The sequence below is a fragment of the Actinomadura sp. 3N508 genome, assembly GCF_044326375.1.
GTDB lineage: Bacteria > Actinomycetota > Actinomycetes > Streptosporangiales > Streptosporangiaceae > Spirillospora.
Genome location: NZ_JBIRAX010000003.1, coordinates 333,513 through 563,682, shown reverse-complemented (window position 1 = coordinate 563,682; position 230,170 = coordinate 333,513). Strand labels below are relative to the sequence as shown.

General features: G+C 71.2%; 205 protein-coding genes, 4 tRNA genes and 2 pseudogenes (2 of these 211 only partly in view). 130 read left to right on the top strand and 81 right to left on the bottom strand.

All coding sequences use genetic code 11. The features are described from left to right. A protein-coding gene (locus ACH34S_RS13930) for a CocE/NonD family hydrolase (RefSeq protein ID WP_395952984.1) crosses the window boundary here: on the bottom strand, positions 1–3 show its 5' portion. 1,719 nt of this gene lie to the left of the window's left edge; 3 of the gene's 1,722 nt are visible here — the first part of the coding sequence; it begins with the start codon at positions 1–3; its stop codon lies off the left edge, out of view. Between the two features lie 159 nt (positions 4–162). On the opposite strand from ACH34S_RS13930, the gene ACH34S_RS13925 reads away from it, so the two are divergent. Further along, the gene (locus ACH34S_RS13925; RefSeq protein WP_395952983.1) at positions 163–792 is read left to right on the top strand and encodes a hypothetical protein; all 630 of its coding nucleotides are present in this window, start codon (positions 163–165) and stop codon (positions 790–792) included. A gap of 12 nt (positions 793–804) precedes the next feature. On the opposite strand, the gene ACH34S_RS13920 is transcribed toward ACH34S_RS13925, so the two are convergent. Together ACH34S_RS13920 and ACH34S_RS13915 are read right to left on the bottom strand one after the other, a co-directional pair. Beyond that, on the bottom strand, positions 805–1,983 hold the full coding sequence (locus ACH34S_RS13920) for a winged helix DNA-binding domain-containing protein (protein WP_395952982.1): 1,179 nt from the start codon (positions 1,981–1,983) through the stop codon (positions 805–807). A gap of 27 nt (positions 1,984–2,010) precedes the next feature. Further along, positions 2,011–2,358: a hypothetical protein gene (locus ACH34S_RS13915; protein ID WP_395952981.1), complete on the bottom strand. Its 348-nt coding sequence runs from the start codon at positions 2,356–2,358 to the stop codon at positions 2,011–2,013. Between the two features lie 126 nt (positions 2,359–2,484). Here ACH34S_RS13915 and ACH34S_RS13910 point away from each other — a divergent pair, with 126 nt between their 5' ends. Next, positions 2,485–3,123 (top strand): hypothetical protein, encoded by a 639-nt coding sequence (locus ACH34S_RS13910; RefSeq protein ID WP_395952980.1) that lies wholly within the window; start codon positions 2,485–2,487, stop codon positions 3,121–3,123. Positions 3,124–3,137: 14 nt separating this feature from the next. Here the strand turns inward: ACH34S_RS13910 and ACH34S_RS13905 are convergent, their stop codons facing one another. From ACH34S_RS13905 to ACH34S_RS13890, 4 genes are all read right to left on the bottom strand, one after another. Next, positions 3,138–3,584 (bottom strand): hypothetical protein, encoded by a 447-nt coding sequence (locus ACH34S_RS13905; RefSeq protein ID WP_395952979.1) that lies wholly within the window; start codon positions 3,582–3,584, stop codon positions 3,138–3,140. Between the two features lie 107 nt (positions 3,585–3,691). After that, positions 3,692–4,948 carry a hypothetical protein gene (locus ACH34S_RS13900; RefSeq protein WP_395952978.1) on the bottom strand — a complete coding sequence of 419 codons (1,257 nt, stop codon included), beginning with the start codon at positions 4,946–4,948 and terminating at the stop codon, positions 3,692–3,694. A gap of 96 nt (positions 4,949–5,044) precedes the next feature. Continuing rightward, positions 5,045–6,838, bottom strand: coding sequence for an ABC transporter ATP-binding protein (locus ACH34S_RS13895; protein ID WP_395952977.1), 1,794 nt, complete (start codon positions 6,836–6,838; stop codon positions 5,045–5,047). After that, the gene (locus tag ACH34S_RS13890; protein ID WP_395953331.1) at positions 6,835–8,664 is read right to left on the bottom strand and encodes an ABC transporter ATP-binding protein; all 1,830 of its coding nucleotides are present in this window, start codon (positions 8,662–8,664) and stop codon (positions 6,835–6,837) included. Before ACH34S_RS13890 ends, ACH34S_RS13895 begins: the two co-directional genes overlap by 4 nt. A 185-nt stretch (positions 8,665–8,849) precedes the next feature. On the opposite strand from ACH34S_RS13890, the gene ACH34S_RS13885 reads away from it, so the two are divergent. From ACH34S_RS13885 to ACH34S_RS13790, 20 genes are all read left to right on the top strand, one after another. Further along, positions 8,850–9,521, top strand: a complete 672-nt coding sequence (locus tag ACH34S_RS13885; RefSeq protein ID WP_395952976.1) for a TIGR03085 family metal-binding protein — start codon at positions 8,850–8,852, stop codon at positions 9,519–9,521. Between the two features lie 247 nt (positions 9,522–9,768). Next, positions 9,769–9,975, top strand: coding sequence for a cold-shock protein (locus tag ACH34S_RS13880; RefSeq protein WP_026405868.1), 207 nt, complete (start codon positions 9,769–9,771; stop codon positions 9,973–9,975). A 135-nt stretch (positions 9,976–10,110) separates the two neighbouring features. Further along, positions 10,111–10,488, top strand: a complete 378-nt coding sequence (hisI, locus tag ACH34S_RS13875; RefSeq protein ID WP_395952975.1) for a phosphoribosyl-AMP cyclohydrolase — start codon at positions 10,111–10,113, stop codon at positions 10,486–10,488. Positions 10,489–10,501: 13 nt separating this feature from the next. Continuing rightward, positions 10,502–11,092 carry a Trp biosynthesis-associated membrane protein gene (locus ACH34S_RS13870; protein ID WP_395952973.1) on the top strand — a complete coding sequence of 197 codons (591 nt, stop codon included), beginning with the start codon at positions 10,502–10,504 and terminating at the stop codon, positions 11,090–11,092. Continuing rightward, entirely contained in the window at positions 11,089–11,754 is a 666-nt protein-coding gene (locus tag ACH34S_RS13865) for a response regulator transcription factor (RefSeq protein WP_395952972.1), read from the top strand. The genes ACH34S_RS13870 and ACH34S_RS13865 overlap by 4 nt, the downstream gene beginning before the upstream one ends. A 32-nt stretch (positions 11,755–11,786) precedes the next feature. Continuing rightward, positions 11,787–12,206, top strand: coding sequence for a DUF2752 domain-containing protein (locus ACH34S_RS13860; RefSeq protein ID WP_395952971.1), 420 nt, complete (start codon positions 11,787–11,789; stop codon positions 12,204–12,206). 99 nt (positions 12,207–12,305) lie between these two features. Beyond that, positions 12,306–13,112 carry an indole-3-glycerol phosphate synthase TrpC gene (trpC, locus tag ACH34S_RS13855; protein ID WP_395952970.1) on the top strand — a complete coding sequence of 269 codons (807 nt, stop codon included), beginning with the start codon at positions 12,306–12,308 and terminating at the stop codon, positions 13,110–13,112. A 110-nt stretch (positions 13,113–13,222) separates the two neighbouring features. After that, entirely contained in the window at positions 13,223–14,446 is a 1,224-nt protein-coding gene (gene trpB, locus ACH34S_RS13850; RefSeq protein ID WP_395952969.1) for a tryptophan synthase subunit beta, read from the top strand. Further along, positions 14,443–15,267 (top strand): tryptophan synthase subunit alpha, encoded by an 825-nt coding sequence (gene trpA / locus ACH34S_RS13845; RefSeq protein ID WP_395952968.1) that lies wholly within the window; start codon positions 14,443–14,445, stop codon positions 15,265–15,267. The genes trpB and trpA overlap by 4 nt, the downstream gene beginning before the upstream one ends. Positions 15,268–15,464: 197 nt before the next feature. Then, positions 15,465–15,956 carry a vitamin K epoxide reductase family protein gene (locus tag ACH34S_RS13840; protein ID WP_395952967.1) on the top strand — a complete coding sequence of 164 codons (492 nt, stop codon included), beginning with the start codon at positions 15,465–15,467 and terminating at the stop codon, positions 15,954–15,956. A gap of 60 nt (positions 15,957–16,016) precedes the next feature. After that, on the top strand, positions 16,017–16,790 hold the full coding sequence (locus ACH34S_RS13835; RefSeq protein ID WP_395952966.1) for a DsbA family protein: 774 nt from the start codon (positions 16,017–16,019) through the stop codon (positions 16,788–16,790). A 159-nt stretch (positions 16,791–16,949) separates the two neighbouring features. Continuing rightward, positions 16,950–17,780, top strand: a complete 831-nt coding sequence (locus ACH34S_RS13830; RefSeq protein WP_395952965.1) for a DsbA family protein — start codon at positions 16,950–16,952, stop codon at positions 17,778–17,780. Between the two features lie 129 nt (positions 17,781–17,909). Next, positions 17,910–19,133, top strand: a complete 1,224-nt coding sequence (lgt, locus tag ACH34S_RS13825) for a prolipoprotein diacylglyceryl transferase (protein WP_395952963.1) — start codon at positions 17,910–17,912, stop codon at positions 19,131–19,133. Between the two features lie 29 nt (positions 19,134–19,162). Continuing rightward, on the top strand, positions 19,163–19,876 hold the full coding sequence (locus tag ACH34S_RS13820; protein ID WP_395952962.1) for a VIT1/CCC1 transporter family protein: 714 nt from the start codon (positions 19,163–19,165) through the stop codon (positions 19,874–19,876). Positions 19,877–19,978: 102 nt separating this feature from the next. Then, positions 19,979–20,782 (top strand): hypothetical protein, encoded by an 804-nt coding sequence (locus tag ACH34S_RS13815; protein WP_395952961.1) that lies wholly within the window; start codon positions 19,979–19,981, stop codon positions 20,780–20,782. A 108-nt stretch (positions 20,783–20,890) separates the two neighbouring features. Next, positions 20,891–21,979, top strand: coding sequence for a hypothetical protein (locus ACH34S_RS13810; RefSeq protein ID WP_395952960.1), 1,089 nt, complete (start codon positions 20,891–20,893; stop codon positions 21,977–21,979). Positions 21,980–22,267: 288 nt separating this feature from the next. Next, positions 22,268–26,860, top strand: coding sequence for a glutamate synthase large subunit (gene gltB / locus ACH34S_RS13805; protein WP_395952959.1), 4,593 nt, complete (start codon positions 22,268–22,270; stop codon positions 26,858–26,860). A 19-nt stretch (positions 26,861–26,879) separates the two neighbouring features. After that, positions 26,880–28,343, top strand: coding sequence for a glutamate synthase subunit beta (locus ACH34S_RS13800; protein ID WP_395952958.1), 1,464 nt, complete (start codon positions 26,880–26,882; stop codon positions 28,341–28,343). A 73-nt stretch (positions 28,344–28,416) separates the two neighbouring features. Next, positions 28,417–28,854, top strand: a complete 438-nt coding sequence (locus tag ACH34S_RS13795) for a helix-turn-helix transcriptional regulator (protein WP_395952957.1) — start codon at positions 28,417–28,419, stop codon at positions 28,852–28,854. A 92-nt stretch (positions 28,855–28,946) separates the two neighbouring features. After that, complete coding sequence (locus ACH34S_RS13790; RefSeq protein WP_395952956.1) at positions 28,947–29,399, top strand: VOC family protein; 453 nt, start codon at positions 28,947–28,949, stop codon at positions 29,397–29,399. Positions 29,400–29,445: 46 nt separating this feature from the next. Here the strand turns inward: ACH34S_RS13790 and ACH34S_RS13785 are convergent, their stop codons facing one another. Continuing rightward, positions 29,446–30,873: a pyridoxal phosphate-dependent decarboxylase family protein gene (locus ACH34S_RS13785; protein ID WP_395952955.1), complete on the bottom strand. Its 1,428-nt coding sequence runs from the start codon at positions 30,871–30,873 to the stop codon at positions 29,446–29,448. Positions 30,874–31,187: 314 nt separating this feature from the next. Between ACH34S_RS13785 and ACH34S_RS13780 the strand changes: the two genes are divergently transcribed. Beyond that, positions 31,188–32,066, top strand: a complete 879-nt coding sequence (locus ACH34S_RS13780) for a hypothetical protein (RefSeq protein WP_395952954.1) — start codon at positions 31,188–31,190, stop codon at positions 32,064–32,066. A 12-nt stretch (positions 32,067–32,078) separates the two neighbouring features. On the opposite strand, the gene ACH34S_RS13775 is transcribed toward ACH34S_RS13780, so the two are convergent. Next, on the bottom strand, positions 32,079–32,762 hold the full coding sequence (locus tag ACH34S_RS13775) for a helix-turn-helix domain-containing protein (protein ID WP_395952953.1): 684 nt from the start codon (positions 32,760–32,762) through the stop codon (positions 32,079–32,081). Positions 32,763–32,830: 68 nt separating this feature from the next. Here ACH34S_RS13775 and ACH34S_RS13770 point away from each other — a divergent pair, with 68 nt between their 5' ends. After that, positions 32,831–33,388: a type 1 glutamine amidotransferase domain-containing protein gene (locus tag ACH34S_RS13770; protein ID WP_395952952.1), complete on the top strand. Its 558-nt coding sequence runs from the start codon at positions 32,831–32,833 to the stop codon at positions 33,386–33,388. Positions 33,389–33,554: 166 nt separating this feature from the next. Then, the gene (pyk, locus tag ACH34S_RS13765) at positions 33,555–34,985 is read left to right on the top strand and encodes a pyruvate kinase (RefSeq protein WP_395952951.1); all 1,431 of its coding nucleotides are present in this window, start codon (positions 33,555–33,557) and stop codon (positions 34,983–34,985) included. Positions 34,986–35,371: 386 nt separating this feature from the next. Here pyk and ACH34S_RS13760 read toward each other — a convergent pair. Further along, positions 35,372–35,444, bottom strand: a tRNA-Leu gene (locus ACH34S_RS13760). 118 nt (positions 35,445–35,562) lie between these two features. Between ACH34S_RS13760 and ACH34S_RS13755 the strand changes: the two genes are divergently transcribed. From ACH34S_RS13755 to ACH34S_RS13730, 6 genes are all read left to right on the top strand, one after another. After that, entirely contained in the window at positions 35,563–36,195 is a 633-nt protein-coding gene (locus ACH34S_RS13755; protein WP_395953330.1) for an ANTAR domain-containing response regulator, read from the top strand. Between the two features lie 287 nt (positions 36,196–36,482). Further along, positions 36,483–37,658, top strand: a complete 1,176-nt coding sequence (locus ACH34S_RS13750) for a branched-chain amino acid ABC transporter substrate-binding protein (protein WP_395952950.1) — start codon at positions 36,483–36,485, stop codon at positions 37,656–37,658. Positions 37,659–37,782: 124 nt separating this feature from the next. After that, positions 37,783–38,733: a branched-chain amino acid ABC transporter permease gene (locus ACH34S_RS13745; RefSeq protein WP_395953329.1), complete on the top strand. Its 951-nt coding sequence runs from the start codon at positions 37,783–37,785 to the stop codon at positions 38,731–38,733. After that, a complete protein-coding gene (locus ACH34S_RS13740) occupies positions 38,730–39,905 on the top strand; it encodes a branched-chain amino acid ABC transporter permease (RefSeq protein WP_395952949.1) in 1,176 nt (391 codons plus the stop codon). The genes ACH34S_RS13745 and ACH34S_RS13740 overlap by 4 nt, the downstream gene beginning before the upstream one ends. Positions 39,906–39,952: 47 nt before the next feature. After that, the gene (locus tag ACH34S_RS13735; RefSeq protein WP_395953328.1) at positions 39,953–40,693 is read left to right on the top strand and encodes an ABC transporter ATP-binding protein; all 741 of its coding nucleotides are present in this window, start codon (positions 39,953–39,955) and stop codon (positions 40,691–40,693) included. Beyond that, the gene (locus ACH34S_RS13730) at positions 40,683–41,492 is read left to right on the top strand and encodes an ABC transporter ATP-binding protein (RefSeq protein ID WP_395952948.1); all 810 of its coding nucleotides are present in this window, start codon (positions 40,683–40,685) and stop codon (positions 41,490–41,492) included. The genes ACH34S_RS13735 and ACH34S_RS13730 overlap by 11 nt, the downstream gene beginning before the upstream one ends. A gap of 123 nt (positions 41,493–41,615) precedes the next feature. On the opposite strand, the gene ACH34S_RS13725 is transcribed toward ACH34S_RS13730, so the two are convergent. Together ACH34S_RS13725 and ACH34S_RS13720 are read right to left on the bottom strand one after the other, a co-directional pair. After that, positions 41,616–42,179, bottom strand: coding sequence for a DUF4352 domain-containing protein (locus ACH34S_RS13725; RefSeq protein ID WP_395952947.1), 564 nt, complete (start codon positions 42,177–42,179; stop codon positions 41,616–41,618). A 256-nt stretch (positions 42,180–42,435) separates the two neighbouring features. Then, positions 42,436–42,852 (bottom strand): PaaI family thioesterase, encoded by a 417-nt coding sequence (locus ACH34S_RS13720; protein WP_395952946.1) that lies wholly within the window; start codon positions 42,850–42,852, stop codon positions 42,436–42,438. A gap of 273 nt (positions 42,853–43,125) precedes the next feature. Here ACH34S_RS13720 and polA point away from each other — a divergent pair, with 273 nt between their 5' ends. The 7 genes from polA to ACH34S_RS13685 all read left to right on the top strand — a co-directional run bounded on the left by polA (position 43,126) and on the right by ACH34S_RS13685 (position 52,813). Then, the gene (gene polA, locus ACH34S_RS13715; protein ID WP_395952945.1) at positions 43,126–45,816 is read left to right on the top strand and encodes a DNA polymerase I; all 2,691 of its coding nucleotides are present in this window, start codon (positions 43,126–43,128) and stop codon (positions 45,814–45,816) included. A gap of 236 nt (positions 45,817–46,052) precedes the next feature. Continuing rightward, positions 46,053–47,177 carry a polysaccharide deacetylase family protein gene (locus tag ACH34S_RS13710; protein WP_395952944.1) on the top strand — a complete coding sequence of 375 codons (1,125 nt, stop codon included), beginning with the start codon at positions 46,053–46,055 and terminating at the stop codon, positions 47,175–47,177. A 236-nt stretch (positions 47,178–47,413) separates the two neighbouring features. Further along, the gene (rpsA, locus tag ACH34S_RS13705; protein ID WP_395952943.1) at positions 47,414–48,913 is read left to right on the top strand and encodes a 30S ribosomal protein S1; all 1,500 of its coding nucleotides are present in this window, start codon (positions 47,414–47,416) and stop codon (positions 48,911–48,913) included. A 209-nt stretch (positions 48,914–49,122) separates the two neighbouring features. Beyond that, positions 49,123–51,072, top strand: a complete 1,950-nt coding sequence (locus ACH34S_RS13700; RefSeq protein ID WP_395952942.1) for an endonuclease/exonuclease/phosphatase family protein — start codon at positions 49,123–49,125, stop codon at positions 51,070–51,072. A 38-nt stretch (positions 51,073–51,110) separates the two neighbouring features. Beyond that, positions 51,111–51,656: a GNAT family N-acetyltransferase gene (locus ACH34S_RS13695; RefSeq protein WP_395952941.1), complete on the top strand. Its 546-nt coding sequence runs from the start codon at positions 51,111–51,113 to the stop codon at positions 51,654–51,656. A gap of 9 nt (positions 51,657–51,665) precedes the next feature. Continuing rightward, positions 51,666–52,256, top strand: coding sequence for a dephospho-CoA kinase (gene coaE, locus ACH34S_RS13690; RefSeq protein ID WP_395952940.1), 591 nt, complete (start codon positions 51,666–51,668; stop codon positions 52,254–52,256). Positions 52,257–52,411: 155 nt separating this feature from the next. After that, on the top strand, positions 52,412–52,813 hold the full coding sequence (locus ACH34S_RS13685; RefSeq protein WP_395952939.1) for an SSI family serine proteinase inhibitor: 402 nt from the start codon (positions 52,412–52,414) through the stop codon (positions 52,811–52,813). Positions 52,814–52,837: 24 nt separating this feature from the next. Here ACH34S_RS13685 and ACH34S_RS13680 read toward each other — a convergent pair whose 3' ends face one another. After that, positions 52,838–58,714 carry a TIR domain-containing protein gene (locus ACH34S_RS13680; protein WP_395952938.1) on the bottom strand — a complete coding sequence of 1,959 codons (5,877 nt, stop codon included), beginning with the start codon at positions 58,712–58,714 and terminating at the stop codon, positions 52,838–52,840. 99 nt (positions 58,715–58,813) lie between these two features. Here ACH34S_RS13680 and ACH34S_RS13675 point away from each other — a divergent pair, with 99 nt between their 5' ends. Beyond that, positions 58,814–60,037: an SLC13 family permease gene (locus tag ACH34S_RS13675; RefSeq protein WP_395952937.1), complete on the top strand. Its 1,224-nt coding sequence runs from the start codon at positions 58,814–58,816 to the stop codon at positions 60,035–60,037. Between the two features lie 28 nt (positions 60,038–60,065). Here ACH34S_RS13675 and ACH34S_RS13670 read toward each other — a convergent pair whose 3' ends face one another. Genes ACH34S_RS13670 through ACH34S_RS13660 form a run of 3 tightly spaced genes read right to left on the bottom strand, consistent with a single transcriptional unit; the run spans position 60,066 to position 62,707 of the window. Next, a complete protein-coding gene (locus tag ACH34S_RS13670) occupies positions 60,066–60,950 on the bottom strand; it encodes an inositol monophosphatase family protein (RefSeq protein WP_395952936.1) in 885 nt (294 codons plus the stop codon). 5 nt (positions 60,951–60,955) lie between these two features. Further along, on the bottom strand, positions 60,956–61,675 hold the full coding sequence (locus tag ACH34S_RS13665; RefSeq protein ID WP_395952935.1) for a hypothetical protein: 720 nt from the start codon (positions 61,673–61,675) through the stop codon (positions 60,956–60,958). 18 nt (positions 61,676–61,693) lie between these two features. Beyond that, positions 61,694–62,707, bottom strand: coding sequence for a hypothetical protein (locus ACH34S_RS13660; RefSeq protein WP_395952934.1), 1,014 nt, complete (start codon positions 62,705–62,707; stop codon positions 61,694–61,696). Between the two features lie 244 nt (positions 62,708–62,951). On the opposite strand from ACH34S_RS13660, the gene ACH34S_RS13655 reads away from it, so the two are divergent. Together ACH34S_RS13655 and uvrB are read left to right on the top strand one after the other, a co-directional pair. After that, on the top strand, positions 62,952–64,103 hold the full coding sequence (locus ACH34S_RS13655; RefSeq protein WP_395952932.1) for a sensor histidine kinase: 1,152 nt from the start codon (positions 62,952–62,954) through the stop codon (positions 64,101–64,103). A 105-nt stretch (positions 64,104–64,208) separates the two neighbouring features. Then, positions 64,209–66,326 carry an excinuclease ABC subunit UvrB gene (gene uvrB / locus ACH34S_RS13650; RefSeq protein ID WP_395952931.1) on the top strand — a complete coding sequence of 706 codons (2,118 nt, stop codon included), beginning with the start codon at positions 64,209–64,211 and terminating at the stop codon, positions 66,324–66,326. A 21-nt stretch (positions 66,327–66,347) separates the two neighbouring features. Here uvrB and ACH34S_RS13645 read toward each other — a convergent pair whose 3' ends face one another. Further along, the gene (locus tag ACH34S_RS13645; RefSeq protein WP_395952930.1) at positions 66,348–67,184 is read right to left on the bottom strand and encodes a GNAT family N-acetyltransferase; all 837 of its coding nucleotides are present in this window, start codon (positions 67,182–67,184) and stop codon (positions 66,348–66,350) included. 50 nt (positions 67,185–67,234) lie between these two features. Next, the gene (locus tag ACH34S_RS13640) at positions 67,235–67,783 is read right to left on the bottom strand and encodes a hypothetical protein (protein WP_395952928.1); all 549 of its coding nucleotides are present in this window, start codon (positions 67,781–67,783) and stop codon (positions 67,235–67,237) included. Positions 67,784–68,090: 307 nt separating this feature from the next. Here ACH34S_RS13640 and ACH34S_RS13635 point away from each other — a divergent pair, with 307 nt between their 5' ends. Together ACH34S_RS13635 and ACH34S_RS13630 are read left to right on the top strand one after the other, a co-directional pair. Continuing rightward, on the top strand, positions 68,091–68,594 hold the full coding sequence (locus ACH34S_RS13635) for a GNAT family N-acetyltransferase (protein ID WP_395952927.1): 504 nt from the start codon (positions 68,091–68,093) through the stop codon (positions 68,592–68,594). An 88-nt stretch (positions 68,595–68,682) separates the two neighbouring features. Beyond that, positions 68,683–69,720: an SGNH/GDSL hydrolase family protein gene (locus ACH34S_RS13630; RefSeq protein ID WP_395952926.1), complete on the top strand. Its 1,038-nt coding sequence runs from the start codon at positions 68,683–68,685 to the stop codon at positions 69,718–69,720. A 14-nt stretch (positions 69,721–69,734) separates the two neighbouring features. Here the strand turns inward: ACH34S_RS13630 and ACH34S_RS13625 are convergent, their stop codons facing one another. After that, positions 69,735–70,307, bottom strand: coding sequence for a TetR/AcrR family transcriptional regulator (locus ACH34S_RS13625; RefSeq protein ID WP_395952925.1), 573 nt, complete (start codon positions 70,305–70,307; stop codon positions 69,735–69,737). A gap of 71 nt (positions 70,308–70,378) precedes the next feature. On the opposite strand from ACH34S_RS13625, the gene ACH34S_RS13620 reads away from it, so the two are divergent. Next, positions 70,379–70,954: a dihydrofolate reductase family protein gene (locus ACH34S_RS13620; RefSeq protein WP_395952924.1), complete on the top strand. Its 576-nt coding sequence runs from the start codon at positions 70,379–70,381 to the stop codon at positions 70,952–70,954. Positions 70,955–70,990: 36 nt separating this feature from the next. Next, on the top strand, positions 70,991–71,959 hold the full coding sequence (locus ACH34S_RS13615; protein ID WP_395952923.1) for a CapA family protein: 969 nt from the start codon (positions 70,991–70,993) through the stop codon (positions 71,957–71,959). On the opposite strand, the gene ACH34S_RS13610 is transcribed toward ACH34S_RS13615, so the two are convergent. From ACH34S_RS13610 to ACH34S_RS13580, 7 genes are all read right to left on the bottom strand, one after another. Further along, entirely contained in the window at positions 71,954–72,865 is a 912-nt protein-coding gene (locus ACH34S_RS13610) for an SDR family oxidoreductase (protein WP_395952922.1), read from the bottom strand. The two genes, ACH34S_RS13615 and ACH34S_RS13610, sit on opposite strands and share 6 nt — an antisense overlap. Beyond that, positions 72,862–73,458, bottom strand: a complete 597-nt coding sequence (locus ACH34S_RS13605) for a TetR/AcrR family transcriptional regulator (protein WP_395952921.1) — start codon at positions 73,456–73,458, stop codon at positions 72,862–72,864. The genes ACH34S_RS13610 and ACH34S_RS13605 overlap by 4 nt, the downstream gene beginning before the upstream one ends. A gap of 78 nt (positions 73,459–73,536) precedes the next feature. Continuing rightward, a complete protein-coding gene (locus ACH34S_RS13600) occupies positions 73,537–74,055 on the bottom strand; it encodes an NUDIX hydrolase (RefSeq protein ID WP_395952920.1) in 519 nt (172 codons plus the stop codon). Positions 74,056–74,179: 124 nt separating this feature from the next. Continuing rightward, positions 74,180–75,316: an NAD(P)H-dependent flavin oxidoreductase gene (locus ACH34S_RS13595; RefSeq protein WP_395952919.1), complete on the bottom strand. Its 1,137-nt coding sequence runs from the start codon at positions 75,314–75,316 to the stop codon at positions 74,180–74,182. Between the two features lie 33 nt (positions 75,317–75,349). Further along, a complete protein-coding gene (locus ACH34S_RS13590; protein ID WP_395952918.1) occupies positions 75,350–75,727 on the bottom strand; it encodes a Zn-ribbon domain-containing OB-fold protein in 378 nt (125 codons plus the stop codon). 2 nt (positions 75,728–75,729) lie between these two features. After that, on the bottom strand, positions 75,730–76,893 hold the full coding sequence (locus ACH34S_RS13585; protein ID WP_395952917.1) for a thiolase family protein: 1,164 nt from the start codon (positions 76,891–76,893) through the stop codon (positions 75,730–75,732). A gap of 35 nt (positions 76,894–76,928) precedes the next feature. Beyond that, positions 76,929–77,900, bottom strand: a complete 972-nt coding sequence (locus ACH34S_RS13580) for a GlxA family transcriptional regulator (RefSeq protein ID WP_395952916.1) — start codon at positions 77,898–77,900, stop codon at positions 76,929–76,931. Between the two features lie 54 nt (positions 77,901–77,954). Between ACH34S_RS13580 and ACH34S_RS13575 the strand changes: the two genes are divergently transcribed. Further along, positions 77,955–78,608, top strand: a complete 654-nt coding sequence (locus tag ACH34S_RS13575) for an HD domain-containing protein (protein ID WP_395952915.1) — start codon at positions 77,955–77,957, stop codon at positions 78,606–78,608. 71 nt (positions 78,609–78,679) lie between these two features. Here the strand turns inward: ACH34S_RS13575 and ehuA are convergent, their stop codons facing one another. The 9 genes from ehuA to pip all read right to left on the bottom strand — a co-directional run bounded on the left by ehuA (position 78,680) and on the right by pip (position 86,909). After that, complete coding sequence (ehuA, locus tag ACH34S_RS13570) at positions 78,680–79,573, bottom strand: ectoine/hydroxyectoine ABC transporter ATP-binding protein EhuA (RefSeq protein WP_395952914.1); 894 nt, start codon at positions 79,571–79,573, stop codon at positions 78,680–78,682. Continuing rightward, positions 79,560–80,213, bottom strand: a complete 654-nt coding sequence (gene ehuD / locus ACH34S_RS13565) for an ectoine/hydroxyectoine ABC transporter permease subunit EhuD (RefSeq protein ID WP_395952913.1) — start codon at positions 80,211–80,213, stop codon at positions 79,560–79,562. The genes ehuA and ehuD overlap by 14 nt, the downstream gene beginning before the upstream one ends. Next, positions 80,213–80,929: an ectoine/hydroxyectoine ABC transporter permease subunit EhuC gene (ehuC, locus tag ACH34S_RS13560; protein ID WP_395952912.1), complete on the bottom strand. Its 717-nt coding sequence runs from the start codon at positions 80,927–80,929 to the stop codon at positions 80,213–80,215. The genes ehuD and ehuC overlap by 1 nt, the downstream gene beginning before the upstream one ends. Positions 80,930–80,932: 3 nt before the next feature. Then, entirely contained in the window at positions 80,933–81,826 is an 894-nt protein-coding gene (ehuB, locus tag ACH34S_RS13555) for an ectoine/hydroxyectoine ABC transporter substrate-binding protein EhuB (RefSeq protein ID WP_395952911.1), read from the bottom strand. A 106-nt stretch (positions 81,827–81,932) separates the two neighbouring features. Continuing rightward, entirely contained in the window at positions 81,933–82,898 is a 966-nt protein-coding gene (gene thpD / locus ACH34S_RS13550; RefSeq protein ID WP_395952910.1) for an ectoine hydroxylase, read from the bottom strand. Next, positions 82,895–83,290, bottom strand: coding sequence for an ectoine synthase (locus ACH34S_RS13545; RefSeq protein WP_395952909.1), 396 nt, complete (start codon positions 83,288–83,290; stop codon positions 82,895–82,897). Before ACH34S_RS13545 ends, thpD begins: the two co-directional genes overlap by 4 nt. Positions 83,291–83,461: 171 nt before the next feature. Further along, positions 83,462–84,724 carry a diaminobutyrate--2-oxoglutarate transaminase gene (ectB, locus tag ACH34S_RS13540; protein ID WP_395952908.1) on the bottom strand — a complete coding sequence of 421 codons (1,263 nt, stop codon included), beginning with the start codon at positions 84,722–84,724 and terminating at the stop codon, positions 83,462–83,464. A gap of 51 nt (positions 84,725–84,775) precedes the next feature. Further along, a complete protein-coding gene (gene ectA / locus ACH34S_RS13535; protein WP_395952907.1) occupies positions 84,776–85,324 on the bottom strand; it encodes a diaminobutyrate acetyltransferase in 549 nt (182 codons plus the stop codon). Between the two features lie 616 nt (positions 85,325–85,940). Further along, positions 85,941–86,909, bottom strand: a complete 969-nt coding sequence (gene pip, locus ACH34S_RS13530; RefSeq protein WP_395952906.1) for a prolyl aminopeptidase — start codon at positions 86,907–86,909, stop codon at positions 85,941–85,943. A 363-nt stretch (positions 86,910–87,272) separates the two neighbouring features. On the opposite strand from pip, the gene ACH34S_RS13525 reads away from it, so the two are divergent. The 14 genes from ACH34S_RS13525 to ACH34S_RS13460 all read left to right on the top strand — a co-directional run bounded on the left by ACH34S_RS13525 (position 87,273) and on the right by ACH34S_RS13460 (position 100,749). After that, positions 87,273–88,922, top strand: a complete 1,650-nt coding sequence (locus ACH34S_RS13525) for a hypothetical protein (protein ID WP_395952905.1) — start codon at positions 87,273–87,275, stop codon at positions 88,920–88,922. A gap of 175 nt (positions 88,923–89,097) precedes the next feature. After that, complete coding sequence (locus ACH34S_RS13520; RefSeq protein WP_395952904.1) at positions 89,098–90,807, top strand: CTP synthase; 1,710 nt, start codon at positions 89,098–89,100, stop codon at positions 90,805–90,807. Further along, positions 90,804–91,433, top strand: coding sequence for an NUDIX domain-containing protein (locus ACH34S_RS13515; protein ID WP_395952903.1), 630 nt, complete (start codon positions 90,804–90,806; stop codon positions 91,431–91,433). The genes ACH34S_RS13520 and ACH34S_RS13515 overlap by 4 nt, the downstream gene beginning before the upstream one ends. A 58-nt stretch (positions 91,434–91,491) precedes the next feature. Beyond that, positions 91,492–92,520 carry a site-specific tyrosine recombinase XerD gene (xerD, locus tag ACH34S_RS13510; RefSeq protein WP_395952902.1) on the top strand — a complete coding sequence of 343 codons (1,029 nt, stop codon included), beginning with the start codon at positions 91,492–91,494 and terminating at the stop codon, positions 92,518–92,520. 212 nt (positions 92,521–92,732) lie between these two features. After that, the gene (locus tag ACH34S_RS13505) at positions 92,733–93,599 is read left to right on the top strand and encodes a ParA family protein (RefSeq protein WP_395953326.1); all 867 of its coding nucleotides are present in this window, start codon (positions 92,733–92,735) and stop codon (positions 93,597–93,599) included. 4 nt (positions 93,600–93,603) lie between these two features. Continuing rightward, positions 93,604–94,275: a hypothetical protein gene (locus ACH34S_RS13500; RefSeq protein ID WP_395952901.1), complete on the top strand. Its 672-nt coding sequence runs from the start codon at positions 93,604–93,606 to the stop codon at positions 94,273–94,275. Positions 94,276–94,392: 117 nt separating this feature from the next. Next, positions 94,393–95,262 (top strand): segregation and condensation protein A, encoded by an 870-nt coding sequence (locus ACH34S_RS13495; protein WP_395953325.1) that lies wholly within the window; start codon positions 94,393–94,395, stop codon positions 95,260–95,262. After that, on the top strand, positions 95,255–95,911 hold the full coding sequence (gene scpB, locus ACH34S_RS13490; RefSeq protein ID WP_395952900.1) for an SMC-Scp complex subunit ScpB: 657 nt from the start codon (positions 95,255–95,257) through the stop codon (positions 95,909–95,911). The genes ACH34S_RS13495 and scpB overlap by 8 nt, the downstream gene beginning before the upstream one ends. Positions 95,912–95,918: 7 nt before the next feature. Beyond that, complete coding sequence (locus ACH34S_RS13485; protein WP_395952899.1) at positions 95,919–96,650, top strand: pseudouridine synthase; 732 nt, start codon at positions 95,919–95,921, stop codon at positions 96,648–96,650. Between the two features lie 56 nt (positions 96,651–96,706). Continuing rightward, positions 96,707–97,069: a chorismate mutase gene (aroH, locus tag ACH34S_RS13480; RefSeq protein WP_395952898.1), complete on the top strand. Its 363-nt coding sequence runs from the start codon at positions 96,707–96,709 to the stop codon at positions 97,067–97,069. A 26-nt stretch (positions 97,070–97,095) separates the two neighbouring features. Continuing rightward, positions 97,096–98,226, top strand: a complete 1,131-nt coding sequence (locus ACH34S_RS13475; RefSeq protein WP_395952897.1) for a prephenate dehydrogenase — start codon at positions 97,096–97,098, stop codon at positions 98,224–98,226. Positions 98,227–98,310: 84 nt separating this feature from the next. Further along, the gene (gene cmk, locus ACH34S_RS13470) at positions 98,311–98,973 is read left to right on the top strand and encodes a (d)CMP kinase (RefSeq protein ID WP_395952896.1); all 663 of its coding nucleotides are present in this window, start codon (positions 98,311–98,313) and stop codon (positions 98,971–98,973) included. Between the two features lie 35 nt (positions 98,974–99,008). Further along, the gene (gene der / locus ACH34S_RS13465; protein WP_395952895.1) at positions 99,009–100,397 is read left to right on the top strand and encodes a ribosome biogenesis GTPase Der; all 1,389 of its coding nucleotides are present in this window, start codon (positions 99,009–99,011) and stop codon (positions 100,395–100,397) included. Positions 100,398–100,536: 139 nt separating this feature from the next. After that, positions 100,537–100,749: a hypothetical protein gene (locus tag ACH34S_RS13460; RefSeq protein WP_395952894.1), complete on the top strand. Its 213-nt coding sequence runs from the start codon at positions 100,537–100,539 to the stop codon at positions 100,747–100,749. Between the two features lie 31 nt (positions 100,750–100,780). On the opposite strand, the gene ACH34S_RS13455 is transcribed toward ACH34S_RS13460, so the two are convergent. Beyond that, positions 100,781–101,392 carry a hypothetical protein gene (locus ACH34S_RS13455; protein WP_395952893.1) on the bottom strand — a complete coding sequence of 204 codons (612 nt, stop codon included), beginning with the start codon at positions 101,390–101,392 and terminating at the stop codon, positions 100,781–100,783. A gap of 178 nt (positions 101,393–101,570) precedes the next feature. On the opposite strand from ACH34S_RS13455, the gene ACH34S_RS13450 reads away from it, so the two are divergent. The 7 genes from ACH34S_RS13450 to soxR all read left to right on the top strand — a co-directional run bounded on the left by ACH34S_RS13450 (position 101,571) and on the right by soxR (position 108,501). Continuing rightward, complete coding sequence (locus ACH34S_RS13450; protein WP_395952892.1) at positions 101,571–102,701, top strand: nucleoside 2-deoxyribosyltransferase domain-containing protein; 1,131 nt, start codon at positions 101,571–101,573, stop codon at positions 102,699–102,701. A gap of 95 nt (positions 102,702–102,796) precedes the next feature. Beyond that, positions 102,797–103,192 (top strand): molybdopterin-binding protein, encoded by a 396-nt coding sequence (locus tag ACH34S_RS13445; RefSeq protein WP_395952891.1) that lies wholly within the window; start codon positions 102,797–102,799, stop codon positions 103,190–103,192. Between the two features lie 11 nt (positions 103,193–103,203). Then, on the top strand, positions 103,204–103,977 hold the full coding sequence (modA, locus tag ACH34S_RS13440) for a molybdate ABC transporter substrate-binding protein (protein WP_395952890.1): 774 nt from the start codon (positions 103,204–103,206) through the stop codon (positions 103,975–103,977). Beyond that, positions 103,974–104,789 (top strand): ABC transporter permease, encoded by an 816-nt coding sequence (locus ACH34S_RS13435; RefSeq protein ID WP_395952888.1) that lies wholly within the window; start codon positions 103,974–103,976, stop codon positions 104,787–104,789. The genes modA and ACH34S_RS13435 overlap by 4 nt, the downstream gene beginning before the upstream one ends. After that, the gene (locus ACH34S_RS13430) at positions 104,786–105,838 is read left to right on the top strand and encodes an ABC transporter ATP-binding protein (protein ID WP_395952887.1); all 1,053 of its coding nucleotides are present in this window, start codon (positions 104,786–104,788) and stop codon (positions 105,836–105,838) included. The genes ACH34S_RS13435 and ACH34S_RS13430 overlap by 4 nt, the downstream gene beginning before the upstream one ends. Positions 105,839–106,016: 178 nt before the next feature. Next, positions 106,017–107,834 carry a phosphoenolpyruvate carboxykinase (GTP) gene (locus ACH34S_RS13425; protein ID WP_395952886.1) on the top strand — a complete coding sequence of 606 codons (1,818 nt, stop codon included), beginning with the start codon at positions 106,017–106,019 and terminating at the stop codon, positions 107,832–107,834. 118 nt (positions 107,835–107,952) lie between these two features. Next, entirely contained in the window at positions 107,953–108,501 is a 549-nt protein-coding gene (gene soxR / locus ACH34S_RS13420) for a redox-sensitive transcriptional activator SoxR (RefSeq protein WP_395952885.1), read from the top strand. Positions 108,502–108,539: 38 nt separating this feature from the next. Here soxR and ACH34S_RS13415 read toward each other — a convergent pair whose 3' ends face one another. Beyond that, the gene (locus ACH34S_RS13415) at positions 108,540–110,939 is read right to left on the bottom strand and encodes a glycoside hydrolase family 65 protein (RefSeq protein WP_395952884.1); all 2,400 of its coding nucleotides are present in this window, start codon (positions 110,937–110,939) and stop codon (positions 108,540–108,542) included. Then, positions 110,936–111,685: an HAD family hydrolase gene (locus ACH34S_RS13410; protein WP_395953323.1), complete on the bottom strand. Its 750-nt coding sequence runs from the start codon at positions 111,683–111,685 to the stop codon at positions 110,936–110,938. The genes ACH34S_RS13415 and ACH34S_RS13410 overlap by 4 nt, the downstream gene beginning before the upstream one ends. A 156-nt stretch (positions 111,686–111,841) precedes the next feature. Between ACH34S_RS13410 and gndA the strand changes: the two genes are divergently transcribed. Beyond that, a complete protein-coding gene (gndA, locus tag ACH34S_RS13405) occupies positions 111,842–113,269 on the top strand; it encodes an NADP-dependent phosphogluconate dehydrogenase (protein ID WP_395952883.1) in 1,428 nt (475 codons plus the stop codon). Between the two features lie 13 nt (positions 113,270–113,282). Here the strand turns inward: gndA and ACH34S_RS13400 are convergent, their stop codons facing one another. Together ACH34S_RS13400 and ACH34S_RS13395 are read right to left on the bottom strand one after the other, a co-directional pair. Further along, a complete protein-coding gene (locus ACH34S_RS13400) occupies positions 113,283–114,077 on the bottom strand; it encodes an SDR family oxidoreductase (protein ID WP_395952882.1) in 795 nt (264 codons plus the stop codon). Beyond that, positions 114,074–114,259, bottom strand: a complete 186-nt coding sequence (locus ACH34S_RS13395; RefSeq protein WP_395952881.1) for a hypothetical protein — start codon at positions 114,257–114,259, stop codon at positions 114,074–114,076. Before ACH34S_RS13395 ends, ACH34S_RS13400 begins: the two co-directional genes overlap by 4 nt. 222 nt (positions 114,260–114,481) lie before the next feature. On the opposite strand from ACH34S_RS13395, the gene ACH34S_RS13390 reads away from it, so the two are divergent. The 5 genes from ACH34S_RS13390 to ACH34S_RS13370 all read left to right on the top strand — a co-directional run bounded on the left by ACH34S_RS13390 (position 114,482) and on the right by ACH34S_RS13370 (position 122,877). Beyond that, a complete protein-coding gene (locus ACH34S_RS13390) occupies positions 114,482–118,624 on the top strand; it encodes a hypothetical protein (protein ID WP_395952880.1) in 4,143 nt (1,380 codons plus the stop codon). A 10-nt stretch (positions 118,625–118,634) separates the two neighbouring features. Next, the gene (locus ACH34S_RS13385) at positions 118,635–119,225 is read left to right on the top strand and encodes an HD domain-containing protein (protein ID WP_395952879.1); all 591 of its coding nucleotides are present in this window, start codon (positions 118,635–118,637) and stop codon (positions 119,223–119,225) included. Between the two features lie 162 nt (positions 119,226–119,387). Continuing rightward, positions 119,388–119,519, top strand: a complete 132-nt coding sequence (locus ACH34S_RS13380) for a hypothetical protein (protein WP_395952878.1) — start codon at positions 119,388–119,390, stop codon at positions 119,517–119,519. Between the two features lie 19 nt (positions 119,520–119,538). Continuing rightward, complete coding sequence (locus ACH34S_RS13375) at positions 119,539–122,046, top strand: DEAD/DEAH box helicase (RefSeq protein ID WP_395952877.1); 2,508 nt, start codon at positions 119,539–119,541, stop codon at positions 122,044–122,046. A gap of 18 nt (positions 122,047–122,064) precedes the next feature. Continuing rightward, positions 122,065–122,877, top strand: a complete 813-nt coding sequence (locus tag ACH34S_RS13370) for a carbon-nitrogen hydrolase family protein (RefSeq protein ID WP_395952876.1) — start codon at positions 122,065–122,067, stop codon at positions 122,875–122,877. 18 nt (positions 122,878–122,895) lie between these two features. Here the strand turns inward: ACH34S_RS13370 and ACH34S_RS13365 are convergent, their stop codons facing one another. The 4 genes from ACH34S_RS13365 to ACH34S_RS13350 form a co-directional block, all read right to left on the bottom strand. Then, positions 122,896–123,441 (bottom strand): Clp protease N-terminal domain-containing protein, encoded by a 546-nt coding sequence (locus tag ACH34S_RS13365; RefSeq protein ID WP_395952875.1) that lies wholly within the window; start codon positions 123,439–123,441, stop codon positions 122,896–122,898. A gap of 4 nt (positions 123,442–123,445) precedes the next feature. Then, a complete protein-coding gene (locus tag ACH34S_RS13360) occupies positions 123,446–123,679 on the bottom strand; it encodes an RNA polymerase subunit sigma-70 (RefSeq protein ID WP_395952874.1) in 234 nt (77 codons plus the stop codon). Between the two features lie 60 nt (positions 123,680–123,739). Then, on the bottom strand, positions 123,740–124,753 hold the full coding sequence (locus ACH34S_RS13355; RefSeq protein WP_395952873.1) for a CNNM domain-containing protein: 1,014 nt from the start codon (positions 124,751–124,753) through the stop codon (positions 123,740–123,742). Between the two features lie 150 nt (positions 124,754–124,903). After that, positions 124,904–126,235 carry a hemolysin family protein gene (locus ACH34S_RS13350; protein ID WP_395952872.1) on the bottom strand — a complete coding sequence of 444 codons (1,332 nt, stop codon included), beginning with the start codon at positions 126,233–126,235 and terminating at the stop codon, positions 124,904–124,906. A 169-nt stretch (positions 126,236–126,404) separates the two neighbouring features. On the opposite strand from ACH34S_RS13350, the gene ACH34S_RS13345 reads away from it, so the two are divergent. Both ACH34S_RS13345 and ACH34S_RS13340 read left to right on the top strand, forming a co-directional pair. Then, positions 126,405–127,364: an MBL fold metallo-hydrolase gene (locus ACH34S_RS13345; protein WP_395952871.1), complete on the top strand. Its 960-nt coding sequence runs from the start codon at positions 126,405–126,407 to the stop codon at positions 127,362–127,364. 288 nt (positions 127,365–127,652) lie between these two features. Next, positions 127,653–128,660 (top strand): hypothetical protein, encoded by a 1,008-nt coding sequence (locus ACH34S_RS13340; RefSeq protein ID WP_395952870.1) that lies wholly within the window; start codon positions 127,653–127,655, stop codon positions 128,658–128,660. Between the two features lie 184 nt (positions 128,661–128,844). Here ACH34S_RS13340 and ACH34S_RS13335 read toward each other — a convergent pair whose 3' ends face one another. Both ACH34S_RS13335 and ACH34S_RS13330 read right to left on the bottom strand, forming a co-directional pair. After that, positions 128,845–129,174: an Lsr2 family protein gene (locus ACH34S_RS13335; protein ID WP_395952869.1), complete on the bottom strand. Its 330-nt coding sequence runs from the start codon at positions 129,172–129,174 to the stop codon at positions 128,845–128,847. A 20-nt stretch (positions 129,175–129,194) separates the two neighbouring features. After that, entirely contained in the window at positions 129,195–129,551 is a 357-nt protein-coding gene (locus ACH34S_RS13330) for an Lsr2 family protein (protein WP_132169899.1), read from the bottom strand. A gap of 241 nt (positions 129,552–129,792) precedes the next feature. Between ACH34S_RS13330 and ACH34S_RS13325 the strand changes: the two genes are divergently transcribed. Next, positions 129,793–131,889, top strand: coding sequence for a catalase (locus ACH34S_RS13325; protein WP_395952868.1), 2,097 nt, complete (start codon positions 129,793–129,795; stop codon positions 131,887–131,889). Between the two features lie 36 nt (positions 131,890–131,925). Here ACH34S_RS13325 and ACH34S_RS13320 read toward each other — a convergent pair whose 3' ends face one another. The 3 genes from ACH34S_RS13320 to ACH34S_RS13310 form a co-directional block, all read right to left on the bottom strand. Then, positions 131,926–132,312, bottom strand: coding sequence for a nuclear transport factor 2 family protein (locus ACH34S_RS13320; RefSeq protein WP_395952867.1), 387 nt, complete (start codon positions 132,310–132,312; stop codon positions 131,926–131,928). A 95-nt stretch (positions 132,313–132,407) separates the two neighbouring features. Further along, the gene (locus ACH34S_RS13315; RefSeq protein WP_395952866.1) at positions 132,408–133,598 is read right to left on the bottom strand and encodes a zinc-dependent alcohol dehydrogenase; all 1,191 of its coding nucleotides are present in this window, start codon (positions 133,596–133,598) and stop codon (positions 132,408–132,410) included. Between the two features lie 25 nt (positions 133,599–133,623). Then, on the bottom strand, positions 133,624–134,079 hold the full coding sequence (locus ACH34S_RS13310; protein ID WP_395952865.1) for a YbhB/YbcL family Raf kinase inhibitor-like protein: 456 nt from the start codon (positions 134,077–134,079) through the stop codon (positions 133,624–133,626). A 99-nt stretch (positions 134,080–134,178) separates the two neighbouring features. On the opposite strand from ACH34S_RS13310, the gene ctaD reads away from it, so the two are divergent. After that, the gene (ctaD, locus tag ACH34S_RS13305) at positions 134,179–135,822 is read left to right on the top strand and encodes a cytochrome c oxidase subunit I (protein ID WP_395952864.1); all 1,644 of its coding nucleotides are present in this window, start codon (positions 134,179–134,181) and stop codon (positions 135,820–135,822) included. Positions 135,823–135,826: 4 nt separating this feature from the next. Here ctaD and ACH34S_RS13300 read toward each other — a convergent pair whose 3' ends face one another. Continuing rightward, positions 135,827–137,467, bottom strand: coding sequence for a cytochrome bc complex cytochrome b subunit (locus ACH34S_RS13300; RefSeq protein WP_395952863.1), 1,641 nt, complete (start codon positions 137,465–137,467; stop codon positions 135,827–135,829). A gap of 485 nt (positions 137,468–137,952) precedes the next feature. Here ACH34S_RS13300 and ACH34S_RS13295 point away from each other — a divergent pair, with 485 nt between their 5' ends. The 9 genes from ACH34S_RS13295 to ACH34S_RS13255 are packed head-to-tail and all read left to right on the top strand — an operon-like array spanning position 137,953 to position 151,695. Next, entirely contained in the window at positions 137,953–138,084 is a 132-nt protein-coding gene (locus ACH34S_RS13295) for a hypothetical protein (protein ID WP_395952862.1), read from the top strand. Beyond that, on the top strand, positions 138,081–138,941 hold the full coding sequence (locus ACH34S_RS13290) for a siderophore-interacting protein (protein ID WP_395952861.1): 861 nt from the start codon (positions 138,081–138,083) through the stop codon (positions 138,939–138,941). Before ACH34S_RS13295 ends, ACH34S_RS13290 begins: the two co-directional genes overlap by 4 nt. 32 nt (positions 138,942–138,973) lie before the next feature. Continuing rightward, positions 138,974–139,963 (top strand): ABC transporter substrate-binding protein, encoded by a 990-nt coding sequence (locus ACH34S_RS13285; protein WP_395952860.1) that lies wholly within the window; start codon positions 138,974–138,976, stop codon positions 139,961–139,963. Next, positions 139,963–140,979: a FecCD family ABC transporter permease gene (locus ACH34S_RS13280; RefSeq protein WP_395952859.1), complete on the top strand. Its 1,017-nt coding sequence runs from the start codon at positions 139,963–139,965 to the stop codon at positions 140,977–140,979. The genes ACH34S_RS13285 and ACH34S_RS13280 overlap by 1 nt, the downstream gene beginning before the upstream one ends. Further along, on the top strand, positions 140,976–142,010 hold the full coding sequence (locus tag ACH34S_RS13275; RefSeq protein ID WP_395952858.1) for a FecCD family ABC transporter permease: 1,035 nt from the start codon (positions 140,976–140,978) through the stop codon (positions 142,008–142,010). Before ACH34S_RS13280 ends, ACH34S_RS13275 begins: the two co-directional genes overlap by 4 nt. Then, on the top strand, positions 142,007–142,828 hold the full coding sequence (locus tag ACH34S_RS13270) for an ABC transporter ATP-binding protein (protein ID WP_395952857.1): 822 nt from the start codon (positions 142,007–142,009) through the stop codon (positions 142,826–142,828). Before ACH34S_RS13275 ends, ACH34S_RS13270 begins: the two co-directional genes overlap by 4 nt. Next, positions 142,825–148,779, top strand: coding sequence for an amino acid adenylation domain-containing protein (locus ACH34S_RS13265; protein ID WP_395952856.1), 5,955 nt, complete (start codon positions 142,825–142,827; stop codon positions 148,777–148,779). Before ACH34S_RS13270 ends, ACH34S_RS13265 begins: the two co-directional genes overlap by 4 nt. After that, positions 148,776–150,755 (top strand): MDR family MFS transporter, encoded by a 1,980-nt coding sequence (locus tag ACH34S_RS13260; protein WP_395952855.1) that lies wholly within the window; start codon positions 148,776–148,778, stop codon positions 150,753–150,755. The genes ACH34S_RS13265 and ACH34S_RS13260 overlap by 4 nt, the downstream gene beginning before the upstream one ends. Next, on the top strand, positions 150,742–151,695 hold the full coding sequence (locus tag ACH34S_RS13255; RefSeq protein ID WP_395952854.1) for a hypothetical protein: 954 nt from the start codon (positions 150,742–150,744) through the stop codon (positions 151,693–151,695). The genes ACH34S_RS13260 and ACH34S_RS13255 overlap by 14 nt, the downstream gene beginning before the upstream one ends. 35 nt (positions 151,696–151,730) lie before the next feature. Here the strand turns inward: ACH34S_RS13255 and ACH34S_RS13250 are convergent, their stop codons facing one another. Further along, positions 151,731–152,819, bottom strand: coding sequence for a PrsW family intramembrane metalloprotease (locus ACH34S_RS13250; protein ID WP_395952853.1), 1,089 nt, complete (start codon positions 152,817–152,819; stop codon positions 151,731–151,733). Beyond that, entirely contained in the window at positions 152,816–153,400 is a 585-nt protein-coding gene (locus ACH34S_RS13245) for a hypothetical protein (protein ID WP_395952852.1), read from the bottom strand. The genes ACH34S_RS13250 and ACH34S_RS13245 overlap by 4 nt, the downstream gene beginning before the upstream one ends. A gap of 117 nt (positions 153,401–153,517) precedes the next feature. Between ACH34S_RS13245 and ACH34S_RS13240 the strand changes: the two genes are divergently transcribed. From ACH34S_RS13240 to ACH34S_RS13215, 6 genes are all read left to right on the top strand, one after another. Continuing rightward, positions 153,518–154,306, top strand: coding sequence for a putative protein N(5)-glutamine methyltransferase (locus tag ACH34S_RS13240; protein WP_395952851.1), 789 nt, complete (start codon positions 153,518–153,520; stop codon positions 154,304–154,306). A 53-nt stretch (positions 154,307–154,359) separates the two neighbouring features. After that, positions 154,360–154,530: a hypothetical protein gene (locus ACH34S_RS13235; protein WP_395952850.1), complete on the top strand. Its 171-nt coding sequence runs from the start codon at positions 154,360–154,362 to the stop codon at positions 154,528–154,530. A 295-nt stretch (positions 154,531–154,825) separates the two neighbouring features. After that, a tRNA-Gly gene (locus tag ACH34S_RS13230) sits at positions 154,826–154,896 on the top strand. A gap of 88 nt (positions 154,897–154,984) precedes the next feature. Next, a tRNA-Gln gene (locus tag ACH34S_RS13225) sits at positions 154,985–155,056 on the top strand. A 24-nt stretch (positions 155,057–155,080) separates the two neighbouring features. After that, positions 155,081–155,155 (top strand) — tRNA-Val (locus ACH34S_RS13220). 190 nt (positions 155,156–155,345) lie between these two features. Continuing rightward, positions 155,346–156,512, top strand: a complete 1,167-nt coding sequence (locus tag ACH34S_RS13215) for an acyl-CoA dehydrogenase family protein (RefSeq protein ID WP_395952849.1) — start codon at positions 155,346–155,348, stop codon at positions 156,510–156,512. A 548-nt stretch (positions 156,513–157,060) separates the two neighbouring features. On the opposite strand, the gene ACH34S_RS13210 is transcribed toward ACH34S_RS13215, so the two are convergent. The 9 genes from ACH34S_RS13210 to ACH34S_RS13170 all read right to left on the bottom strand — a co-directional run bounded on the left by ACH34S_RS13210 (position 157,061) and on the right by ACH34S_RS13170 (position 168,060). Then, positions 157,061–157,990 carry a Rieske 2Fe-2S domain-containing protein gene (locus ACH34S_RS13210; protein WP_395952848.1) on the bottom strand — a complete coding sequence of 310 codons (930 nt, stop codon included), beginning with the start codon at positions 157,988–157,990 and terminating at the stop codon, positions 157,061–157,063. Next, positions 157,978–159,627: a gamma-glutamyltransferase family protein gene (locus ACH34S_RS13205; RefSeq protein WP_395953322.1), complete on the bottom strand. Its 1,650-nt coding sequence runs from the start codon at positions 159,625–159,627 to the stop codon at positions 157,978–157,980. Before ACH34S_RS13205 ends, ACH34S_RS13210 begins: the two co-directional genes overlap by 13 nt. A 221-nt stretch (positions 159,628–159,848) precedes the next feature. Continuing rightward, positions 159,849–161,117: a Rieske 2Fe-2S domain-containing protein gene (locus tag ACH34S_RS13200; RefSeq protein ID WP_395952847.1), complete on the bottom strand. Its 1,269-nt coding sequence runs from the start codon at positions 161,115–161,117 to the stop codon at positions 159,849–159,851. A 53-nt stretch (positions 161,118–161,170) separates the two neighbouring features. After that, positions 161,171–161,572 (bottom strand): RidA family protein, encoded by a 402-nt coding sequence (locus ACH34S_RS13195; RefSeq protein WP_395952846.1) that lies wholly within the window; start codon positions 161,570–161,572, stop codon positions 161,171–161,173. After that, a complete protein-coding gene (locus ACH34S_RS13190; protein ID WP_395952845.1) occupies positions 161,569–162,372 on the bottom strand; it encodes a fumarylacetoacetate hydrolase family protein in 804 nt (267 codons plus the stop codon). The genes ACH34S_RS13195 and ACH34S_RS13190 overlap by 4 nt, the downstream gene beginning before the upstream one ends. Positions 162,373–162,584: 212 nt before the next feature. Next, the gene (locus ACH34S_RS13185) at positions 162,585–163,580 is read right to left on the bottom strand and encodes an oligopeptide/dipeptide ABC transporter ATP-binding protein (protein WP_395952843.1); all 996 of its coding nucleotides are present in this window, start codon (positions 163,578–163,580) and stop codon (positions 162,585–162,587) included. Further along, complete coding sequence (locus tag ACH34S_RS13180) at positions 163,577–165,487, bottom strand: dipeptide/oligopeptide/nickel ABC transporter permease/ATP-binding protein (protein WP_395952842.1); 1,911 nt, start codon at positions 165,485–165,487, stop codon at positions 163,577–163,579. The genes ACH34S_RS13185 and ACH34S_RS13180 overlap by 4 nt, the downstream gene beginning before the upstream one ends. Continuing rightward, positions 165,484–166,440 carry an ABC transporter permease gene (locus ACH34S_RS13175; RefSeq protein WP_395952841.1) on the bottom strand — a complete coding sequence of 319 codons (957 nt, stop codon included), beginning with the start codon at positions 166,438–166,440 and terminating at the stop codon, positions 165,484–165,486. The genes ACH34S_RS13180 and ACH34S_RS13175 overlap by 4 nt, the downstream gene beginning before the upstream one ends. A 3-nt stretch (positions 166,441–166,443) precedes the next feature. Continuing rightward, entirely contained in the window at positions 166,444–168,060 is a 1,617-nt protein-coding gene (locus tag ACH34S_RS13170; RefSeq protein ID WP_395952840.1) for an ABC transporter substrate-binding protein, read from the bottom strand. 151 nt (positions 168,061–168,211) lie between these two features. Between ACH34S_RS13170 and ACH34S_RS13165 the strand changes: the two genes are divergently transcribed. From ACH34S_RS13165 to ACH34S_RS13150, 4 genes are read left to right on the top strand one after another with little or no spacing between them, the layout of a single operon-like run. Continuing rightward, positions 168,212–168,946, top strand: a complete 735-nt coding sequence (locus ACH34S_RS13165; RefSeq protein ID WP_395952839.1) for an IclR family transcriptional regulator — start codon at positions 168,212–168,214, stop codon at positions 168,944–168,946. Beyond that, positions 168,943–170,016, top strand: coding sequence for a histidinol-phosphate transaminase (gene hisC, locus ACH34S_RS13160; RefSeq protein ID WP_395952838.1), 1,074 nt, complete (start codon positions 168,943–168,945; stop codon positions 170,014–170,016). The genes ACH34S_RS13165 and hisC overlap by 4 nt, the downstream gene beginning before the upstream one ends. Positions 170,017–170,068: 52 nt before the next feature. After that, on the top strand, positions 170,069–170,578 hold the full coding sequence (locus ACH34S_RS13155; RefSeq protein ID WP_395952837.1) for a hypothetical protein: 510 nt from the start codon (positions 170,069–170,071) through the stop codon (positions 170,576–170,578). Continuing rightward, positions 170,565–171,314 carry a YoaK family protein gene (locus tag ACH34S_RS13150; protein ID WP_395952836.1) on the top strand — a complete coding sequence of 250 codons (750 nt, stop codon included), beginning with the start codon at positions 170,565–170,567 and terminating at the stop codon, positions 171,312–171,314. The genes ACH34S_RS13155 and ACH34S_RS13150 overlap by 14 nt, the downstream gene beginning before the upstream one ends. Before the next feature lie 338 nt (positions 171,315–171,652). Here ACH34S_RS13150 and ACH34S_RS13145 read toward each other — a convergent pair whose 3' ends face one another. Together ACH34S_RS13145 and istB are read right to left on the bottom strand one after the other, a co-directional pair. Next, positions 171,653–171,979: a hypothetical protein gene (locus ACH34S_RS13145; protein ID WP_395952835.1), complete on the bottom strand. Its 327-nt coding sequence runs from the start codon at positions 171,977–171,979 to the stop codon at positions 171,653–171,655. Next, positions 171,969–172,636, bottom strand: a pseudogene (istB, locus tag ACH34S_RS13140) (IS21-like element helper ATPase IstB). The gene ACH34S_RS13145 and the pseudogene istB overlap by 11 nt, the downstream one beginning before the upstream one ends. Between istB and ACH34S_RS13135 the strand changes: the two are divergent. From ACH34S_RS13135 to ACH34S_RS13115, 5 genes and pseudogenes are all read left to right on the top strand, one after another. Continuing rightward, complete coding sequence (locus ACH34S_RS13135) at positions 172,541–173,017, top strand: RHS repeat domain-containing protein (protein ID WP_395953321.1); 477 nt, start codon at positions 172,541–172,543, stop codon at positions 173,015–173,017. The pseudogene istB and the gene ACH34S_RS13135 overlap by 96 nt on opposite strands. Positions 173,018–174,351: 1,334 nt before the next feature. Next, positions 174,352–174,906, top strand: coding sequence for a hypothetical protein (locus ACH34S_RS13130; RefSeq protein WP_395952834.1), 555 nt, complete (start codon positions 174,352–174,354; stop codon positions 174,904–174,906). Positions 174,907–175,505: 599 nt separating this feature from the next. Continuing rightward, on the top strand, positions 175,506–176,057 hold the full coding sequence (locus ACH34S_RS13125) for a hypothetical protein (RefSeq protein ID WP_395952833.1): 552 nt from the start codon (positions 175,506–175,508) through the stop codon (positions 176,055–176,057). Between the two features lie 1,089 nt (positions 176,058–177,146). Beyond that, positions 177,147–177,221: pseudogene (locus ACH34S_RS13120) on the top strand (acyl-CoA dehydrogenase family protein); the annotation flags it as partial. A gap of 73 nt (positions 177,222–177,294) precedes the next feature. Further along, positions 177,295–180,012 carry an ATP-binding protein gene (locus tag ACH34S_RS13115; RefSeq protein ID WP_395952831.1) on the top strand — a complete coding sequence of 906 codons (2,718 nt, stop codon included), beginning with the start codon at positions 177,295–177,297 and terminating at the stop codon, positions 180,010–180,012. Here ACH34S_RS13115 and ACH34S_RS13110 read toward each other — a convergent pair. From ACH34S_RS13110 to ACH34S_RS13100, 3 genes are all read right to left on the bottom strand, one after another. Continuing rightward, a complete protein-coding gene (locus ACH34S_RS13110; RefSeq protein WP_395952830.1) occupies positions 179,996–180,478 on the bottom strand; it encodes a DUF1579 family protein in 483 nt (160 codons plus the stop codon). The genes ACH34S_RS13115 and ACH34S_RS13110 overlap by 17 nt on opposite strands. Before the next feature lie 64 nt (positions 180,479–180,542). Then, entirely contained in the window at positions 180,543–181,529 is a 987-nt protein-coding gene (locus ACH34S_RS13105; RefSeq protein ID WP_395952829.1) for a zinc-binding dehydrogenase, read from the bottom strand. A gap of 188 nt (positions 181,530–181,717) precedes the next feature. Next, positions 181,718–182,245, bottom strand: coding sequence for a DoxX family protein (locus ACH34S_RS13100; protein WP_395952828.1), 528 nt, complete (start codon positions 182,243–182,245; stop codon positions 181,718–181,720). Positions 182,246–182,554: 309 nt separating this feature from the next. Between ACH34S_RS13100 and ACH34S_RS13095 the strand changes: the two genes are divergently transcribed. The 12 genes from ACH34S_RS13095 (at position 182,555) to ACH34S_RS13040 (ending at position 197,720) form a co-directional block, all read left to right on the top strand. Further along, positions 182,555–183,385: an enoyl-CoA hydratase/isomerase family protein gene (locus tag ACH34S_RS13095; RefSeq protein WP_395952827.1), complete on the top strand. Its 831-nt coding sequence runs from the start codon at positions 182,555–182,557 to the stop codon at positions 183,383–183,385. A 71-nt stretch (positions 183,386–183,456) separates the two neighbouring features. Then, positions 183,457–184,845, top strand: coding sequence for an ABC transporter substrate-binding protein (locus tag ACH34S_RS13090; protein ID WP_395952826.1), 1,389 nt, complete (start codon positions 183,457–183,459; stop codon positions 184,843–184,845). 4 nt (positions 184,846–184,849) lie between these two features. Next, positions 184,850–187,093, top strand: a complete 2,244-nt coding sequence (locus tag ACH34S_RS13085; RefSeq protein ID WP_395952825.1) for a hypothetical protein — start codon at positions 184,850–184,852, stop codon at positions 187,091–187,093. Further along, the gene (locus tag ACH34S_RS13080; protein WP_395952824.1) at positions 187,090–187,815 is read left to right on the top strand and encodes an ABC transporter ATP-binding protein; all 726 of its coding nucleotides are present in this window, start codon (positions 187,090–187,092) and stop codon (positions 187,813–187,815) included. The genes ACH34S_RS13085 and ACH34S_RS13080 overlap by 4 nt, the downstream gene beginning before the upstream one ends. Then, positions 187,812–188,516, top strand: coding sequence for an ABC transporter ATP-binding protein (locus ACH34S_RS13075; RefSeq protein ID WP_395952823.1), 705 nt, complete (start codon positions 187,812–187,814; stop codon positions 188,514–188,516). Before ACH34S_RS13080 ends, ACH34S_RS13075 begins: the two co-directional genes overlap by 4 nt. Positions 188,517–188,526: 10 nt before the next feature. Continuing rightward, complete coding sequence (locus ACH34S_RS13070; RefSeq protein ID WP_395952822.1) at positions 188,527–189,045, top strand: hypothetical protein; 519 nt, start codon at positions 188,527–188,529, stop codon at positions 189,043–189,045. A 1-nt stretch (position 189,046) separates the two neighbouring features. After that, positions 189,047–190,747 carry a class I adenylate-forming enzyme family protein gene (locus ACH34S_RS13065; protein ID WP_395952821.1) on the top strand — a complete coding sequence of 567 codons (1,701 nt, stop codon included), beginning with the start codon at positions 189,047–189,049 and terminating at the stop codon, positions 190,745–190,747. Between the two features lie 98 nt (positions 190,748–190,845). After that, positions 190,846–192,015 carry an amidohydrolase family protein gene (locus ACH34S_RS13060; RefSeq protein ID WP_395952820.1) on the top strand — a complete coding sequence of 390 codons (1,170 nt, stop codon included), beginning with the start codon at positions 190,846–190,848 and terminating at the stop codon, positions 192,013–192,015. 9 nt (positions 192,016–192,024) lie between these two features. Continuing rightward, positions 192,025–192,897 carry an amidohydrolase family protein gene (locus ACH34S_RS13055; protein ID WP_395952819.1) on the top strand — a complete coding sequence of 291 codons (873 nt, stop codon included), beginning with the start codon at positions 192,025–192,027 and terminating at the stop codon, positions 192,895–192,897. Then, a complete protein-coding gene (locus ACH34S_RS13050; RefSeq protein ID WP_395952818.1) occupies positions 192,894–194,048 on the top strand; it encodes an acyl-CoA dehydrogenase family protein in 1,155 nt (384 codons plus the stop codon). The genes ACH34S_RS13055 and ACH34S_RS13050 overlap by 4 nt, the downstream gene beginning before the upstream one ends. After that, positions 194,041–195,318: an acyl-CoA dehydrogenase family protein gene (locus tag ACH34S_RS13045; RefSeq protein ID WP_395952817.1), complete on the top strand. Its 1,278-nt coding sequence runs from the start codon at positions 194,041–194,043 to the stop codon at positions 195,316–195,318. The genes ACH34S_RS13050 and ACH34S_RS13045 overlap by 8 nt, the downstream gene beginning before the upstream one ends. Continuing rightward, positions 195,318–197,720: a CoA transferase gene (locus ACH34S_RS13040; RefSeq protein WP_395952816.1), complete on the top strand. Its 2,403-nt coding sequence runs from the start codon at positions 195,318–195,320 to the stop codon at positions 197,718–197,720. The genes ACH34S_RS13045 and ACH34S_RS13040 overlap by 1 nt, the downstream gene beginning before the upstream one ends. 107 nt (positions 197,721–197,827) lie before the next feature. Here the strand turns inward: ACH34S_RS13040 and ACH34S_RS13035 are convergent, their stop codons facing one another. Further along, positions 197,828–198,394, bottom strand: a complete 567-nt coding sequence (locus tag ACH34S_RS13035) for a TetR/AcrR family transcriptional regulator (protein WP_395953320.1) — start codon at positions 198,392–198,394, stop codon at positions 197,828–197,830. Between the two features lie 247 nt (positions 198,395–198,641). Between ACH34S_RS13035 and ACH34S_RS13030 the strand changes: the two genes are divergently transcribed. The 4 genes from ACH34S_RS13030 (at position 198,642) to ACH34S_RS13015 (ending at position 201,602) form a co-directional block, all read left to right on the top strand. After that, positions 198,642–199,661, top strand: coding sequence for an MBL fold metallo-hydrolase (locus tag ACH34S_RS13030; protein WP_395952815.1), 1,020 nt, complete (start codon positions 198,642–198,644; stop codon positions 199,659–199,661). Between the two features lie 105 nt (positions 199,662–199,766). Then, positions 199,767–199,961, top strand: a complete 195-nt coding sequence (locus ACH34S_RS13025) for a hypothetical protein (protein WP_395952814.1) — start codon at positions 199,767–199,769, stop codon at positions 199,959–199,961. A 71-nt stretch (positions 199,962–200,032) separates the two neighbouring features. Then, the gene (locus ACH34S_RS13020; protein ID WP_395952813.1) at positions 200,033–200,857 is read left to right on the top strand and encodes a crotonase/enoyl-CoA hydratase family protein; all 825 of its coding nucleotides are present in this window, start codon (positions 200,033–200,035) and stop codon (positions 200,855–200,857) included. Then, on the top strand, positions 200,841–201,602 hold the full coding sequence (locus ACH34S_RS13015; protein WP_395952812.1) for an exonuclease SbcCD subunit D: 762 nt from the start codon (positions 200,841–200,843) through the stop codon (positions 201,600–201,602). Before ACH34S_RS13020 ends, ACH34S_RS13015 begins: the two co-directional genes overlap by 17 nt. Before the next feature lie 44 nt (positions 201,603–201,646). Here ACH34S_RS13015 and ACH34S_RS13010 read toward each other — a convergent pair whose 3' ends face one another. The 4 genes from ACH34S_RS13010 to ACH34S_RS12995 all read right to left on the bottom strand — a co-directional run bounded on the left by ACH34S_RS13010 (position 201,647) and on the right by ACH34S_RS12995 (position 205,801). Beyond that, the gene (locus tag ACH34S_RS13010) at positions 201,647–202,867 is read right to left on the bottom strand and encodes an amidohydrolase family protein (protein WP_395952811.1); all 1,221 of its coding nucleotides are present in this window, start codon (positions 202,865–202,867) and stop codon (positions 201,647–201,649) included. 137 nt (positions 202,868–203,004) lie between these two features. Continuing rightward, positions 203,005–203,643 carry a class I SAM-dependent DNA methyltransferase gene (locus tag ACH34S_RS13005; protein WP_395952810.1) on the bottom strand — a complete coding sequence of 213 codons (639 nt, stop codon included), beginning with the start codon at positions 203,641–203,643 and terminating at the stop codon, positions 203,005–203,007. A gap of 99 nt (positions 203,644–203,742) precedes the next feature. Next, positions 203,743–205,194: an ATP-binding protein gene (locus tag ACH34S_RS13000; protein ID WP_395952809.1), complete on the bottom strand. Its 1,452-nt coding sequence runs from the start codon at positions 205,192–205,194 to the stop codon at positions 203,743–203,745. A gap of 1 nt (position 205,195) precedes the next feature. After that, positions 205,196–205,801, bottom strand: coding sequence for a response regulator transcription factor (locus ACH34S_RS12995; protein WP_395952808.1), 606 nt, complete (start codon positions 205,799–205,801; stop codon positions 205,196–205,198). A 210-nt stretch (positions 205,802–206,011) separates the two neighbouring features. Here ACH34S_RS12995 and ACH34S_RS12990 point away from each other — a divergent pair, with 210 nt between their 5' ends. Further along, positions 206,012–206,611 (top strand): PepSY domain-containing protein, encoded by a 600-nt coding sequence (locus ACH34S_RS12990; protein WP_395952807.1) that lies wholly within the window; start codon positions 206,012–206,014, stop codon positions 206,609–206,611. A gap of 73 nt (positions 206,612–206,684) precedes the next feature. Further along, positions 206,685–207,464 carry an ArsR/SmtB family transcription factor gene (locus tag ACH34S_RS12985; RefSeq protein WP_395952805.1) on the top strand — a complete coding sequence of 260 codons (780 nt, stop codon included), beginning with the start codon at positions 206,685–206,687 and terminating at the stop codon, positions 207,462–207,464. Positions 207,465–207,476: 12 nt separating this feature from the next. Here ACH34S_RS12985 and ACH34S_RS12980 read toward each other — a convergent pair whose 3' ends face one another. The 4 genes from ACH34S_RS12980 to ACH34S_RS12965 form a co-directional block, all read right to left on the bottom strand. Then, on the bottom strand, positions 207,477–209,504 hold the full coding sequence (locus ACH34S_RS12980; protein ID WP_395952804.1) for a DUF4041 domain-containing protein: 2,028 nt from the start codon (positions 209,502–209,504) through the stop codon (positions 207,477–207,479). A gap of 168 nt (positions 209,505–209,672) precedes the next feature. After that, entirely contained in the window at positions 209,673–209,957 is a 285-nt protein-coding gene (locus tag ACH34S_RS12975; protein ID WP_395952803.1) for a hypothetical protein, read from the bottom strand. Positions 209,958–210,470: 513 nt separating this feature from the next. Next, positions 210,471–210,659, bottom strand: coding sequence for a DUF5999 family protein (locus ACH34S_RS12970; RefSeq protein WP_395953319.1), 189 nt, complete (start codon positions 210,657–210,659; stop codon positions 210,471–210,473). 158 nt (positions 210,660–210,817) lie between these two features. Continuing rightward, positions 210,818–211,315 (bottom strand): hypothetical protein, encoded by a 498-nt coding sequence (locus ACH34S_RS12965; protein ID WP_395952802.1) that lies wholly within the window; start codon positions 211,313–211,315, stop codon positions 210,818–210,820. Between the two features lie 404 nt (positions 211,316–211,719). Between ACH34S_RS12965 and ACH34S_RS12960 the strand changes: the two genes are divergently transcribed. From ACH34S_RS12960 to ACH34S_RS12930, 7 genes are all read left to right on the top strand, one after another. After that, entirely contained in the window at positions 211,720–212,478 is a 759-nt protein-coding gene (locus ACH34S_RS12960) for a DedA family protein (RefSeq protein ID WP_395952801.1), read from the top strand. Between the two features lie 10 nt (positions 212,479–212,488). Then, positions 212,489–213,676 (top strand): histidine kinase, encoded by a 1,188-nt coding sequence (locus tag ACH34S_RS12955; RefSeq protein WP_395952800.1) that lies wholly within the window; start codon positions 212,489–212,491, stop codon positions 213,674–213,676. Then, the gene (locus tag ACH34S_RS12950; protein WP_395952799.1) at positions 213,667–214,329 is read left to right on the top strand and encodes a response regulator; all 663 of its coding nucleotides are present in this window, start codon (positions 213,667–213,669) and stop codon (positions 214,327–214,329) included. Before ACH34S_RS12955 ends, ACH34S_RS12950 begins: the two co-directional genes overlap by 10 nt. A gap of 80 nt (positions 214,330–214,409) precedes the next feature. Next, positions 214,410–215,624, top strand: a complete 1,215-nt coding sequence (gene fdhA, locus ACH34S_RS12945) for a formaldehyde dehydrogenase, glutathione-independent (RefSeq protein WP_395952798.1) — start codon at positions 214,410–214,412, stop codon at positions 215,622–215,624. A 25-nt stretch (positions 215,625–215,649) separates the two neighbouring features. Continuing rightward, on the top strand, positions 215,650–216,333 hold the full coding sequence (locus ACH34S_RS12940; protein ID WP_395952797.1) for an SUKH-4 family immunity protein: 684 nt from the start codon (positions 215,650–215,652) through the stop codon (positions 216,331–216,333). Between the two features lie 85 nt (positions 216,334–216,418). After that, on the top strand, positions 216,419–216,937 hold the full coding sequence (locus ACH34S_RS12935) for a YbaK/EbsC family protein (RefSeq protein ID WP_395953318.1): 519 nt from the start codon (positions 216,419–216,421) through the stop codon (positions 216,935–216,937). A gap of 22 nt (positions 216,938–216,959) precedes the next feature. Continuing rightward, positions 216,960–217,559 carry an HD domain-containing protein gene (locus ACH34S_RS12930; RefSeq protein WP_395952796.1) on the top strand — a complete coding sequence of 200 codons (600 nt, stop codon included), beginning with the start codon at positions 216,960–216,962 and terminating at the stop codon, positions 217,557–217,559. A gap of 46 nt (positions 217,560–217,605) precedes the next feature. Here ACH34S_RS12930 and ACH34S_RS12925 read toward each other — a convergent pair whose 3' ends face one another. After that, positions 217,606–218,706, bottom strand: a complete 1,101-nt coding sequence (locus ACH34S_RS12925) for an FAD-binding protein (RefSeq protein WP_395952795.1) — start codon at positions 218,704–218,706, stop codon at positions 217,606–217,608. A 27-nt stretch (positions 218,707–218,733) separates the two neighbouring features. Then, positions 218,734–219,195 (bottom strand): MarR family winged helix-turn-helix transcriptional regulator, encoded by a 462-nt coding sequence (locus ACH34S_RS12920; protein ID WP_395952794.1) that lies wholly within the window; start codon positions 219,193–219,195, stop codon positions 218,734–218,736. Between the two features lie 137 nt (positions 219,196–219,332). On the opposite strand from ACH34S_RS12920, the gene ACH34S_RS12915 reads away from it, so the two are divergent. Further along, entirely contained in the window at positions 219,333–219,794 is a 462-nt protein-coding gene (locus ACH34S_RS12915; RefSeq protein WP_395952793.1) for a DoxX family protein, read from the top strand. 689 nt (positions 219,795–220,483) lie between these two features. Continuing rightward, entirely contained in the window at positions 220,484–221,917 is a 1,434-nt protein-coding gene (locus ACH34S_RS12910; RefSeq protein WP_395953317.1) for a trehalose-6-phosphate synthase, read from the top strand. Here the strand turns inward: ACH34S_RS12910 and ACH34S_RS12905 are convergent. Further along, entirely contained in the window at positions 221,850–222,548 is a 699-nt protein-coding gene (locus tag ACH34S_RS12905) for an ATP-binding protein (protein ID WP_395952792.1), read from the bottom strand. The two genes, ACH34S_RS12910 and ACH34S_RS12905, sit on opposite strands and share 68 nt — an antisense overlap. 199 nt (positions 222,549–222,747) lie before the next feature. Between ACH34S_RS12905 and ACH34S_RS12900 the strand changes: the two genes are divergently transcribed. Beyond that, a complete protein-coding gene (locus tag ACH34S_RS12900; RefSeq protein WP_121434796.1) occupies positions 222,748–222,978 on the top strand; it encodes a DUF397 domain-containing protein in 231 nt (76 codons plus the stop codon). Positions 222,979–223,627: 649 nt separating this feature from the next. On the opposite strand, the gene ACH34S_RS12895 is transcribed toward ACH34S_RS12900, so the two are convergent. Together ACH34S_RS12895 and ACH34S_RS12890 are read right to left on the bottom strand one after the other, a co-directional pair. Continuing rightward, positions 223,628–225,091: a DHA2 family efflux MFS transporter permease subunit gene (locus tag ACH34S_RS12895; RefSeq protein ID WP_395952791.1), complete on the bottom strand. Its 1,464-nt coding sequence runs from the start codon at positions 225,089–225,091 to the stop codon at positions 223,628–223,630. Between the two features lie 375 nt (positions 225,092–225,466). Continuing rightward, complete coding sequence (locus ACH34S_RS12890; RefSeq protein ID WP_395952790.1) at positions 225,467–228,724, bottom strand: NACHT domain-containing protein; 3,258 nt, start codon at positions 228,722–228,724, stop codon at positions 225,467–225,469. A 230-nt stretch (positions 228,725–228,954) separates the two neighbouring features. Here ACH34S_RS12890 and ACH34S_RS12885 point away from each other — a divergent pair, with 230 nt between their 5' ends. Continuing rightward, positions 228,955–229,803: an SAM-dependent methyltransferase gene (locus tag ACH34S_RS12885; RefSeq protein ID WP_395952789.1), complete on the top strand. Its 849-nt coding sequence runs from the start codon at positions 228,955–228,957 to the stop codon at positions 229,801–229,803. Positions 229,804–229,986: 183 nt separating this feature from the next. Here ACH34S_RS12885 and ACH34S_RS12880 read toward each other — a convergent pair whose 3' ends face one another. Next, positions 229,987–230,170: the 3' portion of a hypothetical protein gene (locus tag ACH34S_RS12880; protein WP_395952788.1), read on the bottom strand. 89 nt of this gene lie beyond the right edge of the window; the window shows 184 of its 273 coding nt (coding positions 90–273); its start codon lies beyond the right edge, outside the window — the gene reads right to left on this strand; its stop codon occupies positions 229,987–229,989.

The window sequence follows — 230,170 nt, the reverse complement described above, 5'->3', positions numbered from 1 at the left end:
CATGACGCCTCCGTCTCCGCCGTTCTTGCTACTCCCTAGTAAGGTAACCGCTCCGGCGGCCCCGCAATCGCCCGGGGCACCTGACCGGCTTCGCTGGCGAGTTGCGGGGATTGTCTGGAATTGTTGCGTTCTGCATAGCCGGATCCGCTGGAAGGACGACACATGTGGCCCGGGTCGAACCCGCCGATGGGCCCGCCGCCCATGGGGCCCGGCGGGCCGGGACCCTCCTGGGGTCATGTGCGGCCGCCGATCAGGCCGTCCGCCGGCTGGTACGCCCTGCCGGTCATCCTGGCCCTGGTCGCCGCCATCGGGTTCATCACCACGCTCGCGTTCCTCCTGGACGACTCGAACGCCGCGGACGGGCCGTCCGCGTCGGGCGACCCCGTGGCCGGGGTGAGGATCGAGCTGTCGCAGGGGTACGGCTACTTCCTCTACGTCCGCAGCGGCGGCGGGTCGCCGTTCGCGTGCTCGGTGCAGGTGGGCGAGCGGTCCGGGCCGATCCGGCTGACGCGGAAGAACTCCTGGAGCGCGGCCGAGCACCCGTCGTACCGCTACACGGCCTCGTTCGAGGCGCCCGTCTCCGGGGCGGCCAAGCTCACCTGCCGCGGCACCGACGGCCCCATCCTGGTGACGCCGGACGACACCGCCGACGCCTACCTCGGCTTCGCCTTCCTGGCCGGGCTGGGCCTCGGGCTGATCGCGGTGATCGCGTTCACGGTCACCGCCGTCCGCCGCGGCGGCGCCAGACGCCGCGCGGCCGCTCTCGACGTCCGCCCCCCGTACGGCTACTGACCGGCCACGCCGTCAGGACGTGAGCTCGCGTTCCAGCGGGGTGCGGAAGCGGGGCGTCGCGCGGACGTCGCCGTACCAGGCGGCTATGCGCGCGGCCTCCCGCTCGATCGCGGCCGCGGCGTCGGCGCCCACGTCCTCCAGGACGCGGACCGCGATCTCGCCGTCCTTGCGCTGTGCCCAGCCGCCGACGATGCGGCCGTCCCACCAGATGGACGGGCCGATGTTGCCGTTCCGGTCGAACAGCAGCGGACCGTGGTCGCCGAGGAACCAGCCGCGCTCCTGCCAGCCCATCGGCGTGGGGTCGAGGGCGGGCAGCAGCGCCGCCCACGGCTCGGCGGGCGCGGGCTCCGGCTCCAGGTCGTCGGACAGCACGAGCCCGGTGGCGCCGCCGAGATCGACCTCGGTGACGTCGAGGAGCGCGAGGGCCTTCTTGACGTCACCGGCCGTCCAGCCCGTCCACCACTTCAGGTCGGAGACCGGGGCGGGGCCGAACGTGCGCAGCCAGCGGCGGACGAGCTCGGCGCGGGCCGTGTCGGCCGGGATCTCCTCGATGCCGCCGGGCAGCCACGACTCGACGGGCGACCACCGGTACTGGCTGCTGGTCCACGACCCGTTCGGGCGGCCCCGGACGACCAGGCCCTCGCAGCCGAGCGTGACCAGGATCCACGTGGTGACGCCCGTGGGCCTGGAGTACGGCTTGCCGGGCGCGGGGTCGACCTGCGTCCGCAGCCGGGGCTCGTCGGCGCTGAGCTGCGCGCCCGTCGCCTCCCCGCGCGCCAGCAGCGCCTCGTGCGTGGCCTTCTCGACCTCCGCGAACCAGGCGGGCACGTCGCGGATGTCGCTGCCGCGCTCGATGATGCGGGTGTAGGTGGCGCGCTGCTTGGCGGCCAGCGCGTTCGCCGTGGACGCCTGCAGCACCGGGACGAGCTCGACGGGCGCGACGAACATCGTCCGCCGCATCGCGAGCATCCGCAGCAGCGTGCGGTCGTCGTACAGGGCCCGCTCCAGCGCCGCCGGGACGGCGTCGACGCTGCGGGCCGCGACCGACAGGAACACGGTCGCCGGGTCGGTGGCGTGCAGCACCACCATGGACCGCGCGACGTCGAGGACGTCGTCGGTCCTGGCGCCGGGGGCGAGCCGGTGGCGGACGCCGAGCCGGGCGCGGCGCTCCGCCGGGGTCATCGAACGCATGAGCGAAGCCTAGCGTGTCCGGCCGGGTCAGCCGCCCCCGCCGCCGGAGATCTTGACGACGACGTTCTCCTTGGTGACGGACTGGACCGACACGTTGAACCCTTCGGCCTGCTCGCCCTCGCCGGCGGGCACCGTGATCGTCTGCCCCGCGATCTTGAGCGTGACCAGCTGGCCCTCCACCTTCACCAGCTCGGCCTTGATGCCGAGGATGGAGGCGCTCGCGTCGACGCCGCGGTCGAACGTCACCGTGCAGGCGTTCACGCCGCAGTCGGTGGTGGCGTTGGTGCCCTCGCCGCCGCACGCGGCCACGGCGCCGAGGGGGAGGAGGGCGAACGATAGGACGGCCAGCTTCCGCCGAACGGGAAAGGAGGTCATGCCGGGGAGTCTAGGGGCACGCTCCCATCGCCGGCGCCCTCCGCGAGGCGGATCCGCGGGCACCGGATGTAGTCCCGCGCGGTGACGGAACTGGATCTTCCGCCGCCGCCGTGTTTCGCTGGACCGGTGACGTGTGACGAATCCGGGGACTCGCGGCCGATGGTGGGGCCGGTGGTGTGCGCGGCGCTGCGCCTGGAGGCGCGGGCGGTCCGGCGCGGGCTCGTCCGCACGCCCGTCGTGGTCGTCGGCTACCGCGCCCGCCGCGCCGGCCGGGTGCCGGACGCCTGCGCCGCGTTCGTCATCGTCGGCTTCTGCGGCGCGCTCGACGAACGGCTGCGCCCTGGGGACGTCCTGGTCGCGGACGAGATCCGCGGCTCAGGGCCGGGAGCGGAGCCGGTGCCGTGCGCCTCGTCGCGCCTCCTGGCCGAAGAGCTGATCAAGGACGGCCTGAGCGTGCAGGTCGGGCCGCTGGTGACCACCGACCACGTCGTCCGCGGCAAGGAACGGGCGATCTGGGCGGCGCAGGGCGCGCGGGCGGCGGACATGGAGTCCGCGGTGGTCGCGGCGCGGGCCGGGAACCGTCCGGTCGCGGCCGTCCGGGTCGTCGTCGACGGGCCCGGTCATCCGCTGCTGCACCCGGGCACGCTCGGCCGCGGGCTGGCCGCGCGCCGGATCCTGGCGCGCACCGGCCCCGCGCTCGAACGCTGGGGCGTCCTGCTGGTGCGCGGCCAGGACGAGCACGAGACCGAGGCCCGGACGCCCTGAGCTCCGGCCCCGGGTCAGCCGCCGTGGCCCGTCCCGTGGCTAGCCCCGCCGCCGCCGTGGTTGTCACCGTGGACGATCTTGCCGCCCAGGTCCTTGCGGAGCGTCTGCAGGGTGTGCTCCTGGCTCACCACCACCCAGCGCGCCCCCACCAGGTACACCCCGCCCCACGGCTTGGCCTCGTGCAGCCACGTGTTCATGCCCTGGTCGGTGGTGAAGCTGAGCAGGACGTAGCGGCCCTGGGCGGTCTTGCAGTTGCCCTGCTCCAGGTCCTTCACCTTCCGCTGGCCGGTCACGGAGCAGCTGGTCTGCTGGGCGAGCTGCGCCAGGCTGGCCGGCTTGGCGACCTTGCCCTCGTCCTCGCCGCCGGACGTCGCGTCCGAGATCGCCGAGCAGCCGGCCGCCGAGGCGAGCGCCATGCTCACGGACAGGGCGGCGGCGCACAGCAAAGCGGGTTTCGTCAAGCGCACATGGTGTCGGGAACCCATCGCTCTTCCTCCGGGGTGTGATGCGCGATTCGGGTGGTGAATACGCATCCCGCCCCGGCGGGGTTCATCCGGGCCGCAAGGTCTCAGGTCACCGAACGGGCGGCGGCGGCAGCGCGGACGTCGGGCTCCTCGGACGGGTCGTGATGCAGCCGTTGCAGGCGGATCTCCGTCTCGCGGGTCAGCGGCGCGAACCGCGCCGCCTCCAGGCGGACGCTCTCCTCGCAGTCCCACAGCCCCTCGACGGTGTAGGACTCGGCGGTATGCGGGGCCGTTCTCGTCAGCGCGGTCAGGATTCTGGGTCTCAGGTAGGCGTACGTTGATTCGGTCCAAGCGGATTTCAGCAGGGGGACGGCCTCGCCGGCGCGGAGCCGTCCGAGCCCCTCGATCGGGCTGGCGGCGCTGCTCCACTCGCGCCGGTCCAGGGCCACGCGTAGCTCGTCCATCAGCAGCGGGACGTCCTGGCGGGTGCCGTAGCGGGCGAGGATGCTCAACCCCATGTCCTCACAACCGCCGCGCTGCGTCGCCCACGCCCGCGCCCGCGGCAGCGTCTCGGGCCCGTACTCCCGCAGCGCCCGGCACACCGCCCCGCCGTACCTGCTCGGCCGCTGCGGCAGCAGCTCCTCCGCCAGGTCGAGCAGCGCGAGCGTCCGGCGGCGGGCCAGCTCGAAGATCGCCCCGATGGCGCCCTCGCCCCGGCGCCGCGCCAGGTCCAGCAGCTCCGCCTCGCTCTGCGCGTCCCGTCCGGGCGCGGCGACCATCGCCCGGCGTGCCGCCCGTCCCGCCTCCCGCTGCCGCGCCAGGGCCTCGGCTATCCGCGGCTGCCGCGCCGCCCACGACTCGATCACCGGGTTGTGGTGCGCCGGGATCAGCAGCGCCAGCTCCGACTCGTCGCAGCGGGTGGCGATCAGCTCGTCCAATCCAACCGTCAGTGCCGGGTCCTCAAGATCGATCAATTCCTCGACGGCGTCGAACCACTGCGCGCCCTCCTCGGCGTACCGCCGCAGCGGCGAGGCGGCCTCCCGCCGGCTCAGCCGCACCAGATCGGCGAGGACGCCCAGCGCCAGGTCCACCCGCCACTCGTCGGCGTCGGCCTGGTCGGCCGGGTCGAACAGATGGGCCGCGACCGGCCCCACGGACATCTCGAGATCGACCATCAACCGGGCGTAGTACAGCTTCCGTGACTCGCACTGGCGGTCCCACCGTGGATCACGCCGGATGCAGTCGTAGACGTACTCGCCCGCGCCCGGCCTGTCCGCCGCGCGCCGCGCGGCCCTCCCGAGCCCCCGCTGCAGCTGACCGTGCAGCGTGCCCGCCGATTCCAACACGACCTCGTTATTCACACCGCCAGAATGCGCACGAGACCAGATAACGGGCAAGTGCTTTAGCCGGAGTCTTCGCAGCGGAACGGGTGCTTTCCGCGTCGCGGGCCCCTTGGGTCACAGGGTTCTTTGGGTGATCCAGGACGTGTGGAGGTCGGCGTAGACGCCTTCCTCGGCGACCAGCTCGCGGTGCGGGCCGCGTTGGACGATGCGGCCCGCGTCGAAGACGATCACCTCGTCGGCGGCCTCGGCGGTGGACAGGCGGTGCGCGATGGAGATCGCGGTGCGGCCGCGGGTGACGCCGTCCAGGGCCCGCTGGATGCGGACCTCGGTCGCCGGGTCGACGGCGGACGTGGCCTCGTCCAGGACGAGGAGGTCCGGGTCGGCGATGTAGGCGCGGGCCAGGGCGACGAGCTGCCGCTCGCCCGCCGACAGGGACTCGCCGCGCTGCCCGACCGGCGTGTCCAGACCGTCTGGGAGCCCGTCGAGCCAGTCCGCGAGGCCCAGCTCGGTCAGCGCGAGGACGAGGTCGGCGTCGGACGCGTCCAGGCGGCCGTAGCGGATGTTGTCGGCCAGGGACGCGTCGAAGAGGAACCCGTCCTGCGGCACCATGACGATCCGCTCGCGGAGCGAGGAGAACCGGACGCGGTCCAGCGGCACCCCGTCCACCAGGATCCGCCCGGACACCGGGTCCATGAGGCGGGTGAGGAGCTTGGCGAAGGTCGTCTTGCCCGAGCCGGTCTCGCCGACGACCGCGACGCGGCTGCGCGGCGCGATGTCGACGGTCACCTCGTGCAGGACGGGCGGCCCGTCCGGGTAGGCGAACCCGACCGACTCGAACCGCACCTCGATCGGCCCGCGCGGCAGCGTCTCGCCGCGCTCGCCGGGGTCGGCCACGTCCGGGACGGTGTCCAGCACGCCGAGCACCCGCCGCCACCCGGCGATCGCGTTCTGCGCCTGGTTGAACACCTCGGTGGCGGTCTGCATCGGGCTGACGAACAGCGTGACCAGGAACAGGAACGCGATCAGCTCGCCCGCCGACAGGTGCCCGCCGATGCCGAGCAGCGTCCCGGCGATGATCACGGCGGCGGTCGCGACGGCGGCGACCAGCTCGCTGACGGGGAAGGTCAGCGCCACCATGGCCTGCGCCCGGGTCTGCGCGTCGCGGTGGGAGTCGACGGACTCGTCCACGCGGCGGCCGGTCCGCTCCTCGGACGCGTACGCGCGGATCACCGGGGCGCCGACGACCGATTCGCTGACCGCGCCCAGCAGGTCGCCCATCTTCTCCCGCACCCCCATGTAGGCGGTGGACAGGATCCGCTGGAAGCGCCGCAGCGCCCACGCCAGCGGCAGGAACGCCAGCCACACCAGCAGGGCCAGCTGCCACGAGTAGACGACCATGAGCAGGCTCGCGACGACCAGCTGCCCGATCGACACGAGGAACATCAGCCCGCCCGACTGCATGAACTGGCTGATCTGGTCGACGTCGCCGGTCACCCGCGACACCAGCGCGCCGCGCTTCTCGCCGCTCTGGGTGAGCATCGACAGGTCGTGCACGTGCCGGAACGCCTTGATCCGCAGCCCCGCGAGGCCGCCCTCGGACGTCTTGTACAGCCGGACGTTCATCAGGTACGAGCACACCGCCGTCACCAGGACGGCCACCGCGCACAGCGCGACCGCCGACCGGATGAACCCGATGTCGGGGCCGCCGGAGCCGGAGAGGCCCTTGTCGATCGTCTGCTGGACGGCGATGGGCACCACCACGCGTCCGGCCGTTGACAGCAGCGCGAGCAGCAACGTCCCGGCCAGCCCGGCGCTGAACTCCGGGCTCAGCAGGATGCCGCGCTTGAGCGTGCTCAGGGCTCCCTCGGAGGAGGTATCGCTGATCCCCGTTTTCGTGGCGACCGTCATGCCAGGGCCTCCTCGCCGCCCTCGACCGCAGCCTCTTCGGCCTCGGCCAGCTCCGCTTCCGCCCGTTCGGCGTCGGCCCGTTCGTAGGCGGTGACCAGGTTGCGGTAGCCCTCGGAGCGCTCCAGCAGCTCCGCGTGCGTGCCGCGCGCGGTGACCCGGCCGTGCTCCAGGTAGACGACCTCGTCGGCCAGCGCGATCGTCGCCTTCCGGTAGGCGACGACCACGACGGTCGCGCCGCCCGTCTCCGCGGACTGCGCGTCCCGGAGGCTCTGCAGGATGCGCGCCTCAACCTGCGGGTCGACGCTGGACGTCGCGTCGTCCAGGACGAGCAGCCGGGGCCGCCGCACCAGGGCCCTTGCCAGCGCGAGCCGCTGCCGCTGCCCGCCCGACAGCGTCGCCCCGCGCTCCCCGACCATCGCGTCGAGCCCGCCGGGCAGCGCCGCGACGAACCCCTCGGCCTGCGCGAGGCGGAGCGCCTCCCAGACCCGCTCGTCGGGGACGTCCAGGCCGAGCGTCACGTTCCCGCGGACGGTGTCGTCGAACAGGAACGTCTGCTGCGGGACGAGCGCGGCCGTCTCGGCGACGCCGCCGCGCTCGACGTCGCGCAGGTCGACGCCGTCCAGCAGCACCGTCCCGTCCGCCGGGTCGACGAGCCGGACGAGCAGCGAGGTGAGCGTCGACTTGCCGGAGCCCGTCGGGCCGACGATCGCGACCGTCCGGCCGGGGGAGGCGGCGAACGACACGTCGTGCAGGACGTACCGTCCCGCCGCGTCGGAGTCGCCGGACTCGTAGGCGAACCGCACGTCCCGGACCTCCAGCGACGTCGCCTTCCCGCCCCCGTCCAGGGAGCCGTCTCCGAAGGGGAGGGAGCCGCGCGCGTCCAGGACGCTCCGGACCCGCTCCCAGCCGACGACGCTGCGCGGCACCTCGCCCAGCACCCAGCCCAGCGCCCTGATCGGCCAGGACAGCAGCGTGAACAGGTACGCGACGTTCACCAGGTCGCCCGGCGACATCGCCCCCGACTCCAGCCGCAGCGACCCGATCAGCAGGACGGCGAGCACGCCGAGGTTCGGCAGCGCCTCCAGTACCGGGTCGAACAGGCCGCGGATCCGCCCGACCGCGACGTTCGCGTCCCGCAGCGCCTCCGTCCGCCCGGCGAACCGCTCCGTCTCGGACTCCTCGCGCCCGAGGGTCTTGACGACCAGGCCGCCCTCGAAGCTCTCGTGCGCGACCTCGCTGACCTCCGCGCGCAGCTGCTGCGCGCGGGTCGCCACCGGCGAGAGCCGCCGCTGGTACAGGACGTTGATCAGCGCGACGGCGGGGAAGACCAGGAACCCGACCCCGGCCACCACCAGGTCGGTCACCATGATCGACACGGCGGCGATGAACAGCATGAACACCACGCCGACCGCCATCGGCAGCGGCGCGATCGGCGCCCACACCGCCTCCACGTCCGCGTTGGCGTTCGACAGCAGCTGCCCGGTCGGGTGCCGGTGGTGCCACGCCAGCGGCAGCCGCAGGTACTGCCGGGTGACCGCGCGCCGGTACTCCGCCTGGAGGCGGTACTGCATGAGGCCCGCGTAGAACCGGCGCCCGGCCACGCCGACCGCCTTCAGCAGCGCCACCCCGACGATCAGCACGCTGGCCCCGGCCAGCGACCCGGCGGTCGTGTCGCCCGACTCGAACGCGGGCAGCACGACCTCCTCGGTCGCCCAGCCGAGCACCGTCGCGGTCGCCACGGTCATCGCCGCGTACAGCGCGCTGGCGAGGACCGACAGGGTGAACACGCGGGGTTCGGCCTTCACCGCGACCCACAGCACGCCCATCCCCTCCCGGAGGACATGCGGGCTGACGCGTCTGGACGCAGGTGGCACGGCGACTCCTCGATCACGGCTGGCGCCCGGGAAATGTCCCCCTGCGACCGGGTTGTGGGGGGTTGGGGCCTGGATATGCCTACCATCCGGCCGGCGCGCTTATTCCCGACCCGCCCGCCCCGGCCTACGATCAGGCGATGAGCACCCCGGACGACGGCCCGACGAGCGGCGCCGAGGGCGGGCCCGTCCGGAGCGAGCGGCTGGCGCTGGCCGCCGCCCTCGCCGAGGCGGGGCCCGACGCGCCCACCGGATGCGCCGGCTGGGACGCCCGCGACCTCGCCGCGCATCTGGTCGTCCGCGAGCGGCGTCCCGACGCCGCCCCGGGAATACTGCTGCGGCCGCTGGCCTTCTACTCCGAGCGCGTGCGGCGCCGTACGGCACAGACCGTTCCGTTCGACCGTCTGGTAGAACGGATTCGGCTCGGACCGCCGAAGTTCTCGCCGTACGCGCTTCCGCGCGTGGACAAAATCGCCAACGCGGTTGAGTTCTTTGTTCACCTTGAGGACATCCGCCGCGCGCGTCCCGACTGGGAGCCTCGGGAGATCTCCCCGGAACTCGAGGAACTGCTCTGGCGACGGATAAGAATTGCCCGCTTTGTCCTAAGAAAAGTTCATGTTCGGGTAACGCTGGTCCAACCCGACGGGCGGAGCGTCCGCGTGTCGGGACGGGGTCGCGGAGCCGTCCGCGTCCACGGCCCGGTCGGCGAACTCGTCCTGTGGGCACTGGGCCGCAGGGACGTCGCGAAGGTCCGTCTCACCGGGGCGACGGACGCTGTCAAGACCCTGACCGAGACCGGTTGGAGTCTTTAACGGCCAGGTAACGGCATGGTTCGCGGAGAGGAGAATCGCAAGCCTTGCGGCTCCTCCGCTTTACGCGGAACCGGTGATACGGTGGTGCGGTCGGTTGCAGTCGTGGTTCTCGATCGTTCAGACGCCCGCGGACTGATGGCAGCGGGCGTTTTGGCTTTTCCGGGACCGTACCGGGGGCGAGAGCGTTCCGCAGCGACCGCACGGGCCCGCGAGGTGTGGGCCCAGGTTTTGCCGCAAGGAGAAAGACATGCCCCAGCAGGGCACCGTGAAGTGGTTCAACGCCGAGAAGGGCTTCGGTTTCATCGCCGTGGACGGCGGCGGGCCGGACGTCTTCGTGCACTACTCGGCTATCCAGACCTCCGGGTACCGCACGCTGGACGAGAACCAGCGCGTCCAGTTCGAGGTGACGCAGGGTAACCGGGGTCCGCAGGCCGACCAGGTCGTCCCCCTGTAAAGCCCGTAGTCGTACGTCAGGGCCCGTCATCTCTTCTCCAGGGGAAGGCGGGTCCTTTCGCATGGGCGGGTGCTGCGCGGGGCTCATGCGCGGGGCGTTGCGGGCGATCGCGCGTCCCTGCCATAAACTCTGCGCATGCCTGCCCGACCGTCCAACTTGGACCCCAAGATCGCTGACCGGCTCAAGCGCGACCCCAATGGGCTCGTGCCGGCCATCGCCCAGCAGTACGACACCGGCGAGGTGCTCATGCTCGGCTGGATGGACGACGAGGCGCTGCATCGCACCCTCACCACCGGGCGCTGCACCTACTGGTCCCGCAGCCGCCAGGAGTACTGGGTGAAGGGCGAGAGCTCCGGCCACCAGCAGTGGGTCAAGTCGGTCGCGCTCGACTGCGACGCCGACGCGATCCTGGTGAAGGTCGACCAGGTCGGCGCGGCCTGCCACACCGGCGACCGCACCTGCTGGGACGCCGACGTCCTGGACGCCGTCGTCGGCGAACGCCCCGCGTCGTGAGGGGGCCGGGCCGATGACCCCGGGGCGCGAGCGCGGCATGACGGCGCTGCTGTGCGCCGCCGGGGCCGGCCTCGCCCTGCTCGCCGCCGGCCGCACCTGGGCCACCGTGACGGCCGAGGACGCCATCACCCCGTTCAGCCAGAGCCTGACCGGCGGCGACCTCGGCGGCGCGCCGGGCGCGCTCGGCTGGGCCGCCCTCGCGGGGCTCGCCGCCCTGTTCGCCACCCGCGGCCGTGTGCGCGCGGGCGTCGGCGTCCTCATCGCGCTGTTCGGCGTCGGCATCGCCTACGCCTCGACGGTCGCCGTCCAGCGCTCCAGCGTGCTGTCCGCCGCCGAGGAGAAGAGCGCCCTGATCAAGCTCGGCGCCGACCCCGCCCTGCAGGTGAACCTGTGGTGGGTCCTCTCCCTCGCCGGTGGTGTGCTCCTCGTCGCCGCCGGGCTCGTCACGGCGGTGCGCGGGGCGCGCTGGCCGGGCATGTCCGCCCGCTACGAACGCGCCGCCCCGCGGACGCCCGACCCCGCCGCCGGCGACGACCCGTCCGCCATGTGGAAGTCCCTCGACCGCGGCGAGGACCCCACCGCCCAGAAGAACGGGCGTCCGTGAACACCGACGGCGGCGGGCTCGTCCTCGTCGTCGAGCACGACCCGGCCGTCGCCGAACTGCAGCGCCGCTACCTCGCCCGGGAGGGCTTCGACGTCGAGATCGAGGCCGATCCCGCCCGGGCCCCCGCCGCCGCCGAGCGCGGGCGGCCCGACGTCGTCGTCCTCGACCTGTCCGTCGCCGCGCTGCCCGCCGACCTCTACCGGCGCGTCGCCGAGGCCGCCCGGCCGGCGCCCGTCATCGCCGTGACCGGCCCGCTGGACCCCGCCCTCGCCCGCGCCGTCGGCGAGCACCACGTCGACCGGCCCTTCAGCCCCCGCGTGCTGGTCGGCGCGGTCGCCGACGCGCTGCGCGGCGCCGTCCCCGCCGAGCCGCCGGGTCCGCTGCGCGCGGGCGCCATCGCCCTCGACCCCGAAGGCCGCGCCGCCGTCGTCGGCGACCGCCGCGTCGGCCTCACCGTCACCGAGTTCGACCTCCTCGAGTTCCTCATGGCCAATCCCGGCCGTGTGTTCACCCGCGAGCAGCTCCTCGACGCGGCCTGGGGCCCGGGCGCCGGTGCGGGAAGCCGCACGGTCGACGTCCACGTCGCCCAGCTCCGCGCCAAACTCGGAGAGGGAAACCCGATCAGGACCGTCCGGGGCGTCGGCTACGTCCTGGACAGGTGAGAGGTCCCGTGGAGGCTCCTAGGGTGGACGACGTGACTCGCGTGGGTTCGGGCTCGGTCCGGCGGACGTTGCTGCCGCAGGGGCTCGTGCTGGGCGGGGTCGTCGCGGGGGCGCTGCTGGTGGCCTTCCGGGATCCGAACGAGGCGGGGCACTATCCGACCTGCCCGTTCCTGGCCATGACCGGGTTCTACTGCCCGGGCTGCGGGTTGATGCGGCTCGTCCACGCGCTCACCCACGGGGACGTGGCGACGGCGTTCGGCTTCAACCCGCTGGCCTTCGTCCTGCTGCCGGTGTTCGGGTACGTGTTCGTCCGGTGGACGGTGCTGGGCGCGCGGGGGATGCCGATGCGGTCCGCACTGTTCAAGCCGGTCGTGGGGTACTCGTTCGTCGGCGTTCTCGCCGTGTACTGGGTCGTCCGCAACCTGCCGTTCGCGGCGGCGCTGGCGCCCTGACCGACGACGCCCGCCGGAGGGGTCCCCGGATGCCGAGAGCGTTCCAGGGGGCGGCTACGATCGGTGCACGGAACGACCTGAAATAGGGGGCCTGCGACCTTGAGCGTTTTGGACGAGATCATTGAGGGCGTGCGGGCCGATCTCGCCGAAAGGCAGCGCGAGGTTCCGCTCGACGCCCTGAAGGAGCGGGCGGCGGCCGCCCCCGCCCCGAAGGACGCGCTCGCCGCGCTGCGCTCGCCCGGCGTCTCGGTGATCGCGGAGGTCAAGCGCAGCAGCCCGTCCAAGGGCGCGCTCGCCGCGATCGCCGACCCCGCCGCCCTCGCCCGCGACTACGAGTCCGGCGGCGCGAAGGTGATCAGCGTGCTGACCGAGCGGCGCCGGTTCGGCGGCAGCCTGGAAGACCTCGCCGCCGTCCGCGCGAACGTGGGCGTCTGCGTCCTGCGCAAGGACTTCATCGTCACCTCCTACCAGCTGTGGGAGGCGCGGGCGCACGGCGCCGACATGGCCCTGCTCATCGTCGCCGCGCTGGAGCAGGACGCGCTGGTGTCGCTGGTCGAGCGGGCCGAATCGATTGGGCTGGTCCCGCTGGTGGAGGCGCACACCGAGGAGGAGACCGCGCGCGCCGTCGACGCGGGCGCCAAGGTCATCGGCGTGAACGCCCGCGACCTCAAGACGCTGCAGGTCGACCGGGGCGTGTTCGCGCGGGTCGCGCCGCAGATCCCCAAGGACATCGTGAAGATCGCCGAGTCGGGCGTGCGGGGCCCGCACGACCTGCTCGCCTACGCCTCCAGCGGCGCCGACGCCGTGCTGGTCGGGGAGAGCCTGGTGATCGGCAAGGACCCGCGCACCGCCGTCGCCGACCTCGTCGCCGCGGGCGCCCACCCGGCGCTGCGGCAAAGCGGCTGAGCGACTGGATAAGGTTGAGGGTATGCAGGTCGAACCGCTCCGGGAGCGATGGCAGGGCTTCACTCTGACCCGGTGACAAGCCCCTTCTCCTACGACAGGACGCGTTTTCCATGACCATCGACACCGCGCGCGGTGCCGTGCCCGATGCCACGGGCCATTTCGGATCGTTCGGCGGCCGGTTCGCGCCGGAGGCGCTGATGGCGGCGCTGGACGAGCTCACCCGCGAGTTCGAGACCGCCAAGCACGACCCCGCCTTCACCGCCGAGCTGGACGACCTCCTCGCGAACTACGCGGGCCGTCCCAGCCTGCTGACGGAGGCGAAGCGCTTCTCCGAGCGGGCGGGCGCCCGCGTGCTCCTCAAGCGCGAGGACCTCAACCACACCGGCTCCCACAAGATCAACAACGTGCTCGGGCAGGCGCTGCTGACCCGGCGGATGGGCAAGACCCGGGTGATCGCCGAGACGGGCGCGGGCCAGCACGGCGTCGCGACCGCCACGGCGGCGGCGCTGCTCGGCCTGGACTGCACCGTCTACATGGGCGAGGTCGACACCGAGCGGCAGGCCCTCAACGTCGCGCGGATGCGGATGCTCGGCGCCGAGGTCGTCCCGGTGACGACCGGCAGCCGCACCCTCAAGGACGCCTGCAACGAGGCCTTCCGCGACTGGGTCGCCAGCGTCGAGAACACCCACTACTGCATCGGCTCCGTGATGGGCCCGCACCCCTTCCCGATGATGGTCCGCGACTTCCAGCGGATCATCGGCGTCGAGGCGCGGCGGCAGTGCCTGGAGCTGACCGGCTCGCTGCCGGACGCCGTCGTCGCCTGCGTCGGCGGCGGCTCCAACGCGATCGGCGCCTTCCACGCCTTCGTGCCCGACGAGTCCGTCCGGCTGTTCGGCTTCGAGGCGGGCGGCGACGGCGTCTCCACCGGCAGGCATGCCGCGACGCTGGTCGGCGGCACCCTCGGCGTCATCCACGGCATGCGCACCTACCTGCTCCAGGACGAGGACGGCCAGACCCAGGAGACCCACTCGATCTCCGCCGGGCTCGACTATCCCGGCGTCGGCCCCGAGCACGCGTGGCTGCACGACTCCGGCCGCGCCGAATACCGGGAGATCACCGACGCGGAGGCGATGGAGGCGTTCTCGCTGCTCTGCCGGACGGAGGGCATCATCCCGGCCATCGAGTCCGCGCACGCGCTGGCGGGCGCGCTGAAGGTCGGCGCTGAGCTGGGCCCGGACGCGACGATCGTCGTGTGCCTGTCCGGACGCGGCGACAAGGACATGCACACGGCCGCCGGCTTCTTCGGCCTCATCTCCGAAGGGGCGGGCCGATGAGCGCCCAGACCGCCTACGACAAGGCCAGGGCCGAAGGGCGCGCCGCGCTCGTCGGCTACCTGCCCGCCGGGTTCCCCACCGTGGCCGGCTCCATCGACGCCCTGAAGACCATGGTCGACGCGGGCTGCGACGTCATCGAGATCGGGCTGCCCTACACCGACCCGATGATGGACGGCCCCACCATCCAGGACGCCGTCCACCAGGCGCTCGTCGGCGGCGTCCGCGTCGCCGACGTGTTCCGGACGGTCGAGGCCGTCGCCGCCACCGGCGTCCCCACCCTCGTCATGACGTACTGGAACCCCGTCGACCACTACGGCGTCGACCGGTTCGCCCGCGATCTCGCCTCCGCCGGGGGCGCCGGGCTGATCACGCCCGACCTCACGCCCGAAGAGGGCGGCGCCTGGCTGGAGGCGTCCGACGCGCACGGCGGCGATCAGGGCCTCGACCGGGTGTTCCTCGTCGCGCTCAGCTCCACCGACGAGCGCATCGAGAAGATCACCGCGGCGTCCCGCGGGTTCGTGTACGCGGCGTCGCTGATGGGCGTCACCGGCGCCCGCACCGCCGTCGACACCGGTGCCCCGCGCCTGGTGGAGCGCACCCGCGCCGTGATCGACAAGGCCGGGACCGGGCTGCCGGTCGGGCTCGGGCTCGGCGTCGGCAACGGCGCGCAGGCCGCCGAGGTCGCCCGGTTCGCGGACGGGGTGATCGTCGGATCGGCGTTCGTCCGCCGCCTGCTGGACGCGCCCGACCTGGCGTCCGGGCTGGCCGGCGTCCGCGCGCTCACCGAGGAACTGGCCGAGGGCGTCCGCGCCCCGCGCTGATCGTCCACCACCCGCTGACCGTCCGGCGACCGTGCGCGCGGAGCCGGTGACCGTCCGGCGGGCGTGTTGTGCGGGTCTGCCGAGCGGGCGGCGGGCGGGGCGCGATCGTGCGGACGCCGCCTCCGTGTCGTGCTTGTGCTGCCGCCGCTCTCCCGTAAGGTGTGTTCGCCGGGTGAGACGGTCCTGGAAGGATCACGATGACGCAAGAGATGACGGCGAAGGACGAGGCCGGCACGGCCGCGCCGCCGTTGCCGCCCGCATGGTTCCAGGTCACGGCCTGGATCCTGACGATCGCCGGGTTCGGGATCTCCGTCTACCTGACGATCGCGCACTACGACGAAGGGGCGCTGGTCTGCTCGGCGTCCAAGACCGTCGACTGCCACGCGGTCACGACCAGCGACTACTCCGCGCTGGCCGGGATCCCGATGCCGCTGCTCGGCCTGGCCTTCTTCGTCTCGTTCGCGGCGCTGATCACCCCGTGGGCGCTGCGGTCGACCTGGCCGCCGCTGCGCTGGGGACGGGTGGCGAGCGTGTCGGTCGGCGTGCTCTTCGTCGTTTACCTGGTCACCGTGGAATTGGCAATCTTGCACAAAATTTGCCTGTGGTGCACCGGAGTGCACGTCGTGACCGTCCTGCTCTTCCTTCTCGTTCTCATCGACGAATTCCGGCGGATCGGTCAAGTCGACTAGTCTCGCCGTCACCGCGCCGCACCGTGCCGGCGCGGGCCCATACGCAATAGGAGAAACCCCATGAGCAAGGCCGCACGTGAGCGGTCCGCGCGCGAGCGCCTGGCAGCCGAGCGCAAGCGGCAGGAGTCGCGCTCCAAGCAGCGGCGGCTGCTGGCCATCGTTCTCGGCTCGGTGGTCGCGGTGGCGGTCATCGTGGTCGGGACCGTGCTGATCGTCGACCAGCAGCGCAAGAACGGGCGGGCCGAGGCGCACAAGGGCGCGCTCGCCCCGCTCAGCCGCCAGGCGGACGGCTCCATCGTCATGGCCAAGGCCGGGGTGACCAAGCCGGAGCTGGAGATCTTCGAGGACTTCCAGTGCCCGATCTGCAAGCAGTTCGAGGAGTCCACCGGCAAGACCGTCCAGCAGCTCGCGCTGGAGGGCAAGGTCAAGGTCGTCTACCGGCCGTTCCACCTCTTCGGCCAGCAGAAGGACCCGATCAAGATCAACTCGCTGCGCTCGGCGGCGGCGGCGCTCTGCGTCCCGGCCGACAAGTGGGTCTCCTACCAGGAGACGCTCTACCGGTTCCAGCCCGCCGAGGGCGACGAGGGCTTCGCGCCCGACGACCTCGTCAAGTGGGGCAAGGACATCGGCGTCACCGACGCGAACTTCGAGAAGTGCGTCCGGGACGAGCAGAAGAAGCCCCAGGTCGACGCGATGACCAGGTACGCCCTGCAGACCCGCGGCGTCGACGGCACCCCGACGGTGTTCCTCAACGGCCAGAAGATGGACACGAACCAGGCGATGAACCCGGGCGCCCTGCGCGCGGCCATCGACTCGGCCCGCGCCGTCGGCTAGTGACGCACCGCCCCTGACACCGACGCGCCGAGCGCCGCGCCGTCCCCCCACGTCACGGTGGGAGACGGCGCGGCGCCGCGCTTTTCGATGCCCGGCGTCACCCGTCCCCGCTACGCTTCCGTGTGCGAGCAATCACGCACAGTGGCGATCGGGGGATCGATGAGCGAGCAGGGGAGCGGGACGACGGCACGCCGGCGGCTCGGGGACGAACGGGCGCGGGCCGCGGCGGCCCGGGAGCGGCGGCAGCGGCTGCTGGTGGTCGTGCTCGGCGGGGTCGTCGCGGCGGCCGTGGTGATCGCGGTGGTGGTCGTGGCCGTCTCGCGCAACAGCGGCGGCGAGACCTTCACCGACTCCTACGACGGGCCGCTGGCACCGGCGGCCCGGGAGCCGTTCGGCGCCGTCGCGATGGCGCGGCCGGGCGTCACCGCGCCCGTCGTCGACGTGTACGAGGACTTCCAGTGCCCCGCGTGCAAGGCGATGGAGCAGCGGATCGGCGGGACGCTCAAGCAGCTCGCCGCCGAGGGCCGCGCCAAGGTCGTCTACCGGCCGTTCCAGCTCTTCCAGCAGGAACCGCTGATGTCGAACTCGCGGCGGGCCGCGAACGCCGCCGCCTGCGCCCCGGCCGGCATGTGGGTCCGCTACCACGACAAGCTCTTCGCCGAGCAGCCCGTCGAGGGCGACCGGGGCTTCGGCAACGCGCGGCTGGTCGAGTGGGGCGCCGAGCTGGGCGCCACCGATCCCGCGTTCGCCGCCTGCGTCAACGGGTCCCAGAAGATCGACGAGGTGGAGAAGGCGAGCGCGCAGGCCGGGCGGGCCGGTGTCGACGCGACCCCGTACCTGGCGCTGAACGGCCAGAAGGTCGAGCCCGAAGTCCTCGGTTCGCCGGACGAGCTGAAGAAGGCCGTCGCCAAGGCGGCCGGGGCCCCGGCTCCGGCGCCCGGTGCCACCCGCTCGGGCGGGACGGCGATCGGCGGCGGCCCGGCGGCGTAGCGGAACCGGCACGGTCCGCCGCCGAATCGGCACGCTCCGCCGTGGGGGACGGCGCGTTCCGCGCCGGGGGCGGCGCTCCGCCCGTGAGACGGCGCGACCGGCACTCCGGAGGCGGTAACGTCTGCGGGCATGGAGCCGCTGGCTTATATTCCGAGTCCCTCGCAGGGTGTCTGGAACCTCGGGCCCTTCCCGGTCCGCGCGTACGCCGTCATGATCATTCTTGGCATCGTCGTCTGCGTCTGGCTGGGCGAACGGCGCTGGGCCGCCAAGGGCGGGACCCCCGGCGTGATCGTCGACGTGGCCGTGTGGGCGGTGCCGTTCGGCCTGGTCGGCGCGCGGATCTACCACGTCCTCACCGACTACCAGCGCTACTTCGGCGACAACGGCGACCCGCTCCGCGCGCTGGAGATCTGGAAGGGCGGGCTCGGCATCTGGGGCGCGATCGCGTTCGGCGCGGTCGGTGCGCTCATCGCCTGCCGGCGGCGCGGGATCTCCCTGCTCGCGCTCGCCGACGCCGTGGCGCCGGGCATCGTCCTCGCGCAGGGCATCGGCCGCTGGGGCAACTACTGGAACCAGGAGCTGTACGGGCGCCCGCTCGACACCTTCTGGGCCATCGAGATCGACAAGAACCGGCTCTCCGGGTACGAGGACGTCGCCACCTACCACCCGACGTTCCTGTACGAGTTCCTGTGGTGCGTCGGCGTCGCGATCCTCGTCATCTGGGCCGACCGCCGCTACAAGCTCACGCACGGCCGCGCGTTCGCGCTCTACGTCGCCGGCTACACGCTGGGACGCGCCTGGATCGAGGCGCTGCGCATCGACGAGTCCCACGAGATCCTCGGCCTGCGGTTCAACAACTGGGTGTCGATCATCCTGTTCCTCGGCGCGGTCGCCTACCTCTACGTGGCCCGCAACCGCACCGGCCCGGAGAACCTCGGCGCCCCCGTCGAGGAGACCGCGTCCGGCGCCCCGGCCACGGCCGCCCCCGCCGGAACGGAGCCGGACGACGACTCCACCCCGAAGGACGAGGCCGACGCCGACGCCGACGCCGCCGACGCGCCGACAGAGGTCGAGCCGAAGGCCGAAGAGGCCGAAGAGTCTGAAGAGGCCGAGGCGCCGGAGCCCGACTCCGACGAGGAGGAGCCCGAGGCCGTCACGGAGGTCGACGCGGAGGCCGAGGCCGACCCGGAGGACGCCGCCGGCACCAAGGTCGACACCACCAAGGCCGACGCCGACGGGGCCGACTCCGACTCCGACGAGGGCGCCGGGGCCACCAAGGCCGATGGTGACGCCGGCGCCGAGCGGGTAGAGGAAGCGGAACCCGAAGGAGAACCCGTCAAGGACGGGAAGTAGGAGTCAGCGAGGCGGCCGGTGCGCGGGAGATGAGCGGCGGGAAGCCCGGTGTGCGCCCGGAGCGCCACCACCAGCACCGCGACGTCACCGGCGGCTGGCTGCGGCCCGCCGTGTTCGGCGCGATGGACGGCCTGGTCTCCAACTTCGCCCTGATCGCGGGCGTCGCGGGCGGCCAGGCGGGCCGGCAGGTCGTCCTGCTGGCGGGCCTCGCCGGGCTGGCGGCGGGCGCGTTCTCCATGGCGGTGGGGGAGTACATCTCGGTCGCGTCCCAGTCGGAGCTGGCCGAGGCGGAGATCGAGGTGGAGCGCCGCGAGCTCGCCCGGCATCCCGGCGCCGAGGAGCGGGAGCTGGCCGAGGTGTTCGAGGCGCGCGGCGTCGACCCGGACACCGCCGCCGAGGTCGCGCGGCAGCTGTCCCGCGACCCGGACGAGGCCCTCCAGGTGCACACCAAGGAGGAGCTCGGGGTGACGCCCGGCGAGCTGCCGTCGCCGCTGCTGGCGGCGGGCTCGTCGTTCCTGTCGTTCGCGATCGGGGCGCTGCTGCCGGTGCTGCCCTACCTGCTGGGCGCGTCCTCGCTGTGGCCGGCGGCGGGCGTCGCCGCGCTCGGCCTGTTCGGCGCGGGCGCGCTGGTGTCGCGGGTGACGACCCGCGCCTGGTGGTTCGGCGGGGCGCGGCAGCTGCTGTTCGGCGCCGCCGCCGCGGCGATCACCTACGGCGTCGGTGCGCTGATCGGAACGGGCTGACCGGGACGCTCCCGCCCGGAGGCGCCGCCCGCCGTCCGGGGAATCTGGATGAAACGCCCTTTTGGCCACGCGAGAGGCGCCGGGGCCGCTAAGCTCCCGGTCGTGATCGAGGCTCGTGACACAGGCTCCCGCAAGACCCCGGGCAGGGGCCGCGGGCGCGACTTCTGGCCGGACGACGACACCAAGCCCGGCCGCCGGCTCCCCAGTCCGAAGCTGCTGTTCGGCGGGGCCGCCGCGCTGGTCGCCGTGGTCGTCGCGGCCGTGGCCGCGCTGCTCCTGACCGGCGGTGACGCGGCGGAGAAGGCGGCCCCCAAGCAGGTCCTCCCGACCGCGTACACGCCGGACTACAACGGCGAGGGCTTCCGCCAGATCGCCGAGCGGTCCGCCGACCGCCGCGCGATCACCGAGGGCGAGGCGTTCTCCGCCAAGGAGCTGAAGTCCGCCGGCTACTCCTTCACGCTCGCCGCGTCCGACCTGAGCTCGGACTGCAAGGCCGCGACGTGGGGCGCCCGCCTCCAGGGCGACCTCGCCAAGTTCGGCTGCAACCAGATCGCCCGCGCCGCCTACGTCAGCGCCGACAAGAAGCACGTCGGCCACTTCATCGTGATCAACCTGTCGGGCGTCGAGGGCGTCAAGCAGATCCTCCGCGACCTGGACCCGCGGACCAACGCGGGCTGGCCGGTCCTGCTGAAGGCGCCCGGCGTGCCCGCGACCGGCGCCGGGTTCAGCGCCGCCTACGCCAAGACCTACGGCCACTACGCGGTGCTGACGCTGGTGGAGCGGGCCGGCGGGGCACAGCCCGCCTCGCTCAACGAGATGATCGATGTGAGCCTGGTCATCGAGAACGCCGCCGACTTCCTGTACGGGCGGCTCGACCTGGCCTCCACCGGGACCCCGGGACAGTGATCCGGCCGCGCGCGGGCGTGTCACCGGCCGCCGGGCAGTAGTCTGCCCGGTCGTGGACCCCGATGAACCGTGGAACCCGATGAGCGTCGCCGCGGCGGACCCGGGCGGGTGCCGGTGACCCGCCAGGGCGGCCGCGGGCGGCCCGCCCCGCGCCGGACGGCCCCGGGCCGTGCCGGCGCGCCCCGCCCGCGCCCTGGGGCCCGCCGCCCGCAGCGCCCGGACCGTCCGGCACCGCCGCAGCCGCGCATGCCGTTCGAGGACGAGGCGCCCGGGTACCGGGACGCGTCCGGGCAGGTCCCGGCCCCGCGCCCCGGCGGCCCCCGCCCGAACCCCCGCGACGGCGGGCCTGATCCGCGGGCGGGCAAGGCGAACCAGCGCGGACGGAAGCAGAAGGCACGCGGACGGAAGCCGAACCGGCGCGACGGCGCGCCCGAAACCCGGAAGGCCGGCCGGGGCGGGTTCGGGCCGAAGATGTACTTCGGCGCGGCCGCCCTCCTCGGCCTGATCGTGCTGCTCGGGACGGGTGCCGTGGTCGCCCTGAGCGGCGGCGACGAGGCCCCGGTCCGCGACATGACCAGCGTGCAGATTGGGAAGCCCGCCGGGAACGGCCGCTCGCCCGTGTCCTACTCGAACTCGCCGTCGACGTCGGCGTACACGGGCATCGCCTCCCGGACCGCGGACGCCAAGCCGCTGACGATCGAGGAGGCGTTCCCGCCGTCGGCCACCGTGCTCACCATCCCCGACGACGGCGACGTCAAGCTGAGACTGCGCGCCAAGCGCCTGGACGCCGACTGCGCCGCCGCCGTGTGGGGCGGGACCGTCGGCGACGTCCTCGGCAAGGGCGGCTGCACGCAGGCGGCCCGGGGGATCTACTCCGACACCAAGAGCGGGTACGGGCTGGCCGTCGCCGTGTTCAACCTGGCCGGGACGGCGGACGCGGACCGGTTCGTCGCGACGCTGGAGAAGACGCTCGGCGGCGGATTCGTCCGGCCGCTGGAGGCCCCCGCCCCGCTGAACAGGTTCGGGCACGGTTTCGGGATGGCGCGCGGTCTGGCCATGGGGCACTTCGCCGTGGTCACGTGGGCGCAGCGCCTGGACGGCAAGGGCGACGAGAAGGACGAGACGCTGCTGTCCCTGCTGATCGAGGGCGGCAAGGCCCCGGCGGTGCTCGGCCGCGCCGCCCGCGCCTCCAACTGACGGCCCCCGGCCAGGTTCGGGCAGGTTTCCGGCGGATGAACGTAAACCTGGTGTGCCGGTGACGATGCTCACCGAGGTCAGCGCCGTGCGCGTTGGTCATGAAACGGTAAACTGGTCTAAACCACTGTGAGATGACGCACGGCCGATCGGGGTCCGGAAGTTTCGTGATCTGGTGCCTTCGGGCATGATCCCGGCAGTGATGTAATGTCATCTCACCGCAGCAGGGCCAACGTCGTCCCGAGCCTGCACTGACACAGAAGCAGTGACAAGACGACGACGGAGGGTTTCATGGCTGCTGCTGCCCTCACACCCGCCGGCCGAGAGCCCGGCCCCGGACCCGCGCCGGCGGGCCGCCCCCCCGCCCAGGGACTGTACGACCCGGCGAACGAGCACGACGCCTGCGGCGTCGGGATGGTCGCCGACCTGCACGGCCGCACGAGCCACGAGATCGTGCAGAAGGCGCTGACCGTCCTGAAGAACCTCGACCACCGCGGCGCGGTGGGCGCGGAGCCGGACGACGGCGACGGTGTCGGCATCCTCGTCCAGCTCCCGCACGCGTTCTTCCGCGAGGTCTGCGACTTCCCGCTCCCCGAACCCGGCGCGTACGCCGCCGGCATCGCGTTCCTCCCGCAGGACGGCGACGAGCGCGCCGCCGTCACCGCCCACGTCGAGACGCTCTGCGCCGAGGAGGGCCTGACGGTCCTCGGGTGGCGCGAGCTCCCGCACGACCCCGACTTCACCGGCCCGGCCGCCCGCCGCGTCATGCCCCAGTTCGCCCAGCTGTTCGTGGCGCCCGCCGCGGGCGGCCCGCACGAGGACAGGACGGGCCTGGAGCTCGACCGCGTCGTGTTCTGCATGCGCGAGCGCGCCGAGCAGGACGTGAACGTCTACTTCCCGAGCCTGTCCAGCCGGACGATCGTCTACAAGGGCATGCTGACGACGCCGCAGCTGGAGCCGTTCTTCCCCGACCTGTCGGACCGCCGCTTCACCAGCGCGATCGCGCTCGTCCACTCCCGCTTCTCGACCAACACGTTCCCGGCGTGGGAGCTGGCGCACCCGTACCGGTTCATCGCGCACAACGGCGAGATCAACACGGTGAAGGGCAACCGGAACTGGATGCGGGCCCGCGAGGCGCTGCTGAAGTCCGACCTGCTGCCCGGCGACCTGTCCCGGATCTACCCGGTGATCGACATCGAGGCCAGCGACACCGCGTCGTTCGACGAGTGCCTGGAGCTGCTGCACCTCGGCGGCCGGTCGCTGCCGCACGCGGTGCTGATGATGATCCCGGAGGCGTGGGAGAACCACACCGAGATGGACGCGGAGCGCCGCGCCTTCTACGAGTTCCACTCCACGCTGATGGAGGCCTGGGACGGCCCCGCCAGCGTCAGCTTCACCGACGGCACCGTCGTCGGCGCCGTCCTCGACCGCAACGGGCTGCGTCCCGGCCGGTACTGGGTGACCCGCGACGGGCTGGTCGTGCTGGCCAGCGAGGCGGGCGTGCTCGACATCCCGGCCGCCGACGTCGTCCGGAAGGGGCGGCTGCAGCCCGGCAAGATCTTCCTGGTGGACACCGCCGCCGGGCGGATCGTCGAGGACGACGAGGTCAAGGCGGAGCTGGCCGCCGAGCACCCGTACGGGCAGTGGCTGCACGAGGGCCTCGTCCGGTTCGAGGAGCTGCCGCAGCGCGAGCGGGAGATCCCGACGCACGACACGCTCGTCAAGCGGCAGCAGACGTTCGGGTACACGCTCGAAGAGCAGCGGATCATCCTGACGCCGATGGCGCGGACCGGCGCCGAGCCGATCGGCTCCATGGGCACCGACACCCCGATCGCCGTGCTGTCGGAGCGCCCGCGGCTGCTGTTCGACTACTTCAAGCAGCTGTTCGCGCAGGTCACGAACCCGCCGCTGGACGCGATCCGCGAGGAGCTCGTGACCTCGCTGCAGTCCACGCTCGGCCCGGAGGGCAACCTCCTGGAGCCGGGCCCGGACTCGTGCCGGCGGCTCGTGCTGCCCACCCCGATCCTCGACAACGACGAGCTCTCCAAGATCATCCACATCGATGACGAGGGGTCGCTGCCGCACCTGCACGCCCACGTCGTGCAGGGCCTGTACGACGTCGCGGGCGGGGGAGCGGCGCTGGAGGCCCGCCTGGAGGAGATCAACTCCGAGGTCGGCCGGGCCATCGACGCAGGCGCCCGCATCATCGTCCTGTCGGACCGCGGCGCCGACTCCGCCCGCGCAGCGATCCCGTCGCTGCTGCTGACCGGCGCCGTCCACCACCATCTGATCAGGGAGAAGACCCGCACCCGGGTCGGCCTGGTGATCGAGACGGGCGAGGCCCGCGAGTGCCACCACATGGCGCTGCTGATCGGGTACGGCGCGTCCGCGATCAACCCGTACCTGGCGATCGAGACCGTCGAGGACCTCGTCCGCGGCGGCGCCATCGAGGGCCTGGACGCCGGGAAGGCCGTCCGGAACCTGGTGAAGGCGTACGGCAAGGGCGTCCTGAAGGTCATGTCGAAGATGGGCGTGTCGACGGTCGCGTCCTACACCGGTGCGCAGATCTTCGAGGCGATCGGCCTCGGCGAGGACGTCGTGTCGCGCTGCTTCACCGGCACCACGTCCCGGCTCGGCGGCGTCGGCTTCGACGTGCTGGCCCGCGAGGCCGCCGAGCGGCACGCCCGCGCCTACCCGCCGGGCGGCAACGACCTCGCGCACCGCACGCTCGAGGTCGGCGGCGAGTACCAGTGGCGCCGCGAGGGCGAGCCGCACCTGTTCAACCCGGACACGGTGTTCAAGCTCCAGCACGCCACCCGCACCCGCCGCTACGAGATCTTCAAGGAGTACACCTCCAAGGTCGACTCGCAGGCGGAGAAGCTGATGACGCTCCGCGGCCTGTTCCGGCTGAAGGAGGGCGAGCGCGAGCCCGTCCCGCTGGACGAGGTCGAGCCCGTATCGGAGATCGTCAAGAGGTTCTCCACCGGCGCGATGTCCTACGGCTCGATCTCGGCGGAGGCGCACGAGACCCTCGCGATCGCGATGAACCGCCTCGGCGGCAAGTCCAACACCGGCGAGGGCGGCGAGGACCCGTCCCGCTTCACCCCGGACGAGAACGGCGACCTGCGCCGCAGCGCGATCAAGCAGGTCGCGTCGGGCCGGTTCGGCGTCACCTCCGAGTACCTGACCAACTCCGACGACATCCAGATCAAGATGGCGCAGGGCGCCAAGCCCGGCGAGGGCGGCCAGCTGCCCGGCCACAAGGTGTACCCGTGGATCGCCAAGACCCGGCACTCCACGCCCGGCGTCGGCCTCATCTCGCCGCCGCCGCACCACGACATCTACTCCATCGAGGACCTGGCGCAGCTCATCCACGACCTGAAGAACGCCAACCCGGCGGCGCGCGTGCACGTCAAGCTCGTCGCGGAGGTCGGGGTCGGGACGGTCGCGGCCGGGGTGTCCAAGGCGCACGCCGACGTGGTGCTGATCTCCGGGCACGACGGCGGCACCGGCGCGTCCCCGCTGACGTCGCTGAAGCACGCGGGCGCGCCGTGGGAGCTGGGCCTCGCCGAGACGCAGCAGACGCTGCTGCTGAACGGCCTCCGCGACCGGATCGTCGTCCAGGCCGACGGGCAGATGAAGACCGGCCGGGACGTCGTCGTCGCCGCGCTGCTCGGCGCCGAGGAGTACGGCTTCGCGACCGCGCCGCTGGTGGTGTCGGGCTGCATCATGATGCGGGTCTGCCACCTGGACACCTGCCCGGTCGGCGTCGCGACGCAGAACCCCGTCCTGCGGCAGCGGTTCGCGGGCAAGCCGGAGTTCGTCGTGAACTTCTTCGAGTTCGTCGCCGAGGAGGTCCGCGAGTACCTGGCGGCGCTCGGGTTCCGGTCGCTGGACGAGGCGATCGGCCACGTCGAGATGATCGACACCCGCGAGGCCGTCGAGCACTGGAAGGCGTCCGGGCTGGACCTCGCGCCGATCCTGCACACCCCGGACCTCCCGGACGGCGCCGCGTTGCACCGCACCACCGTCCAGGACCACGGCCTGGAGAAGGCGCTGGACAACACGCTGATCCAGCTGTCGGAGGGCGCGATCGAGTACGGCGACACGGTGACGCTGGAGCTGCCGATCCGCAACGTCAACCGGACGGTCGGCACCATGCTCGGCCACGAGATCACCCGGAGATGGGGCGGCAAGGGCCTGCCCGACGACACGATCGACGTCGTCTTCACCGGCTCTGCGGGCAACTCGTTCGGCGCGTTCGTGCCGCGCGGCATCACGCTGCGGCTGGTCGGCGACGCCAACGACTACGTCGGCAAGGGCCTGTCCGGCGGGCGGCTGACGCTGCGCCCGGCGGCCGACGCCGGGTTCGCGGCCGAGGAGCAGATCATCGGCGGCAACGTCATCCTGTACGGGGCGACGTCCGGCGAGCTGTTCGTGCGCGGGATCGTCGGCGAGCGGTTCTGCGTCCGCAACTCCGGCGCCACCGCCGTCGTCGAGGGCGTCGGCGACCACGCCTGCGAGTACATGACCGGCGGCCGCGCCGTCATCCTCGGCCGGACGGGACGCAACCTCGCGGCCGGCATGTCCGGCGGCATCGCCTACGTCCTGGACCTGGTGCCCGAGCGCGTCAACGGCGAGATGGTCGACCTGGAACCGCTCGACTCCGCCGACAAGGAGTTCGTCCACGCGCTCGTCGAACGGCACCTGGACGAGACCGGCTCCGCCGTCGCCCGCCGCCTGCTGGACGACTGGGACGCCGCCGCCACCCGCTTCACCAAGATCATGCCGCGTGACTACCGGCGCGTCCTTGAGGCCATGGCCCAGGCCGAGGCCGAGGGACGCGACGTGGACGAGGCCGTCATGGCCGCCGCGCAGAGCTGAGAGAGGGGGACTTCCTTCAATGGCCGACCCGAAGGGTTTTCTGACCGTCCGGCGGGAGCTCCCGAAGCGCCGCCCGGTCGACGTGCGGATCCGCAGCTGGTCCGAGGTCTACGAGGACTTCGGCCGCGACCGCCTGGAGAAGCAGGCGAGCCGCTGCATGGACTGCGGCGTCCCGTTCTGCCACCAGGGCTGCCCGCTCGGCAACCTCATCCCCGAGTGGAACGACCTCGTCTACCGCAAGGACTGGCACGAGGCGATCGAGCGGCTGCACGCCACCAACAACTTCCCGGAGTTCACCGGGCGGCTGTGCCCCGCCCCGTGCGAGAGCGCCTGCGTCCTCGGCATCAACCAGGACCCGGTGACGATCAAGCGGGTCGAGGTCGAGATCATCGACCGGGCGTTCGCGGAGGGCTGGGTGCGCCCGCAGCCGCCCGCCGTGAAGACCGGGAAGACCGTCGCGGTCGTCGGCTCGGGGCCCGCGGGCCTCGCCGCCGCGCAGCAGCTCACCCGCGCCGGACACGACGTCACCGTGTACGAGCGCGCCGACCGCGTCGGCGGCCTGCTGCGCTACGGCATCCCCGAGTTCAAGATGGAGAAGCGGCACCTCGACCGGCGCCTCGACCAGATGCGCGCCGAGGGCACCGTGTTCAAGACCTCGGTGAACGTGGGCGTCGACATCACCGCCGACGAGCTGCGCGCCCGGCACGACGCCGTCGTCCTCGCGGGCGGCGCCACCGCCTGGCGCGACCTGCCCGTCCCCGGACGCGAGCTGAACGGCGTCTACCAGGCGATGGAGTACCTGCCGCCGTCCAACCGGGCGCAGGAAGGGGACTACGCCGAGTCGCCGATCTCCGCGAAGGGCAAGCACGTCGTGGTCATCGGCGGCGGCGACACCGGTGCCGACTGCGTCGGCACCGCGATCCGGCAGGGCGCCGCGTCCGTCACCCAGCTGGAGATCATGCCGCGCCCGCCGGAGTCGCGCCCGGACGCGCAGCCCTGGCCGACGTACCCGATGCTGTTCAAGATGGAGAGCGCCCACGAGGAGCTCGCCGACCTGGGCGGCGACCGCGTCTACGCCGTGTCCACCACCGAGTTCGCCGGCGACGCGGACGGCAACGTCCGCGCGCTGAAGCTCGTGGAGGTCGGCGGGCCCGACACCGGGTTCAAGCCGGTCGAGGGCACCGAGCGGGAGATCCCCGCCGAGCTCGTCACCCTCGCCATGGGCTTCCTCGGCCCGGAGCGCGAGGGCCTGCTCGACCAGCTCGGCGTGGACCTCGACCAGCGCGGCAACGTGGTCCGCGACGACGACTACCGGACGTCCGTGGACGGCGTGTACGCCGCCGGGGACATGGGCCGCGGCCAGTCCCTGATCGTGTGGGCCATCGCCGAGGGCCGCGCCGCCGCCCGCGGCGTCGACGCCCACCTCACCGGCCGCACGTCCCTGCCGTACCCGATCCCGCCGACCGCCCGCCCGCTCGCCTGAGCGCGGGAGAAGGGACCTGAAGGCGCACCCCTCCAGGTCCCTTCTCCCGCATGTGATGTGCCAGCATCGGGGCATGGGAAGCGCGACGCCCGCCCTGGACACCGAGCTGCTCCGCCGCATGCGGCTGGCCAGGGACGCCATGGACCGCGACTGGGCCGAACCCCTGGACGTCGCCGCCGTCGCCACGCGCGCCGGCTACTCGCGCTACCACTTCGTCCGGCTGTTCCACGACGTCTACGGCGAGACGCCGGGCCGCTACCTGGCGCGGCGCCGCATCGAACGCGCCCAGGACCTGCTGCGCACCGCCAACCTGACCGTCACCGAGATCTGCATGCTGGTCGGCTTCACCAGCCTCGGCTCGTTCTGCACCCGCTTCAAGCAGGAGGCCGGGATGACGCCGACCGAGTTCCGCCGCCGCGCCCGCGCCACCGACTCGTCCTCGATCCCCGGCTGTTTCGTGATGTTCTGGGCGGGCGGCTTCCGCAAGGACCGGCAGTACCCGGCGGAATGACCTGGGGAGGCAGCAACTTTCGAGAAGGCCGCCGGGTGGTCCGCCTCCTAGCGTGTGACGGGCAGGTTCCGCGTCACGAAGGAGACACCGAAATGATCACCAAGCTGGGGCTGGCCACCGTCTGGGTGCTCGACCAGGACTCGGCCAAGGCGTTCTTCACCGAGAAGATCGGCCTGGAGGTCCGCGACGACATGACCCTCGGCGAGGGCGGGATGCGCTGGGTCACCCTCGGCGCGAAGGACCAGCCCGACCTCAGCCTCGCGCTCATGGTCCCGGGCCCGCCCACGATGGACCCCGGCTCCGCCGAGCAGATGAAGGCGCTCATCGCCAAGGGCGTCCTCGGCGCGGGGGCGTTCAGCACCGACGACTGCCAGGGCGACTACGACAGGCTGGCCGCGCAGGGCGTGGAGTTCATCCAGAAGCCGGAGAAGCGCCCCTACGGCATCGAGGCCGTCTTCCGCGACGACTCCGGCTGCTGGTACAGCCTCACCCAGCCCTTCGAGAAGCTCGACGAGTCCGCGTCGTGGGGCGACTGCGTCTCGTGAAGCGGGCCCGCGGGGGGCCCGGGCGCCGCGCCCCGGCCCCGGATGATCAGCCGGTCAGGCGCGGGCCGAGCTCCCGCAGGACGTCCACCAGCAGCTCCACGTCCGCCTTGGTCGTCCGCCAGTTCAGCGGCGCGGGCCGGAACACCGTCATGCCCCGGTATGTGCTCGTCCCCGCGAAGACGCGGCCGTCCGCGAGCAGCGCCTCGCCCAGGCGCGCGTTCAGCTCGTCCAGGCGCCCCTCCGGGACGCCGTCCGGACGGTACCGGAAGCACACCACGCACAGCTGCACCGGCGCGAGCAGCTCCAGGTCCGGCGCCGCCTCGACCAGCTCGCCCAGATGCAGCGAGACGTCCAGGTGCCGCTCCACCATCGCCCGGTAGCCGTCCCGCCCGTAGGCGCGCAGCGTCGCCCAGATCGGCAGCGCCCGCGCCCGCCGCGACGACTCCGGGCCCAGCATGTTGTAGTTGATCCGCTCGTCGTCGGCATCGGGCAGGTACGAGGCGCCCCAGGCGCCGAACGCGCGCGACATCAGCGCCTGGTCGCGGACGAAGGAGAACCCGCTCTCGTACGGCACGTTCAGCCACTTGTGGCCGTCCGCCGTCACCGAATCGGCACGTTCCACGCCCCGCGCGAGACGCGCCGTCCGGGGCGTGAGCGCGGCGAACATGCCGAACGCGCCGTCCACGTGCAGCCAGGCGCCGTGCCGCTCCGCAAGGTCGGCGAGCTCCTCGATCGGATCGGAGTCGCCCGTGTTGACCTCGCCGAGGTTCGCCACGATCACCGCGCGGCCGCCGACCCGGGCCAGCTCCTCGTCCATGGCGGCGAGATCGACCCGGCCCGCGTCGTCCCTTGAGAACGTCCGGAGCGTGTCCCGGCCGCACCCGAGGATCTGCAGCGCCTTGCGCGTGCTGACGTGCACCAGCCCGCTGCTGAACACCGGCATCGCCGGCAGGCCCGCGAGGCCGCGCGACGTCACGTCCACCCCGTACCGGTCAGCCCACCAGGACCGGGCGCAGGCCAGGCCCGTGACGTGCGCGAGCGTCGCGCTCGGGGTCAGCACGCCGCCGAACGACGCGGGCAGCCCGAACAGCTCCTTCAGCCACCGCAGCACCACCGTCTCCGCCCGCGCGGCCAGCGGCGACAGCACCCACAGGCCCGCGCCCTGGTCCAGCAGCGACGTCGTCCAGTCGCCCGCCATCGCCGCCGGCGTCGCCCCGCCCACCACGAAATGGAAGCACCGCGGCCCGGACGAGTGCGTCGCCGCCTCCGTCCCCACCCGCACCAGCCGCTCCACCGCCGCGACCGACCCGTCGCCCTTCAGCGGCAGCGGGCCGTCGAGCTCGTCCAGCAGCGCGTCCCGCGAGCCGTCGTGGACGGGACGCTCCGCCAGCCCGTCCAGGTACGGCCCCGCCGCCCCCGCCACCACGGCGAGCGGCTCACCTGCCACGTCACGTTCGTCAAGCGGATCGCTCATGGCGGACAGCAGACCACAAACACCCCCCGTCCGGTAGATCCCTCCCACCGCCGCCGCGCCGACCGGTCACGCCCGGCTTCCGTGCGCCCACTTGTAGTCTTCGACCAGGTCGGCTACCGTCCCGCCAGGGTTCACGACTCGGCGGCCGGAAGGACGGAGCCCTCCCGCGCCGGCGTGAATCGCGCGCTCCCGCACCCCGCACGCGGGACCTCAGGGGCCCGGCCACCCACCGCTGGGGTGGCCGGGCCCACCCAATTCCCCAGGCGTCCGTTTCCTACAAGACGGGCCGGGCGCGGCCGCCCTACGGTCGAGGCATGAAGGTCCTGCACGACACCGGCCTCGACCGCGCCGCGGAGTTCATGCGCGTCAACGGCCGCCTCATCGACCGGCACCGCTTCGCCCTCCACTTCCGGGGCGGCCCCGCCGGACCCGTCCTCGCGGCCCTGCGCGCCTACGAGAACCCGGACGGCGGCTACGGCCACGCCCTCGAACCCGACCTGCGCGGCGAGGCCAGCCAGCCCGTCCCCGCCCAGCACGCCCTCGACTTCCTCCACGAGGCGGGCGCGGACGACGACCCGGCCGTCGCCCGCATCGGCGACTACCTGACGTCGATCACCGCGCCCGGCGGGGGAGTGCCGTTCGTGCTGCCGGCCGTCCGCGACGCCCCGCACGGCCCCTGGTGGCAGACCCCCGACGACCCGCCCGGCGGCATCAACCCCACCGCGACCCTCGCCGGGATGCTGTACCGCGCCGGATCCGGCCACCCCTGGCTCGGCCCCGCCACGGACTTCTGCTGGCGCCACCTGGAGCGCGCGGACGCCGAACCCGGCCCGTACGACGCCCTCGCCATCCTCACCTTCCTCGACCACGTCCCCGACCGCGACCGCGCCGAGGCCGCCTTCACCCGCCACCGGGACGCCCTCGCCGCGCCCGTCACCCTCGACCCGCACGCGGAGGGAGCCCAGCACTTCCCGCTCGACTTCGCCCCGCACCCGGACGGCCTCGGCCGCCGCCTGTTCACCGCCGACGTCATCGACGCCCACCTCGACGCGCTGGTCGGCGCCCAGGACGACGACGGCGGCTGGGACGTCGCCTTCCCGATCTGGACGCCCATCACCCGCCCCGAATGGCGCGGCTTCATCACCGTCGAGCGCCTGAGGACGCTCCGCGCCTACGGCCGCCTCAAGCCGTAACGCCAACGGGCTCTACAGCAGGTTGCGGACGGGCTCGCCCGCCAGATCCCGCACCTCGTGCGCGAGGTGCGCCTGGTCGGCGTAGCCCGCCGCGAACGCCGCCCCGGCGAGCGGTTGGCCCGCCCGCGCCAGGGCCAGCGCCCGCTGAAACCGCAGCACCCGCTGCAGCGTCTTCGGCCCGTACCCGAACGCCGCCAGCGAGCGCCGCCTGAGCTGCCGCTCGCTGATGCCGAGAGCGTCCGCCACGTCCCGCACCGAGCCGCCCACCAGCCCGGACACCACCGGCCGGACGAGCGGGTCCGGAGGCCGCAGCCGCGCCCGCACCGCCGCGACCAGGGCCGCACGCGGGTCGGGCGCCGCCGCCACGGATTCGGCCAGCCGGTCCGCCTCGCCGCCCCACAGGTCCCGGAGCGGCACCCGGCCGTCCCGGATCGCGTCCGCCGGGACGCGCAGGACCGGCGGCGCCGTCCCCGGCCCGAACCGCACCGCCGCGACCGCGTCGCCCGGCCGCACCACCGCCGGCATCGGCCCCGTGTCCGGCCCGGCCACCAGGATCCCCGACGCCGACCACATCAGATCGACGCAGCCGTCGGGGACGACACGCTGCAGGAACGGCTCCGCGTCGTCCGGCAGCGCCGCCTCCCACGAACACGCCAGGCCCGGCTCCGGGTACTCGCGATATCCCGTCGGATTCACCCCTCCTGCATATCACCCGATATGTCGGGCAGGGCCCCGGGAAACCCCTCCTGAACAGGAGTACCGCCATGCCGAACAACGTTCTCCAGGGCAAGACCATCGCGTTCCTCTGCGCGCCGGAGGGCACCGAGCAGGTCGAGCTGACCGAACCGTGGGCGGCCGTCGAGCGGGCCGGGGGCACGCCCCGCCTGATCTCCACGGCGCCCGGACGCATCCAGGCGTTCAACCACCTCGACAGGGGCGACACCTTCCCCGTCGACGCCACCGTCGGCGAGACCGGCCACGACGCCTTCGACGGGCTCGTCCTGCCGGGCGGCGTCGCCAACCCCGACTACCTGCGGACCCAGCCCAAGGCCGTCGCGTTCACCGGGTCGTTCTTCGACGCCGGCAAGCCCGTCGCCGTCATCTGCCACGGCCCGTGGACGCTCATCGAGGCCGACGTCGTCAAGCGGCGCACGCTGACCTCCTGGCCGAGCCTCCAGACCGATCTCCGCAACGCCGGGGCGATCTGGGTGGACGAAGAGGTCAAGATCTGTGAAGAGCCACCGAACGTCCTGGTCAGCAGCCGTAAGCCCGACGATCTCAAGGCGTTCTCCCAGGCCGCCGTCGACGCGTTCAAGGGATGATCGTCCGCCGTGGTCTAGACCTCTGACCTAGACCATTCGGTGAACCCGAGGCGTCCGTAGCCTGCACAAACACGGATACCGGCGGGTAACTAAAGGGCGTTTCTGCTCGGAATCACTTGACCGAAGTCCTGCGCGGGACCCTTGGAACGAAGTACCCTTTGTGCACGTGACCCGTCGCGCGAAGATCGTCAGCACCATCGGCCCTGCCTGCTCCAGTCCCGAGCAGATCAACGCCCTCGTCGAGGCCGGCATCGACGTCGCCCGGCTCAACATGAGCCATGGCGACCATGCCGTCCACGAGGAGGTCTACCACCGGATCCGGGCCGCCGCGGACGCCACCGGCCGCGGTGTCGGCATCCTCGCCGACCTGCAGGGCCCCAAGATCCGCATCGGGCGCTTTCCCGACGGGCCCGTCCGCCTCACCCTCGGCGACGAGTTCACCATCACCACCGACGACGTCCCCGGCACCCGCCGCGAGGTGTCCACCACCTACGGGGGCCTGCCGGGCGACGTCAGCGCCGGCGACTCCGTCCTCATCGACGACGGCCGCGTCGCGCTCAAGGTCACCTCGGTCGAGGGCACCCGCGTGCACACCATCGTCACCGTCGGCGGCATGGTCTCCGACAACAAGGGCCTGAACCTGCCCGGCGTTCCGGTCAGCGTCCCCGCCCTCACCGAGAAGGACGAGCGCGACCTGCGCTGGGCGCTGCGCCTCGGCGTCGACCTCGTCGCGCTGTCCTTCGTCCGCACGCCCGCCGACGCCGACATCTGCTACCAGATCATGGAGGAGGAGGGCGTCCGCGTCCCCCTCATCGGCAAGATCGAGAAGCCGCAGGCCGTCGAGCGGCTGCCCGAGATCGTCGCCGCCTTCGACGGGATCATGGTCGCCCGCGGCGACCTCGGTGTCGAGCTGCCGCTCGAACAGGTGCCGATCGTCCAGAAGCGCGCCATCGAGCTGTGCCGCGAGAAGGCCCGCCCGGTCATCGTCGCCACCCAGATGCTCGAATCGATGATCTCCGCGCCGCGGCCCACCCGCGCCGAGACCTCCGACGTCGCCAACGCGGTCTTCGAGGGCGCCGACGCCGTGATGCTCTCCGGCGAGACCAGCGTCGGCCAGTACCCGGTCGAGTCCGTCCTGACGATGAGCCGCATCGTGCAGACCGCCGAGCAGTCGTTCCTGCACGCCACCCACACCCTGGAGCGCATGCCCGAGACGGTCGGCGGCGCCATCGCCCGCGCCGCCGCCGAGGTCGGCGCGATCGTCGGCGCGGAGGCGCTCGCCGCCTTCACCATGTCCGGCGAGACGGCCCGCCGGCTGTCGCGCTACCGCTCGCCGATCCCGCTGCTCGCGTTCACCTCGGTGCCCGCGGTCCGCGGCCGCCTCGCCCACGTCTGGGGCGTCGAGACCTTCGTCGTGCCGCACGCCGACCACACCGACGCCATGTTCGGCCAGGTCGAGCAGGCCCTCCTCGAACTCGGCCGCTGCCAGAAGGGCGACAAGGTCGTCGTCGTCGCGGGCTCGCCCCCCGGCACGCCCGGCTCGACGAACGCGCTCCGCGTCCACGCCATAGGCGACGCCATCGGAATCCAGCACTGACCGCCACCCCGGCCGGGCACCGCGCGACCGCACCCCGCGCGGTGCCCGGCACCTTTACACCCCACAGCGGCGACGCTCCACCCGACGGATCACCAACCGATCTCATTTCCACGTCGCATTGGAAACGCGCGCACGAGCGCGCCGATGCCGCGTCAATACTTGGCCCCCGCGAACGCGTCCGTCGCGCCACCGGCCGGCCGTGCCATCGGCACGACCGTCAGGGCCGCGGGATCCTGAGAGTGCGCGGGCGACGCCTCGTCCCGTAACGCCGTTCGCGGACGACCTGCACCGGGATACCGCAGGTGCCGGCTACTTAGTGGCCGGTCTCGCCCCTCGTGCGCACGGGCCCGCCGGACGTCCGCCGCGCCGTCCACGCCACCATGAGGTGCCCCGAGTGGGATTCGAACCCACACTTGATGGTGTTTGAGACCATTTCCTCTGCCATTGGGATATCGGGGCTCATGTCCTTATAAACCGGACATTTGACTTGTATCGACCGGGCAGTGCCCTGGCAGGGGCGGCTCAGGACAGGGTAGCGGGTTTCGGTAGGGTCGTGTGCGTGGAGAGCGCGCGGCGAGTGGTGATCGCGGAAGACGAGGCCCTGATCAGGCTGGACCTGAAGGAGATGCTTCAGGAGGACGGCTACGAGGTCGTCGGCGAGGCCGGGGACGGCGAGACGGCCGTCCGGCTGGCCGGGGAGCTGAAGCCAGACCTGGTGATCCTCGACGTCAAGATGCCGGTGCTCGACGGGATCTCGGCCGCCGAGCGGATCTCGGCGGAGCGGATCGCGCCGGTGGTGATCCTGACCGCGTTCTCGCAGCGCGAGCTCGTCCAGCGGGCGACGGACGCGGGCGCGATGGCCTACCTCGTCAAGCCGTTCTCCAAGACCGACCTGGCGCCGGCGATCGAGATGGCGGTCAGCCGGTACACCGAGCTGCGGGCGCTGGAGGCGGAGGTCGCGGGCCTCCAGGAGCGGCTGGAGACCCGGAAGGTGGTCGACCGCGCCAAAGGGCTGCTGCAGGAGGCGCACGGGTGGTCCGAGGCGGAGGCGTTCCGGTGGATCCAGAAGACGTCCATGGACCGGAGGCTCACGATGCGGGCCGTCGCGGAGGCGGTCGTCGCGGGCGCGACGGGCTCGCCGGAGGGGACGGGCCCGCAGGGCTCGGAGGGCGGCGGGTCGCGGGGGCCGGGCGAGTCAGCCGCGGGTTGACTCTTTAACCCTGTCATCCCCTGCGTTGTCAAGGTCCATTGCCAAGGTTCCGGACCGACCCTGGACGGTCACCGACCGTAATCATCCCTGGCAATGCCGGGTATCGGATGAGCACGGGGGCGTAACGAACGAGTAACCCTTCTATCCGGGGGTCCTGTTCTGGGGCGGCCTCACGGTGTACGACATACCTGGTCCCCGAGTGACCGATTTCTCCATCAGAGTGTCGGCGTCGGGGGTTCGACTCGTACCCGATCCTCTCCCGGATCCGGATGGAAAGGTTGGGCACCTTGCGGCGCAACAAGATGAGGATCACCGGCGCGGTGGTGGTGAGCGCGACGCTCGCGCTCAGCGCCGTGGCCTGTGGTGGCGACGATGACGGGGGCGGCGGCAGCGGCAACGAGATCACGATCGGGTTCATGGGTGACCTGACCGGTGAGAACTCGGGCCTGGTGATCCCGCCGAAGCAGGGCGCGCAGCTGGCTATCGAGCAGTACAACGCCACGAACCCCAAGGTCAAGATCAAGTTCAAGACCTATGACAGCCAGGGCAAGGCCGAGCAGGCCACGCCGCTGGCGCAGGGCGCGGTCAAGAGCGACAAGATCGTGGGCCTCATCGGACCGGCGTTCTCCGGTGAGTCCGAGAGCGTCGGCCCGATCCTGGAAGAGGCGAAGATCCCGAGCGTGTCGCCGTCCGCGACGAGCGTCACGCTGGGCGAGAAGGGCTGGAAGTACTGGCACCGGGTGGTCGCCGACGACGCCGTGCAGAGCGACGGCGCCGCGAACTTCCTGGTGAACTCGGTGAAGGCCAAGAAGCTCTTCACGGTTTCCGACAAGCAGGCCTACGGCGAGGGGCTGGCCGGCGCCATCGGGAAGGCCGCCGCCGCCAAGGGCGTGCAGGTCCAGTCGGACGGCGTGGACGACAAGGCGACGGACTACTCTTCCACCGTCAACAAGATCAACCAGTTCAAGCCCGACGCGGTCTACTTCGGCGGCTACTACGCCGTCGCCGGCCGGCTGTTCAAGCAGCTGCGCGAGGCCGGGTACAAGGGCAAGATGATGTCGGGCGACGGCTCGCTCGCCACCGGGCTGATCGAGGGCGCGGGCGAGAAGAACGCGCAGAAGGCGCTGCTGAGCTGCGGCTGCCTCATCGACGCCGAGGGCAAGACCAACGAGAAGGCCAAGAAGTTCGCCACCGACTACCAGACGAAGTTCGGTGCCGAGGTCGCGATCTACTCGACCGAGGGCTTCGACGCGGCGACGGCGTTCATCGAGGCCGTCAAGGCCGGCAAGACCACGCCCGAGGACATCAACGCCTACCTGAAGACGATCGACGTCCAGGGCGTCGGCAAGCAGATCAAGTTCGACGAGAAGGGCGAGCTCGCGGCCAAGGACATCTTCATCTACGAGGTCCAGGGCAACAAGCTGCCGCTGCTCGGCAACAGCAACGAAGCAAAGGTCTCGTAGGCGTCACCACGCCTGGACTGACCTGACCGTCCCCCGTTCCGGGGGCCTCTGATGGCGCGGGAGCGGGAGCGCTACAGCGCTCCCGCTCCTTTGACGAAGGCGACCGAAGGTGCTCGACGACTTCATCAATCAATTCTGGCCGTCGACCGTGGACGGGCTGGCGCTGGGCGCGATTTACGCGCTCCTCGCGCTCGGCTACACCATGGTCTACGGCGTGCTCCGGCTGATCAATTTCGCGCATGCCGACATCTTCATGGTCGGCACGTTCGCCGCGCTGTGGACGGCCCGCGGGATCGGCGCCAACGACGTGGGCGGGATCGCGCTCATCGGCGTGGTGGTGCTGATGGCCGTCGTGGCGGGCGCGGTGGCGGGCGGCGGCGCGATGCTGCTGGAAGTGACCGCCTACCGGCCCTTGCGCAAGAAAGGCGCGTCCCGGCTGGCGGCGCTGATCTCCGCGATCGGCGCGTCGATCTTCATCCAGCAGCTGATGGGCACGGTGGTGATCCATCGGGTCTTCGGCACCTCGAAGGAGGGCGGCAAGCTCGACGTCAACGAGCACTTCAAAGAACTGACGGCCATGGTGGACGCCGGCCCGATCATGATCCGCAACGATCAGCTGATCGTCTTCGTCGGCGCGGTGGCGATGATGATCGCGCTGGACCAGTTCGTGAACCGGACCAAGCTCGGCCGCGGCATCCGCTCGACCGCGCAGGACCCGGAGACCGCGGTGCTGATGGGCGTCAACATCGACCGGGTGGTGTCGGTGACCTTCCTCGTCGGCGGCATCATGGCGGGCGTCGCCGCGGCCCTGTACTTCCTGCGGTTCGAGACCACGAACTACTTCACCGGGTTCCTGCTCGGCATCAAGGCGTTCACCGCGGCGGTGCTCGGCGGCATCGGCAACATCCGCGGCGCCCTGGCCGGCGGCTTCACCCTGGGGTTGCTGGAGATGTACGGCTCAAGCATTTTCGGCTCGGAATGGCGTGACGTCGTCGCGTTCACCTTGCTGATCCTGGTCCTGATGTTCCGTCCCACCGGCATTCTCGGTGAGTCCCTCCAGCAGGCGCGCGCATGAACCTCACGAAGAACGGAAACGGAAACGGCGGCCTCGGCGGGGTCCGCGACATGCTCTCCTTCGATCCGATCCGCAACGCGTGGGCGGGCGCTCCGCCCGTGGTGCGCTGGATCGTCTACGGCCTCCTGATCATCGGCGGCCTCCTGCTGCCGAGCGAGTCCATCGGCAGCTTCATGGCGCCGAGCGGCTCCGACTGGGCCGGAATGCTGAGCACCCAGATCGCGATCTACGTGCTCCTGGCGATCGGCCTGAACGTGGTGGTCGGCATGGCCGGCCTGCTCGACCTCGGGTACGTGGCGTTCTACGCGGTCGGCGCCTACACGATGGCCATCTTCGCGACCAAGTACAACTGGACCTTCTGGGAATCGCTCGTCCTGGCCATCCTGTTCTCGGCACTGGCCGGCGTGATCCTGGGTGCTCCCACGCTGCGGTTGCGCGGCGACTATCTGGCGATCGTGACGCTCGGCTTCGGTGAGATCGTCAAGCGGACCGCGAACAACAGCGAGTACGTGAACGGGCCCCGCGGCGTCCAGGGCATCCCGCACCCGCCGTCGCTCTCGGAATTCGAGATCATGGGCGTCCAGCCGCTGAAGTACGGGCTCCTGGACGCACGGCCGTACTACTACCTGCTGCTCGTCTTCATCATCGTCGCGATCATCTTCGTGAAGCGGCTGGAGAACTCGCGGGTGGGCCGCGCGTGGGTGTCGATCCGCGAGGACGAGGACGCGGCCGAGCTGATGGGCGTGCCGACGTTCAAGTTCAAGCTGGCGGCGTTCGCGATCGGCGCCGCGATCGGCGGCAGCGGCGGCGTGGTGTTCGCCTCGCAGCAGACGTCGATCACCCCGCTGAACTTCGAGTTCCTCGTGTCGGCGCTGATCCTGGCCGGCGTGGTCCTCGGCGGCTCGGGCAACCTGCCCGGAGTCATGCTGGGCGCCGCGCTGCTCGCCTGGCTGCCGGAGCGGTTCCGGGAGCTGAAGGACTACCGGATGCTGATCTTCGGTGCCGCACTGGTGCTGATGATGATCTTCCGTCCGGAGGGCCTGTGGCCGTCCCGGCAGCGGAAGGCCGAACTGGCCGAAGGCACCGGCGGTATGGGCAGTATGGGAGCCGAGGTGGCCGGACCGGACAAGCCCGACTTCGGCCCGGGAGAGACGCTGGAGGAGGGCAAGTGAGCGGGACGAAGGACCCCACGCCCGTCCTTGAGCTGCGCGACGTCGTGATGCGGTTTGGCGGCGTGGTCGCGCTCAACAAGGTGAACCTCACGGTCACCGAAGGCGAGATCTTCGCGCTGATCGGCCCGAACGGGGCCGGGAAGACGACGGTGTTCAACGTGACCACCGGCGTGTACCGGCCGTCCGAGGGGCGGGTGGTGTTCCGCGGGAAGCGCATCGACGGGAAGAAGCGGTACGTCGTCACGAAGCTGGGCGTGGCCCGGACGTTCCAGAACGTCCGCCTGTTCCACAACATGACGGCGGTCGAGAACGTCCTCGTCGGCACGGACGCGCACCACCGGACCGGGTTCGTCGCGGCGGCCCTGGGCCTGCCCTGGCATCGCCGCGAGGAGCGCACCGGCAGGGAGCGCGCCCGCGAGCTGCTGGAGCTGGTCGGCATCCCGCACCGCGGCGAGGAGGCGGCGAAGAACCTCCCGTACGGCGACCAGCGGCGGCTGGAGATCGCGCGGGCGCTCGCGACCGAGCCGAAGCTGCTGCTGCTGGACGAGCCCGCCGCGGGCATGAACCCCGCGGAGAAGGCCGCGCTCCAGGACCTGATCCGCAGGATCCGCGACACCGGGGTGACCGTCCTGCTCATCGAGCACGACATGAGCCTGGTGATGGGGATCAGCGACCGGATCGCGGTGCTGGACTTCGGCCAGAAGATCGCCGACGGCCTCCCGGCCGAGGTGCAGAACGACCCGCGGGTCATCGAGGCGTATCTGGGGGCACCGGCCGATGCTTCTTGAGATCGACGACATCCACGTCCACTACGGAAAGATCGCGGCGTTGAAGGGCATCTCGGTGTCCGTCGACCAGGGCGAGATCGTCACGCTGATCGGCGCGAACGGCGCCGGGAAGACGACCACGCTCAAGACGATCTCCGGCCTGCGCAACCTGTCGTCGGGCGCGGTGCGCTTCGACGGCAACGACATCAGCCGGATGCCCGGGCACAAGCGCGTGCTCGCCGGCATCGGGCAGGCTCCCGAAGGGCGCGGCATCTTCCCCGGCATGACCGTGGAGGAGAACCTCCTGATGGGCGCCTACGCCCGCAAGGACAGCGCGGCCAAGGAGCTGGCGGAGGCGTACGAGCTGTTCCCGCGGCTGGCCGAGCGCCGGTCGCAGGCGGGCGGCACGATGTCCGGCGGCGAGCAGCAGATGCTCGCGATCGGGCGGGCGCTGATGGCCAAGCCGAAGGTGCTGCTGCTGGACGAGCCGTCCATGGGCCTCGCGCCGATGCTGGTGCAGCAGATCTTCTCGATCATCGTGGAGATCAACCGGCGCGGCACCACGGTGCTGCTGGTGGAGCAGAACGCCCAGCAGGCGCTCCAGATCGCGCACCGCGCGTACGTGCTGGAGACGGGCCGGGTCGTGAAGGCGGCGCCCGCGGGCGAGCTGCTCGACGACCCGCAGGTCCGCGCGGCCTACCTGGGCGGCGCGTCGGGCGACGACCTGACCGCCGCGTCGGACGTCCAGTCGGCGGACACCGCGGACACCGCGGAGGCCGCCGGCACCGCGGACGACCCCGAGGAGGGGACGTCCCGGTAAGCGGCTCCCAGGCTGCGGTACACGCCCGTCCAGATCCGGTTCGCCGGGGTGGGCGGGCGTGCCGCGTCCGGGCGTCCTGAACGCCCTGAGAGACTCCTGAGCCCGGCCAGGGGTGAGGCGGGGTCAGGGGAGCGGGATCTCGGCGGGCGCGGGGTCGCGGACGGCCCCGACCGGCGGCGACCCGTAGAGCCGGACGGCCTTGACCTTCGCCCCGTGCGGGACGTCGAACCAGACGTCGAACTCGGCGCGCATGAACGAGCCCACCGACAGCCGCTCCGGCTGCCGCTTGATCATGGTGGCGTTGACGTCGGGGGAGTGGACCCTGCCGTCGGTGGTGACGAGGCGCTGCTTCCAGGTGTCGAAGACCTGGATGTCGCGCCCGGTGTTGACGGCGAGGACGCGGATCCGGGTGAACGTGCCCTTCGATCCCATCGCCGCGTGGGTGCCCATCACCTCGGTCATGCCCTCGCTGAAGCCGATGACCGTGAACGTCAGGTCGGCGCTGCGCCCGGTCTTGCCCACCGGCACGGACTCGCCCTCGCGGACCTTCTCGGCGGGGATGCTGTAGGCCGGCGTCGCCGGGGTCTTCCCGGATCCGGTGGCCCCCGCGAACGCGACGGCGCCCGCGAGCACGGCGGCGCCGGCGATCGTGAGGGGAACCCGCGAGCGGGCGGCACGGAGGCGCATGCTCGGAACGTACGGCGCGATCGCCGTCCGGGTGAACGCCCCGGCGCGATTCGCAACCCAACCGCAACCAGTGTCAGCCGTACGCCGGTGTCGCGGGACCGGGCGTCGGGGCCCGGACATGCGTTGACCCGGGATCACCTTTGGGGCCGTACGAACCTTCCCCGGGCGCGTACGTTGTCTACTCGGTGATCCCGGGCCGTTCCGATCCACGCTACAGACCCGGGGCCGCGCACCGCAAAGGAAGTCGGCCCCGAGATCATTTCTCCGGCGCGTCGCGGAGCATGCAGGTGAGGCGGGCGGTGCAGACCCGCCGGTCGTCCTCGTCGGTGATCACGACGTCGTAGGTGGCGAGCGTCCGGCCGCCGTGGACGCGGGTCGCCACGCCCGTCACATGCCCCTCGGTGGCCGACCGGTGATGGGTGGCGTTGATCTCGATCCCGACGGCGATGCGCCCCGCGCCCGCGTGCAGCGCGGAGCCGACGGACCCGAGCGTCTCGGCCAGCACGCAGGAGGCCCCGCCGTGCAGCAGCCCGTACGGCTGGGTGTTCCCCTTCACGGGCATCCGCCCCACGACACGCTCCGGAGACGCCTCAAGGAACTCCACGCCCATGGCCTTGGCCAGGTCACCGTGCGAACCCTCGGGAAAGATCTCCGCACCTCCCACGTCACTCATCGGACCCTGCCTTTCTGGGGGACGACCCCCAGACCCCCGAGCCGGAGGTCCGAAGATCCTCGCTCCGCTCGGTCTTCGGACCTGCTTTTCTGGGGGACGACCCCCAGACCCCCGAGCCGTCGGTCCGAAGATCCTCGCTCCGCTCCGGTCTTCGGACCCTGCTTTTCTGGGGGACGACCCCCAGACCCCCGAGCCGTCGGTCCGAAGATCCTCGCTCCGCTCCGGTCTTCGGACCTCCGCAAAACTGTCGTTGACGCAGACTAGAGTCCTGGTGTGGTGACGAAAGCAGCGACCCCTGACAAGCGTGACCGGCTTCTCCTGCTCGACGGGCATTCCCTGGCCTACCGGGCGTTCTTCGCCTTGCCCGTGGAGAACTTCTCCACGACCGACGGGCAGCCGACCAACGCCGTGTACGGCTTCACCTCGATGCTCATCAACGTCCTGCGCGACGAGCAGCCCACCCACATCGCCGTGGCGTTCGACCGCTCGGAGCCGACGTTCCGGCACGAGCAGTACGTCGAGTACAAGGCGGGGCGGCAGAAGACGCCGGACGAGTTCCGCAGCCAGGTCAGCCTGATCTTCGAGGTCCTCGACGCGCTGCGCATCCCGCGCATGTCCGTCGCCGGGTTCGAGGCGGACGACATCATCGCCACGCTGTCCGTCCAGGCCGTGGCCGCGGGCATGCAGACCCTCATCGTCACCGGCGACCGGGACGCCTTCCAGCTCGTCAACGACGACGTCACGATCCTGTACCCGGTCCGCGGCGTCTCCGAGCTGTCCCGGATGGACCCGGCCGCCGTCGAGGGCCGCTACGGCGTCCCGCCCGCCCGGTACCGGGAGCTGGCCGCGCTGGTCGGGGAGAGCAGCGACAACCTCCCCGGCGTGCCCGGCGTCGGCCCGAAGACCGCCGCCAAGTGGCTCGTCAAGTACGGCGACCTCGCCACCCTCATCGACCGCGTCGACGAGATCAAGGGCAAGGCCGGCGACAGCCTGCGCGAGCACCTCGCCGGGGTGATGCGCAACCACCAGATCAACAAGCTCGACACCGAGGTCGGCCTCGAGCTGACGCCGCCGCAGCTGACGATGGGCCAGTGGGACCGCGACGAGATCCACACCCTGTTCGACTCGCTCCAGTTCCGCGTCCTGCGCGAGCGCCTGTACTCCACGATCTCCGCCGCCGAGCCGGAGGCCGACGAGGGCTTCGACGTCCAGCTGGACGCATTGGAGCCCGGCGCGCTGGCGGCCTGGCTCGACGCCAACGCGGGTGACCGTCTCGGCATCGCCGTCATCGGCACGTGGGGCCGCGGCACGGGCGAGATCACCGCGCTGGCGCTGGCGTCCAAGAAGGGCCCGGCCGTGCACCTCGACCCGGCCGAGCTGATCGAGGACGACGAGCGCGCCCTCGCCGCCTACCTCGCCGACGTCAAGCGCCCCAAGGCGATCCACGAGGCGAAGGGCCCGATGCTCGCGCTCGCCGCCCGCGGCCTCGCACTCGACGGCGTCACCAGCGACACCGCCCTGGCCGCCTACCTCGCGCTCCCCGGCCAGCGGACGTTCGACCTCGCCGACCTCGCGCTGCGCTACCTGCACCGCGAGCTGCGCAGCGAGACCGAAGACACCGGGCAGCTCACCCTCGACGGCTCCGGCGAGGAGGAGGCCGCCGAGGCGCTCGCCGTCCGCGCCCGCGCCGTGACCGAGCTGGCCGACGTCCTCGACAAGGACCTCGACAAGCGCGGCGCCACCCGCCTTCTCCACGAGGTCGAGCTGCCGCTCGTCGGCGTCCTCGCCGGGATGGAGCGCGCCGGGATCGCCGTCGACACCGACCACCTCGCCGGGCTGTCGGCGTCCCTCGGCGGCCAGGTCAAGGAGCAGGAGCAGGCCGCCCACGCCGCCGTCGGCCACGAGTTCAACCTCGGGTCGCCGAAGCAGGTGCAGCAGGTCCTGTTCGACGAGCTGAACCTGCCCAAGACCAAGCGCACCAAGACCGGCTACACCACCGACTCCGAGGCCCTCACGAACCTCCTGGAGAAGGAGCCGCACCCCGTCCTGGAGCACATCCTGCGGTGGCGCGAGGTCGCCAAGCTCAAGAGCATCGTCGACTCCCTCATCCCCATGGCCGACGACGCCGGGCGCATCCACACCACGTTCAACCAGATGATCGCCGCCACCGGCCGGCTGTCCTCGACCGACCCGAACCTGCAGAACATCCCCATCCGCACCGCCGAGGGCCGCCAGATCCGCGAGGCGTTCGTCGTCTCCGGCGAGTACGAGTCGCTCCTCACCGCCGACTACTCGCAGATCGAGCTGCGCATCATGGCGCACCTGTCCGAGGACGACGCCCTTCTCGAAGCCTTCGGCACCGGCGCCGACTTCCACACCATCACCGCGTCCCGCGTGTTCGGCCTCCCGCCCGAGCAGATCGACTCCGAGCTGCGCGCCCGCATCAAGGCCATGAACTACGGCCTCGCCTACGGACTGTCCGCCTACGGGCTCTCCCAGCAGCTCCGGATCTCCCCGGACGAGGCCCGCGGCCTCATGGAGGAGTACTTCGAGCAGTTCGGCGGCGTCCGCGACTACCTCCGCGACATCGTCGCCAAGGCCCGCCAGGACGGCTACACCGAGACGATCCTCGGCCGCCGCCGCTACCTGCCCGACCTCAACTCCGACAACCGCCAGCGCCGCGAGATGGCCGAGCGCATGGCCCTCAACGCCCCCATCCAGGGCTCCGCCGCCGACATCATCAAGGTCGCCAGCCTCAACGTCGACCGCGCCCTCCGCGCCGCGGGCCTCACGTCCCGGATGCTGCTCCAGGTCCACGACGAGCTCGTCTTCGAGGTGGCCCCCGGCGAGCTGGACGACCTCAAGACGCTGGTCAGCGCCGAAATGGCGGGCGCCTACGACCTCCGCGCCCCGCTGAGCGTCTCCATGGGCACCGGCCAGACCTGGCAAGAGGCCGCTCACTAGAAAGACACCCCGCTCACTAGAAAGACACGCAGAGGCCCCGTTCCGGTGATGAACCGGGCGGGGCTTCGTCTTGTCCGGCGAACGGTTTTACCAGCGGATTCCGGACTTGGTGGGATGCGGGATGGGCCGGGGGTGGTGCGTGGGGATCTTGGGGGTATGCGAGCGGGTGTCCATTGATGTCCGGGGGGCCTACTCTGTCCACCGGGTCCTGTTCGGGTCGACCGGCGGGGGGTAGCGTGCCTCTGCTTCACAAGATCGCTGCAGTTGTGATCGTCTGCGCCGTGGTGCTGGGGCTGGCGCTTCCCGGGGAACGGCGGCCGCGGGAGAAGGCGCCCGCGGCGGAGCGGGCCGGGAACACCTCCGGGACGGCCGACGCCGCCACCGCGGCCAAGGCGAGCGGGGCGCCTGCGCCAGGTGGGTCCGCGTCGCCGTCCGCGTCCGCGACCCCGACCGGGCCGATCCCGGCGGCGGCGCCCGGGGCGGTGGCCGTCAAGGCGAACGAGCTGGGCCAGGTCCCGGTGCTGATGTACCACCGGGTCGTGAAGAAGCCCGAGATGTCGCTGGACCGGTCGACGAAGGAGCTCTACGACGAGCTGACGCGGCTGGCCAAGGGCGGGTACTGCCCGATCACCGCGGGGGAGTTCGTGAGCGGGCGGTTCAACGTCCCGGCGGGGAAGCATCCCGTGGTGCTGACCTTCGACGACAGCACGCCCGGGCATTTCGCGCTCGACCCGTCGGGGCGGCCGCTACCGGACACCGCGGTCGCGATCATCCAGCGGGTCGCCCAGGAGAACCCCGGATTCCGGGCGACGGCGACGTTCTTCCTGAACAAGGAGCTGTTCGGGCTGGAGGGCGGCCCGGCCGCCGTGGCGCTGAAGTGGCTGACGCAGAACGGGTTCGAGCTCGGCAACCACACGACGTCCCATCCCAATCTCGCGGGCATGTCCGAGAAGAAGGTGCGCGACGAGATCGGCGGGATGGAAGACCGGATCTTCCAGCTGACCGGGGCGCACACGGCGACGCTGGCGTATCCGTTCGGGTCGGTGCCGCGCAAGGAGAAGTGGGCGCGCGGCGACGGGGCGCGCTACTCGTTCCAGGGAATCTTCCTCGCCGGATGGCGGCCGTCGCCGTCGCCGTTCGCGACGGAGTTCGACCGGTGGAAGATCGACCGGGTGCGCTCCGAAGGCAAGATCAAAGAGAACGACTGCACCAGGTACTGCTCCACCGCGTGGCTGGAGTATCTGGACAAGAACCCTGATGAGCGCTACACCTCTGACGGAGACCCGGCCACGGTGTCGTTCCCGAAGATCGCCGAAGACCGGCTCGACGGGACGTACCGGGCGCGGGCGCGATCATACTGACGGCGCGCCGCCCACCGGATTGACCACGGGAGTTCGGTCCCATATCCTGATCGCTGCGCTGTGGGCCTGCGCGCGCTTCGGACGGAGCAGGCTCGCGCTCGGTCAGGTCGGCGACAACGGTTCGGTGTACTGACGCGGCAGCGACCGCGTCCGATTCCGGTCTTCGGCAGGGCGGATACCGGCCCTCCGCGCATTACCCATACGACTTCCATGTCCGTACCGGAGCCAGCCGACACATGACGAGCAGCACCGAGGCCACCTCGACCACCCCGCAGGTAGCGGTCAATGACATCGGGTCCGAGGAAGCCTTCCTCGCCGCCATCGATGAGACCATCAAGTACTTCAACGACGGCGACATTGTCGAGGGCACTGTCGTCAAGGTCGATCGTGACGAGGTCCTCCTCGACATCGGCTACAAGACCGAGGGCGTCATCCCCTCGCGCGAGCTGTCCATCAAGCACGACGTCGACCCGAACGAGGTCGTGACGGTCGGCGATCACGTCGAAGCCCTGGTCCTCCAGAAGGAGGACAAGGAGGGCCGGCTGATCCTGTCCAAGAAGCGCGCTCAGTACGAGCGCGCCTGGGGCACGATCGAGAAGATCAAGGACGAGGACGGCATCGTCACCGGGACCGTCATCGAGGTCGTCAAGGGCGGTCTCATCCTCGACATCGGGCTGCGCGGCTTCCTGCCGGCCTCCCTGGTCGAGATGCGGCGGGTGCGCGACCTGCAGCCGTACGTCGGACGCGAGCTCGAAGCCAAGATCATCGAGCTGGACAAGAACCGCAACAACGTGGTCCTGTCCCGCCGCGCCTGGCTGGAGCAGACGCAGAGCGAGGTCCGCCAGACCTTCCTCAACACCCTGCAGAAGGGCCAGGTCCGCAAGGGCGTCGTGTCCTCCATCGTCAACTTCGGCGCGTTCGTCGACCTCGGCGGTGTGGACGGGCTCGTGCACGTCTCCGAGCTGTCCTGGAAGCACATCGACCACCCGTCCGAGGTGGTCGAGGTCGGCCAGGAGGTCACGGTCGAGGTCCTGGACGTCGACATGGAGCGCGAGCGGGTCTCGCTGTCGCTCAAGGCGACGCAGGAAGACCCGTGGCAGCAGTTCGCCCGCACCCACCAGATCGGCCAGGTCGTGCCGGGCCGCGTCACCAAGCTGGTGCCGTTCGGCGCGTTCGTCCGCGTCGAGGAGGGCATCGAGGGCCTGGTGCACATCTCCGAGCTGGCCGAGCGGCACGTGGAGATCCCCGAGCAGGTCGTCCAGGTCGGCGACGAGATCTTCGTGAAGATCATCGACATCGACCTCGACCGGCGCCGGATCAGCCTGTCGCTCAAGCAGGCCAACGAGGGCGCCGCCGGAGTCGAGGAAGAAGACTTCGACCCGACCCTGTACGGCATGCCCGCCGAGTACGACGACCAGGGCAACTACAAGTACCCGGAGGGCTTCGACGCCGAGACGGGCGAGTGGCTGCCCGGCTTCGACGAGCAGCGCGAGACCTGGGAGCGGCAGTACGCCGAGGCCCGGTCCCGCTTCGACGCCCACCGCCGGCAGATCGAGGAGGCCCGCAAGGCCGAGGCCGAGGCGGGCGCCGAGCCCGCGGGCGGCTCCGGCGGCGAGCGCGGCTCCGGCGGCGAGACGTCCTACTCCGGCGGCGGGGAGAGCGAGTCCGGCGGTGGCGCGCTCGCCACCGACGAGGCTCTCGCCGCGCTGCGGGAGAAGCTGTCCGGCGGCCAGTGACCGATCACTGATCCGCCCCTGGCGCACGTGTCGTCCGCGACAGGGCCGTGAGTCCATGACCACGGTCCTGCGCGGCGGCCGGTGACGTTCAGACCACGGCCGGAGAACGATCCCCCGGGATCGCGCTCCGGCCGTGCTTCGCTGCGCCGGGTTCGGTAGCCTCGCCGTCGTCTCGAAGGCCTGTTCATCCCCCGGGAGCACACGTTCAAGTGGCCAGCACAGAGGTAGGCACGCGAACCGGCGGATCCGCCGCCGGGCCGCCGATCGTCCCGCAGGGCCCCGCCAGGCTCGCGCTGATCGCCGTCACGGTCGCGGTGCTCGCGCAGACGCTCCGGTTCTCGCTGCCCCAGCTCGACCGGTTCGCCGAGTCGGCCGGCACCGGGGTCGCCGCGGGCGGCGTCCTCGCCGTGTACCTCGCCGGGTTCGCCGCGCCGCTGATCCGCCGCGCCGCCGGGCCCCGCGGCCTGCTCGTCGCCGGCGTCGGCGGGCTCCTCGCCGTCCGGCTGCTCGCGCAGGGCATCGAGCCGCGCACCTGGCTCGCGTTCGCGGGCACCGCCATCGGCATGATCGCCGTCGCGGCGCTGTACGAGGGCGCCCGCGGCCTGTCCGGTGTCGGGTTCGCCACCGCCACCGTGGCCGGGCTGTCGATCGACACCGCCGTGCGGATGTGCTTCGCCACCTGGGACCCGGTGTGGCGGACCGGCGTCGGGCCATGGCTGGCGTGCCTGGCGTTCGTCGGCCTCGGCGCAGCCGCGCTGTACCGGGAGCTGTCGTCCGGGCCGGTCGCCGCGCCCGGCATCTCCTGGCGGGACGCCCTCGGCGCCGCCGCTTTCGGACCGTTCCTGGCGCTGCAGGTCCTCGTGCTGTCCAGCCCCGCGTTCGTGGCGTCGTCGGGCTGGCGGTCGCTGACCGCCGCGCACGTCGTGATCGTCGTCGGGCAGGGGCTCGCGCTGGCGTTCCTCGCGTCCGGGCTCGCCGTCCGGGCCGTGCCGGGCGGGGTGTGCGTGCTCGGCGGCACCGTCCTCGGGGTCGGCGCCGGGGCCGTCGCCGGGACGTACGCGGTCTCCGGCATCGAGGTCGTCCCGATCGTGATCCTCGGGCAGGTGCTGTCGGCGTGGCTGCTCGCGGTCGCGTGCCGGGCGCCGCTGCGCCGCGCCGGAACCGGCGGGCCGGTGTGGCGGATCGACGTCGGCGCCGCGCTCGGCGGGCTCCTGATCGTGGTGATCCTCGTCCCGTACCAGGTCAGCGCCGTGTCGCCGCTGCCGTTCCCGAACAACCTGCTGCCCGGCCTCGCCGGGATCCTGCTCGGCGCGCTCGCCGCGATCGCCGCCGCGCGCGGCGGGCCGCTGCCCGCCCGCGCTCCGCTGCGCGCCCTCACCGCCGGCGGCGCCGCGCTCGGCCTGCTCGCCGGGACGCTGGTGTTCACCGTCGCCGCGCCCGACGGGAAGGCACAGACGGCGCCCGTCCCCGGGACGGTGCGCGTGCTCAGCTACAACATCCACGACGCCGTCGACCAGTCAGGGCGCCTCGACCCGGAGGGCATCGCCCGGGTGATCGAGGGGCAGCGCGCCCAGGTCGTCCTGCTGCAGGAGGCCGGGCGCGGTTCGCTGCTGTCCGGCACCGCCGACGTCGGCGTGTGGCTGTCGCGGCGCCTCGGCATGAAGCTGATCTGGGGGCCCGCCGCCGACGGGCAGTTCGGCAACGCGATCCTCACCTCGCTGCCCGTGCACAGCTCCGGGACGGGCCGCATGCCGCGCGGCGACTGGTCGCAGATCCGCGGCTACGTGTGGGCGCGGCTCGGCGTCGGCGGCACCACGATGGACGTGTGGTCGACGCACCTGGAGGGCGGCGACGACCAGGCGGACGAGCGGTCCCGCTCGATCGCCGCGCTGCTGAGGGCCTGGGGCGGCGCGCCCCGCACGCTGATCGGCGGCGACTTCAACGCCGGGCCCGGCAGCCCGGAACTGGCCGCGATGACCGAGGGCACCGACCTGCGCAGCGCCGCGATCGGCGACGACACGTCCCCGACCAGGGCCGACGGCGAGCACGTCGACTGGATCTTCGGGTCGGACGGCGTCCTGGTGACCGAGTACGACGTGCCGGTGTCGCGGGCCTCGGACCACTATCCCGTCGCGGTGACCGTCCGGATCGGCCGCTGAGCGGCCGGGGTTCGTGTCCCGCCGCTAGGGTCGTCCCCATGAGCGAAGCGAACCCCGCGGCCGCCCCCACCGCCGGGAGCGGGCCGGTGAGCGCGCCCGCCGTCGCGATCGAGCGGGCCGTCCCGGACGACGCCGGGGAACTGCTGACCGTCCAGCGCGCCGCCTACGTCACGGAGGCGCAGCTGTACGGCGATCCGTTCCTCCCCCCGCTGGTCGAGGCGGGGGAGCAGCTCCGGAAGGTTCTCGCCGGGGACGCGGTGGTGCTGAAGGCCGTGCTGGGCGGACGCCTCGTCGGCGCCGTCCGCGCCCAGTTCGGCGACCGCACGTGCCTCGTCGGGCGGCTCGTCGTCGTCCCCGACATGCAGGGCCGCGGGATCGGCGGGCGGCTCATGCGCGCCCTGGAGGACGAGGTGGCCGGACGCGCCGACGCGTGCGTCCTGTTCACCGGGCACCTCAGCGAGACGAACCTGCGCCTGTACCGGCGCCTCGGCTATGCCGAGACGCACCGGGAGCGCGTCGCGGCGCATCTCACCCTCGTCCACATGCGCAAACCCCTCGTCCCGGCCGGAACGGCCGGCGGTTAGGGTGAGTTCGTGCTGAAAGTGGGACTCACGGGCGGGATCGGCTCGGGCAAGAGCGAGGTGTCGGCCCGGCTCCGCGAGCGCGGCGCCGTCGTCATCGACGCCGACAAGATCGCCCGCGAGGTCGTGGAGCCGGGCACCCCGGGCCTCGCCGCCGTCGTCGCGGAGTTCGGCGCGGACGTGCTGCTCCCGGACGGTGCCCTCGACCGCGAGAAGGTCGGCCGCATCGTGTTCTCCGACCCGGAGCGGCTCGCGGCGCTGAACGCGATCGTCCACCCGCTGGTGGGGGAGCGGACGAAGGAGCTGATGGACGCCGCTCCCGCCGGCGCCGTCGTCGTCTACGACGTCCCGCTCCTCGCCGAGAACGGCCTGGCGGAGATGTACGACGAGGTCGTCGTGGTCGACGCCCCCGAGGAGGTCCAGCTCGACCGGCTGGTCGCCAGGCGCGGCATGACGGAGGAGGACGCCCGCGCCCGCATGGCCAGCCAGGCGTCCCGCGCGGACCGCCGCGCCGTCGCCACCCGCGTCATCGACAATTCAGGCACGCTCGACGACCTGGAATCCCAGGTCGACGCCCTCTGGGAATCTCTCGCCCGGCATTGACGGGGCCCATTATGGAGGGCTCTTAATCAAGCACGTCACGTGATCATGCTGGTGCGCTGGGAGACGTTTCCGTGCCGTGGCCGCATTCGGACCTTGTGGCATCTCGAATGAATGGTGTAATCGGGGGTTGAACCGCTCCATTTTAAGGAGATGTCATGGCGCGTGTCACGCTTCGTGTAATTCTGGGAATGAGCCTGGTCGCCGGTGGTGTCGCGGTCGCGTCCCCCGCCGTCGCCGCCGGTCCGGCCGGGTCGCCGACGGAGCTCAAGCTCTCGGTCATCCCGCAGGAGAGCGGAAGGCCTCGCTATGCGACGCTGACCTGCGACCCTGTCGGCGGCACCCACAAGAACGCCGCGGCCGCCTGCGCCGAGCTGGCCCTGGCGGACGGGGACATCTCGAAGGTCCCGCCGCAGCGGGGCGGGTGCCTTCAGGTCTGGATCCCGGTGGACGCCGCCGCGACCGGGTATTGGAAGGGCGCTCCCGTCAAGCCGTTCTCCAAGACCATCACCAATGACGGGTGCGCCAGGATCTATTACGGCCACGTCTTCGACTTCTGACGGCAGGACGAGCTCGGAAGGGGCTCAGAAGGGCGCGTCCAGGGGGAGTTGGTGGACTTCGCGTAGGTAGGCGTCCAGTTCGCCGGGCTCGAAACGGCACATGCCCACGGCGTACCAGAATTCCGCGGTGGCGTTGCCCTCCCATTTGTAGCGGCCGTCGGGCGCCAGGGCGGCCCATCCTTCGGCGAGGCCGAGAAGGGTGGCGCGGCGCGCGGGCGCGGCGCTGCCGGTGATACCGCAGCCGGTGACGTCCCAGAGGATGATGGCGCCGTCGTCGCCGGCGGTGGCGAGGTGCGCTCCGTCCGGGCTGAACGCGACCGACCAGATACGGCGGGTGTGGCCGGTGAGGGTGTGGACGGTCTCGCCCGTGGACGGGTCCCAGAGGCGCACCGCCATGTCGTCGCCCGCGCTTGCGAGCAGGTTTCCGGACGGATGGAACGCGGTCGTCCACAGGCGGCCCGTGTGGCCGGTCAGGGTGTGCAGGGACTCTCCGGTGGCCGGGTCCCAGAGGCGGACGGTCCCGTCGTTGCTGGCGGTGGCGAGGGTCTCCCCAGACGGGGAGAAGGCCACGCGGTAGACGCGGTCGGTGTGGCCGCGCAGTTCGGCGGTGAGCTCGCCGGTCCGCGGATGCCAGAGCCGGACGAGGCCGTCGTCGCAGCCCGTCGCGACCAGGGCGCCGCCCGGCTGGAAGTCGATGGAGCGGACGCGGCCCCGGTGGTCGGCGAGGTTGACGGTCTCGCGGCCGGTCGTCCAGTACCAGAGCCGGACCGTGTCGTCGTCGTTGGCGGTGGCGAGGATGTCGCCGGCGGGCGAGAACGCGTGCGCCCACACGTGGTCGGTCTCCGCGTTCAGCTCGCGCTCGAACGTGCCGGTCCCGGCCTGCCACAGGTGGACGCCGCCGTCGTTGGTGGCGGTGGCGAGCTGGGAGTCGCGGGTGTTGAACGCGGCGGAGGTGAGGTTGTCGGCGACGCCGCGCAGCTCGCGGATCATCCGCCCGGAGCGCGGCTCCCAGAGCCGGACCAGGCCGTCGTTGCCGCTGCTGGCGAGCATGCCGCCGTCCGGGCTGAACGCGACGCCGGTGACGCGGCGGCCGTGGCCGCGCAGCACGACGCGGCACTGCCCGGTCTCGGCGTCCCAGATCCGGGCCGTGCCGTCGTTGCTGCTGGTGGCGAGCTGGGCGCCGTCCGGGCGGAACGCGAACGGCCACACCGCGCCGCGATGCCCGGCCAGCTCGAGGCGCTGCCGGCCGCTCCGCGGGTCCCAGAGGCGGATGACGCCGGCGGCGTCGGCGGTGACCAGGCGGCCGCCGTCCGGGCTGAAGGCCGCCTGGTAGATGGAGCCCCGGTGGCCTTGCAGGGTGGTGCGCTGGCGGCCGTCCTCCCAGATGCGGACGGACGCGTTGGTGTCGCCGGTGACCAGGAGGTCCCCGTCCGGGTGGAACGCGATGGCGTAGACGCGGCCGGTGTGGCCGAGGAGTTCCTGGCTGATCTCACCGGTGCGGATGTCCCAGAGGCGGACGGCGCCCTCCTGGTCTCCGGCCGCCAGGAGGGAGCCGTCGGGGTGGAACACGGCCCGGTAGACGGCGCCGCGGTGGCCGGTCAGTTCGCGCTGGAGGGCGCCTGTGGCGAGGTCCCAGACGCGTAGCGTGCCGCCCGCGTCGCCGGTGACCATGAGCGAGCCCGCGGGGTCGAACACAGCCGTGTAGACGGGCGCGGTGTGGCCGGACAGCTCGTGCAGGAGGGCGCCGGACGAGGCGTCCCAGACGCGGATGGTCCCGTCGGCGGCGCCCGCTGCGACGAGGTTCGCTCCCGATGGGGCGCGCCCGCCGACGACGAGCGGCCACACCCCTTCGGGGTGGACGGTGAAGGTGTGGGCGGTGTGGCCGGTGGCGAGGTCCCAGATGCGGACGGTGCCGTCCGCGGCGCCGCTCGCCAGGAGGTTCCCGGGGGAGTCGAACGCGACCGCGTAGGCGCGGTCGGTGTGGCCCTGGAGTGTGCGCAGCGGCACGCCTGTGACGGCATCGCAAACGAGGATGCCGCCGTCCTCGCTGCCCAGGGCCAGGACGGAGCCGCCCGGGCTGTAGGCGAGGGGGTGGGGGAGACGGCTGGTCTGGAAGTGGAAGCCGTAGGGGACGCCGACGGCGGGCGGGGCGACCTGGATGTCGATGGGGCGGCCGGGCGCGATCGCGGCCTCGCGCAGTTCGGGCGCGGCCGCGATCCGGTCGGGGAGCACGGCGTCCACGAGGGCGGCGCGGGTCCAGCGGCTGCCGTCGACGGCGACGTCCCGCAGGTCGGCGCGGGCCAGGCGGGCCCGGGACAGGTCCGCGCCGCGCAGGTCGGCACCGGCCAGGTTGGCCTCGTCCAGGCGCGCCCCGGCCAGGGACGCGTCCCGCAGGACGGCCCGCGACAGGTTCGCGCCGACGAGCTGTGCGTCGGTGAGGTCCGCCCCGGTGAGGTCGACTTCCTGGAGGTCGCGGTAGGACAGGTCCTCGCCCTGCAGGCGCGCGCCGCGCAGATCGGTGCGCGCCGGGGTGCGCAGGCGTGTGGTGATGCGGATCGCGTTGGCGCGGGCCGTGTCGTCTGCTTCGGGGTCGGCGAGGACCCCGGCCGCCCAGTCCTGGCACGCGCGGGTGTCGGCGAGGTCGCAGAGGAAGTCGACGGTCAGCTGGGTCAACGCACGGCGTCCTAGCGCCGACGGCGCCGTGCCCTGGGCGAACTCGTCGGCGATGTGCCGCGCGACCAGCCACTCCATGACCGATGTGTGGATGAACCCGAACAGGCCCTCGTCGGTGCGGATCAGCAGGCTTCCGGCGCCGACCGCGTGCGTCACCTGGTGCGGCGACATGCGCCCTCCGGCGAGGCCGGTGAGGGTGTCCGCGACGTCGGTGAGCTCGGCGAGGCGCAGGAACTGCTCGTTGCCCTCCCAGAGCCGCAGCGCGAGCGTCCCCACGGCGCGCCACATGTCGTCCGCCTTCAGCCCGGACGGACCGCCCGAGCCGCCGACCCGGTCGGCCTCGTGGGCCAGCCACGACGACAGGATCTCCTGGTACAGGTCGGCAGGGCTGACGGCACGGCGGGCCTGCGCGACCGCGCGGAGCCGGTCCTCGGGCAGGTCGGCGATGAACGACAGCATGCGCGGGTTGGACGTCAGCGCCAGCAGTTCCTCGATGCCCGCCAGGAGGTCCAGCCGCGCCTCGGCCACGGACTCGTCCCCGTACCGGTTCAGCAGGTAGGAGCGGACCTGCGGTGGCGCGAAATCCTCCAGCCCGAGGACGCGCCGGTGCGGGAGGACGCCGACCTTCTCGCCCAGTGCGGTAAGTACCTGGGCCTGCGACTTGAAGTGCTGGGTGCGGCTCGCCACCACGATCTTGGCCTTGTCCTGGGCGGCCTGCAGCAGGGTGTCGAGGTGGTCGGCGGCCTTGTCGTAGGTCATCCGCGTGACGAGCTCGTCGAACCCGTCGAAGAGCAGCACGATGCGCCCCTGGCGCAGCATGTAGTGGAACGCCTTGAGGTCGATGAGCTCCTCGCCGTGGTTGGCCAGGTGCGCGGCGACGAGACCGTCCACCGAGTGCGCCTTGTCCAGCGCGCGCAGCTCGATCAGGATCGGGATGACGTGCGGGAGCTCCTCGGGGATGCGGCGGGCGAGCTCGCGCAGGGCGAAGGTCTTGCCGCGGCCGAAGTCGCCGAGCAGCAGCAGGAACCGGCCGTGGTCGGCGGCCAGAAGGCGCAGCATCTCTCCGACGACGTCCTCGTGGACCTCCGTGATCGAACGGCTCTCCTCGCCGGACGAGGCGTCGCCGCGGAGGCGGTCGAGTTCCCGGTAGCGCTGCGGGACGTACAGGGTCGGCGGGTACAGGCCGCCTGCGGAGAGCCGCCCCGTCTGGGCCGTCACGTACTCCGACAGGTCGACGAGCCCCTGGAACTCGGTGAGGCTGCGCACGCGGATGCCGCGCCGCAGGGCGTCGTCGCGTAGGGAGCGGGCCGGTGCGGGCCCCAGGTACACCAGTTCGGATCCGTGGTCGGTGCCGTCGGCGTGCACGTGGCGGACGAACGCGTCCACGTCCGACTCTGTCACCCGGCCCACGTGGGCGCCGATGCGGTACTGCCGGACGAACCCGTCCTCCAGGTGGGTCAGCAGCAGGTGCGGCGGGTCCGCGCGGCCGTCCTCGCCCGGCGGCGGGACGATGCGCCGGATGGTCGCGCGCTCGAAACGCGTCTCGCACGCCTCCGTCAGGCGGTCGAGCAACTGCGCCGTGGGGTCGGGCACAGGGTCGGCCGCGCCGTTCGCCATGGGGCCGATCTCCGGGACGGGCGGTGCCGGTGGGGTCTCGGCGGGCGGGAACGTTCCCTGGACACTCGACCACGGCACTTCGAGCCGTTCCGGGCCTCGCCGTTCGGCGTCCTCTGGGATCCACCTGTCGAGGCCGTCGCGTCGCATGACGACGATCTGGTGACGTCCAGGCCCGAGTGCGGGGACGCATGGGACGCCATTGCCGAGCAGGGGAACGGCGCCGAATTCCGACTCCGCCCCTTGGAAGAACAGGTTGATGTGGCCGGCGAGCAGCATCTCGATGGTCTCGGGGTCGCGCAGCGCACCCGGCTCACCGGCAATTGGCGTGTGTTCGATCGCGCCTAGGCGGAGCCATCCCTCGTCCTCGAAATGGCGGAGACGCTCGTTGAACCAGGCCGCCTGCGCCCGCCCGACCCGCCCGTAGCGGTCGGCCTCGCGGTGGGACTGCGGCAGCGTCGAATTGAGACCGGCGACCACGACCCGCAGATCCGGGATGGGGAACAGCGTCCACGGCTGTGCGCTGTCGAAGATGAGCGCGTCTATGCCCTGGTAGAACTCCTTGAACAGGCCCGCGTAGTGGCGCCATTTCGGCCAGTACGGCGGCTGCGGCTCTATGTCGTCGGCCTCGCAGCTGGAGAAGTAGGCCTGGCACGCCGCACGGGTCACGTCGTGCGTGCCGGGGACGACCACGACGCGCTGCGCCTCAAGCCCTAGCAGCGCACGCAGGCTCGTCAGGAACGACAGCGCCTCGGCGAACTCCTTGCGGCTGCCCGAATGGGTGATGTTGCCGGTGACGACGAGCAGCTCCGGGCGCGGCACGCCGGAATCGGCCAACCGCGTCACGTCGCTCCAGATGCGGTCCTGCAGCTCGGTGGCCGTGGTGGGCTCGCCGGGCTCGGCGAGCGTCCGCCCGAACCGGGGGCCGGAGATGTGCAGGACGCTGAGGTGCTCGCGCGGCTCGTCGCGGGCCTCGTCGGCCGCGGGGAACACCGGCGCCGCGACGGGCGCCCGCCGGGCGGGCCGCTCCCCGGCCGGCTCCGGCCGCCCGGCGCCGTCCCCGCGCCCCTCAGACGGCTCCAGACGGCCCTGGAGTGGCGGCCTGGACTGCGGGAGGGCCGGGCCCGGCCCGGGGAAGCCTGGGCCGTCCTGGGGGCGCGCATGGCCGGCGAGGGCCTCCTCGATGCGGCGCATCAGCAGCCGGCGCGCCTCGTCCGGGTCGGCGATCCCGACCAGGTCCACGTAGGTGATCGTCGACAGCAGCCCGTCGATCGGGCAGTCCTCGATGCGGACCGTGACCAGCTTCCGGGCGGGATCGTCCGGGTCGGCCCTAAGCGCCGCCATCCATTCCAGACGCCCGTACCTGGAACGCAGGTAATTGCTCGACAGCACCGCCACCACGGCCTTGGCCTCCGACAGGCCCCGGTCCATGAAGTCGATGAAGTTGGTGCCCGGCACGAAGTCCCACGCCTGCATCATCGTCCGGTGCCCGGCGGCCTCCAGCTGCCACGCGATCCAGGACGCCCACCGCTCGTCCGCAGGGGAGTAGCTGATGAAGAAGTCGGTCGGACGCTCCTGCCTGGCACTGGAACGGGGCTCGCCGGGGGGTGTCATGCCGCCAGTATCCCGTTCCCGCACGGGGATTTCAGCGTGCCGTGCCGCGTTACGGATCATGGCGTCCGGCGCCTGGGAACGCTATGGGATCATGGCGCGGTGTCAGCCCGGATCGAGATCGCGCGCCGCGCGGTGCGCTCGCTAGGGGTTCTCGACTGGATCCGCATCGGCGTCCTCGTGCTCGGCGTCCTCTTCGTCGTCACGGGCCTGCTGCCTGCCGATACGGCCCGTTCCAGTATCGGACGGGTCGCGCCTCTGCTGCTGTTCCTGTTCAGCGTCATCATCCTGGCCGAACTCACCAAGGAGGCCGGGGTCTTCGACGCGATAGCGCAGCGGCTGGCGCGGGCCGGGCGCGGGAACTACGGCGCGCTGTTCGTGCTGTGTGTGGCGTTCGCGTCGCTGACCACCATTTTCCTGAACCTCGACACGACGGCTGTGCTGCTGACGCCGGTCATGCTGGCGCTGGCGGCGCGCGCGCGGATCGCGACCCTCCCGCTGGCCATGACCACCGTGTGGCTGGCCAACACCGCGAGCCTGCTGCTGCCCGTATCGAACCTGACCAATCTGCTGGCCGCCGACCGGGTCGCGCTGGAGACCCGCGAATTCGCCGCGCGCATGTGGGCGCCGCAGCTCGCGGTCCTGGCCGTCACGATGGCGCTGCTGTGGGCGTTCTATTGGCGGCGGAGCATGCGCGGTGCGGACACCTATGACCCGCCAGAGCCCGCGCCCATAAAGGACCGGGTGCTGTTCTCCGCCACCGGGCTCGCATGTCTCATCTTCATCGGCGCGATTCTGGCCGGTGTCCACACGGGCATTCAGCTCGGCATCGCCGCGACCATTTCCGCCGCAGTGGCCGTTGCCGTTTTCGCCGTCCGTGACAGGGCGGCGCTGCGGCCCGCGCTGATCCCGTGGCAGCTCATGGTGTTCGTCACGGGCCTCTTCCTGGTCGTGCCCGCTCTCGAACGGTTCGGCCTGGACGACGCCATGCGCGCCCTGGTGGGCGGGGACGACGGCGTCGCGGGCGCGTTCCGGGCCGCGTTCTCCGGTGCGGGGCTGTCGAACGTCCTCAACAACCTGCCCGCCTACGTGGCGGGCGAGTCGGCCGTGCCCGCCTCCAACAGCGACCAGCTTCTGTCACTGCTCATCGGGACGAACGTGGGGCCCGTCATCACGCCGTGGGGCTCGCTGGCCACGCTGCTGTGGTTCGAGTGGTGCCGCCGCTGGGAAGTCCGGGTTCCGATCCGCAAGTTCGTCCTCACGGGGACGGTCCTGGCCGTCGCGGGCTGTGCCGCCACCGTTCCGGCCCTGCTCGTGACCAGCTGACGGCTCCGCTGGACCGAGCGCCCTTGCGCTAGGCGACGTGGCCGTTCTGGCCGCCCCCGCCCAGGCGCGCCGAGATCTTCGTCGTGGTCTCCAGAAGGCGGTCGAGCAGCTCCGGGCGCGCCGCCACGAACCCCAGGTCCGACGCCGGAAGGTCGATGCCGAGCTCGTAGGGGCGCCCGTCCAGGCGGCGCAGTTCGGCACCGGCCTCGGCGGCCAGCAGCGCCCCGGCGGGCAGGTCCACGATCTCGGGCAGGTAGCCGACGATCCCGTCGATGTCGCCGCGCGCCAGCATCGTCCACGCCACGAGCGGAGCCCACAGCTGCAGCATCCGCGCGCATTGGTCCTCCAGGGCCGAGCGCAGGGCGAACGCCACCGGATCGCTCGACTTGACCTGATGCCCCTGCGTCCATGCCAGGACCGGGTTCTTCTCCCGCCCGGGCCGCGGACGTTCGGCGAGCGTCAACGGCTTACCGTCCGGGCCGACGGCGCCCCGTCCGCGCACGGCGGACCACGTCCGTCCCGTCACCGGGTCGTGGACGACACCCAGAACGGGCTCGGCGCGCGCGCACAACGCCAGACCCACCGCATAGACGGGCATGCCGATCGCCACGTTGTTGGTGCCGTCCAGAGGGTCGACGAGCCAGACCATCTCCTCGCCGGGCGCGCCCCCCAGGACACCGGACTCCTCGGCGATGATGCGATGCCCCGGATACGCGTCCCGCAGCACGCCGACGATCAGCTCCTCGGCGGCCAGGTCGAGATCGGTCACCACGTCCGCGCCCGTGCCCTTCACACTGACGGCCAGCGGCCCGTCCACACCGGCGCTGAGGAGTTCACCGGCCGCCTCGGCGGCCGCCACGGCCACGCGGCGGGCCGCCGACAGATCGACGGGAAGGGCCGGTGACGGGGTCATGGATCTCATCGGGCCTTTCCAGCCGGGTCCGGTGCGGAGGGGGCCGACGCACGGGGCGGATGAGCGGAGGCGATGCTGCGGGCGGAACGCCGCAGGGCGCGCACGGTGTCGGCATGGTCGGAACGTGCACGATGCACACGGTGAGTGGGAGTGTCCAGAGGGCCGAGCGACAGATCGCCACCGCCGGGCGTCTGGCGTCCTAAGGCGACCGTGGCCGCCTCCTTGCCGTCCTCGATGAGCGTGGTGTGGAACACACCGGCCGGCAGGGTGTACGACTCGCCGGTCCGGTGGGCGCTGGAAGGGCCGGGCGCGTACCGGACGGCGCGTCCGGTGGCCCTCAGCTCGTCCACGTCGCCCTGGCTCACGACCTCGAAGATCTGCTGCGTCGCATCTTCCGCGGACTCCTCTCCGGCGTTCGCCCGGATGTCCATCCGCACGTTACGCACCGTCCCGTACAGGACGAAGCTCAGCAGATCCCAGCTGTGGCAGTGCACCAGCGACGTGGTGGACGGCGCCGGACTCACCTCCGGCGTCCAGATGTGCAGGCACACGCCGAAATCGCCGTCGCGCTCCACGGGAAGGCACACGAAGCCCAGGGGATGCCGTAGGGCCGGCACAGGGGAACGGCCCGCCGCGACGTCGTCCAGGACGCCTCCGGCCCAGGCCGGGAGCGTCCGTGCCGCGGTACCGGCGTCGATCTCCCGGCGGATGTCCTCGTACCTCACTCCGTCACCAGTTCACGGTCACTCGTAGGGGTCCCTGGCCCGCAGCGCCTTCCGGATGATCTCGATGACGTCGCGGTCGGTGTAGGACTGCGCGAGGTCGATCCCGATCACCTCGAAGAGCTTGCGAACCTCCTCGACGGTCGGCTCGTCGTCCAGCGGAGCCAGCCGCGCCTGCTCGACGGGCACGCGGCGCGCCTGGTCCAGGCTGGTCTGCAGCTCCGCGCTCACCCAGCTGTAGTAGAACTTGTTGCTGTCGATGACGAGCGCCTCGCCGCGCGGGTCGTCGCGCGTGACCACCACCCGCGACGCCGCCAGGTCGTAGCGCAGCGTCGTCATCGTCCGCGCCAGGCCGATGTCGATGTCGAGCATGGCGAACCGCTGCTTGTGCCAGCACGCCGCCAGGATCGTCGCGTACGCCTCCTTGCGGGTGCGCTCCAGCGTCCAGGGCTCGCCCGTCGCGTCCGGGCCGTCCGACACCGAACGGCGGTGCCGCGCGTACGCCTCGCAGACCTCCACGTCGGTGGGGTCGAGGATCTCCAGGCGGAACAGCAGAGTCCGGCGGTCCCTGCGGGCCGCCGCCACGCACTCGGGCAGCGTCCGCGCGCGGATGTAGGTGCCCGTCCCGCCCTTGAAGAACCACCGGTCGGTCTCGCGGCGGGCCTCTTCGAGCACCTGCGCCACCTGCGCGCCGCTGATGACGCGGACGACCGTGGTCTCGTCCAGCGCGCGCTTGGTGTCGGACAGGACGCCCTCGAAGGCCTCGATGTGGCTCAGCCTGCCGCTCAGGTCGTCCAGCGTGGACGAGGACGCCCGCAGCGTGTCGCGGACCTCCGCCTCCACGGGGACGCGGCGCCCGCGGTCCCGCAGCACCGAGGTCGCCAGCAGGCCGATCACCGCGAGGATCGCGCTGTTGGTGATCTCCGACTCGTTCTCGAACTGCACGCCGAGCCCGATCACCGCGACGACGACGGCGAGGATTAGCGCGATCACGGCGTCGGCGTTCTTCCCGAACCAGTTGGTGAAGCGGGTCATGTTCTGCGGTTACCCCGTCCTGGGTCGGCGCCGGGAGGCGCTTCGGGGCGCGGTTCGGGGGCGTGCGGGGGTCGTCCCTGGCGAACAGCACGATCGGCGCCGTCATCGTAACCACAGCACCCGGAGCGCGGGAAAGCCCCGCGGGCAGGGGGATTCGCGTGCCTCTGCGGTGATGCCCGCCCTCATGTCGCCGTTGCGACCAGGACGACCTTTGCTACCCGCTGGTCGCTATAGGCTTCGTCGCATGCACGTGCGGGGCTGGTGGTCGTCCGCGTGGCCCTCGCGGCGGTCACGCGCGCTCGACATTGCCATCGCCGTGACGCTGGCCGCGTGGGACGGCTGTTTCCTGTGGTTCGTCGACCAGAGCTTCTGGCTGCCGCCGCCCGTCGTGGCGGTGTGCAGCGTCATCCTCGGCCTCGCCACGGTCGTGCGGCGCGTCTACCCGGTCGGCCTGATGTTCTTCCTGCTCGTCTTCGGCACGATCACCGGAGCGGGCGCGTTCGCGGCGCTCGTCATCGTGTACTCGCTCGCCGCCTACACCACGTCCCGCAGGACGGTCGTGGGGCTCGCGGTGATCGGGTACATCAGCTCGCTCGCCTTTCCTGGGCCGACGTCGTCGACGGAGTCCTTCCCGGCCCAGGCCATCTTCGGGGTCGCGTTCGTCGCCGTGCCCATCCTGCTCGGCCTCTACATGGGCGCGCGCAAGCAGCTCGTTGTCTCGCTCCAGGAGCGGGCGGCGCGCCTCGAACGGGAACAGCACCTCCTCGCCGAGCGCGCGCGGGGAGAGGAACGCACCCGTATCGCCCGGGAGATGCACGACGTGGTCGCCAACAGGATCAGCGTCATGGTCGTCCACGCCGGGGCCCTGAAGGCGATCGCCGTCCGTGACCCGAGCCGGGCCGCCGAGACCGCCGGCGTCATCGGCGACATGGGACGCCAGGCGCTGGAGGAACTCCGCCACGTCGTCGGCGTCCTGCGGCAGGGCGAGGAGGCGCTGCCCCAGGAGGCGGTGACCTTGGCGCACGTCCGGGAGCTGGTCGGGCAGTCGGGAGCGGCGGGCCTCCGCGTCGACCTGTCGATCCGCGGGGACGAGCGCCCCATGCCCGCCGCCGTGGGACGGACGGTCTACCGCCTCGTCCAGGAGGCGCTCACCAACGTCCACAAGCACGCGGGCGCCGCCGACACCCGCGTCGGGCTCGACCTGCTCCCCGAGGCCATCGAGGTCGAGATCGCCAACGACCCGCCCACCGCCCGCCCCGAGCACCGGCTGCCGAGCGGCGGGAACGGCCTGGTCGGGCTCCGCGAGCGCGTCACCGCCCTCGGCGGCAGCTTCGAGGCCGGGCCCCGCAGGGGCGGCTACGCCGTCCGCGCCAGGATCCCGCTCCCCGCCTCCTGACCTCGCCCCTCCAAACCGGCTGACCTGCGTCGATACGGAATGTCGGTGGGCTTGCGTACTGTTGGGGAAGCACGGGAGAACGCCGGACGAGGGGGAGGGCGGACGATGCGGCCGATCACGGATCTGCGGCGGCGCGTGGCGCCGTTCGAGGTCGTCACCGAGATGACGCCGTCGGGCGACCAGCCGCAGGCGATCGCCGAGCTCGCGGCCCGCGTCCAGGGCGGCGAGAAGGACACGGTGCTCCTCGGCGCCACCGGCACCGGCAAGACCGCCACGATCGCGTGGCTGGTGGAGAAGGTGCAGCGGCCCGTCCTGGTCATGCAGCCGAACAAGACCCTCGCCGCGCAGTTCGCCAACGAGCTCCGCGAGATGCTGCCGAACAACGCCGTCGAGTACTTCGTCTCGTACTACGACTACTACCAGCCCGAGGCGTACATCCCGCAGACCGACACCTACATCGAGAAAGACTCCTCGATCAACGACGAGGTCGACCGGCTCCGCCACTCGGCCACCAACTCGCTGCTCACCCGCCGCGACACCGTCGTCGTCGCGTCGGTGTCCTGCATCTACGGCCTCGGCACCCCGCAGGAGTACGTCGACCGCATGGTCCGGCTCAACGTCGGCCAGGAGATCGAGCGCGACGACCTGCTCCGCCAGCTCGTCGGCATGCAGTACACGCGCAACGACCTCGCGTTCACCCGCGGCACGTTCCGGGTCCGCGGCGACACCATCGAGATCATCCCGCAGTACGAGGAGCTCGCCGTCCGCATCGAGATGTTCGGCGACGAGATCGAGAAGCTCGCCACCCTGCACCCGCTCACCGGCGAGCTGATCACCGAAGACGAGGAGCTGTACGTCTTCCCCGCGTCCCACTACGTCGCCGGCCCCGAGCGGATGGAGCGGGCCATCCGCGACATCGAGACCGAGCTTGAGGAGACGCTCGCCGTCATGGAGCGGCAGGGCAAGATGCTGGAGGCGCAGCGCCTGCGCATGCGCACCAGCTACGACGTCGAGATGATGCGGCAGGTCGGCACCTGCTCCGGCATCGAGAACTACTCCCGCCACATCGACGGCCGCGGCCCCGGCACCGCCCCCAACACCCTCCTCGACTACTTCCCCGAAGACTTCCTGCTCGTCATCGACGAGTCCCACCAGACCGTCCCGCAGATCGGCGCGATGTACGAGGGCGACGCGTCCCGCAAGCGGATGCTGGTCGAGCACGGCTTCCGGCTACCGTCCGCGATCGACAACCGCCCCCTCAAGTGGGAGGAGTTCCTCGACCGCATCGGCCAGACCATCTACCTGTCCGCGACGCCCGGCACCTACGAGATGAACCGCGTCAAGGGCGACGTCGTCGAGCAGGTCATCCGCCCCACCGGCCTCATCGACCCCGAGGTCGTCGTCAAGCCCACCAAGGGCCAGATCGACGACCTCATCCACGAGATCCGCGAGCGCACCGAGCGGGACGAGCGCGTCCTCGTCACCACCCTCACCAAGAAGATGGCGGAAGACCTCACCGACTACCTCCTCGAACTCGGCATCCAGGTCCGCTACCTGCACAGCGAGGTCGACACGCTGCGCCGCATCGAGCTGCTCCGCGAGCTGCGCGCCGGCGAGTACGACGTCCTGGTCGGCATCAACCTGCTCCGCGAGGGCCTCGACCTGCCCGAGGTGTCGCTCGTCGCGATCCTGGACGCCGACAAGGAGGGCTTCCTGCGCTCGGAGACGTCGCTCATCCAGACGATCGGCCGCGCGGCCCGCAACGTGTCCGGCCAGGTCCACATGTACGCCGACACGGTCACCCCGTCGATGGAGCGCGCGATCGACGAGACCAGCCGGCGCCGCGCCAAGCAGCGGGCCTACAACACCGAGCACGGCATCGAGCCGCAGGCCCTCCGCAAGCGCATCGCCGACATCCTCGACTCCCTCGCCCGCGAGGACGCCGACACCGAGACCCTGATCGGCGGCGGCGGACGCCAGCAGAGCCGCGGCAAGGCCCCCGTTCCCGGCCTCGCGTCCCGCACCAGGGAGGTGGGCCGGCACGCCGCCGACCTCGTCGGCGAACGCCCCCGCGAGGAGCTGGAGGCCATCATCGAGGAGATGACCGCTCAGATGCACCAGGCCGCCGCCGACCTGCAGTTCGAGCTCGCGGCCCGGCTCCGCGACGAGATCAAGGAACTCAAGCGCGAACTCCGCGAGATGAAGGAGGCCGGGGTCAAGTGACCCCCGCCGCGCACGCCTGCGTCACGTGAAGGCCAGCACCACGCGATCCTCCACGGGCCGGAAGCCGATCCGCTGGTAGACGCCGTTGCTGGTCGGGTTGGCGAGGTCGGTGAACAGCACGACGCCGGTGACGGCCGCGTCCAGCGCGGCCCGCGTGACGGCGGCGGTGACCGCCGCGCCGTAGCCGCGGCGCCGGTGCTCGACCGGCGTGTACACGGGCGCGACCCGCGCCACCCCGGCGACGGCCCGCGTCCGCCCGGCCGCCGCCACGGGCCGGCCGCCGTCCTCCCAGAGCGTGATGAGGCCGTCTGCGAGCCTGCGATCGAACACCGCCGGGTTCACGCCGCCGGGCCCGCCGGCCTCCCGGTCGAACGCCGTGAACCACTCCCGCAGCAGCCCGCGGTCGGCCGCGGAGGCGACGCGCGCGGCGCCGTCCGGTGGCGGGTCGGGGACGGTCAGCCGGTCCAGCCGGTAGAGCCGCTGCCGCTGCGTCACGCGGCCCGCCGCGCCCGTCTCGTCCAGCCATGCTCCGGCGAACGCGCCGGCGACCGCCTGCTCCCCGTTGACATCGGGTACCGCCTCGCCCCGCCGGGCCAGCGCTCGCGCCAGCTCCCGCGCGGCGCGTTCGGGCATCGCGCTCAGCAGTGGCGGATACGTGCCGGTCCGCAGAACCGTGCCTTCGACCGGCCCGGCGTCCGTCCACCAGCCGAAGAGCGTCTTGCCGTAGACGCCGGGGCCTTGCTCGCGCAGGGTGTCGGTCACGGTGAGCGCCACGGTGTTCGCGACGGGGTCGCGGCGAAGGAAACCGTCCGCCCGTGCGAGGAATTCTTGGAGATCGTCAGTGAGCGTCCATCCCATGCCACAGCATGGCCATGCGCGCGCCGCGTCCGCATCTTGATTTCCCGCGCTCACGCTTGGGCGAGGAGGGTGCGCGTCCGGCGTAGGTAGTAGGCGACGGTGGCGATCGCCAGCAGCGGGCCCCAGAGCAGCAGCGGCCCGTAGGACGCGACGAACAGCCCGAGCCTCCACCCTTCGAGGTGCACGGTGGTGCCGTCCGGTGCGGTGAACTCGTCGAAGGTCAGCGAACTCATCAGGGTCCCCACGGTGAGCACGGCCGCGCCCAGGCCCGCGGGGATCACGGCGGCCAGGGTCGGCACCCTGCGCCCGCGCAGCAGCGGGATCCAGCGGGGCCACACCTCGCCCCACTGGCTGACCAGCCCGACGGCCAGGAACGCCAGCGCCTCGCTGAGGACGCTCAGCAGGATCGTGTAGCCCCACATGGGCATCCATGTGGGCACATCGCCGCGCATGTCGCCGATGTCGCCCGAGAACGGGCCGATCGGCGCGCCGAAGCCGAGCGCGATCCGCCAGATGCAGGACGGCAGCACGATCAGGCTCGCCGCATAGGCCGCGATCACCGCCCACCGGGGGACGCCTTCGACGGTCCGCCCATGCATCCGCTGAAAGCCTGACATCAGTTTCCCCGCCACCGTGAAACCCTTCCGATCATGTGTGAACCGCCCACCGCAAGTGAACGGCCCGCGCCCGGTGCCGGGCCTCCCTCCCGGGCGTGATCCCGCTCCCCTCACGGGGTGAACGGCCCTCGTCCCACCGGACGGCCGGCCGCGCGGTCACGGGGTTCCGCGGCAGGGCCCGCGAGACGCTCGCCGACCGCGGATCGACGCCGGGCGTACGGGCCGCATGCGGCCGGGTCTGTCCTTGCGGGGAGGGACCGGAGCGCCGGGGACGACCTACGATCATTGGATGGGGTCGGGGTACGAGGTCCGCGTGGCGCGGCCGGGGGACTTGGCGGGGTTGCCGGGGATCGAGACTTCCGGGGACGCGATGTTCGCGGAGATCGGCATCGTGTTCCCGCCCGCGCCGACCGTGATCGAGCAGCTGATCGGGAAGGGCGGGGAGATCCTCGTGGCGGGCGATCCGCCGGTCGGGTTCGCGGCGGTGGAGGAGCTCGACGGGGCCGCCCATCTGGAGCAGATCTCGGTGCGCGGCGACCTGGTCGGGCGCGGGATCGGGGTCCGCCTGCTGGCGGAGGTCAAGGTGCGGGCCGCCGCGGGCGGCTCGCCCGGGGTGAGCCTGCTGACGTTCCGCGACGTCCCATGGAACGGCCCCTGGTACGCCAGGCACGGGTTCGCGGAACTGCCCGAGGAGAGCTGGGGCCCGGGGATCCGCTCGTACTGGGACGCCGAGGTCAAGGCCGGGCTGCACGCGCTGGGCCCGCGGCTCGTGATGTGGGCGCCGCTCCCGTGACGACCCCGAAGCTTAGAGATCTACAATGTAAAGGCGGGAACCGGGGCGGCCGCGTGAACGTCTCGCTCATGGACCGTGGAGGAGGACGATGATCAGCCCGGTGACGTGGCTGCGGGACCGGCTCGGCGAACGGGGGCTCGGGCTCGCCGTGCTCGTGGGACTGCTGGCGCTGGCCGTCGTCCCGCCGGTGGCGCTCCCTGCCGTGCGCTGCGAGGTGTTCGGCGCGGGCTGCCGCGAACCGGCGCCGGGGGAGGTGCGCGCCGATCCGGTCGCGCAGCGGAAGACGCCCACGCCGGTCGAGGCGGCGACGCGCGGCTCCTACGTGGCCCTCGGGGACTCCTACTCGGCGGGGCTCGGCGCGGAGGCGACCGTGGCCGACAGGAACCCGCTCGCCCGCTGCCACCGGACGTCGAAGGCGTACTACCACGAGGTCGCGCGGGCGTTCCCGTTCGCGAAGGGCACCTCGTTCTGGGCCTGCTCCGGCGCGACCATCAACGACTTCCTGAAGGGGCGGAACGGAGAGCCGCCGCAGCTGGGACGCATCAACGCCGACACCAGCCTCGTCACGCTGAGCATCGGCGGCAACGACGTCGGGTTCTCCACCGTCCTGTCCGGGTGCGTCGTGAAGATGCCGTGGAGCGAGGGGTGCACCCGGCAGGGCGAGAATGTCGCCGGGCGGATGGCCGAGCTCCGGCGCAGCCTCCCCGACCTGCTCGACAAGATCGCCGCGCGGGCGCCCAGGGCGCGGGTGGTGCTCATGGGGTATCCGAAGGCGTTCTCCGAGGTCAGCGGCGTGGACGGGGACAACATCACGGTCGCCGACCAGCGATGGCTGAACGCGCGGGCCTACGACCTGAGCCGGCTGATCCGCCAGTCCGCCCAGGAGGCCGACGCGCGGATCGCGGCACGCAACGGCCAGGGCAGCGTCGAGTTCGTCGACGCCTACAGCGCGTTCGCCGGTCACGAGGTGGGCAGCAGGGACGCCTACATGAACGGCCTGCTGCTGAACCTGTCCGCGTTCTCCGCCGAGCCGCGCAGCTACCACCCGACCATCGCGGGCCAGCACGCCCTGGCCGGCCTGTTCATCGAGCAGATCAAGAAGGGCCCCGGCCGCCCGCTGGCCTGACTCGGAGGGGTCGCCTAGCGCGGGACGGCGCGTTCCACCGCGAGGGCCACGAGATCCTGGACGTCCTCGTCGGTGAACACTCCCGGCAGCGTGAGGTGCTCCACGATCAGCCAGTTGAGGGCCAGGTAGAGCAGCCGGACCGTGGTGGCGTCGCCGGGCAGCCCGGAGTCCAGGTGGTAGGCGATGTTGGCCTCGACGTCCGCGCGGACCCGCTCGGTCAGCACGGTCCGCAGTTCGGGACGCCGCGTCGCCTCCAGCCGCAGTTCCAGCAACGCCAGGTAGCCGGTGCGGAAGTCGGAGATCCGGCCGACGACCTCGCGCAGCAGTTCGGTGACCCTGGCCAGGTCGCGCGGCCCTTCGAGCCGTCCGGCCAGGACGGTCGCGTCCGGCTGCATGCGCTCGTAGATCCGCCGGCCCGCCTGCGTGAACAGGTCGTCGCGGTTGGCGAAGTAGTTGGACGCGGTCCCGACGGGCACGCCCGCCTCGGCGTCCACCGCGCGGAACGTCAGCCCGCGGGCGCCCTCCCTGGCCAGCACCTCGATCGCGGCGTCGACGAGCGCCGCCCTCCGTTCGACGTTCCTCCGCATGTTGACACCACTCCATTCGTAGTACTACATTCAAACCACTTCATATAGAGTACTACGAACGGAGCGCATAGATGCGAAAGCTCGTCTACTACGTCGGTGTCAGCATCGACGGCTACATCGCCGGACCCGCCGGCGAGGTCGACTTCTACCCGGTCAGCGACGACATGATGGCCTGGATCAACGAGCGCTATCCGGAGACGCTGCCCACGCACATCCGCGCGCAGGTCGGCATGGAGAACGCGCCGAACAAGCGGTTCGACACGCTGGTCATGGGCCTCGGCACCTACCAGCCCGCGCTGGACATCGACGTGACCAGCCCGTATGCGCACGTCCGGCAGTACGTCGTGTCCACCACGCTGGACGAGATCGCCGACCCGTCCGTGGAACTGGTCAGGGACCCGGCCGGGCTCGTCCGCGAACTCAAGGCCGAGGACGGCGACAAGGACATCTGGCTCTGCGGCGGAGGCAAGCTCGCCGCCGCGCTGCTACCCGAGATCGACGAGCTGATCGTCAAGAGCTATCCGGTCGTGGCGGGGACGGGCGTTCCCGTCTTCGCCGGCGAGTTCCGCCCGACGCTCTTCGATCCGGCCCGGCGGGAGTCGTTCGGCAACGGCGCCCAGGTCACCTGGTTCACCCGCGCTTCGTAGGCTGGACGGCGGAACTCCCGTCGATTGGGGGCCGCGATGACCGTCACCATGGCGCTCGCCGGAGACACCATGCTCGGCCGCGGAGTGGCGGACGAGATCGCCGTCTCCGGTCCGCACGAGCTGTTCTCCGGCGGCGTCCGCGAGGTGTTCGCGGAAGCGGACCTCGCGCTCCTGAACCTGGAATGCTGCGTCTCCGCCCGCGGCGAGAAATGGGCGGCGCCCGGCAAGCCCTTCCATTTCCGAGCGCCCCCGAATGCCGCCGAAGCCCTCACCGACCTCGGCGTCGACTGCGTGAACCTCGCCAACAACCACGCCCTCGACTACGGACCCGACGCGCTGCGGGACTCCCTCGACATCCTGGAACAGGCGGGAATCGGCTGCGTGGGCGCGGGCGACGACGGCCGGGACGCGCGGCGGAGCGTCGTCCTGGAGGCGGGCGGCCTCCGGGTCGCGGTGGTGGGCGTCACCGACCATCCGGCCGACTTCGCCGCGGGGCCGGGCCGTCCCGGCGTCGCCCATGCCGACCTCGAAAGGGGCGTGCCCGGCGGCCTGCTGGAGCAGATCGGCCGGCTCCGCGCGGACAACGACGTCGTCCTCGTCCTGCCGCACTGGGGCCCGAACATGACGACGGAGCCGCTGCACTACGTCCGGCGCGCGGCCAAGCGGCTCCTGGACGCCGGCGCGACCCTCATCGCGGGGACGTCGGCGCACGTCTTCCACGGCGTGGCCTGGCCGGTCATCTTCGACATGGGCGACTTCATCGACGACTACGCCATCGACGAGCAGCGCCGCAACGACCTCGGGCTGCTGTTCCTGATCGCGCTGGACGGCGCGGGCCCGGCCCGGATCGAGGCGGTGCCGCTCCGCCTCGACCACTGCCGCACCCGCCTGGCCGTGGACGACGACCACCGCTGGATCACCGAGCGCTTCACCCGCGCCTGCGCCGCCCTCGGCACCCACGTCGAGCCCCGCGGTGGCCGGCTTGTCATCGAGCGGCCGTCATAGCGGGTCGCCGAGCGGGCCGTACTCGTCCACGAGGGCTTCGGCCCAGTGGGCGGCGAAGTCGGGTTGCGTGCCGTCCACGTCGGTGAACCCGTACTCCTTGTACAGGCTCCAGGTGGCGAGGGCCCGCCCGGTCTTGGCCATGACGCCGGGGTCGGCGGCGAGGGCGGCGACGGCCCGTCCGACGTAGGCGGGGGTCTCTGAGTGGGCGAAATGCGGGTCCTTGGCGATGGCGTCCCGCCAGTTGTCCTCGGTGACGCCGAAGTGCTCCAGGACGGCCTCGGACCGCAGGAAACCGGGCGTGATGGCAACGGCCGTGACACCGTGCGGCTTCAGCTCGGCGGCCTGCGCGAACGCCAGCCGGATCACCGCCGACTTTGCGAGGTCGTAGAAGAATGTGCCGCGGTAGCGGGCGGTGTTGCCGTCGGTCACCTCCACCACCAGGCCCCGGCGGCGGGCGACCATCAGCGGCAGCGCGAACCGGCTGGTGATCACGTGGGTCTCCACGGCCTGCCGCAGCAGCCGCAGCCCGGTGCCGAGGTCCTGCTCCCACAGCGGATGCTCCCAGTCGGTCAGCGGGTCGCCGCCCCACACGGAGTTGACGAGCACGTCGAGCCGCCCGTCCTGTTCCGCCGCGATCCGGTCGACCAGCGCGCGGACCTCGTCCGGACTGCTGTGATCGGTGCGGACCGCGATGCCGGCCCCGCCCGCCGCGGTGACCTGCTCGGCGGTGTCCTCGATGGTCTCCGGACGTCCGATGTCCGAACTCGCGGACCGGCTGCTGCGGCCCGTCACGTAGACGGTCGCGCCGGCGGCCCCCAGCTGGACGGCGATGCCCCGTCCGCCCCCGCGGGTCCCGCCCGCGACCAGGGCCACCGCGCCGCTCAGCGGACGCTTCTCCACGGTCATGTCTTCCTCCGAACGTGTGGTGCCAGCACTGTGCCGATCTCGTGCTCGACCCGCTCCGCTAGCGCGCCCTGCCGGTCGAGCGCCCAGGTCAGCCCGGCCCCGGCGACGGCCGCCTGGACCGACCCGGCCAGAGCGCCGGTGTCCGTCCCGTCCCGCAGCTCACCACCGGACACGGCCGCTTCGAGCAGCGTCTCGATCGCCCGCCGCTGCGCCTGATGCATGGCCAGGGCGTGCTCGTAGAACTCGGGATCGGTGAGATCCATGCAGAAGAAGGCCAGGTGGTTGGCGTACCTCTGCGGGGTGTCGACGTCCGCCACCGACTCCCGGGCCAGCGCGAACACCGCGTCCAAGGCCGAATCGCATCCCTCGCGCGCCCGCTCCTGAAGAACGTGCGCGTCCGGGACGGCCCGGCGGGCCAGCGCCAGCAGCAGCCCGCGCTTGGACCCGAACCGCTGGACGAGCGTCCCCGGCACGAGCCCCACCTCCTCGGCCACCGCCGCGAGCGTCAGCTTCGCCGGACCCACCCGCCCGATCACCTCGACCACCGCCCGCAGGATCACCGCGTCATCGACCCCTCGCGGCCGACCCGCCATCGGCATCTCCTCATTATTAAGTGAACAGGCATTTATTAAACCATGCCGGAGTGGCCACGCAAGCCATGAACGGCCTGATCACGGTCGAGCGCGTACCGAGGCCTCCCGGAGCTCGCGCCGGATGAAGGGGGCGAACGGATGAGAGTCCAGCGACAGCGCTTCCTCGACCGCATCCGGCGCGACCACCCGACGCGCCGCGATCTCGAAGCGCGCCTCCCACGGACGCAACTCGACCTCCGCCCGCCACGCCGACCGGACGAGCACCCGTCCCCGCTCGGGCCCGGTCACGCACTCACCACGGGTGAAACCGAGCAGCCGCGCCGCCAGGACCGTAGCGCATGCCTCCTCGTCCATCTCCCGGCGCAGGGTCTGCTCCCAGCCCTCGCCGGGCTCGGGACGGCCCGCGGGCAGATCCCAGGCGGCGCCGTCCGGGCTGACCAGCACGATGTCGCCGGCGGCGGTCACGCACACGCCCGCCGCGCCATGCGGGATCCCCGCCGGAGGTTCAGGGGGCGGATGCCACGACACCGTCCACGACTGCCCGCCGGACCGGACGGGCACCGGCACCCCGTCCGCCGCCACCGCTCCGTCCACCATGACCGCGCTCCACTCTGCCGCTGCATCCGATCAGCACCTCTGCGCGATACGTACGATGCCGTCCCGGATCCGTCCCATGAGAGGATGCCGCATCCAGGCGGTTCGTCGAGTGGATCAGGATCCGTCAGTCCGTTCTGGTGATGGCGTTGAGGCGGTCGACGGCGGTGGCGAAGTCGTCGGCCATGTCGTAGACGACCTGGCGGGCGGGCTTGACGGTGTTCATCAGGCCGACGCACTGGCCGACGAAGTAGTTGGCGAGGGCGCGGGCGCCCGGGTTGCCGGACTCGGCGATCTTGGTGATCTGCCGCATGGCGCCCTCGGCGACGATCATCTGCAGCGGCATGCCGAGCGGGCCGGGGCTGGACGGGGACTCCCACTCGTCGGTCCAGGCGGAGCGGAGCTGGCGGGCGGGCTTGCCGGTGCGGGAGCGGGAGCGGACCGTGTCGCGGGACGTGGCGGCGAGCATCTTCTCCTTCACGGCCGGGGACGTCTCCGCCTCCTCGGTGGTGAGCCAGACCGAGCCGCACCACACGCCGGACGCGCCGAGGGCCAGCGCGGCGGCCATCTGGCGGCCGGTGGCGATGCCGCCCGCGGCGAGGACGGGGACCGGCGCGACGGTGTCGACCACCTCCGGGACCAGGACCATCGTGGAGATCTCGCCGGTGTGCCCGCCCGCCTCCCCGCCCTGCGCGACGATCAGGTCGGCGCCGGCGGCGACCTGGCGGCGGGCGTGCTCGGGCGTCCCGACGAGCGCCGCCACCGGGATCCCGGCCGCCTTCGCCTTCTCGACCATCAGCGGGGGCGGGGTGCCGAGCGCGCTGGCGATGAGGCCGATCGGGTGGGCGAGGGACACGTCGATCAGCTCGGTCGCGCCCTGCCGCGTGACCTGCGTTCCGCCGCGCGCGTTGGATCGCCTGGCCTGCTCGAAGTCGGGCAGCGGGACGTCGTACTTGGCGAAGAGGCCGGCGAGGAACGTCCAGTGCTCGCCGGGGATGGCGGCGAGCATGGCGTCGAGGCCGCCGCCGTCCGCCGCCGACTTGTCGATCTTGCCGGGGACGAGGACGTCCACGCCGTAGGGGCGGCCGTGCACGTGGTCGTCGATCCACCGCAGCTCCTCTTCGAGCCGGTCGGGGGTGTAGGCGACGGCGCCGAGGACGCCGAAGCCGCCCGCGTTGGTGACGGCCGCGACGACGTCCCGGCAGTGGCTGAAGGCGAACAGCGGGAACTCGATGCCGAACCGCGCGCAGACCTCGGTGTTCATGCCCCGACGCTAGATGACCGAACGGTATTCGGTCTAGGGGTGGAAGAGGAGGTACGACTCGCCTTCGTCCGGGTGGACGAACGTCGCGCGGAGGGGAAGACCCTCGCGCAGGTCGTCGCGGCCGACGCCGTCCAGGCGGGCGTGCAGCCACGGGCCCTCGGCCAGTTCGACCAGCGCGAGGAACGTGGGCGGCTCGCCGGAGCGATGCACGATCGTCCAGGTCACGAGGGTCGCCTCGCCGCTCGCCTCGGCCCAGCCCGGGTCCTCGTCGCCGCACCCGGGGCAGGCCGCCGCGTCCGGCGCGAGCCACCGGTCGCAGGACGCGCAGCGCCTGATGACCAGGCGGCCGGCGGCGGTGCCGTCGAAGAACGGGTCGGTCCGGCCGTCGCGCCGGAGCACGCCGATCCGCATGGCTAGAGCGCCCCCTTCGCGTGCGGGCTGACGATCAGCGTCGAGTGGTGGTCGAGGATGCCGCCGTTGCCGCTGACCAGGATCACGTCCGTGGACGGGGCCTGCCGCTCGCCGCCGTCCCCGCGCGCCTGGATCACGGCCTCCGACAGCGGCGTCATGCCCCACATGTAGTAGGCGGACAGCTGGCCGCCGCCGGTGTTGGTCGGCAGCGACCCGCCCGGCCCGAGCGCGCCGGACGCGGCGAACGCGCCGCCCTCGCCCTTGGCGCAGAACCCGTAGTCCTCCAGCGACACGAGGACGGTGTAGGTGTAGCAGTCGTACAGCTCGCAGACGTCGACGTCCGGGACCGTGATCTCGGCCATCTTCATCGCCGCCGCACCGGACGCCGCGGCGCCCGTCGTCAGGCCGAAGTCGCTGCCGCGCTCCCTGCGGTGCCCGGGGTGCCCCTGCCCCCAGCCCCACAGGTGGACGGGCGGACGCGCCAGATCGCGGGCCCGGTCAGAGCCGGTCACGATGACGGCGATGGCTCCGTTGGAGACGAGGCAGCAGTCGAGGAGGTGCAGGGGCTCGGACACCCAGCGGGAGCTCTGGTGGTCGTCGAGGGTGATCGGGTCGCGCATCTGGGCGAGCGGGTTGCGGGCCGCCCAGCCGCGGGTCGAGACGGCGATCGCGCCGAGCTGCTCGCTGGTGGTGCCGTAGCGCGCCATGTGCCGCTGGGCCGCCAGCGCGTAGTACGCGTTCACGCTGCGCAGGCCCAGCGCGGCCGTCATCCCGCCGAAGCCGTACCACTCGCGGGCGTCGCGGTCGTACGCCGAGCCGGACGGCTGCTCCGGCTTGAGCGGCGCGTCGGCGAAGACGCAGGCGACGGCGCTCGCCGAGCCGCTCAGCACCGACATCGCGGCATAGGACACCATCGCCCCGGCGGTCGCGCCGAAGGCGTTGATCTGGGAGAGCAGGCGCAGGTCGCGGAGCCCGAGGGTGTCGGCCAGCTCGATGCCGGGGGAGCCGCCCATGCCGTGGCTGACGAGCAGCCCGTCCAGGTCGGCGGTGGTGAGACCGGCGTCCGCGGCGGCGAGCCGGACCGCGTCGGCGGCGAGCCGCCGGGGGCTCCGCCCGTACACCTTGCCGAGCTCGGTCATGCCGAGTCCCACGATCGCAGCGTTCATCGCCCCCTACGGTACCGAACGGCATTCGGCATCGTTCAGCGGGCACGGAACGCGTTGCGGTACGCCAGCGGTGACGCGCCGACGCGGCGGGCGAAGTGGGCGCGCAGCGTCACCGGCGAGCCGAAGCCGGCCTCGGCCGCGACGCGCTCGACCGGCAGGTCGGTGCTCTCCAGGAGCTGCTGCGCGCGGTGGACGCGGGCGCGCGACAGCCACTGCAGCGGCGTCGTGCCCGCCTGCTCGCGGAACCGGCGCGTCAGCGTCCGGACGCTGACGGACGCCTGCCGGGCGATGTCCTCCAGCGTCAGCGGACGGTGCAGGTTGGCCTCCAGCCAGGCCAGCGTCGGCTGGAGGGCGCCCTCGCCGTCCGGCGGGTGCTCATGGCGGATGAACTGGGCCTGGCCGCCGTCGCGCTGCGGCGGCATGACGATCCGGCGCGCGGTCCGGGCCGCGATGGCCGAGCCGTGGTCGCGGCGGACGAGATGCAGGCACAGATCGATCCCCGCGGCGGCGCCCGCCGACGTGAGCACCCGGCCGCCGTCCACGTACAGCACGGCCGGGTCTACCTCGACGTCCGGATGGCGGCGGGCCAGCGCGGCCGTGTACCACCAGTGCGTGGTCGCGCGCCGCCCGTCCAGGAGACCGGCGGCGGCGAGGACGAACGCGCCCACGCAGATCGACGCGATCCGGGCGCCGCGCGACGACGCGTCGCGCAACGCGTCCAGCACCTCGGCAGGCGGATCGGCGCGCGGGTCCTCATGGCCGGGGACGACGATCGTGTCGGCGGCGGCGAGGGTGTCCAGCCCGTACGGGCTGTCCACGCGCATGTGACCGAGGAGCGGGGTCGTCCGCGCCCCGCCGGGCCCCGTGCACACCCGTACCTCGTACAGCGGGACGTCGCCGGACGTGGTCGTCATCCCGAACACCTGGCCGGGGACGGCGAGGTCGAACGCCACCACGCCGTCCATGGCGAGCACCGCGACCACATGCATGGCCAGAACGTAGCGCACATCGGCAGTCTGGACACTTCCGCGCACCCCGGCCGGCGCCGGACGATCAACCGCATGACCGACCAGTTCACCGAATTCTCGATGCCCGACACCGACCTGACCCGCAAGGCCTACGACCTGGTGTTCTCCCTGGGGCCCGAGATGCTCGCGCACCACAGCGTCCGCACGTACCTGTTCGGGCGCGCCATCGGCGAGGCGCGGGGCGTGCGCGCCGGAGCCGACTACGACGACGAGACGCTGTTCCTGGCGAGCCTCCTGCACGACGCGGGCCTCACCGAGCGCGGCGACGGCGCCGGCCGCTTCGAGGTGGACGGCGCCGACCTCGCCGCGGAGTTCCTGAGCCGCAACGGCCTGGACGACGAGCGCGTCCGCGTCGTCTGGGAGGCGATCGCCCTGCACACCAGCGTGGGGATCGCGCACCGGATGCGTCCCGAGATCGCGCTCACCCACGCCGGAAGCAGCGCCGACATCGTCGCGCTGGGCGCCCGGGCGCTGCCCGAAGGCCTCGCCGACCGCGCGCACGCCGCCTTTCCCCGCGACGGCGCGAGCCGCCGCCTCACCGAGATCATCATCGGCCAGATCATCCGGAACCCGGCCAAGGCCCCGATCGGGTCGCTCCCCGGCGAACTCGCCCGCCAGCACGGGGCGGGCGTCCCGATCCCCGAATGGGCGAAGCTGGTCGCCTCCGCCTGGCCCGGCGTCCGCTGACAGCGCACCGCCCGCGTCCCCGGGGCGACGGGGGCGCGGGCGGCGGGACCGGTCCAGACGGTCCAGATGGTTCAGGACGCCAGGACGGCCTGCAGGAAGTCCCGGGTGCGCTGCTCGGACGGCTCGCCGAAGATCTGGTCCGGCGGGCCCTCCTCGACGATCTGGCCCCCGTCGAACATGAGGACCCGGTCGGAGATGTCCTTGGCGAAGGTCATCTCGTGGGTGACGCACAGCAGGGTCAGGTCGCTCTGCCGGGCGATGTCGCGCAGTAGGTCCTGGACGCCGACGACGAGCTCCGGGTCCAGGGCGGAGGTGACCTCGTCCAGCAGCAGCACCCTCGGCTGCATGGCGAGCGCCCGCGCGATCGCCACCCGCTGCTGCTGGCCGCCCGACAGCTGCGACGGATGCGAATCGATCTTGTCGCCCAGCCCGACCAGGTCCAGCAGATCCTTGGCCCGCTCAACGGCCTCGTCCTTGGACACCCCGAGCACCCGCACCGGCCCCTCGGTGAGGTTGCGCAGGACGTTCATGTTCGGGAACAGGTTGAACTGCTGGAACACCATGCCGACCTGCTTGCGCATCTCGTGCAGGTGCTTCTGGTTGGCCGGGACGCGCTTGCCGCCCCGTTCCATGTGCCAGAGCGTCTCGTCGCCGATCCAGATGAGGCCATCGTCGAGCTTCTCCAGCGTCATCAGCAGCCGCAGGATGGTCGTCTTGCCCGACCCGCTCGGCCCGATGAGCGTCACCCGCTCGCCCGGCGCCACGGTGAAGTCGAGCTCGCGGAGCACGACGTTGTGGCCGAACCGCTTGACCACCTTCTCGAAGCGGATGCCCGGCGCCTCACCGCGCGGCAGCGGAGCGGCCTCGCCCTTCGCCACGTCGCCCTTCTCCGTGGAGACGCCCTCGCTCTTCGGGACGGCGTCGTCGGGAGTAGGGGAGTCCGGTGTCGTGTCAGTTGGTGGCATAGCGCCTCTCCAAGCGGCGGACGAGTATCGAGGATATGACGCTGACCACGACGAACAAGAGACCGACCATCGTCATCGGCTCCAGGAACTGAAGCGTCTGCGACCCCACCTTGTTGGCGGTGAACAGCAGTTCCGCGACGTTGATGGCCATCAGATACGGCGAGTCCTTGAACATCGCGATCAGGTAGTTGCCGAGCGTCGGGATCACCCGGCGGATCGCCTGCGGCAGGATCACGTCCAGCCACGCCCGGCTTTTCGGCAGGTTGAGGGCCGTGCACGCCTCCCACTGTCCCTTCGGGACGTCGGCGATGCCGGCCCGGTACACCTCGGCCGTGTACGTCGAGTAGTGGATTCCGAGCGTGATGATCCCGGCCGTGAGCGAGCCGATCGTCAGGCCCCAGGCGGGCAGGACGAAGAACACGAAGTACAGCTGGGGGATCAGCGGCGTGCACCGGATGAACTCGGTGATCCACCGGACCGTCTGGTTGACGATCCTGCTCGGCGTGCGGCGGAGCAGCGTCCACACCAGCCCGAGAAGCAGCGCGATCACATAGCCGAGCAGCGTGGCGATGACCGTGTACCGGAGACCGTCGAGCAGGTCGGGCAGAATCTCCCCGGAGTAGTGCCAGTCCCATTCCATCAGCCGCCCACCCCCGCTCCCGGAGCGCCCGCGGCGACCGTCCCGAGTGACGGTTCACGCGCGGGCCGGCGGCCGAGCATGTGGTCGACGCGGCGCTCGGCGTACCGGACGAACAGCTGGAGGAGCTGTGCGATCACGAAGTACAGGACGAGCACCATCGTGAACGCCGCGACCGTCTCACCCGTGCTGCCCTGGATGTTCTTCGAGACCCGGGTCAGATCGACCATGCCGACCAGGGACACGATGGCGGTGCCCTTCATCAGCTCGATGATCAGGTTCCCGAACGGGGGCAGCATCAGCGCGACGCCCTGCGGCAGGATGACGCGGCGCATGCGCTGGTAGACCGAGAAGTTGAGCGCCACCGTTGCCTCGTACTGGGCCTTCGGAACCGCGTTGATCGAGCCGCGCACCACCTCCGCGCCGTAGGCGCCGACGTTCAGGCCGAGCGCGAGGACGGCCGCGAACATGGTCGTGAACCGGAGTCCGAGCAGCGGCAGCGCGTAGAAGAACCAGAACAGCAGCACCAGGGTGGCGTTGCCGCGGAAGAACTCCACGTACACCCGGTTCAGCACGCGCACCCACGGGTGGCGCGAGGTGCCCGCCAGCCCGAAGATCAGGGCGAGCACCAGCGCCAGCCCGCCCCCGAGCAGGGTGAGCTTGATGGTCACCCACGCGCCGTCCAGCCATTGTTGGTAGCTGTCGAGGACGTCAGCCACGGGTCAGCCCTGGCAGAACTTGGCGGCCGTGTCGCCCGCGGTGGGGACCTCCGCCTGGGTGAACCCGAACGGCTGCAGGATCGGCAGCAGCTTGTTCTGCTGCTTGAGCTTGTCGAGCTCGCCGTTCCAGGCGTTCAGCAGGTCCGTGTCGGCCTTGCGGAACGCGAACGCGCCCGCGCCGAACTGCTCCTTGCCGTCGATGACCGGGACGAACGGGTCGGTCACCTCGAAGCCCTCGCCCTGGTGCTTGGACTGGAGGTCGGCCAGCGAGATGCGGGTCAGCCAGATGCAGTCGATGCGCCCGGCCTTGAGCCCCTCGAACGCGCTCGGCTGGTCGGCGTAGGTCTTGATGTTGTTCTTCTTCACGCCGGTCTTCTCGGCGTAGCCGGCCTCGACCGCGCCGGTCATGACACCGACGCGGACGCCCTTGGCGGCCGGGTCCTTGGCGCCCTTGAGGCCCTTCGGGTTGCCCTCAGGCACCATGAAGGCGCTCTTGGCGACGTACTCGGGGTTCGCGAACGCCGCCGAGGCGCAGCGCTCCGGAGTGATGAACATGCCGGCGGCGATCGCGTCGAACCGCTTGGCGTTCAGGCCGCCGATCAGGCCGCCGAAGTCGACCTGGACGCCCTTGACCTCGTCGATCCCGAGCTGCTTGAAGATGGCCCGCGCGAGCTCGGGGGCCTCGCCGGTCAGCTTCCCCGATTTGTCGGTGTAGCCGTAGGGCGCCTCGTTGGCGAAGCCGACCGTGATCGTCCCGGCGTCCTTGGCCTTCTGCAGCGTGCCCCCGCCCGCCTTCTCCTCTTCCGGATCCGTCGTGGAGCAGCCCGCCGCGGCCAGCGGTACCGCGGCGGACAGCAACACGGCGGTGCGCAGGAAGTCGCGTCTCGAGGAAGTCATCATCGAACTCCTGGATGTGTGAACCCCGCGCCCGCGGGGGACCGGAGGACGGCCCCCCGCGGGCGCGGGCCTGACGTGTGTCGGGTTATCGAATTGTTGTGTTCATTCAGCCGCCGACGGTCCCATTCGAGGGGGGACGACCCCCCACGCCCCCCGATCCGCCTCCGGCGGAAACAGGGGTGAAGTCCCGGGCGCCGATGAACTCCGGACGCGGTGCGGGGGCGGAGAACGGCTCGACGCACGTGTTCTCGACGCTGTTGAACACGATGAACACGTTGGAGCGCGGGAACGGGGTGATGTTCCCATTGGAGCCGTGCATGCAGTTGCAGTCGAACATGGTGGCAGAGCCCGCAGGCCCTGTGAACAGCTCGATCCCGTGCTTGTCGGCCAGGATCGACAGGCTCGCCGCATCGGGCGTCCCGATCTCCTGCCCGCGCAGGGACTCCTTGTAGTGGTCGTCCGGGGTCTCCCCGACACAGGCCACGAAGGTCTTGTGCGAGCCAGGCATGATCATTAGCCCGCCATTGTGCACGAAATTCTCGGTGAGCGCGATGGATATGCTCACCGCGCGCATCCGGGGCATGCCGTCCTCCGCGTGCCAGGTCTCGAAATCCGAGTGCCAATAGAAGTCCTTGCCAGTGAATCCTGGCTTGTAGTTGACCCGGCTCTGGTGGATGTAAACCTCGGAGCCGAGAATCTGCCTGGCCCGGCCCACCACGCGGGGGTCGCGGACGAGCCCGGCGAAGACCTCGCTGATCTTGTGCACCTCGAAGATGGAGCGGACCTCGTCCGAGCCGCGCTCGGTGACCGTCCGCTCGTCGGCGAGGACCTCCGGGTCGGCCGACAGCCTGCGCAGCTCGGCGCGATAGTCCTCGACCTCGTCGGGCGCGAGCAGCTGGTCGACGGACAGGAAGCCGTTCGCCTCGTAGGCGTCGAGGGTGGCGGCGTCGATCGGCCCGTCCCCGGCCTCGCCGTGAACGACCTGGTCCTGGCGGTACAGCAGCGCCGCCTCGGCGCATTTGCGGGTGGGGTACGCGTCGTCGATCGTCGGATGGGACTCGATGATGCTCATGCGTCCTCCTCGGTCAGCAGCGGATACACCCCGTTCTCGTCATGGACCTCCCGCCCGGTGCAGGGCGGGTTGAACACGCAGACGGTCCGCACGTCCGTGTGGGCGCGCAGAGTGTGGTGCTCGTGGCCGTCGAGCAGGTACATGACGCCCGGCTCGATCTTGTGCTTCTCGCCGGTCTCGTCGTTGGTCAGCTCCCCCTGGCCCTCGATGCAGTACACGGCCTCGATGTGATTCGCGTACCACATCTTGGTCTCGGTGCCCGCGTACAGGATCGTCTCGTGCATCGAGAAGCCGACGCCCTCCTTGGCGAGCACGAACCGGCGGCTGCACCAGGTCGGCGCCTGCACGTCGCGCTCGGTGCCGACGATCTCGTCAAGGGAACGAACGATCATGAATCTCCTCTTTTCAGCGGTGCCCGGGGCCGGGCCCCCGCGCGGGGCCCGGCGCGCCTCAGGCGATGTAGACGGGGATGGACGGGTGGATGGGGTGGACGAAACGGACAGGGCCCGCGGCATGGGCGGAACCAGCCGCCTCGGCCGCGTCGGCCGCCTCGGCCGTCCGGATCAGACGGCGACCTTCTGGCGGACGGCCTCCAGCGAGTCCGCGATGATCTCCAGGCCCCGGTCCAGCTCGGCCTCGGTCGTGGTGAGCGGCGGCAGCAGCTTGACCACCTCGCCCTCCGGGCCCGAGGTCTCCATCAGCAGCCCGCGACCGAACGCCTCGGCGCACACCTGCGGCGCCATCTCCGCGTCGTGCATCACCAGGCCCCACGCGAGCCCGCGGCCGCGGACGGAGTCGACGGCGCCGGCGTGCCGGAGCGCGATCGACTCCAGCGCCGCCTGGACCTGCTGGCCCTTGGCGATCGTCTCCTTCTCCAGGCCGTCGCCGGTCCAGTAGTCCTCCAGCGCGGCGACGGCGGTGACGAACGCGGGGTTGAAGCCGCGGAAGGTGCCGTTGTGCTCGCCCGGGTCCCACACGTCCAGCTCGCGCTTCATCAGCGTGATCGCCATCGGCAGCCCGTAGCCGCTGAGGGACTTGGACAGGCAGACGATGTCCGGGACGATCCCCGCCTCCTCGAAGCTGAAGAACGGCCCGGTGCGGCCGCAGCCCATCTGGACGTCGTCGACGATGAGGAGGATGTCGTGCCGGCGGCACAGGTCCTGCAGGCCGCGCAGCCACTCGGCGGTGGCGACGTTGATGCCGCCCTCGCCCTGCACGGTCTCCACGATGACGGCGGCGGGCTTGTCCAGGCCGCTGCCGCTGTCGTCGAGCATCGTCTCGAAGAGCAGGAAATCGGGCGTCCTGCCGTCGAGGTAGTTGTCGTAGGGCATCGCGACGCCGTGCCCGAGCGGCACGCCGGCGCCGGTGCGCTTCATCGAATTGCCCGTGACGGCGAGGGCGCCGAGCGTCATCCCGTGAAAGGCATTGGTGAAGCTGACGACGGTCTCCCGGCCGGTGTACTTGCGCGCGAGTTTCAGCGCGGCCTCGACCGAGTTGTTGCCCGCGGGGCCGGGGAACTGCACCTTGTAGTCCAGGCCCCGGGGCGCGAGCACGTACTCGTTGAACCGTTCCAAGAAGTCTCGCTTGGCCGTCGTGTACATGTCGAGACTGTGGACGACGCGGTCATCGGCGAGATAGTCCAGGAGCCTCCGTTTCAGCTGCGGGTTGTTGTGCCCGTAGTTGAGCGTTCCCGCGCCGGCGAAGAAGTCCAGGTAGGTCTTTCCGTTCTCGTCGGTCATGTGGCTGCCACGCGCCGTGGTGAACACCGTGGGCCACCCTCGGCAGTAGCCGCGGACTTCCGATTCCAAACGGGCGAAGACGTCCATTTTCTGCCTCCAGGCAGGTCGGTGGGGGAGCGGACGGGGAAGTTGAACGGGTCAGTTCGCGTCGGCGATCGGGCCGATCCTGAAGAGCACCTCGGGCTCGTGTTCCCCCTCGGGGAAGTGCTCCGCGCCGAACAGCGGGCTGCGGGTGACCTCGCACCCGCGACCCCGCGCGAACGCTTCGAACATCGCGGTGGAAGCGGTGTTGTCCGGTGTGACCGTGGCCTCGAGGTACCGGGCGCCGCGGGGCGCCAGACGGTCCGCGAGGCGGTTCAGCATGCGGTTGGCCAGTCCCTGGCCGCGGTGGTCGCGGCCCACGGCGACCTGCCACACGAAGAACGTGTCGGGCCGGGACGGGCGGACGTATCCGGTGACGAATCCGCAGGGGACGCCGCTGTCGCGCGCCACCACGGAAGTGTCCGCGAAATCGCGGCACCAAAGGGTGTAGCTGTAAGGCGAGTTGACGTCCAGGACCCGTGATTCGCGGGCGAGCCGCCAAAGCTCCGGACCGTCGGAGAGGCTCGGCTCCTGGAGTTGCACGTCCGCGTTCGTCTCGCTTGCGCCGTGGCGCCGTGTCGGTGATTCCAGGGGTTGCGCTGCCATGTCCAGGCAACTTAGCGAATCGCGCCCCGTGATCGCAGAGGATTGTTATCGGCGGGATGTTTAGCCGGGTACCCCAGTGGGTAGGGTTAAGGGCTTTACCGAATTCCGTGCAATTCTACGGTGGTCCGTACCGGCGATTGTCCGCATTTCCCGCTGATACGCAGGAGGTACTGCCGGATTTGGCGGCGGCGCGGGCCGGACGCTTCCTGAACGCCACCTTAATGTTCCGTCGTGAGCGGGCGCGGCGTTTTGTGTATCGGTTGTGTGAGGTAAGTCACTCAGATTTCGTGTCAACGGGTCCGGTGCGGTGAGCGTCACGTCGCATCGCGCATGGTCGTGCGGTCGCGGGCATGCTGGGACGCGTGTGGGTCAAGGCGTGCGACGCGGGCTCTGTGAGGGCGGGAACGCTGACCATCAAGGGGCATGTCTACTTGCCGGACGGTAAGACCTGGGTTGTGGAACGGTAAGAATCTCGGCATTTCGGTCCGCTGATAAGGCGGACGGCCCGGGCGCGGCGACCCACCCGGACCCCCGATTCGGGACCCGCCGCCACCGTCGTTCCGTCGTGTCCGCTTTAAGGTTCCCCGGGAGCTATGGCGTTCCCGCTCCCCTCCGGTCAGGGTTTGCCGGCGAATCGGTCGGTGGCCTCGACCAACCGGTGCAGGATGCCCGGCTCGCTGTAGGCGTGACCGGCGTCGTCGACGATGTGGAAGTCCGCCTCCGGCCATGCCCGGTGTAGGTCCCAGGCCGTCGCGACCGGCGTGCACACGTCGTACCGGCCCTGGACGATCACGGCCGGGATGTGGCGGATCCGGTCCACGTCCCGGATCAGCTGCCCGTCCTCGAAGAAGCCCTCGTTGGCGAAGTAGTGGTGCTCGATGCGCGCGAACGCCACCGCGTAGTCCGGCTCGCCGAACCCGCGCGCCATCTCGGCGTCCGGCCGCAGCGTGAGCGTCGAGCCCTCCCAGGTCGACCACGCCTTGGCCGCGGCGACCCGCACGTCCCGGTCGGGGGAGTTCAGCCGCTCCCCGAACGCCGAGATGAGGTCCTCCCGCTCGTCCTCCGGGATCGGCTCGACGTACTTCTCCCACAGGTCCGGGAAGATCAGCGACGCGCCCTCCTGGTAGAACCAGTACAGCTCGAACGGCCGCAGCGTGAAGATGCCGCGCAGCACCAGCTCGGTCACCCGCTCCGGATGCGTCTGCGCGTACGCCAGCGCCAGCGCGCTGCCCCAGCTCCCGCCGAACACCAGCCACCGCTCGATGCCGAGATGCTCGCGGAGCCGCTCCATGTCCGCGACCAGGTTCCAGGTGGTGTTCGCCTCCAGCGACACCTCGGGATCCTTCGCGTGCGGCAGGCTCCGCCCGCAGTTGCGCTGGTCGAACAGGACGATCCGGTACGCCTCCGGGTCGAACTGCCGCCGGTGCGCCGGGACGCAGCCCCCGCCGGGGCCGCCGTGCAGCATCACCGCGGGCTTGCCATCCGGATTGCCGCAGACCTCCCAGTAGATCTTGTCGCCGTCGCCGACGTCGAGCAGCCCGGTCTCGTGCGGTTCGACCGGTGGATACAGGGTGCGAAGCTCCATGGAGCGCGATTGTCGCACCCGCCCGCCGGATGTGACGCTTGGCACCGCCGGACGGGGCGTCCGGGCCCCGACCAGGGCATCTGCGTGCGTTAACGCCGCTCGGCGGCCGAGAAAGTAAACCCCAAACTGGGCAAACGTTCCGCTGGTCGGGGCTAGAGTGCCTTCAGTGAGCGAAGCCACGAGGCTCAGGGCCGGTAGCGGAGCGAACGAGATGTGCACACCCACCCCCGCGAGCGCGGCCGCATGCCGCCGGGCGAGGAGACACGTGAGCGAGATGACGAGCCGTCGGGCGAAGAACGCGGGCACCACGATGAGCAGAGCCATGCCGTCCATGTGGCTCCGAGCCGCGAGGCGGGGAGAGCAGTGAGCGAGCTGAACGGATCGGGCGGTGCCCGCGGCGGCCCCGACGCTGGGACCCCCTGGCCGCCCATGGGACGCGACCCGGGCCGCGCACCCGAGACGCCGGTGCAGGCCGCCCAGCAGCCGATCCAGATGGCCAAGCCGCCGCAGCCCGGCCGGCACGGCGCGCAGCCCGGCCGCCCGCGCGAGGCCGGGCGTCCCGACGTCGAGCAGCCCGAGGCGCAGCCGTGGGACATCGTCGAGCGGCTCCGCCAGATGGCCGACCTCATCGGCGACGCCCTCGCCGCCGGTGAGCGCAAGGTCAACGAGGCGCAGAGCGAGATCGCCCAGCAGGTCGCGGCCGTCACGGCGGAGAAGGAGTCCGCGCAGCGCGACGCCGCCGCCGCCTGGGGCGAGGTGCAGCGTGCCCGTGGCCAGGCCGAGCAGGCCGAGCGCCGCGCCGTCGAGGCCCAGAACGAGACGGCCCAGCAGGTCGCGGCCATCACCGCGGAGAAGGAGAACGCGCAGCGCGACGCAGCGGCCGCCTGGGGCGAGGTGCAGCGCGCCCGTGGCCAGGCCGAGCAGGCCGAGCGCCGCGCCGTCGAGGCGAAGAACGAGGCCGTCGCGCAGATCGCCGCGCTGCAGGGCGAGAAGGAGAACGCGCAGCGCGACGCCGCCGCCGCCTGGAACCAGGCCCAGCAGGGGCGCGCCCAGGCCGACCAGGCCCGTGCCCAGGCCGACCAGGCCCGCGCGCAGCTGGAGCAGGTGCAGGCCCAGGTCGAGCAGGCCGAGCGCCGTGTCGCCGAGGCCGAGGCGACCGTCCGGCAGGCCATCCAGCAGCGCGACGCGATGAGCGAGGCCCGCGACGACGCGCTCCGCGCCGTCGAGGACGCCGTCAACGGCCGCCGCGCCGCCGAGTCCGAGCGCGACCGCGTCGCCGAGCAGGCCGCGGAGCTGTCCCGGGGCCTGGAGTCCGCGCACGCCGAGCTGTCCGCCCTGCGCGCCAAGCTCACCGACGCCGAGATGACCGCGCAGAACCTGCAGCACGCCGTCGTCGGCGCCGGTAAGGAGGCCGACGAGTCCCGCCGCCGCGCCGAGGTCGCCGAGCGCCGCGCGCAGGAGAACGAGCGCCGCGCGCAGGACGCCGACCGCCGGGCCCAGGACGCCGACCGCCGCGCCCAGGAGGCGGCCGGACGGGCCGAGGCCGCCGAGGCCGAGCGCCAGCAGGCCCTCAACACCGCCGCGCAGTCCCTGGAGGCCGCCAAGAAGGCCGAACGCGAGCGCGACGGCAACGCCAAGGAGCGGGAGGCCGCCGAACGGGCCCGCGAGGCCGCCGTCCAGGCCCAGGCGCGCGCCGAGTCCGAACTGACCCTGGCCCGCGGCCGGGCCGACCAGGCGGGCCGGGAACGGGACAAGACCGTCGCGGCGATGCGCCAGCTGGCCGCCGAGCGCGACGCCGTCGCCGAGAAGCTCGCCGAGCGCGACCAGTGGGTCGACCAGCTCGCCCAGGCCGTCACCGAGCAGCGCGCCCAGATCGCCGAGCTTTCCCAGGAACGCGACGCCGCCCGCAACGCCGCCGACCAGGCCCGCTCCCTGATCGACGAGCTCACCCGCCAGCTCCGCACGATCATGCCGGCCGGTTCGAACGCGTTGCCCTCGTCCTTCGGGCCGTAGGGAGGCCGGACCGGGAGGCCGGATCGCCGTGAGCGACGGCTGATCCGGAGGTCCGGCCTGGCGGTATTGGCCGTGTTCGCTGGGCAAACACGGTTCGGTCGTCGGTGGCTGTTATTCTGGTGGCCCGTGGACAGTGAGCCTTCGTCCGCCTCGCAACGACCACGGGAGCACCTCTTTGCCATCGGCAGCCACTGGTAGATCACGTCCTACCAAGCATCTGTTCGTCACCGGCGGCGTCGCCTCCAGCCTCGGCAAGGGGCTGACGGCGTCCAGCCTGGGACGGCTTCTCACCCTCCGCGGCCTCCGGGTCACCATGCAGAAGCTCGACCCGTACCTGAACGTCGACCCCGGGACGATGAACCCGTTCCAGCACGGCGAGGTCTTCGTCACCGACGACGGCGCCGAGACCGACCTCGACATCGGGCACTACGAGCGGTTCCTCGACACCGAGCTGCACGGGTCGGCGAACGTCACGACCGGGCAGGTGTACTCCAGCGTCATCGCCAGGGAGCGGCGCGGGGAGTACCTCGGCGACACCGTCCAGGTGATCCCGCACATCACCAACGAGATCAAGGACCGGATCCGCGGGATGGCCTCGGACGACGGCCAGGTCGACGTCGTCATCACCGAGGTCGGCGGGACGGTCGGCGACATCGAGTCCCTGCCCTTCCTGGAGTCGGTGCGGCAGATCCGGCACGAGATCGGGCGGGAGAACTGCTTCTTCCTGCACGTGTCGCTGCTGCCCTACATCGGGCCGTCCGGGGAGCTGAAGACCAAGCCGACGCAGCACTCGGTGGCCGCGCTGCGCTCCATCGGCATCCAGCCCGACGCGATCGTGTGCCGCTCCGACCGGCCGATCACCGACGGGCTCAAGCACAAGATCAGCCTGATGTGCGACGTGGACCGGGAGGCCGTGGTGTCCGCGGTCGACGCCGCGAGCATCTACGACATCCCGAAGGTGCTGCACTCCGAGGGCCTGGACGCCTACGTCGTGCGCCGCCTCGACCTGCCGTTCCGCGACGTCGACTGGGGCGCCTGGGACGAGCTGCTGCGCCGCGTCCACAAGCCCGCGCGGGAGGTCACGATCGCGCTGGTCGGCAAGTACATCGACCTGCCCGACGCGTACCTGTCGGTCACCGAGGCGCTGCGGCACGGCGGGTTCGGCAACGACGCCAGGGTCCGCATCCGCTGGGTGAAGAGCGACGACTGCGAGACGCCCGAGGGCGCCAAGCGGGAGCTGGACGGCGTCGACGGCGTCCTCATCCCCGGCGGGTTCGGCGTCCGCGGCATCGAGGGGAAGATCGGCGCGGTGCGGTACGCCCGCGAGAACCGGCTCCCGCTGCTCGGCATCTGCCTCGGCCTGCAGTGCATGGTCATCGAGGCGGCGCGGACGCTCGCCGGGCTCGCCGACGCGGGCAGCGCCGAGTTCGACGCGACCACCGCCGACCCCGTCGTCGCGACGATGGCCGAGCAGGTCGACGTCGTCGCCGGGGAGCGGGACATGGGCGGCACGATGCGGCTCGGCCTGTACCCGGCCGACCTCGCCGACGGGTCCGTCGTGCGGGAGCTGTACGGGGAGGCGAAGGTGTCCGAGCGGCACCGGCACCGCTACGAGGTCAACAACGCCTACCGCGACCGGCTGGAGAAGGCCGGGCTGCGCTTCTCCGGCCTGTCGCCCGACGGCCGGCTCGTCGAGTACGCCGAGCTGCCGCGCGAGCAGCACCCGTTCTTCGTCGGGACGCAGGCGCACCCGGAGTTCCGGTCGCGCCCGACGCGCCCGCACCCGCTGTTCACCGGCCTCGTCTCCGCCGCGCTCGCCTACGCCGAGGCCCGCACGGGCGGCGGCGCGGCGGGCGGCGCCGCCGGGAAGGTGACCGCGCCGTGAACCCGGACGACGTCCGCGACCGTCCCGAACGCTGGACCGTCGTGGAGCGCAACACCGTCTTCCAGGGCCGCGTGTTCGGCGTCCGGCAGGACAAGGTCGAGATGCCGCGCGGTGACGAGACCGAGGCCGTCACCCGGGACGTGATCGCGCACGTCGGGTCGGTGGGCGTCCTCGCGCTCGACGACGACGACCGGGTGATGCTGCTGCGGCAGTACCGGCACCCGGTGTCGCGGCTGCTGTGGGAGGCGCCCGCCGGGCTGCGGGACGTGCACGGCGAGCCGCTGCACAAGCTCGCCGAGCGGGAGCTGCTGGAGGAGTCCGGGTACCGCGCCGACCGGTGGGACACCCTCCTCGACGTGTTCACCTCGCCCGGCATGACCGACGAGCGCGTCCGGATCTTCCTGGCCCGCGGCCTCACGGAGGTGCCCGCCGACCAGATCGACTTCGAGCGCGTCCACGAGGAGGCCGACATGCCGGTGGTGTGGGTGCCGCTGGACGAGGCCGTCCGCAAGGTGCTGGCGGGCGAGGTGCACAACGCGATCGCCTGCATGGGCGTCCTCGCCGTGCACGCGGCACGCGCGTCCGGGTTCGCGGGCCTGCGCCCGCCCGACGCGCCGGAGGACTGAGCCCGACGCGCCGGACGGCCGAGCCGGATGAGATCCCCCTCCGGCGGCCGGAGGGGGCATGATGGGCGGGTCCCCGGAGCCCACGGCCGGAAGAGGTGCCGCCCTGTCCCCGTCGCCGACCCCCCGGAGCGCCACGCGGCCCGCCGCTCCCGAGATCGGTTCCGCGCTCGGCGCCGCCGTGGACACCTACCTGGGGCACCTCGCGGTCGAGCGGGGCCTGGCCGCGAACACGCTCAGCTCGTACCGCCGCGACCTGCGCCGCTACGTGCAGAGCCAGGACGGGCGTGGCCGCGCGGCCATCGGCGACATCACCGAGGACGACGTCCGCGCCTACCTGGTGACGCTGCGGGAGGGCGACGACGACCATCCGCCGCTGTCGGCGGGCTCGGCGGCGCGGGCGCTCGCCGCCGTCCGCGGGCTGCACCGCTTCGCGCTGCGCGAGGGCCTCGCCGCCCACGACCCCGCCGCCGACGTCAGGCCGCCGACCCCGCCGCGCCGCCTGCCGAAGGCCATCTCGCTGGACGAGGTCGAACGGCTCCTCGCCGCCGCGTCCGTGCCCGGCGATCCCGGCACGGCCCGCGGGCTGCGCGACCGGGCGCTGCTGGAGCTGCTGTACGGGTCGGGCGCGCGGATCTCCGAGGCCGTCGGGCTGGACGTCGACGACCTCGACCGGGCGGACGGGTTCGTCCGCGTCGCCGGCAAGGGCGGCAAGGCCCGGGTCGTGCCGATCGGCGACTACGCCCGCGAGGCCGTGGACGCCTACCTGGTCCGGGCCCGTCCCGAACTGGCGGCGGCCGGGCACGGCGGCCCCGCGCTGTTCCTGAACGCGCGCGGCGGGCGGCTGTCGCGGCAGGGCGCGTGGATGGTGCTGCGCGCCGCCGCCGACCGCGCGCACCTGTCGGAGGTGTCGCCGCACACGCTGCGGCACTCGTTCGCCACGCACCTGCTGGACGGGGGAGCCGACGTCCGCGTCGTCCAGGAGCTGCTGGGGCACGCGTCGGTCACGACGACGCAGGTCTACACGCTGGTGACCGTCCAGCTCCTGCGCGAGGTCTACGCGACCTCCCACCCCCGCGCCCGCACCTGAAAACCCGCGCCCGCGGCCTGCGTGAACTCGCGTGCCCGATCTGACAACTCGTCCACCGCGGAGCTGACAAATCGCGACGATCGTCGCGCGTCGGCTTGAGACCGGGGAGGTACGGGCCTAGAGTCCCCGTTCTGGATGGCATTTCCGGGCCGCCGGGGAGGGATCTGGTGACCAGCACTAACGGTGCGGAAGGAGTCCTTTCCTCCGCCACCATCGAGACCGATCCGAACAGGGCTCTCGGGCCCACGCAGCGACCCGTGCCGGTGTTCCCCGAACCGGGACCCCTGGAACAGCACGGGCCCGCTCGGATCGTGGCCGTATGCAACCAGAAGGGCGGCGTCGGCAAGACCACCACGACGATCAACCTGGGCGCCGCGCTCGCCGAGTTCGGCCGCCGCGTCCTGCTCGTCGACTTCGACCCGCAGGGCGCGCTCTCGGTCGGCCTCGGCAAGGGCGACCCGCGCCAGCTGGACGTGACGGTCCACAACATGCTGCTCGAACGCGACGTCGAGTGGGAGGACGTCGTCATCGAGACCGGCGTCGACGGGATGGAGCTGCTGCCGAGCAACATCGACCTGTCCGGGGCGGAGGTCCAGCTCGTCCACGAGGTCGGCCGCGAGTACATCCTGCAGGGCGCGCTGAAGTCGGCCGTCCCGCACTACGACTACATCATGATCGACTGCCAGCCGTCGCTCGGCCTGCTCACCATCAACGCGCTGGCCGCCAGCGAAGGCGTGCTGATCCCGCTGGAGTGCGAGTACTTCGCGATGCGCGGCGTGGCGCTGCTGATGGAGACCATCGAGAAGGTGCAGGGCCGGATCAACCCGAGCCTGGTGATCGACGGTGTCCTCGGCACGATGTACGACTCGCGGACCCTGCACACGCGGGAGGTCCTCGGCCGCATCGTCGAGGCGTTCGGCGAGCAGGTCTTCCACACCGTGATCAACCGCACGGTGCGGTTCCCGGACGCGACCGTCGCCGGGGAGCCCATCACGTTCTTCGACCCGAACTCGATGGGCGCCAACGCCTACCGCAGCCTGGCCCGGGAGGTCCTCGCCCGGTGGGCGCAGGTGGCATGAGCCCGTGAGCCAGCCCCCCGGCGAGCCCGAGCCCCCGCCCGCGGCCGTCCCGCCCGCGCAGCCGATCCCGCCGCCGCCGCCGCAGCAGCCGCCGCCGGGGCGGGGCCCGAGGCCGGTGGCCGTCGTCGTTGTCGCCGCGGTCGCGGTGGTGGTAGTGGCCGTCCTCGTCGTGGCGGCCGTCGCGATCCTGGTGCTGGGGGAGGACGACGAGTCGTCCAAGCCGCTGTCCTCCGGGCCCGTCGACCTCCGCGAGCCGCTGACGTTCAGGCTGGTCGCGCGGGAATCGCCGCCGCCCTGCACCGGCGGCGCCCTCGCCCCGCCCGACAAGTCCAGCTGCTATCTGTTCGGCCCGGACGCGCTGACGGTGCGGCGGCTCGAGAAGGTCGAGGCGGTGCCGCCCGACCCCGCGCGGGGCGCCGCCGGCTGGAGCGTCGCGCTGACGCTGTCGTCCGGGGACGCCTCCGGCTTCGCGACCCTGACCGGCAAGGCCGCGCGGGCGTTCCAGGCCCAGCTGCCCGCCGGGAACATGGGCATGATCGTCGGCGGTGCGCTGGTGTCGTCGCCCGCCCAGGTGACCACGCCCATCACCGGCGGCGAGGTCTCCATCGACGGCCCCCCGGAGACGTTCGACCAGACGTACGTGGAGGGCATCGTCCGGCGGCTGATCGGTAGGTAGCGGTCCGCGGCGCGCCGTCACCGCTCGTGACCGGCCGTGGTGCGAGCACGCGCCGCCCGTGGGACGATATGGCCGGTGAGCACAGTGCAGGAGACGTCCTCCGCTACCGTGAGCGACGTGGACGAGACGTCGCCCGGATCGGGGCAGGAGCCGGAGGAGGGGCACGGCTTCCACGTCCACCTGGACAACTTCGACGGCCCGTTCGACCTGCTCCTCGGCCTGATCTCCAAGCACAAGCTCGACATCACCGAGGTGTCGCTGCACAAGGTCACCGACGACTTCATCGCGCACATCCACGCGCACGGCAAGGACTGGGACCTCGACCAGGCCAGCCACTTCCTGCTGGTCGCCGCGACCCTCCTCGACCTCAAGGCCGCCCGGCTGCTGCCCTCCGGCGAGGTCGACGACGAGGACGACCTCGCCCTCCTGGAGGCCCGCGACCTGCTGTTCGCGCGGCTCCTGCAGTACCGCGCCTACAAGGAGGTCGCGCAGGTGATCGCGGCGCGGATCGCCGAGGCGGCCCGGCGGTTCCCGCGGATCGTGCCGATGGAGCCGAGGTTCGCGAACGTGCTGCCGGAGGTGCTGCTCGGCCTCGGACCGGACGAGTTCGCCCGGCTCGCCGCCAAGGCGTTCGCGCCGAAGGAGCCGCCGTCGGTCTCCGTCGAGCACATCTACCAGCCGAAGGCCAGCGTCAAGGAGCAGGCCGCGATCGTCGTGGAGCGGCTCCGCAAGCTCCGCAGGACGACGTTCCGCGTCCTCGCCGCCGACGCCGAGGGCACCTACGAGGTCGTCGCGCGGTTCCTGGCGCTGCTGGAGCTGTACCGGGAGCAGAGCGTCGTGTTCGAGCAGGACGAGCCGCTCGGCGAGCTGCGCGTCACGTGGACCGGCACCGACGAGGGCGACGTCGAGGTCGGCGACGACTACGAGGGCTCCCCGCAGCCGGACGGCGAAGACCCGAAGAAGAAGGACGAGGCGGACGATGACTGACGACCCCGGCGAGACCCCGCCGGAACGTCCGGAGACGCCGGAGACGCAGGCATCGGCGGAGTCGCCGGAGTCGCCGGCATCGGCGGAGTCGGCGGAGGGGCTTGCGGAGTTTCCCGGGCTGCGCGCGTCCATCGAGGCGATCCTGCTGGTGGTGGACGAGCCCGTCACCGAGATGACCCTCGCGCAGCTGCTGGAGCGCCCGCGCGGCGAGGTCGCGGCGACGCTGCGGGAGCTGGCCGCGGAATACACCGAGCAGGGCCGCGGGTTCGATCTCAGGGAGGTCGCCGGCGGCTGGCGCTTCTACACCCGGGACGCGTGCGCCCCCGTCGTGGAGCGGTTCGTCACCGACGGGCAGCAGGCGCGGCTCACGCAGGCGGCGCTGGAGACACTCGCCGTCGTCGCCTACCGGCAGCCGGTGAGCCGGGCCCGCGTGTCGGCGATCCGGGGCGTCAACAGCGACGGCGTCATGCGGACGCTGACGCTGCGCGGCCTGATCGAGGACGCCGGGCAGGACCCCGAGTCCCAGGCGCACCTGTATCGCACCACCGGGTACTTCCTGGAGCGGCTCGGGCTCCGCGACCTCGACGAGCTCCCCGAGCTCGCCCCCTACCTGCCCGACGACCTGCCTGACGACATAGTTGATAGTTGAGGAACACGTGAGCGAGAACGAGGGCGTCCGGCTGCAGAAGGTCCTGGCCGAGGCCGGGATCGGCAGCCGCCGCCACTGCGAGGAACTGATCGGCGAGGGCCGCGTCACCGTCGACGGGAAGCGGGTGTTCCGGTTCGGCGAGCGCGTCGACCCGCGCCGCGCCGTCATCCACGTGGACGGCAAGCGCGTCGAGACCCGCGCCGAGATGCGCTACTACGCGATCAACAAGCCGCGCGGCGTGGTGTCGACCATGTCGGACGAGCGGGGCCGCAAGTCCCTCGCCGACTACGTGGAGGTGCCGGAGCGGCTGTTCCACGTCGGGCGGCTCGACACCGACACCGAGGGCCTGATCCTGCTCACCAACGACGGGGAGCTGTCGCACCGCCTCACGCACCCGTCCTACGGGGTCGAGAAGAAGTATCTGGCGGAGATCCACGGCCCGATCCCGCGCGACCTCGGCAAGCGGCTGCGGGCGGGCGTGACGCTGGAGGACGGCCCCGCCAAGGCCGACAAGTTCCGGATCTTCGACCAGGTCGGCAGGCGCGTCCTGGTGGAGATCACGCTGCACGAGGGGCGCAAGCACATCGTCCGGCGGCTGCTGAAGGAGGTCGGGTTCCCCGTCCAGCAGCTGGCGCGCATAGAGTTCGGGCCGATCAAGCTCGGCTCGTTGAAGCCGGGCGGTATGCGGGCCCTGTCCGTGCACGAGATCGGCGACCTGTACAAGGCGGTCGACCTGTAACGGCAGCACGCGCGCAGGACGCGGGCGGGCGGGACGGACTCGAGGAGGAGCAGGCTGTGACGGTACGGGCGGTCCGCGGGGCGACGCAGATCGACGCCGACGACCGGGGTCAGATCCTGGAGGCGACGACGGAGCTCGTCAGCGAGGTGATGTCCCGCAACGGGCTGAGCACCGACGACGTGATCAGCGTCATCTTCACGGTGACGCCGGACCTGACGGCGGAGTTCCCGGCGCTCGCCGCCCGCAAGCTCGGCTTCCACGAGGTGCCGCTGCTGTGCGCGACGGAGATCGGCGTCCCGGGCGCGCTGCCGCGGGTGATCCGGCTGATGGCGCACATCGAGACCGACCGGCCGCGCGCCGACGTCCAGCACGTCTACCTGCGGGGCGCGACGGCGCTCCGCCTCGATATCGCACAGTAAGTGCGGCGACAGTAGGGTTTGTGGGCGTGAGTGAGGACGTGGTGCCGCAGCGGATCGTCGTCGTCGGGACGGGCCTGATCGGAACGTCGATCGCCCTGGCGATGCGGGAGCGCGGCGCCGAGGTGCTGCTGGCCGACCGGGACGAGGCCGCGCTGCGGCTGGCGGTCGAGTTGGACGCCGGCGAGCCGCTTCCCGACAGCCCGCTGGACGAGCCCGCCGACCTGGCGGTGCTCGCGGTGCCGCCCGCGGCAGTGGCCGTCACGCTGCTGGACGTGCAGAAACGCCGCCTCGCCGCCGCCTACACCGATGTCGCGAGCGTGAAGGCGCTGCCGCTGGCGCAGGCCGCCGAGCTGGGCTGCGACCTGACGACGTTCGTGCCGGGGCATCCGCTCGCGGGCAGTGAGCGGTCCGGGCCGGGCGCGGCGCGCGCCGACCTGTTCCTCGGCCGCCCGTGGGCCCTGTGCGCGGCGCCGCAGTCGAAGCCGGAGGCCGTGGACGCGGTCCGGAACCTGGCGAAGGCGTGCGGCGCGATGCCCGTCGAGGTGGACGCCGCCGAGCACGACCGGGCCGTCGCGCTCGTATCGCACGGCCCGCACGTGGTGTCGGCCGCCGTCGCCGCCCGGCTCACCGGCGCGGACGACGTCGCGCTCGGCCTGTCCGGGCAGGGCGTCCGGGACGTCACCCGGATCGCGGCGAGCGACCCGCGGCTGTGGATCGGCATCCTGTCGGCGAACTCCCAGCCCGTCGCGGACGTGCTGGAGGCCGTCGCCACCGACCTCGCGGTGGCCGCGTCGCTGCTGCGCGACGGCAGCGAGGAGGCCGCCGCGCACGTGGCCGACCTGCTGCTGCGCGGGAACGCGGGCCGGTCCCGCATACCCGGCAAGCACGGCGGCGACCAGCCCGCGTACGCGACCGTCCAGGTCGTCATCCCGGACCGTCCCGGCGAGCTCGCGATGATCTTCCAGGCGGCGGGAATCGCGCAGGTCAACATCGAGGACGTGACGATCGAGCACTCGCCGGGCCGCCCGCTCGGCGTGCTGGAGCTGGCCGTGGTGCCGGAGTCGGCCGAGGCGCTGGCGGAGGAGCTGCGGGCCCGCGGCTGGTCCGTCCCGTCCCCGGCCGGAAGCGCCGGTACCGCCGGTACCGCCGGTACCTGACGGGTACCGCGAGGCCGGTAGCCTGGTCGCGGGGCGCGCACGGGGGTTCGCCTGCGCGCCCGACGGACTAGAGAGGGATCGATCGTGCCGCTCGTCATCGCCATGGACGGACCCTCCGGGTCGGGCAAGTCCAGCGCGTCCAAGGGCGTCGCCCGCGCGCTCGGGCTCCGCTACCTGGACACGGGCGCCATGTACCGCGCCGTGACGTGGTGGATGCTGGAGAACGGCGTGCCGGTCGAGGACGCGGCCGCGGTCGAGGCCCGCGCGGCGGAGCCGGTGATCGCGTCCGGCACCGACCCGGACGGGCCGACGATCACGGTGGACGGGGCGGACGTGTCCGCCCCCATCCGCACGCGGGCGGTGACGAACGCGGTCAGCGCGGTCAGCTCCGTCCCGGCGGTCCGTGCCCGGATGGTCGCGCTGCAGCGCGAGATCATCGGGTCCGGCGGGATCGTGGTGGAGGGCCGCGACATCGGCACGGTCGTCGCGCCGGACGCGCAGGTCAAGGTGTACCTGACGGCCAGCGAGGAGATCCGGGCGGCGCGCCGCGCGAAGGACCTCGCGGGCGACCCGGGCGCGTCGGTCACGGTCACCCAGGCCGAGCAGGCGCGCCGCGACCGGCTCGACTCGACCCGGAAGGCCTCGCCGCTGACCAGGGCGGGCGACGCGTACGAGATCGACTCGACGGAGCTGAGCCTCGCCGAGGTCATCGAGGCGGTCGTCCGCCTCGCCAAAGAGCATGAGTGAACGGGCGGCCTGGCGGCCCCCGCGGGGAATTCACAGTGAGCGATAACGAGATCAAGACCGTCGACATCGTCGAGGACGTCGGCGCCGACGAGGGCCCGGCGCCCGTCGTGGCGGTGGTCGGGCGGCCGAACGTCGGCAAGTCCACCCTGGTCAACCGGATCCTGGGCCGCCGTGAGGCGGTCGTGGAGGACGTCCCGGGCGTGACCCGCGACCGGGTCGCCTACGACGCGTCGTGGTCTGGTCGGCGGTTCACCGTCGTCGACACCGGCGGCTGGCTGCCCGACTCGGCCGGGCTCGCCGCGGCGATCGCCGAGCAGGCCCGGCTGGCGGTCGACCTCGCCGACGTCGTGATGTTCGTGGTGGACGCGACCGTCGGCGCGACCGACGTGGACGAGGCCGTCGTGGAGATCCTGCGCCGGTCCGGCAAGCCGGTGGTGCTGGTCGCCAACAAGGCCGACAACGCCGCCGTCGAGGCGGACGCGGCGCTGCTGTGGTCGCTCGGCATCGGCGAGCCGCACCCGGTCAGCGCGCTGCACGGGCGCGGCAGCGGCGATCTGCTCGACGCGGTGCTGGCCGCGCTGCCGGAGGAGGCGCCGCCGGAGGATTTCGGTGAGGAGACGGGCGGGCCGCGCCGGATCGCGCTGCTGGGCCGTCCCAACGTCGGCAAGTCGAGCCTGCTGAACCAGCTGGCGGGGGAGAACCGGGCGGTCGTGGACGCGGTGGCGGGCACGACCCGCGACCCGGTCGACGAGCTGATCGACCTCGGCGGCCGGACGTGGCGGTTCATCGACACCGCCGGGATCAGGCGGCGGCACCGCGAGAACCAGGGCGCCGACTTCTACGCGACGCTGCGCACCCAGTCCGCGCTGGAGCGCGCCGAGGTCGCGGTCGTGCTCGTGGACGCCGACCAGCCCCTCGCCGAGCAGGACCTGCGGATCATCTCGATGGTCGTCGCGTCGGGCCGCGCGATGGTCATCGCCTACAACAAGTGGGACCTGCTGGACGAGGAGCGCCGCCACTACCTGGAGCGGGAGATCGACCGGCAGCTCCACCACGCGCGGTGGGCGCCGCGCGTGAACGTCTCCGCCAAGACGGGGCGCCACATGGACAAGCTCGTCCCGGCCATCGACACGGCCCTGGACGGCTGGGGGACCCGCGTCCCGACGTCCAAGCTCAACCAGTTCTTCGCCGACCTGGTCAGCTCGCACCCGCACCCGGTGCGCGGCGGCAAGCAGCCGCGCGTGCTGTTCGCGACGCAGGCGAGCGTGCGGCCGCCGCGGTTCGTGCTGTTCACCTCCGGGTTCCTGGAGGAGGGGTACCGGCGCTACATCGAGCGGCGGCTGCGCGAGGAGTTCGGCTTCGAGGGCACGCCCCTGGACATCGCGATGAAGATCCGCGAGAAGCGCGGCAAGGGCAAGAAATAGCGGAAATATCCGGCATGCGGCCCGCTTGGGGATCTTCCCCGGCGGGCCGCGGCATGTCAGGATGCATCCTACGGCCGTCGAGTAAGTCTTCCATTACTCGTCGAGTCGGGTGACACCTGCATGAGTCGAAGGGTGAAACGTGAAGCTCTTGCTGCTCATCTCCTGTGCCGTCGTCTGCGTGGCGCTCAGCTTCGCCTGGCGGGAGCCGTGGATCGGCGGTGTCGGCCTGGTGGTCGCCTTCGTCGCCATGTTCACCGACCGCGACGACGTGCGGCTGGACGAGGAGCGGGGCAGCTACGAGACGACCAAGGCCGTCCGCGACATGCGGCGCCGGGACCGCCACCAGCGGTAGCGGTCCCGGCGCCGCACGGCGGCGGTGCGGGTTACTGGTTCTGGCGTGACTTGCCCGCGATGCGCCGGTCGCCGGGCGGAGCGGTCGCGGGACCGGGCCCGGGCGGGTTGTCCCGCGCGTACCGTCCGTACACCAGGGGCTGCGTGGTGGTCGCACCCGCCGAATCGGAGTCGTCCGGCTTGGTCGCCTCCCGGACGCCGATCACGGCGAACCGGCCGAGCGCGAGCCCGGCCAGGAACACGGCGGCGACGCCGAGCCCGGTGAGCCCGGACAGCTGCTCGGCGAGCCGCTGCCCTTCGCCCGAGCCGAGCGGGGCGCCGATGCCCTGCACGTCCCAGAGCGTGGCGACGGACGTGCCGACCACGAACCAGGCGCCGCCGAGCGCGGCGAGCCAGCCGCCGAACATGGCGAACGCGCGGTTGGCGGCGGCGAGCACGATCAGCCCGCCGAGCGCGACGGCCACGGCCGGCGCGATCACGAGCTGGAGCCGGTCGGTGTCGTACACCCAGGTGTCGTCCGGGGCGAAACCGAACCCGAAATAGGGTCCGGCGAAGGGGAGCAGGCCGCCCCAGAGGCCGAGCAGCACCAGCAGCGTGCCGCTCAGACCCCCCCGGGAGCGTGGAGCGCGCATGGTCCCAGTCATGATCATTCCTCCTGACCGGGCGTGTGATTTTTGTTTTGGGACACCATTACCCCTACCAGACCTTCGAACACCTTTCCTCCTCGGTCGGATCGCAGCGTTCACGCTGCTGCGGAAGGGCCGGAGGAAAAATGTTCGCTCCACACAACGCCTGGAAAGAGCCGACCATATGGGAGCCCGCATGGGAGCCGAGGTAGAGATCGTCTACGCGCGCGAGGAACCGCCCGGTCGCTGGGATGCCGCCGTCTTCCTCGCCGGGCCCACGCCACGGTCGCCCGAGGTCGAGTCGTGGCGTCCGGCGGCGGTCGCCGACTTGCGCGATCTTTGGCGTGGGCCTGGGCTGCTCGTGGTGTTCGTCCCGGAGCACCGGCACGGCGTCCACGACGACTACGTCGGCCAGGTCGACTGGGAGGAGCGGTGCCTGCACCTGTCCGACGAGGTGATCTTCTACGTGCCGCGCGACCTGGCGACCATGCCGGCGTTCACCACCAACGTGGAATGGGGAATGTGGCACGACAGCGGGCGGGCCGTGTTCGGCGCCCCGCCGCAGGCGCCGAAGAACCGCTACCTGCTGCACTATGCCGCCAAGTCGGGCGTGCCGACCGCGTCCGACCTTCCGGCGACGGTGGCGGCGGCGCTCGGCCGGATCGGCGCGGGCGCGTCCCGGACGGGCGGCGAGCGGGAGATCCCGCTGCTGCTGTGGCGCGAGGAGTCGCTGCGCCGCTGGTACGCGGGCCAGTGCGCGGCGGGCAACGCCCTGCTCGGCGCGCGGGTGGTGTTCAGGTTCGGGAACCACTGGGGCCTGCACGTCCGGATGCACGTCGCGGCCGAGAACCGGGTGAAGGACAACGAGATCGTCTTCGGGCGGCCCGACATCTCCGTCGTCGTCCTGCACCGGCCCGGGGAGACGCTGGACGAGACGGAGGTCGTGCTCGTCCGCGAGTTCCGGAGCCCGTGCGTGAACGGGTTCGTCCACGAGCTGCCCGGCGGCTCCGGGGCGGGCGGCCCGGCCGAGGTCGCGCTGGCCGAGGTCGCGGAGGAGACCGGCCTGATCCTGGCCGCGGCACGGCTGCGCGCGCACGGGACGCGGCAGGTGAACGCCACGATGTCCGGGCACCGGGCGCACTTGTTCTCGGCCGCGATCACCGGTGACGAGCTGGCGCGGCTCCGCTCGTCCGGCCCGCACGGCCTCGCGGCGGACGGCGAGCGCACCTACGTCGAGATCGCCGCGTTCGGGCGGATCAGGCACGAGCGCCTCGTGGACTGGTCCTGCCTGGGCATGATCACTGAGGTTCTGCTGGACGTGCGCTGACCCGCAACTGCGAAGGGTATTGCCTCTATCAGCTTGCATCCTCCTATAGATCCCTCCTCTACTCCTTGTATCTGCAGGTGGCTAGGCTTGGCCGCGTGACGACGTTCAGGATCAGTGAGGCGGCGGCACTCCTCGGGGTCAGCGCGGACACGGTCCGGCGCTGGGTGGACGGCGGACGGCTCACCGCGTCGCGCGACGAGCACGGCCACCGCCGGGTACCGGGCGCCGAACTGGCGGCGTTCGTGCGGGACCAGGCGCGCGGGACGTCCGACCAGGGGGTGCGGTTCTCCTCGGCGCGCAACCGGATGCGCGGCATCGTGACCGACGTCGTCCGCGACGGCGTGATGGCGCAGGTGGAGATCCAGGCGGGGCCGTTCCGCGTCGTCTCGCTGATGAGCCGCGAGGCGGCAGACGATCTCGGGCTGCGGGTGGGCGTCGTCGCGGAGGCGGTCGTGAAGTCCACCAACGTCATCGTCGAGCTGCCGGACTGAGGGGGGGACCCGTGCGCACGTGGATCGCGATCGCGGCCGCCACGGCCCTGCTCGGCGCGGGCACGGCGGCCTGCGGCGAGGTCGGCGAGGTCGGCGAGGCCGGCGCCGGCGGCGGGACGCTGACGGTGTTCGCCGCGGCCTCGCTCACCGAGGCGTTCACCTCGCTCGGCGCGACGTTCGAGGGTTCGCATCCCGGCGTGCAGGTGAGGTTCAACTTCGGCGCCAGCTCGACGCTCGCGCGGCAGATCACGCAGGGCGCCCCGGCGGACGTGTTCGCCGCCGCGAGCCCCGCCACGATGAGGACCGTGACCGACGCCGGTGACGCCGCCGGGTCGCCGCAGCTGCTCGCCCGGAACCGCCTGGTCATCGCCATCCCCAAGGACAATCCCGGCAAGGTGGCCAAGGTCGCCGACCTGTCGAGGCCGGGGCTCAAGGTCGTGCTGTGCGCGGCGCAGGTGCCCTGCGGGGCCGCCGCGGCGAAGGCGCTCGGCGCGGCGGGCACCGAGGTCGAGCCGGTGTCGCGGGAGAAGGACGTCAAGGCCGTGCTCACCAAGGTCGGGCTCGGCGAGGCGGACGCCGGGCTCGTCTACCGCACCGACGTCCAGGCGGCGGGGGACAGGGTCACGGGCATCGAGTTCCCGGAGGCGGCGCAGGCCGTCAACGACTACCCGCTCGTGGAGGTGGCCGACGCCCCGCAGGGCGCGCTCGCGCGAGAGTTCATCCGGCTCGTGCTGGGGCCGCAGGGCCGGTCGGTGCTGACCCGGGCCGGTTTCGAGGCGCCGTGAAGAAGATCGACGCCGGTATCGACGCCGACGGGCCGGTCGGGCGTCCGCCGTGGGTCCTGCTGGTGCCCGCGCTGGCCGGGCTCGCCTTCCTGGTGCTGCCGCTCGCCGGGCTGCTCGTCCGCGCTCCGTGGTCGACGCTCGGCACCCGCCTCGGCCAGGACCAGGTGCTGGACGCGCTGCGGCTCTCGCTCGTCACCGCGACGCTCGCGACCGTCCTGTGCCTGCTGTTCGGCGTCCCGCTGGCGTGGCTGCTCGCCCGGGTCCGCTTCCGCGGCGTCCGGCTCGTCCGGGCCCTGGTGACGGTGCCGCTGGTGCTGCCGCCGGTGGTCGGCGGCGTCGCGCTGCTGCTCGTGCTCGGGCGGCGCGGGCTGGTCGGCGGGTGGCTGGACGACACGTTCGGGATCACGTTCCCGTTCACCACGGCCGGGGTCGTGCTGGCCCAGACGTTCGTCGCGATGCCGTTCCTGGTGATCAGCGTCGAGGGCGCGCTGCGCGGCGCCGACCTGCGCTACGAGGAGGCCGCCGCCACACTCGGCGCGGGCCGCTGGACGATCTTCCACCGGGTCACGCTGCCGCTGGTCGCGCCCGGCGTCGCGGCCGGGGCCGTGCTGTGCTGGGCGCGGGCGCTCGGCGAGTTCGGCGCGACGATCACCTTCGCCGGGAACTTCCCCGGCCGGACGCAGACGATGCCGCTGGCCGTCTACCTGGCGCTGGAGACCGACCCGCAGGCCGCGATCGTGCTCAGCCTCGTCCTGCTGGCGGTGTCGGTGATCGTCCTGGCGGCGCTGCGAGATCGCTGGATGAGCACATGACACAGGGGCGGGGGCTGGAGGCGCGGCTCGTGGTGCGGCGCGCCGGGTTCGACCTCGACCTCGCGCTCGCCGCCGCGCCCGGCGAGGTGGTGGCGCTGCTCGGCCCGAACGGGGCGGGCAAGAGCACCGCGCTGCGCGCCCTGGCCGGGCTGGTCGCGATGTCCGGCGGGCACGTCCGGGTGGACGGCGCCGATCTGCGCCCGCTGCCGCCCGACCGCCGCCGCATCGGCATGGTCTTCCAGGACTACCTGCTGTTCCCGCACCTCAGCGCGCTGGAGAACGTCGCGTTCGGGCCGCGCTGCCAGGGCGCGGGCCGCCGCGACGCCCGCCGCCGGGCCGCCGAATGGCTCGACCGCGTCGGGCTCGCGGAGTTCGCGTCCGCGCGGCCGCGGGCGCTGTCGGGCGGGCAGGCGCAGCGCGTGGCCCTCGCCCGGGCGCTGGCCGTCGATCCGGGCCTGCTCCTGCTGGACGAGCCGCTCGCGGCCCTCGACGTCAACACCCGGATGGACGTCCGCGCCGCGCTCCGCCGCCACCTCGCCGGGTTCGCGGGCGCGGCCGTGCTCGTCACCCACGACCCGCTGGACGCGATGGTCCTGGCCGACCGCATCGTCGTCATCGAGGGCGGGCGGCTCGTCCAGGAGGGGACGCCCGCCGAGGTCGCCCGCCGGCCGCGCACCGGCTACGTCGCGCGGCTGGTCGGCCTGAACCTGTACCGGGGCCGCGCGGAGGCCGGAACGGTGACGGTGGGCGGCGGCGCCGGGACGCTCGACACCGTCGGCTCGCTCGAAGGCGAGGTCTTCCTGGCCTTCGCGCCGTCCGCGGTCGCGCTGTACCGGACGCGTCCCGACGGCAGCCCCCGCAACCTGTGGCGCGCCCGCGTCGCCGCCATCGAACGGCACGGCGACCGCGTCCGGGTGCGGCTGCAGGGGCCGCCTTTCGACGCGGTCGCGGAGGTGACTCCGGCGGCCGTCGCGGAGCTCGAATTGTCCGAGGGCAGCATGATCTGGGCGGCCGTGAAGGCCACCGAAACCCACGTTTACCCAGCTTGAGCGGGCCCCGGCCGGTCAGGCACGGCGCACCGCACAGCATCCTCACAGACCGGTGATATCTATCACAAAATCGGGCACGAACCCCCAAAAGCGGACGGGATTGGTCCAGACCAAATGGCAAAAACAGCGGGTCTTGTTCATCATGCAAACATCCTGCGAACAGCTGAAGGAGTTGCCCGTGTCCAACCAGGTCCCCGGGGCCGACCAGGCCCCTACCGGCCACACCGAACTGACTGAGTGGGTACGCGGGATCGCCGAGCTGACGAAGCCCGACCGCGTCGAGTGGTGCGACGGCTCGGACGAGGAATGGGAGCGCCTGACCGGCGTCCTCGTCGAGCAGGGCACGCTCACGCGGCTCGACCCGGCCAAACGGCCGAACAGCTTCTACGCGGCGTCCGACCCCACCGACGTCGCCCGCGTCGAGGACCGCACGTTCATCTGCTCCGAGAAGGAGGAGGACGCCGGTCCCACCAACAACTGGATCGCGCCGGACGAGATGCGCGCGACCCTCGGCGGCCTCTTCGACGGCTGCATGAAGGGCCGCACCATGTACGTGGTGCCGTTCTGCATGGGCCCGCTCGGCGGCAACATCTCCCAGCTCGGAGTGGAGATCACCGACTCCGCCTACGTCGCCGTGTCCATGCGGATCATGACGCGGATGGGGACGCCCGCGCTACGCCTCATCGAGGAGCGCGGCTCGTTCGTCAAGGCCGTCCATTCCGTCGGCGCCCCGCTGGAGCCGGGTCAAGCCGACGTCAAATGGCCGTGCAATTCCACCAAATACATCACGCACTTCCCCGAGACGCGGGAGATCTGGTCGTACGGGTCCGGGTACGGCGGGAACGCGCTGCTCGGCAAGAAGTGCTACGCGCTGCGGATCGCGTCCACGATGGCGCGCGACGAGGGCTGGATGGCCGAGCACATGCTCATCCTGAAGCTCACGCCGCCGGAGGGCGAGACCCGCTACGTCGCCGCCGCGTTCCCGTCCGCGTGCGGCAAGACCAACCTCGCCATGCTGGAGCCGACCATCCCGGGCTGGAAGGTCGAGACGATCGGCGACGACATCGCCTGGATGCGGTTCGGCGACGACGGCCGCCTCTACGCGATCAACCCGGAGGCGGGGTTCTTCGGCGTCGCGCCCGGCACCGGCGAGAGCACCAACGCCAACGCGGTGAAGACGCTCTGGGGCAACAGCATCTTCACCAACGTCGCGCTCACCGACGACGGCGACGTGTGGTGGGAGGGCCTCACCGACGAGCCCCCGGCCCACCTCACCGACTGGCGCGGCAACGACTGGACCCCGGAGACCGAGACCCCGGCGGCCCACCCGAACGCCCGCTTCACCACCCCGGCCGGGCAGTGCCCGATCATCGCTGACGAGTGGGAGGACCCGAAGGGCGTCCCGATCTCGGCGATCCTGTTCGGCGGGCGGCGCGCGTCCGCGGTCCCGCTCGTCACCGAGTCCTTCGACTGGCAGCAGGGCGTGTTCCTCGGCGCGAACGTCGCGTCGGAGAAGACCGCCGCCGCCGAGGGCACGGTCGGCGAGCTGCGCCGCGACCCGTTCGCCATGCTGCCGTTCTGCGGCTACAACATGGGCGACTACTTCGGCCACTGGCTCGACATCGGCAAGGCCACCGACGCCGAGAAGCTGCCGCGGATCTACTACGTCAACTGGTTCCGCAAGAACGCCGACGGCAAGTTCATCTGGCCGGGCTTCGGCGAGAACAGCCGCGTCCTGAAGTGGATCGTCGAGCGGCTCAACGGCCGGGCCGACGCCGTCAAGACGCCGATCGGGCACCTGCCGACCAAGAACGCGCTCGACACCGAGGGCCTGGACATCGACGACGCCGACCTCGGCACGGTGCTGTCGGTCGACACCGAGGTGTGGAAGCAGGAGGCCGCGCTCGTCCCCGAGCACTTCGAGAAGTTCGGTGACCACATGCCGAAGGCGCTGTGGGACGAGTACCACGACCTCGTCCGCCGCCTGGAGCACTAGCCGGACAAGTGCCGAGCGCCCGCCCGCCGACGACCTCGGCGGGCGGGCGCTCGACGTTGCGGGCGCAGCGGGCTCCCCGGAAACCTCGACCGCGGTTGAGGTCACATAGGATGCGGTCATGACGCGGCTTGAGCACCGGTTGCACGAACTGACCGTCGGGCAGCTCGCCGAGCGGAGCGGCGTGGCCGTCTCGGCGCTGCACTTCTACGAGTCCAAGGGCCTGATCAGCAGCCGCCGCACGGCGGGCAACCAGCGGCGCTTCACCCGCGACACGCTCCGCCGCGTGTCGTTCATCAAGGTCTCCCAGCGCGTCGGCATCCCGCTCAGCGACATCCGCGACGCGCTGAGCACCCTCCCGGAGGAGCGCACCCCGACCGTGGACGACTGGGCGCGCCTGTCGGAGAACTGGCGGACCGTCCTCGACGACCGCATCCGCCAGCTCGAACGGCTCCGCGACGACCTCACCGAGTGCATCGGCTGCGGCTGCCTGTCGATCAACAAGTGCGCCCTCGCCAACCCCTACGACCGGCTAGGCGACGAGGGGCCGGGGCCGCGCCGCCTCCTCGTCCGCCACGGCGGCACGTCCGCCCCGCCGCCAACGGCGGACGAGGCGGGCGCGCGTGACACCCCGAACCCCTGCCGCCCCGACCCGTGCCCCACCGAGTAACCGGCCAGCCGCGCTGACCGGTTACCCGACCGGCTCGGTCAGCGGCGGCGCGGGCCGCGGCCGTGCGGGTCGATGCGGCGCGGCATCGGCTCCCGGCCGGCCGGCTGCGTCACCGTCGGACGCGGCTGGATCTGCTCGATCGGCAGCTCGACCGGCTCGTCCCCGAGCGTGAACACGTCGCCGTGGTGCCACAGCTTGATGCCGGGGCCGTCCAGCAGCTCGTAGCCCGCGGAGTCCGCCGTCACGTTGACCTTGATCAGGCTGCCGCGGTAGCGCATCCGGAACGCCAGCCGGCTGATCCCGCCCGGCAGCCGCGGCGCGAACCGCAGCCGGCCGCCGCCCGCCCGCATCCCGCCGAACCCGGCGACGAGCCCGCTCCACGCGCCCGCCATCGACGCGATGTGCAGCCCGTCGCGGGTGTTGCGGTTCAGGTCGTGCAGGTCCATCAGCGCGGTCTCGCCGAGGTAGTCGTGCGCCAGCTCCAGCTGCCCGACCTCAGCCGCCACGACCGCCTGCGTCTGCGCCGAGAGCGACGAGTCGCGGACGGTCAGCCCCTCGTAGTAGGCGAAGTCGCGGACCTTCTGCTCCTCGGTGAACGCCTCCCCGCACAGGTGCAGCGCCAGGACCAGGTCGGCCTGCTTCACGACCTGCTTCCGGTACAGGTCGAAGTACGGGAAGTTCAGCAGCAGCGGATAGTGGTCGGGTTTGGTGGCGGCGAAGTCCCAGCGGGCGTGGTTGGTGAAACCCTCGCTCTGCGGGTGGACGCCCAGGCGGTCGTCATACGGGATCAGCATCGCCGCCGCCGCGTCCCGCCACGACGCGGCCTCCTCGGCGTCCACGCCCAGCCGGTCGGCCACGTCCGGATGGCGCATCGCCATCTCCGCGGCCTCCTGGAGGTTTCGGCGCGCCATGAGGTTGGTGTAGACGTTGTTGTCCACGATCGCGCTGTACTCGTCGGGCCCGGTGACGCCGTCGATCCGGAACACGCCGCCGACGTCGTGATGCCCGAGGCTCCGCCACAGCCTGGCGGTCTGCACCAGGATGTCCAGGCCGATCTCCCGCTCGAACTGCTCGTCCTCCGTCGCGTCCACGTACCGGACGACGGCGTCGGAGATGTCGGCGTTGATGTGGAACGCGGCCGTCCCCGCGGGCCAGTACCCCGAGCATTCGTGACCGCGGATCGTCCGCCACGGGAAGGTGGCGCCGTCCAGGCCGAGCTGGGTCGCGCGCTCCACCGCCAGCGGCAGCGTCCGGTGCCGCCACGCCAGCGCGTCCTTCGCCGCGCCCGGCGAGGTGTAGGTCAGCACCGGCATGACGAACGTCTCGGTGTCCCAGAACGTGTGGCCGTCGTAGCCGGGGCCGGTCAGCCCCTTGGCCGGGATCATGCGGCTCTCCGCGCGCGCGCCCGCCTGAAGGACGTGGAACAGCCCGAACCTGACCGCCTGCTGGATCTCCGCGTCGCCCTCGACCTCGACGTCCGCGCCCTCCCAGAACTCGTCCAGGTACGCGCGCTGCTCGGCGAGGAGGCCGTCCCAGCCGGTCTGCCGCGCGCCCGCCAGCGCCCCGACCACCTGGTCGTGCAGCGCCGGCCGGGACCGCCGGCTCGACCACCCGTAGGCGATGTACTTGACGATGCGCAGCCGCTGCCCCGGCTCCAGCCGCGTCGCGACCGTCAGCCGGCCCACGTCGTTGGAGCTCTCGGTGTCGATCGCCATCGACTCCGGGCCCTCGATGTTGTGCGACATGCCCGCCGCCATCCGCAGCCCGCTCCGCCGCGTCCGGTGCAGCAGCAGGACCTTCGTGCCGTTGGCGACGTGCTCCTCGCTGACCAGCGGGCTCTCCAGGATCGCGGACTCGCGCGGATCCTTCCCGCCGCCGGGCAGCGCCTCGTTGGCGACCAGCTCCGACTGCGCGACCACCCGGACGGCCTCGTCCACCGGCTCGACCTCGTAGCAGACCGCCGCGACGGCCCGCTGCGTCAGCGACACGATCCGGACCGACGTCACCTTGATCGTCTTGTCGGCGGGGGACGTCCACTCCACGTGCCGGGTCAGCGTGCCCGCCCGCATGTCGAGGTTCCGCTCGTGATGCAGGACGCGCCCGTACCGGACATCGAGCGGCTCGTCGTCCACCAGCAGCCGGATCACCTTGCCGTTGGTGACGTTGATGACCGTCTGCCCCGACTCCGGATACCCGTAGGCCGTCTCGGCGTGCGGCAGCGGCCGCTGCTCGTAGAACGAGTTCAGATACGTGCCCGGCAGCCCGTGCGGCTCGCCCTCGTCGAGGTTGCCGCGCATCCCGACATGCCCGTTGGACAGCGCGAAGACCGATTCTGTCTGCGCCAGCCGGTCCAGCCGCAGCTCCGGCTCCCGCACGCACCAGGGCTCCACCGTGAACACCGGCCGCTCGGCCGTGCTCAGCCCTTCCCGGTCTGTCACTTGTCCTCCATCAATTCGGACAGGTCGGACACCACGATGTCGGCGCCGTGCTCGGCGAGGGCCTTGGCGTGCGCGCCGTCCACGCGGTTGACGCCCACGACGTAGGCGAACCCGCCGGCCCGCCCCGCCTCGACGCCCGCGAGCGCGTCCTCGAACACCACTGCCCGCTCGGCCTGGACACCGACTTCCTGGGCCCCCACGAGGAACATGTCGGGCGCAGGCTTGCCCGGCAGGTTCCGCTCCGCGGCGACGACGCCGTCCACCCGCGCGTCGAACAGGCCGGTGATGCCGACCGTCCGCAGCACCTGGACTGTGTTGGCGCTGGAGGACACCACCGCCGTCTTCAGCCCCGCCGCCCGCGCCGCCCGGACGTAGTCGATCGACCCGTCGAACGTCTCGACGCCCTTCTCCTCGATGAGCTTCAGGACGAGCGCGTTCTTGCGGTTGCCGAGCCCCCGGACCGTCTCGTTCTCGGGCGGATCGTCGGGGTCGCCCTCCGGCAGCTCGATGCCGCGCGACTGCAGGAACGAGCGCGTCCCGTCCTCGCGCTTCTTGCCGTCGACGTACCGGCCGTAGTCCTTGACCGGGTCGAACTCGGTGAAGGGCCCGCCGTCGCGCCGTGCCCGCTCGCGCAGGTAGCCGTCGAACATCTCCTTCCAGGCGGCGGCGTGCACGGCCGCCGTCCTGGTCAGCACCCCGTCGAGATCGAAGAGACACGCCGCCGCATCGTCCGGCAGTCCCAGCATTCGCACCCCCTGGAGAATGTCACCATCGAAGAGACAGGCGACGCGCGACCCGTTCCCGCACCTCGCGCGGGCATGCGTTCGCCGGCGCTCGAACGGGGGATCAAGGACCCGCGTACAACCCCTTGATCAGGGTGGCACACGAGGAGGAGCGATCCAATGGAAACGGCGCGTATCGGAGTCACGGGGCTCGCGGTGATGGGCCGCAACCTGGCCCGCAACCTCGCCCGGCACGGACATCCCGTCGCCGTCCACAACCGCACTTCCGCACGGACGAAGGCCCTCGTGGACGAGTTCGGCCACGAGGGCACCTTCGTCCCGGCCGACACGCCGGAGCAGTTCGTCGCGTCCCTCGACCGCCCCCGCCGCCTGGTGATCATGGTGAAGGCCGGCGCCCCGGCCGACGCCGTCATCGACGAGTTCGCGCCGCTCCTCGACCCCGGCGACATGATCGTCGACGGCGGCAACGCCAACTTCACCGACACCCGCCGCCGCGAATCGGCCCTCCGCGAACGCGGCGTCCACTTCGTCGGCACCGGCATCTCCGGCGGCGAGGAGGGCGCCCTGCACGGCCCGAGCATCATGCCCGGCGGCTCCGCCGCGTCCTACGAGGCGCTCGGCCCCCTCCTGGAGGACATATCCGCCAAGGTGGACGGAACCCCCTGCTGCACCCACGTAGGCCCCGACGGCGCGGGCCACTTCGTGAAGATGGTGCACAACGGCATCGAGTACGCCGACATGCAGCTGATCGCCGAGTCCTACGACCTCCTCCGCCACGCCGCCGGCCTCGCCCCCGCAGAGATCGCCGAGGTCTTCCGCACCTGGAACACCGGCCGCCTGGAGTCCTACCTCATCGAGATCACCGCCGAGGTCCTCGCGCACACCGACGCCGCCACCGGGCGCCCGTTCGTGGACGTCGTCCTCGACCAGGCCGAGCAGAAGGGCACCGGCCGCTGGACCGTCCAGACCGCCCTGGACCTGGGCGTCCCGGTCAGCGGCATCGCCGAAGCGGTCTTCGCCCGCTCCGTCTCCGGCCACGCCGCCCTCCGCGAGGCCGCCCAGAACCTCCCGGGCCCATCCCGCAACGACGCCGTCTCCGCGTCCGGCCTCCCCGACGCCGTGGAGAAGGCCCTGTACGCGTCCAAGATCGTCGCCTACGCGCAGGGCTTCCACCAGATCCAGGCGGGCAGCGCCGAATACGGCTGGAACATCGACCTCGGCGCCATGGCCACCATCTGGCGCGGCGGCTGCATCATCCGCGCCCGCTTCCTCGACCGCATCCGCGCCGCCTACGAGGCCGACCCGGAGACCCCGACCCTCCTGACCGACCCCCACTTCACCGAAGCGGTAGGCGACGCCCAGGACGCCTGGCGCGAGGTCATAGCCATCGCCGCCAACATCGGCATCCCGGTCCCCGGCTTCTCCACCGCCCTCGCCTACTACGACTCACTCCGAGCCCCACGCCTCCCAGCCGCCCTGACCCAGGGCCAACGCGACTATTTCGGCGCCCACACCTACCGCCGCACAGACCGCGAGGGCACCTACCACACCCTCTGGGGAGCCGACCGCACCGAAGTCCCCTCCTGAACCGAGAGGCGCCTCAGCCCTCGCGCCATCCGGACGACTCCAGGGCTCCGGCGGCCTGCGGGCCCATGAGGCCGAGCCCGCCGTCGACGAACAGGGAGGCCCCGGTGACGTAGGACGCCTCCGGCCCGGCGAGGAACGCGATCGCCTCGGCGACCTCCCGGGCGTGGCCGGGCCGGGCCAGCGGATACCCGGCCCGGCTGTCCGGCTCCGGCGGCTGGTCGTGCTGCCCTGTCATCGGCGTGGCGATCTCCCCGGGCGCCACCGTGTTCACCGTGATCCCGTGCTCGGACAGCTCCAGGGCCAGCGTCCGGGCCAGCATCTTCAGGCCGCCCTTCGCGGCGCAGTACGGCCCCGCCCCGACCCGCGGATACTCCTCGTGCACGCTCGTCACGTTGACGATGCGCCCGCCCTCGCCCCTGCGGACCATCCGGCGGGCGGCCCGCTGGGCGCACACGAACGCGCCGTCCAGATCGACCGAGAGGACCTCCCGCCATTCCCCGAACTCCATGTCGAGGAGAGGCCGCATGCTCCCCGTCCCGGCGTTGTTGACCAGCACCCCGATGCCCCCGAGCTCGTCGGCGAGCTCGTCGACGGCCCCGGCCGCCTGCTCCGGGCCGGTCAGGTCGTGCCGCCGGACGGCCGCCCGCCGTCCCGCCTCCACGACCTCCGCCGCCGTCCCCTCGGCCCCCTCGCGGTCGGTCCGGTAGGTGATCCCGACATCGAACCCCCTCCCGGCCAGCGCCACCGCCGTCGCCTTCCCGATCCCCGAATCGGCACCCGTGATCACCGCGATCCGGTCGTAGGTCACGACTCGTCCGCGTCCCGCTCGACCCCGGCGATCGGATCGCCTTCCCGGGTGCCGCTCTCGGCGTCCGACTCGTAGCCTTCGGCGGCGCTGTCCGTCCCCGGAACGACCCGCTCGTGCGGCTGCTCCTCAAGCCCCGAACTCGCGCCCGGCTCGGGCTCCGCGGGCTCGCCCTTCTTCCCCATGGCCCTGCCCCCTTCCCTCGGGTGGCCCCGCTTCCCTTGGGGCTCGTCCCATCCCGGACGTTCCTTGCCGGACAGCCCGCCCTAAACCCCGGCTTGCGTCCGATGAGGTGGAAGACGCTGCTGACGCTGCGATAAGGGTCGCGCCTGCTGACCTCAGGCTCGACCAATGACCGACGTGCGCAAGGGCCGTGTAGATACGCTTTTAGGGCGACGGAGGTGGACGTGGCGGGTGGGCATCGCATCGACCGGAAGGCGTGGCCTGAGGACGGCCCTTACCGGCAACTGCTCGAACTCCTCGAAACGGTCTACATCGACAACGGCCGGAAGAGCCTCCAGGTCATCGCGGACAAGATGCATTTGAAGTCGCGCACGCGCGTCAACAACCTCCTTCGAGGCTTGGGCCGACCCACGGATGAACGGCAGCTCCGGGATCTGGTCCGGGCGCTCGGCGGGGGAGAGGACGACGCTCGCACCGCCGTCCGGCTCTTCGCGCAAGCCCCGCCCGCCAAGCCGGAGCCGCATCCATGGGCCGCCCACGTCAAAGGGCACTTCGCGTGGGAGCTGGTCGACGCGCAGCGCGACGCCTCCGCCTTCAAGGACGCGGCGATCGACATCGCGGGGCGGCTGGGCGTCCTGGGCGGGAATGCGGAGGCGACCCTGGCGGACGACCCGTGGCTCGACCCGGAACTCGCCACCCGGTTCGGCAAGTGGGCGGCTTGGCTCCTGCGCGAACGATTCGCGAAGTCGCTGCGCGATTTGCCGCCTGCCGAGGCCGCGTTGCTGGTCCTGGTGCCGCTCGTGCACCACACGCATATGGTCAGGACGCTCGCCGCACTCCGCGAGATCGACCCGCTCGACCTCCGCACCGAGGTGGGCGAGGGCCCACGCCGTCGCGAGTTTGAGGCGTTCCTCGCCGGCCAGCGGGAGCTGGTAGACCGAGCACAGGCCCGGAGCCTCCCGGATCGCGACTCGGCCGCCGACGAGATCGGCTGGTGGCTGTTCCACCGCTGGGCGGCCCGCTTCCCAGGCGCCTACGCGCTGGGGGCCGTACGCGAACTGCTGAACGAGATGGAGATCGCGGACGATCGCATGCGAGATGAGGTGCTGGACGCCAAGACCGTCCAGCGATTTCTCGCCGCGCTGCGCCGCGACCTCTCCGAACTCGGCGACACGGACCGCAAGAACGCGCCGCAGTTCGAGACGGTCCTCTTCGTGGGCGAGCCGCATGAGCAGCACGTCCGGGAACTGCTGATCGGTCAGCTCCTCACGGTCGCCTACGCCCTCACGCTCGACCTGGCCCGGCTGCCGGACATAGTGGTCCGCCACCTGGGAATCCCCGATCCGGTCGATCTCGCCGAGCTGAGGGAAACGGCGATGAGCCGAGCGAAATGGGTGCTCCAGTCGGACTGCCTTGTGCTGCGCGTGGACTGCCATCACCCTGCGGAACTCGAAGGATTGCGCCAATACGCGAACCAGGTGGACGCCCTTCTGCACACGATCAGGCAAGGCTGCGGAGACCATGCCACGTTGCAGGTGCTCACGCAGTTGCCGGCTCGCGCGTCCGCCGACGACGTCAGGCCGGGCACCGACGATGACGGACGCCTGCTTTTTCAGCGCGTCAGCCGATTCCGGCTGGAAGAACGGCGTGTCCAAGACCTGCTGATGGGGGAGCAGCTTTATCAGGATCGCGGTCTGGCCGTTCGCGAGCTGTACCAGAACGCGCTCGACGCCTGCCGATACCGCCGCGCGCGCCACGCCTACCGCAGCCAGGCCGATTGGCAGGACGAGTGGAAGGGCCGCATCTGGTTCACCCAAGGCGTGGACGAGAACGGCCGCGCCTACCTTGAATGCCGCGACAACGGCATCGGCATGACGGAGGCCGTCCTCACCGATGTCTTCGCCCAGGCCGGCAGCCGCTTCACCGACACCACCGAGTTCCTGATCGAGTCCGCTGAATGGAAGAACGCCGACCCTCCCATACCGTTCCACGCGAACAGCCGCTTCGGTATCGGCGTCCTCGGCTACTTCATGATCGCCGACGAGATCGAGGTCGTCACCCGGCCCTTGGACCGCGGTCATCGCCCGCACCCCACCCTGAAGGTCTCGATCTTCGGCCCGGGCCATCTGTTCCGCATCGAGCACCTCCCCGCCGACCGTTCCCCGGGGACCTCGGTGAAGCTGTACCTGCGTGAGAACGAGGAAGCTCCGTCCTGCGTCGATGAATTGCGCCGCGTCCTCGGCATCGCCGAATTCCGGACGGTGGCCGAGCATGACTCGCAGCGCGAAATCTGGAGACCCGGCGAACTGCAGCGTCGCGCGCGGCCGGCCTGGGAAACGGACGGCCTCGATGCGCACGGCAAACTCGTGGCGGGGAAGGGCGACGTGGCCGGCCAGGTCGTGTGGTGCGAGAAGGGCGGGGGCCTGCTGGTCGACGGCATCCACGTTCAGCCCGCCGTCCACCATGGAGTGTTCGCCGGGCCGGGAGACGGGACCCTGCGCGGCGTGGTCGTCAATCTCGTCGGCAGGTATGCGCCCGAACGGCTTTCCGTGGACCGCCGGCGAGTCCTTTCCGACGTTTCCAGCGAGGCGGAGGAACTGCTCTCGTCGGCGGTCGCTGAACTGATCTCGGCAGGGAGCCACTTGCTGGATGTGCACTGGCTCAGCGACGTCACGGCGACGAACCCGAGACTGGGGGACCTCATCAGTGAGGCGGCCGCCGTCTCCGGTGCGTCCATCGCGACGCGCGAAGGCACCTTGGATGTCGCCCGCGTCGGCTGTTTCCTTCAGGACTCCGAGCTCGTCCTGGGCGGCGACCGGGGTACCAGGCGAGTGCACAGCGAGTCCGCTTTCGCAGGGCCCTGGGGAGAGAGCTTCGAAGATGATGTACCTGATCATGTCCTGCTTTGGCGCATGGCCGCTCATCGATTGGGTCCGCAACTGTCGGAACTCGGTATCGCCGACCCGGGGCCGGTCCGCCGTGCGCGGCCTTCCGACGTCCTGCTGTTCGGAACCAGCACGTCTGGATGGCCAGCGGAGTTGTTCGGAAGAATGTGGTGGGCCTTTGAAGATCTGCGGCACTGTCCGGGGCATGTGGTCTGGATGGCTCTCCTCACCGGCGCTCGGCCACGGGACATAGCACGCCGCGCGGTGGAGTTGGGCGTCCATGAAGTCGACCCGGATCGCTTTCCGGGCGGTCATGCGTCGAAAGTGGATCTCACACTTCTCAGCACTGAAGGAGACGGCAGTCCGCCCTGGTGGAAGCGAACTGAGGTCGTTCCCATCGGCCACCTCGTGGCGATCGCGCTAGAGCACGGCGTCGATGTTCCACAATTGCAGCAGCGCCTTGAGGGCTATGGCTTTTGTGTGCGGGCGGAGGTTCTATCTGCCCTTCCAGTACAGTCTGTCGACCTGAGGTTGCTATTCTGGGACGGTCGCCAGAACCCGATTTCCGATGGCTCTTCGATCCCTGCGAGCCATCTGGTCGCATGCGCACGGGACTTGGACCTGCCGGTGTCCGACGTATGCGCAAGGCTGATCGATTATGGGTTTCGGGTCGACGCTCTCGCGCTGCCGGCTCGCCCTTCTGCAGAGGATCGGCAACTGTTCCGCTGGCGCCTTACCGGTGAGGAACGAGACAGTTTCGATGCCACCGCGCCGCTGCCGCCGATTCACCTCGCTCTGGCGGCTTCCGAGCTTGATATCCCTATTTCTGAGGTGGCCGCGCGGCTGCGGGAATATGGCGTTCCGGTTCCGGTGAGACTTCCGACCCATCTTCATGTCGGTGACTTGCGGTTGCTGAGCCATCATGGACATGGTTGGGCAGCGCCGTTGTCCGCCGGTGACGAGATCCCCCTTCACCGGATACTGACCCTCAGTGCTGAGGTGGACAAGGACCCAGCTCAAATAGCCGCCCGACTCGCCGATTACGGCTTCGCGGTGCCCACCCGTGAGGTGCTTGACTTTCCGGATCGCATCAACTTCTCAGAGCTTTCCAGTGATCTGCTGAATGCTCTCCGGCACATGGCGGCAGATGTTCCGCTCCCCCGCGCGCATGTAGCGGAATGTTCGGCGGACCTTGGAATCGGATTGCGGGAGACGGCGGACCGGCTCGCGGCCTGCGGGTTTTCGGTCCCGGCCGACCTCCCGGAATCTTCAGACCCGAACGATCTCACCCTTCTGCGTAATTGCACATCTTCCTGGCTCGGCCCAAAGGAACCAGTCTCGTTGCGGAAGCTGACTTGGATGGCGCACGAGACCGGCATGGGCGTCAGGGAGGTAGCGGAGCGGTTGCGGTGGCTGGGGGTGAATTGTTTGCCACTGGACGAGATCGTCGCGCAGGCCCTGCAAAGACTTCCCAGGCCGTAGCCTCACCTAGGTGAGGATTCCCACGGACGCCGAGATCCGAGCCCTGCACGAGCGGTATGCGCCGACTGCGGACGCCTTTGAGCTGGTCTGGACGCATTGCGCGATCGTGTGCGAGATCGCCGAGCAGATCATGGACGGCGGCGGGTTCGATGTGAACAAGGATCTCGTCCGGGCCGGGTGCCTGCTGCACGACATCGGCGTCTACCGGCTCTACGACGCGGCCGGGGCGCTCGACCACACGAACTACATCAAGCACGGCCTGCTCGGTCATGAGCTACTGCGCGGCGAAGGCTTTCCCGAGGTGATCTGCCGGTTCTGCTCCTGCCACACCGGGCTCACGCGGGATGACATCGAGCGGCAGAAGCTCCCGATACCCGTTGCCGACTACCTCGCCGAGTCCGCTGAGGAACGGCTTGTGGCGTACGCGGACAGGTTTCACAGCAAGACCGATCCGCCGACCTTCGTCTCGGCCGGCTCCTACATCGTCTGGGCGCGGCGGTTCGGGGAGCACAAGATCGCGATGTTCCAGGCGATGCGCGAGGACTTCGGGGAGCCCGATCTCGCCGCGCTCGCAGCCGACCGCGGCCACGCCATCGTGTGACCCCCGGCGTGCGCCCGTGTGCGCTCTTCTCCGGAGTACGTCCAGGTCAGCGGACTGATCTGGGGAGCGCACACGACAGGTCACAGCGGCGCACGGCCACGGCCGATGAAGCCGGGTCAGCATGAGCCCGTTCGTCCGGTACGGGAACGGGAGCGAGGGGTCATGCAGACGGTGGTGGCGATGGCGCCGGTGATCGGCGGGATGCTCAATGTGGTCGCGGCCGGGATCGGGATCGCGGCGGCGATCCTCGGCAGGCGGCGCCGGCGGGGCGGGGGTGACGCGGGCAGTGGGTGATCGGGGGCAGGATGGAGGGGTGAGCCTTATCGATGAGCTGCCCTCTGGGAACGACACCGACGCCGACTCGCTGTTCGAGGCGTTCGAACGGTGGGTGTCGGGGCGTGGGATCACGCTGTATCCCGCGCAGGAGGAAGCGCTCATCGAGGTCGTGTCCGGCGCGAACGTGATCCTGTCCACGCCGACCGGATCGGGAAAGAGCCTGGTGGCGGCGGGGGCGCTGTTCGCGGGGCTCGGCAAGGACCAGGTCGGGTTCTACACCGCGCCGATCAAGGCGCTGGTGTCGGAGAAGTTCTTCGACCTCTGCGAGATGTTCGGGCGCGACAACGTCGGCATGATGACCGGCGACGCCAGCGTCAACGCGGACGCGCCGATCGTCTGCTGCACGGCGGAGGTGCTGGCCAATATCGCGCTGCGGGACGGCGCCCAAGCCGACATCGGCGTCGTGGTCATGGACGAGTTCCACTTCTACGCCGAGCCCGAACGCGGCTGGGCATGGCAGATCCCGCTGCTGGAACTGCCGCAGGCACAGTTCCTGCTGATGTCGGCCACGTTGGGCGACGTCACGTTCTTCCAGAAGGACCTGGCCCGGCGGACGGGACGCCCGACCGCGCTGGTGACGTCGGCCGAGCGGCCCGTCCCGCTGATCTACGACTACCGCGTCACGCCGCTGCACGAGACGATCGAGGAGCTGCTCACCGAGCAGAAGGCCCCGGTGTATCTGGTGCATTTCACGCAGGCGGCGGCGATCGAGCGGGCGCAGTCGCTGATGAGCATCAACGTGTGCACGAAGGCGGAGAAGGCGCGGATCGCGGAGCTGATCGGGAACTTCCGGTTCACGACGAAGTTCGGGCGGAACCTGTCGCGGTTCGTCCGGCACGGGATCGGGGTGCATCACGCGGGGATGCTGCCCAAGTACCGGCGGCTGGTGGAGCGGCTCGCACAGGCCGGGCTGCTGAAGGTCATCTGCGGGACGGACACCCTGGGCGTGGGCGTCAACGTCCCGATCCGGACCGTGGTGTTCACCGCGCTCAGCAAGTACGACGGGCACCGGGTGCGGCGGCTCCGCGCGCGGGAGTTCCACCAGATCGCGGGGCGGGCCGGGCGGGCCGGGTTCGACACGGTCGGGTTCGTCGTCGCGCAGGCGCCCGAGCATGTGGTGGAGAACGAGAAGGCCCTCGCCAAGGCCGGGGACGACCCGAAGAAGCGGCGGAAGGTCCAGCGCAAGAAGCCGCCCGAGGGGTTCGTCGGGTGGGACGAGGACGTCTTCAAGAAGCTGCAGGAGGCCGAGCCGGAGATGCTCCGGTCCCGGTTCCAGGTCAGCCACGCGATGCTGCTGTCGGTGATCGCCCGTCCGGGCAACGCGTTCCAGGCGATGAAGCGGCTGCTGACCGACAACCACGAGGAGCCCGCGGCGCAGCGGAAGCACATCTCGCGGGCGATCGCGATCTACCGGTCGCTGCTCGCGGGCGGGGTCGTGGAGGTGCTGCCCGAGCCCGACGACATGGGACGCTACGCCCGCATCACCGTCGATCTGCAAGAGGACTTCGCGCTCAACCAGGCGCTGTCGACGTTCGCGCTGGCCGCGTTCGAGATCCTCGACCCGTCCTCGCCGTCGTACGCGCTGGACGTCCTGTCGGTGATCGAGGCGACGCTGGAGGACCCGCGGCAGATCCTCGCGGCGCAGGTCAACAAGGCCAAGGGCGAGGCCGTCCAGGAGATGAAGGCCGAGGGCATCGAGTACGAGGAGCGGATGGAGCTGCTCCAGGACGTCGACCACCCGAAGCCCCTGGAGGACGAGCTCGACGCCGCCTACGAGATCTACCGGGCCGGGCATCCGTGGGTCGGGGACCATCCGCTGCGTCCCAAGGCCGTGGTCCGCGACATGTACGAGCGGGCGATGACGTTCACCGAGTACATCGGGTTCTACGAGCTCGCGCGGGGTGAGGGGCTCGTCCTGCGGTACCTGTCGGGGGCGTACAAGGCGCTGCAGCAGACCGTCCCGGAGTCGATCAAGACCGATGATCTGATCGACCTGATCGAGTGGCTGGGGGAGCTGGTCCGGCAGGTCGACTCCAGCCTGCTGGACGAGTGGGAGCAGCTCGCCAACCCCTCCGACGATGACCTGGACGAGCCGATCGAGGAGCGCGTCACGCGGGTCACCGCGAACGTGCGGGCGTTCCGGGTGCTGGTCCGCAACGCGATGTTCCGGCGGGTGGAGCTGGCGGCGCTGGAGCGCTACGCCGAGCTCGGCGAGCTCGACCCGGACTTCGGCGCCGACGCCTGGCGGGACGCGATGGACGGCTACTTCGCCGAGCACGACGAGCTGTTCACCGGCGCGGACGCGCGGGGCCCGAAGCTGCTGCAGATCGAAGAGGTCCCCGACGACGCGCTGTGGCGCGTCCGGCAGGTGTTCGACGACCCCGAGGGGCATCACGACTGGGGCGTCTCCGCCGAGGTGGACCTGGCGGGCTCCGACCAGGAGGGCGAGGCCGTCATCCGGGTGACCGGCGTCGACCGCTTGTAACGCAAGGAAGGGATGGGCATGGTGCACGTGGCGGTGGCGCAGTTCGCGCCCGGTGTCAACAAGGACGAGAACCTGGCGGCGATCCGCAAGCTCGCGGAGGACGCGGCCGGCCGCGGCGCGCACGTCGTCGTGTTCCCCGAGTTCGCCATGTTCACGGCGCCGAAGCTGGACGAGCGGTTCCTCGACTCGGCCGAGCCCCTCGACGGCCCCTTCGCCGCCGGGCTCGCCGAGCTGGCCGGGCGGCTCGGCGTGCACGTCGTCGCGGGGGTGAACGAGCGGCTGGACGAGCCCGGCCGCATCTCCAACACGCTCCTGGCCTTCGGCCCGAGCGGCGATGTCGTCGCCGAGTACCGCAAGATGCACCTGTACGACGCGTTCGGCTACAAGGAGTCGGCGCTGGTCCGGCCCGGCGAGATCGGCGACCCGGAGACGTTCGCCGTCGAGGGTGTGACGTTCGGCCTGCAGACCTGCTACGACGTCCGGTTCCCCGAGGTGACGCGGCGGATCGTCGACGCGGGCGCCGACGTCCTCGCGCTGCCCGCCGACTGGGTGCCGGGGCCGCTGAAGGAGGACCACTGGCGGACGCTCGTCCGGGCCCGCGCGATCGAGAACACCATCTACGTCGCCGCCGCCGGGCAGTGCGCCCCGACCGGCGCCGGCAACAGCATGATCGTCGACCCGATGGGCGTGGTGACGGCCGGGCTCGGGGAGGGGACCGGCGTCGCGTCCGCGGAGGTGTCGCCGGAGCGCGTCGCGGCCGTCCGGGAGAAGAACCCGGCGCTCAGCCTCCGCCGCTTCGCGGTCACCCTGGCCGAGCCTCCGCGCGGCTGAGCTGCCAGGCCGCCGGGGTCACGCCGCTCTGGACGTCGTCAGGCGTTCGATCTGGGCGCGCAGGGCCGGGACGTCCACCCCGGCCTCGGTGGCGAGCCGTACCGACAGGAACTCGTCGTCGTGCAGCAGGCCGAGCAGGATGTGCCCTTCGTGGATCGCCTTCTGCTTCAGCCTGATCGCGTGCCGGAGGCTCAGCTCAAGGGCCTTCTTGGCCTTCGGTGTGAAGGGGACGTGGCCCTTGGGGCCGCGGCTCCTGCCGGGGGGAAGGTCCAGGGCGCCGGGCCCGAAGGTCCGTTCGGTGGCCTCCCGGACGGCGTCCAGGTCGATGCCGAGCATGCTGAGCGCCTCGGGATCGAGCGGGTCCTCGCTCTTCCGGACGATCCGGGCCCGGAGGCCGGAGGCGTCCAGCCCGTGCTCGGCGACGGCGCGGGTGATCTCGCCGCCGCCGTTCAGGAGGGAGAGCAGGAGGTGCTCGGTGCCGATGTGATGGTGCCGCAGTTCCCGCGCCTCCGCCTGGGCGTCGACGACCACCCTCCGCGCGCCGTCGGTGAAACGCTCGAACATCGCGCTAGTCCTCCTTCTTGAGAATGCGGCGCTTGCCGCCGTGCTTCTTGTGGACGGCCTGCCGGCTCACGCCGAGGCAGACCGCGATGTCCTGCCAGGAATAGCCCTGGTCGCGGGCGTTGGCGACCTGGAGGGCCTCCAGCCGCTCGGCCAGCTCGCGCAGCGCCCGGACGGCCCGCAGCCCGACCGAGGGATCCCGGCTGCTCGCCTCCTGGGCGAGCGTCACTCCATCGCTCATGGCGTCAATGTAGGTTGACATCGGCGCCGATGTCAACCCATGTTGACGCCTTCGCGGTGATCAGCGGACGGCCAGGAGAGTCGTCAGGAGGTCGTCCAGGTTGATCAGCCCGGCCACGCGGCCGTCCGGTGCCATGGCGAGGCCCAGATGGCTGTGATGGCGCTTCAGGACCGCGACCGCCTCGCCGACCGGCGTGCCGATCGGCACCGCGGGCACCGGATGCGCCATCTCGCGGGCCGCGATCCGGCGGCCGCGGGCACGGGCCAGGTAGGCGTCGCGGACGTGCACCATGAGGGATTCGCTCCCCGCGTCCCGCAGCATGATCCGGAGACGGCCGGTGCGGGCGGCGGTGTCGATGATCTCCTGCGGGGTCGCCCCGGCCGGCACCGACACGATCTGGGAGACCGGGACGACGAGCCCGGCCAGCGGGGCGCGCGGTGCGTCCAGCGCGGCGGTGAGCAGGGACAGCTCGCTCTCCTCGATCAGCCCGAGGCGCCGCGAGTCCTGCGCGATGCTGCGCAGCTGCTCCGGCGTCCGGGACACCTCCCGCGAGTCGGCCGGCTCGATGCGGATCATGCGCAGGAGCAGGTTCGTCGTGCCGTTCAGCGCGGCCAGCAGCGGGCGGACGACGGTCGCGAACGCGCGGAACGGCAGCCCCAGCAGCGTCGCCGAGCGCTCCGGCGCGGTGATCGCCCACGACTTCGGCGCCATCTCCCCGACGACCATGTGCAGGAACGTGACGATCGCCAAGGCCAGGACGAACGCGACCGCGTGCGCGGCGCCGTCCGGCAGGCCCGCGGCGTGGATCGGCGGCGTGAGCGTCGCCGCGAACACCGGCTCGGAGACCAGGCCGAGGCCGAGCGAGCACATCGTGATGCCGAGCTGCGCCCCGGCCAGCGTCAGCGACAGCTCGTCGATCCCGGCGATGGCGGCGGCCGCGGCCCGGCCGCCCCGCGCGGCGGCCCGCTCCAGGCGGGGGCGCCGCGCCGCGACCAGCGCGAACTCGGTGGCGACGAAGAAGCCGTTGCCGATCAGGAGCGCGAGGGTGACGACCGCGCCCAGCGTGAGGCTCACCGCTCCCTGCCTTTCTGGGGGGCGACCCCCAAGCCCCCGGATGGTCGGACCGATGATTGTCGCTCCGCTCCGGTCACCGCTCCCTGCCCTTCTGGGGGGCGACCCCCAGGCCCCCGGATGGTCGGAGCGGTGATCCTCGCTCCGCTCCGGTCACCGCTCCTCCTCAATGATCTCGGCGCGGATGCGGATCAGCTCCGGCACGTGCCGGTGGACGGTGAGCACCTCGATGAACGCGGTCCGGGCGGGCTCGTCCAGGCGGGTCGGCGGCAGGTCGACGGTGACGACGTCGCCGGGCCGCGCGACCCGGCCGAGCCGCTTCAGCAGCAGGCCCGCGACTGTCTCGTAGTCGCCCTCGGGCAGCGCGATGCCGGTCTCGTGGGCGACCTCGTCCATGCGCAGGCCCGCGTCCGTCGTCCACCACTCGCCGGTGCGGATCGCGAGGTCCTCGCCGGGCTCGTTCTCGTCGGCGATCTCCCCGACCAGCTCCTCGGCGACGTCCTCCCAGGTCACCAGGCCCGCGAAGCCGCCGTACTCGTCCATCACGCAGGCGATCGGCGCGTCGGCGGCGCGCAGCCTTGTCAGCACGTCCGGCAGGGGGAGCGAGGACGGCAGCAGCAGTGGCGCCCTGGCGATGTCGCGGACGGTGGTGCGCTCCGCCTCGTCCGGGCCGAGCAGGATCAGCTCCTCCAGGCCGACGACGCCGACGAGGTCGTCGACGCTCTCGCCCACGACCGGGTAGCGGGAGTGCCCGGACGCGGAGATCACCTCGCTCAGCTCGGCGGCGCGCGCGGACGCCGGGACGGTCACCACGTCCACGCGCGGGACCATGACCTCCTCGGCGTCGCGCTCGGAGAACACGAGCGCCCGCTCCAGCAGGTCGGCGTGCCCCGCCTGCAGCTTCTCGCCGGACTCGCCGATGATGTGCCCGAGCTCCTGCAGCGTCGCGCCGTGGTGCAGCTCCTCCACCGGCTCGATCCCGGCCGCCCGGACGAGCCGGTTCGCGGCGGCGTCGAATAGCCTGATCAGCGGGCCCGCCACCGCCAGGTAGATCAGCGTGGACCTGGCCAGCGCCCGCGCCATCGGCTCCGCCCTGACCAGCGCCAGGTTCTTCGGGAACAGCTCGCCCAGGATCATCTGGACCACGGTGGCGAGGCCGAACCCGACCGCCACCGCGATCCCGCCGGACGCCGCGTCCGGCACCCCGCCCGCCCGCAGCGCCGGGGAGATCAGGTCGGCCAGCGCGGGCTTGGCGATGAACCCGACGACGAGCGCGGTGACCGTGATGCCGAGCTGTGCGCCGGACAGCATGAACGACAGCCGCCGCATCACCCGCACCGCCCGCGCGGACGCCCGGTCGCCGTCGGCGGCGCGCTGGTCCAGGAGCGCCCGGTCGGCGGTGACGTACGCGAACTCCTGCGCCACGAAGTAGCCGGTCGCGGCCGTCAGCACGAGGACGGCCAGCAGCCCGAGCGCCGCGTTCACCCGGCCCTCCCTCCGTCGCGGGGGTTGTGCAAGATCCTCTTACCCTTCCGGCGGGCTTATCCCCCCACCAGTCGTTTGGACGGTTATCGACCGCCGTGTGTGGAATGAAGCCGGGGGAGTGGATCAGGGACGAGCAGAGGCCGCGGCCACGAGTTCGAGAGGGGCGCCCATGCCCAGACCGTTCGCGTCGTCCGCAGATCTGGGCGGCAAGACGCAGACGCTGGAGGTCCTGGCCGAAGGGGTGTACGCGCTCACCGCCGAGGGCGACCCGAACGTCGGGGCCGTCGAGGGGGAGGACTTCCTCGTCTGCTTCGAGGCCCTCGCGACACCGGCCGCCGCCCGCGACTGGCTCGCCGTGCTGCGCGAGCACACCGACAAGCCGATCCGCTACCTGGTGCTGTCGCACTACCACGCGGTCCGCACGCTCGGCGCCAGCGCGTTCGGCGCGCCGGTGATCATCGCGCACGACCTGACCCGCGCGCTGATCGCCGAGCGCGGCAAGGAGGACTGGGAGTCGGAGTACGGCCGGATGCCGCGGCTGTTCAAGGACCCCGACGGCATCCCCGGCCTCACCTGGCCGACCGTGACGTTCTCCCGGACGCTCACCATCGACCTCGGCGGCGGCCGCGGCGACCTCGACCTCGCGTACTGCGGGCGCGGCCACACCGAGGGCGATCTCGTGGCGTGGCTGCCCCGGCACCGGATCCTGTTCGCGGGCGACCTCGTCGAGACGCAGGCCGCGCTCTACACCGGCGACGCGTTCCACCGTGACTGGGCGTCCGGGACGCTCGACCACGTCGCCTCCTTCGGCGCCGAGACGCTCGTCGGCGGGCGCGGCGCCGTCGCGCACGGCCGGGACGCCGCCGACGCCGCCATCGGCCAGACCCGCGACTTCCTGGCCACGATGATGCGCGAGACGAACAACGTGCGGGTGCGCGGCGGGACGCTCAAGGACGCGTTCGGCGCCGTCCACGCCGCGCTCGCGCCCGCCTACGGCCGCTGGCCGATCTTCGAGCACTGCCTCCCGTTCGACGTCGCCCGCCTCTGGGACGAGCTGGACGGCGTCGAACGCCCCCGGATCTGGACCGCCGAACGCGACCGCGAGGTCTGGGCCCGCCTCCAGGACTAGCCGGGCCGGCCGGGCCCTCCCCGAGGACCAATTCGGCAAGAACGGTCTGACGCCCACGTCAAAGGCCGATGTCCAGATCTCGTGACAATCTGGAGAGAGCCGACCCCGCTTGCTTAGGGTCGGAACCGGGCCCCGGCGCCCGCCACGTGCCGGGGACGACCCGCACCCGCCGGTTCGCTTCGCTCGACATACAGGTTTCCCACGCGGTGGGGAGTGCCGATGATTGAACATTTTTCATCCGGCCTGTCCCACCATGACCTGACCTCGCGTGTCCACCGAGGATGAAAAGTGTTCAAAGAGGAAAGCCGCCCCCGTCCGGTGTTCGACCCCGGCATCTCCGGAGACGACCGCGCCGCCCTCGCCGCCGCCCCGGAGCTGCTCGTCGCGGCGTGCGGTCCGCGCCCGCCGCGGCCCCGGCTCCGGCCGGCCACCGTCGCGGCGCGGCTGGTGTGGATCCCGGCGTTCGCGTTCTTCTACGGCGTCCTGCCCGGCGGCTGGCTCCGGGTGTTCTTCCTCGCCTCGCTCGACGGGGACGAGCTCGTCGGCGGCGCGGCCCGCTGGGGACGGCTGCCCGTCGCCGCGATGATGCTCACCCCGGCTCTGCAGGTCCTCCTGCTCCTGCTGGGCCAGACCGAGGTCGCCGCCGTCCTCGCGGCGGCGAGCTTCGGCGGCTGGGTCGCCGGGGCGCTGCGGCACGTCCGCGAACCGGCCGCCGCGCGCGCCGCCCGCGAGCATCACGGCTCCTACCTGCTGCCCGGCGACTTCGACCGGCCCGCGTCGCGGCTCCTCGTCCGCGCCCAGCGGGCCATCGACGCCGTCCTCGGGTCGCAGGCGCACGGCGCCGGGCTGCTGGACGACGTCAACAACGCGGTCGTCCTGCCGCGCCAGGAATGGGCGATCGCGGCCGCGCTGGCCGAGCACACACGGCTGCGCCGGGAGCGCCGCGCACAGCAGCCCGAGCGGCTCTCCCCGCGGGTCCGGGCCATGCTCGAACCGCAGGACCGCGCCCTGGAGCTGTCGGTCCGCTCGGTCACCCGGCGGATCGAGGCGCTGGAGGCGTACGCGCGCCGGGCGGGCGAGGCCGACGACGCCTACCACGAGTCACGGGTGCTGCGGGAGCTGCCCGAGCAGAACGCCCGGTACCGGGACCTGCTCGCGAGCACCGTCGGGGACGAGATGGCGGGCGCGGAGATCCGCGGCATGGCCGAGGACGCGCACCGCGCGGAACGGGCGCTGCGGGAGCGCGTCACGAGCGCGCTGCGCGCCGGGCACGAGCTGAGGCTCCCCGCCGAGTAGCCGATGCTCCCCGCCGAGTAGGGGCAAGGGCGCTCATTGTGGTGTGTCGCGCACCATTCCCGCCGAATGCGGACTAGAAAAGGCGATTTGCCCGTTGTGTACGCAAGGGCCGGGGTGGTGGGATATCCCACCGCCCCGGCCCCGGGTGTGCGCCGGAACGCCGGTGGCGTCGCGGCCGGCCGTGCTAGTGCGCGGCCTCGTACTGCTCGATCACATTGGCGGGGATACGGCCCCGCTCATTGACCTTGATGCCGCGGCTCTTCGCCCACTCGCGAATCTCGGCGGACCGTTCGCGGCTGCCGGCGGTGCGGGCGGCGCGGACGCCGCGACCGGCGGGCTTGCGCGCCTTGCGGGCACCGGCCACGAACGGCTCCAGGCCGTTGCGCAGCTTGCTGGCGTTCTTCTTGCTCAGGTCGATCTCGTATGCGGTGCCATCGATGGAAAAGCTGACGGTCTCGTCAGCCTCGCCGCCGTCGATGTCATCCACGAGAAGGACTTCGACCTTCTGTGCCATGCGGGGACTCCCTCTTCTTGCTATGCGTCCGGCCTCGCGTCCGGATGTGCGTCGATGAATGCAGCATAGACCTCATCCGATATCTTGCCACGTTCAGAGACTTCGATGTTACTTCGCAATGCCCACGCGCGGACATCGCCGTTCGTGTAGCCCTTGATCTTCGCGGTGCGGGACTTGCGGCCCTTCCCGGCGGGCTTCACCTCGGCGGCGTTCTCGATGAAGGGCGCGAGCGCGTCCAGCATCTCGTTCAGGCGCTTGAAGTTGTCGTCGCTCAAGTCGATCGTGAACGTCCGGCCCAGGACTTCGAAGTCCCGCTTTGCGACATCGGCCCCTTCGGAGCCGTCGATGTCGTCCACCCGAATGACCTTCTCGGCCATGTGTACTCAGTGTTCCTTCCCCTCGCCTGCGCGGCGCCCCCGACCGTAGCGGATCAAGGTACCGGGCAGCGCGCCGGGACGCGCCGTGGCAGGTGGAACCGCCGGTAGAGGGCACGCGCGTGTCGCGCCGCCGCGGCACGCCCAAGTTCCGGTCAAAGGGCGCATGTCCGGTCGATCGGGGGGTAGCGGGCACCAACAGTGGCATCAGCAGCGCGCCAATTCGCCGAGAAGGAGCCGAAACATGGTCGATCCCGCCGACCGGGAGGACCGGAAGCAGGACCAGCTGGAGCACCGGCGGGTGAGCCCGGAAGGCACGCGGCTCACCACCGATCAGGGAATCAGGGTCGACGACACCGACAACTCGCTGTCGGCGGGCGAACGCGGCCCCTCCCTGATGGACGACTTCCATCTCCGTGAGAAAATCACCCATTTCGACCACGAGCGGATCCCGGAACGGGTCGTCCACGCGCGCGGCGCGGGTGCCTACGGCCATTTCCGGCTGCACGAGTCGCTCGCCGCCTACACCACCGCCGAATTCCTGACCGACACCTCGCGGACGACGCCGGTTTTCGTGCGGTTCTCGACGGTCGCCGGATCGCGCGGTTCGGCCGACACCGTCCGGGACGTCCGCGGCTTCGCGACGAAGTTCTACACGCGGCAGGGGAACTTCGACCTCGTCGGGAACAACATGCCCGTTTTCTTCATCCAGGACGGCATCAAGTTCCCCGACTTCGTGCACGCGGTGAAGCCCGAGCCGCCGAACGAGATCCCGCAGGCGTCGTCCGCGCACGACACCCTCTGGGACTTCGTCCAACTGCAGCCCGAGACGATGCACATGATGATGTGGCTGATGTCCGACCGGGCGCTTCCGCGCAGTTTCGCGATGATGCAGGGATTCGGCGTCCACACGTTCCGGCTCGTCAACGCCGACGGGCAGCCGACGTTCGTGAAGTTCCACTGGAAGCCGAAGCTCGGCACCCACTCGCTCGCCTGGGACGAGACACAGAAGATCGCCGGCAAGGACCCCGACTTCAACCGCCGCGATCTCTGGGACCGGATCGCCGCCGGCGACTTCCCCGAATACGAGTTCGGCGTGCAGCTCGTCGCGGCCGAGGACGAGCACAGGTTCGGCTTCGACCTGCTCGACCCGACGAAGATCATTCCGGAGGAGGAGGTCCCGGTGCGGCCGGTCGGCACGCTGACCCTGGACCGCAATCCCGACAACTTCTTCGCCGAGACCGAGCAGGTCGCCTTCCACATCGCCAACGTCGTGCCCGGCATCGACTTCACCAACGACCCGCTGCTCCAGGCGCGGCTGTTCTCCTACCTGGACACGCAGCTGATCCGGCTCGGCGGGCCGAACTTCCCGCAGATCCCCGTCAACCGGCCGGTCGCCGACGTCCGCAACCACCACCGCGACGGCTACCACCAGATGGACGTCCACCAGGGGCAGGCGAGCTACCACAAGAACACGCTGTCGGGCGGCTGCCCGGCCGTCGGCGGCGAGGGCTCGTTCACCCACTACGCGGAGCGGGTGGACGGCTACAAGATCCGCAAGCGGAGCGACAGCTTCGAGGACCACTACTCCCAGGCGACGCTGTTCTGGAACAGCATGACCGACTGGGAGAAGGAGCACATCGTCGGAGCGTTCCGGTTCGAGCTGGGCAAATGCGAGCACAAGCACATCCGCGCGGGCGTCGTCGAGCAGCTCAACCACGTCGACCACGAGCTGGCGCGCCAGGTCGCGGACGGCGTCGGGGTGGAGCCGCCGAAGGCGCCGGTGTCGGCCAACCACGGGCGCAGCTCGCCCGCGCTGAGCCAGGGGAACGCGCCCGGCTCCGTCCAGGGCCGCAAGATCGCGATCCTGGCCGCGGACGGCGTCGACTCGGCCGCCGTCGCCGCGGTCGGCGGCGCGCTCAAGGACGCGGGCGCGGCCTGCGAGATCCTCGCCGCGAAGGACGGGTTCGTCCAGGCGGCCAACGGCGGCCAGGTCGAGGTCACCCGCGCGATGCCGACCATGGCGTCCGTGCTGTACGACGCGGTGCTCGTGCCCGGGGGCGAGGAGAGCGTCCGGGCGCTCGCGCAGGACGGCGACGCCGTCCACTTCGTCGCCGAGGCGTTCGTGCACTGCAAGGCGATCGGCGCCCTCGACGCGGGCATCGGCCTGCTGGAGCGCGCCGGGATCACGGGCGTGGAGCTCGCGTCCGGCGACACGGCGGTCAGCGACACGGGCGTCGTCACCGGCCACGGGCCGGGCGGCGACTTCTCCGCCAAGCTGATCGACGCGGTCAAGGCCCACCGGCACTGGACGCGCGCCAAGTCGCACGTCCCCGCCTGACACCCGGCGGGCGCCCGGTGGGGGAGTTCGGGGCCGTCAGGCCAGGCCCAGCTCGCGCTTGACGGCCTCGAACTCGACCGCCATCGCCTCCGACAGCGCCAGCGCGCCCGACAGCGGCCGGACCATGACGCAGAACTGGTCGATCAGCCCGTCGTCGGCGTGGTGCAGGAAGTCGCAGCCGTGGAGCTCGCGGTCGCCGACCCGCGCTTTGAAGATCAGCGCGTGGTCGCGTCCGGTGCCGATCTCCTGGACGTAGCGGAAGTCGGTGAGCACCCGCGTCACCGCGCGCAGGATCGCCGAGACCGCCGCGCGCCCCCGGTACGGCGCGTACGCGACCGGGCTGAGGAACGTGACGTCCTCGGCCAGCAGCGCCGGGAGGGCGGCGAGGTCGCCTTTCTCGATGGCCGCGCGGAACGGGTGCATCGGGCCCACCTCCATGCTCGCCCGGGGAGTCGCGGGCAAGCCTAGAGGGAGCGGGCCCGATTCGCGATCAAGCGCGGTTCGGGCGCGGGCCCCGTTCAGGCGGTGGCGGGCTGGAGCAGCACCTTGATCGCCCCGTCCTGCTTCTTCTGGAAGATCTCGTAGGCGAGCGGCGCTTTGTCCAGCGGCCAGCGGTGCGTCGCCAGGTCCAGCACGCCGAGCGGGTCGGCGTCGTCGGACACCAGCGGCAGCAGGTCGCCGATCCACCGCTTGACGTGCGCCTGGCCCATCCGCAGCGCGATGCCCTTGTCGAACATCCGCATCATCGGCAGCGGGTCGGTCATCCCGCCGTAGACGCCGATGACGGAGATCGTCCCGCCGCGCCGGACGATCTCGATCGCGGCGGTCAGCGCGGCGAGCCGGTCGACGCCGACCCGCGACATCAGCGGCGCGGCGGCGCCGCCCGGCATCAGCCCGGCGAGGGTCTGCGCGAACTTGGCGCCGGGCGAGCCGTGCGCCTCCATCCCGACCGCCTCGATCACCGAGTCGGGACCGCGGCCGCCGGTGAGCTGCCGGACCGCGTCCGGGACGTCGTCGGCGTCGTCGGCGTCGATCACCTCGATGCCGTGCCGCCGCGCCATCTCCAGCCGCTCCGGCACGAAGTCGATCGCGATCACGCGGTGGCCATGATGGCGGGCGATGCGGGACGCCATCTGCCCGATGGGCCCGAGGCCGAGCACCGCGACCGTCCCGCCGTCCGGGATGTCGGCCCAATCGACGGCCTGCCACGCGGTCGGCAGCACGTCGGACAGGTACACGAACCGCTCGTCCGGCGGGCCCTCCGGCACCTTGATCGGCCCGAAGTGCGCCTGCGGGACGCGCAGGTACTCCGCCTGCCCGCCCGGGACCTGCCCGTACAGCCTGGTGTAGCCGAACAGCGCGGCGCCCATGCCCTGCTCGCGGACCTGCGTCGTCTCGCACTGCGCGTACAGCCGCATGTTGCACATGTGGCAGCGGCCGCACGAGATGTTGAACGGGATGACCACGCGGTCGCCGGGCTTGACGTGGGTGACCTCGGGGCCGGTCTCCTCGACGATTCCCATCGGCTCGTGGCCGAGGACGTCGCCCTCGCTCAGGAACGGCCCGAGCACCTCGTACAGGTGCAGGTCCGAGCCGCAGATCCCGGACGAGGTCACCCTGATGATCGCGTCGTCCGGCTCCTTGAGCTCGGGGTCGGGCACCTGCTCGACGCGGACGTCGCGCTTGCCGTGCCAGGTGACAGCCTTCATCGTGTCCTCCAAGAAAGGGTGCGGATCAGCGGGCGTAGGTGCCGGCCAGGGACGCGGAGGCGAGCACGTCGTCGTCCTTCAGGGACGCGCGCAGGTCGTCCGCCGAGAACCCGGAGGTCAGGCCGGACGGCCTGCGCAGCGCGTAGAGGGTGAAGACGTAGCGGTGCGGCGGGTCGCCGGGCGGCGGGTGCGGGCCGCCGTAGCCGTTGTCGCCGAAGTCGTTGCGGCCGCGGGCGATGCGCGGACGCTCCTCGCCCTCCGCGAGCCCGTCACGCTCGGGCGGGATGCCGCCGAGCATCCAGTGCACGAACGTGCCGCCGGGCGCGTCCGGGTCCACGCACGTCAGGACGAGCTCCAGGCACGCCGCCGGCACTCCCGACCACCGCAGCTCGGGGGAGAGGTCGCCCGCTTCGTGCGAGTACGCCGGCGGGATCGGCTCGTGATCGGCGAATGCGGGGCTCCGTAGCGAGATCTCCTCCATGGTCCCGTCGTGCCCGATGACGGCGTTTGAAACGGGGCTGCGGGGCATGTGCCCGGTGGGCCCGGACGCGGAGCACGGGACATGGGAGGGGAGGGCCGGATGACGGCCGTGCGGGGCAGGGACGACACCAGCGTCGCCGACGCGCTCGCGCGGCACCGCAAAGGCACCAGGATCAGCCACGTCCTCGCGACCACCGACCACAAGATGGTCGGCTACCTGTACCTGACGACCTCGTTCGCGATGTTCCTGATCGCCGGGTTGATGGCGATGCTGATGCGCGCCGAGCTGCTGGAGCCGGGCCGGCAGGTGATGAACAACCAGCAGTACAACGAGCTGTTCACCATCCACGGCACGATCATGATGCTGCTGTTCGCGACGCCGCTGTTCCTCGGGTTCGCGAACGTGATCGTCCCGCTGCAGATCGGCGCGCCGGACGTGGCGTTCCCGCGGCTGAACGCGCTCACCTACTACCTGTTCCTGTTCGGCTCGCTGATCGTCCTCGGCGGGTTCCTGATGCCGGGCGGCGCGGCGGCCTTCGGCTGGTTCGCCTACGCGCCGCTGACGTCGGAGACGTTCTCGCCCGGCCGCGGCGCCGACATGTGGATCATGGGGCTGATCATCTCCGGGGTCGGCACGACGCTGACCGCGGTCAACCTGATCACCACGATCATCGGGATGCGCGCCCCCGGCATGGTGATGTTCCGGATGCCGATCTTCTGCTGGAACACGCTGCTCACCGGCCTGATGGTGATCATCGCGTTTCCGGTGCTGGCCGCCGCGCTGTTCGCGCTGGAGGCCGACCGCAGGCTCGGCGCGCACATCTACGACGGCGCGCATGGCGGCGGGCTGCTGTGGCAGCACCTGTTCTGGTTCTTCGGCCATCCCGAGGTCTACATCGTCGCGCTGCCGTTCTTCGGCATCATCACCGAGATCATCCCGGTGTTCGCGCGCAAGCCGCTGTTCGGCTACCTCGGCATGGTCGGCGCCACCATCGCGATCACGGGGCTGTCGATGACGGTGTGGGCGCACCACATGTTCGCCACCGGCCAGGTGCTGCTGCCGTTCTTCTCGATCACCTCGTTCATGATCGCCGTCCCGACCGGGATCAAGTTCTTCAACTGGGTCGGGACGCTGTGGAAGGGGCATCTGACGTTCGAGACGCCGATGCTGTTCGCGGTGGGGTTCCTGACGACGTTCCTGTTCGGCGGGCTGACCGGCGTGATCCTGGCGTCCCCGGCGATGGACTTCCACCTCACCGACTCGTTCTTCGTCATCGGGCACCTGCACTACGTCCTGTTCGGCACCGTCGTGTTCGCGATGTTCGGCGGGTTCTACTTCTGGTGGCCGAAGATGACGGGCCGGATGCTGAACGAGACCTGGGGCAAGATCCACTTCTGGACGCTGTTCGTGGGGTTCCACACGACGTTCCTCGTCCAGCACTGGCTCGGCGCGGAGGGGATGCCGCGCCGCTACGCCGACTACCCCGAGCAGTTCGCGACGCTGAACTTCATCTCGTCGGCCGGGTCGTTCGTGCTGGGGGCCTCGACGTTCGCGTTCCTGTGGAACGTGCTGCGCACCTGGCGGCGCGGCGAGAAGGTCGGCGTGGACGACCCGTGGGGCACCGGCGGCTCGCTGGAGTGGGCGACGTCCTGCCCGCCGCCACGGCACAACTTCACGACGATGCCGCAGATCCGGTCGATCCGTCCCGCGTTCGACCTGCGCTACCCGCCGAAGGGCTCGTGAGGCCCTATTCGGCGTCCCGGCGCTGCCCGTCCGGGCGCTGCCCGTCGTGGCTGAGGTCGCCCTGGCCACCGCCTTGCGACTCGCTCTGGTAGTTGAGGTAGAAGCGGTTGACGCGCGTCCGGACCTGCGTGCGGGCGCGGTCCGGGGTCGGCAGCGGGATGACGTGGTGCGGGTAGGGCGCCACGAGCTCGCCCGGCTGCCGGGCCCGCAGAAGGGCCGCCTGCTCGTCCGACGGCCGCTCATGCCGCTCGTGGAACCCGCCTTCGGGGCTCAGCCTGATCAGGCCGCTCTCCACGCCCGCCACGCGCTGCTGGAGGTCGCGGCGCTGCAGGCTCAGGCAGACGCGCCGGGTGACGGTGAACGCGAGCAGCGGCGCGACGAAGAAGCCCACGCGGAAGAACCACGTCGTCCAGAACAGCGGGATGCCGAACACGTACGCGAGGACGTCGTTGCCGCCCGCCGCCCACAGGTTGCCGTACCAGGCGATGACCGCCGCGCCGATCGCGGTCCGGGTCGCGGCGTTGCGCGGCCGGTCGAGGAGGTGGTGGAGGCGCTCGTCTCCCGTCGCCCAGCGCTCTGCGAACGGGTACAGCGCGATGAGCGTGAGGAACACCCCGGGCAGGACGACGGCGGGCAGCAGCACGTTCCACGAGACCGTGTGCCCGAACACGGTCGTCGACAGCGGCGGCATGATGCGCAGCGAGCCTTCGAGGAAGCCGACGTACCAGTCGGGCTGCGAGCCGACCGAGACCTGGTCCGGCTCGTACGGCCCGTACAGCCAGATCGGGTTGATCTGCACGAACGCCGCCAGCCCGGCCAGGACGCCGAACACGAAGAGGAAGTACGCGGCGCTCTGCACGGCGAAGTTCGGGAACGTCGGCTCGCCGGTCACCGACCGCTCGCGTCGTCCCCGGCCCGGCCAGATCGTGTGCGTCTGATGCCAGAGGATCATCAGGTGCGCGGTGATGAGCGCGAGCAGCAGCCCCGGGATCAGCAGGATGTGGACGGAGAACAGCCGCGGCAGGATCGTCTCGCTCGCGGGGAACTCGCCGCCGAACATCCACAGGCTCAGATACGTCCCGGCGAGGGGGATCGACATCACGATGCCCTGCATGATCCGCAGGCCGGTGCCGGACAGCAGGTCGTCGGGGAGCGAGTACCCGGCGAACCCCTCGGCCAGCGCCAGCGCGAACAGCGTCACGCCGATCAGCCAGTTGACCTCCCGCGGCTTGCGGAACGCGCCGGTGAAGAAGATCCGCATCAGATGGACGGTGATCGCCGCGAGGAAGATCAGCGCCCCCCAGTGGTGGATCTGCCGCATCAGCAGCCCGCCCCGCACGTCGAACGAGATGTGCAGCGTGGACGCGTACGCCTCGCTCATGGTCAGCCCGTTCAGCGGCGTGTACGAGCCGTCGTAGACGACCGTCGCGCCGCTCGGCTTGAAGAACAGCGTCAGGTACACGCCGGTGATCAGCAGGACGATGAACGAGTACAGCGCGATCTCGCCCAGCAGGAACGACCAGTGCTTCGGGAACGCCTTCCCGATGTTGCGGTGCAGGAACTCCGTGGAGCCGAGCCGATCGTTGACGCCCCACGCGAGCCGCTGGAGTCGCTCGGCCCTCGCGCCGCCCTTCCGAACCGCCATCGAGCATCTCCCCTGGCCGAGCACCGGTTCGCAGGCCGGGTACCCGAGGCCGGATAGCGCAAACGCGGGGGTCCGGGGCCCCAGATGGAGCGCCGTCCGGCGGCGGACGATCATGCTCCAACGCCCGCCGCCTTTCCATGCCGGGCGGAGCGTGGTGCGGCTTTGGGGGGATTGTCCGATAGGGGGTGTACGTCCGGCCGAGAGATCGCTAACTTAGGCGAGGCTAACCTAATGGCGAGGAGGCCGGAATGGCGCTGCCGGAGAGCGGATCAGCCGCGGCCGGCGAGAAGGCATCGGCCGCGGGTGCGAGCCGTGACATCGGTGCGGCCGTGGCCGTATTCGGCATTGGCCTCCGATCGCGTCCGGCACATCGCCATGCAGAACGCCCACGTCAACGGCGGTTCCATGCCGCGCGCTCGATCGCCCCTTCGTCGCGCGCTGATATTAGGTTAGCCTAACCTAACTTCAAGGAAGGAAGCTCCCCCGTGTCGGTATCCATGAAGGTGCGCCCCCTGCCTGTGTACCGCGCCGCCGACCTGTTAGCCGTGTATCCGCCCGGCTCGTCCCACGCGCCGTCCGCGCTCCGCGTGCCCGCGCCGACGGGGGCGGACCGGTGACCGGGCACCTGACCAGGATCGCCGAGGTGCGGGCGGGCACCGTACCCGCGAAGGTCCGCTATCCGACCCGCGTCCGCGCGGCCGTGGTGCTTCGCACCGGCATGGTCGGCGCCGGCCTGGTGCGGGTCACGCTGGGCGGGCCGGGCATCGACGGGTTCGAGTCGCACGCACCGGACGAGCACGTCAAGCTGATCTTCCCCGAAGCGGACGGCAGCCTGCGGCTGCCCGAGCGCGACGGCGACGTACTGCGCTGGCCCCGCCCCGCCCCCACCTCACGCGAGTACACCGTGCGCCGCTACGACCCGGCGGGCCGGGAACTCGACATCGACATCGCACTGCACGGGGCCGGAGGCGTCGAGGGGCTCGGCGCCGCATGGGCGCGGTCGGTGCGCCCCGGTGAGATCGTGCACGTCGCGGGCCCGCCCGGCGGCCTGATCGTGCCGCACTACGACCGCTACCTCCTCGGCGGCGACATCACCGCGCTGCCCGCCATAGCGCGGCGGATGGAGGAACTCCCGCGCACGGCCCGCGGCTGGGCGTTCGTCGAGGTCGCCGACGCGCGCGAGGAGATCGAGCTGGACCCCCCGGAGGGGGTCGAGGTGCGCTGGCTGCATCACGGCGCCGCCGCGCCCGGCGCCGCCGGCCTGCTCGCCGCCGCGGTGCGGTCGGTCGAGGTCCCGCGCGACGAACGGGTGTACGTGTGGCTCGCCGGCGAGGCCGGAGCGCTCAAGCCCCTGCGCCGATGGGTCCGCGACGAGCTGCGGCTGGCCAGGGCCGACTACGACATCACCGGCTACTGGAAGCGCGGCGTCACCGACTTCGATGAGGAAGACGAGCACGAATCCCCCCACCACTGAACTGTCGAACCCCCGCACGACGAAGGAAGAACATGCTCAGCTCCCCCCAGATTCGCATCGTAGGTGCTCTCCTGCTCGCGGCGACGCTGACCGCCGGTTGCGGCTCGAGCGCCGGATCCAGCGCCGACTCCGGGCCCACCAGGAAGTTCGTCGCGGACAACGGCACCATCACCATCCCGGTCAAACCGAAGCGGGTGGTGGCCACCGGCTACGCGGTGCCCGCGCTGATCGAGTCGGGCGCCCCGCTGGTCGGCATCTCCACCTGGAAGCGCGGCCTGCCGCTGATGGGCGCCGCGGAACGCAAGTCCTACGACGAACTCCCCAAGATCGCAGGTGAGCTGGCCGCGGAGACCAACTACCAGGCGATCGCGAAGGCCGAACCCGATCTGATCATCATCGGGGTGCCGAAGGTGGTGCTCGGCGACATCAACATGAAGCGCCTGACGTCCATCGCACCGGTGGTGGCGATCGGCCCGACGGTGCCCAAGGCGTGGCGGGACCTGTCCCAGAAGCAGGCCGACGCGGCGGGTGCGCTCAAGGGCTTCGACGCCGTCCGGACCTCGTACGAGCAGAAGGCCGCGACGCTGAGGGAGAAGTACAAGGCCGTGCTGCCCAAGCTGAAGTTCGGGCACGTCGGCGCCTACGGAGAGGTGGCCAAGGGCAGCTTCGAGCGCGAGTTCAACGGCTCGTGGGGCACCAACGTGACGCAGGACATGGGCGCCAACTACTACGGCCGGGTCAAGGTCATGGGCAAGGGCGCCAAGTCCGTCAGCGAGTACCCGTCGATCGAGGAGATGCCCGGCGCCTTCGGGCAGGCCGACGCGCTCACCTACTCGGTGGACGTGGACGGCTCGGTGCCGCCAGAGGTGCAGTACGTGCTGGACTCGCCGCTGTGGAAGAACCTGCCCGCGGTCAAGGCCGGCATGACCTTCCCGGTGCGTTACACCGAGGCCGCGACCTACCGCCAGGCCGAGCTGACGCTCGACGCGGCCGACAAGGCGTTCTCGCGCCTGCTGAAATGATGACCACGATCGCCGCGGCCGACCGCGCCGGTCCGAGGTGGGGCACGCGTCCGCTGCTGCTGCTCGGCGGCCTCGCCGTGCTGCTCGTGATCGCGGTGACCAGCGTGGGGGTCGGCGCGCAGTCCATCGGGCCGGTCACGGTGCTGCAGGCGGTGTTCGGGAACGGGGATCCGGACGACGTCGCCGTGGTCCGCGACATCCGGATCCCGAGGGCGATGCTGGCCATCGGGGTCGGCGCCGCCCTCGCGGTGTCCGGGGTGCTGGTGCAGGTGCTGTCGCGCAACCCGCTCGCCGAACCGGGGTTGCTCGGCATCACCTCCGGCGCCGGATTCGCGATCACCGTGGGGGCCGGCCTCGGGCTCACCGCGAACGCGCTCGGCGAGCTTCTGGCGGCCGTGGCCGGCGCGGTCGCGGCGGCCGCACTGGTCGCCGCGGTGGGCCTGCGCTCACCGCTGCGCATGCTGCTGGCCGGAGTGGCTCTCAGCTCCGTGCTGACGGGTGTCGCCCTGGGCATGCAGCTGATCTCGCCGACCGTGTTCGACGAGTACCGGTTCTGGTCGGTCGGCTCGCTGGCGGGCCGGGAGCAGGTGCCGCACACCGTGCCATTGCTGGTGATCGCGGTCTCGGTGGCCGCGGTGCTGCTGCTGAGCCGCCAGCTGGCGGCCATCGCGCTGGGCGAGTCGGTGGCGCGCACCCTCGGCGTGAACGTGATGGCCGTGCGAGTGGTCACGCTGGCCCTGGTCATCACGCTGGCGGGGGCGGCGACCGCGATCGCCGGCCCGATCCTGTTCGTCGGGCTGATCGTGCCGCACCTGGTGCGGCGCGCCGCGGGCGCGTCGGTGCCGTGGCTGATCGGGTTCGCCGCCGTGCTCGGCCCAGTCCTGCTGCTGGCTGCCGACGCCGCCGGCCGCCTGCTGCTGCCCACCGGCGAGATGCCGGTGGCCGTCGTCACGGCCTTCGTCGGCGGCCCCGCGCTGATCTGGGCGGTACGGCGGTACGGGGTGGGGCAGCTGTGAGCGCGACCGGAACCGCCGTGGTGCTGCGCCGGGGCCGCTTCTCGGCCCTGGTGGAACGCCGGACGCTGGTGTTCACGTGCGTCCTGCTGACGCTGCTGCTCGCGCTCGGGCTCACCGTGCTCTGCTACGGCGCGGGCTGGTCCAGCCCCGCGCAGGTGCTCGACGCGCTGCGGGGGGAGCGCGGGGGCCTGAACGTGGTGATCCGCGAATGGCGGTTGCCGAGGGTACTCGCCGCCATGCTGTTCGGCGCGGCGCTCGGCAGCGCGGGCGCCATCTTCCAGAACGTCACCCGCAACGCGCTGGGCAGCCCGGACGTGATCGGCCTCGACGCGGGCGCCTACACCGGCACGCTGGTCGCCCTCACCGCCCTGTCCGCCACGCCCGCCCAGCAGACCGCCGGTTCGGTGGCCGGCGCCCTCGCCGCCGCCGCCCTGGTCTACGTGCTCGCGATGCGCGGCGGGGTGTCCGGGCTGCGGCTGATCGTGGTCGGCATCGCGGTCAACGCCATGATCACCGCGGTCAACTCGTGGATCGTGCTGCGCGCCGATCTCGAGGTGGCGATCGCCGCCGTCGGCTGGAGCGCCGGGTCCCTCAACGGCCTGGACTGGGAACACGCGCGCATCCCCTTCTGCGTCATCGGGGTGCTGCTGGCCCTGCTGGCGACCCGGGCGCCCGCGATGCACCAGGCCGCGCTGGGCACCGACGTCGCGGTCGGCACGGGGGTGCGGACGGGGTCGCTCCAGCTGCAACTGGTGCTGATCGGGGTCGGTTGCACGGCCACCGTGACCGCAGTCACCGGGCCGATCGCGTTCGTCGCGCTGGCCGCGCCGCAGATCGGGCGGCGCGTCGCGCGCACCCCCGGCGTCGGCCTGCTGCCCGCGGTGCTGACCGGCGCGTTCCTGTTGCTGTCGGCCGACCTGATCGCCCAGCTGCTGCTCGCGCCGGTGTCGTTGCCGGTCGGTGTCATCACCACCGCGATCGGCGGTTGTTACCTGATCTGGCTGCTCACTAAGGAGGTGCGTAGCGGATGACCCCCCGCCTCACCGCGCGCGACCTGACCCCCCGCCTCACCGCACGCGAGGTGACCCTCCGCTACGGCGACCGGGTGGTGTCCACCCGGCTCACGGTCGACGTCCCCGACCGCGCGTTCACCGCCGTCGTGGGCCCGAACGCGTGCGGCAAGTCGACCATGCTGCGCTCGTTCGTGCGGCTGCTGCGGCCCGACCAGGGCGTGGTGACCTTCGACGGCGCCGACGTCAACACCATCGGCAGCAAGCGGTACGCCCGGTCGGTGGCGTTCCTGCCGCAGGAACCGTCCGCGCCCGACGACATCCGGGTGCGCCAGCTCGTCGCGCGGGGCCGGTTCCCGCACCAGTCGATGTTCACGGCATGGTCCCCGCAGGACGAGGAGGCGGTGGTCGAGGCGATGGCCGCGGCCGGGATCACCGACCTCGCCGAGCGCTACGTGCGGGAGCTGTCCGGCGGGCAGCGGCAGCGCGTCTGGGTGGCCATGGCGCTGGCACAGCGCACCCCGTACCTGCTGCTGGACGAGCCGACGTCCTTCCTGGACATCACCCACCAGTACCAGCTGCTGGCGCTGCTGGCCCGGCTGCGCGACGAGGGCCGCACGATCATCGCGGTGCTGCACGACATCAACCAGGCGTGCCGGTTCGCCGACCATGTGATCGCCATGAAGGACGGCGCGGTGGTCGCCGAAGGCGCACCCGCCGACACGGTGGACGCCGCGCTGATCAAAGAGGTGTTCGACCTCCCGTGCCTGGTCGTCCCGGATCCGGTGACCGGCACGCCGATGGTCGTCCCCACCATGGACCGAGGAGACATCAGATGACCGGCCTGCCCCTGACCGGCGCGCAGCTGGGCATCTGGCACGCCCAGCGGCTCGAGCCGGACTCGCCGTACTACGTGGTCGGCGACGTGGTGGAGATCACCGGCGGCGCGCCCATCGACGTGGACGCGCTCACCGAGGCGATCCGGGCGACCACCGAAGAGGCGGAGAGCCTGCGGCTGCGGGTGCACGACACCCCGGACGGCCCGCGCCAGACGGTGTCCACCGATCCCGTGCCCGTGCCGCAGGTGATCGACCTGCGCGCCGAGCCGGACCCGCCGGCCGCGGCGCGGGTGCGCGTCGACGAGCTGCGCTGGCGGGCGGCCGACCGCTGCCGGGCGATGGTCGACCGGCCACTGTTCGGCCACACCGTGCTGCGCCTGTCCGACACCGAGGTCTGGTACACCCAGCTGGGCCACCACCTGGTGTTCGACGGCTACACCGCGGCCATGCTGACCCGCCGTGTCGCCGCGCACTACACGTCCGTGGTGCGCGGTGAAGCGGTGCCGCCCTGCCCGTTCGGCGCGTTCACCGACCTGGTCACCGCCGACGCCGACTACCAGGCGAGCGACCAGTTCATCGAGGACCGGGCGTACTGGACGGACCGGTTCACCCCGCTGCCCGGCTTCGGCGACACCGGCCAGGCCTCGGGCGCACCGGAGCGGACCGTGACGGCCGGCGCCGTGCTGTCCGCCGGGCGGCTGGCCGAGCTGAAGCGGTACGCCGAGCGGATCGGGTCGACCTGGGCCGAGGTGCTGATCGCGGGTTACGTCGCGTTCCTGCACCGGGTGCACGGCCACGACGACATGGTGCTCGCGATGCCGCTGATGTGCCGGTCCGGCAGGGCCCTGCGCACCCCGGCCATGATGGTGAACGTGCTTCCGCTGCGGGTGCGGGTGCGCAAGACCGACACCCTCCCGGAGCTGACCGGGCGGGTGGCCGAGGCGCTGCGGGAGATGCGGGCGCACCAGCGCTACCGGGGTGAGAACCTCCCGAGGGACCTCGCGGTCCCGGGCGCGGGCGGGTTGCTGCACGGCCGGGGCATCAACCTGAAGGCGTTCGACCTGACGCTGGACTTCGCCGGGAGCACCGGCAACATGCGCAACATCGCCGGCGGGCCCCCGGAGGACATGGGCCTGAGCGTGCTTCCGACCGTGGACGGCGGTCTTTCGCTGGGGTTCGAGGTCGACGCCCGGACCCACGACCAGGCCGGCGTGGACGCGCGCCTCGCCGGGCTGCTGACACTCCTGGACACGCTGACCGGGCTGGGGGAGCCGACCGTCGGCACCGTGGACCTCGTGCCCCCCGACGAGCGGGCGGCGTTGCTCCGGGCGTGGACGACCCCGGCGGTGCCCGGGCGGCCGGCACCGGTGCCGGACCTGCTCGACGTCCTCCCCGGCGACCGGACGGTGCTGGTGCACGGGGAGCGGCGGGTCACCGCGCGGGAGCTCGCCGGCCGGGTGCACCGGCTGGCCGGGCGGCTGCGCGCGCGGGGCGTCGGCGCGGACGACGTGGTGGCGCTGGAGCTGCCGCGTTCGGTGGAGTTCGTGGTGGCGATGCTCGCGGTGCTCGACGCCGGTGCGGTGTTCCTGCCGCTGGACGTGGACCAGCCCGCAGAGCGCGTCCGCGAGCTGGTCGCCGAGTCCGGCGCCGCGCTCGTGCTGACCCCTGCCGACCTCGCCGACGACGGCCCCGCACCCGCCGCACTGGCCACCGCCGCATCCACTGTCGGCCGGCGGCCGGGCAGCGGCGGCTACCTGATCTTCACGTCGGGTTCGACGGGGCGGCCCAAGGGGGTCCTGGTCCCCGCGCACGCGCTCGCCGAACTGGTGCACCGGCAGCGGGCGACCACGGTCGCCGAGGCCGAACGCGCCGCCGGCCGGCCGCTGCGGGTCGCGCACACCTACTCGTTCGCGTTCGACTCCGCGCTCGACCAGCTCGCATGGCTGCTGTGCGGGCACGAGCTGCACCTCTACGACACCGACACCGCACGCGACGCGGACGCCCTGCTGGCCGCGTTCGCCCGGGACCGCATCGACGTCGTGGACACCACCCCGTCCATGGCCGCGCCGCTGCTGGACCGCGGCCTGCTCGACGGCACCCGGCGCCCGGTCCTGCTGATACTCGGCGGCGAGGCGACCCCGCCCGCGCTGTGGCGGCGGGTGCGCGACTCGGGGGTCCCCGCCCGCAACATGTACGGCCCCACCGAAGCCACCGTCGACAGTGCGAGCGCACCGGTGGCGGGACCCGAGCCGGTGATCGGCACCGCGGTGCCCGGCACCCGCGCCTACGTGCTGGACGACGCGTTGCGCCCGGTACCGCCGGGCGCGGTCGGCGAGCTGTACCTGGCCGGACCGCACCTCGCGCTGGGCTACCTCGGCCGGGCCGACCTCACCGCGGAGCGGTTCGTCGCGGACCCGTTCGGCGCGCCCGGCGACCGCATGTACCGCACCGGCGACCTGGTCCGCTGGCAGGGGGAGCTGGAGTTCCTCGGCAGGCGCGACGACCAGGTGAAGGTGCGCGGCCACCGGATCGAGCTGGGCGAGGTGGAGGCCGCGCTCGGCGCGGTGCCCGGCGTCCGCGCCGCGGCGGCGGCGGTTCGCGGCACCCGCCTGGTCGGCTACGTGGTCGGCGACGTCGACGGCGACGAGGCGAAGTCGTGGCTCGCCGAGCGATGTCCCGAGCACCTGGTGCCCTCGGCGGTGGCGGTGCTTGCGTCGCTTCCGGTCACCCCGAACGGCAAGCTGGACCGCGCGGCGCTGCCCGAACCCTCCCGCACCGGCAGCGGCCGGGCACCGGCCACCGAGCCGGAGAAGATGCTGTGCGCGGCGGTCGGCGAGGTGCTGGACGTGCCGGAGGTCGGCGTGGACGACGACTTCTTCGCCCTCGGCGGCGACAGCATCACCGCGATCGGGGTGAGCGGCAAGCTGCGCGAGTTCGGTCTCGACCTGCGCCCGCGCGATCTGCTGGCCCGCCGCGACTTCGCGTCCCTCGCATCGTCGGTCCAGCCGCTGCACGCCGACCGGGCCGGCGGCGACGAGCCGGACGAGCCGCTCGGCGACGTCCCGGCACCACCGATCGTGCGCGTGCTGCTGGACGGCAACCCGGATCGGGCGGCCATCGCCGGGTACGCGCAGTGGACCGCGGTCGAGCTGGACGAGGACGTACCGCTGGAGCGGCTGCGCGCGGCCGTGCAGACCCTGCTCGACCACCACGACGCGCTGCGGCTGCGGATCGACCCGCTGACCGTGCCGCCGCCCGGCTCCGCCGCCGCGGTCGTCACCGAGGTCACCTCGGCGGCCGAACCGATGGACGCCGTCGCGCGCCGGCTGGCCGGGGAGCTGGACCCGGCGGCGGGTGACCTGGTCAGGGTGGCCGTGCTGCCCGGCCGGTTGCTGATCGTGGTGCACCACCTGGCGATCGACGGCGTCTCGTGGCGGGTGCTGCTGCCGGACCTGCACGCGGCGTGCAAGGGTGCGCGGCCGGCCCCGGTCAGCACCTCGTGGCGGGCCCACGCGCTCCGGCTGGCCGAACAGGGCACCGCGGGCGCCCGGCGCGGCGAACTGCCGCACTGGCGGACCGCGCTGCGCCAGACGCACCTCGGCGGACGCGGCCTGGACCCGAGCCTCGACACCGTGGCCACGGCCGTCGAGACCTCCGACGTGGCCTCGCCCGAGGCCACCGCCGCGGTGCTCACCGCGCTGCCCGCCGCGTACCGCGCCGGGGTGGACGACGTGCTGCTCGCCGTGCTCGTGCTCGCGCTGCGGCTGTGGCGCGCGGGCGGTGTGGACGCCGAGACGGTCACGGCGGAACGGCATGGGCGCGAGGGCGAGCACGACGTCGCCCGCACGATCGGCTGGTTCACCGCGGAGTACCCGGTGCGGGTGCCCGCCCACGCCGTCCACGACGACGCCGATCTGGCCGACGCGCTGGCCGGCGGGCCCGCCGCCGGACGGCTGCTGCGGGCGGCGATCACCGCGGGCGACGCCGTGCCCGGCGACGGGCTCGGCTACGGCGTCCTGCGCCACCTCGACCCCGAGGTCCGGGGCGCGGAGCTGACCGGGCCGCCGCCGGACGTGCTGCTCAACTACCTGGGCCGGTTCGCGCCGGTACCCGGCTGGCGCTCGGCGCAGGAGAACCCGTTCTCGGTGTGCGAGCCCGGCGCCAAGGCACTGGAGCAGGTGCTGGCGGTGAACTGCTTCGTCCGGGAGGCGGACCGGCCCCGGCTCGCGGTGGAGTGGACGGCGGCGGGCCGGGTGCTGCCCGCCCCCGCGCTCGCGGAGCTGGTCGACGCGTGGCGCACCGCCCTGACCGCGTTCACCGAGCACGCCGCACGGGTCGAGCGGGAGGGCCCCGCCCCCGAGGTGCTGCCCGCCACCGCGTTGCAGGCCGGGCTGATGTTCCAGAGCGCGGTCCGCGACGAGACCGACGCCGACGTCTACGTGGTGCAGGCGGTCACTCACCTGCGGGGCACCCTGGACCCGGACCGGATGCGGGCGGCCGCCGAGCGGCTGCTGCGCACCCATCCCGCGTTGCGGGTGCACCTGGAGACCACCGGGTCCGGCGCGGTCGTCCAGGTGATCCCCGCACAGGTGGCGCCGGACTTCCGGGCCGTGTCGGCCCGGCCGGAAGATCTCGCCGAGCTCTGCCGGGCCGAGCACCGGCGCCCGTTCGACACGGGAACGCCGCCGCTGATCCGGTTCCTGCTGTGCACCCTCGGCCCCGATGAGCACCGGATGGTGTTCACCATCCACCACGCGCTGCTCGACGGCTGGTCGATGCCGCTGGTCGGCCGCACCCTGTTCGCCATCTACCACGAGCTGAGCGGCGGCCCGGCCGCCCCGGTGGCGCCGCCCCTGGCCGACTTCCACCGGGTGCTGGCGGCCCGCGACCACGAGGCCGGTCTCGCGGCCTGGCGGGACGCGCTCGCCGGGCTGGCGTCCGGCACGCACCTGGCCCCGGCCGCCGCGCCGGCCCCCGTGGAGCGGCCGGAGCGGATCACTGTTCCGCTCGGCGCCGAGTTCACCGCGCGGCTGATCGCGTTCGCCCGCGACCGGGGGGTCACCTCGGCCTCGGTGTTCAACACCGGGTGGGGCCTGCTGCTCGGTGCGCTGACCGGCCGGCGGGACGTCGTGTTCGGCTCCCCGGTGTCCGGCCGCCTGGCCGACGTGCCCGAGGTGGCGCGGATGGTCGGCCAGCTCGGCAACACGGTCGTGACGCGGGTGCGTTCCGTCCCTGGTGAGACGGCCGCCGCCGTGCTGGACCGGGTGCACGCCGAATCCACCGCACTGGCGGAACACCACCACGTCGGGCTGCCCGACGTGCAGCGCGCCACCGGCCTCGGCAGGCTGTTCGACACCATGCTGGTGATGGAGAACTTCCCGCTCTCCAGCCGCCACCGCGAGACGATCGCACCGGGCCTCGAGCAGACCGGGGTGGACATCGCGGACGCGACGCACTACCCGCTGACCCTGTTCGTGCTGCCCGGCGAGGAGTTCACCGTCCTCCTCAGCTACCAGCGGCACGTGCTCGACGAGGCGACGGTGCACGGGTACGGCCGCCGGTTGCGCACGCTCCTCCACGAACTGGTCGCCGACCCGGACCGTCCGGCGGAGACACTGCCGCCGCTCGACGCCGCCGAACGCGCCCAGTTGCCAGAGGCCGCCGTGCCGCCCGGCCCCGCGCCACGCGCCGGTGAACCGGCCAGGGAACCGGCGACCGAGACCGAGGCCGCGGTGCTGCGGGTGTTGCGGACCGCCATCGGAACCGGCCTCGGCCCGGACGACGACTTCCTGGAGCACGGCGGGGACAGCATCGCAACCCTGCGGGTGACGTCGCTGATCCGGCGCACCGGCCGCACTGTTACCGTACGCGACGTGTTCGAGGGAAGGACCGCCGCCGGGATCGCCGCCCGCATCGACCGCGCGGACGACGCCGGTGAGCCCCGTCGATGAACAAGATCGACGCAGGGCTGTGGCGGGTCGCGTTCGTGCTCGTCCTCGGCACCGTGATGGCCACCCTGGACGGCACGATCGTCGCGGTCGCGCTCGCCACGCTCAGCGACCGATTCGCCGCGCCGGTCGCCGACGTCCAGTGGGTCACCACCGCCTACCTGCTCGCCGTGGTCACCGCGGTGCCCATGTCCGGCTGGCTGGCCGACCGGTTCGGCGGCCGCCGCGTCTGGCTCGGCGCGGTCGCGGCGTTCCTGGCGGCCTCGCTGCTGTGCGGGCTGGCATGGTCGCTGCCCAGCCTGGTCGTCTTCCGCGTCATGCAGGGGCTCGCGGGCGGCCTGCTGCCGCCGCTCGGGCAGGCGCTGCTGGTGGGCATCGCCGGCCGCGAGCGGACCGGACGGGTGATCGCGGTGGTCGGGGTGCTGCCGCTGCTGTCGCCGGTGTTCGGGCCGCTGGCCGGCGGCGCGGTGCTGAACGCGGCGGGGTGGCGCTGGATGTTCCTGATCAATATCCCGGTCGGGGTGGTCGCGCTCGCGCTCGGGCGCCGGCTGGTGCCCGCGGCGCCGCCGGCCGCGACCGGCGCCCGCTTCGACTGGCGGGGCGCCGCGCTGCTGTCGCCCGGCCTCGCCGCGCTGGTGTACGGATTGACCAGGGTCGCGCACGGCAGCCCCGCGTGGCAGGTGACCGCGGCGCTGGTGACCGGCGCGGGAATGCTCGCCGGGTTCACCCTGCACGGTGTGCGGACCAAGGGCGTCCCCCTGCTGGACCCGCGGCTGTTCGTCCGGCCACCGTTCGGCGTCGCGGCGCCGGTGCTGCTGGCGCTGGGCGCTTCGGTGTTCGGCACGATGTTCCTGCTTCCGCTGTACCTGCAGGGGCCCGGCGGACTGTCGGCGTGGGAGACCGGGCTGCTGCTCGCCCCGCAGGGGGTCGGCGCGGCCGCCGGGACCGTGCTGCTGACCCGGGTGGTGGACGCGCTCGCCCCCCGCACGCTGGTGCTCGGCGGGATGGCGCTGGTCGCCGCCGGCACGGTCGCGTTCACCCGGCTCGGTCACGGGGTGCCGGACGAGGTGGTCGCCGGTTCCCTCTTCCTGCGCGGCGTGGGCGCCGCGATGATCAGTACACCGATCATGACGCTCGTCTACCGCCGGGTGAGCCCGCCGGAGCTGCCCCGGACGGCGGTCGCGCTGAACCTGCTGAGCATGCTCGGCGGCTCGATCGGCACGGCGGCGCTCGCCGTCGTCCTGCAGACGAGGATCGCGGCCCGCCCCGATCAGGCGGCGGCGTTCGGCGACGCGTTCTGGATGGTGCTCGGTCTCGTCGTGCTCGCCGCCGCCGCCGCGTACGCGTTGCCGCGCGCGGCGAGCGCTGGCCAAGCGGATCACGGACAGCAGGCCGCCGTGAGCGCGAAACGCAAGCAAGCCCGCAGGCGCACCGCGGTGGCGCTGCCCCAACTGGTCGACGGCCGGCTCCCGCCAGGCCGATGGGTCTGCACGGTCGAGGAAGCCGAGTCCGTCTACGTCATGGGGCAGCCCGGCGAACGGGAGGCGATCTGGAGCGAGTGGCGGCGCCTCACCTCGGCGCTTCGGCAGCTCGTCGGTGAGGTACCGGCATGCTGGCTGTCGGGCAGCTTCTTCTCGGCCACGCCGGACCCGGCGGACATCGACTGCGTGTACCTGGTCGACACCGTGAAGCTCCAGAACGCCGCGACCAACGCCGCGACCCTGGACCCGAGAGCACTGGCGTTCCTCTCCGCCACGGCGACGGGCCGGATCAAGGACGCCTACGGCATGCGCGTCGATTCCTACATTCTGGAGTGGACGCCGACACTCGGTACCGACCCTGAGCCTGAGACAAAGCAGTACTTGGAGGCGCGGGGCTACTGGGACGACCTGTGGAGCCGGGTTCATGATGCGGACCTGCGTCTCGACTCCGTCCCACGGCGCGGCTACCTGGAGGTGATCATCGATGGGTACAGATGACCTGGCCTGGTTCCTTGAGCACGCTCCCGAGCCCCCCGACACCGCCCTTTCGCCGGCGGAACCGGGTGAATGGAGCCGGCGAAGCATCGAGGCGTCCATTGCCCGCCGATCCGGGACCGCCCGAACCGTGCGCTCCTGCGGAGAGCTGCGGCTGCGTGGCGGCGGGGTCGAAGGTCACCCGGCCGAGCTCGGCCGGCTCGGCCTGATCGCCACGGGCTGGCAACGAGCCGTCTCGGCCACCGGAGCGGCCCTTGAGGAATTCAGGGCGCTTGGAGGAGTGCTGCCCCCCGAGATCGTGCGGCGCACCACCCTGATCCTCACCACCGCCTCCTCGGCAGGTTCGATCACCCTCGGTGTCGAACCGCAGGATCCCCCGATGGACGAGCCGGGCGGGAACGTGGCGGTGCTCAACGCTCCTCGTCCACTCGCCGATCGCGCCTCCGCGGTGCTCATCAGCCTGCTGGACGCCCTCGGCACGGACGATCCCGTCATCGACGACAGGGCGGCCGCCCTGCTGGGGGAGCTCGGTCCTCGCGTCGGGAGCACGCTCGCCAACCTCGCCAGAGCGATCAGCCGCTCCGGGATCACGCTCGATGCGACCTGGGCCAAACCCGGCTCGGCCACCGTCAGGGCGAGCGTCACACCGGCGGCGGCCGGACGCATGCAGAGCTTCATCGCCGGGCGAGGTCTCGACGCCGAGGAACAACTGATCACCGGAATCCTGCGAACCGTGAGCGACATGCAGTCCTGGCTGGTGGCGCTTCCCGATGGCGAAACGGTGAAGATGAGCGCGAAGGAGCTGCCCCACCGGGAGATCAGCCATTGGAACATCGGCGCCAAGGTCCAGCTCCGGGCAAGGGTCACCCTGCAAGAACAGCCCGACGGCCACGTGCGCCGCACCTTGACGATCTTCGAGGTCTCGGCACTGGACGACTACTGACCTCGGCGCCGCGGGGCGCGCGGCCGCCCTCCTCGTCAGGCCACGCGGCGGGGCGAGGGGCACGAGTTGAGGTGATGGCGCATGTCGTGGACGTCCGTCCGGAGCCGCACGGTGGAGCGCGGGTCCCGCTCCAGGCCGCCGAGACCGTCCTCGATCAGGCTCAGCTGCGCGGCCCGGAGCCGGGCGAGCAGCCGGCGCGGCTCCCCGGTCGGGACGTCCCACCGCTCCTTGCGGCGCCACTTGCGGTGGATGAGCACGTGGCCCTCGCCCGGCACGAGGACGCCGCGCACCGTCTCGGCGTGGACCGTCCGCCGGAAGTGCGACAGGTAGCGCCGCCGCGCCAGCCGGTACGCGACGATCGCCGTCAGCAGGATCGGCGCGCCCTTCACCGGCAGCCACGCCACCCCGTGCAGGACGGGCGCGTCCCACCAGGAGTGCAGGCCCATCGCCAGGACGAACGCGGCGACGGCGATGGTCGCGCTTCCCCGGGACGCCCGGCCGAGCAGGCAGCCGAGCCCCGCCCCGGCGATCGCCGTCATCGCCCAGTGGCTCCACCACGCGCCGCCGATGACCCGGCTGCCGAACGAGAACAGCGCCGCGTTCACGTCCTGCGTCGCCCCGGTCAGCACGATCGTGTTCAGCACGTACAGGAAGTTCTCCGAGATCTGGAAGCCGAGCCCGGCGAGCGCGCCGTAGCCCCAGCCGTCCAGCGGGCCGCGGATCGCGGACGGCGCCATCAGCGCCAGCGTCACCACGCCGAGCAGCTTCAGGATCTCCTCGTCCACCGGGGCCGCGATCGCCGCGCCCCACGCGGAGGTGAACTCCGGCCCCGCCGTCTTGCCGATGACCGAATGGAACGCCGCGTTCGCGGGCAGCGCCAGCCCGAACGCGGCCATCCCGCCCCACCCCACCGCGATCAGCGCGTACCCGAGCCGGTGCGACCGGACGGGATGCAGCCGCCGCAGCCCCCACACGCCCGCGGCCAGCGCCGGAGCGAGGAGCGCGCCGCCGACCATCGCGCCGACCGGGAACGCGCGGACGGCCGCGTCCATCCCGCGGACCGCGACCCATGTCCCGATCGCGCACACCGCGGCCCAGAGCCAGAACGCCGGCCTGCGGATCACTGCTCCGTCTCCGACGTCCAGGGCGCCGCGATCGTGAGGGTCCGCACCATCGCGTGGACCTCCGGGGCGACGTTCCGGAAGGCGAGCGGGGGACCGGCCGCCGTCACCGTCGCGCCGAGCGTGTCGGTGGCGAAGACCGCCGCCGTGCCCGCCCGGTCCCGGCCGGTGATCGCCCCGGTGAGGCCGGTCATCCCGTGCTTCGTCCTGATCGGGACGGGCCGCGTGCCGAGCTGCGCCCGCCCGCCCAGCGCGACGATGCGGCCTAACCCGTCCCAGAGCTCGCGCGCGTCGAAGGGCGCCAGCGGGACGGCGACGCTCAGGTTGACCACGACGTCCTCGCTGATCAGCTCGGCGTAGCCGGTGAGGGAGGTCGCGCCCGCGTCCAGCGCCCACCCGGCGTGCGACACGGTCAGCGTGATCGGCCGGACGCCGCCCCGATCCGTGCCGACCGACACGACCGTCCCCGGCGCCAGGGGCCTGCCGCCGCTTCCGAGCACCGTGTTCAGCAGGGGCAGCCCTGCGCTCAGGCTCAGCAGCGTGAGCGCCACGAGACCCGTCCCCCACCATCTCACCCGCGTCACGCAGCCCCCCTGATGACGTGCAGCCGGGATGCCCTTGGACAAGCCCCCTAAACAAGGTCAGGACGGGCGGGCCCGCCAGGGCGCAGGCGGATGACTCGGCTAGAGTTGCCGTCGCTCATGACAGAACCCATCACCGAAACGGCCCTGGTGGCCAGGCTGCGCGCCGCCGGATGCGTCTTCGCCGAGGACGAGGCCCGGCTGATCCTCGCCACGGCCGCCACGCCGGACGGCGCGTCCGCCATGGTGGACCGGCGCGCCGCCGGGCTGCCGCTGGAGCACGTCCTCGGCTGGGCCGAGTTCTGCGGCCTCCGGATCGCCGTCGACCCCGGCGTCTTCGTGCCCCGCCGCCGCACCGAGTTCCTCGTCCGGCGGGCCGCCGAGCTCGCTCCGCCGCGCCCGGTCGTCGTCGACCTGTGCTGCGGCACCGGCGCGCTGGGTGCCGCGCTGGCCGCCACCCTGCGCGCCGGCGGGCCGGCACTCCACGCCGCCGACATCGAGCCCGCGGCGGTGCGCTGCGCCCGCCGCAACGTCGAGCCGTTCGGCGGGCACGTCCACGAGGGAGACCTCTTCGCCCCGCTCCCGGCCGCGCTGCGGGGCGGGATCGACGTGCTGCTCGCGAACGTCCCCTACGTCCCGGCCGGGGAACTGGCGCTGATGCCGGTGGAGGCGCGGGTGCACGAGCCGCGCGTGGCGCTCGACGGCGGCCCGGACGGCCTCGACGTCCTGCGCCGCGTCACCGCAGAGGCCCCGGGCTGGCTGGCGCCGGGCGGACACCTGCTGTTCGAGACGAGCGAACGGCAGGTCCCGGACGCCGTCGCGGCCGTCGAACGGAGCGGTCTCGCGGCGACCGTGGCCGAATCCGCGGAATTCGCCGCAACCGTCATCGTCGCTGCAAAGCCTGTGTAAATCTCCAAGAACGGGTATGGGCGCTATAGGACGACTTGAAGGAGTGAATCCTTATGCGCCGCATCAGTGCAGCGCTCAGCGCCATCGTCGGCACGATCGCGGGCGTTCTCGGCGCCCTGGCGAGCGTGGTCATCAGCATCGTGACATTGCCGCTCAGGGTGCTCCAGCGGCTGCTGACCCCGTCGCGCCGCCGTCCTGCCCGCACCCGCCGCAGGGCCTTCTGACGCGACCCGCGCCCTGCCGACCGCACCGGGGCCCACGAGCTGGGTAGGGCCCCGGTGCGGTCCTGGGGCGAAAAACCGATTGCCGATGTCTTGCCCCGTGCCGCACCATATGAGCAACGAACCGAGAAAGGAGCCGCACGATGACCGGGATTGCCACCCAAGACCAGCGGCGTCCTTTCGGTGTTCGGTCGCAAGGCGGTAGCAGCGTCCCCGTGGACTCCTCTGGATAGGTCTGAAGACCTCCCAGAGGCCGCCGGGGACTCCACCCCAGGCGGCTTTTTCATGCCCGACTCATGTCGCACAAGTCGAATGGTGAGACACCTGGCTTCCACCCAGGCGAACCGGGTTCGATTCCCGGGTGCGGCTCTGGACTGGACCGGCGGGAGTAACGACCCCCGGCTGGTTCTCCCGTGCCCAGGCGGGCGGACGCCACCGCCCGCCGGAGGGCACCCAATGCTGGATCATCCAATCGGCAGGATGCGTGACTCTGGATCACGTCATGCAGGTTCAAGTCCTGCTCCAGCAGCCGTCCCGGAGGCACTCCGGGCGATGACCGGTAGCTCAGTCGGGTAGAGCGGCTGTCTTACAAGCAGCGGGGTCGCAGGTTCGAGCCCTGCCCGGTCAACCGGCCATGGAAAAGGACGGTCCCGCCGACCCGGACGGGGGCCGGCGGGACCGTCCGCTCTCGCATGTGACGCGTGTCGCCCGGCGCCGCCTTGACTCCGCCCTGCCGCCTCGCTTACTTTGGCGTTCAAATATTGGCCGTCAAAGTAATATGGCCGTCGTCGACGCGGCCGGGGACCCGCGGAGGACCGATGAACGACTTTCCCGCCTATGCGCCGTCCGAGGAGCACGAGCTGCTGCGCAGCACGGTGCGCGAGCTGGCCGACGCCAAGATCGCCCCGTTCGCGGCGGACGTCGACGAGGAGGCCCGGTTCCCGCAGGAGGCCCTCGACGCGCTGGTGGCCAATGATCTGCACGCGGTGCACGTCCCCGAGCAGTACGGCGGAGCGGGCGCGGACGCCCTGGCCACGGTGATCGTGATCGAGGAGGTCGCCCGCGCGTGCGCCTCGTCGTCGCTGATCCCGGCGGTGAACAAGCTGGGCACCGTGCCGATCCTCCTGTCGGGCTCCGAGGAGCTGAAGGCGAAGTACCTGGCGCCGGTGGCGCGCGACGGGGCGATGATCTCCTACGCGCTGTCGGAGGCCGACGCCGGTTCGGACGCGGCGGGCATGAAGACCCGAGCGGTCCGCGACGGCGAGGCGTGGGTGCTGAACGGCACCAAGATGTGGATCACCAACGCGGGGGAGTCGGAGTACTACACGGTGATGGCGGTCACCGACCCGGCGCAGGGCGCCCGCGGCATCTCCGCGTTCGTCGTCGAGAAGGGCGACCCGGGCGTGTCCTTCGGTCCCAAGGAGCGCAAGCTGGGCATCAAGGGCTCCCCGACCCGCCAGGTGATCCTGCAGGACGTCCGCATCCCCGCCGACCGGATCATCGGCGCCGAGGGCAGCGGTTTCAAGACGGCGCTGGCCACCCTGGACCACACCCGCATCACCATCGCCGCCCAGGCCCTCGGCATCGCCCAGGGCGCCCTCGACTTCGCGCTCGGCTACGTCAAGGAGCGCCGCCAGTTCGGCAAGCCCATCGCCGACTTCCAGGGCGTGCAGTTCATGCTGGCCGACATGGCCATGCGCCTCGAAGGGGCCCGACAGCTCACCTACCACGCGGCGATCAAGTCCGAGCGGGCGATGCACGGCGAGAAGATCGCCGACCTGACGTTCGTGTCGTCGGCGTGCAAGACCCTGGCGTCCGACGTGGCGATGGACGTGACGACCGACGCCGTCCAGCTCCTGGGCGGCTACGGCTACACCCGCGAGTTCCCGGTGGAACGCATGATGCGCGACGCCAAGATCACCCAGATCTACGAGGGCACGAACCAGATCCAGCGCATGGTCATGGCCCGCCAGCTCCTGAAGTAACCACTCGACCTGCGCCAACTCCTCGTCGTCAGTGACCGTCAGGCCACTCCCGCAGACGGCGCGACGATTGCGGATGATCTCTGGTTCCGCCTCAGTACTGGGCGGCGACGAGTCGGGCCACTGCATCCGCGCGTCGATCGCCTGTCTGGCACGATCGTACGAGCTGACCTGCATGTGGGCGTAGTAACGCAGCGTGAACGCCGGATCCTTGTGGCCCAGATACTCCGCCAGCTCGTTGATGGACACCCCTGCTGGGAGCGTCACGCTGGCGTAATAGTGCCGGAACTGGTGTGTCCCCTGTTTGCGCGTCGTTTCGCCTGGGCGCATGTCGGTCGACGTGCCGCAGCCGACCTCCAGAACGCGGACCTCCAGAACGCGAACCTGAGGGACGCTGCCTGTGGGCCGCCGACCTGGGCGCCTTAATGCTCACGCCGGAAGCCGTCCCACGAGGCAGCACGGTCAGCGCGTGGTTCCCTCACCCCATCACGCGACCAGGCATCCCCGCGGTTCCTGAGCGACCCACGTCGAGTCCCGAGGCGCGAAACCTGCTATTGCTGGGCGAGGAGTGTCCGCCATCCCGTGGCCGATTCAGGCAAAACTGCGGTGAGCGACGCCGTCAAGGAATCACTCCAGGTCAGACGCGCCGTCACGAACAGATGAGTGTGATGCACGGACTGGGCGAGGGGCCCCGTACGCATCGAGAGCACGATCCAGGTGGACGGGCCCGACGTCGGCAGGACGATGCGCACGGCCGCGGTCCCGTCCAGTGCGGACAGTCCGAGCACCGTCTTGGCGTACGCCGGGTAGGTGCTCCCGGGTACGTCCACCATCATCGGTGTACCCTGCCCGTCCCACTGCTCCAGGGCCGCCGAGACCGCGCGGGGTCCTGCGGGCGCGCTCCCTCCCGACGCGATGACCGTGGTGTCCCATCTGCCGGCCTCCGGCACCCCACCGCGGTGGACGGGGTCGTCCGCGGTGCAGTGCGATCGACCCCAGACCGGTTCCGAAGTGCCCGACAGAAGCTCGACGAGCGGCGTCAGCTCCGCCAGGCCCGCGGTCGGCACCGCGTCCGCCCCGGACGAGCCGACCGCCAGGACGAGCCGGCCCGACAGCTCGGTCGGGAGCACCTCGGCCGCCTTGACGTCGGCCGGGTCGCCGCGCGGCACCGATCGGCAGATGCCGCTGCCGTCGAATTGGTAGCGGTGGACGCCGCACTGCAGGCCGAGCGGCGTGAGCCTCCCTCCGGACAGTGGATAGCCGAGATGGGGGCAGACGTCGTGCAACGCCGCGATGCCTCCCCTCGGATCACGGAAGAGGACGGCCGGTTGCCCGCCCACCGACAGCGCGACGGGCTCCTCCTGTACCTCGCCCTGCCAGGCGATGGGCTGCAACACCCCGTCGACCGGCTCCCCGTGGGCGCCCTGCGATGCGACGGCGTCGTACATGGCTGACTCGGATATCTTTATCACCTTGCCCATGCGGATGCTTCTGGCCGCCGCGGGTCCGCCGCGGCCTCGATATGACCCTGCTCGGTGAGGCGCACGGCGCCGATGGCGCCGGTGCCGTAGCTGTAGGCCGGCAGCGCGGCGACGTCATGACCGCGGGCGCGCAGAGCGGCCAGGACGTCGTCCTCGTCCCGGATCTCGAGGGCGGCTCTGGGCGCCGCGTGCGCGTGCGGGAAGAACGACGACGGCAACGCGTGACTCGCGACGCGGCGTGACTCGACAGCCGCCTGCAGTCCCAGCCGTCGGTCGAGGAGGGCGTTCACGAACTGCGCCATCGCCTGGCACTGCAGGTCCTCGCCGGGGCTGCCGAATGCGAGCACCGGTCGATCCCCTCGCATCACCATCGCAGGGTTGGGCGTGATCCGGGGCCGTTTGCCCGGCGCCAGTCGCCCGGGGTGACGGGGATCCAGCCAGAACTGGCCACCTCGGTGCGAGATCACGAATCCGCGGCCCGGGACCATCGGGCTGCCGAAGACGTGATCCGATGGCAGCGCGGAGAGCATGTTCCCCTGGGCGTCCATGGCACACACATGCGAGGTGTCCGGGGGGCGGTTCCCCGGCGACAGCGGCGGAGGACCGGCCGCGCCGCGAGCGGCCCGGGCGTCGCGAACCGGATTGCCGGGAGGCGGCAGCGCCGGCGCCGCCGTCTCGGTGATGAGGGAGCGGCGCAGCGCGGCGTACTCCTTGCTCAGCAGATCGGCTATCGGCACGTCGACCAGATGCGGGTCGCCGAAGTACGCCTCCCGATCGGCGCCGGCCAGCTTGAAGGCCTCCAGGAAGACGTGCAGGTACTGCTCCTCCGTCATCGTGCCGGGGCTGAGGTCGTAGCCCTCGAGCAGATTGAGCAGCATCGGCAGTAGCGGGCCCTGCGACCAGGGACCACAGGCATAGATCTCATGGCCGCGGTAGTGCGTCCGGACTGGACGCTCTCCGCGCGTGCGGTGCCCGGCGAGGTCGGCGGCGGTCATCGGCCAGTCGAAGTTCCTCAGCAAGGCGAGCATGTCGTGGGCGATGCGGCCTTCGTAGAACTCCGCGCGCGCGGCGTCGATCGATGCCTCGCGGCTCATGCCCTCCGCGCGCGCCGCCGCTTCGGCGTCGAGGAGGGTCACGAAGGTCGAGGCGAGGCTGGGCTGGCGCAGCAACTGGCCTGTCGTCAGGGGGATCCCGCCGGGAGCGAAGATCTCCATCGTCGTCGGCCACAGCCTCATCCGATCCATGAAGAAGCCGCAGAACCCGGCCAGCCCCGGCGAGACCGGGACGCCGGTCAGGCACAGCTCGATGACAGGCTCGAGCACGTCGCGCAGCGGCAGCGTCCCGTAGTCCCTCAGCGCCGTGAGCCACGCACCCGGCGCACCCGGCGCGACGCTGCGCTGCACGCCGATCGGGATGTCGTCGCCGAACCACTGTGCCAGGCGCTCCGGGAGGATCCCCGCGGGCCAGCTGCCGACGCCGTCGATGACGATCGGCTCCGCGGCCTGCGTGGCACGCACCATGATGGGAGCGACACCGGCGAACGTGCACATGTGTGGCTCGATCACCGTCAGCGCCATCCCGGCGGCGACCCCAGCGTCGATGGCGTTCCCGCCGGCGCGGAAGACCCTCGCTCCCACCTCGGTCGCGAGGTGGTGGGAGCTGCTGAGGCCGTAGGCGGGGCCGAGGGACGCAGCGCGCCGGAGGGGGCTCGGGTCCCGTGGGGGTATGGCTTCATCACGGCCGGAGAGGACCGGATGCGGGTACGTCGTCAAAGCCGCTCGCTTCTCTGTGTGGCTCGGGTGCGGGACCGGACACGCGGGGTGGGCCGCTGCACAGCGCGGCCCGCCCCGCGGATCATTCAGTTCCAGGACGGCAGGCGCAGCGCCTGGTGCGCGCCCGGGTCCTGACGCAGGGCGTCGGCCCCCTCGGGGGTGGTGTACTTCTCGCCGGTCGTCAGCGGGATCACGCCACCTTCGCTCGCGTCGCTCTTTTGCCCCTTGGCGAGCCCGCCGTCCTCGACCTCGCGCACCGAGTCGATGATGACCTGCCGGATGAACTTGAGGCCCGCGTCCGCGGTCGGCAGCGGGTTCTCGTTGTGCCTGTCCTCGCGCGGAGGCATGCTCCCGACGACCGACGCGTCCTCGTACCCGGCACCCTCAGGGATGGTGTAGCCGAGCTTGAGCGGCTCGCCGGTCCGCTCGTGCCGCAGGTACTCGTGGAAGGGCTCGATCTCGATGGTGCGCCACATCGTGTCCCACTTCAGGTGCTCGGGCTGAGTCGCGATGTCCTCGGCGGCGTGAGCGAACTCCGGTGGCAGGTACATCACGCGGAACATCAGGCTCGACTCGTCGTCGATTGGAACGTTGACGCGGGCGGTGATCGGCGGGGAGTCCGATCCGCGGGCGCCCTCGATCCACATTCCCGTCGCGCCGCTGCAACCCCAGGCCGGAAGGACCAGATTGTTGACCCGCACCTGCCACTTGTCCTCCTCGTCGGTCGTCCGGAGAGCGACGTACGCGACACCGTGCGGCGTCTCCTCGAACCACATCTCCGGCACGGCGTTGAGCGCGGTGAACGTGGGCGCGTGAGTGAAGCTGAGGTGCAGCGGGTCCATACTGTTCTCGGTGACCTGGAGCCAGTTGCCCTTGGTGATCCCGATGAAGCTGGCGATGTGCACGCCTTCCGCGGCGAGGAAGTCGTAGCGCGGCAGCTCCGGCATCTCCCCGGTCGGCCCGAAGTAGGCGAACAGCAGGCCGGCGAGTTCCTGCACCGGGTACGCCGGGGTCGTCACGTTCTCCTTGAAGGAGTCGTCGGGCTCTCCCGGCGTGTCCAGCACCTTGCCTTCCTTGCTGATCAACCAGCCGTGGTAGCGGCAGCGGAGGCCGTTCTCGACCGTGTTGCCCAGGCACAGGTTCGCGCGGCGGTGCGGGCAGTACGCGCTCACCAGGCCGGGGTTGCCGTTCGTGTCGCGGAAGAGGACCAGGTCCTCGCCCATGATCTTGATGAACGTGGGCTTGCTCTTGAGATCCTCCGACAGCCCCACCGGCCACCAGTAGCGGCGTAGCCACTCGCCCATGGGCGTACCCGCCGACGTCTCGGTCAACATGGTGCTGGTCTCGATGTCCATGGCTTCCTCCGTTGCTCTGCTTATTTCGCTGTGGTCGGGAACGTGCTGAGTGCTCACGCGGGGTCGACGACCGCGATGGCGTTGATCTCGACGCACAGGTCGGGATCCATGAGCTGCACTCCCACCGTCGTCCGTGTGGGACGCAGATCCTTGAAGCGCTCGGCCCAGACCTGGTTCATCGCCGGGAAGTCGGCCGCGTCCCCCAGGAAGACGGTGAACATGACGGCGTCCTCCAGGGAGCCGCCCGCTTCTCTGAGCACCCGATCGATCTCATCGAGCGTCAGCCGCGTCTGGGCCGCGGTGTCGTTGCGCAGCGCCTCGGGGACGCGGCCGTCCTCGCCGATCGTCCCGGCGCCGCTGACGAACACCAGGTTTCCTTGGCGCAGGCCCGCCGAGATGCTGAATCCCAGGCCGTTCTCGGTGTGGCCGATGTAGCGCCTGTCCGTCCTCTTCACCGTTGCCTCTCCTGTTGACCGATCACATTCCGTGTCGCGCCGAGTGACGCGACACCGGCTTCGACGAGATCTCCCGGCCTCAAGAGCGCCGCCGGAGGGTCCTCCGCGAAGATCCCGACCCCGCCCGGAGTGCCGCAGAAGATGACGTCCCCCGGCTGGAGGGTCATCCGCGACGAGGCGAACGACACGATCTCGTGCGGGGAGAACAGTGCATTGCCCATCCGCTCCGACTGGCGGAGCTCTCCGTTGACCCGCGACGTGAGCACCAGCTCGTCGAGATCCTCGATCTCGTCGCTGGTGACGAAAGTCGGGGCCATGGGCAGGAAGCCGTCGTAGTTCTTGCCCTCGAACATCCCGTTGGGCGCGTGGAACAGCACGTCCCGGAGACTGAGGTCGTTGACCACCGTCGCGCCCGCGATGACATTGCTCGCCTGCTCCGCGCCGACATCGCGACAGGTCGTCCCGATGACCACCGCCAACTCGACCTCGTAGTCCAGCTGGGCACCGAAGCGGGGGATCGCTATCTCGTCCCCGTCGCCCGCGAGGGCCGTCGGCACCTTCGAGAACAGCGTGGGCTGTGCCGGCGTCTGCGCCGGCTCGCCGGCGCGCTGCGCCTCCGCGATGTGGCTGGGGAAGTTCAGGCCGACCCCGAGCAGCTTGCGCGGGATGTCGATGAGTCCGACACCGTGCGCCGGCCGGCCGGCTTCCCCGCCCGCGGCGAGACAGGCTCCGTCGACGTGGCTGGCCGCATGGTCGTACGCCGCGCGCAGACCTCGCAGCAGGCTCGGGTCGGAGAGCAACCCGACCAGGTCCGTGCCCTGCCAGTCGGGCTCCCTAGCGCCGTCGAGGCCGGCACAGCGGTGTGCTCTCGTGAGGTCCAGTCGGCCGGGACCGTCAGGGGGCTCGGCGAACCAGGTCGTCGCGCCGCTGCTGGTGCGGCGCCGTTCAATGCGCATCGGTATCGAGCTCTTTCGTCATGGTGAACATGGCTGTCGCCGGGTGAGGCCGGTGGTCAGGACGAGGGAGACCTGAGGGGGTGGTGACAGGCGGTGAGGTGCGTCGTCTCCGCGTGGGGCACCAGGCGCGGGAGGTCCCGTTCGCAGGCGTCGACCGCCTCGGAGCACCGGGCGAGATAGGGGCACAGGGTGTGCTCGTGCCCCGACTGCCGGTCCACGGGTACGGGGCGGCCCAGGGACGTGGACCCGCGGCGGCTGTTCGCGAGGTCGAGCACCGAGTCCTGCAACTCCCGGGTGTACGGGTGGGCCGGCATCGCGGCCACCGCGTTCGAGGTCCCGGACTCCACGAGCCGTCCACGGCACAACACGGCGGTGCGGTGTGCCATGTGCCGCACGACCGCGAGGTCGTGCGAGATGAGGAGATAGCTCACGCCCAGCTCGCGCTGCACCCGTTCGAGCATCTCGATCAGCTGGGCCTGGGAGATGACGTCGAGTGCACTCACGGGCTCGTCGAGCACGATCAGCTGCGGCTCGGCCGCCAGCGCGCGGGCCACCGCGATGCGCTGGCGCTGGCCGCCCGAGAACCGACTCGGCCGCTCGTTGGCCATCGCCGCCTCGAGTCCGACCACCTCCAGCAGCCGGGCGACCTCCGAGGCGACCTCCGAGCGCGTGCGCTTGCGGCGGCGGGCGAGCGGCTCGCCGATCTGGTTTCCGATGTTCATGCTCGGCGTCAGCGAGCGGTAGGGGTCCTGCCAGACCACCTGAGCCACCCACCGGTACTCGAGCGGCACGCGGCCATGGAACGAGCCCACGTCGAACCCGGCGACTCGGATGGTTCCCTCGCTCGGCCGGACGTTGCCGAGGATGCACTGACCGATCGTGCTCTTGCCCGAGCCGGACTCGCCGACCAGGCCGAGCGTCTCCCCGGGTCCGATGGACAATGAGACCTCACGCACCGCCCACGGGCCCGTGCGGCCACGCCCGACGCGCGGGCCGGCGGCGTGGTACTGCACGCCGAGACTCTCGATCTCGACCAGGCTCGTTGTACTCATGAGCGGTCCCCCCGGCGCGCCTCGACGGCGAACGCATCGTTCTCCAGGTCGGCTCTGAGGCACCGAGAAGCGTGTCCGCGCCGTTCGACGAAAGGCACCCTCCCCTCCGTGCACGCGGTCGTCGCGTGCGGACAGCGTTCGGCGAACCGGCAGCCCGGCAGTTCGCGGATGGGCCGCGGTACCGAGCCGCCGAGCACCTGGAGCGCTCGCTCACGCCTCTTGTTCTGCGGCACGGCGGCGAGAAGCGCCTGCGTGTAGGGATGCGCGGGGCGTCCGAGGACTTCGGAGACAGCGCCGGACTCCACGATCTCGCCGCTGTACATCACATAGACGCGGTCGGCCGCGTGCGCGACGACGCCCATGGAGTGCGTGATCAGCAGCAGCGAGAAGTGCCGGGTCCTTCGCAGCCCCAGCAGCAGGTCGAGCACCCGGATCTGCACGGTGCTGTCCAGCGCGCTGGTCGGCTCGTCGGCGATGATCACCGACGGCTCTCCGGCCAGCGCGGCCGCGATCATCACCCGTTGGGCGATCCCACCGGACAGCTCATGCGGGTACTTGGTCAAGCACCCCTCTGGATCGGCGATGCCCACCTCTCCGAGCAGGTCGAGCGCCTGCTGCCGCGCCTGCTCCCGCGTCAGGCCGCGCAGAACCACGCTCGGGTACGTCAGGTGCTTTTCGACCCGCCAGGTCGGGTTCATGGCCGAGATCGGGTTCTGGAAGATCACCCCCACCTCAGTGGCCCGCAGCGATCGCATCAGTCCCGGGCTGGCACCCACGACGTCGTGGCCGTTCACCTGGACCCGGCCGGAGACGATCTCCACTCCCGTCGGCAGCAACCCCGCCGCCGACATGGCGGTCATCGTCTTCCCGGATCCCGACTCCCCGACGAGAGCCACGACCTCGCCGCCGTGAAGGTCGATCGACACGTCGCGCACCAAGGTGCCCGCGCCCGCCTTGATCGTGACGGACTCGATCACCAGGGCTCGAGCCTCGGCGTCGGCACGCGGCAGGCGTCCCAGGCGTCCCCGCGCACTGTCCAGTAGCCGGCGGGGCGTCGCGGAGACCGCCAGGCGGTCCGAGATCCCGTCCGACGTCAGGTTGAGCAGCAAGATGATCATCACCAGGACCAGCCCGGCGGGCAGCACCTGCCACGGTGCCTCGACCGCCGCGTCCTGCGCCTCGCGCAAGAGGTTCCCGAGGCTGGGATGCGGCGGCTGCACGCTGAGGCCGAAGTAGCTGAGCGTGGCCTGGAGCATGAAGCCCGCACGAAGGATCACGGCGGTCTCGACGACCAGGGGGCGGGCCAGGGTCGGCATGATGTGCCGGCTGATCAGGCGCACCCGTCCGACGCCCGACTGCCGCGCCGACATCACGAAGGGCTCCTGCTTGATGTTCAGCGTCTCCGCCCGGGCGATCCGCGCATAGATCAGCGAGAAGCTGAGCCCCACGCCCAACGCCGTGTTGACCATGCCCGGACCGAGCGACGCCACCGCCACCATCACGATGACCAAGGTCGGGATCGACAGGAAGGCGTCGACCACGCGCATGGTGATCCGGTCGGACCACCGGCCGCCCATGCCGACCAGCACGCCCAGGGGGACGCCGATCAGCACGGCCACGGTCACCGCGAGCAGGACCGCGTGGAAGTCCACGGAGATCGCGAGCAGCGTGCGCGCCAGCAGGTCCCGCCCGTACTGGTCGGTGCCCATCAGGTGGTCGCCTCCCGGTGGCGCGAGCCGCTCCGTGAGGGACTGCGTGGTCGCCGACGCCGAGGGGATCAGGAACGTCGCCACCAGTCCGCCGGCATAGAGCAGAAGGAGCAGCGTCGCACCGAGCACGACCTGCCGCCCCGGGCCTCGTCGCACGCTGGAGGACGACGGGACCATCGCGCCCGCCTGGCTCTTCACGATGCGGCCCCCGCCCTCGGGTTGAGCGTCACCTGGAGCACATCGGCCATGAGGTTGGCGACCACGACGATGGCGCCGTACACGATCACCCCCGCCATCAGGACGGGGATGTCCTGGCTCAGCGCCGCGGAGAGGACCAGGCCGCCCATCCCCTGGATCGCGAAGACACGTTCGACGACGATCGACAGACTGAGCATGGCGAGCACCTGCAGCGCGATGATCGCCACCACCGTGGGGAGGGCGTTCTTGAGCAGGGCGGCCCTCACGATGGTCCGGCGCCCCAAGCCGGTGGAGACACTCCAGCGGACATAGTCCTGCCCGAGCTGGGCGATGACGGCGCTGCGCGTGTGACGACCCAGGGTCGCGGCGACGGGCAGCGCCAACGCGACGCAGGGCAGCACCAGGGAACGAGCCCATTCGGTGGGGGATTCCTCGAAGGGCACGTACCCGGTGGCCGGGAACAGCGACCAGTGCAGGGCTAGGGCCGTGACGAGGAGCATGCCGAGCCAGAACTCGGGCACGGAATGCCCGAGGGTGAAACCGGTCGAGACCAGCCGGTCGGTCGCCCGGGTCTGGTGCAGTGCGGCGAGCGTGCCGAGGGTGACGCCCACCAGGATGGCGAGCACCATGGAGCAGATCACGATCGAGAGGGTCGAGGGGAGTCGCGACCACACCAGTCCGGCCACCTCTTGGGAGCTCGCCCACGAGGTGCCGAGATCTCCTCGGACCGCACCGGCCAGCCACCGCAGGTACTGCACCAGCAACGGGTCGTCCAGCCCGAGCTTCTCGTGGAGCAGCTGGACCGACTCCGGCGAGGCGGTCGGACCGAGGAGGTACGCCTCGGGACGGCGGTCGATGAACGCTGTGCCGAAGAAGGTCGCGGTCGCTGCGATCAGCAGGACGGCCAGACTGGAGCCCAGCCTGCCGAGGACGAGGCGAGCGAGATAGCCCATGCCCTAGTCCTTCGAGGTGGTGCGGGGGTCGGGCAGGGTCTGTGCCTGGGTCCCGAGCTCAGCCTTGACCTTGGTCTGCATGGCAACCGGGGTGTTGACGGTGAAGAGCGGCTGGATGAAGGCGTGGGTCATGATCAGCTCCTCCATGAGGTTGCCGTAGCCCTCCGCGGCCTTGGCACTGGTCGGATCGGCCAGTGCCGTGACCGCACGAGCGGCGGCATCGATGCCGTCCGCCGTCACACCGAACGGGTTGTAACGGCCGGTCGCGCCGCCGAACGCCGTGTAGAGCTCCCACGGCGATCGAAGCCCCGAGGCCACGATCAGGATGGGCGACTTCTTGTCCGCGACCGTGGCCGCGAAGGTTCCCGCGTCGGCGACCGGCGTGATCTCGAGCTTGATCCCGATCTTGGCCAGCGAGCCCGCCACGGCCGCGGCGATGTTCTCGTTGCTGGACATCACGAAGACCTTGACGCTGAAGCCCTTCTCGTAGCCGGCCTGGCGCATGAGCGCCTTGGCCAGATCGAGGTTGTAGGTGACGCCGTTGTTGACCGCGGCACTGAAGCCGACGGTGCCGTCGGGGAAGATGGTCGAGGACGGTGAGCCGTAGCCGCCGAAGACCGCGTCCAGGAGGGCCTGGCGGTCCAGCGCGAGGCCGATCGCGCGGCGTACCCGTACGTCTCCGAGCGCCGGCACGACCTTGCCCGCCCGATCGGCGATGTCGACGACGTAGGCCATGCTTCCGGTGCTGCCGATCGAGAAGCCCTCCCTCTTCAGCTGCACGGTCTGCAAGCCATCGGAGCCGATCAGATCGACCTGCTTGGCGCGCAGTGCGTTGCCGGCTGCGGTCCGGTCCGTGATCACCTTCATGACGTAGGTGTCGATGACCTTGGCACCGGGGTCCCAGTAGTGGTCGTTCTTGACGAAGGGGTAGGTATCGCCGGGACGCACCTTCTCGCTGTCCAGGACCCACGGCCCGGTCCCGACCGGCTCGTTCTTGAGCGCGCCGGCGTTCTGCAGCGCCGCGGGGCTGACCATCATCCCGGGGATGAAGGCCAGGTCGGAGACGATGGACGGAAGAGGCTCCTTGAGGTGGACGACCACCTTCGAGTCCGCGGTGACCTTGACGCTGTCGAAGGCGGCGAACACCGAGGACCACGGTCCCGCCTTCTCGCTCATCCCGCGCTCGAAGTTGGCCTTCACGGCTTTGGCGTCGAACGAGGTGCCGTCGGAGAAGCTCACCCCCGTACGCAGGGTCAACGTCATGGTGAGCGCCGCCGGGTCGTACTTCCAGCCGGTCGCCAGCCCGGGCTTGAACACGTCCTGGCCCTTGCGCACGATCAGCGTGTCGTACACGGGAAGCAGGAAGTCGGCGGTGAACGCGGGGTTGAGCAACGGGTCGAAGCTCGCGAAGCCGTAGCGGAACCCGACGGTGAGGGTCGAGTCGTTCCGCTCGCCGCCGCCGCACGCCGCCACGACCGTGCCCAGCAACAGAGCCGCCGTCGCCAAGACGAGCCGCCGGAACGGCCGGCTCAGGAGGGACCCGGTGGGGCCTGACGCACCTCTCATAAGAATCCTCGGTTCGTATATACGAATGCCAGTTGGCATTGCGAACGGCCGCATTCTGGCATGTGATCCTCATCTCTGTAAATATCCAGGTAGGCGGTAAATGCCCAGGCGAGTGGCCAGCCCTCCGCCGCGCTCTCGTTGACAGCACGGACCGGCCACGATAGAGTTCGTATATACGTACGCCAGTCGCAAATAGGATTGAATAGTGAGCAGATCAGTGGATCGGGCCATGGAGATCTTGTGGCTCCTGGCCGAGGCCGACGGCCCGAAGTCCTGCGCCGAGATCGCGACCATGCTGGACATGCCCAAGAGCACCGCGCACGGCATCTTGCGCTCGATGCTCAATCACGACTTCGTGGCCATGAACGACCACAGCCTCTACTCCATCGGCCTTCGGGCCTTCGAGGTCGGCGCCGCCTACCGGCGCAGCATCGACGCCGTGGCCGCGGTGATGCCGCAACTCGAGAGCCTGACGCAGAACCTGGGACTCACGTCGCACTACGCGATCCTGGACGGGAACGACGCGGTCTACCTGTGCAAGCAGGACCCTCCAGGTCGAGGGATTCGGCTGGCCAGCTCGATCGGGGCCAGGCTGCCCGCCCGCCTGACCGCGGTGGGCAAGGCGTGCCTCGCGTGGCTCCCGGAGGGCGAGGTCGTCAAGCACCTCGGTGATCCGACCGGGACGGACGCTGCACAGCTCGACGCGTTGACGGCGGAGTTCGAGAAGGTACGTGCTCGCGGCTACGCCAAGGACGCCGGAATCGCGGCGGCGGGCGTCCATTGTGTGGCCGCCCCCGTGTTCCGTGAGGGCGACGTACCCATCGGCGCCGTCGGGGCGAGCTTCTTGATGGTCAGCGACGTGGACTCCGCGGAAGTCGCCGAAGCGGTCATGGCGGCCGCCCGCCATGCGACGGTGCTGCTGAGCGGCCGGCAGTCGTGACCCTGCGTCCCCGGCCGTGGCTCGATGCCCTGGAGCCCTATGTCCCCGGCCAGGCCGCGCCGCTCGTCGAGGGATCGATGGCCTCGAACGAGTCCCCCCTCCCGGTCGACCCGGCTTTGCTGGAGGCCATTCAGCAGGCCGCGAGAACGATTCGGCGCTACCCGGACCCGCTGGCCGACGAAGTGCGCCGGGAACTGGCGCTCCTCCACGGTCTGAGCCCGGACCAGATCCTGGTCGGCAACGGCTCCGACGAGCTCATCTATCTCCTGGGGTGGGCCTATCTCGCCGGCGGCGGGAGCGTGGTCTGCGCGGATCCGGCGTACCGGATGAACACCGTGATCAGCACGATCGTGAACGCCCACATCATCCAGGTTCCACTGCACGACTGGCATCACGACCTGGCCGCCATGGCGCAGGTTGAGGCCGACATCGCGTTCGTCGTCAATCCGCACAACCCCACGGGAACCTTGCACTCCCGGAAGGCCCTCGTCCGCTTCGTCGAGTCGTCGCCGGCGAAGCTGGTCGTGGTCGACGAGGCCTATATCGACTTCTGTGACGATCCCGAGGGGACCACCGCGGTCGGCCTGACCGGGTCGGGGCGGGTCGCGGTGCTCCGCACCTTCTCCAAGGCCCACGGCCTGGCCGGGCTCCGGATCGGGTACCTGCTGGCGTCCCCCGAGATCATCCGTACCCTCCGGACGATCAGACCTCCGTTCTCGGTCAGCAGCCTCGCCCAGGCCGCGGCCGTTGCGTCACTGCGTGACCGCGCGCGCTTCGATGAGATGCGCGGCTACGTCCGCGCGCATCGTGCGGCCCTCAGCGAGCTCCTCGCGGCCCACGGCTTCTCGGTCGTGCCCTCGCAGTCGAACTTCGTCCTCGCCGAGGTGCCGGCCGCCGACAGGCTGATCGAGCACTTGCGGCTCAATGGCGTGGCTGTGCGCTCGGGCGCCTCGTTGGGAGTTCCCGGCACGGTCCGCGTCAGCGTCCCATCGCAGGCCGGGCTCGAGCTGATCACCGCCGCTCTCACCACGTGGGATGCCCGGACCCCCGCGACCTCAGACCCGGCATGAACCTCCGGGTCCTGCCCGGAGCGTAGGTTCACGCACCAAGGAGACATCGCCCATGGCATGGGAACCTCGACGAACGGAGCACGACGAGGGGTCGACCTCGAACTCCCCCGCGACCTTGATCCGTCTGCTGCCGCAGTGGTACCGCAACGGCAGGTTGGCGCTGACCGCCCACGACCCGTGGGGGGACATACCGGTCCGAGCTCGTGACCTGACCTCGACGAGTGATGACGCCTCCTTCGTCCTCGTCCTGTCCGCCAGCTCCTACTGCTGCGCCGTGCTGAAGGTCGGGACCGCCCTCGGCGTCAGCCGAGTGCCGGCAGCGCACCACCACGAGTCCGCCGACCCCACTCGAGCAGGATCCTGGCTGCTGTCCCCCGGCGGCGTACCGTTCCTGCCCCATCCAGCACGGCCCCTGCTCGAAGCCACGGTGACCGACCAGCACGGCAACGGACCCGAAGTACGTGTCACGTGTCAGGTCGACCGTGTGTGGACCGACACCGACACCGCCGCGTGGCCCGCGTGCTGTCCCCGCACGGACGAAGCCGTCCATGCTCGGCCGTGACACCCTGGGCCGGCCCGAGCCGCAGGGGAGAGAGGCGGCCACGAGACATCGACCGCGTCGGTGGATCCTCGCGCGGCGGCACCTCGACGTGAGCCTCATGATGACCCTCACGTTCGTCACCGGGGTGGTCGACGCGGTCGGCTTCCTCTCCTTCGACCGTGTCTTCACCGGCAACATGACCGGCAACCTGGTGATCCTGGGCATGGGCCTGGGCGGGGCGGCGGATCTCCCCGTCCTCGGTCCCACCCTCGCCGTCTGCACCTTCGCACTCGGCGCGATGCTCGCAGGCATGTCGCTGCGCCGTCAGCCGATCGGCTGGTCCGGACGTGCGATCGGCATGTTGGCGGGATGCAGCGCGGCGCTGCTGCTCGTCACCCTGACGAGCCTCGTCCTCTCCACCCAGGACCACGCGATGCAGCTGCTGGGTGCAGCTGTGACAGCAGCCGTCATGGGCGGCCAGGCCGCCGTGGCACGCAAGATCGCGGTCACGGACATGACGACCGTTGTCGTCACCTCGACCCTCACCAGCTTGGCCAGTGAAGACCTCTTCCGAGCCAATCGGACGGCCCTGCTCAACCGTCGCGGCGCGGCAATCGTCACCATCGTGGCCGGCGCCCTAACCGGCGCCATCCTCCTACGACAGGAACGCGCCCTTCCCCTGGCATTGGCCTCACTCCTGACCGCAGTCGTCGCCTTCACCGCCCGGTGGGCAAACAGGCCGAATCAGAGCACCTGATTGAACCGCCGGGGACGTCCGGAGACGTCAATGGTTGGAAGAGGATGAAGTCACGGCATGTCCCAGCAAGTACCCGAGCGAGCTGCGTGCGCGGGCGGTCCGCGCTGTTGCGGAGTCGGCCGACCAGGGTGGGTACCCGAGCGAGCTCGAGGCGATCCGCACGATCGCGGCCCAGCTCGGAATCGGGTACCCGAGACGCCGCGCAGGTGGATCCTATGAGGCCGAGGGCGTCCTGAAAGACCACCGAGCTGGCCGAGATCCGGGAGTCTGTCCGCGCTAAGCAGGAGTCCCCAGTGCTGCTAGGTCGACTTCCCCAGGGGCTCGGGTGATGTTAGTGGCTAGGTGCGGTGCAATGGGATGACCGCGTCGTTAGCCACCAGTGGTGTCGTGGGACGTGCGACTTGCGGTGTGGTCAGGAGCGCGACGATGGTGATGGCGCTGCCGCAGTGCGGGCACTGGCGGACGGCCGCGGGCTCGGGGCGGGGTTCGGGCGTGGCAGGTGCTGGAGCCGCAGGCGTGATGGTCTTGTTCTTGTCGCGGCGGCGTCCGGCTTCTGAGCGGCAGCGCCCGGAGCAGTAGGTGTGCTTGTGGGCGCTGCGGGGGTTGACGGTGAATTGGTTCCAGCAGACTGGGCAGGTGTGGGTCGGTGTGGTGTCAGGAGACATGGGCGTTGACTCCCTGGTGGATGGTGTCGGCGTGGGCTTGGTGGGTGCGCAGCCGGTAGGACGCCCCGTCGATGCCGACGACGGCGGCGCGGTGCAGGAGGCGGTCGAGCATGGCGGCGACGGTGGCGTCGCCGAAGGCGCCCGCCCAGTCGGCGATCCCGACGTTGGTGGTGAGATCGTGCTGGATTTCAGGTAGCGCTGGTTGATGACCTGGAACAACGCCGAAGCGCCGTCTCCGGGCAGCGGCAGGTAGCCAAGTTCGTCGATGACGAGCAGGCGGGGTCCGGCGACGAACCGCATGCAGGTGTTCCAGCGGCCTTCCAGGGCGGCCTTGTGGCATTTGGCGGCCAGGTCGGCGGCGGTGGTGAAGTAGACGCGGTGGCTGGCCTCGACGGCCGAGCGGGCCAGAGCGATGGCGAGCATGGTCTTGCCGACGCCGGGCGGGCCGACGAACAGCACGTTGGAGGCGTCGTCGAGGAACCGCAGTGTGGCCAGGTCGCGGATAAGTTTCTCGTCGACGCCGGGCTGGGCGCCAAAGTCGAAGTCGGTCAGCGTCCAGGGCTGGGGCAGGCCGGCGAACCGCAGCCGGGAGGCCAGGCGGCGTTCCTCGGTGGCGTTCACCTCGATCTCCAGCAGCCGTTCCAGCGCGGCGGTCATGGACAGCTGTTCGGCGCGGGCCTGGTCCAGGATGTCGCCTACGGCTACGACCTCGACGACCACCTGACCAGCAAAACCACCACCGGCACCGCCGGAGCGGGCCAGAACACCTACGGCTACGACGACGCCGGACGCCTCACGTCGTGGACAGACCCCGCAGGCCAGCAGACCGAATACGGCTGGGACGCCGCCGGCAACCGGACCAAGGCCGGCCCCACCACCTACACCTACGACGAACGCAATCGCCTCACCTCCGACGGCACCCACACCTACACCTACACCGCCCGAGGAACCCTCACCTCCGACGGCACCTCCACTCCCGTCCGATCGATCATTACGGTCCGCGTGATTCCTATGGTCGGCCAACAGAAATCTTCGTGAGGTTCTGCAGTTCTCTGCAGTTGGAAAACGGCACGCCGGCTGATCCGAACTATGATCCCCCCGGCATGTCGGACCCCAATCCAATCAAACCCGGCGGTCAGCGCAAGTTCTCCAGATGCCACCTCAGGGCCGACCATCTCGGCGGCGATGGAAATGGGCCGGACGAGAAGGAAAATCTCTTCACCTGCCTCCAGGGGCCGGTAAATGACAGTCATATGCGATAGTATGAACGCAAAGTGGAAAATGCGGTTCGGGGTGGACAGATCGTCGAATACAGGGTCTCCTTGATCTACAGGCGTGGTCAGAAGAAGGCAAGCGTGATCCGCATGGAAGGAAGGGGCTTCTACTACAATGGTGCTCCGGGTATCTTTCTTCGACCGGTGCATCACCAACCACGCGAACGGAACGGACTGGCTGAATCGTGGACAGTGCTGACCTGGAGGCCCTGATAGGGCCACCACGCAGGCAGGCGCCCCCCGTCCGGCTGGAGTGAACTCGAGAGCGAGCTCGGTGTGACGTTTCCGGCGGAACAGAAAGAACTTTGTGCCAGGTACTCGACCCTGCACTTCGACGGCTACTTGACCTGGTACAATCCCGGAATGTGGCCGGATCCCACGGTCGCCGCTCAGGGAATGAACGATATCCTTGGAGGCCTGCGACAGATCACCGCAAAGTATCCTGACATCGTAGTGATCGACGACCTCGGTCAACCTACCCGCTAACCTCCTTTCCCGATCTTTCCAGAGCCCGGCGGTGTCCTGCAATGGGGCGATACCTACAACGGCGACAAGTGTATGTGGCTAACAGATCCAGACCCCGATAAGTGGACCGTCATGATCGTCAGAGGGCGCTGGTGGCACTACAAGGGCGGAATGCTGGATTTCCTGGTCGGCACTCTTGAAGGCAGAATTCGCTGTCCGCTCTTTCCGCCTGACTGGACATCCTCGCTGAGGGTGGAGGAAGTATACAAGTAGATAGCTGATCGTTGCTCAGTTGATCAAGCAGGCCTCTCCGCCATTGAAGACATCTCCAGCCGCCTTACCGGCGAGTTCGATTGACGAATAATCACCCCGCACCCCTATCGTGTCCGCTGCTCTCATCGGTGCCGATCAGAATCTGGCCGCCTTGGGTCGGTAATCGCCATTCTGGCGACCCATCTCTGTGGCGGCAGTGTTGTGGATCGTCAGCACTTGAATGCACAACGCCAGGTTGCGATGCCTACGTCCCTAGGATCGCTGTCGTTTGTGTAGTAACTGCGCGTCGTGCAGCCCGAGCAGTGCTGCGCCTCGGCCCCGGCAGATGCCTGGGCAACAACAGGAAGGGTTGGATCACTAATGGCGGAGTTTGCCGACCTTAGAGCACTCATTGGCCCACCTGAACTCCGTCCGCCTAGCGTGCTGTGGGAGAGCCTCGAAGCAGAACTCGGGCTCGCTCTGCCCGCGGACTATAAAATGCTGGCCGAAACGTACCCGTCACTGAAATTCGATGACTTCCTCGGCTGGTTCCATCCAGGAATCCCGGCAGATCCGGCCACCACGGCCCAAGGAATGAAGGATGTACTCGAGCCTCTCCGCGTCCGGCTGGAGGGAGAAGAGTGGATAGATTTCATCGATGAAAACGGAGGCAGGGCGAAAAGGTCGCCATTTCCGGTGTATCCGGAGCCGCGCGGAGTTCTGCAATGGGGAATGACCGACAACGGGGACAGATGCCTATGGCTGACCAGTGGCGCGCCGGACGAGTGGACGATCGTCATCGAACGAAGCAGGTGGTGGCATTTCCAAGGCGGCCTCATCGACTTCCTCGTCGGCGTCCTGACCCAACAAGTCCAATGCCCACTCTTCCCAACAGACTTTCCAGAGAGCATGGACGTGGAACAAAGTCTCGATTGAAGAACTTGCACCTCTGCGGGGTCTCATAAGTGCTTGGGCGGCGCCTGGACGGGCCTCCGCGGTCGCGTCCGTCGATGAGCATGCGCCGCACCATCGAACTCGCCGGCGTAGGCGAGGCCTGCCTCGGGCGCTAGCCGTCACCGTCCTCGGCAACCACGCGCACTCTATTGCGACGGGCGACACCTCGATCCTGGTGCACATTTCCTGTGGGCCAAGCAGGGCTCCCCATTAGGCATGTCATGACCTGTGTGGTGAGGACGCCATCCTCCCCGCTTACTTCCGAATTATGTTCAACCAGAGGCAACGATGCTTAATCATCACCCACACACGAGATTGACATAGCTGCAGGTCAGGTGGCTTTCATTCAACGCTCGTCAGTCTTGGCCGACCGGCTTACGTGGAAAGGCACGGCTTATGGATACGCGTTTGAGTTTGAAGACATATTCTGGTCGGAAGGGAGAAGGGTATCCCGCCGGTTCGAATGGCGGGAAAAAGAGCGCATGATGAGATTGGTCGATGAGCAATCCTTCTCGTCGGCCCGGGAGATCTTCTTGGCCGGTGTATCGCAAATAGGGTGAACGGAACGGATCGGATGAATCGTGGACAGCGCTGACCTTGAGGCTCTGATAGGGCCACCGCGTGGGCAGCCGCCTCCGGTCCGCTGGCGCGAACTTGAAGCCGAGCTTGGCCTCACGTTCCCGGCAGAACACAAAGAACTGTGCGCCAAATACCCCACCTTGCACTTCGACGGCTTCCTGACCTGGTTCAACCCTGGCATGTGGCCGGACCCGATGGTCGCCGCTCAAGGAATGAACGACGTGCTTAAGGGCCTGCGAAAACGAACTTCCAGGAGTCCCGAGGTCGTCGTGATCGACGACCTTGGTCAGACCTCGTACCAACCCCGGTTCCCGATTTACCCGGAGCCTGGCGGCGTGCTGCAGTGGGGCAACACGTATAACGGCGACAAATGTATGTGGCTAACGAATCCCGACCCCAATAAGTGGACGATTATGATCTTCAGGGGTTTGTGGTGGCATTATGAGAGTGGTTTGCTGGATTTCCTTATCGGAACTCTTCAGGGAAGAGTGCGTTGCCCGCTTTTTCCGGAAGGCTGGCCCTCCTCGCTGAGGGTAGAGGAAATATACAAGTAAACAACTGATCGTCGACCAGCCCATCCGGTCGACCTCGTGGTCACTGACGCCGTCTCTTGCCGGCCTCCCGACCAAGTCGATCCTCCGAGTGACCGCACGTCGCCTTCGAGAAAAACCGCCCGTCGGGTCGCCAGAACGTCATCGCATTCTTTCCGTGCCGGAGGTCGGACTGTTGGCGCGCTCGTGATCGATCTCAAGCAGGAACTCGTTCTCGTGGACGTAGCGTCCGACTGTACGCGCCGCCGTGACCGCATCTTCACGCAAGGCTCGACGTTCACGGTGCGACCCACGGCTAATCAGCCCACGCCACGCCCGCAAACTCGTCCGGGCCTGCGCCACGGCTGACGACCCTCCCACGCGCTTTCAACTCGTCGGTGACATACTCCCTGTTTACTCCCGAAATATGCCCAACGAAAACCAACGCTGATCAATAACGGCCAACGGGAGAAATTGGCATAGGTGCAGTTCAGGCGTCTTCGTTCGACGATCGTCAACCATGGCCGACCGCGTCACGGGGAAAGACGCGGGTTCGAGTCCGTGCTCTCGGCGCACGCCGGGGATGGTCCCGCACGTGGCGCGACCAGACCATGACCGACCTCGCCATCGATGGACGGTTCTGTAGCTGCGGCGGCTCATCTCTCGCAACGGGCGGTGTCCCCGGCGGACAATCCAGGGACAAGTACCGGCGTGCCGGAGTGTTATCGGCGATAGCCGGGGCGATCAATAACTGCCAGCGCGGAATGCTGACACAGATGCAGACCAGGCAGCCCTACCTGGGTCGTTGCCAGCCATGACCGACAGCACCACGTGGAAAGATGCGGGCTTGCGTCTCCTTCGTCCGGATCAAGGGCGGCGTCGGGTCGTGGATTCTTCGGTGAAGCCCGGCTCATTCTTGGTGGCTACGGCTACGCAAGGTGACGTAGTGGAACGTGATCGGGGAGTGCGGTGTGCACCGATGGGAGGCGGCTAGTTCTGTTTCAGTTCTGCGAGACAGCCGAAAATCGCCACCGACAGCCAACGACCCCCAACGGGAAACCCAGAGGTCAAGCGGGTACGGAGGGGAGCCGCGGCAGGTAGTGACCTCACCTAGCCAAGATCACGCAGATCTACGAGGGCACGAACCAGGTCCAGCGCATGGTCATGGCCCGCCAGCTCCTGAAGTAGCCACTTGCCCTTCGCGTAGGCCGCAACCTGGCAAATCGTCCTAAATGTGGCGAAGTTCGGCCATGATGGGCGGGTGGGGGAGCATCACGTCGAAGTGTCCGCGCGTGAGGCCGAAGTGCTGGCGCTTCTGGGCCTTCGGCTCTCGAACGCCCAGATGGCCCGGCGCCTGAACGTGTCGGTGCGCACGGTCGAGGGCCACGTGTCGTCGCTGTTGCGCAAGTACGGGGTGGCGGGGCGCAGCGCGCTGGCCGATCTCGCCGAAACCGTCGGCGATGGTGTTCCGCCGCCGCTGGGACGGCTGGCCGGCCTGCCGCGGGCGCGGACCTCGTTCATCGGGCGTGTCGCCGAGCGTGCCGCGGTCCTGGCCGCGCTGCCCGGCGGGCAGCTGGTGACGCTGCTGGGGCCGGGCGGTGTCGGCAAGACGCGGCTGGCGATCGTCGTCTGCGACGAGGCCGGTTCCTTGTTCCCTTTCGGCGGGGCGTTCGTCGATCTGGCCCCCGTCGGCGCCGGGTTCGTCGCCCAAGCGGCGGCGGAGGCGCTGGGCGTGTCGGAACGGCCGCAGCAGCCGCTGGAGGCCACCATCGCCGAACGGCTGGCCCGGGGCCGGTCGTTGCTGGTCCTCGACAATTGCGAGCACCTGCTGGACGCCGCCGCGGACTTCGCCGAGCGGATCCTGTCCGCCTGCCCCGGCTCGACGATCCTGGCCACCAGCCGTGAACGGCTGGGCGTGCCGGGCGAGCGGGTCGTGCCCATCGGGCCGCTCCCGCTGGACTCCGACGCCGAGCGGCTCTTCACCGACCGGGCGCTGGCGGCCGATCCCGCCCACGTGGCCGATCCGGCCGTGGTGGCGGACCTGTGCGCGCGGCTGGACGGGCTGCCGCTCGCGATCGAGCTCGCGGCCGCCCGCAGCGCCTCCCTCGGGGCGGCCGGCCTGCTCACCGGGCTGGGCGACTATCTGCGGCTGCTGGCCGGGGGCCGCGGCCCCACCGTGCGGCATCGTTCGCTGCGCGGGGTGATCGGCTGGAGCCATGACCTGCTGGGGGAGGAGGAACGGGTGCTGTGGCGGCGGCTGGCTGCCTTCACCGGCTCCTTCGACCTGGCGGCCGTGTCAGCGGTCTGCGATGTCGATCCGGTGACGGGCGCCGACGTCCTCGGCCGGCTCGTCGACAAGAGCCTGGTGATGCACCAGCGGGGGCCGGTGAGCCGGTGGCGCATGCTGGCGACCATCCGCGCCTGCGCCGCTGAGCAGCTCGACCTCAGCGGTGAACGGGCCGAGGTCGGGCACCGGCACCTGGTCTGGGCCGCGGCGACGGCGGCGCGACTGGAGAACGCACCGGACGGCGGGCCGGGCGAGGACTTCGACGCCGTCGGCGCCGAACTGCGGGCGGCGCTGTCCGCGGTACCCCCGGGGCCGGATCCCGTCTCGTACCGGCTGGCGCGTTCGCTCAGCCGCCTGGCCTACGCGCGCCGGTTCCTGCGGGAGTCCCAAGGGCACTACGAGCGGGCCGCCGGACAGGCCCCCACGGCACTGGACGCGGCCGCGGCATGGCGCGCCGCGGCGGACTGCGCGCAGGTCATGCACGACACCGGCGACGCCTTCGAGCTGCGGCTGAGATCGGCGGCCGCGGCGCGCACCGCCGGCGACGGCAATGCCCAGGCGATCGCGCTGGCCCGGGCCGCCGAGCTGGTCGGCCGGTTCCCGGCGACGTTCCGCACGGAGATACCGTACGAGCGGCTCGGTGCCCTGCTCCAGGAGGCGGCGGACGCGGGCGACCCCGCCGATCCCGGCGTCGCCGCCCATCTGGCCTGCGCGGCGGCGTGGGACGCGGGCCCGCGCAAACTCGCTCCCGACCCGGCGCTCGGCGCGCTGGCCGTCGAAGCGGCCACGGCCACCGCCGACCCGGTACTGATCAGCGGCGCCCTGGACGTGCTGCGGACCGCGGCCGCCACCTCCGGCCGGCTGCGGGAGGCGCACCGGCTCAGCGGCGAACGGCTCGCCCTGCTGCCGCGCATGGACCCCCGCGATCCGTACCCGGCCCCGGAGATCGACGACGTCTACAGCGGGGCGTGCGCCGACGCGGTCGCCGCGGGCGACCTGCCGGCCGCGGTCGCCGCCGCGCACCGGCTCCTGGCCGACGACCTGCTCGGCCGGCACCCCTACCTGCCGGCCGCCAAGGTGATCCCGGTGCTGGTGCTCACCGGGGATCTCCAGGAGGCGCTGCGGTACGCCGTCACGATGTGGGACAGCTGGCAGCGCGCCGGAGGCCCGCCCGTGTTCGGGATGCCGGCCGCGGTCCACTTCACCTCACTCGCCTACGGGCTGCTCGGCGACGGCGAGCTGTCGGCGCGGTGGCGCGGCCGCGTCGGCGCGGTCTCCGGCATCCCCGACCCGTTCCAGGCCCAGCTCTCGCCGCTCGCCTGTTTCGTGGACGCCCGGATCGCCGTCCACACCGGTGAGCTCGCCGGCGCGGCCGATCTTCTGGAACGCGCGTTCCTGGACGTCCCCGGCGCCCGCTACGAGCCGTACGCCCATGCCGCCGCCGTCGAACTCGCCGTCATCGCCGGACTGCCCGAAGCCGAGAAGCGCCTGCCCGAGGTGGAGGCCGACACCGAGGAGAACGACTGGGCCGGCGCATGCCTGCAGCGCATCAGATGGCGCCTGTCCGGGGACGCCGCGGCGCTGGAAGCGTCCGTCCGAGGCTGGGAACGCCTCGGCGCACGCTTCGAGCACGCCCGCACCCTCCTCCTGCGCCCCGGCGCCGTACCGGAAGGCGTCAGCCGGTCTTGGTGAGGGTGTAGCTCATCATCGGCGCCCAGGTGTTGTCGCCGACCGGCACGTCCGAGTCGACCGTGACGGTGCCGTCGGCGTTGGGCGTGCGGGTGATCCTGGCAGGTCCGACGACCACCAGGGCGTCCCCGGTGAAGCCGCCGTGGTACTTGCTGCCCGCGTCGTCGTAGGGTCCGAGACTGTTGAAGAAGTGGGTGCGGAACCGGCCGGTCGCGGGGTCGTAGTCGAACATCTCGTACCCGGCGTCGACCACCGCGTTTCCGGCGACCTCGAAGGAGCTGGTCCAGCGGTGGACGAGGAAGAAGCCGCCCTCCATCCACTCGAAACTCTCCTCGCCGAGGATCTCGGTGGCCGGGCCCATCGGCCCCTCGATCGTGGAGCCCTTCAGCTTCCAGCTGCCGACCAGGAAGTCGAGCTGCTTCAGGGCGGGATCCGGGGTCGGCATCTCGAACTCGGTGTTCTCCGACATGGTCGCTTCCTTCCGTCTTGCCTGTGAGGGCTTCTGCGTCCTGCTTGTGCCCTCAGCTTGCGGCTCAGGAGGGTGTACGGGCATCGGTGCCGACCACGCGCTCACTACGTGCCGACCACGTGTTCGGAGGATCGGCCGGTCGCACCGCGGCCTTCACGATCGAATGGTCGCCCCGCGAGAAGCCCTCCAGCGCCGCGGCGGCCGCGTCCAGGCCGAAGACCCGGACCCAGGCGGGATCGGTCCGGCCGGCCAGCCCGATCGCGGTCCTGAACTGCGCGTCGTCGAAGACGAACGACCCGGTGAGCCGATGCTCGGCCCGGATGAACGCCACCGGATCGAACCCCGCGACGGTGTCGGCGAACCCCAGCAGCACGATGTGACCGCCAGGGCGGGTGTGCTCGATCGCGAGGGCGCGGGTCGCGGCGCTGCCGACGCTGTCGAAGACGACGTCGTACCGTCGGCCCCGTACCGGACCACGGCCGGTGGCCCCCAGCCCCTTGGCCGCAAGGGCTCGTTCGTCGGACGGCTCGAAGCAGTCGATCAGTTCGGCGCCCGCCTGCCGCGCGGCCGCCACGCATCCCAGCCCGAGGCCACCGGCGCCGATGACGCCCACCGCGTCGCCGCCGGTCGCCCCGGAACGTTCCCAGGCCCGTACCGCGTTGGCGAACGGCTCGATGAACACCGCCTGCTCCCACGCCAGGCCGTCGGGAATCTCCACCAGCGCCTGCCGCGCGACCGCGACCCGTTCGGCGAGCCCGCCGTCATGATGGACGCCGAGCATGCGCCACCCCGCGCACCGCTGCGGCACGCCCGCCGTGCACCGCGCGCAGTCCCCGCAGCCCGACAGCGGATTGACCGCCACCCGGCGTCCCTCCGGCGTACGGCCCACCACCCCGTGGCCCATGATCAGCGGCAGGGTCCGCGCACCGGGATCGCGCAACGCCAGCACCTCGCTGCCGCCCAACCCGGCCAGTTCCACCGTCAGTACGACGTCACCGTCACCCGGCTCCGGTTCGGCGACCTCACCGACCACCAGCTCAGTGGGCGCCACATAAACCAATGCACGCATTCCTGGCCCCCATGCCTAGCCGCAGTTGAAGATCGCAACATACCGCGCGCACCACCAGATCCAGCGCATGGTCAAGGCCCGCCGGCCCGGATCCAGGATCTCGTGGCGGGTTCGCTGTCCTTGCAGGTCGACGGTGACGCCCGCGCAGGTCCAGACCGGCGAGCCCGGGATCAATGGTCGAGTGGTGCCGCCGGTGGCTTGGGCGGGCGCCAGAACGCGGCCAGCAAGAGGAATGCGCCGCCGCCTCCGAGGACGGCCGCGATGGCCAGGCCCCACCAGCCGCCGGGCTGGAACCATTCGAGCCGGCGGTCGATCGACCATCCCCCGGCGCCGCTTCCGGCCAGCCCGACCGCCATGACGGTCAGCGTCATGACGTACTCGTAGCCCTCACCGGGCCGGAAGATGAAGAACCCGTTCCTGAGGTGGTTCGTGACCCAGGCGACCACCATGGTGCCGACCACGCCGGCGCAGGCCAGGGGAGTGGCCAGGCCCAAGATGAGCAGCGCGCCCGCGCCGAGCTCGGTGAGGCTCGCGAACCAGGCGTGCAGGATTCCGGGTCTCATCCCCAGGCTCTCGAACCAGCGTCCGGTGCCGGCGATCTTGCCGCCTCCGAAGATGTGGTTGTAGCCGTGGGCGATGAAGACCGTGCCCAGCCCCATGCGCAGCACCAGTAGCGACAGGTCGGTCGAAGACTCCACGCCCACTTCGCTCCCCATGGTCCGGTGGTTCGGCGTCGCGATCGCGGCCGGTCAGCCTCGATCAACATAGAACTGTATTCTACTTTCAGTCAAGGTGTTGCGCTCGCCGTCGATGGGTCCCTCGGTATAGCGCGCGAGGTGTGTCGCCGAACGGTCATTGACAGAGAACCAGATTCTGGTTTAACGTCACGCCGCAAGTGTGACAGCAACCACACCTCATGCGTCCGTCCGCAGCGTGCTGGGGACGAGGGCTGCGCTACGCGCTGACACCCCGGATGGGAGAGCGGGATGACATCGACCGAGCCGCCAATGAGGCATTCACCGGGCCTGTCGGGCTCCACCCTTGTGGAGCGTTCCGACGGGCTCGTGACAGTCACGTTCAACCGTCCGGCGGCGAAGAACGCGCTCAACGCGGAGAACTGGCAGGACCTGAACCTGATCCTGGACGAGGTGACCCACAATCCGGACGACCGTGCGCTGCTGCTCACGGGAGCCGGCGGGAACTTCTCCTCCGGCGCCGACCTTTCCGGTGGCCTGAAGGAGGACGCGGACGGCCAGAAGACCGGGCTCACCGGCCACAGGCAGCAGGCGACCCTGCACGAGATGCGCAACGTCAATCTGATCATCAACCGGCTGCACCGGATGCCGAAGCCGACCATCGCGGCCGTCGACGGGGTGGCCGTCGGAGTCTCGCTGGGCCTCGCGCTGGCCTGCGACCTCATCGTGGCCAGCGACCGCGCGAGGTTCTGCGAGATCTTCGTCAAGCGCGGCCTGGCCCTGGACGGCGGCAGCTCCTGGACGCTGCCGAGGCACATCGGCGTCCGCCGTGCGAAGCAGATGACGATGCTGGGCGACATGGTGGGCGCCGACCAGGCCCTGGTGTGGGGGCTCGTGAACGAGGTCGTCCCGCCCGAGGAGCTGCTGAAGGTCGCCACCGACCTGGGCCGCCGGCTCGCCGCCGGGCCCACCACGGCGCTCAGCCTGATCAAGCGCCTGATCGACGACGGCGGCGAGCTCTCCTTCGAGCAGGCCCTGGAGGAGGAGGCGCGGGCACAGCACATCGCGTTCACCACCGGCGACATGCACGAAGGCGTCCGCGCCTTCATCGAGCGCCGGCAGCCGAACTTCACCGGCGCATGAACCCACGGATCACGGCTCGGCGAAGAGCCGGAGCGACCCCAGCCCGACCTGATCGTCTCGGAGGCCAGACGATGCGTAAGAAGACCCTCGTGACGGTGACGGCCGCCCTCGCCCTGCTCGCCACCGCGTGCGGCAGCGGGGAGCGCGGCGGCGCCGGCGGCGGCATCGGCGCCCCGGCCCCGGCGGGTGCCGCGTCGGGCCCGTCCAACGCCGCGTGCTCCGGCACCACCCTGAAATCGACCGATATCGGCATCACCGCCGACAAGATCACCATCGAGATGATCGGTGACACCGGGTCGACGGCCATCCCCGGCCTCGCGAACGGCGCCGTCGAGGCGGTCAAGGCCTGGGCCGACATGCTCAACAAGCAGGGCGGGCTGGCCTGCCGGAAGGTCGAGGTCCGCACCTACGACTCCAAGCTCTCGCCGGACGAGGCCCGCAACGGCTACGTCGACGCGTGCCAGAAGACGTTCGCCGCGGTCGGGACCACGGCGCTGTCGGTCGCCGACGTCACACCGCTGACCGACTGCGTGGACAAGAACGGGGCGAAGACCGGCCTGCCGGAGGTGCCCGGGCTGACCATCCTGCCCGTCCACACCTGCAACCCCACCAGCTTCCCCATGTACGGGAGCGGCGTGCCCTGCCCGGTCGCGGCCGGAGCCCGCGACGTGGAGGTGCCCAAGGCCGTCGGGAGCTTCATGAAGCAGCAGCTCGGCGGCGGCGCGCAGCACGGGCTCTACCTCGTGCCCACCACGGCCGCGGCGTACTCGCAGGCGGTGATCTCGCAGATCCGCAACCTGGAGCAGACCTACGGCCTGGCCGCGGACATCGAGGCCGGCGCGAACGGCAAGGACCCGCAGTCCGCCTACACGCCCGCCGCCACGACGATGCGCGACAAGAAGTCGACGTTCGGCTACAACGCGTCGACCTGGCCGAGCTTCCTCCTCCTGCAGAAGGAGGCGGCGGTGCAGGGCGCCACACCGAAGATGTGGTACTGCGTGGGCGCCTGCTACGACCCGGCCTACACCAAGGCCGGGGGCAAGGTCACGGCCGGCACCTACGTGCAGATCAGCAACATCCCCTACGAGGAGGCCGGCCAGAACCCCGAGATCAAGGAGTTCACCACGCGGGTGAAAGAGGTGAACACCTTCGCCCAGAGCGCCTGGGTGTCGGCCCGCCTGTTCCAGCAGGCCGTCGAGGACACCGTGAAGGCGAGCGGCCCGAACGGACTCACCCGCGCGAGCCTGCTCAAGGCGCTGGCGGCCGTCAAGGACTTCGACAACCGCGGGATGGTCAGCAAGTCGACGCCCTCGGCGAAGCTTCCGGCCGAATGCATCGTGATCGTCCAGGCTCAGGACGGCGGCGGCTTCAAGCGGATCCACCCGCAGCAGCCCGGCACGATGCGGTGCGAGGGGTTCGACAAGATCAACATCGACGTGGCCACGGCCTTCAAGGGCTGACGCCATGACGCAACGGGCCCGCCGCATGGCACTCGCCCTCATCTGCGTCGGTGCGATGGCCGGTGTGCTCGCCCCCGCGTGGGCGGGCACACCGATCACCACCGAGAACGTGCTGCGAGTGGTGTTGTTCGCGCTGCCGATCGCGGGGATCTACGCCATCAGCGCCACCGGCCTGGTGGTGATCCACTCCACGACCGGGGTCTTCAACCTCGCACAGGGCGCGATCGGCATGATGTGCGCCTTCCTGTACTGGGAACTGTCCGTCAACCAGGAGATCCCGCGAACGCTGGCGCTGGTCGTCGTCCTGTTCGGGATCGCACCGGCCATGGGGCTGTTCCTCGACCGGTTCCTCATGCGCCGGCTCGCCAGGGCACCCCTGGCGACCCAGCTGATCGGCACCGTCGGCCTGATGGCGGCGCTGCTGGGGACCGCGACCTGGCTCTGGGACCCCAACCAGTCCTACCCCATCGCGGCCCTCGGCGGCGACGGCGGCATCCGCGTCGCCGGGGTCCTGCTCACCTGGCACCGCATCATCACCATCGCGGTCGCCATCGTCGTGGCGATCGCGCTGCGCCACCTGATGCTGCACACCCGGCTCGGGATCACCATGCGGGCGGTGGTCGACGACCCGGACCTGGCCGCGCTGCACGGCGTGAAACCCGGGCGGGTGTCGTCGATCTCGTGGGTCATCGGGTGCATGTGCGCGGCCCTGGCCGGAATCCTCATCGCGCCGGAGATCGGCAACATGAGCGCCGAGACGCTGTCGCTGCTGATCGTCGACTCGTTCGCCGCCGCCGTCATCGGCCGGCTGCGCAACCTGCCGATGACCTACGTCGGCGCGCTCATGGTCGGCCTCATCGTCGCGTTCTCCACGACCTTCCTCGACTTCGGGGAACGCTGGGCGAAACTGCCGACCGTCCTTCCGGCGCTGCTGCTGTTCGTCGCGCTGCTGCTGTTGCCGCAGCAGAAGATCAATCTCGGGCGCGTCGTGCGCACGTTCAAGATGGAGAAGCAGCCCAGCCGGCGCAGCGCGCTCGTCGGAGCGGTCGTCCTCGTGGGCGCCGCGGTGGCGGCCGGGCCGCTGCTGTCGGACGTGAACGCCGGCAGGCTCACGACCGGCATCGTCGCCGGCGTCATCCTGCTCGGACTCGTGCCCCTCCTCGGCTGGGCGGGGATCCCGTTCTTCGCCCCGTACGCGCTGGCCGGAGTCGGGGCATGGGCCACCTGGCGGTTCCAGGAGCACATGCCGGGAGTCCTGGCACTGCTCCTCGCCGGAGCGGTCACGGGCGTCGTCGGCATCGTCGCCTCGCTGCCCGCGCTCCGGCTCCGCGGCCTGTACGTGGCGCTCAGCTCGATCGCGTTCGCGCTGGTGATGTCGAACCTGATATTCCTCCAGCCGGAGATCTTCGGGCAGTACCGCCGGCTCGACCGGCCCTCGATCCTCGGCTTCGGGCTGGACTCGCCCCAGGCCTTCATCGTGTTCGCCACCGTGATCTACGTGGTGATCGCCCTGGGCATGACCTGGCTCCGCGCGTCCAGCTTCGGGCGCCAGGTCGTCGCCACGCGCGACAGCGAGGCGGCGGCGTCCTGTCTGGGCATCAGCCTGCTGGAGACGAAGGCCGCGGTGTTCGCCATCGCCGGGATCGTGTCCGGGATCGGGGGCGGCCTGCTCGCGCTGAGCCAGCGGTTCGCCAGCCAGGAGCAGTTCCCGATGGTGGCCGGTCTCGCGCTCGTCCTCACGCTGGCGATCTGGGGCGTCGGGCTGAGCTCCGCGCCCATCGTCGCCGGACTGACCTCGGCGGCCCTGGTGATCGTCATCCACGACTGGGCCGTGGGCGGCTGGACCAACGCGCTCGAACTCGCCGGACCCGGCCTGGCCGCGCTCGCCCTGGTGAGCGTCCCGCGGGGCCAGATCGTCGAGATCGTCGAGCACGCCAAGCACGACCCGCTGGCCACGGTCATGCGGGTGGGCGGCCTGTTCGCAGGCGCCTTCATAGGCGTCGTGTACAACTTGCCGGGTGCGGTGGGCTTCCTCCTGGCGATCCTGCTGTACCTGGTCGCGGACGTGCTCGGAGCGGCGATCTCCGAGCGCCGCCGCCGGTCCGCCGAGGGGGGCGTGCACGGCGACCCGGCGGCGGGCGGCGCGGACGGCCCGGCCGTCGGCATCACCGTGCCCCTGACGAGGGTCACCGCACACGCGCTGGACCGCCGGCTGGGGGTCCCGAGCATGGAGAAGGTGCTGCGATGACGCTGCTCGACGTCGATGACATCACCGTGCGCTTCGGCGGCCTGGCCGCCGTCAGTGAGCTGTCACTCTCGGTCCCGGCGGGGATCATCATGGGCATCATCGGCCCGAACGGCGCGGGCAAGACCACGCTGTTCAACGTCATCGCGGGCATCCAGGCCCCGACGGCGGGACGGGTCACGCTGGCCGGCCGGGACGTGACCTCCATGCCACCGCACCGCCGCGCACGCCGCGGGCTGGCGCGCACCTTCCAGCGTCTGGAGGTGTTCGGCACCCTCACGGTACGGGAGAACATTCTCGTGGCGGCCGACGCGCGCCGCCGGTGGGAGCGCGGCGTCTCACCGCGCGCGGTGGCGGACGAACTGCTCGAACGCACCCGGCTGTCCGAGGTCGCCTCGGCCACGGTCGACGCGCTGCCGACCGGCACGCAGCGGCTCGTGGAGCTGGCGCGGGCGCTGGCCGCCGGGCCGAAACTGCTGCTGCTCGACGAGGCGTCCTCGGGCCTGTCCAGCTACGACAGCGACCGCATCTCGGCCCTGCTCCGCGAACTCGTGGACTCCGACGGGCTCACCATCGTGCTCGTCGAGCACGACATGCCGTTCGTCATGGGGCTGAGCGACCGCGTCGCCATGCTCGACCACGGCCGGCTGGTGGCGCAGGGGACCCCCGCGGAGATCCAGGAGATGCCCGCCGTGCAAGAGGCCTACCTGGGAGTCCGCCGATGACCACACCGATTCTGGAACTGCGCGGAGTCAGCGCGGCGTACGGGCAGATCGAGGTCCTGCACGGGATCGACCTCACCCTTCAGGCGGGGCACGTCCTCGCCGTGCTGGGGCCCAACGGAGCCGGCAAGACCTCGACGGTCAAGGTCATCGCCGGGCTGCTCAGGCCGACCAACGGCAGGGTCGAACTCTGCGGCCGGGACGTCACCAACGCGTCGGCCGACCAGCTGTCCCGGGCCGGGGTCTGCGTCGTGCCCGAGGGGCGCGGCGTCTTCCCCCGGCTGAGCGTCGAGGAGCACCTGAAGCTCTCGGCCTGGGGAACCGGCGGGCGGGAGGCCCGCGCCCGGGTCTACGACGCCTTCCCGCGCCTGTACGAACGCCGCAAGCAGCTCGCCGGGACCATGTCGGGAGGCGAGCAGCAGATGCTCGCGCTCTCCCGGGCGATCGCCCGGCAGCCGGCACTGCTGATCGTCGACGAGCTGTCGATGGGCCTGGCCCCGATGGTCGTCGAGCAGCTGTACGAGCACGTCCGGGCCGTCGCGGCGCAGGGCGTGTCGATCGTGCTCGTCGAGCAGTTCGTCCACGACGTGCTCGGCCTCGCCGACGCGGCGATCGTGATGCAGCACGGAACGGTCGTCAGGAGCGGGCACCCCCGCGACCTCGCAGAAGATCTAGCCGGGCTCTACCTGGCGGCAAGCCGCTAACGGAGGAAACATGACCAGTGTCAGCCAGCCATCGACCCCCCGGAAAACGGCTCCCGTAGCAGACGTCGCCGACGACGCGAACACCCCGGATGTCGCGGACGTCGCGGACGCACCCGCCTCGCGGTCACCCGGCACGGACCCGTCACCGGCCGGCGGCGGCGTCATGTCCACCGCCGGGCGGGAACGGTTCGAGGCCGAACTCGCCCGGCTCAAGATCAGCAACAACAGCGGCCCGCTGGACGGCCGGTTCGCCACCGTCGGCCTGGTCGGCGCCGTGGCCGGGCTGGTCGTCATCCTGGTCTGCTTCGTCAAGACCCAGAGCCAGAGCGACATCCGCGACCAGATGGAGATGCTCGTCCTCGCCCTGTTCGGGGTCGGGCTCGGCGTGCTCGGCTCGGTCGTCTACGCGCGGAACTCGATGACCAGGTTCATGCGCTACTGGCTGCTGCGAGTCATCTACGAGCAGCGGCACCCCGTCCACGAGCGGCAGCCCGCGTCCGGTCCGGACGACGACCCGGCCGGAGCCTGAGATGGATTCGCCCGGCACGCCCGCGGAGACGCTCGCGGAGCTCACCGCCAAGATCACGGCTCCTGGCATGTTGTTCGAGGTCGCCGAGGAGGAGGTCCTCGGCGAGCGCATGGTGGTGTTCAAGAACAGGCATCGGTCGCTGCGCGAGTTCCTGGAGGCCTCGCGCCGTTTCGGAGACCGTACGTACCTCGTCGACGGTGACGTGCGGCTCGACTACGCGACCAACCTCGCCCACGTCGACGCCCTCGCCTCCGCGTTGCAGCGCGACTACGCGATCCGGCCGGGCGACCGGGTCGCCATCTGCGCCGCCAACCGGTGGGAGTGGGTCGTCTCCTTCTGGGCCGCCGCCAGCGCCGGCGCCCTTCCGGCCGCGTTCAACAGCCTCTGGACCCCGGACGAGTACGCCCACGCGGTGAAGCTGACCGGCCCGCGGCTGGTCATCGGGGACGATCGGCGGCTCGCGGCGGCGCGCTCCGCCGGCCTCGACGTGCCGCTGCTCGACATGAGCGAGCTGCCGGGGATCGTGGCGCGCCACGCCGGCGAGCGTCCCGCACCCGTTCCGGTCGACGAGGACGACCCCGCTCTGCTGATCTTCACCAGCGGCACGACCGGGCGCTCGAAGGCGGTCATGATCTCGCACCGGAGCGCCTGCGGGTTCTCGCAGCTCACCCAGTTCGCCGAGGTGCGCGGGATGGCGGCGTACGGCGCGCCCGTGCCGAAGGCGGGCGACGAGCTTCCGCCGAGCGACGACGTCACGCTGACGACCGCCCCGCTGTTCCACATGACGATGGTGCAGGGCGGGATGATGGCCCTGCTCGCGAAGGGGGCCGAGCTCGTGCTGGTCCCGGGCCGCTTCGATCCCGAGAAGGTCCTGGCGATCATCGAGCGGGAACGGGTGACGTCGTGGTCGCCGCTCGGCAGTGCCGCCACGCGGGTGGCGAACTGCCCGGCGATCGACCGGTACGACACCAGCAGCCTGCTCATCCTCGGGGTCGGCGGCGCGCCGGTGAGCCCGGCGGTGCAGGACGGCCTGCGCCGCGCCTTCCCCAGCGCGTCCGCCCTGCTCAGCATGGGCTACACGAGCAGCGAAGGCGGAGCGGTCGTCGCGGCCATCTCCGGCCCCGAGTTCGCCCAGCACGCCCACTCGACCGGGCGCGTCACCTTCACCACGCAGGTGGAGCTGCGCGGCGCCGACGGACGGCCGGTGCCGGACGGGGAGCACGGCGAGGTCCATGTGCGGAGCCCGTACATCATGCTCGGCTACTGGGACGATCCGGAGGCGACCGCCGCGGCGATCAAACCGGGCCGGTGGCTCGCGATGGGGGACATCGCCCGGTTCGAGGACGGCCTGCTCTACATCGACTCGCGAGCCAGGGACATGATCCTCGTGAGCGCCGAGAACGTGTCGCCGACCGAGGTGGAGTACGTCCTCGAATCGCACCCCCAGGTCGTGGAGACCGCGGTGTTCGCCGTCGACGACGAGATCACGGGAGACGCCGTCTGCGCCGTCGTGTCGGTCGGGGAGGAGGGGCACGCCACGGTGACGGCCGAGGAGCTGACGGCGTGGTGCGGCGAGCGGCTCGCGCACTACAAGGTGCCCACCCACTGGTACCTCGTCGAGGGCCCGCTGCCGCGCACGGCGAGCGGGAAGCTCGTCAGGCGGGTGCTGCGCCGGCAGATCGAGCAGGGCGCGCTCGCCTAGCGACGACCAGGGAGATGGGGAGGGAACCACCTCGCCTCATTGACAAGAACCAGAATCTAAATATAGTTATTTCGGACAACGATGGAGGGGAAGGCGGCATGGAACTCGACTACAAGCCGTTCGACGCGGACAACCACTACTACGAGACGCTCGATGCCTTCACGCGCTACCAGGACAAGAAGATGGCGCGCCGCGGCGTCCAGGTCCTGCGCGACGGCAAGCGGGTGTACATCCTGGTGGCGGGCAGGGTGAACCACTTCATCCCCAACCCGACCTTCGACCCCGTGATCGTCCCCGGGTCGGTCGAGCTGATGTTCCGCGGCGAGGCGCCGGCTGGACCGCCTGAGGTGGAGCGCATCCACCCCGAGTACCAGGATCGCGACAGCCGCCTCCAGGTCATGGACGAGCAGGGCCTGGCCGCGGTGCTGCTGTTCCCGACCATGGGCGTCGGCGTCGAGCAGGGCCTGCGCCACGACCCCGAGGCCGCCATGCACTGCATCGGCGCCTTCAACCGCTGGCTCGAAGAGGACTGGGGGTTCTCCTACCAGGACCGCATCTTCGGCGCGCCGCTGCTCTCCCTGGCCGATCCCGACGCGGCCCTGGTGGAACTGCGGTCGCTGCTCGATCGCGGCGCGCGGCTCATCCACCTGCGGCCGGCGCCGATCCCGTCGATCGACGGGCCGCGCTCCTTCGGCCACCCCGCCAACGACCCCGTCTGGGCCGCGATCGCCGAGGCCGGCGTGCCGGTGGCGTTCCACCTGGGCGACAGCGGTTACCTGACCTACTCCGCCGCGTGGGGCGGCGCCTCGGAGTTCGAGCCGTTCGGCAAGCTCAATCCGCTCGACCAGATCCTCGTGGACGACCGGGCGATCTACGACACGATGGCGTCGATGATCACCGACGGGGTGTTCCACCGGCACCCGGCGCTGCGCGTCGCCAGCATCGAGAACGGCTCGGACTGGGTCGCGATCCTCGCCAAGCGCCTTCGCAAGCGGGCCAACCAGTACCCGGCGTGGTTCCCGGAGGACCCGCTGGACGTCCTGCGCCGCAACGTCTGGGTCTCGCCGTACTACGAGGAGGACCTGGTCAAGCTGGCCGAGACCATCGGTGTGGACAAGATCCTCTTCGGTTCGGACTGGCCGCACGGCGAGGGACTGGCCGACCCGGTCAGCTTCACCAAGGAGCTCACGGGCTTCTCCGCCGCCGACGTCCGCAAGATCATGCGCGACAACGTGATCACCTACCTCGGCGTCGAGCCGGGGCTGTAGGCCGACCAGATGGCGAAGCGCGCACACGACTGCCTGATCAACGTCCATTTCGGCGACACCGAGCAGCCGGCGTGGATGCACCGGGTCAAGAACGAGTACTTCAAGCAGGACGACGCCATCTTCCGCAAATGGGAAATGTCGCAGGTCCTCGACGAGATGGACGCGAACGGCGTCGAACGAGCGATCCTCACCGGCAATGTCAACGACCGGAACAGTTCGGCCATCAAGTTCGCCGAGGCGCGGCCGGACCGGTTCGCCCTGACCGCGGGAGGCTTCGACCTGCTGCGCCCGATGCAGGCGCTCCGCCTGCTCGAATCCTTCGTGGCCGACTATCCGGTCGCCACGGCGTCGGCGGGCCCCGCGTTCTGGGGCGACGGCCAGTACCCTCCGGACAACGCCGTCTACTACCCGCTGTACGTCAAGTGCTGCGAGCTGGATCTGCCGCTCTGCATGAACGCCGGGCTGCCCGGGCCGCCGATACCCGGGGAGGCGCAGAACCCGATCTACTACGACCGGGTGATGGTCCGGTTCCCGGAGCTGAGGCTGTGCATGATCCATGGCGCCGACCCCTGGTGGGAGATCGCCGTCCGCCTCATGATCAAATACCCGAACCTGCACCTGATGACGTCGGCGTGGGCGCCGAAGTACCTGCCCGGGGCACTGCTGGACTACATGCGGACCCGCGGCAAGACGAAGATCATCTTCGCGTCCGACGCCCCCATCCTGTCCATCACGCGCACGGTCGGGGAGGCGGAACGCCTCGACCTCCCGCCCGAGGTCCTGGACAACTACCTGTACGGCAACGCGCAGCGGTTCTTCTTCGACCGCCTGGAGAAACCACACGGCGCGCTCGGCCCGGACGCCCGGCCGGTGACGCCATGAGCGTCGGCCTGCTGCCGGAGGCGGACGAGAACCAGCGCATGATGCTCGACGCGGTCGTCCGGATCATCGAGGCCGGCTGTCCCATGGCCGCGGTGCGCGAGCGGGCCGAAGGCGCGGCCCCGAGCGACCCGGGCCTGCGCCGGAAGCTCGCCGACCTCGGCTGCTACGGCCTGCTCAGCACGGAGGAACTCGGCGGCGGCAGCGTCTCGGGCAACGGAGTCGTCGACGCCGCTCTCATCGCGGCGGAGCACGGCGCCCGCCTGCAGCCCGGACCGTTCGTCGGCACGAGCGTGGTCGTCCACGCGCTCACGGTGGCGGGCGCCGATCCGCACCGGGCCGACGTGCGCACGGCGCTCATGGCCGGGAACGCCGCCGCGACCTGGGCGGTGGCCGGGGCGGGCGCGCTGTCCGTCCGGCGCGGCGAGCGGGAGTGGGTGCTGTCCGGCACCCTCGCGGCGGTGCAGGACGCGGACGATTGCGCGTGGCTGCTGGTGACCCTCGCCGAGGACGCCGCCCAGGTCCTGGTTCCGCTGCCGGCGGACGGGGTGAGCCTCGTGCCGCTGGAGCGGCTGGACGTGACCCGCCGCTTCTTCGACGTGCGCCTGGACGACGTCGCCGTGCCCGTCACCAACCTGCTGACCCCGGCGGGCCCGGCAGGCTCGGCGGGCCCGGCCACGGCTCGGGATGTCCTGGAGCGGCAGTTCTCCATCGCCGCGGTCCTGGCCGCCGCCGAGGCGGTCGGCGCGATGGACGGCGATCTGAAGATCGCGGTGGAGTACGCGAAGACCCGTATCGCGTTCGGCCGCCCGATCGGCTCCTTCCAGGCGGTGAAGCACCGGCTGGCGGACACGAGCCTCATCGTGGAGATGGCCAAGGGAATCGTCGCGGCCGCGGCCGAGGCCCTCGGCCGCGGCGCCCCGGACGGCGACGCGCTGGCCAGCGTCGCCAAGGCGTTCGTCGGCGAGCGGTCGATCGAGGCCGGGCACAACTGCTTCCAGGTGCTCGGCGGCATCGGCTTCACCTGGGAACACGACCAGCATCTGTATCTACGGCGCCTGGCATCGGACGCCTACCTTTTCGGGAGTCCGAACTGGCACCGCGACCGGCTCTGGGAGCAGGCCGGGACTGGAACGGTGAAAGAGAATGTCTGAGACGGAGGAGTCCGCCGAGCTCGCGGACTACCGAGCGCGGGCGAGGGCCTGGCTCGAGGCGAACATGGAGCCGCGCGGCCCGGCGGCCGCGTCCCGGTTCTCGTTCGCCGTGGACGACGACTTCAGCCCGGAGCGGCTCGCTGAGCAGCAGGCCCTCCAGCGCAAGGTGTACGACGCCGGCTACGCGGGCATTTCCTGGCCGGCGGAGTACGGCGGGCAGGGCCTGCCCAAGGCCTACGAGCGGGCCTTCGCGCAGGAGGCCGCCCATTTCGTGATGCCCGACCTCGGAATCGCCGGTGGCACGACCATGGGCGTCTGCGGCCTGACCATCCTCGCCCACGGCTCGCCGGAACTGCTCAGAACGCACATTCCCCGGGTCCTTTCCGGCGAGGAGCTGATCGTCCAGCTCTTCTCCGACCCCGAGGCCGGATCGGACCTCGCCGGCGTCCGCACGCAGGCCGTCCGCGACGGAGACCGCTGGGTGCTCAACGGATCCAAGATCTGGACGAGCGGCGCCTACTACGCCAACTACGGCATGTGCCTGGCGCGGACGGACTGGGACGTCCCCAAGCATCGCGGCCTGACGTGGTTCATGGTGCCCCTCGACGCACCCGGCGTGACGGTCCGGCGCATCAAGCAGATCAACGGCAACGCCGAGTTCTGCCAGGAGTTCTTCGACGACGTCGAGCTGACCGACGCCGACATCATCGGGGAGCTCAACGACGGCTGGACGGTCGCCCAGACCATGCTGATGTTCGAACGGGGCGGCGGCGACGCCGCGGCGACGGACCCGCCCGACGCCCGGGACGTCGCCCCCGACCTGCGCGAACTGGCGGAGTCGGTGGGCCGGCTGGACGACCCCCAGGCCCGGCGGCTCATCACCACCGCCCACGTCGACGACGTGGTCCGCCACCACCTGTCCCGGCGCATAGCGGGGCTGATGCGCGGCGGTTCGCACAGGGCGGTCGCGCTCGCCTCGTACGGCAAGCTGGCGTCCGGGCTCTACGACCCGGTCCGCGCCGATCTCGCCCTGGAGATCGCGGACGGCGGGGCGTCCACCTGGCAGCACGCGGACTCGCCCGGCGCGCGCGCGGCCACCGACCTGCTCAACTGCCGCTTCCTGTCGATCGCCGGCGGGACCGTCGAGATGCAGCGCAACTCGATCGGGGAACGCGTCCTCGGGCTGCCGCGGGAACCGTCCTTCGACAGCGAGCGGCCGTTCCGGGAGGTCGTCCGGGAGGCCCTGACCTGGTCCGGCAAGGTGGGCTGATGGCCGCCGCCGAGGGCATGGCGATGCCCCTGCACGGTCTGCGCGTCCTGGACCTTTCGGACTCCCGCGCGATGCTGGCCGCCCGGCTGCTCGCGGACCTCGGCGCCGACGTCATCCGGATCGAGGTCGCCCGCTCGGGGGAGGCCGACACCTCCTCAGGCCCGGACGACGGTATCGACCCGCTGTCGCTCGCGTGGGCCGTCCGGAACGCGAACAAACGCGTCGTGCGCCTCCGCGATCCGAGCGAACAGGACCGGCAGGGCATCGCCCGCCTGCTGGCGGGCGCGGATCTCCTGCTGGAGAGCGGCGCCGAGGCCGGCGATCTGCTGCCCGCTCCGGTCGCGGCGCTGGATACCGGCCACCCGCACCTGACCATCGTCTCGGTCTCCGACTTCGGGGCCACCGGACCCTACAGCGGCTACACCGGCACGAGCGCGGTCCTGGCCGGAATGGGCTGGATGCTCTACAAGGCGGGCACGACCGATCGCCCGCCGGTGCTTCCGCCCGCCTCGATGGCGTACGACATCTCCGGCGTCATGGCGGCGTTCGCCGCCTTGATGGGCGTCCACGACCGGCGGCGCACCGGTGCTGGCCAGCACCTTGACGTGTCGGTCATCGAGGCGCTGCAGCAGACGACGGACTGGGCACTGCCCAACACCGTCCATCTGCGCGAAACGGGTCAGCAGGTCAGTGAGATTCGCAGCGGGGGCGGCGAGTCGCAGCCGGTCGTCGCGTGCAAGGACGGCATGGTCCGCGTCGCGGTGCTCGCCGCCGTGGAATGGCGACGGCTCCGGGAGTGGATGGGCGACCCGCCCGAACTCCGTGACCCGGCCCTCGACGCGCTGTCCACGCGCGTCGCGCGATGGGAGGAGCTGAAACCGCACCTCCTTCGCCTCTTCGCGGGCCTGACCATGGTCGAGGCGTCCGAGGAGGGCCAGCGCAGGCGAATTCCCGTCACACCGGTCCTGCGGCCGTCCGATGTGCTGGGTGCCGTGCAGTACGCCGAGGCGGGCACCTTCGCGCGAGGGCCGGTCGGTGACCGGACCGGCCGGTACGCCGCCGGCTACTGGAGCATCGACGGGACCCGCGCCGGATTCCGCGCACCGGCCAGCGAACTGCCATCCGTGTCGACGTGCGAATGGCAGGACCGGCCCCGCGGTTTCCGGGTGCCCTGCAGCGGGCCCGGCTCGGCGGCATGGCCGCTGCAGGGCGTCCGGGTGCTCGATCTCGGGGTCGCCGGGGCCGCGCCGGAGACGGCCCGGCTGCTCGCCGAGTACGGCGCGGAGGTCATCAGGGTGGAGTCGCCGAACCATCCGGACCTGCTGCGCCAGCTCGGCGGCGCGTCCGGCATGGCCCCGACGTTCATCTCGACGAACCGGTGCAAGCGCAGCTTCGGGGTGGACCTCTCCGACCCGCGCGGCGCCGCCCTGCTCAGGCGCCTGGCAGCCGAGGCCGACGTGCTCGTGGAGAACCTCGCTCCGGGCGCGCTGGCCCGGTTCGGGATCGACCTCGCCGAGCTGCGTCGCGCCAACCCGGAGCTGATCACGCTCAGCAGCCAGATGATGGGCCCCTCAGGCCCGTGGCGAGAGTGGCGCGGCTACGGTGCGAACACCCAGCCGCCGGGCGGGCTGACCTACCTCTGGAGCTATCCCGACCTGCCGGAACCGATCGGCGCCAACCTCGCCTTCCCCGACCACGTCGCGGGCCGACTCGGCGCGCTGGCGGTCGCCGCGTGCCTGCTGGGCCCGTCCCGTTCCGGCCGCCACATCGACCTCGTCCAGGCCGAAGTGGGGATCAACCTGCTCGCCGAGCTGTACCTGCGCGAGTCGCTGGAGCCGGGCGGCGTGCGGCCGGCCGGGAACGACTCGCCCGAAGGCTCGCCCTGGGGCGTCTACCGGTGCGCGGGGGAGGAGCGGTGGTGCGTGATCACGGTCCGGGACGACACCGACTGGGCGAACCTGGTGGCCGCGCTCGGCGACCCGGCCTGGGCCACGGAGGATCTCCGGACGGAGGCCGGCCGCCGCGCCCGGGCCGAGGAGGTGGACCGGCGCATCGGGGAGTGGACGAGCACGCGCACCGACCGCGAGGTCATGGCGCACCTCCAGGCCCACGGAGTCCCGGCCGGTCACCTGATGTATCCGAGCGACGTCGCCGATGATCCGCACCTGTCCGCGCGGGGATACCCGGTCCGCTACGACCAGCCGCACTTCGGCCCCGTCGTCCTCGAAGGCGGCGCCTTCCGCTCGGCCCGCCTCCCGGCGCCGATCCTCACGCCCGCGCCGCTGCTGGGCGAGCACACCGTCGACATCGCGGTCGACACCCTGGGGCTAACCGAGCGAGAGGTGAAGCGGCTGCTGGCCGACGCGGTCCTCTTCCAGGCGAAGCGCCCGCCTGCCGGCTGACGGATCACCTGCGGGAGATCATGCGGGAGCTCACTGCGAGAGATCATCTGCGGGGGGACGTCGCGCGGATCGGTTCGGGGTCCGCGCGATGCCTCCCGGGCCGGGGATCACTTGCGGGGCGACCTCGCCGTGGCGCGGTTCGCCCGGACCCGCGGCTTCCCGAACAGGATGCCGACCGCGTCGTCGAGGTTGTCCAGCACGGTGCGGAGCGTGAGGTGGCCCAGCGACCACTCGCGCAGCTGCTGGCCCAGAACGGACTGGGCGACGAGGGTCACCAGGGCCACGTCGCGCGGGTCGGTGTCGTGCAGGAGTTCTTCGACGATGCCGGTGAACGACCGCGCGTAGCCGGAGAACACCTCGCGGGCGGCGACGTCCGTGGTGACCTCGAGCACCGTGATCAGCTTGTAGAAGTGCGGGTAGCGCGCGTACGCCCGTACCGTCCGCTTGAGGACGGCCCGCAGCCTGTCCGCGTCCGTGGTGCCGCGGTCGTCGTGCGCCAGCACCTTCTCCTCGAAGGACTTGCCCCACTCGATCAGCGCGTGGGCGTACAGCAGTTCCTTCGACGGGAAGTACCGGTACAGGGTGGCCAGGGCGACCCCCGCCTCCTCGGCGACCTCCCGGATCTGGATCTGCTCGTACTCCCGCTCGTCGAGCATCTGGACGGCCGCGCTCAGGATCCGCTCGCGGCGGGCGCGCTGTGACGCCGTGCGCGCCTCCGCGGGCTGCGCCGGCGCGCCGGGTTCGGTGGTGGGGCTGCGGGCTTCCAGGACTTCCTCCCAAGATCGGGAACGGACTCGGCATCAGTTCTGGTACTGAAATCTAGCACTAATTCTTGGTCCGCGAACGGGGTCGCGATCGCGACGATCATCGATTACTCTGACAAGAGTAAGAGTCTTGTTCTGGTTTTTCTGGAGGCCGTGGATGCGGAGCGACCCGACCGTCGAGGAGCTGCGGCCCGGCCTCTGGGCCATCCCCGTGCCCATCCCGGACAATCCGCTTCGCTACACGGTGAGCTATCTCTTCGAGGCGGCGGGCCAGGCCGTCATCGTGGATCCGGGCTGGCGTTCCGACGACGGCTGGGCGGCGCTTCAGGAGGGACTGCGCAAGACCGGCCGCAGCGCCGGTGACATCGCCGGCGTCGTCATCACCCACGCCCACCCCGACCACCACGGTCTCGCCGGACGGTTGCGCCAGGTTTCCGGGGCCTGGATCGCGATGCACGCGCTGGAGGCGCCACCATCCGATCCGCGAAGCGCCTCGCACCTGTCGCGCACGAACGACGCGGCGATGCTGCGTGAGGACGGCGTCCCGGACGCGATCGCCATGGAGATCGTCCACGACGAGGAGTTCCTCGCGTCCTTCGAGCCGGTTCCGACCCCGGACAGACGGCTGGAGGACGGGGACCGGCTCCCCCTGCGAGGACGGAATGTGCGGGTGGTGTGGACTCCCGGTCACGCGCCCGGCCATATCTGCCTGTACGACTCCGACACCGACGTCTTCCTTTCCGGCGACCACATCCTGCCGCGCATCAGCCCTCAGATCTTCGACCATACGGAGAGCAAGTCGTCCGCACTCGGCAACTATCTCGCCTCGCTGGACCGCGTCGCCGCGTACGACTCCGCGGAAGTGCTGCCCGCGCACGAGCACCGGTTCCGCGGGCTCGCGGCTCGCGCGGCCGAGCTCACCCGGCACCACGAGGCCAGGCTCGCCGAGATCGAGGCGGTCCTGCATGCGGACGAGGGCGCGACGGCATGGTCCATCACCACGATGATCAGCTGGTCGCGTGGCTGGGAGGCGGTCGAAGGGCGGATGCGCCGGGTCGCCCTGGGCGAGACCGTCGCCCATCTGAACCACCTGGTCGAAGCCGGCCGCGTCCGCAGCCACCGTCCCGACCTCGAAGGGCCCCGCTACTACGCGCCGGCCGGCGGCGACCGGTGCTGATCGGGCTGATCGCGGACACCCATGTGCCGGACGCGGCACCGGCGCTTCCGCACGCCGTGCTCGACGCCTTCGCCGGCTGCGACCTGATCCTCCACCAGCGCGCTGATGCCGTACGGCTATCGGGACGTCCTCGGCACGGTCGGCCTCATCCGCCTGGACCAGCGCCGGTTCACCATCACCGTGCTCGAACCGGCCTCTGGCGCGACGCAGTTGGAGCTGAGCGGCCTGGACCGCGAGCGCTCGCCAGAGGCCCGCGTCCAGCCGGCGGGCGCTGACTCCACTGGCGGACAGGATCGTTGACCAGAGGGAAAAATAGAAATAGGTTCTGGTTCTAGAAAGAACCATGCCCTGACGAGAACGGGACAACGATCTTGGAGAAGTTCCGCACCATCCGCGCCGAGCGCGTCGACGGCGTCCTCCGCATCACGCTCAACCGTCCGGAGCGGCGCAACGCCCTGTCGCCGGAGCTGCAGGACGAGCTGCTCGACGCCGTCCGGGAGGCGCAGTACGACACGTCGATCCGAGTGATCCTCATCCGGGGCGCGGGTCCCTCGTTCTGCGCCGGCTACGACCTCGGTCCCGACCCGTCCGCCCCGCCGCGGGCCGACTACAAGATGCCGGAGACGATCGAGGAGGACGTCGCGCTCTGCATGACGTTCGGCGAGAAGTGGGGCAGGCTGTGGCACTCGCGCATCCCGGTGATCGCGCAGGTCCACGGCTACTGCGTGGCCGGCGGCACCGATCTGGCCCTGCACTGCGACATGATCATCGCTGCCGATGACGCGCGGCTCGGCTTCCCGCCGGTCCGCTCGCAGGGCGGGCCGCCCACGCACATGTGGGTCTACCACGCCGGCCCGCAGTGGACGAAGCGCCTGCTCCTCACCGGAGACACGATCTCGGGCAAGAAGGCCGCCGAGGTCGGCCTCGTGCTCGAGTCGGTTCCGGCCGAAGAGCTGGACGACCACGCACTCGCTCTCGCCACCCGTGTCTCGCACATCGGGCACGATCTGCTCGCCCACAACAAGCGGATCGTCAACCTGGCCGTGGAGCTGATGGGCAGGGGCACGATGCAGACGCTCGCGGCGATCCACGACACCCTCGGCCACAACGCGCCGGAGGCGTTCGAGTTCAACGAGCGGCTGCGCACCGACGGGCTCCGCGCCGCGGTGGCCGAACGCGATGGCAAGTTCGCCTGACGCGCCGTCGAAGGCGCGCGGCGCGCCGTCGGAGGTGCGCAGGCCGGCGACGATACTGCACACCTCCGACTGCCACCTCGACCGCGTGGACGGCGGTTCCGCGCAACGCGCCTTCGCGGCGATGGTCGACGCCGCGATCGACCTCGACGTCGACCTCGTCCTGATCGCGGGCGATCTGTTCGACCACGCCCGGATCGGCGACGACGTCCTCGACTGGACCGCACGCCGGCTCGCCGACGTCGGCCGGCCCGTGGTGCTCCTCCCGGGCAACCACGACGTCCTCGACGCCGGCTCCGTGTACCACCGTTTCGACCTGCGCGCCCGCTGCCCGAATCTGCTGTTCCTCGGTGCGCCCGAGGGCCGTGCGGTCGAGGTTCCCGGCACCGACGTGATCGTGTGGGGCCGCGCGATGACGGAACACGCGCCGACGTTCAGGCCGCTGCTGTCGCCGCCGCCCAGGGTGGACGGCCGATGGCTGATCCTCGCCGGGCACGGCTTGGCGGTGCCGAGCGCAGCGGCCGGGTCGGGACGCTCCTCGCCGATCCTCCCCGAGGACCTGGACGATCTCGACGCGGACTACGTCGCGCTGGGATACCTGCATGTGCACGAGATCATCCGCACAAGGCCGCTCACCGCGTACTCCGGCGCGACCGCCCGCTCCCGCGGCGGTATGCCGGGATACGTCCTCGTCCACCTGGTTCCCGGGCGACCCGCCGGCCTGGAGTGGCAGGCGCTACACACCTGAAAGGACCCGGGCCCGGCCGCCGGTTCGGCCGGGCCCGAGGTCCGTCAGAACGTGGGAGGCCGCAGCAGCGCCAGGGCGTTGTCGCGCATGATCTTCTTGCCGTCCGCCGGGTCGAGCCTGTCGAGGTACCGGGCGAAGTCCGCCGGCTGCTCGGTCCCCTCGGCGTGCGGGAAGTCCGATCCGAACAGGACGTGGTCCACGCCGATCAGCCCGGCCAGGGCGGCGATGTCCTCCTCCGGGAACGGCGCCACCCAGAAGTGCCGCTTGAACACCTCGGACGGAAGCTCCTCGACGACCTCGCCGAAGGCCCGGATGTGCCGATCCACGATCCCGCCCGCATGGTCGAGCGTGTGGAGGACGTAGGGCACCCACGCGGCGCCCAGCTCGATGGACATCACGCGCAGGCGAGGGAACCGTCCGAAGACGTTGCCGAGCACGAGCGCAACCGCGGTGTCGATCATGGGCCGGTCACCCGCGAACAGGGAGTAGCGCAGGTTGCCCTCGTACGCGGGATCGCCCTGGCCGTGCCGCTGCCAGAGCATCCTGAACGCGTCGTCGTAGGCGTCGCCGCCTCCGTAGGTGTGATACGCGGCCGGGACGCCGGAGTCGTTCAGCAGCGACCAGAACGGGTCCCAGACCGGGTCGGCGGGCGAGCGGCCGTTGGCGGGGCCGGGCCGCAGCACGACGATGCGGGCTCCCCGGCTCAGGACGAGTTCGAGCTCTTTCGCCGCCTCGACCGGGTCGAGGACCGGGATCGCCGGAGCCGAGTACAGCCGATCCTGGTAGGCGAAGCCCCAGTCCTCCTCGACCCACTGGTTGAAGGCTCTGAATGCCTTGTACGTCATGCGGACGTTGCCGGCGTTGAGGCCCTCGACGCCGACGCCGAGGGTGGGGAAGAGGAACGCGCCCTCCAGCCCTTGCTCGTCCATCACCTTCAGGCGGCTGTCACGCTCCTGGTAGTGGGCCGGCAGCTGTTCGAGGACGCCGTACCGCGACTTGTCGTTCATCCCGACCGCCGTCGAGCCGCGCTCACCCCCACCCGACTCGAGTTCCTTCAGCCGGGCGTGGAAGGCGCCCGGCTTCGTGATGGGGTTGAACGTCGGATTCGGCACGAGCGTCTGCATGACGTTGCCGAACAGGATGTGCCGCCGCTTGCCCTCGGACACCCAGCGCACGAACCGCTTGACCTCGTCGTCCCCGTAACGCGTGAACGCGTCCTCGACCTCGTAGTAGTGGTTGTCCGCGTCGAACAGTCGGTAGTCCATGTGTGCTCCCAGAGGTCGTCCACCGCACCGGCACGCCGGCGCGCAGGGCCACCTCGATCCTAACCAAATTTCCAGAACAAGAACATAGTTTCAGTTATGGTAGGGATCGGCACCGGCGGCTGCGCCTGGGACGGAGGTCAGGAGACGGGGCGTCGGGCGAACAGGATCGCCCCAGGCTTCGGCCCGTCCGGGTTCAGCAGGTGCTGCGCCTCCATGGTGAAGCCCGCCTCGCGAAGCCGGTCGGCCACGTGGGACGGCTTGCGGTAGTGCACGTACGCCTGGACGGGCCGGTCGCCCTCACCGCTCGTCTCGATCTTCGACTCGTCACCGACGTGGAAGCCAGCGGCGAGCACACCGCCCGGCCGCAGGACCCGGTAGAACTGTCCGAGCACGCCCGGCACCGCATCGTCGGGGATGTAGATCAGCGACCACCACGCGAGCACACCGGCCACGGAGCCGTCGGCGAGGTCCAGGTCGGTCATCGAACCGACCTCGAACCGCGCGCCGGGGTGCTCGCGGCGGGCGATCTCGATCATCGCGGGGGACAGGTCGATGCCGAACGCGTCCGCCCCCAGCTCCCGCAGCAGGGCGGTGGTGTGCCCCGGCCCGCAGCCCACGTCGGCGACGGGCCCGCCGCCGATCGCGCGGACCAGATCGGCGAACAGCACCACTCCCGCGCGCACGTGCGGCAGCCTGTCGAGCAGGTCACGGGTCTCATCCGCGTAGCCCACCGCGAGGGCGTCGTAGACCTTCCGGGTATCGCTCAACCAGGTCATCAAAAGACCGTAGCCCGTCAAACCACCCGAGCCGGACGCACCCACCCGAGCAGGCAGAGCCCACTCGACGCCATCAATGCGCAGCGCAGGATGGACCAGTCAGGGCCCGCCGACTCTTGAAGTGGTCACCGGCAGGTGCACCTCGAAGAGGGCGCCGCCGGCGGAGGACTCGCCGATGGTGAGGGTTCCGCCGTGGGCTGTCACGAGGTCCCGGGCTATGGCGAGGCCGAGGCCCGCGCCGCCCTCGTCGCGGCTGCGGGCGTCGTCCAGGCGGACGAAACGCTCGAAGATTCGCTCGCGGTCGCCGGGCGGCACGCCGGGACCGTCGTCGGCGACGCTCACGATTGCCGTGCCGGCCTTCTCGCGGAGCGTCAGCCGGACGGTCGCGTTCGCGTGTCGCTGGGCGTTGTCCAGGAGGTTGCCGATCACCCGTGAGAGGCGTCCCGGCACACCCATGACGTGCGGGTCTGCCTCGATCGACGCCTGGACCGGCAGCCGGTCGACCGGTGCGCGCCGGTCGAGTTCGTCCTGGACCAGGCGGCCGAGCGCCACGGGGCGCTCCGGTGGGCGGTCGCCCGCGTCGATCCGGGCGAGGAGCAGCAGGTCGGCGGCCAGGTCCTGGAGGCGGACGACGTCCTCGGTGAGGCCGTCCACGTCGAGCAGTTCGGGGTGCGCCGCCGCGACCTCCAGCTGGGTGCGCAGCGACGCGATCGGGCTGCGCAGCTCGTGCGAGGCGTCCGCGACGAACCCGCGCTGCTTGGCGACGGAGTCCTCCAGCGCGGCCAGGGTCGCGTTCGTCGTGGCCGCCAGCCCGGCGATCTCGTCCCGCGAGGCCGGGACGGGCACCCGCCTGGCCAGGTCGCCCGCCGCGGTGATCTCGGCCAGCTCCGCCCGGACGGCCTCGACCGGACGCAGCGCCCGCCGCGTGACCAGCCAGGTCACGCCCGCGACGACGGCGAGCAGCAGCGGCAGCCCGGCGAGCATCGTCCGGGTGACGGTGCCGACCGCGTTCCGCGCGGCGGCCAGGTCCGCGCCCGCGTAGACGGTGACGGTCTCGTCCGCGGGCGTCGTCGCCTCTACCGCCGCGAAGCGATAGTCGGCGGTGCGGCCGTCGACGGTGGCGCTGCCGGTGGAGAGGCGCGGGCCGTCGTCGGACACCTCGCCGCGGCCGGGATCGTCGTCGAAGTCGGAATCGTCGTCCGAGTCGCCGTCGGGAGGCGGCGGGGACCGGTCGGGACGCACGGCCGGCGAACCCGTGCCGCTGATCGCCTTCAGGTCCTCGCTGGCGGCGCGAACGCGTCCGTGCTCGTCCACGACCTGTACCGGGTGCTCGTCGCCGTCCGGCAGGTCGAGGCTCCGGTACGGGGTGCCGGTCGCCAGCTGCGACGCGACCTCCCGGGCCGTCACCTCCGCCGACAGATCGGCCTGCCCGCCGAGGTTCGCGCGGAGCAGCAGCACGACCGCCAGCCCGGCCGCGACCAGCGCGACCGCCACCACGGCGGTCGCGCCGAGCGTCGTCCGCGCCCGGACGGACGAGAACCGCCGCCCCACGTCAGGCGCCCCCGTCCCGGGCCAGCCGGTATCCCGCGCCGCGCACCGTCGTGATCGACCGGCGCCCGAACGGGACGTCCAGCTTGCGGCGCAGCGCGCTCACGTACACCTCGACGATGTTGGGGTCCCCGGCGTAGGCGAAGTCCCAGACCGCCTCCATGATCTGCGTCTTCGACACGACCTGGCCCGCGTTCGAGGCCAGATGCTCCAGCACGGCGAACTCCTTGGCGGTCAGCTCCACCTCCGCCTCGCCCCGGAACACCCGCCGCGCGCCAGGGTCGACGGTGAGGTCGCCCAGCACGATGCTCGGGGCCGCGCCGCGCGTCCGGCGGCGGAGCAGGGCGCGGATGCGGGCGACGAGCACCACGTACGAGAACGGCTTGGTGAGGTAGTCGTCCGCGCCCGTGTCCAGGCCCTCTGCCTCGTCGTACTCGCCGTCCTTGGCGGTCAGCATCAGGATCGGCGTGTCGTCGCCCGCCGCCCGCAGTGCCGCGCACACCCGGTAGCCGTTCATCCCGGGCAGCATGATGTCGAGGATGATCAGGTCGAACTCCCCGCCGAGCGCAAGGTCGAGCCCCTCGGCGCCGTCGTGGACGGTCTCGACCACGAACCCCTCGGCCGTCAGCCCGCGGGCGAGGGGACGTGGCCAGGCGTTTCTCGTCCTCCACGAGCAGCAGGCGCATGGCCCCCAGCCTGCCAAACCGTCCCTGAAGAAGGCTTCAGGAAGCTTCAGGGCGGCTACAGGAACCAGCGGCATCGTCGATGACGCACGGGGCGGCCGGACCGGCCGGCCGCCTGCGACACCTGGAGGGTGCTAATGAGGTTCGACCCACGGCGCTTCGTCTCCGGACGCGGGCTGCTGGTCACGGTGGTCGCCGCGGGCGTCATCGCCGGCGGGGGAGCGGCCACCGCGTTCGCGGCCCACGACGACGGCCCCGGAACCCCGGCGTCCCCGTCCGGCGGCGCGTCCCCCGAGACCTCGGTCACGGAGGCGGCGGCCGCGGCGCTGAAGGCGGTCCCCGGCACGATCGAAGAGATCGAGCTGGACGGCGACGACGGCAGGCGCACTTGGGAGGTCGACGTCCTCGCTGGCAACGGCGGCTTGCGGGACGTGAGGGTCGACCCCCGCACCGGCGAGATTCTCTCCAACCGCGCGGCCCGGCCGGACGACGCCGATGACGACGACCGCGACCCGTCCACCGCCCTCCGGAAGGCGAAGGTCAGCGCGGCGGAGGCCGCCACGGCCGCGCTGAAGGCGGTCCCCGGCACCGTGACGTCCGTCGACTTCGAGCGGGAGGACGGCAGGTCCGGCTGGGAGGTCGACGTCACCGGCCGGGACGGGATCGAGCGCGAGCTGTTCGTGGACGCCGCCACCGCCAAGGTCGGCACCGACGGGACGGACGAGGACGACGACTGACCCGGAATTGACATGCAGCCATCTGGATGCCTATCGTGACAGGCAACCAGATGGCTGCATTTTGGGACGGTGCATGGACGAGGTCTTCAAGGCGCTCGCCGACGCGAGCCGCCGCCGGCTGCTGGACAGCCTCAACACCCGCAACGGGCAGACCCTCCGGGAACTGTGCGCCGGGCTGGACATGGCCCGGCAGTCGGTCAGCAAGCACCTCGCCGTGCTGGAGGACGCGGGCCTGGTGACCACCATGCGCCGGGGCCGCGAGAAGCTCCACTACCTCGACGCCGCCCCGATCAACGCCATCGCCGACCGCTGGATGAGCCGGTACGACCGCGAGCGGGCCAACGCGCTCGCCGACCTGAAGACCGCATTGGAGCAGGACGCGATGACCGGAAGCGAGTTCGTCTACACCACCTACATCCGCACCACGCCGGAACGGCTCTGGCAGGCCCTCACCGACCCGGCCTTCACCCGCCGCTACTGGGGCGTCGCGTTCGAGACCGACTGGACGCCCGGCGCCACGATCACCTGGCACGAGGAGAACGCGACGATGGCCGACGCGGAGCAGGTCGTCCTCGAAGCCGACCCGCCCCGCCGCCTCTCCTACACCTGGCACACCTTCACCCCGGAATGGGCGAAGGCCGTAGGCGTGGACGAGGAAACGCGCCTCAAACTCCTGGCGGAACCCCGCTCCAAGGTGACCTTCGACATCGAACCGTCCGGCGAGACGACCAAACTGACGGTCGTCCATGAGGGCGGCGAGACCCTCCTGGACATGTCCCGCCACGGATGGCCACAAGTCGTGTCCGGCCTCAAAACCCTCCTGGAGACCGGCGAGCCCCTCCCTGCCGAATGACCGGATGAGCGTCTACCTTCGGCTGGCGCGGAACTCCTCGGCCTCCGCCAACTCGGCGTATTCGAGCAGATGGCTCCCGGCCACCCGCTCCAGCACTCCGCGTACCTCGCCGGGCGTCGCGTAGAAGAACTCCCGCCGGAGATTGACCTGGTTGACGCGCTGCTCGGCGAACTCCTGATGGAGCCGCCCCTCCAGCCCGACCGTGTCCTCGCTGAAGATCAGCGCATGGACGTCGAACTTGAACGGCACGGACGCGTCGCCGAGCTCGCGGACCCGGTCCATCGGGTCCAGCCGCCGGGTCATGCCGATCTTCACCATCCGCTCGCCGAACGCGCCGATGTTGGAGATCACGTACACGTACCCGGCCCGGACCTTCGCGGCCCGGCCCTCCACGTCGCTGATGGCGGCCTCGACGTCCGCCAGCTTCGCGCGCAGGTCCGCGGCCCCGCCGGCGTCGCCGTTGGCCTCCAGCCGGGCGAGGGCCGACTCCACATGTGACCGTTCCTTGAGCAGCCGCGCCTTCTCGCGCTCGAACTCCTTGCGGGCCTTGTCCTCCTCGCGCTGCCGCTCGCGCTCGGCCCGCACCCGCTCCTTCTCCTCCTCCGCCTTCGCCAGGTGATCAGCGGTCAGCCGCAACTCCTTGACGCGGACCTCCCGGTACGGGCGGCTCACCCGGATGTCCATGGTCTTGCCGAGCCGCTCGATGGTCTGCGCGGTCTTGTCCAGCCGGTCGATCGCCGACTGCAGCTTGTACGGGCGCATGGTCCGGACGAGGTTGTCCGCCTCGGCGTTGTAGGCGCGCAGCATCAGCTTGGAGAAGTCGCGGACCATCTTGGCGCCCTGCGCCGCCGAGCCGTTGACCGTCCAGTTCGTCGCGCCGGCGACGGCCTTCCCGCCGCTCGCCATCGACCTGATCCGGTCCTTCAGGCGGGCCAGCTCGGCCTTGTAGGCGACGACGTCCGCGAGCGGGTGCTGGTACTCGTACACCCCGGCCTCCTGGAGGAGCGCGAGGTCCTGCGTCTCGACGATGTCCTGGCGCAGCCGTGTGAGGTCCCTGCGCGCCTTCTCGTTCGCGCGGCGCATGTCGGCGGCCTCGGCCCGCAGCCCCTCGATCTCGGCGGCCACCCGGGGCGCGTCGAGGCCGCCGAGCCGGTCCAGCCACTGCCGCAGCTCCGCGTTCTCGGCCTCCAGCTCTTCGATGCGCTGCCGCTTGCCCCCGAACACGGGCCTCGTCCTGGCCGCGGCGGGCGGCGGCCCCGGAGGCACGGGCGCAGACGTGGGCGGCACGGGCGCGGGTGCAGGCGGTACGGGCGGCGGGGCCGCGGGCGGTGCGAGTGGCGCGGCCGGTGGAGTCGGCGCGGGCGCGGGGATCGGCGGTGCGGGTGCGGGGACCGGGGGTGCGGCCGGGAGCCAGAACCGCCAGCCCGGGGGCGGGGGCGGCCAGGTCGCGTCGGGCTGCCAGCCCGGCGGCGGGGTCCAGCCGGGCGGCGGCGCGGGCCAGGTCGGCGGCGGGTTGTAACGCCACCCCGGCGTCCCGTCCGGCGCCCCGAAGCCTCCCGGACCGGTCACCGCCTGGACGGGGCCGGATCCGGTCGGCTCCGGGTGCACAGGCTCCGGTCGCGCGGGCTCCGGCGTCACCGGCTCCGGCGGGCGGGCGGCGGACTCGATGATCCGCCGGACGTGCGGCGCGTCCTGGTCGTGGACGTCACCGAAGTCGGTTTCGGTCCCGGCGCCGTCGAGCACCACGAGGAACCACCGCTGCTTGTACGACGTGCGCGTCTCGACGGCCGCCACGTCCGCGACGCGGACCTCCTGCCGAGGCCCCTCCCTGACGAGGTCAGGCGCCGAGAAGCCCAGAACGCGCCGGTCGGTGACGGCGACGTGGGTGAGCGTCGGCAGCGCCTTGACGGTCGCGGCGAGCGCCAGAAGTGACTCGCCGTCCTTGAGGTAGAGCCCGATCGAGCGCAGCAGGCGGTCCGTTTCACCTGGCTCGACCTCGACCCCGATGTAGCCCGGGTGCTGTGCGTCCTGCACCGTCATCGCGTCCTCGCAGCATCGTCTCCGGGCGGGACGGGAGAACGCGCCAATCCGAACCGGCTCCCCGTGCCGCCGTCATCTGGGCAGTCGAGGGGAGCGCTCGACTCCTCTAGGACGGGCCGGTGCGGGTCGTGGTTTACCCGTCACAGGGCGCAATGGCGGCGGTGGGGATCAGAGGCGCATGCCGTTGCTGCCGGGTTCTTCTTCGCCGTCGGTGCTGGGCTCGAGTTCCAGGTACTCGTCGTCGGGCCAGAGGGTGTCGGCGAGGCAGGCGAGGTACTCCTCGTCGACAGGGTCGAGTTCGGCGGTCATCGACTCCGGGTGGACGGCGGCAGAGGCATCGTCGGACGGGGGATCGGGGTCGCGGGCGTGGACGTGAGGCATGGGGCGGAGCAGGTTCGGCAGGCAGAGGCCGAAGAGGGCGGCCAACGCCACGAGGACCAGGACTGTGAGCACACCACACCGTCCTTCCGCGGTCGAGTTCCACATGATTCTTGCGTAAGGAGCAAAACAGTTGAACGCTACCGGGACCACCCGTCGGATGGGAGCCCGACATGCTGATCACCAGAGACGATCGCGCCTTGGAGTCTCAGGTGGACCTGCATACGGTGGGAGCCGGCCGGGATCGTTCAGGACCATCTCGTGCTGCCCCTCTCCCAGGCTGACGCGATACGCGCGCTTCGCGGCCACGACACGCGGGAGGAGGGTGTATGCGGCACCACGGCGTCGGCGGGCCGGGTTGATGGCGGGCGACGTGCAGTGCACGGTCGCCTACGGGGAGCGGAGGGAGCGGGAGCTTCCGGGGCCGCTGGCCGTCTGGGCGGCGGACGAGGGCATGTGGGCTCGGCCGCCGCTAGCGGCAGGTGATCAAGTGGCCCGTCGGTGCAGGTCGTCCGCGAAGGCGGGCAGGGCGGGCAGCCTTCCGGCCCGCCCGGGGCCCGGCGGGACGCGCTGGGGCGCCGCGCGGGGTCAGGCGGCGGGGGCGGGGCGGTGCGGAGCGATCACGCGGCCGTCCGGCAGCAGCTCGCCCGTGTCGTCGAAGACGACGATGCCGTTGCAGAGCAGGCTCCACCCCTGCTCCGGGTGGCTGGCGACGGTGCGGGCGGCCTCGCGGTCGAGGTCGTCCGGCGTCGGGCAGGCCGGCTCGTGCCGGCAGATCGAGTCAGGTTGTGCGGTCACGGTGTCCTCCACGGTGTCCCTGTGATTAAGGACATAGATGCAGCCTGCCGCCGCACGTCCGAAATATGCAAGTCGATGACGGATTCTTTACCGTCAAAGATGTGTGAACCCGGACAAGAGGGGCAATCCGGGGTGTTTCACCGCAGGAGGCCCTCGTCGGGATCGCCGCCGTGGTCGACGTCCAGGCCGACCACCGAGGCGCAGCCTATGCAGATCCACTCCGCGATGACCGCCTCCGGGTTGGTCCCGTGGGTGCGGTACGGGCGGTCGACCCTCCGGCGCCGCATCCCGTGCCCGCAGGACGAGTGCAGCACCCGCCCGCAGGTCGGGCACGGCCACACGTCCTCGCACCGCAGGTCACATCGGGGACACAGGGGCGACTCGTAGGGGCCGGCCATGGCGCCGGGGTCCAGCTCGCCCATCCACTCGTGTTCGAGGTCGAGGTACTCGTCGCCCGGCCAGTGGTGGTCGGCGAGCCACGCCAGGTACTCCTCGTCGCCGGGGCCGAGCACGGCCGTCAGCGACTCGGGGTGCTCGTTCGCCGAGCTGTGTCGGCGCCTGCCGTGCCGCGCCGTGGCCAGGAGCGTCAGGAGGCCGAGGAGCGCGGCCGCGGCCAGGCCGGTGGCCCAGGGCATCGCGGCTTCCTTATGGTCGGGCGGGGGGTGATTTGATCATGAATTCACTTCACAAAACCCTGCGAACGCTACAAGAAAGGTTCTTTACTGAAAAGTCGATCAAAAAGATTCTTTACAGGGGTGGTGGCGGGGGTGCTGTCCGAAACCGGGCCCACCCGCGTCCAGAACCCGTGCGGCCTGCGAGAACCAGCGCGCCCGAGCCTCCTCGCCCCGCTCCGCGGCGGGGGAGGGTTTCACTCTCCGCTGAATCCCGCGCCTCGGCCCCGGCGCCCGAGTAGGGCATCCGGGGCGGTGAGCGGTCCCAGGGGTGTGGTTTTCCGCAGGGCCGGGGTGTGGGGCGCGGCCGGTCAGGCGGGCGGTGCGCACCATGGTGACGGGAGCCGCCGGTTTCTAGCGTCGTCAACATGATCGAAATGGCGTACGCGACGGCCGGGAGCGAGCCCGCCGGCGGCATCGCGGGATGGGCGACCGACCTTATGGACCGGCTCGGCGCGCCGGGCGCCGGGCTGGCGATCGCGCTGGAGAACCTGTTCCCGCCGCTGCCCAGCGAGGTGATCCTGCCGCTGGCCGGGTTCACCGCCGCGCAGGGCCGGATGAGCCTGGCGGCGGCGCTCCTCTGGACGACGCTCGGCAGCATCGCCGGGGCGCTGGCCCTCTACGGGATCGGCGCGCTGATCGGCCGCGACCGGATCCGCGCGCTGGTGGCGCGGCTCCCGCTCGTCAAGCTGTCCGACCTGGACCGGACGGAGGCGTGGTTCGCGCGGCACGGCGCCAAGGCGGTGTTCTTCGGGCGCATGATCCCGATCTTCCGCAGCCTGATCTCCGTCCCGGCCGGGGTGGAGCGGATGCGGATGACGACCTTCCTGATCTACACCGGCCTCGGCAGCCTGCTGTGGAACACGGCGTTCGTCCTGGCCGGGTACGGGCTCGGCGACAACTGGCGGACGGTCGAGGAGTACGTCGGCGTCTACTCCAAGGGGGTGCTCGCGCTGGCGGTCCTGTGCGTCGCCGCGTTCGTCGCCGTGCGTATCGTGAAGGCGCGGCGAAACACCAAGGAACGGCGGAACGCCCCGGAACAGTGGACCGCCCCGCACCAGCGGTACGCGATGGAACAGCGGGCGGACGACGGACGGCGGGCAGGCAGGCATCGGCTGGAGACGTGAGAACCCGAACGTGACCGGATCTTCTGACCGCCGTGGCCCGCGCCGCCGTGGCCCGCGCGCCCTCGTCCGGGCCGCCGCGGGGCTGGCGCTGGGCGCGGCCACCGCCGGTGTGGAGCTGGTCCTGCTAGCGGTGGCGGCGCTCCTGATGGCCTACTCGCTGGCCTTCTCGCGCGGCCAGCGGGTGGTGCCGACGGTCGTCGCGGACGCGGCCGAGGCGGCGACCGAACTGGAACGGTGGCGGCTCCGGAGGTTCCACGGCGAGGACAGGCCCGTCGAGTACGGCCCGCTGAAGGCGCTGGCGTATCTCGTCCTGCGGGTGCCGGTCGGGCTGCTCGGCGCCGTCATCCTGCTGCTGATCGGCTACGGCGGGGCGTTGGCGGTCGCGCTGGCCTGGAGCTGGTGGGTCACCGGCGACTATATGGACGGCATCCCGCCGACCTGGTGGATCGTCCTGTACACGGTGGTCTTCGGGCTGGTGCTGCTGTTCCTGGCCGTCCAAGGGCTGGTCGGGGTCGTCGCGCTGGAGCGGACGGTGGCGCGGCGGTGCCTGGGCCCGAGCCCGCTTGAGGAGTACGAGCGGCGCATCGCGCAGCTGTCCGTCACCCGGGCCGAGGTGGTGGACGCGGTGGACGACGAGCGCCGCCGCATCGAACGCGATCTGCACGACGGCGTCCAGCAGCGGCTCGTCGCGCTCGGCATGCTGATCGGCCGCGCCCGCCGCGCCGGAGACGCGGAGCGGGCCGCCGACCTGCTGAAACAGGCGCACGAGGAGTCGCAGCGCGCCCTGGAGGACCTGCGGGAGGTCACCTGGCGCGTCTATCCGGCCGCGCTGGACGGCGAGGGCCTGCGCGCCGCGCTGGAGACCGTCGCCGAGCGGACCCCGCTGCCGGTGACGATCGCCTACGACGTGCCCGGACGCCCCCCGCACGCGATCGAGACGGCCGCCTACTTCGTCGTCTGCGAGGCCGTCACGAACGCGGCGAAACACTCGGCCGCCCGCCGGGTCCAGGTGGAGGTCACCGGATCGGCGACAATGATCGGCGTGCGCATCGAGGACGACGGCGGCGGCGGGGCCGACCCGCGCGGCGGCGGGCTCGCCGGCCTGGCCCGCCGGGTCGCCGCGCTGGACGGCACGTTCGGCGTGGACAGCCCGCCCGGCGGCCCGACCGTGATCACCGCGGAGCTGCCGTGCGGGTGATGCTGGCCGAGGACTCGACGCTCCTCCGCGAGGGCCTGGTGCGGCTGCTCGCCGAGGAGGGCCACGCCGTGGAGGCGGCGGTCGGCGACGGCGACGCGCTGCTCGCGGCCGTGGCGGCGGGCCCGCCGGACGTCGTGGTCGTCGACGTCCGGATGCCGCCGACCCACACCGACGAGGGCCTGCGCGCCGCGCTGGAGATCAGGGAGCGCTGGCCGGACGTCGGCGTCCTCGTCCTGTCGCAGTACGTCGAGAAGCGCTACGCCACCGAGCTGATCACCGCGGACACGACCGGCGTCGGCTACCTGCTCAAGGACCGCGTCGCCCAGGTGGACGAGTTCCTGGACGCCCTCGACCGCGTCGGTGCGGGCGGCGCGGCCTTCGACCCGGAGGTCGTGCGGCGCCTCCTCGCCGCGCACGGGACCCCGGCCGATCCGCTGTCCCGCCTCACGCCGCGCGAGCGGGACGTCCTCGACAACATGGCACAGGGCCGGACCAACGCCTCGATAGCCGAGATCCTGCACATCTCGCAGAGCGCGGTGGAGAAGCACGTCAACGCGATCTTCGACAAGCTCGACCTGTCGCACGCGACCGGGTACAGCCGCCGCGTCCTCGCCGTCCTGCGCTACCTCGGAACCCCTGGTCAACCCGGCTGAAACTCCCCCAGAAGCGGACTATCAACCCTGAATCGGGTATGGGAGGTGGACCGATCCACCGACCCGCGGAGGGAGGGGCCGTGGCGGACACCAACCGAGGCGTCGTGTACCAGCGGCCGGGCGAGGTCACGGTCGAGGACCTGGACTTCCCGAAGCTCGAGCTGGCCGAGCAGAACGGCCGGAAACTGCAGCACGGCGTCATCCTGAAAGTACTGGCCACCAACATCTGCGGCTCCGACCAGCACATGGTGCGCGGCCGGACCACCGCGCCCGCCGGGCTCACGCTCGGCCACGAGATCACCGGCGAGGTGATCGAGTGCGGCCGGGACGTCGAGTTCATCAAGGAGGGCGACCTCGTCAGCGTCCCGTTCAACATCGCGTGCGGGCGCTGCCGCAACTGCAAGGAGCGCCAGACCGGCGTGTGCGAGAACGTCAACCGGGACCGTCCGGGCGCCGCCTACGGGTACGTCGACATGGGCGGCTGGCACGGCGGCCAGGCCCGCTACGCGGTCGTCCCGTACGCGGACTTCAACCTGCTCAAGTTCCCCGCCGACCGCGACACCGTGATGGCGAAGCTGCAGGACCTGGCGATGCTGTCGGACATCTTCCCGACCGGCTACCACGGCGCCCACACCGCGGGCGTCACCACCGGCTCCACCGTCTACGTGGCGGGCGCGGGCCCGGTCGGGCTCGCCTGCGCCACCGCGTGCCTGCTCCTCGGCGCCGCCGTCGTGATCGTCGGCGACATGAACGCGCAGCGGCTGGAGCAGGCCCGCGGGTTCGGCTGCGAGACGATCGACCTGTCCGCGCACGCCGACGTGCCGGAGCAGCTCGACCAGATCCTCGGCGTCCCCGAGGTGGACGCGGCCGTCGACTGCGTCGGGTTCGAGGCGCGCGGCCACGGCCCGGAGGGATCCGCCGGCGAGCAGCCCGCGACCGTCCTGAACACGCTGATGGACATCACCCGCGCCGCCGGACGGCTCGGCATCCCCGGCCTCTACGTCACCGGCGACCCTGGCGCGCCGGACGAGAACGCCAAGGTCGGGCAGCTCGGCCTGCGCATCGGGCTCGGCTGGGCGAAGTCGCAGGTCCTCACCACGGGACAGTGCCCGGTGATGACCTACAACCGGCAGCTGATGATGGCGATCCTGCACGACCGCGTCCAGATCGCGCGGAACGTCAACGCGTCGGTCATCCCGCTCGACGAGGCGCCCGAGGGCTACGCCGCGTTCGACAAGGGCGCGGCGCACAAGTACATCCTCGACCCGCACGGCCTGGTGGGAGCAGCGGCCTGACCCACCCAGAGATAATGTCCAGAGGGTGCCGGTATCCGAGTACGGCGACTTCATGTCAGGCGCCGAAGTCGCAGCGACGCTCAAGGAATACGACCAACTGCTGGCCGCGCCCTTGGACGACATCGTCGCGCCCCGGCAGCAGGCACTCCCCGACCCCGCCCAGGTCGGGCGGTGGCGGCTGCCGGAGGCCGACCGCGACGCGCTCATCAGATGGGGGTTGCCGAACAGCTCAGGCGGCCTGTTCGACGTCGACTACCAGGACGCCGTCCTGATAGTCGAGAGCGAATTCCCCGGCGAGCACCTCTACGGGCTGGTGAAGTTCAGCAGCGAAGCCCGTGTCGTCGCCGTGGCCGGTACGGGCGCCGTGTACATGCTGCCGCCCCCGCCAATGGACATGGAGGAGGCCGCCGAACTCGAGAGGCGGAATCCGGAATTCGTTGCGCATCACCGGAAGAGGCATCCCGAGTTCCCGTACATGTCACCGAGCCTCTTCAACTCCTCGGTCTCGCTCTTCGTGAACGCGTACTGGCGGTATGAGAGGGCCTCCGGGGTGCTGAGGAAGCTGGTCCTGGGTGCCGATCCATTCGATGTCGCGTGTGTGAACGCCGTGGCCGACCGTCTCGACGCCTTCGTGGAGTGGGTGCGGTCAGCCGATCCGCCCGCCGCCGAAGGCGACGCGGAATGGCCGGAGATCCTCGAGAACTGGTGAGAGCCCGCCGATCCGCGCCGGCGCACGGTGCCCTCCAGGGCCGTGGCAAGGTGGGAGCCTGGGAAACATGAGAGGGGATGCGCCGATGGTCGGCAAGCTGGAATGGGAACCGGCGGGCGAGCGTCCGGAACTGCTCGCGGACGCGGTCGCGGCGGCGATCGGCGGCGTGCCGGGCGCGGAGGTCGCCGAGATCGACCCGGAGCTCGCCGACACGGCCGCGTTCTGCGAGCGCTACGACGTCCCGCTCGACGCCAGCGCCAACTGCGTGGTCGTCGCCGCCAAGCGCGGCGGCGAGGTCACCTACGCCGCGTGCATGATCCTCGCCACCGGGCGCGCGGACGTGAACGGCGTCGTCCGCAAGTGGCTCGGCGCCCGGAAGGCGTCGTTCGCGCCGATGGCCGAGGCGACCGAGCTCACCGGCATGGAGTACGGCGGCATCACCCCGATCGGCCTTCCCGAGGGCTGGCCGATCCTCGTGGACGAGGCCGTTGCCGCAGCCCCGCAGGCAGTGATCGGCAGCGGCCTCCGCAAATCGAAGATCCTCCTGCCCGGCAAGGCGCTCGCGGCCCTTCCCGGCGCCGAGGTCATCGCCCTGGCGCTCTGACGCCGCCCGCGCCGCCGAGCCGATGACCTCCGCCGAGCCGATGACCTCCGCCGCCCTGCGCCGCGCGCTCACCGACCCGGGTCCGCGTCCGCTGCCCGGCAGTGCCGTCCGCCTCCTGGAGGAGCTGGACGCTCCGCCGCGCCTGGCCGCCCATCTGCGCGCCGTCCACGACGTGGCCGCCGAACTGGTCGCCTGGGCCGGGGAACACCATCCGTCGGCGGCCGTGGACGCGGAGGCCGTTCTGTTCGGCGCGGCCACGCACGACATCGGGAAGGCGCGGCATCCGTCCGAACTGTCCGGTCCGGGCGCGGACCACGAGGAAGCCGGATACGAACTGCTCCGCGAGCGCGGTGTCGAGGAGCGCCTGGCCCGCTTCGCGCGCACCCACGCGTCCTGGGACGACCCGGGCACCGGCCTCGACGACCTGCTCGTCAGCCTCGCCGACAAGGTCTGGAAGGCCAAGCGCGTCACCGGCCTCGAACAACGCGTCGTGGACGCGCTCGCCGCCGCCTCCGGCCAGGAACCATGGGAGGTGTTCATGGCCCTGGACGACGTCTGCGACCGCCTCGCCGCCGGCGCCGACCGCCGCCTCGCTTTCCAGTCGGCCTACCCGATCACCTGAAGCCCGGACCGGGCCGGGCTCGGGCCGGGACGGGCCGGTCCGGCGATCAGGTGGGAACCGAGTCGACGGCGTAGCGGGTGCCGCCCACGGCGCGGGCGCGGTCGAGCAGGACCCGGTTGGCGGCGAGCATGTCCGCGACGGGCGCGCACCCGGGCGAAGCCGTGCGCAGGACGCTGAACAGGACGGGATCGTCCGGCACGGCCAGCATCGGCACGTGCCCGACCCGCAGGGCCTTGATCAGGATGACCCCGCTGAGCCCCAGGAAGGCCGTGGTCAGCTCCGCCAGCGTCGCCTCGATCACCTCGGCGGCGCGCGCCGCGGGCAGGAACACCATCGCCCACGGATGCGGGCGCGCCCACTCGCCGAGACCGATCAGCTCCTCGACGTCGGGACGCAAACGGTCGCAGAAGTCCAAGAAGGAGAGCTTTTCGGTCTCCCTGGTGCCGGGCGGCGGCTCGGCCTCGTCCCCATAACGGACGATCTTGGCCTCGTACACCCACCCGCCGCCGTCCTCGGACGGCTTGACCTGCGCCGAGATGTCGTCCGCCGGTATCTCGCGCTGGACGCGCAGCACGTCCTCGGCGTCCCGGCAGGGGATGGTGCAGCACAGCACCCGCTCCGGCGCCGGGACCAGCGGAATCGTCGCCCGCGTGATGACGCCGTGCCGCCCGAGCCCCGCGCGGACGGCGTCGAACAGGCCGGGCCGGACGGCGGGGGAGCAGACCACGGGCTCGCCGTCCACGACGACGTCGAGGGCGAGCACGTTCTCGGCCTGGACGCCGCGCACGTGGGACGTCCCGCCGACGCCGCCCGCGGAGATCGTCCCGCCGACCGTCACGTCGAGGTAGTCGGTCAGCACCGGCGGGGCCAGCCCGTGGGGGAGCGTCGCGGTGAGCACGTCGCGCCACCGCGTTCCGGCGGCGGCGACCGCATGTCGCGCGCCGACCTCGACACCGGTCAGCTCGCGCAGATCGATCGACACGCCCGCGGTGAGCGACTGCCCGTAGGTCGAGTGCCCGAGACCGCGCGGCACCACGTCCAGCCCCTGGGCGGCGGCCTCGCGGACGGCGCGCGCCACCTCGCCCGCCGACCTCGGCCGGACGACGCGGACCGGGGACCGCTCCACGATCCCGCCGAAGTCACGCATGCGCACCGCCTCCCGGCCGCCGCGCGGTCATCGCTGCCGGAGGCGGTCGGCGACGCGGCCGAGGGCATCGCCCAGCAGGTCGATCTCCTCGGGGGCCAGCACCTCGATCAGCGTCTCGCGGACGACGCGGCGGTGCCCGGGACGGACCTTGGCCAGCACCTCGGCGCCCTCGTCGGTCAGCTCGGCCCACACCGACCGCCGGTCGGCCTCGTTGCCGGTCCGGCGGACGAGCCCGGCGCGTTCGAGCTGCGTGACCTGGTAGGTGAGCCGGCTCTTGGACACCATCACCACGCGGGCGAGGTCGGACATGCGCAGCCGGTTGCCCTCGGCGAGGCTCAGCCCGACGAGCACCTCGAACTCGGCGTGGGAGAGTCCGCCCTCTCGTTTGAGCTGCCGCTCGATCTCGTGGTCGATCAGGTGCCCGGCGGCCAGGAAGGCCATCCAGGCGCGCAGCTCCCGCGGTGCGAGGGCGTCCCGGGGTTGGTTCATGCGGTGATTCTAGGTGGCCTGGTGATTCTAGTTGGTTAGAAGGCGAACTGAATTTTCAAGATGGTCTGGATTTGAATCAAGTCTGCTAGCGTCGGAGGAAGTTCATATTTGAACCTTCAACAAGAGGAGTCCGAGGCATGCTCCCGCCCCGCCGCTTTCCCGCCATCTCCGACACCGGCCTGCTGATCGGACGGGTGGCGATCGGTGCCATGTTCACCGCACACGGCTGGAAGAAGTTCTCCGACGAAGGGCACTCCGAGGTGGCCGCCGGCTTCGACCAGCTCGGCATCCCGCTGCCGGAGATCTCGGCCTACTTCACCACCTATGTCGAGCTGGTGGGCGGCATCGCGCTGATCATCGGCCTGCTGGTGCCCGTCGTCGCGTTGCTGCACGCCGTGAACATGGCGGGCGCGTTCTACTACGTCCACATGGACAAGGGCTTTTTCCTGGACAAGGGCGGCTACGAGTACGTGATGGTCCTCTTCGGGGCGTCGCTGCTCCTCGCCGGGACCGGCGCCGGACGATTCTCGCTGGACGGCCTGCTCTGGGGCCGCCGCCGTGGTGAGAACGCTCCAGAACGCGAGTCCGTCCCCGCCTGACCCCGGCCCGGGCCTCGGCGGCCCGCCCTGGCTGCCCCGGCCCGGCCCGTCCAACCTTGCCCAGCCTCTCCAACCCTGCCTGGCCTGTCCAACCCTGTCCCACCCTGCTTGACCCGGCCCGAACAAGCTTGACCACGCCAGACCCGGCCCGGCCCCCACCCGGCCGGTCTGGCCTTCGGCCGACGCGCTCTCCGCCCCAGGGGCGTCGGCCCGTTCGCCCGGCCCGTCCACGGCCCGGAGGCGCAGGATCTCCGCTCACTGAGATCCCGCGCCATGGACGTGGACGGGCTGGAGGCGCGGCACGCACCGCCGACCCTCGCCGACCCCTCCGGCCGCCGACCCGCCGAGCGCGGCGCCCCCGTGGTCACACGCCTCGCTCTCCAGCGCTCCTGACTCTGTGCATCGTTCTGGCACCGTCCGTGAGCGTCGTCGCGTACGATGCCCATGCGGGCCAGGTGTGATCTAGGTAACTCTGTTCGCGCGAGTCACCCCGAGCGTGACGGCGCGGTAAACAAGAGTTGCCTGCCGAGAAAGGAATATGGCTCGATCCAATCCTCTTGGATGGCCGCCCGCTCGCCTGACAACCCCCTTTTCAGGACATCTCCCCTTAACGTCGAAGTGACAAGATGTTCCTGATGTCCGTTTCTGGGCATGGTGATCACTGGGAGTTCCTGGAGAGGCGGGTCGCAGTGTCGCGCGGTAGTGAGTTCGTAGTGGTGGCCAATCGGCTTCCGGTCGACCGGACCGTCGGGGCGGACGGTGTGCCGCGCTGGCGGCGAAGTCCTGGCGGCCTGGTCAGCGCCATCGCCCCGGTGATGCGGCGCAGGAAGGGGACCTGGATCGGCTGGACGGGCGCGCCCGACGAGCGCCTGCAGCCGTTCGAGGAGGACGGCATGGCGCTGCACCCCATCACCCAGACCGCACGGGAGGTGGAGCTGTACTACGAGGGCTTCTCGAACGCCACCCTCTGGCCGCTCTACCACGACGTCGTCGCCCCGCCGGTCTACGACCGCGCGATGTGGGACGCCTACGTCCAGGTGAACCGGCGGTTCGCGGAGGCGGCGGCGGAGGTCGCGGCCGAGAAGGGCGTCGTCTGGGTGCAGGACTACCAGCTCCAGCTCGTCCCGCGGATGCTGCGCGAGCTGCGTCCCGACCTGCGCATCGGGTTCTTCCTGCACATCCCGTTCCCGCCGCTGGAGCTGTTCTGGCAGCTGCCGTGGCGGCGGCAGATCCTGGAGGGGCTGCTCGGCGCCGACCTGGTCGGCTTCCAGCTCCCGGGCGCGGCGTCCAACTTCGTGCGGCTCTGCCGGCGGCTCCTGGACGCCCGCTACGTCAAGCAGGACGTCTACTGGGACGACCGCGTCGTCCGGGCCCGCGCGTTCCCCATCTCCGTGGACGTGGGCGAGCTGAACGATCTGGTGGGGCGTCCGGACGTCCAGGAGCGGGCGCAGGAGATCCGGACGGACCTGGGCGACGCGACGGTCCTGCTCGGCGTGGACCGGCTCGACTACACCAAGGGCATCACGCAGCGCCTGCAGGCGTTCGGGGAGCTGTTCGAGGACGGCCGCCTCAAGCCGGGGCAGGCCGTGTTCGTGCAGATCGCGACGCCGAGCCGGGAGCGGGTCGAGCAGTACCAGCTGCTGAGGGAGGAGATCGAACAGCAGGTAGGCCGCATTAACGGCGAATACGGCGAAATCGGATTTCCGGTCGTCCACTATCTGCACAGTTCGTACGACCGTGCGGAACTGACCGCCCTCTACCTCGCCGCCGATGTGATGGTCGTCACACCACTGCGGGACGGCATGAACCTCGTCGCCAAGGAGTACGTGGCATGCCGCAAGGACCTGCGCGGCGCGCTCGTGCTCAGCGAGTTCACCGGCGCCGCGGCCGAGCTCAAGCGCGGCGCGTTCCAGGTCAACCCGTACGACATCGACGGGCTCAAGGGCACGCTGCTCGCCGCGCTCGACGCCGATCCGGCCGACCAGGCGCGGCGGATGCGCACCATGCGCCGCCGCGTGATCGAGCACGACGTGGACCGCTGGGCCCAGGACTTCCTCAGCGAGCTGGAGCGTCCTGGGGTCCGGCTGGAGCAGGCGGAGCATATTCCGGCGCTGGAGGGCTGACCCGCAGGTCGAAGGCGGCCCAGACGGCCTTCCCGCCGGTGGCGAGCCGAGCCCAGCCCCACGCGTCGCTGAGGGCGCCGACGACCAGCAGGCCGCGGCCGCCCTCGACGAACCCGGCCGGGTCGCTCGGGACGGGCTCGGGCGCCCGCCCGCCCGGGTCGGTCACCGAGACGACGAGCCGCCTCGGGTGCCCGATCAGGACGACCTGGATGGGGCACAGCGGCAGCGGCTGGGGGAGCCCCTCCAGGCCGTGCCGCAGCGCGTTGGTCACCAGCTCCGACACCGCGATGACGACGTCGCCCGCGGCGCCGGACATGCCCCAGCCGTCCAGCGTGAGCTGGGTGAACTCGCGCGCGGCGCGGGGCGAGGTGATCTCCGCGGGGAACACCTTGCGGGCCATGCGCGGGGTGCCGGAGTGCGGCGCGGGCCAGAGCCCGGCCAGCCCCGGCACGGCGACCGGGGTGCTGGCGGGCCCGTGCGCGGGGCCGCTCGCGGAGACGTTCGTCGGGGTGTTCGGGCCGAGCGGCGCAGGAGGCGCATCGGGCCACGGATGGAGAGCCGGGGCGTGCCGCGGCCTGCCGCCCGCCATGGCGGCGGGTGCTGCGACTTCGTCTGCCTGGTCAACGGTCATGGTCAACAACCTCAGAGGCGTGCGGGGTGGTCACCGGCGAGCGTTCGCTATCTTGCTCCTCAAGTCGTGCAGATGCAAGACCGTCTGCATGAACCGATGCAAGAACGAATGCACGTGCATCTCGTACCATCGTGTGGGGTGGGGCGAGATCGCAGCCTCCCGCGTGGAGGTTGAGACGCCTAGAGGGGGCAGACCAACGATGGACGGCCAACAGCTGCTGGACGTCTGGCGCGGCGAACTCGTGTGGCAGAAGAGCCGGCGGAGCAATCCGTCCGGCAACTGCGTCGAGATGGCAGAACTCCCCAGCGGGGAGATCGCCGTGCGCAACTCCCGCGATCCCGAGGGAGCCGTGCTCGTCTATACGCGCGAGGAGGTGGAGGCCTTCGTCGGAGGAGCCAAGGACGGCGACTTCGATCACATGCTCGTCTGACCACCGGCCGGCCCGCTCTACCGAACGGGAACCCATCCCCGGCCGCCAGGCCGGTACCGTCCGGCCGATGCACCTTGGGCAGAACCCCGCTTAGAAGCCCGACAAGCCCGCCGTCATCGTGGCGGGCTCCGGGAGGACCGTCACCTCCCGGTAATCGAATGAGGAGTCCGACCGGCTCGCGCAGCTGCTCCCCGCGTGGAGGGGCTGCGCCCGGGGGGCCACATCACGTTTTCGCTGGAGAACCGTCCGCGCTCTGTCGCCGTCGCCTGGACCGCCGCCCTAGCGGTCCGGGCCCGACCACATCGCCCGGCACTCCGCGCCTCATGCCCTGAGCGCTAAGTCAGGAGCGCCCGCAACACATTGGCCTGGGAACGCTCCGCCCATGCCCGCCGAGAGGGAGAGCGCGCGGCCGCCCGGCCTGGGCGCATCCCGCGCATCCCGGGCCCCATCTACGCCCGTCTCGGGCAACGCCGCGGCCTGCGGTCGCTCAGGGGCTGGATGGGCCGCGCGACCTTTGAGAGGGCCGTGGACGGCGCGACGCCCCGGCCGGGGGTCTGGTGACCCGGTCGGAGCGTGGAAGGCGCCAGGCGCGTTCTCGTGAGCGTTCCCGCCGTCGCGGAGCGTGCGCTCCGCGACGGCGGGAGGAGGCTCAGTGCATCGGCATCGGCGTGTCGGCCGCGCTGGTCTCCGGCTTCCGGCGCGGCAGCAGCAGCGCCGGCAGGAACGCCAGGACGAGCAGCCCGGCCGCGTACCAGTACGTGTGCTGGAACGCGTCCGCCATCGGAGGCGCGATCTTCTCCATGATCGCCGGCGGCACCTTCTCGGTGCTGCCGATCTCGCCGCCGCCCGCGCCGCCGAAGCCGGCCTCGTCCAGCTTCGAGGTGAGCTGGTTGGCGAGCAGCACCGAGATCATCGCGGTGCCGATGGACGCGGACACCTGCTGGATGATGTTCAGCATCGTGCTGGCCCGCGGGACCTCGTCGTGCACGAGCGTCTGGATGGCCGCGGCCATCGTCGGCATCATCGTCAGGCCCATGCCGAGGCCCATCACGAACAGGGCCCCGCCGAGCGCCCAGTAGGACGTGTCCGCCTCCAGGATCGCGGCGAAGCCCGAGACGGAGGCGACCACCACGACCATGCCGAACAGCACGACGCGTCCGGGCCCGATCCGGTCGGTGAGCTTGCCGCCGATCGGCATCGTGAGCATCGCGCCGAGGCCCTGCGGGGCCAGCAGCAGGCCGGCGTTCATCGCGCCCTCGCCGCGCACCGTCTGGAAGTACAGCGGCAGCAGGAGCATCGCGCCCATGAAGGCGACCATGAACAGCACCATCGTGCCGGACGCCGCCGCCACCGACCGGCGCCGCAGCAGCCGCAGGTCGATCAGCGGGTTGCTCGCGCTCAGCGCCCGGAACACGAACCCGAGCACCAGGAGCGTTCCAGCCACGGTGAAGATCAGCGGCTCGGTCTTCAGGAAGTCCCGGGACTCGGCGCCCTTCGCGACGCCGTAGATCAGCGACGCCAGGCCGGGCGAGAGCAGGATCAGCCCGAGGAAGTCGAGGCGCTCGGCCGGCTTCGGCTCGTCCCGCTTGAGGACCTTGCCCGCCAGCAGCAGCGCGATGATGCCGATCGGCAGGTTGATGAAGAAGATCCACCGCCACGACACGTCGTCGACGAGGTAGCCGCCGATGATCGGGCCGAGGATCGGGCCGAGCAGCATCGGCACGCCGACGATGCTCATCACCTGGCCGACCCGCTGCGGCCCCGCCGCCTGGGTCATGATCGTCATCGCGGCCGGCATGATCATGCCGCCGCCGAGGCCCTGCAGGACGCGGAACAGGATCAGCGACTCCGCCGACCAGGCGAAGCCGGCGAGCGTCGAGCCGACCACGAACAGGCCGATCGAGATCATGTAGAGGCGCTTGGTGCCGAACCTCGCCGAGGCCCAGCCGGTGAGCGGGATCACGGTGGCCAGCGCCAGCGTGTAGCCGGTCGCGACCCACTGGATCGTCGCCAGCGAGGTGTTGAACTCCTTGGCCAGGTCGTTGATGGCCACATTGACGACCGTGACGTCCAGGATCGCCATGATGGCGCCGAGAATGACGACCCCGGCCACGGCGAGCACGCCACGGTCAAGCCCGCCGTCGGCTGCGGGCTCCTTTACTGGGCCGTCCGCTGTCGTCGGAGACGCGGGAGCGGTCAACTCTCATCCAATCGTCGGGGCCCGCGCATGCGGGCACGCAGGGACCGTGGGCAGGTTCAAGGGGGTACTGCCGCAAAATACTGCAGCGACTGACACTTTCGCGAACCGTTAAACTCCGCAGGTTCCGGGAGTATTCCAAGGGGGTCCGACAGAACCGCCCTGCTCCACGACGTCCAGCCTGCGACCTCGACTCCACTTGAGGTCAACGAATTGTGACAGACGCGACATCAGACTCCCGCCTCCGCTACACCCACGCCGACCGCCGCCCCGCCGGAACTCAGCGCTCGGCTAGGAGACCTTCAACCGCCGCCCCAACGCCTCCGCCCCCCGCACGTCCTGCCCGGGGCCGATGTGGACGGTGAGCTTGCGGTTCGCCGCCAGTGGTGACAGATCGATCCCAGGCGCGGCGCCTGTCAGGTCGAGGTACCTCAGGCGCTGTAAGGACGCGATGGGACGGAGATCTGTGAGGTGGTCACACTCGTTGAGCCAGAGGGACCTGAGGTTGGTGAGACTCCGCAGCGGCTCGAGATCCTGGATCGAGGTCTCATGCATGCTGAGGATCTCCAGCCCTGTCAGTGAAGAGAGCGGGGCGAAATCGGTTACGTGGCATCCGTCGCACTGGAAGTTCTCCAGGGGAGTGCCTATGAGCGGGCTGAGGTCGGTTACCCAGTCGCAGTGGTTCACCAAGAGGGCCCCGAGGTCGGGGGTTCGCTCCCGGATCGCCTCCAAGCCGTCGACGGTGAGATTCGAGCCGCTGATGCCCAACCCCCACAGAGCTTCAGGTGGGGGGAGCATGGCGAGGTCTGTCAGGTGGGAGCAGCCGAACATCGAGAGAACGGTGAGACGGCTCTGCCGCCGCAGCGGCGAGTAGTCGATGATTCCTTCACAATTGTGGAGGAAGAGCTTGTCGAGTCGTGGCAGGTCGTCCAAAACGCCGAGGTTCGTCAGCCCAGGGAACCCGAAACCGAATCTGCGCAGTGCCGGGAGCGGAGGGAGAAGCGCCGGATCCGCCATTGGCCGTGGCGAGAAGAGGTTCAGGTAGACCAATGTCTCGGCGTGCGCGGCGAGGAAGCCGAAATCGTTGATCTCGTCCAGGGAGACGTGCAGATCGGTGAGCGCGGGCAGCTTGTCGAGGGCTGCCACCTGCCGGGGCTTGTCGATCAGCGTGAGTTCTGTGGTTCCGGGAGACGGCGCGAGGACCTTCCGGGCGAACTCGTCAGCGTCGAAGTAGTCCCATGCCTTGACCAGTTGCTCCCGCACCCGCTGACGGGTGTCAGAGGCGTACCGTGCCAGGACGTCCATGGCCGCCGGTCCGTTGATAAGCCAGGCCGTCTGTACCGTCGCCGCCGCGGCCCCCGGTCCGAGACCGTCCAGGGCCTCCGGGAGCCGGGCGAGGACGGGTTCGCCCGCGGTGGCCAGGGAACGGGCTGAGGCTTCGTTGCGGGGCGGGACGAGGTCGTCTAGGTATCGGTCGAGGTCCTTGCGGAGGTCGTCCGGGACGACTGGGAGTGTTTCCAGGCAGGCGACGGCGAGCAGTTTCAGAACGCGGGCGTGCTTTCTCTCGGTTCGGGCGCGGTTCAGGATGCCGGTGAGGAGTTCGCGCCTCAGCGGCTCGTTGGCGTGGCCCGCAGCCATGACGACGGTCTCGCGCCACGTGTCGCGGTGCGCGTTCTGGACGAGAAGCTCCATGTCGCCCAGATCGGCGGCCTGCTTGGCGGTGAGATACTCCTGGACGGTCCGGTGCACGAAGTCGATGCGACCCGGCACCGGCTCACGGAGAATGCCGCTGCGCTGGAGCAGTTCGTCCAAGACCCTGCTCGGAGGTACGTCGACCCGTGGCATGGACGCCAGCCGATCGTCGACGAGCCGTTCGACCATCGACTTGGGCAGTTCGACGCGGGCGCTGGTGGAGAGATGCCAGGCGATGTCCTGCAGTATGCGGATCTTCTGGTCCTGTTCGAGGCTGCTCGGGATGCCGCGCTTGGTGTCCCGTGTTTCCAGAAGCATTTCGAAGGCCGCCGCGTAGAGGCCCATGCGGTTGCGGGGGAGTGCTTCGCGGTCGAGGTTGAGTGCGCAGAGCATCGCCGCGAGCAGAGGGCTGGACGCGAGCGTCCGGAGATGGGGAGCCGCTTCCAGGCGTGCCAGCAGGCGCGCCTCGTACGAAGGCAGCCGTTCCGGCGGGCACGGCAGGTCCGGGCACTCGCGGACGGCGGTGTGCCAATGCTGGACGAGCGTCCACACGTCCGCCGGGGCCAGCTGTTCGAGGAAGGCCGTCGCGAAGCCTTCGGCACGAAGCCAGTCGGAACCCGCGGCGGCCGGACGGGACGTGACGACGACCCGGATGTCGCGGAACTGGGCGACGATGTCCTTCAACCAGGATCTGACCACCTGCCGTTGGGCGGTCGTGACCTCGTCCACGCCGTCCACGAGGAGCAGGGCCCGTCCGGATGCCAGGCGGCGGTGTGCCCAGCCGCGCGGCATGAGCCCGGCGAGGCTTCCGGCGACGTCGTCTATGAGCTCCTCGGGACGAGGCAGCGGAACGCCGGCATGGCTGCGCAGCTTGACGAGGAACGGAACACATCCGTTCCAGTCGCTCAATGGACCGCTGAACGAGCCCCGCGCGGCCGTGATGGCGAGCCAGCGCAGGAGGGTGCTCTTGCCGCCGCCCGCCTCGCCGCGCAGCAGCATCAGGCGCTTATCGCGAAGCGCACTCTCTACCCGCACGGCACTCGGTGTGACCTCGTCACGCCATTCGCTGACGGGAACGGCCCGTGGCGAGGCGGCTCTGCGAGCGCGTTTTCCATCGTCGGAGACGTTAAGGCTGATGTAGGCGACGCTCAGTGTCGTTTGCGGACGGGTGAACCGCTCGAACCGAACGCCGAACAGTTCGAGCGTGTCGAGCGACTCGCTGATCGAAGCCAGGTAGCGGCGGGTGAACTCGTCATCGTCTGACTCGCCTTCGGGGGCGTCGAGCGTCCGCGCCGGGAGGCGCGCCAGAACGGCGTGAACCTGTTCTGACAGGCCGCTCAGCCGTCCCAGCGCTTCGACCGACGCACGCGGGCCGAACTGCGGCAAATGGACGATGATGCGGGCCAGGCAGTCGCAGCACTCGTCCAGCGTGACCTGATACAGCCGGGCTCCCGCCTCACCCAGCTCGAATTCAGCCCTGCGGGCCGACAGTCGTGACCTCAGCCCGCGCGCCAGCTTCACAGGATCGGCGTCGGCGGCGAACAGTGCCTCGTCCGAGAGGTCGGCGTCCTCAAGCGTTCGGACGACCTCGTGAAGGGCGGCCTGGCGGTCACCGTCGGAGAGGCCGCCGAATTCGTGTCCGGCGAAGGTGAGGATGCGTTCGGCGACCGAATCGGCGATGTCCTCGAACTGCCGCTGGAGGCGCCGCCGCTTGATCTCGTCCGGGACTCCGGTCTTGATCAGTTCGACGAGATCCTTCCCGGCTGCCTTCCTGGTGGTGTGCCCCGCGAGCCATCGCCCGATGGCCAGCTGTGCGACCGAACCGCCCACCCGCAGCGCTGCGACCTCGACGGACACGGCATCCCCAATTCATCCGAAGCGGCCATTATCGCGAGCTAGGCGCGTGCGCGTTCGCACAATGGCCATTGTGCGGTTTCCGGCGTGCCCGAATTGTCGGCGGAACGTGGACGTAACCTGCGCGCCGCCGTCCACGAGCGGTTCGCGGGTGGCGTCGGTCGTAGGTTCCTGACATGTGGGGTGGGGAAACCGTAGAATCCCGGCTAATCAGACATTTTGAGGAGTTGGCGATGCCCCCATCTGGCGGCGCTCCTGGCGGCGGCCCGGCCGCGAATCAGCCCTCCCACCTGCCCAACGACGTGCTGGCGCGGGTGCGGACCGATGTCCCGTCCCCGGCCCGGACGTGGAACTACTGGCTGGGCGGCAAGGACAACTACGCGATCGACCGGGAGGTCGGCGACGCCACCGCCGCGCTGAATCCCGATCTCGTCCCGCTGGCCCTGCAGTCCCGCCGGTTCCTGATCCGGGTCGTCAACCACCTGGTGGCCGAGGCGAAGGTCCGCAACTTCCTGGACATCGGTGCCGGGCTGCCCACCGAGTCCAACACTCATGAGATTGCACAGCGTGTCGCTCCCGAGGCGCGCGTCGTCTACGTCGATAACGACCCCATGGTCCTTGTGCACGCTCGCGCGTTGATGCGCGGTACGACTCCAGAGGGCGTGACCGAATACCTTGACGCCGACTATCACTATCCGCAGCAAATCCTGGCGGAGGCGGCGAACGTTCTGAACTTCAGCCAGCCGATCGCGGTGATGTTCATGGGCGTGATGGGGTTCTGCCAGAAGTACGAGACGGTCAAGCAGATCGTCGACGAGACGATGGCAGGCGTTCCATCGGGCAGTTACCTGGTTCTTTGGGACTGCACGGACACGACCGAGGCCGCCAAACGCAGCACCGAGAAGTACGCCGAATCCGGGACCCTGCCTTACAACCTGCGCAGTATCGAGCAACTCGACGCACTCTTCGACGGCTTGGAGAAAGTCGACCCGGGGATGGTCTCTATCTCGCAGTGGCGGCCCGACCCGGCGGACGAACCTGTCCACGTTGACGGGTACGGTGCGGTGGCCCGGAAGCCCTGAGGTCAGGGCGGACCTGCTAGTACGGCAGTGGTAGATCGTAATCTCGGTCAGGGCTGCTTCGTAAGGCAAAGAAGCCGTCCGGTGATCACGATTTATGACGATCAACGATCACGAGGCGGCTGTCGCCGCCATGTAGAGGCCGGCGTGCCATCGACGGCGTTCATCGCGGGCGTAGTCTCGGCCTCACCCGATCGATGTCAGACAGTAGAGACGGTGACCTTGCGTGCGGGCGTACGTCGCCAATGCCGCGAACTCTGACAGCCACGCGGTCAGCAGCTCCACCTCGACCACCCACAGTTCCCCCGCCTGGTGCCAGCGTTCGGCAACCGCGGCCAGTTTCTCGGGGGAGGCGTCCGCCAGCGCATCC

Bases quoted from the DNA above. Each gene is read 5' to 3' on its own strand.
- ectA (WP_395952907.1), bottom strand. From the start codon at position 85,324: ATGGCAGCGCAACCCCTGGAATCACCGACACGGCGCCACGGCGCAAGC.
- xerD (WP_395952902.1), top strand. From the start codon at position 91,492: ATGATGGGCGGGTCCCCGGAGCCCACGGCCGGAAGAGGTGCCGCCCTG.
- ACH34S_RS13925 (WP_395952983.1), top strand. From the start codon at position 163: ATGTGGCCCGGGTCGAACCCGCCGATGGGCCCGCCGCCCATGGGGCCC.
- ACH34S_RS13145 (WP_395952835.1), bottom strand. From the start codon at position 171,979: ATGTCTCCTGACACCACACCGACCCACACCTGCCCAGTCTGCTGGAAC.
- ACH34S_RS13680 (WP_395952938.1), bottom strand. From the start codon at position 58,714: ATGACACCCCCCGGCGAGCCCCGTTCCAGTGCCAGGCAGGAGCGTCCG.
- ACH34S_RS13175 (WP_395952841.1), bottom strand. From the start codon at position 166,440: ATGGGCTATCTCGCTCGCCTCGTCCTCGGCAGGCTGGGCTCCAGTCTG.
- uvrB (WP_395952931.1), top strand. From the start codon at position 64,209: ATGCGGCCGATCACGGATCTGCGGCGGCGCGTGGCGCCGTTCGAGGTC.
- ACH34S_RS13280 (WP_395952859.1), top strand. From the start codon at position 139,963: ATGACCACGATCGCCGCGGCCGACCGCGCCGGTCCGAGGTGGGGCACG.
- ACH34S_RS13800 (WP_395952958.1), top strand. From the start codon at position 26,880: ATGGCCGACCCGAAGGGTTTTCTGACCGTCCGGCGGGAGCTCCCGAAG.
- ACH34S_RS13095 (WP_395952827.1), top strand. From the start codon at position 182,555: ATGAGGCATTCACCGGGCCTGTCGGGCTCCACCCTTGTGGAGCGTTCC.
- ctaD (WP_395952864.1), top strand. From the start codon at position 134,179: ATGACGGCCGTGCGGGGCAGGGACGACACCAGCGTCGCCGACGCGCTC.
- ACH34S_RS13785 (WP_395952955.1), bottom strand. From the start codon at position 30,873: ATGAGCGATCCGCTTGACGAACGTGACGTGGCAGGTGAGCCGCTCGCC.
- ACH34S_RS13320 (WP_395952867.1), bottom strand. From the start codon at position 132,312: ATGCACCCGTTCCGCGCGGCCATCGAGAAAGGCGACCTCGCCGCCCTC.
- ACH34S_RS13595 (WP_395952919.1), bottom strand. From the start codon at position 75,316: ATGAACACCGAGGTCTGCGCGCGGTTCGGCATCGAGTTCCCGCTGTTC.
- ACH34S_RS13685 (WP_395952939.1), top strand. From the start codon at position 52,412: ATGGCGCGTGTCACGCTTCGTGTAATTCTGGGAATGAGCCTGGTCGCC.
- ACH34S_RS13585 (WP_395952917.1), bottom strand. From the start codon at position 76,893: ATGAACGCTGCGATCGTGGGACTCGGCATGACCGAGCTCGGCAAGGTG.
- ACH34S_RS13600 (WP_395952920.1), bottom strand. From the start codon at position 74,055: ATGGTGGACGGAGCGGTGGCGGCGGACGGGGTGCCGGTGCCCGTCCGG.
- ACH34S_RS13590 (WP_395952918.1), bottom strand. From the start codon at position 75,727: ATGCGGATCGGCGTGCTCCGGCGCGACGGCCGGACCGACCCGTTCTTC.
- ACH34S_RS13300 (WP_395952863.1), bottom strand. From the start codon at position 137,467: ATGGCGGTTCGGAAGGGCGGCGCGAGGGCCGAGCGACTCCAGCGGCTC.
- soxR (WP_395952885.1), top strand. From the start codon at position 107,953: ATGACGCGGCTTGAGCACCGGTTGCACGAACTGACCGTCGGGCAGCTC.
- ectB (WP_395952908.1), bottom strand. From the start codon at position 84,724: ATGGACGTCTTCGCCCGTTTGGAATCGGAAGTCCGCGGCTACTGCCGA.
- ACH34S_RS13055 (WP_395952819.1), top strand. From the start codon at position 192,025: ATGGCGAAGCGCGCACACGACTGCCTGATCAACGTCCATTTCGGCGAC.
- pip (WP_395952906.1), bottom strand. From the start codon at position 86,909: ATGGAGCTTCGCACCCTGTATCCACCGGTCGAACCGCACGAGACCGGG.
- ACH34S_RS13015 (WP_395952812.1), top strand. From the start codon at position 200,841: ATGGCAAGTTCGCCTGACGCGCCGTCGAAGGCGCGCGGCGCGCCGTCG.
- ACH34S_RS13670 (WP_395952936.1), bottom strand. From the start codon at position 60,950: ATGACCCCGTCACCGGCCCTTCCCGTCGATCTGTCGGCGGCCCGCCGC.
- ACH34S_RS13655 (WP_395952932.1), top strand. From the start codon at position 62,952: ATGCACGTGCGGGGCTGGTGGTCGTCCGCGTGGCCCTCGCGGCGGTCA.
- ACH34S_RS13660 (WP_395952934.1), bottom strand. From the start codon at position 62,707: ATGACCCGCTTCACCAACTGGTTCGGGAAGAACGCCGACGCCGTGATC.
- ACH34S_RS13185 (WP_395952843.1), bottom strand. From the start codon at position 163,580: ATGAGTACAACGAGCCTGGTCGAGATCGAGAGTCTCGGCGTGCAGTAC.
- ACH34S_RS13920 (WP_395952982.1), bottom strand. From the start codon at position 1,983: ATGCGTTCGATGACCCCGGCGGAGCGCCGCGCCCGGCTCGGCGTCCGC.
- ACH34S_RS13085 (WP_395952825.1), top strand. From the start codon at position 184,850: ATGACGCAACGGGCCCGCCGCATGGCACTCGCCCTCATCTGCGTCGGT.
- ACH34S_RS13070 (WP_395952822.1), top strand. From the start codon at position 188,527: ATGACCAGTGTCAGCCAGCCATCGACCCCCCGGAAAACGGCTCCCGTA.
- ACH34S_RS12990 (WP_395952807.1), top strand. From the start codon at position 206,012: ATGAGGTTCGACCCACGGCGCTTCGTCTCCGGACGCGGGCTGCTGGTC.
- ACH34S_RS13335 (WP_395952869.1), bottom strand. From the start codon at position 129,174: ATGGCACAGAAGGTCGAAGTCCTTCTCGTGGATGACATCGACGGCGGC.
- ACH34S_RS13575 (WP_395952915.1), top strand. From the start codon at position 77,955: ATGACCGACCAGTTCACCGAATTCTCGATGCCCGACACCGACCTGACC.
- ACH34S_RS12985 (WP_395952805.1), top strand. From the start codon at position 206,685: ATGGACGAGGTCTTCAAGGCGCTCGCCGACGCGAGCCGCCGCCGGCTG.
- ACH34S_RS13410 (WP_395953323.1), bottom strand. From the start codon at position 111,685: ATGCTGGGACTGCCGGACGATGCGGCGGCGTGTCTCTTCGATCTCGAC.
- ACH34S_RS13605 (WP_395952921.1), bottom strand. From the start codon at position 73,458: ATGGCGGGTCGGCCGCGAGGGGTCGATGACGCGGTGATCCTGCGGGCG.
- ACH34S_RS13270 (WP_395952857.1), top strand. From the start codon at position 142,007: ATGACCCCCCGCCTCACCGCGCGCGACCTGACCCCCCGCCTCACCGCA.
- ACH34S_RS13210 (WP_395952848.1), bottom strand. From the start codon at position 157,990: ATGGGCAAGGTGATAAAGATATCCGAGTCAGCCATGTACGACGCCGTC.
- ehuA (WP_395952914.1), bottom strand. From the start codon at position 79,573: ATGCCACCAACTGACACGACACCGGACTCCCCTACTCCCGACGACGCC.
- ACH34S_RS13630 (WP_395952926.1), top strand. From the start codon at position 68,683: ATGATCAGCCCGGTGACGTGGCTGCGGGACCGGCTCGGCGAACGGGGG.
- ACH34S_RS13365 (WP_395952875.1), bottom strand. From the start codon at position 123,441: ATGTTCGAGCGTTTCACCGACGGCGCGCGGAGGGTGGTCGTCGACGCC.
- ACH34S_RS13050 (WP_395952818.1), top strand. From the start codon at position 192,894: ATGAGCGTCGGCCTGCTGCCGGAGGCGGACGAGAACCAGCGCATGATG.
- ACH34S_RS13325 (WP_395952868.1), top strand. From the start codon at position 129,793: ATGGTCGATCCCGCCGACCGGGAGGACCGGAAGCAGGACCAGCTGGAG.
- ACH34S_RS13370 (WP_395952876.1), top strand. From the start codon at position 122,065: ATGGTGCACGTGGCGGTGGCGCAGTTCGCGCCCGGTGTCAACAAGGAC.
- trpB (WP_395952969.1), top strand. From the start codon at position 13,223: ATGACCATCGACACCGCGCGCGGTGCCGTGCCCGATGCCACGGGCCAT.
- ACH34S_RS12980 (WP_395952804.1), bottom strand. From the start codon at position 209,504: ATGACGGTGCAGGACGCACAGCACCCGGGCTACATCGGGGTCGAGGTC.
- hisI (WP_395952975.1), top strand. From the start codon at position 10,111: ATGCCTGCCCGACCGTCCAACTTGGACCCCAAGATCGCTGACCGGCTC.
- ACH34S_RS13025 (WP_395952814.1), top strand. From the start codon at position 199,767: ATGCCGTACGGCTATCGGGACGTCCTCGGCACGGTCGGCCTCATCCGC.
- ACH34S_RS13170 (WP_395952840.1), bottom strand. From the start codon at position 168,060: ATGCGGCCGTTCGCAATGCCAACTGGCATTCGTATATACGAACCGAGG.
- ACH34S_RS13260 (WP_395952855.1), top strand. From the start codon at position 148,776: ATGAACAAGATCGACGCAGGGCTGTGGCGGGTCGCGTTCGTGCTCGTC.
- ACH34S_RS13725 (WP_395952947.1), bottom strand. From the start codon at position 42,179: ATGCGCCTCCGTGCCGCCCGCTCGCGGGTTCCCCTCACGATCGCCGGC.
- ACH34S_RS13075 (WP_395952823.1), top strand. From the start codon at position 187,812: ATGACCACACCGATTCTGGAACTGCGCGGAGTCAGCGCGGCGTACGGG.
- ACH34S_RS13235 (WP_395952850.1), top strand. From the start codon at position 154,360: ATGCGCCGCATCAGTGCAGCGCTCAGCGCCATCGTCGGCACGATCGCG.
- ACH34S_RS13130 (WP_395952834.1), top strand. From the start codon at position 174,352: ATGGCGGAGTTTGCCGACCTTAGAGCACTCATTGGCCCACCTGAACTC.
- ACH34S_RS13060 (WP_395952820.1), top strand. From the start codon at position 190,846: ATGGAACTCGACTACAAGCCGTTCGACGCGGACAACCACTACTACGAG.
- ACH34S_RS13285 (WP_395952860.1), top strand. From the start codon at position 138,974: ATGCTCAGCTCCCCCCAGATTCGCATCGTAGGTGCTCTCCTGCTCGCG.
- ACH34S_RS13455 (WP_395952893.1), bottom strand. From the start codon at position 101,392: ATGACTGGGACCATGCGCGCTCCACGCTCCCGGGGGGGTCTGAGCGGC.
- ACH34S_RS13450 (WP_395952892.1), top strand. From the start codon at position 101,571: ATGGGAGCCGAGGTAGAGATCGTCTACGCGCGCGAGGAACCGCCCGGT.
- ACH34S_RS13890 (WP_395953331.1), bottom strand. From the start codon at position 8,664: ATGGGCGTGCTGTGGGTCGCGGTGAAGGCCGAACCCCGCGTGTTCACC.
- ACH34S_RS13635 (WP_395952927.1), top strand. From the start codon at position 68,091: ATGGGGTCGGGGTACGAGGTCCGCGTGGCGCGGCCGGGGGACTTGGCG.
- ACH34S_RS13615 (WP_395952923.1), top strand. From the start codon at position 70,991: ATGACCGTCACCATGGCGCTCGCCGGAGACACCATGCTCGGCCGCGGA.
- ACH34S_RS12930 (WP_395952796.1), top strand. From the start codon at position 216,960: ATGACCTCCGCCGAGCCGATGACCTCCGCCGCCCTGCGCCGCGCGCTC.
- ACH34S_RS13625 (WP_395952925.1), bottom strand. From the start codon at position 70,307: ATGCGGAGGAACGTCGAACGGAGGGCGGCGCTCGTCGACGCCGCGATC.
- ACH34S_RS12960 (WP_395952801.1), top strand. From the start codon at position 211,720: ATGATCGAAATGGCGTACGCGACGGCCGGGAGCGAGCCCGCCGGCGGC.
- ACH34S_RS13820 (WP_395952962.1), top strand. From the start codon at position 19,163: ATGAGCGGCGGGAAGCCCGGTGTGCGCCCGGAGCGCCACCACCAGCAC.
- ACH34S_RS13200 (WP_395952847.1), bottom strand. From the start codon at position 161,117: ATGGACATCGAGACCAGCACCATGTTGACCGAGACGTCGGCGGGTACG.
- ACH34S_RS13265 (WP_395952856.1), top strand. From the start codon at position 142,825: ATGACCGGCCTGCCCCTGACCGGCGCGCAGCTGGGCATCTGGCACGCC.
- ACH34S_RS13005 (WP_395952810.1), bottom strand. From the start codon at position 203,643: ATGACCTGGTTGAGCGATACCCGGAAGGTCTACGACGCCCTCGCGGTG.
- ACH34S_RS13840 (WP_395952967.1), top strand. From the start codon at position 15,465: ATGACGCAAGAGATGACGGCGAAGGACGAGGCCGGCACGGCCGCGCCG.
- ACH34S_RS13780 (WP_395952954.1), top strand. From the start codon at position 31,188: ATGAAGGTCCTGCACGACACCGGCCTCGACCGCGCCGCGGAGTTCATG.
- ACH34S_RS12920 (WP_395952794.1), bottom strand. From the start codon at position 219,195: ATGAACCAACCCCGGGACGCCCTCGCACCGCGGGAGCTGCGCGCCTGG.
- ACH34S_RS13090 (WP_395952826.1), top strand. From the start codon at position 183,457: ATGCGTAAGAAGACCCTCGTGACGGTGACGGCCGCCCTCGCCCTGCTC.
- ACH34S_RS13640 (WP_395952928.1), bottom strand. From the start codon at position 67,783: ATGCATGGGCGGACCGTCGAAGGCGTCCCCCGGTGGGCGGTGATCGCG.
- ACH34S_RS12965 (WP_395952802.1), bottom strand. From the start codon at position 211,315: ATGCCCTGGGCCACCGGCCTGGCCGCGGCCGCGCTCCTCGGCCTCCTG.
- ACH34S_RS13430 (WP_395952887.1), top strand. From the start codon at position 104,786: ATGACACAGGGGCGGGGGCTGGAGGCGCGGCTCGTGGTGCGGCGCGCC.
- ACH34S_RS13215 (WP_395952849.1), top strand. From the start codon at position 155,346: ATGAACGACTTTCCCGCCTATGCGCCGTCCGAGGAGCACGAGCTGCTG.
- ACH34S_RS13735 (WP_395953328.1), top strand. From the start codon at position 39,953: ATGCGGTTTGGCGGCGTGGTCGCGCTCAACAAGGTGAACCTCACGGTC.
- ACH34S_RS13010 (WP_395952811.1), bottom strand. From the start codon at position 202,867: ATGGACTACCGACTGTTCGACGCGGACAACCACTACTACGAGGTCGAG.
- ACH34S_RS13880 (WP_026405868.1), top strand. From the start codon at position 9,769: ATGCCCCAGCAGGGCACCGTGAAGTGGTTCAACGCCGAGAAGGGCTTC.
- ACH34S_RS13830 (WP_395952965.1), top strand. From the start codon at position 16,950: ATGAGCGAGCAGGGGAGCGGGACGACGGCACGCCGGCGGCTCGGGGAC.
- ACH34S_RS13770 (WP_395952952.1), top strand. From the start codon at position 32,831: ATGCCGAACAACGTTCTCCAGGGCAAGACCATCGCGTTCCTCTGCGCG.
- ACH34S_RS13790 (WP_395952956.1), top strand. From the start codon at position 28,947: ATGATCACCAAGCTGGGGCTGGCCACCGTCTGGGTGCTCGACCAGGAC.
- scpB (WP_395952900.1), top strand. From the start codon at position 95,255: ATGACTGACGACCCCGGCGAGACCCCGCCGGAACGTCCGGAGACGCCG.
- ACH34S_RS12905 (WP_395952792.1), bottom strand. From the start codon at position 222,548: ATGACCGTTGACCAGGCAGACGAAGTCGCAGCACCCGCCGCCATGGCG.
- ACH34S_RS13395 (WP_395952881.1), bottom strand. From the start codon at position 114,259: ATGGGGAAGAAGGGCGAGCCCGCGGAGCCCGAGCCGGGCGCGAGTTCG.
- ACH34S_RS13045 (WP_395952817.1), top strand. From the start codon at position 194,041: ATGTCTGAGACGGAGGAGTCCGCCGAGCTCGCGGACTACCGAGCGCGG.
- ACH34S_RS13310 (WP_395952865.1), bottom strand. From the start codon at position 134,079: ATGGAGGAGATCTCGCTACGGAGCCCCGCATTCGCCGATCACGAGCCG.
- ACH34S_RS13895 (WP_395952977.1), bottom strand. From the start codon at position 6,838: ATGACGGTCGCCACGAAAACGGGGATCAGCGATACCTCCTCCGAGGGA.
- ACH34S_RS13545 (WP_395952909.1), bottom strand. From the start codon at position 83,290: ATGATCGTTCGTTCCCTTGACGAGATCGTCGGCACCGAGCGCGACGTG.
- ACH34S_RS13110 (WP_395952830.1), bottom strand. From the start codon at position 180,478: ATGTCGGAGAACACCGAGTTCGAGATGCCGACCCCGGATCCCGCCCTG.
- ACH34S_RS13240 (WP_395952851.1), top strand. From the start codon at position 153,518: ATGACAGAACCCATCACCGAAACGGCCCTGGTGGCCAGGCTGCGCGCC.
- ehuB (WP_395952911.1), bottom strand. From the start codon at position 81,826: ATGACTTCCTCGAGACGCGACTTCCTGCGCACCGCCGTGTTGCTGTCC.
- ACH34S_RS13870 (WP_395952973.1), top strand. From the start codon at position 10,502: ATGACCCCGGGGCGCGAGCGCGGCATGACGGCGCTGCTGTGCGCCGCC.
- ACH34S_RS12885 (WP_395952789.1), top strand. From the start codon at position 228,955: ATGCCCCCATCTGGCGGCGCTCCTGGCGGCGGCCCGGCCGCGAATCAG.
- ACH34S_RS13720 (WP_395952946.1), bottom strand. From the start codon at position 42,852: ATGAGTGACGTGGGAGGTGCGGAGATCTTTCCCGAGGGTTCGCACGGT.
- ACH34S_RS12925 (WP_395952795.1), bottom strand. From the start codon at position 218,706: ATGCGTGACTTCGGCGGGATCGTGGAGCGGTCCCCGGTCCGCGTCGTC.
- gltB (WP_395952959.1), top strand. From the start codon at position 22,268: ATGGCTGCTGCTGCCCTCACACCCGCCGGCCGAGAGCCCGGCCCCGGA.
- ehuD (WP_395952913.1), bottom strand. From the start codon at position 80,213: ATGGAATGGGACTGGCACTACTCCGGGGAGATTCTGCCCGACCTGCTC.
- ACH34S_RS12900 (WP_121434796.1), top strand. From the start codon at position 222,748: ATGGACGGCCAACAGCTGCTGGACGTCTGGCGCGGCGAACTCGTGTGG.
- ACH34S_RS12935 (WP_395953318.1), top strand. From the start codon at position 216,419: ATGGTCGGCAAGCTGGAATGGGAACCGGCGGGCGAGCGTCCGGAACTG.
- ACH34S_RS13345 (WP_395952871.1), top strand. From the start codon at position 126,405: ATGCCCAGACCGTTCGCGTCGTCCGCAGATCTGGGCGGCAAGACGCAG.
- thpD (WP_395952910.1), bottom strand. From the start codon at position 82,898: ATGAGCATCATCGAGTCCCATCCGACGATCGACGACGCGTACCCCACC.
- ACH34S_RS13065 (WP_395952821.1), top strand. From the start codon at position 189,047: ATGGATTCGCCCGGCACGCCCGCGGAGACGCTCGCGGAGCTCACCGCC.
- ACH34S_RS13795 (WP_395952957.1), top strand. From the start codon at position 28,417: ATGGGAAGCGCGACGCCCGCCCTGGACACCGAGCTGCTCCGCCGCATG.
- ACH34S_RS13030 (WP_395952815.1), top strand. From the start codon at position 198,642: ATGCGGAGCGACCCGACCGTCGAGGAGCTGCGGCCCGGCCTCTGGGCC.
- ACH34S_RS13360 (WP_395952874.1), bottom strand. From the start codon at position 123,679: ATGAGCGATGGAGTGACGCTCGCCCAGGAGGCGAGCAGCCGGGATCCC.
- trpA (WP_395952968.1), top strand. From the start codon at position 14,443: ATGAGCGCCCAGACCGCCTACGACAAGGCCAGGGCCGAAGGGCGCGCC.
- ACH34S_RS13155 (WP_395952837.1), top strand. From the start codon at position 170,069: ATGGCATGGGAACCTCGACGAACGGAGCACGACGAGGGGTCGACCTCG.
- ACH34S_RS13835 (WP_395952966.1), top strand. From the start codon at position 16,017: ATGAGCAAGGCCGCACGTGAGCGGTCCGCGCGCGAGCGCCTGGCAGCC.
- ACH34S_RS13610 (WP_395952922.1), bottom strand. From the start codon at position 72,865: ATGACCGTGGAGAAGCGTCCGCTGAGCGGCGCGGTGGCCCTGGTCGCG.
- ACH34S_RS13315 (WP_395952866.1), bottom strand. From the start codon at position 133,598: ATGAAGGCTGTCACCTGGCACGGCAAGCGCGACGTCCGCGTCGAGCAG.
- ACH34S_RS13915 (WP_395952981.1), bottom strand. From the start codon at position 2,358: ATGACCTCCTTTCCCGTTCGGCGGAAGCTGGCCGTCCTATCGTTCGCC.
- lgt (WP_395952963.1), top strand. From the start codon at position 17,910: ATGGAGCCGCTGGCTTATATTCCGAGTCCCTCGCAGGGTGTCTGGAAC.
- ACH34S_RS13620 (WP_395952924.1), top strand. From the start codon at position 70,379: ATGCGAAAGCTCGTCTACTACGTCGGTGTCAGCATCGACGGCTACATC.
- ACH34S_RS13150 (WP_395952836.1), top strand. From the start codon at position 170,565: ATGCTCGGCCGTGACACCCTGGGCCGGCCCGAGCCGCAGGGGAGAGAG.
- ACH34S_RS13885 (WP_395952976.1), top strand. From the start codon at position 8,850: ATGAGCACCCCGGACGACGGCCCGACGAGCGGCGCCGAGGGCGGGCCC.
- ACH34S_RS13255 (WP_395952854.1), top strand. From the start codon at position 150,742: ATGGGTACAGATGACCTGGCCTGGTTCCTTGAGCACGCTCCCGAGCCC.
- ACH34S_RS13080 (WP_395952824.1), top strand. From the start codon at position 187,090: ATGACGCTGCTCGACGTCGATGACATCACCGTGCGCTTCGGCGGCCTG.
- ACH34S_RS13730 (WP_395952948.1), top strand. From the start codon at position 40,683: ATGCTTCTTGAGATCGACGACATCCACGTCCACTACGGAAAGATCGCG.
- ACH34S_RS13740 (WP_395952949.1), top strand. From the start codon at position 38,730: ATGAACCTCACGAAGAACGGAAACGGAAACGGCGGCCTCGGCGGGGTC.
- ACH34S_RS13040 (WP_395952816.1), top strand. From the start codon at position 195,318: ATGGCCGCCGCCGAGGGCATGGCGATGCCCCTGCACGGTCTGCGCGTC.
- rpsA (WP_395952943.1), top strand. From the start codon at position 47,414: ATGACGAGCAGCACCGAGGCCACCTCGACCACCCCGCAGGTAGCGGTC.
- ACH34S_RS13330 (WP_132169899.1), bottom strand. From the start codon at position 129,551: ATGGCCGAGAAGGTCATTCGGGTGGACGACATCGACGGCTCCGAAGGG.
- ACH34S_RS13380 (WP_395952878.1), top strand. From the start codon at position 119,388: ATGCAGACGGTGGTGGCGATGGCGCCGGTGATCGGCGGGATGCTCAAT.
- ACH34S_RS13695 (WP_395952941.1), top strand. From the start codon at position 51,111: ATGAGCGAAGCGAACCCCGCGGCCGCCCCCACCGCCGGGAGCGGGCCG.
- ACH34S_RS13645 (WP_395952930.1), bottom strand. From the start codon at position 67,184: ATGGGATGGACGCTCACTGACGATCTCCAAGAATTCCTCGCACGGGCG.
- ACH34S_RS12915 (WP_395952793.1), top strand. From the start codon at position 219,333: ATGCTCCCGCCCCGCCGCTTTCCCGCCATCTCCGACACCGGCCTGCTG.
- gndA (WP_395952883.1), top strand. From the start codon at position 111,842: ATGGAAACGGCGCGTATCGGAGTCACGGGGCTCGCGGTGATGGGCCGC.